The 226,989-nt window shown below is 69.9% G+C and carries 213 protein-coding genes, 2 pseudogenes and 1 riboswitch; of the genes and pseudogenes, 67 read left to right on the top strand and 148 right to left on the bottom strand.

Annotation, left to right across the window (positions count from 1 at the left end; genetic code table 11):
* Nucleotides 1-653: 653 nt before the first annotated feature.
* From OG714_RS20385 to leuE, 4 genes are all read right to left on the bottom strand, one after another.
* Nucleotides 654-1,082, bottom strand: coding sequence for a hypothetical protein (locus OG714_RS20385; protein WP_406122897.1), 429 nt, complete (start codon nucleotides 1,080-1,082; stop codon nucleotides 654-656).
* Nucleotides 1,079-1,339 (bottom strand): hypothetical protein, encoded by a 261-nt coding sequence (locus OG714_RS20390; protein WP_365310705.1) that lies wholly within the window; start codon nucleotides 1,337-1,339, stop codon nucleotides 1,079-1,081. The genes OG714_RS20385 and OG714_RS20390 overlap by 4 nt, the downstream gene beginning before the upstream one ends.
* 537 nt (nucleotides 1,340-1,876) lie before the next feature.
* Nucleotides 1,877-3,091 carry a helix-turn-helix domain-containing protein gene (locus tag OG714_RS20395; RefSeq protein WP_406122899.1) on the bottom strand — a complete coding sequence of 405 codons (1,215 nt, stop codon included), beginning with the start codon at nucleotides 3,089-3,091 and terminating at the stop codon, nucleotides 1,877-1,879.
* Nucleotides 3,092-3,411: 320 nt separating this feature from the next.
* Entirely contained in the window at nucleotides 3,412-4,059 is a 648-nt protein-coding gene (leuE, locus tag OG714_RS20400) for a leucine efflux protein LeuE (protein ID WP_406122901.1), read from the bottom strand.
* A gap of 279 nt (nucleotides 4,060-4,338) precedes the next feature.
* Here leuE and OG714_RS20405 point away from each other — a divergent pair, with 279 nt between their 5' ends.
* A complete protein-coding gene (locus OG714_RS20405) occupies nucleotides 4,339-5,199 on the top strand; it encodes a L,D-transpeptidase family protein (protein ID WP_406122903.1) in 861 nt (286 codons plus the stop codon).
* Between the two features lie 217 nt (nucleotides 5,200-5,416).
* On the opposite strand, the gene OG714_RS20410 is transcribed toward OG714_RS20405, so the two are convergent.
* From OG714_RS20410 to OG714_RS20420, 3 genes are all read right to left on the bottom strand, one after another.
* Entirely contained in the window at nucleotides 5,417-6,550 is a 1,134-nt protein-coding gene (locus tag OG714_RS20410; RefSeq protein ID WP_406122905.1) for a hypothetical protein, read from the bottom strand.
* Nucleotides 6,550-7,212 carry an RNA polymerase sigma factor gene (locus OG714_RS20415; protein ID WP_406122907.1) on the bottom strand — a complete coding sequence of 221 codons (663 nt, stop codon included), beginning with the start codon at nucleotides 7,210-7,212 and terminating at the stop codon, nucleotides 6,550-6,552. Before OG714_RS20415 ends, OG714_RS20410 begins: the two co-directional genes overlap by 1 nt.
* Before the next feature lie 329 nt (nucleotides 7,213-7,541).
* Entirely contained in the window at nucleotides 7,542-8,465 is a 924-nt protein-coding gene (locus tag OG714_RS20420) for an alpha/beta hydrolase (RefSeq protein ID WP_406122909.1), read from the bottom strand.
* 68 nt (nucleotides 8,466-8,533) lie between these two features.
* Here OG714_RS20420 and OG714_RS20425 point away from each other — a divergent pair, with 68 nt between their 5' ends.
* Nucleotides 8,534-9,010, top strand: coding sequence for a MarR family winged helix-turn-helix transcriptional regulator (locus OG714_RS20425; RefSeq protein ID WP_406122911.1), 477 nt, complete (start codon nucleotides 8,534-8,536; stop codon nucleotides 9,008-9,010).
* 65 nt (nucleotides 9,011-9,075) lie between these two features.
* Here the strand turns inward: OG714_RS20425 and OG714_RS20430 are convergent.
* Nucleotides 9,076-9,293 (bottom strand): annotated as a pseudogene (locus OG714_RS20430) (Tn3 family transposase); the annotation flags it as partial.
* Between the two features lie 305 nt (nucleotides 9,294-9,598).
* On the bottom strand, nucleotides 9,599-10,222 hold the full coding sequence (locus OG714_RS20435) for an RNA polymerase sigma factor (protein ID WP_406122914.1): 624 nt from the start codon (nucleotides 10,220-10,222) through the stop codon (nucleotides 9,599-9,601).
* Nucleotides 10,223-10,478: 256 nt separating this feature from the next.
* Here OG714_RS20435 and OG714_RS20440 point away from each other — a divergent pair, with 256 nt between their 5' ends.
* On the top strand, nucleotides 10,479-11,669 hold the full coding sequence (locus tag OG714_RS20440; protein WP_406122916.1) for a Gfo/Idh/MocA family protein: 1,191 nt from the start codon (nucleotides 10,479-10,481) through the stop codon (nucleotides 11,667-11,669).
* 23 nt (nucleotides 11,670-11,692) lie between these two features.
* Here OG714_RS20440 and OG714_RS20445 read toward each other — a convergent pair whose 3' ends face one another.
* The 5 genes from OG714_RS20445 to OG714_RS20465 form a co-directional block, all read right to left on the bottom strand.
* Nucleotides 11,693-13,168, bottom strand: coding sequence for an MFS transporter (locus tag OG714_RS20445; protein ID WP_406122918.1), 1,476 nt, complete (start codon nucleotides 13,166-13,168; stop codon nucleotides 11,693-11,695).
* Nucleotides 13,169-13,295: 127 nt separating this feature from the next.
* Complete coding sequence (locus OG714_RS20450) at nucleotides 13,296-13,685, bottom strand: hypothetical protein (RefSeq protein WP_406122920.1); 390 nt, start codon at nucleotides 13,683-13,685, stop codon at nucleotides 13,296-13,298.
* A 135-nt stretch (nucleotides 13,686-13,820) separates the two neighbouring features.
* On the bottom strand, nucleotides 13,821-14,402 hold the full coding sequence (locus OG714_RS20455; protein ID WP_406122922.1) for a hypothetical protein: 582 nt from the start codon (nucleotides 14,400-14,402) through the stop codon (nucleotides 13,821-13,823).
* 156 nt (nucleotides 14,403-14,558) lie between these two features.
* Nucleotides 14,559-15,230 carry a DUF4328 domain-containing protein gene (locus tag OG714_RS20460; protein WP_406122924.1) on the bottom strand — a complete coding sequence of 224 codons (672 nt, stop codon included), beginning with the start codon at nucleotides 15,228-15,230 and terminating at the stop codon, nucleotides 14,559-14,561.
* 108 nt (nucleotides 15,231-15,338) lie between these two features.
* The gene (locus OG714_RS20465; protein ID WP_406131888.1) at nucleotides 15,339-16,976 is read right to left on the bottom strand and encodes a beta-N-acetylhexosaminidase; all 1,638 of its coding nucleotides are present in this window, start codon (nucleotides 16,974-16,976) and stop codon (nucleotides 15,339-15,341) included.
* A 202-nt stretch (nucleotides 16,977-17,178) separates the two neighbouring features.
* Between OG714_RS20465 and OG714_RS20470 the strand changes: the two genes are divergently transcribed.
* From OG714_RS20470 to OG714_RS20495, 6 genes are all read left to right on the top strand, one after another.
* On the top strand, nucleotides 17,179-17,802 hold the full coding sequence (locus OG714_RS20470; RefSeq protein WP_406122926.1) for a 2-oxo-4-hydroxy-4-carboxy-5-ureidoimidazoline decarboxylase: 624 nt from the start codon (nucleotides 17,179-17,181) through the stop codon (nucleotides 17,800-17,802).
* 182 nt (nucleotides 17,803-17,984) lie between these two features.
* Complete coding sequence (gene sdhC, locus OG714_RS20475; RefSeq protein ID WP_078652359.1) at nucleotides 17,985-18,365, top strand: succinate dehydrogenase, cytochrome b556 subunit; 381 nt, start codon at nucleotides 17,985-17,987, stop codon at nucleotides 18,363-18,365.
* Between the two features lie 5 nt (nucleotides 18,366-18,370).
* Nucleotides 18,371-18,853, top strand: a complete 483-nt coding sequence (locus tag OG714_RS20480) for a succinate dehydrogenase hydrophobic membrane anchor subunit (protein ID WP_026150201.1) — start codon at nucleotides 18,371-18,373, stop codon at nucleotides 18,851-18,853.
* Nucleotides 18,854-18,883: 30 nt separating this feature from the next.
* Nucleotides 18,884-20,638 (top strand): succinate dehydrogenase flavoprotein subunit, encoded by a 1,755-nt coding sequence (gene sdhA, locus OG714_RS20485; protein ID WP_406122928.1) that lies wholly within the window; start codon nucleotides 18,884-18,886, stop codon nucleotides 20,636-20,638.
* On the top strand, nucleotides 20,638-21,417 hold the full coding sequence (locus tag OG714_RS20490) for a succinate dehydrogenase iron-sulfur subunit (RefSeq protein ID WP_406122930.1): 780 nt from the start codon (nucleotides 20,638-20,640) through the stop codon (nucleotides 21,415-21,417). Before sdhA ends, OG714_RS20490 begins: the two co-directional genes overlap by 1 nt.
* Nucleotides 21,418-21,978: 561 nt before the next feature.
* On the top strand, nucleotides 21,979-22,980 hold the full coding sequence (locus tag OG714_RS20495) for a hypothetical protein (protein ID WP_406122932.1): 1,002 nt from the start codon (nucleotides 21,979-21,981) through the stop codon (nucleotides 22,978-22,980).
* Nucleotides 22,981-22,985: 5 nt separating this feature from the next.
* Here the strand turns inward: OG714_RS20495 and OG714_RS20500 are convergent, their stop codons facing one another.
* Nucleotides 22,986-23,720, bottom strand: coding sequence for a hypothetical protein (locus OG714_RS20500; RefSeq protein WP_406122934.1), 735 nt, complete (start codon nucleotides 23,718-23,720; stop codon nucleotides 22,986-22,988).
* 147 nt (nucleotides 23,721-23,867) lie between these two features.
* Between OG714_RS20500 and OG714_RS20505 the strand changes: the two genes are divergently transcribed.
* From OG714_RS20505 to OG714_RS20520, 4 genes are all read left to right on the top strand, one after another.
* Nucleotides 23,868-24,278 (top strand): VOC family protein, encoded by a 411-nt coding sequence (locus OG714_RS20505; protein WP_406122936.1) that lies wholly within the window; start codon nucleotides 23,868-23,870, stop codon nucleotides 24,276-24,278.
* A 96-nt stretch (nucleotides 24,279-24,374) separates the two neighbouring features.
* Nucleotides 24,375-24,770, top strand: coding sequence for a hypothetical protein (locus OG714_RS20510; RefSeq protein ID WP_406122938.1), 396 nt, complete (start codon nucleotides 24,375-24,377; stop codon nucleotides 24,768-24,770).
* The gene (locus tag OG714_RS20515; RefSeq protein ID WP_406122940.1) at nucleotides 24,767-25,285 is read left to right on the top strand and encodes a thiol-disulfide oxidoreductase DCC family protein; all 519 of its coding nucleotides are present in this window, start codon (nucleotides 24,767-24,769) and stop codon (nucleotides 25,283-25,285) included. Before OG714_RS20510 ends, OG714_RS20515 begins: the two co-directional genes overlap by 4 nt.
* Nucleotides 25,286-25,296: 11 nt before the next feature.
* Complete coding sequence (locus OG714_RS20520) at nucleotides 25,297-26,097, top strand: TetR family transcriptional regulator (protein ID WP_406122942.1); 801 nt, start codon at nucleotides 25,297-25,299, stop codon at nucleotides 26,095-26,097.
* A gap of 9 nt (nucleotides 26,098-26,106) precedes the next feature.
* Here the strand turns inward: OG714_RS20520 and OG714_RS20525 are convergent, their stop codons facing one another.
* Complete coding sequence (locus OG714_RS20525) at nucleotides 26,107-28,509, bottom strand: MMPL family transporter (protein WP_406131889.1); 2,403 nt, start codon at nucleotides 28,507-28,509, stop codon at nucleotides 26,107-26,109.
* A gap of 188 nt (nucleotides 28,510-28,697) precedes the next feature.
* On the opposite strand from OG714_RS20525, the gene OG714_RS20530 reads away from it, so the two are divergent.
* Nucleotides 28,698-29,384: a response regulator transcription factor gene (locus tag OG714_RS20530; protein WP_406122944.1), complete on the top strand. Its 687-nt coding sequence runs from the start codon at nucleotides 28,698-28,700 to the stop codon at nucleotides 29,382-29,384.
* Nucleotides 29,381-30,838, top strand: coding sequence for a sensor histidine kinase (locus OG714_RS20535; protein ID WP_406122946.1), 1,458 nt, complete (start codon nucleotides 29,381-29,383; stop codon nucleotides 30,836-30,838). Before OG714_RS20530 ends, OG714_RS20535 begins: the two co-directional genes overlap by 4 nt.
* Nucleotides 30,839-30,865: 27 nt before the next feature.
* Here the strand turns inward: OG714_RS20535 and OG714_RS20540 are convergent, their stop codons facing one another.
* The 4 genes from OG714_RS20540 to OG714_RS20555 all read right to left on the bottom strand — a co-directional run bounded on the left by OG714_RS20540 (nucleotide 30,866) and on the right by OG714_RS20555 (nucleotide 34,635).
* Nucleotides 30,866-31,270, bottom strand: coding sequence for an ATP-binding protein (locus OG714_RS20540; protein WP_406122948.1), 405 nt, complete (start codon nucleotides 31,268-31,270; stop codon nucleotides 30,866-30,868).
* A gap of 105 nt (nucleotides 31,271-31,375) precedes the next feature.
* On the bottom strand, nucleotides 31,376-32,932 hold the full coding sequence (locus OG714_RS20545; protein WP_406122950.1) for an ABC transporter substrate-binding protein: 1,557 nt from the start codon (nucleotides 32,930-32,932) through the stop codon (nucleotides 31,376-31,378).
* 196 nt (nucleotides 32,933-33,128) lie between these two features.
* Nucleotides 33,129-34,391, bottom strand: a complete 1,263-nt coding sequence (locus OG714_RS20550) for a metallophosphoesterase (RefSeq protein WP_406122952.1) — start codon at nucleotides 34,389-34,391, stop codon at nucleotides 33,129-33,131.
* 4 nt (nucleotides 34,392-34,395) lie between these two features.
* Entirely contained in the window at nucleotides 34,396-34,635 is a 240-nt protein-coding gene (locus OG714_RS20555; protein WP_327401786.1) for an SCO4848 family membrane protein, read from the bottom strand.
* Between the two features lie 91 nt (nucleotides 34,636-34,726).
* Here OG714_RS20555 and OG714_RS20560 point away from each other — a divergent pair, with 91 nt between their 5' ends.
* On the top strand, nucleotides 34,727-36,055 hold the full coding sequence (locus tag OG714_RS20560; RefSeq protein WP_406122955.1) for a D-alanyl-D-alanine carboxypeptidase family protein: 1,329 nt from the start codon (nucleotides 34,727-34,729) through the stop codon (nucleotides 36,053-36,055).
* Here the strand turns inward: OG714_RS20560 and OG714_RS20565 are convergent.
* Nucleotides 36,006-36,956 (bottom strand): YihY/virulence factor BrkB family protein, encoded by a 951-nt coding sequence (locus OG714_RS20565; RefSeq protein ID WP_406122957.1) that lies wholly within the window; start codon nucleotides 36,954-36,956, stop codon nucleotides 36,006-36,008. The two genes, OG714_RS20560 and OG714_RS20565, sit on opposite strands and share 50 nt — an antisense overlap.
* Before the next feature lie 158 nt (nucleotides 36,957-37,114).
* Between OG714_RS20565 and OG714_RS20570 the strand changes: the two genes are divergently transcribed.
* The gene (locus tag OG714_RS20570; protein ID WP_406122959.1) at nucleotides 37,115-37,858 is read left to right on the top strand and encodes a decaprenylphospho-beta-D-erythro-pentofuranosid-2-ulose 2-reductase; all 744 of its coding nucleotides are present in this window, start codon (nucleotides 37,115-37,117) and stop codon (nucleotides 37,856-37,858) included.
* A 30-nt stretch (nucleotides 37,859-37,888) separates the two neighbouring features.
* On the opposite strand, the gene OG714_RS20575 is transcribed toward OG714_RS20570, so the two are convergent.
* Nucleotides 37,889-38,467, bottom strand: coding sequence for a 2'-5' RNA ligase family protein (locus OG714_RS20575; protein ID WP_406131890.1), 579 nt, complete (start codon nucleotides 38,465-38,467; stop codon nucleotides 37,889-37,891).
* Between the two features lie 172 nt (nucleotides 38,468-38,639).
* Complete coding sequence (trpS, locus tag OG714_RS20580) at nucleotides 38,640-39,653, bottom strand: tryptophan--tRNA ligase (protein WP_406122961.1); 1,014 nt, start codon at nucleotides 39,651-39,653, stop codon at nucleotides 38,640-38,642.
* A 131-nt stretch (nucleotides 39,654-39,784) separates the two neighbouring features.
* On the opposite strand from trpS, the gene OG714_RS20585 reads away from it, so the two are divergent.
* The 4 genes from OG714_RS20585 to OG714_RS20600 all read left to right on the top strand — a co-directional run bounded on the left by OG714_RS20585 (nucleotide 39,785) and on the right by OG714_RS20600 (nucleotide 43,060).
* The gene (locus tag OG714_RS20585) at nucleotides 39,785-40,345 is read left to right on the top strand and encodes an RNA polymerase sigma factor (RefSeq protein WP_406122963.1); all 561 of its coding nucleotides are present in this window, start codon (nucleotides 39,785-39,787) and stop codon (nucleotides 40,343-40,345) included.
* Nucleotides 40,332-41,225 (top strand): hypothetical protein, encoded by an 894-nt coding sequence (locus OG714_RS20590; protein ID WP_406122965.1) that lies wholly within the window; start codon nucleotides 40,332-40,334, stop codon nucleotides 41,223-41,225. The genes OG714_RS20585 and OG714_RS20590 overlap by 14 nt, the downstream gene beginning before the upstream one ends.
* A 255-nt stretch (nucleotides 41,226-41,480) precedes the next feature.
* A complete protein-coding gene (locus OG714_RS20595) occupies nucleotides 41,481-42,185 on the top strand; it encodes a hypothetical protein (RefSeq protein ID WP_406122967.1) in 705 nt (234 codons plus the stop codon).
* Between the two features lie 119 nt (nucleotides 42,186-42,304).
* Entirely contained in the window at nucleotides 42,305-43,060 is a 756-nt protein-coding gene (locus OG714_RS20600; RefSeq protein WP_406122969.1) for a hypothetical protein, read from the top strand.
* Between the two features lie 38 nt (nucleotides 43,061-43,098).
* Here OG714_RS20600 and OG714_RS20605 read toward each other — a convergent pair whose 3' ends face one another.
* A complete protein-coding gene (locus OG714_RS20605) occupies nucleotides 43,099-44,553 on the bottom strand; it encodes a glycine hydroxymethyltransferase (RefSeq protein WP_406122971.1) in 1,455 nt (484 codons plus the stop codon).
* A 31-nt stretch (nucleotides 44,554-44,584) separates the two neighbouring features.
* Nucleotides 44,585-44,674: riboswitch (ZMP/ZTP riboswitch) on the bottom strand.
* Nucleotides 44,675-44,909: 235 nt separating this feature from the next.
* On the opposite strand from OG714_RS20605, the gene OG714_RS20610 reads away from it, so the two are divergent.
* A complete protein-coding gene (locus OG714_RS20610) occupies nucleotides 44,910-45,761 on the top strand; it encodes a hypothetical protein (protein ID WP_406131891.1) in 852 nt (283 codons plus the stop codon).
* 127 nt (nucleotides 45,762-45,888) lie between these two features.
* Here the strand turns inward: OG714_RS20610 and OG714_RS20615 are convergent, their stop codons facing one another.
* On the bottom strand, nucleotides 45,889-47,280 hold the full coding sequence (locus OG714_RS20615; protein ID WP_406122973.1) for a PLP-dependent aminotransferase family protein: 1,392 nt from the start codon (nucleotides 47,278-47,280) through the stop codon (nucleotides 45,889-45,891).
* Nucleotides 47,281-47,326: 46 nt separating this feature from the next.
* On the opposite strand from OG714_RS20615, the gene OG714_RS20620 reads away from it, so the two are divergent.
* On the top strand, nucleotides 47,327-47,824 hold the full coding sequence (locus OG714_RS20620; RefSeq protein WP_406122975.1) for a carboxymuconolactone decarboxylase family protein: 498 nt from the start codon (nucleotides 47,327-47,329) through the stop codon (nucleotides 47,822-47,824).
* 46 nt (nucleotides 47,825-47,870) lie between these two features.
* Complete coding sequence (locus OG714_RS20625) at nucleotides 47,871-48,593, top strand: isocitrate lyase/phosphoenolpyruvate mutase family protein (RefSeq protein ID WP_406122977.1); 723 nt, start codon at nucleotides 47,871-47,873, stop codon at nucleotides 48,591-48,593.
* A gap of 13 nt (nucleotides 48,594-48,606) precedes the next feature.
* On the opposite strand, the gene OG714_RS20630 is transcribed toward OG714_RS20625, so the two are convergent.
* The 5 genes from OG714_RS20630 to OG714_RS20650 all read right to left on the bottom strand — a co-directional run bounded on the left by OG714_RS20630 (nucleotide 48,607) and on the right by OG714_RS20650 (nucleotide 55,875).
* Nucleotides 48,607-49,563: an ABC transporter substrate-binding protein gene (locus tag OG714_RS20630; protein WP_406122979.1), complete on the bottom strand. Its 957-nt coding sequence runs from the start codon at nucleotides 49,561-49,563 to the stop codon at nucleotides 48,607-48,609.
* A gap of 1 nt (nucleotide 49,564) precedes the next feature.
* On the bottom strand, nucleotides 49,565-51,520 hold the full coding sequence (locus OG714_RS20635; protein WP_406122981.1) for an ABC transporter permease: 1,956 nt from the start codon (nucleotides 51,518-51,520) through the stop codon (nucleotides 49,565-49,567).
* Nucleotides 51,520-52,653, bottom strand: a complete 1,134-nt coding sequence (locus OG714_RS20640) for a glycine betaine/L-proline ABC transporter ATP-binding protein (protein ID WP_406122983.1) — start codon at nucleotides 52,651-52,653, stop codon at nucleotides 51,520-51,522. Before OG714_RS20640 ends, OG714_RS20635 begins: the two co-directional genes overlap by 1 nt.
* Nucleotides 52,650-54,182 carry a GMC family oxidoreductase gene (locus OG714_RS20645; RefSeq protein ID WP_406122985.1) on the bottom strand — a complete coding sequence of 511 codons (1,533 nt, stop codon included), beginning with the start codon at nucleotides 54,180-54,182 and terminating at the stop codon, nucleotides 52,650-52,652. Before OG714_RS20645 ends, OG714_RS20640 begins: the two co-directional genes overlap by 4 nt.
* Before the next feature lie 166 nt (nucleotides 54,183-54,348).
* A complete protein-coding gene (locus OG714_RS20650) occupies nucleotides 54,349-55,875 on the bottom strand; it encodes an aldehyde dehydrogenase family protein (RefSeq protein ID WP_406122987.1) in 1,527 nt (508 codons plus the stop codon).
* 292 nt (nucleotides 55,876-56,167) lie between these two features.
* Here OG714_RS20650 and OG714_RS20655 point away from each other — a divergent pair, with 292 nt between their 5' ends.
* Nucleotides 56,168-57,055, top strand: a complete 888-nt coding sequence (locus OG714_RS20655; RefSeq protein ID WP_406131892.1) for a GNAT family N-acetyltransferase — start codon at nucleotides 56,168-56,170, stop codon at nucleotides 57,053-57,055.
* Between the two features lie 113 nt (nucleotides 57,056-57,168).
* A pseudogene (locus OG714_RS20660) lies at nucleotides 57,169-57,474 on the top strand (alpha/beta hydrolase fold domain-containing protein); the annotation flags it as partial.
* Nucleotides 57,475-57,546: 72 nt separating this feature from the next.
* Here OG714_RS20660 and OG714_RS20665 read toward each other — a convergent pair.
* Nucleotides 57,547-58,482: a LysR family transcriptional regulator gene (locus OG714_RS20665; RefSeq protein WP_406122989.1), complete on the bottom strand. Its 936-nt coding sequence runs from the start codon at nucleotides 58,480-58,482 to the stop codon at nucleotides 57,547-57,549.
* Nucleotides 58,483-58,576: 94 nt separating this feature from the next.
* Between OG714_RS20665 and OG714_RS20670 the strand changes: the two genes are divergently transcribed.
* Both OG714_RS20670 and OG714_RS20675 read left to right on the top strand, forming a co-directional pair.
* A complete protein-coding gene (locus tag OG714_RS20670) occupies nucleotides 58,577-59,986 on the top strand; it encodes an MFS transporter (RefSeq protein WP_406122991.1) in 1,410 nt (469 codons plus the stop codon).
* A gap of 42 nt (nucleotides 59,987-60,028) precedes the next feature.
* Nucleotides 60,029-60,718: a siderophore-interacting protein gene (locus OG714_RS20675; RefSeq protein WP_406122993.1), complete on the top strand. Its 690-nt coding sequence runs from the start codon at nucleotides 60,029-60,031 to the stop codon at nucleotides 60,716-60,718.
* A 14-nt stretch (nucleotides 60,719-60,732) separates the two neighbouring features.
* On the opposite strand, the gene OG714_RS20680 is transcribed toward OG714_RS20675, so the two are convergent.
* The 6 genes from OG714_RS20680 to OG714_RS20705 all read right to left on the bottom strand — a co-directional run bounded on the left by OG714_RS20680 (nucleotide 60,733) and on the right by OG714_RS20705 (nucleotide 66,367).
* Nucleotides 60,733-61,512, bottom strand: a complete 780-nt coding sequence (locus OG714_RS20680; RefSeq protein WP_406122995.1) for a hypothetical protein — start codon at nucleotides 61,510-61,512, stop codon at nucleotides 60,733-60,735.
* A 140-nt stretch (nucleotides 61,513-61,652) separates the two neighbouring features.
* The gene (locus OG714_RS20685; protein WP_019055650.1) at nucleotides 61,653-62,642 is read right to left on the bottom strand and encodes a malate dehydrogenase; all 990 of its coding nucleotides are present in this window, start codon (nucleotides 62,640-62,642) and stop codon (nucleotides 61,653-61,655) included.
* A 332-nt stretch (nucleotides 62,643-62,974) separates the two neighbouring features.
* On the bottom strand, nucleotides 62,975-64,159 hold the full coding sequence (locus OG714_RS20690; RefSeq protein WP_406122997.1) for a DUF2690 domain-containing protein: 1,185 nt from the start codon (nucleotides 64,157-64,159) through the stop codon (nucleotides 62,975-62,977).
* A gap of 94 nt (nucleotides 64,160-64,253) precedes the next feature.
* Complete coding sequence (locus OG714_RS20695) at nucleotides 64,254-64,724, bottom strand: helix-turn-helix domain-containing protein (RefSeq protein WP_406123000.1); 471 nt, start codon at nucleotides 64,722-64,724, stop codon at nucleotides 64,254-64,256.
* Between the two features lie 253 nt (nucleotides 64,725-64,977).
* Nucleotides 64,978-65,475: a DUF3017 domain-containing protein gene (locus tag OG714_RS20700; protein ID WP_406131894.1), complete on the bottom strand. Its 498-nt coding sequence runs from the start codon at nucleotides 65,473-65,475 to the stop codon at nucleotides 64,978-64,980.
* 37 nt (nucleotides 65,476-65,512) lie between these two features.
* The gene (locus OG714_RS20705; RefSeq protein ID WP_365985259.1) at nucleotides 65,513-66,367 is read right to left on the bottom strand and encodes a bifunctional methylenetetrahydrofolate dehydrogenase/methenyltetrahydrofolate cyclohydrolase; all 855 of its coding nucleotides are present in this window, start codon (nucleotides 66,365-66,367) and stop codon (nucleotides 65,513-65,515) included.
* A 244-nt stretch (nucleotides 66,368-66,611) separates the two neighbouring features.
* On the opposite strand from OG714_RS20705, the gene OG714_RS20710 reads away from it, so the two are divergent.
* The gene (locus OG714_RS20710; RefSeq protein ID WP_406123002.1) at nucleotides 66,612-67,199 is read left to right on the top strand and encodes an RDD family protein; all 588 of its coding nucleotides are present in this window, start codon (nucleotides 66,612-66,614) and stop codon (nucleotides 67,197-67,199) included.
* A 233-nt stretch (nucleotides 67,200-67,432) separates the two neighbouring features.
* Here the strand turns inward: OG714_RS20710 and purH are convergent, their stop codons facing one another.
* Together purH and purN are read right to left on the bottom strand one after the other, a co-directional pair.
* A complete protein-coding gene (purH, locus tag OG714_RS20715) occupies nucleotides 67,433-69,007 on the bottom strand; it encodes a bifunctional phosphoribosylaminoimidazolecarboxamide formyltransferase/IMP cyclohydrolase (protein ID WP_406123004.1) in 1,575 nt (524 codons plus the stop codon).
* Nucleotides 69,004-69,633, bottom strand: coding sequence for a phosphoribosylglycinamide formyltransferase (gene purN / locus OG714_RS20720; RefSeq protein ID WP_406131896.1), 630 nt, complete (start codon nucleotides 69,631-69,633; stop codon nucleotides 69,004-69,006). The genes purH and purN overlap by 4 nt, the downstream gene beginning before the upstream one ends.
* A gap of 306 nt (nucleotides 69,634-69,939) precedes the next feature.
* On the opposite strand from purN, the gene OG714_RS20725 reads away from it, so the two are divergent.
* The gene (locus OG714_RS20725) at nucleotides 69,940-70,728 is read left to right on the top strand and encodes a hypothetical protein (RefSeq protein ID WP_406123006.1); all 789 of its coding nucleotides are present in this window, start codon (nucleotides 69,940-69,942) and stop codon (nucleotides 70,726-70,728) included.
* 13 nt (nucleotides 70,729-70,741) lie between these two features.
* On the opposite strand, the gene OG714_RS20730 is transcribed toward OG714_RS20725, so the two are convergent.
* On the bottom strand, nucleotides 70,742-72,571 hold the full coding sequence (locus OG714_RS20730) for a DUF6350 family protein (protein ID WP_406123008.1): 1,830 nt from the start codon (nucleotides 72,569-72,571) through the stop codon (nucleotides 70,742-70,744).
* Nucleotides 72,572-72,667: 96 nt separating this feature from the next.
* On the opposite strand from OG714_RS20730, the gene OG714_RS20735 reads away from it, so the two are divergent.
* Nucleotides 72,668-73,828: a sigma factor-like helix-turn-helix DNA-binding protein gene (locus OG714_RS20735; protein WP_406123010.1), complete on the top strand. Its 1,161-nt coding sequence runs from the start codon at nucleotides 72,668-72,670 to the stop codon at nucleotides 73,826-73,828.
* Between the two features lie 316 nt (nucleotides 73,829-74,144).
* On the opposite strand, the gene sucD is transcribed toward OG714_RS20735, so the two are convergent.
* From sucD to OG714_RS20775, 8 genes are all read right to left on the bottom strand, one after another.
* Nucleotides 74,145-75,029 (bottom strand): succinate--CoA ligase subunit alpha, encoded by an 885-nt coding sequence (gene sucD, locus OG714_RS20740; RefSeq protein ID WP_019066811.1) that lies wholly within the window; start codon nucleotides 75,027-75,029, stop codon nucleotides 74,145-74,147.
* A 22-nt stretch (nucleotides 75,030-75,051) separates the two neighbouring features.
* The gene (gene sucC, locus OG714_RS20745; RefSeq protein ID WP_406123012.1) at nucleotides 75,052-76,230 is read right to left on the bottom strand and encodes an ADP-forming succinate--CoA ligase subunit beta; all 1,179 of its coding nucleotides are present in this window, start codon (nucleotides 76,228-76,230) and stop codon (nucleotides 75,052-75,054) included.
* 385 nt (nucleotides 76,231-76,615) lie between these two features.
* On the bottom strand, nucleotides 76,616-76,804 hold the full coding sequence (locus OG714_RS20750; protein ID WP_366095451.1) for a hypothetical protein: 189 nt from the start codon (nucleotides 76,802-76,804) through the stop codon (nucleotides 76,616-76,618).
* Between the two features lie 80 nt (nucleotides 76,805-76,884).
* The gene (locus OG714_RS20755; protein ID WP_406123015.1) at nucleotides 76,885-77,721 is read right to left on the bottom strand and encodes a hypothetical protein; all 837 of its coding nucleotides are present in this window, start codon (nucleotides 77,719-77,721) and stop codon (nucleotides 76,885-76,887) included.
* Between the two features lie 88 nt (nucleotides 77,722-77,809).
* Nucleotides 77,810-78,991 (bottom strand): vWA domain-containing protein, encoded by a 1,182-nt coding sequence (locus OG714_RS20760; RefSeq protein WP_406123017.1) that lies wholly within the window; start codon nucleotides 78,989-78,991, stop codon nucleotides 77,810-77,812.
* Nucleotides 78,988-79,137 (bottom strand): hypothetical protein, encoded by a 150-nt coding sequence (locus tag OG714_RS20765; RefSeq protein ID WP_406123019.1) that lies wholly within the window; start codon nucleotides 79,135-79,137, stop codon nucleotides 78,988-78,990. Before OG714_RS20765 ends, OG714_RS20760 begins: the two co-directional genes overlap by 4 nt.
* Complete coding sequence (locus OG714_RS20770; protein WP_406123021.1) at nucleotides 79,134-81,602, bottom strand: DUF5682 family protein; 2,469 nt, start codon at nucleotides 81,600-81,602, stop codon at nucleotides 79,134-79,136. Before OG714_RS20770 ends, OG714_RS20765 begins: the two co-directional genes overlap by 4 nt.
* 78 nt (nucleotides 81,603-81,680) lie before the next feature.
* Entirely contained in the window at nucleotides 81,681-82,811 is a 1,131-nt protein-coding gene (locus OG714_RS20775; RefSeq protein ID WP_405862938.1) for an AAA family ATPase, read from the bottom strand.
* A 280-nt stretch (nucleotides 82,812-83,091) separates the two neighbouring features.
* Here OG714_RS20775 and OG714_RS20780 point away from each other — a divergent pair, with 280 nt between their 5' ends.
* Both OG714_RS20780 and OG714_RS20785 read left to right on the top strand, forming a co-directional pair.
* Nucleotides 83,092-84,444 (top strand): SWIM zinc finger family protein, encoded by a 1,353-nt coding sequence (locus OG714_RS20780; RefSeq protein WP_406123023.1) that lies wholly within the window; start codon nucleotides 83,092-83,094, stop codon nucleotides 84,442-84,444.
* Nucleotides 84,445-84,476: 32 nt separating this feature from the next.
* Nucleotides 84,477-86,093, top strand: a complete 1,617-nt coding sequence (locus tag OG714_RS20785; protein WP_406123025.1) for a DUF5691 domain-containing protein — start codon at nucleotides 84,477-84,479, stop codon at nucleotides 86,091-86,093.
* Between the two features lie 197 nt (nucleotides 86,094-86,290).
* Here OG714_RS20785 and OG714_RS20790 read toward each other — a convergent pair whose 3' ends face one another.
* On the bottom strand, nucleotides 86,291-86,707 hold the full coding sequence (locus OG714_RS20790) for a cobalamin B12-binding domain-containing protein (protein WP_019066802.1): 417 nt from the start codon (nucleotides 86,705-86,707) through the stop codon (nucleotides 86,291-86,293).
* Nucleotides 86,708-86,777: 70 nt separating this feature from the next.
* Between OG714_RS20790 and OG714_RS20795 the strand changes: the two genes are divergently transcribed.
* From OG714_RS20795 to OG714_RS20805, 3 genes are all read left to right on the top strand, one after another.
* Nucleotides 86,778-87,110: a hypothetical protein gene (locus OG714_RS20795; protein ID WP_406123028.1), complete on the top strand. Its 333-nt coding sequence runs from the start codon at nucleotides 86,778-86,780 to the stop codon at nucleotides 87,108-87,110.
* A gap of 73 nt (nucleotides 87,111-87,183) precedes the next feature.
* Complete coding sequence (locus OG714_RS20800) at nucleotides 87,184-88,074, top strand: esterase/lipase family protein (RefSeq protein WP_406123030.1); 891 nt, start codon at nucleotides 87,184-87,186, stop codon at nucleotides 88,072-88,074.
* Nucleotides 88,075-88,313: 239 nt separating this feature from the next.
* The gene (locus OG714_RS20805) at nucleotides 88,314-89,873 is read left to right on the top strand and encodes a M23 family metallopeptidase (RefSeq protein ID WP_406131897.1); all 1,560 of its coding nucleotides are present in this window, start codon (nucleotides 88,314-88,316) and stop codon (nucleotides 89,871-89,873) included.
* A gap of 72 nt (nucleotides 89,874-89,945) precedes the next feature.
* On the opposite strand, the gene pcrA is transcribed toward OG714_RS20805, so the two are convergent.
* A complete protein-coding gene (gene pcrA, locus OG714_RS20810; RefSeq protein WP_406123032.1) occupies nucleotides 89,946-92,447 on the bottom strand; it encodes a DNA helicase PcrA in 2,502 nt (833 codons plus the stop codon).
* Nucleotides 92,448-92,731: 284 nt separating this feature from the next.
* On the opposite strand from pcrA, the gene OG714_RS20815 reads away from it, so the two are divergent.
* A complete protein-coding gene (locus OG714_RS20815; protein WP_406123034.1) occupies nucleotides 92,732-93,691 on the top strand; it encodes a C40 family peptidase in 960 nt (319 codons plus the stop codon).
* A gap of 97 nt (nucleotides 93,692-93,788) precedes the next feature.
* Nucleotides 93,789-94,778 (top strand): tellurite resistance/C4-dicarboxylate transporter family protein, encoded by a 990-nt coding sequence (locus OG714_RS20820; protein WP_406123036.1) that lies wholly within the window; start codon nucleotides 93,789-93,791, stop codon nucleotides 94,776-94,778.
* Here the strand turns inward: OG714_RS20820 and OG714_RS20825 are convergent.
* Nucleotides 94,756-95,109, bottom strand: coding sequence for a hypothetical protein (locus tag OG714_RS20825; protein WP_406123038.1), 354 nt, complete (start codon nucleotides 95,107-95,109; stop codon nucleotides 94,756-94,758). The genes OG714_RS20820 and OG714_RS20825 overlap by 23 nt on opposite strands.
* Nucleotides 95,110-95,546: 437 nt before the next feature.
* On the opposite strand from OG714_RS20825, the gene OG714_RS20830 reads away from it, so the two are divergent.
* The gene (locus OG714_RS20830; protein ID WP_406123040.1) at nucleotides 95,547-96,614 is read left to right on the top strand and encodes an NlpC/P60 family protein; all 1,068 of its coding nucleotides are present in this window, start codon (nucleotides 95,547-95,549) and stop codon (nucleotides 96,612-96,614) included.
* Nucleotides 96,615-96,661: 47 nt separating this feature from the next.
* Here the strand turns inward: OG714_RS20830 and OG714_RS20835 are convergent, their stop codons facing one another.
* Together OG714_RS20835 and OG714_RS20840 are read right to left on the bottom strand one after the other, a co-directional pair.
* A complete protein-coding gene (locus tag OG714_RS20835) occupies nucleotides 96,662-97,381 on the bottom strand; it encodes a response regulator transcription factor (RefSeq protein WP_327401845.1) in 720 nt (239 codons plus the stop codon).
* A complete protein-coding gene (locus OG714_RS20840; RefSeq protein WP_406123043.1) occupies nucleotides 97,378-98,670 on the bottom strand; it encodes a PspC domain-containing protein in 1,293 nt (430 codons plus the stop codon). The genes OG714_RS20835 and OG714_RS20840 overlap by 4 nt, the downstream gene beginning before the upstream one ends.
* 440 nt (nucleotides 98,671-99,110) lie before the next feature.
* Here OG714_RS20840 and OG714_RS20845 point away from each other — a divergent pair, with 440 nt between their 5' ends.
* On the top strand, nucleotides 99,111-100,532 hold the full coding sequence (locus tag OG714_RS20845; protein ID WP_406123045.1) for a PspC domain-containing protein: 1,422 nt from the start codon (nucleotides 99,111-99,113) through the stop codon (nucleotides 100,530-100,532).
* The gene (locus OG714_RS20850) at nucleotides 100,519-100,761 is read left to right on the top strand and encodes a hypothetical protein (RefSeq protein ID WP_406123047.1); all 243 of its coding nucleotides are present in this window, start codon (nucleotides 100,519-100,521) and stop codon (nucleotides 100,759-100,761) included. The genes OG714_RS20845 and OG714_RS20850 overlap by 14 nt, the downstream gene beginning before the upstream one ends.
* Before the next feature lie 181 nt (nucleotides 100,762-100,942).
* On the opposite strand, the gene OG714_RS20855 is transcribed toward OG714_RS20850, so the two are convergent.
* Entirely contained in the window at nucleotides 100,943-101,473 is a 531-nt protein-coding gene (locus tag OG714_RS20855) for a DoxX family protein (protein ID WP_406123049.1), read from the bottom strand.
* A gap of 140 nt (nucleotides 101,474-101,613) precedes the next feature.
* Nucleotides 101,614-102,894: a hypothetical protein gene (locus tag OG714_RS20860; protein WP_406123051.1), complete on the bottom strand. Its 1,281-nt coding sequence runs from the start codon at nucleotides 102,892-102,894 to the stop codon at nucleotides 101,614-101,616.
* Between the two features lie 209 nt (nucleotides 102,895-103,103).
* On the opposite strand from OG714_RS20860, the gene OG714_RS20865 reads away from it, so the two are divergent.
* Nucleotides 103,104-104,003, top strand: coding sequence for a DUF4429 domain-containing protein (locus OG714_RS20865; RefSeq protein WP_406123053.1), 900 nt, complete (start codon nucleotides 103,104-103,106; stop codon nucleotides 104,001-104,003).
* Nucleotides 104,004-104,008: 5 nt separating this feature from the next.
* On the opposite strand, the gene OG714_RS20870 is transcribed toward OG714_RS20865, so the two are convergent.
* Nucleotides 104,009-104,803: a class II aldolase/adducin family protein gene (locus OG714_RS20870; protein ID WP_406123055.1), complete on the bottom strand. Its 795-nt coding sequence runs from the start codon at nucleotides 104,801-104,803 to the stop codon at nucleotides 104,009-104,011.
* Between the two features lie 220 nt (nucleotides 104,804-105,023).
* On the opposite strand from OG714_RS20870, the gene OG714_RS20875 reads away from it, so the two are divergent.
* Complete coding sequence (locus tag OG714_RS20875) at nucleotides 105,024-105,527, top strand: pyridoxamine 5'-phosphate oxidase family protein (RefSeq protein ID WP_406123057.1); 504 nt, start codon at nucleotides 105,024-105,026, stop codon at nucleotides 105,525-105,527.
* Nucleotides 105,528-105,541: 14 nt separating this feature from the next.
* Here OG714_RS20875 and guaA read toward each other — a convergent pair whose 3' ends face one another.
* Nucleotides 105,542-107,113 carry a glutamine-hydrolyzing GMP synthase gene (gene guaA, locus OG714_RS20880; protein WP_406123060.1) on the bottom strand — a complete coding sequence of 524 codons (1,572 nt, stop codon included), beginning with the start codon at nucleotides 107,111-107,113 and terminating at the stop codon, nucleotides 105,542-105,544.
* Nucleotides 107,114-107,539: 426 nt separating this feature from the next.
* Between guaA and OG714_RS20885 the strand changes: the two genes are divergently transcribed.
* Nucleotides 107,540-107,797 (top strand): chorismate mutase, encoded by a 258-nt coding sequence (locus OG714_RS20885; RefSeq protein WP_406123062.1) that lies wholly within the window; start codon nucleotides 107,540-107,542, stop codon nucleotides 107,795-107,797.
* Nucleotides 107,798-108,481: 684 nt separating this feature from the next.
* On the opposite strand, the gene OG714_RS20890 is transcribed toward OG714_RS20885, so the two are convergent.
* The gene (locus tag OG714_RS20890; RefSeq protein WP_406123064.1) at nucleotides 108,482-109,621 is read right to left on the bottom strand and encodes a hypothetical protein; all 1,140 of its coding nucleotides are present in this window, start codon (nucleotides 109,619-109,621) and stop codon (nucleotides 108,482-108,484) included.
* 212 nt (nucleotides 109,622-109,833) lie between these two features.
* Between OG714_RS20890 and OG714_RS20895 the strand changes: the two genes are divergently transcribed.
* Nucleotides 109,834-110,832, top strand: a complete 999-nt coding sequence (locus tag OG714_RS20895; RefSeq protein ID WP_406123066.1) for an LAETG motif-containing sortase-dependent surface protein — start codon at nucleotides 109,834-109,836, stop codon at nucleotides 110,830-110,832.
* A gap of 173 nt (nucleotides 110,833-111,005) precedes the next feature.
* Here OG714_RS20895 and OG714_RS20900 read toward each other — a convergent pair whose 3' ends face one another.
* From OG714_RS20900 to OG714_RS20915, 4 genes are all read right to left on the bottom strand, one after another.
* Nucleotides 111,006-112,784 carry a GMC oxidoreductase gene (locus tag OG714_RS20900; RefSeq protein ID WP_406123068.1) on the bottom strand — a complete coding sequence of 593 codons (1,779 nt, stop codon included), beginning with the start codon at nucleotides 112,782-112,784 and terminating at the stop codon, nucleotides 111,006-111,008.
* Between the two features lie 98 nt (nucleotides 112,785-112,882).
* On the bottom strand, nucleotides 112,883-114,514 hold the full coding sequence (locus tag OG714_RS20905; RefSeq protein ID WP_406123070.1) for a succinic semialdehyde dehydrogenase: 1,632 nt from the start codon (nucleotides 114,512-114,514) through the stop codon (nucleotides 112,883-112,885).
* Nucleotides 114,515-114,662: 148 nt separating this feature from the next.
* On the bottom strand, nucleotides 114,663-116,168 hold the full coding sequence (locus OG714_RS20910) for a serine/threonine-protein kinase (protein WP_406123072.1): 1,506 nt from the start codon (nucleotides 116,166-116,168) through the stop codon (nucleotides 114,663-114,665).
* 44 nt (nucleotides 116,169-116,212) lie between these two features.
* Complete coding sequence (locus OG714_RS20915) at nucleotides 116,213-117,127, bottom strand: MBL fold metallo-hydrolase (protein WP_406123074.1); 915 nt, start codon at nucleotides 117,125-117,127, stop codon at nucleotides 116,213-116,215.
* A 102-nt stretch (nucleotides 117,128-117,229) separates the two neighbouring features.
* On the opposite strand from OG714_RS20915, the gene OG714_RS20920 reads away from it, so the two are divergent.
* Nucleotides 117,230-118,123, top strand: a complete 894-nt coding sequence (locus OG714_RS20920; protein ID WP_406123076.1) for an AraC family transcriptional regulator — start codon at nucleotides 117,230-117,232, stop codon at nucleotides 118,121-118,123.
* Here OG714_RS20920 and OG714_RS20925 read toward each other — a convergent pair whose 3' ends face one another.
* The 6 genes from OG714_RS20925 to OG714_RS20950 form a co-directional block, all read right to left on the bottom strand.
* Nucleotides 118,124-118,492 carry a hypothetical protein gene (locus OG714_RS20925; RefSeq protein WP_406123078.1) on the bottom strand — a complete coding sequence of 123 codons (369 nt, stop codon included), beginning with the start codon at nucleotides 118,490-118,492 and terminating at the stop codon, nucleotides 118,124-118,126. It lies immediately after the preceding gene.
* Nucleotides 118,489-120,123 carry a serine/threonine-protein kinase gene (locus OG714_RS20930; protein WP_406123080.1) on the bottom strand — a complete coding sequence of 545 codons (1,635 nt, stop codon included), beginning with the start codon at nucleotides 120,121-120,123 and terminating at the stop codon, nucleotides 118,489-118,491. The genes OG714_RS20925 and OG714_RS20930 overlap by 4 nt, the downstream gene beginning before the upstream one ends.
* Before the next feature lie 92 nt (nucleotides 120,124-120,215).
* The gene (locus OG714_RS20935) at nucleotides 120,216-121,910 is read right to left on the bottom strand and encodes a serine/threonine-protein kinase (protein WP_406123082.1); all 1,695 of its coding nucleotides are present in this window, start codon (nucleotides 121,908-121,910) and stop codon (nucleotides 120,216-120,218) included.
* A 29-nt stretch (nucleotides 121,911-121,939) separates the two neighbouring features.
* A complete protein-coding gene (locus OG714_RS20940; protein ID WP_406131898.1) occupies nucleotides 121,940-123,655 on the bottom strand; it encodes a serine/threonine-protein kinase in 1,716 nt (571 codons plus the stop codon).
* A 157-nt stretch (nucleotides 123,656-123,812) separates the two neighbouring features.
* On the bottom strand, nucleotides 123,813-127,343 hold the full coding sequence (locus tag OG714_RS20945) for a protein kinase (RefSeq protein ID WP_406123084.1): 3,531 nt from the start codon (nucleotides 127,341-127,343) through the stop codon (nucleotides 123,813-123,815).
* 164 nt (nucleotides 127,344-127,507) lie between these two features.
* Nucleotides 127,508-129,985, bottom strand: a complete 2,478-nt coding sequence (locus tag OG714_RS20950) for a protein kinase domain-containing protein (RefSeq protein WP_406131900.1) — start codon at nucleotides 129,983-129,985, stop codon at nucleotides 127,508-127,510.
* Between the two features lie 170 nt (nucleotides 129,986-130,155).
* On the opposite strand from OG714_RS20950, the gene OG714_RS20955 reads away from it, so the two are divergent.
* Nucleotides 130,156-131,262, top strand: coding sequence for a serine hydrolase domain-containing protein (locus tag OG714_RS20955; protein WP_406123086.1), 1,107 nt, complete (start codon nucleotides 130,156-130,158; stop codon nucleotides 131,260-131,262).
* Between the two features lie 107 nt (nucleotides 131,263-131,369).
* On the opposite strand, the gene OG714_RS20960 is transcribed toward OG714_RS20955, so the two are convergent.
* Nucleotides 131,370-133,076, bottom strand: coding sequence for a glycerol-3-phosphate dehydrogenase/oxidase (locus OG714_RS20960; protein ID WP_406123088.1), 1,707 nt, complete (start codon nucleotides 133,074-133,076; stop codon nucleotides 131,370-131,372).
* A 289-nt stretch (nucleotides 133,077-133,365) separates the two neighbouring features.
* On the opposite strand from OG714_RS20960, the gene OG714_RS20965 reads away from it, so the two are divergent.
* A complete protein-coding gene (locus tag OG714_RS20965; protein WP_406123090.1) occupies nucleotides 133,366-134,574 on the top strand; it encodes a nucleotide sugar dehydrogenase in 1,209 nt (402 codons plus the stop codon).
* Nucleotides 134,575-134,655: 81 nt separating this feature from the next.
* Here OG714_RS20965 and OG714_RS20970 read toward each other — a convergent pair whose 3' ends face one another.
* The 5 genes from OG714_RS20970 to OG714_RS20990 all read right to left on the bottom strand — a co-directional run bounded on the left by OG714_RS20970 (nucleotide 134,656) and on the right by OG714_RS20990 (nucleotide 139,745).
* Nucleotides 134,656-135,198: a hypothetical protein gene (locus tag OG714_RS20970; protein WP_406123092.1), complete on the bottom strand. Its 543-nt coding sequence runs from the start codon at nucleotides 135,196-135,198 to the stop codon at nucleotides 134,656-134,658.
* 142 nt (nucleotides 135,199-135,340) lie between these two features.
* On the bottom strand, nucleotides 135,341-136,465 hold the full coding sequence (locus OG714_RS20975; protein ID WP_384155048.1) for a GuaB3 family IMP dehydrogenase-related protein: 1,125 nt from the start codon (nucleotides 136,463-136,465) through the stop codon (nucleotides 135,341-135,343).
* 116 nt (nucleotides 136,466-136,581) lie between these two features.
* On the bottom strand, nucleotides 136,582-138,087 hold the full coding sequence (gene guaB / locus OG714_RS20980; protein ID WP_406123094.1) for an IMP dehydrogenase: 1,506 nt from the start codon (nucleotides 138,085-138,087) through the stop codon (nucleotides 136,582-136,584).
* 192 nt (nucleotides 138,088-138,279) lie between these two features.
* On the bottom strand, nucleotides 138,280-138,867 hold the full coding sequence (locus OG714_RS20985) for a sigma-70 family RNA polymerase sigma factor (RefSeq protein WP_406123096.1): 588 nt from the start codon (nucleotides 138,865-138,867) through the stop codon (nucleotides 138,280-138,282).
* A 266-nt stretch (nucleotides 138,868-139,133) separates the two neighbouring features.
* Complete coding sequence (locus tag OG714_RS20990) at nucleotides 139,134-139,745, bottom strand: response regulator transcription factor (RefSeq protein ID WP_003948568.1); 612 nt, start codon at nucleotides 139,743-139,745, stop codon at nucleotides 139,134-139,136.
* 380 nt (nucleotides 139,746-140,125) lie between these two features.
* Here OG714_RS20990 and OG714_RS20995 point away from each other — a divergent pair, with 380 nt between their 5' ends.
* On the top strand, nucleotides 140,126-140,455 hold the full coding sequence (locus OG714_RS20995) for a WhiB family transcriptional regulator (protein ID WP_381248918.1): 330 nt from the start codon (nucleotides 140,126-140,128) through the stop codon (nucleotides 140,453-140,455).
* Between the two features lie 64 nt (nucleotides 140,456-140,519).
* Here OG714_RS20995 and OG714_RS21000 read toward each other — a convergent pair whose 3' ends face one another.
* A complete protein-coding gene (locus OG714_RS21000; protein WP_406123099.1) occupies nucleotides 140,520-141,419 on the bottom strand; it encodes a LysR family transcriptional regulator in 900 nt (299 codons plus the stop codon).
* Nucleotides 141,420-141,499: 80 nt separating this feature from the next.
* Here OG714_RS21000 and OG714_RS21005 point away from each other — a divergent pair, with 80 nt between their 5' ends.
* Together OG714_RS21005 and OG714_RS21010 are read left to right on the top strand one after the other, a co-directional pair.
* Nucleotides 141,500-142,168, top strand: a complete 669-nt coding sequence (locus tag OG714_RS21005; protein ID WP_406123101.1) for an MOSC domain-containing protein — start codon at nucleotides 141,500-141,502, stop codon at nucleotides 142,166-142,168.
* A 108-nt stretch (nucleotides 142,169-142,276) separates the two neighbouring features.
* Nucleotides 142,277-143,050, top strand: a complete 774-nt coding sequence (locus OG714_RS21010) for an SDR family NAD(P)-dependent oxidoreductase (RefSeq protein WP_406123104.1) — start codon at nucleotides 142,277-142,279, stop codon at nucleotides 143,048-143,050.
* 122 nt (nucleotides 143,051-143,172) lie between these two features.
* On the opposite strand, the gene groL is transcribed toward OG714_RS21010, so the two are convergent.
* The 4 genes from groL to OG714_RS21030 form a co-directional block, all read right to left on the bottom strand.
* Nucleotides 143,173-144,798, bottom strand: coding sequence for a chaperonin GroEL (gene groL, locus OG714_RS21015; protein ID WP_200687744.1), 1,626 nt, complete (start codon nucleotides 144,796-144,798; stop codon nucleotides 143,173-143,175).
* 119 nt (nucleotides 144,799-144,917) lie between these two features.
* A complete protein-coding gene (gene groES / locus OG714_RS21020; protein WP_019066754.1) occupies nucleotides 144,918-145,226 on the bottom strand; it encodes a co-chaperone GroES in 309 nt (102 codons plus the stop codon).
* 903 nt (nucleotides 145,227-146,129) lie between these two features.
* Entirely contained in the window at nucleotides 146,130-146,879 is a 750-nt protein-coding gene (locus tag OG714_RS21025) for a hypothetical protein (RefSeq protein WP_406123107.1), read from the bottom strand.
* A gap of 14 nt (nucleotides 146,880-146,893) precedes the next feature.
* The gene (locus OG714_RS21030) at nucleotides 146,894-147,949 is read right to left on the bottom strand and encodes a polysaccharide deacetylase family protein (RefSeq protein WP_406123109.1); all 1,056 of its coding nucleotides are present in this window, start codon (nucleotides 147,947-147,949) and stop codon (nucleotides 146,894-146,896) included.
* A 101-nt stretch (nucleotides 147,950-148,050) separates the two neighbouring features.
* Here OG714_RS21030 and OG714_RS21035 point away from each other — a divergent pair, with 101 nt between their 5' ends.
* A complete protein-coding gene (locus OG714_RS21035) occupies nucleotides 148,051-149,253 on the top strand; it encodes a THUMP-like domain-containing protein (protein WP_406123111.1) in 1,203 nt (400 codons plus the stop codon).
* Nucleotides 149,254-149,264: 11 nt separating this feature from the next.
* On the opposite strand, the gene OG714_RS21040 is transcribed toward OG714_RS21035, so the two are convergent.
* The 3 genes from OG714_RS21040 to OG714_RS21050 form a co-directional block, all read right to left on the bottom strand.
* Nucleotides 149,265-152,558, bottom strand: a complete 3,294-nt coding sequence (locus tag OG714_RS21040; protein WP_406123113.1) for an NACHT domain-containing protein — start codon at nucleotides 152,556-152,558, stop codon at nucleotides 149,265-149,267.
* A 131-nt stretch (nucleotides 152,559-152,689) separates the two neighbouring features.
* Nucleotides 152,690-153,946 carry an RNA polymerase sigma factor gene (locus tag OG714_RS21045; protein ID WP_406123115.1) on the bottom strand — a complete coding sequence of 419 codons (1,257 nt, stop codon included), beginning with the start codon at nucleotides 153,944-153,946 and terminating at the stop codon, nucleotides 152,690-152,692.
* A gap of 105 nt (nucleotides 153,947-154,051) precedes the next feature.
* On the bottom strand, nucleotides 154,052-154,408 hold the full coding sequence (locus tag OG714_RS21050; RefSeq protein WP_019055574.1) for a YciI family protein: 357 nt from the start codon (nucleotides 154,406-154,408) through the stop codon (nucleotides 154,052-154,054).
* Nucleotides 154,409-154,468: 60 nt separating this feature from the next.
* On the opposite strand from OG714_RS21050, the gene OG714_RS21055 reads away from it, so the two are divergent.
* Nucleotides 154,469-154,660, top strand: coding sequence for a hypothetical protein (locus OG714_RS21055; RefSeq protein ID WP_406123117.1), 192 nt, complete (start codon nucleotides 154,469-154,471; stop codon nucleotides 154,658-154,660).
* A 243-nt stretch (nucleotides 154,661-154,903) separates the two neighbouring features.
* On the opposite strand, the gene OG714_RS21060 is transcribed toward OG714_RS21055, so the two are convergent.
* The 3 genes from OG714_RS21060 to OG714_RS21070 all read right to left on the bottom strand — a co-directional run bounded on the left by OG714_RS21060 (nucleotide 154,904) and on the right by OG714_RS21070 (nucleotide 158,588).
* A complete protein-coding gene (locus OG714_RS21060) occupies nucleotides 154,904-155,956 on the bottom strand; it encodes an LCP family protein (protein ID WP_406123119.1) in 1,053 nt (350 codons plus the stop codon).
* Between the two features lie 130 nt (nucleotides 155,957-156,086).
* Nucleotides 156,087-157,436 carry an endo-1,4-beta-xylanase gene (locus OG714_RS21065; RefSeq protein ID WP_406123120.1) on the bottom strand — a complete coding sequence of 450 codons (1,350 nt, stop codon included), beginning with the start codon at nucleotides 157,434-157,436 and terminating at the stop codon, nucleotides 156,087-156,089.
* 102 nt (nucleotides 157,437-157,538) lie between these two features.
* Complete coding sequence (locus OG714_RS21070; protein WP_406123122.1) at nucleotides 157,539-158,588, bottom strand: LacI family DNA-binding transcriptional regulator; 1,050 nt, start codon at nucleotides 158,586-158,588, stop codon at nucleotides 157,539-157,541.
* Nucleotides 158,589-158,696: 108 nt separating this feature from the next.
* On the opposite strand from OG714_RS21070, the gene OG714_RS21075 reads away from it, so the two are divergent.
* From OG714_RS21075 to OG714_RS21090, 4 genes are all read left to right on the top strand, one after another.
* Nucleotides 158,697-160,025, top strand: a complete 1,329-nt coding sequence (locus OG714_RS21075; protein ID WP_406123124.1) for an ABC transporter substrate-binding protein — start codon at nucleotides 158,697-158,699, stop codon at nucleotides 160,023-160,025.
* A gap of 155 nt (nucleotides 160,026-160,180) precedes the next feature.
* A complete protein-coding gene (locus tag OG714_RS21080) occupies nucleotides 160,181-161,005 on the top strand; it encodes a carbohydrate ABC transporter permease (protein ID WP_406123126.1) in 825 nt (274 codons plus the stop codon).
* A 4-nt stretch (nucleotides 161,006-161,009) separates the two neighbouring features.
* Nucleotides 161,010-161,909 (top strand): carbohydrate ABC transporter permease, encoded by a 900-nt coding sequence (locus OG714_RS21085; protein WP_406123128.1) that lies wholly within the window; start codon nucleotides 161,010-161,012, stop codon nucleotides 161,907-161,909.
* 34 nt (nucleotides 161,910-161,943) lie between these two features.
* The gene (locus OG714_RS21090; protein ID WP_406123129.1) at nucleotides 161,944-164,253 is read left to right on the top strand and encodes a glycoside hydrolase family 3 N-terminal domain-containing protein; all 2,310 of its coding nucleotides are present in this window, start codon (nucleotides 161,944-161,946) and stop codon (nucleotides 164,251-164,253) included.
* A 9-nt stretch (nucleotides 164,254-164,262) separates the two neighbouring features.
* Here OG714_RS21090 and OG714_RS21095 read toward each other — a convergent pair whose 3' ends face one another.
* From OG714_RS21095 to tsaB, 4 genes are read right to left on the bottom strand one after another with little or no spacing between them, the layout of a single operon-like run.
* The gene (locus OG714_RS21095) at nucleotides 164,263-164,502 is read right to left on the bottom strand and encodes a hypothetical protein (protein WP_406131901.1); all 240 of its coding nucleotides are present in this window, start codon (nucleotides 164,500-164,502) and stop codon (nucleotides 164,263-164,265) included.
* A 14-nt stretch (nucleotides 164,503-164,516) separates the two neighbouring features.
* Nucleotides 164,517-165,620 carry a tRNA (adenosine(37)-N6)-threonylcarbamoyltransferase complex transferase subunit TsaD gene (gene tsaD / locus OG714_RS21100; protein ID WP_406123131.1) on the bottom strand — a complete coding sequence of 368 codons (1,104 nt, stop codon included), beginning with the start codon at nucleotides 165,618-165,620 and terminating at the stop codon, nucleotides 164,517-164,519.
* Nucleotides 165,613-166,131: a ribosomal protein S18-alanine N-acetyltransferase gene (gene rimI, locus OG714_RS21105; RefSeq protein ID WP_406131902.1), complete on the bottom strand. Its 519-nt coding sequence runs from the start codon at nucleotides 166,129-166,131 to the stop codon at nucleotides 165,613-165,615. The genes tsaD and rimI overlap by 8 nt, the downstream gene beginning before the upstream one ends.
* A gap of 29 nt (nucleotides 166,132-166,160) precedes the next feature.
* Nucleotides 166,161-166,814: a tRNA (adenosine(37)-N6)-threonylcarbamoyltransferase complex dimerization subunit type 1 TsaB gene (tsaB, locus tag OG714_RS21110; RefSeq protein ID WP_406123133.1), complete on the bottom strand. Its 654-nt coding sequence runs from the start codon at nucleotides 166,812-166,814 to the stop codon at nucleotides 166,161-166,163.
* 159 nt (nucleotides 166,815-166,973) lie between these two features.
* On the opposite strand from tsaB, the gene OG714_RS21115 reads away from it, so the two are divergent.
* On the top strand, nucleotides 166,974-167,534 hold the full coding sequence (locus OG714_RS21115) for a hypothetical protein (protein WP_406123134.1): 561 nt from the start codon (nucleotides 166,974-166,976) through the stop codon (nucleotides 167,532-167,534).
* Between the two features lie 382 nt (nucleotides 167,535-167,916).
* Here OG714_RS21115 and tsaE read toward each other — a convergent pair whose 3' ends face one another.
* The 6 genes from tsaE to OG714_RS21145 all read right to left on the bottom strand — a co-directional run bounded on the left by tsaE (nucleotide 167,917) and on the right by OG714_RS21145 (nucleotide 174,224).
* Nucleotides 167,917-168,438, bottom strand: coding sequence for a tRNA (adenosine(37)-N6)-threonylcarbamoyltransferase complex ATPase subunit type 1 TsaE (gene tsaE, locus OG714_RS21120; protein WP_406123136.1), 522 nt, complete (start codon nucleotides 168,436-168,438; stop codon nucleotides 167,917-167,919).
* Entirely contained in the window at nucleotides 168,404-169,642 is a 1,239-nt protein-coding gene (locus OG714_RS21125) for an alpha/beta fold hydrolase (RefSeq protein WP_406123138.1), read from the bottom strand. Before OG714_RS21125 ends, tsaE begins: the two co-directional genes overlap by 35 nt.
* The gene (gene alr, locus OG714_RS21130) at nucleotides 169,639-170,940 is read right to left on the bottom strand and encodes an alanine racemase (protein WP_406123140.1); all 1,302 of its coding nucleotides are present in this window, start codon (nucleotides 170,938-170,940) and stop codon (nucleotides 169,639-169,641) included. The genes OG714_RS21125 and alr overlap by 4 nt, the downstream gene beginning before the upstream one ends.
* A 47-nt stretch (nucleotides 170,941-170,987) precedes the next feature.
* Nucleotides 170,988-171,887, bottom strand: coding sequence for a L,D-transpeptidase family protein (locus OG714_RS21135; protein WP_406123142.1), 900 nt, complete (start codon nucleotides 171,885-171,887; stop codon nucleotides 170,988-170,990).
* Nucleotides 171,888-172,202: 315 nt separating this feature from the next.
* Nucleotides 172,203-173,639: an NAD(P)H-hydrate dehydratase gene (locus tag OG714_RS21140; RefSeq protein ID WP_406123143.1), complete on the bottom strand. Its 1,437-nt coding sequence runs from the start codon at nucleotides 173,637-173,639 to the stop codon at nucleotides 172,203-172,205.
* Between the two features lie 213 nt (nucleotides 173,640-173,852).
* The gene (locus OG714_RS21145; RefSeq protein WP_406123144.1) at nucleotides 173,853-174,224 is read right to left on the bottom strand and encodes a holo-ACP synthase; all 372 of its coding nucleotides are present in this window, start codon (nucleotides 174,222-174,224) and stop codon (nucleotides 173,853-173,855) included.
* 173 nt (nucleotides 174,225-174,397) lie between these two features.
* Here OG714_RS21145 and OG714_RS21150 point away from each other — a divergent pair, with 173 nt between their 5' ends.
* Both OG714_RS21150 and OG714_RS21155 read left to right on the top strand, forming a co-directional pair.
* Nucleotides 174,398-175,423 (top strand): hypothetical protein, encoded by a 1,026-nt coding sequence (locus OG714_RS21150; protein WP_406123146.1) that lies wholly within the window; start codon nucleotides 174,398-174,400, stop codon nucleotides 175,421-175,423.
* Between the two features lie 12 nt (nucleotides 175,424-175,435).
* Nucleotides 175,436-177,178, top strand: coding sequence for a M16 family metallopeptidase (locus OG714_RS21155; protein ID WP_406123147.1), 1,743 nt, complete (start codon nucleotides 175,436-175,438; stop codon nucleotides 177,176-177,178).
* An 84-nt stretch (nucleotides 177,179-177,262) separates the two neighbouring features.
* On the opposite strand, the gene OG714_RS21160 is transcribed toward OG714_RS21155, so the two are convergent.
* Complete coding sequence (locus OG714_RS21160; protein ID WP_406123149.1) at nucleotides 177,263-177,706, bottom strand: hypothetical protein; 444 nt, start codon at nucleotides 177,704-177,706, stop codon at nucleotides 177,263-177,265.
* Nucleotides 177,707-177,794: 88 nt separating this feature from the next.
* On the opposite strand from OG714_RS21160, the gene OG714_RS21165 reads away from it, so the two are divergent.
* Nucleotides 177,795-178,307, top strand: a complete 513-nt coding sequence (locus OG714_RS21165) for a hypothetical protein (RefSeq protein WP_406123151.1) — start codon at nucleotides 177,795-177,797, stop codon at nucleotides 178,305-178,307.
* A 12-nt stretch (nucleotides 178,308-178,319) separates the two neighbouring features.
* On the opposite strand, the gene glmS is transcribed toward OG714_RS21165, so the two are convergent.
* Nucleotides 178,320-180,167, bottom strand: coding sequence for a glutamine--fructose-6-phosphate transaminase (isomerizing) (gene glmS, locus OG714_RS21170; RefSeq protein WP_406123153.1), 1,848 nt, complete (start codon nucleotides 180,165-180,167; stop codon nucleotides 178,320-178,322).
* A gap of 184 nt (nucleotides 180,168-180,351) precedes the next feature.
* On the opposite strand from glmS, the gene OG714_RS21175 reads away from it, so the two are divergent.
* The 5 genes from OG714_RS21175 to OG714_RS21195 all read left to right on the top strand — a co-directional run bounded on the left by OG714_RS21175 (nucleotide 180,352) and on the right by OG714_RS21195 (nucleotide 185,117).
* A complete protein-coding gene (locus OG714_RS21175) occupies nucleotides 180,352-181,653 on the top strand; it encodes a hypothetical protein (RefSeq protein WP_406123155.1) in 1,302 nt (433 codons plus the stop codon).
* Between the two features lie 12 nt (nucleotides 181,654-181,665).
* A complete protein-coding gene (locus OG714_RS21180) occupies nucleotides 181,666-182,127 on the top strand; it encodes a hypothetical protein (protein ID WP_406123157.1) in 462 nt (153 codons plus the stop codon).
* A gap of 9 nt (nucleotides 182,128-182,136) precedes the next feature.
* Nucleotides 182,137-183,084, top strand: a complete 948-nt coding sequence (locus OG714_RS21185; RefSeq protein WP_406123158.1) for a CbrC family protein — start codon at nucleotides 182,137-182,139, stop codon at nucleotides 183,082-183,084.
* Nucleotides 183,085-183,175: 91 nt separating this feature from the next.
* Nucleotides 183,176-184,144 carry a type I pantothenate kinase gene (gene coaA, locus OG714_RS21190; RefSeq protein ID WP_406123160.1) on the top strand — a complete coding sequence of 323 codons (969 nt, stop codon included), beginning with the start codon at nucleotides 183,176-183,178 and terminating at the stop codon, nucleotides 184,142-184,144.
* Between the two features lie 31 nt (nucleotides 184,145-184,175).
* A complete protein-coding gene (locus tag OG714_RS21195) occupies nucleotides 184,176-185,117 on the top strand; it encodes a DUF389 domain-containing protein (RefSeq protein WP_406123161.1) in 942 nt (313 codons plus the stop codon).
* A 38-nt stretch (nucleotides 185,118-185,155) separates the two neighbouring features.
* Here the strand turns inward: OG714_RS21195 and glmM are convergent, their stop codons facing one another.
* The 3 genes from glmM to rplM form a co-directional block, all read right to left on the bottom strand.
* Entirely contained in the window at nucleotides 185,156-186,514 is a 1,359-nt protein-coding gene (gene glmM / locus OG714_RS21200; protein WP_406123163.1) for a phosphoglucosamine mutase, read from the bottom strand.
* A gap of 210 nt (nucleotides 186,515-186,724) precedes the next feature.
* On the bottom strand, nucleotides 186,725-187,252 hold the full coding sequence (rpsI, locus tag OG714_RS21205) for a 30S ribosomal protein S9 (protein WP_043676862.1): 528 nt from the start codon (nucleotides 187,250-187,252) through the stop codon (nucleotides 186,725-186,727).
* Between the two features lie 44 nt (nucleotides 187,253-187,296).
* A complete protein-coding gene (rplM, locus tag OG714_RS21210; RefSeq protein ID WP_013001400.1) occupies nucleotides 187,297-187,740 on the bottom strand; it encodes a 50S ribosomal protein L13 in 444 nt (147 codons plus the stop codon).
* 348 nt (nucleotides 187,741-188,088) lie between these two features.
* Here rplM and OG714_RS21215 point away from each other — a divergent pair, with 348 nt between their 5' ends.
* On the top strand, nucleotides 188,089-188,964 hold the full coding sequence (locus OG714_RS21215; protein ID WP_406123166.1) for a hypothetical protein: 876 nt from the start codon (nucleotides 188,089-188,091) through the stop codon (nucleotides 188,962-188,964).
* A 52-nt stretch (nucleotides 188,965-189,016) separates the two neighbouring features.
* Here the strand turns inward: OG714_RS21215 and truA are convergent, their stop codons facing one another.
* From truA to OG714_RS21455, 48 genes are all read right to left on the bottom strand, one after another.
* Entirely contained in the window at nucleotides 189,017-189,862 is an 846-nt protein-coding gene (gene truA / locus OG714_RS21220; protein ID WP_406123167.1) for a tRNA pseudouridine(38-40) synthase TruA, read from the bottom strand.
* 136 nt (nucleotides 189,863-189,998) lie between these two features.
* Entirely contained in the window at nucleotides 189,999-190,493 is a 495-nt protein-coding gene (rplQ, locus tag OG714_RS21225; protein WP_406123168.1) for a 50S ribosomal protein L17, read from the bottom strand.
* 83 nt (nucleotides 190,494-190,576) lie between these two features.
* Complete coding sequence (locus tag OG714_RS21230; protein ID WP_019055532.1) at nucleotides 190,577-191,599, bottom strand: DNA-directed RNA polymerase subunit alpha; 1,023 nt, start codon at nucleotides 191,597-191,599, stop codon at nucleotides 190,577-190,579.
* A gap of 114 nt (nucleotides 191,600-191,713) precedes the next feature.
* Nucleotides 191,714-192,118 carry a 30S ribosomal protein S11 gene (gene rpsK / locus OG714_RS21235; protein WP_003956432.1) on the bottom strand — a complete coding sequence of 135 codons (405 nt, stop codon included), beginning with the start codon at nucleotides 192,116-192,118 and terminating at the stop codon, nucleotides 191,714-191,716.
* Between the two features lie 69 nt (nucleotides 192,119-192,187).
* On the bottom strand, nucleotides 192,188-192,568 hold the full coding sequence (gene rpsM, locus OG714_RS21240) for a 30S ribosomal protein S13 (protein ID WP_019055531.1): 381 nt from the start codon (nucleotides 192,566-192,568) through the stop codon (nucleotides 192,188-192,190).
* A gap of 205 nt (nucleotides 192,569-192,773) precedes the next feature.
* Nucleotides 192,774-192,887, bottom strand: a complete 114-nt coding sequence (rpmJ, locus tag OG714_RS21245; protein WP_003998809.1) for a 50S ribosomal protein L36 — start codon at nucleotides 192,885-192,887, stop codon at nucleotides 192,774-192,776.
* A 59-nt stretch (nucleotides 192,888-192,946) separates the two neighbouring features.
* Nucleotides 192,947-193,168, bottom strand: a complete 222-nt coding sequence (gene infA / locus OG714_RS21250; RefSeq protein ID WP_003948620.1) for a translation initiation factor IF-1 — start codon at nucleotides 193,166-193,168, stop codon at nucleotides 192,947-192,949.
* A gap of 261 nt (nucleotides 193,169-193,429) precedes the next feature.
* Entirely contained in the window at nucleotides 193,430-194,266 is an 837-nt protein-coding gene (gene map / locus OG714_RS21255) for a type I methionyl aminopeptidase (protein ID WP_406123170.1), read from the bottom strand.
* A 131-nt stretch (nucleotides 194,267-194,397) separates the two neighbouring features.
* Complete coding sequence (locus OG714_RS21260; RefSeq protein WP_406123172.1) at nucleotides 194,398-195,069, bottom strand: adenylate kinase; 672 nt, start codon at nucleotides 195,067-195,069, stop codon at nucleotides 194,398-194,400.
* The gene (gene secY / locus OG714_RS21265; protein WP_406123174.1) at nucleotides 195,069-196,382 is read right to left on the bottom strand and encodes a preprotein translocase subunit SecY; all 1,314 of its coding nucleotides are present in this window, start codon (nucleotides 196,380-196,382) and stop codon (nucleotides 195,069-195,071) included. Before secY ends, OG714_RS21260 begins: the two co-directional genes overlap by 1 nt.
* A gap of 256 nt (nucleotides 196,383-196,638) precedes the next feature.
* Nucleotides 196,639-197,094 (bottom strand): 50S ribosomal protein L15, encoded by a 456-nt coding sequence (gene rplO, locus OG714_RS21270; protein WP_043676833.1) that lies wholly within the window; start codon nucleotides 197,092-197,094, stop codon nucleotides 196,639-196,641.
* Nucleotides 197,095-197,096: 2 nt separating this feature from the next.
* A complete protein-coding gene (gene rpmD, locus OG714_RS21275) occupies nucleotides 197,097-197,279 on the bottom strand; it encodes a 50S ribosomal protein L30 (RefSeq protein WP_006376032.1) in 183 nt (60 codons plus the stop codon).
* On the bottom strand, nucleotides 197,279-197,884 hold the full coding sequence (gene rpsE / locus OG714_RS21280) for a 30S ribosomal protein S5 (protein WP_006376045.1): 606 nt from the start codon (nucleotides 197,882-197,884) through the stop codon (nucleotides 197,279-197,281). The genes rpmD and rpsE overlap by 1 nt, the downstream gene beginning before the upstream one ends.
* A 37-nt stretch (nucleotides 197,885-197,921) precedes the next feature.
* Entirely contained in the window at nucleotides 197,922-198,305 is a 384-nt protein-coding gene (rplR, locus tag OG714_RS21285; protein WP_019055526.1) for a 50S ribosomal protein L18, read from the bottom strand.
* 3 nt (nucleotides 198,306-198,308) lie between these two features.
* Nucleotides 198,309-198,848, bottom strand: coding sequence for a 50S ribosomal protein L6 (gene rplF, locus OG714_RS21290; RefSeq protein ID WP_327401911.1), 540 nt, complete (start codon nucleotides 198,846-198,848; stop codon nucleotides 198,309-198,311).
* A 22-nt stretch (nucleotides 198,849-198,870) separates the two neighbouring features.
* A complete protein-coding gene (gene rpsH / locus OG714_RS21295) occupies nucleotides 198,871-199,269 on the bottom strand; it encodes a 30S ribosomal protein S8 (RefSeq protein WP_013001411.1) in 399 nt (132 codons plus the stop codon).
* 209 nt (nucleotides 199,270-199,478) lie between these two features.
* Nucleotides 199,479-199,664, bottom strand: a complete 186-nt coding sequence (locus tag OG714_RS21300) for a type Z 30S ribosomal protein S14 (RefSeq protein ID WP_003948630.1) — start codon at nucleotides 199,662-199,664, stop codon at nucleotides 199,479-199,481.
* 5 nt (nucleotides 199,665-199,669) lie between these two features.
* Nucleotides 199,670-200,227 (bottom strand): 50S ribosomal protein L5, encoded by a 558-nt coding sequence (gene rplE / locus OG714_RS21305; protein ID WP_406123178.1) that lies wholly within the window; start codon nucleotides 200,225-200,227, stop codon nucleotides 199,670-199,672.
* Nucleotides 200,227-200,550, bottom strand: a complete 324-nt coding sequence (rplX, locus tag OG714_RS21310; RefSeq protein ID WP_019072281.1) for a 50S ribosomal protein L24 — start codon at nucleotides 200,548-200,550, stop codon at nucleotides 200,227-200,229. The genes rplE and rplX overlap by 1 nt, the downstream gene beginning before the upstream one ends.
* Nucleotides 200,551-200,552: 2 nt before the next feature.
* On the bottom strand, nucleotides 200,553-200,921 hold the full coding sequence (gene rplN / locus OG714_RS21315; protein ID WP_003998823.1) for a 50S ribosomal protein L14: 369 nt from the start codon (nucleotides 200,919-200,921) through the stop codon (nucleotides 200,553-200,555).
* A 112-nt stretch (nucleotides 200,922-201,033) separates the two neighbouring features.
* Nucleotides 201,034-201,321, bottom strand: coding sequence for a 30S ribosomal protein S17 (gene rpsQ / locus OG714_RS21320; RefSeq protein WP_019072282.1), 288 nt, complete (start codon nucleotides 201,319-201,321; stop codon nucleotides 201,034-201,036).
* Nucleotides 201,321-201,545, bottom strand: a complete 225-nt coding sequence (gene rpmC / locus OG714_RS21325; protein ID WP_005481220.1) for a 50S ribosomal protein L29 — start codon at nucleotides 201,543-201,545, stop codon at nucleotides 201,321-201,323. The genes rpsQ and rpmC overlap by 1 nt, the downstream gene beginning before the upstream one ends.
* Nucleotides 201,545-201,964, bottom strand: coding sequence for a 50S ribosomal protein L16 (rplP, locus tag OG714_RS21330; protein WP_010986348.1), 420 nt, complete (start codon nucleotides 201,962-201,964; stop codon nucleotides 201,545-201,547). Before rplP ends, rpmC begins: the two co-directional genes overlap by 1 nt.
* A 5-nt stretch (nucleotides 201,965-201,969) precedes the next feature.
* Nucleotides 201,970-202,827 carry a 30S ribosomal protein S3 gene (gene rpsC / locus OG714_RS21335; RefSeq protein ID WP_406123181.1) on the bottom strand — a complete coding sequence of 286 codons (858 nt, stop codon included), beginning with the start codon at nucleotides 202,825-202,827 and terminating at the stop codon, nucleotides 201,970-201,972.
* Nucleotides 202,827-203,174, bottom strand: a complete 348-nt coding sequence (gene rplV / locus OG714_RS21340) for a 50S ribosomal protein L22 (RefSeq protein WP_006604878.1) — start codon at nucleotides 203,172-203,174, stop codon at nucleotides 202,827-202,829. Before rplV ends, rpsC begins: the two co-directional genes overlap by 1 nt.
* A 40-nt stretch (nucleotides 203,175-203,214) precedes the next feature.
* The gene (gene rpsS, locus OG714_RS21345) at nucleotides 203,215-203,496 is read right to left on the bottom strand and encodes a 30S ribosomal protein S19 (protein WP_019055518.1); all 282 of its coding nucleotides are present in this window, start codon (nucleotides 203,494-203,496) and stop codon (nucleotides 203,215-203,217) included.
* A 12-nt stretch (nucleotides 203,497-203,508) separates the two neighbouring features.
* Nucleotides 203,509-204,345 carry a 50S ribosomal protein L2 gene (rplB, locus tag OG714_RS21350; protein ID WP_019055517.1) on the bottom strand — a complete coding sequence of 279 codons (837 nt, stop codon included), beginning with the start codon at nucleotides 204,343-204,345 and terminating at the stop codon, nucleotides 203,509-203,511.
* A gap of 38 nt (nucleotides 204,346-204,383) precedes the next feature.
* The gene (rplW, locus tag OG714_RS21355; protein WP_200681734.1) at nucleotides 204,384-204,803 is read right to left on the bottom strand and encodes a 50S ribosomal protein L23; all 420 of its coding nucleotides are present in this window, start codon (nucleotides 204,801-204,803) and stop codon (nucleotides 204,384-204,386) included.
* A complete protein-coding gene (rplD, locus tag OG714_RS21360; protein ID WP_037747970.1) occupies nucleotides 204,803-205,459 on the bottom strand; it encodes a 50S ribosomal protein L4 in 657 nt (218 codons plus the stop codon). Before rplD ends, rplW begins: the two co-directional genes overlap by 1 nt.
* A 5-nt stretch (nucleotides 205,460-205,464) precedes the next feature.
* Nucleotides 205,465-206,109, bottom strand: coding sequence for a 50S ribosomal protein L3 (rplC, locus tag OG714_RS21365; protein ID WP_266861021.1), 645 nt, complete (start codon nucleotides 206,107-206,109; stop codon nucleotides 205,465-205,467).
* A gap of 17 nt (nucleotides 206,110-206,126) precedes the next feature.
* On the bottom strand, nucleotides 206,127-206,435 hold the full coding sequence (gene rpsJ / locus OG714_RS21370) for a 30S ribosomal protein S10 (RefSeq protein ID WP_003948644.1): 309 nt from the start codon (nucleotides 206,433-206,435) through the stop codon (nucleotides 206,127-206,129).
* Between the two features lie 529 nt (nucleotides 206,436-206,964).
* Nucleotides 206,965-207,324, bottom strand: coding sequence for a hypothetical protein (locus tag OG714_RS21375; RefSeq protein WP_406123184.1), 360 nt, complete (start codon nucleotides 207,322-207,324; stop codon nucleotides 206,965-206,967).
* A gap of 974 nt (nucleotides 207,325-208,298) precedes the next feature.
* Nucleotides 208,299-208,832, bottom strand: coding sequence for a hypothetical protein (locus OG714_RS21380; RefSeq protein WP_406123186.1), 534 nt, complete (start codon nucleotides 208,830-208,832; stop codon nucleotides 208,299-208,301).
* 41 nt (nucleotides 208,833-208,873) lie between these two features.
* Entirely contained in the window at nucleotides 208,874-210,682 is a 1,809-nt protein-coding gene (locus OG714_RS21385) for an alpha/beta hydrolase (protein ID WP_406123187.1), read from the bottom strand.
* Between the two features lie 9 nt (nucleotides 210,683-210,691).
* Complete coding sequence (locus tag OG714_RS21390) at nucleotides 210,692-211,135, bottom strand: hypothetical protein (RefSeq protein ID WP_406123189.1); 444 nt, start codon at nucleotides 211,133-211,135, stop codon at nucleotides 210,692-210,694.
* A gap of 194 nt (nucleotides 211,136-211,329) precedes the next feature.
* Nucleotides 211,330-212,580 (bottom strand): type VII secretion-associated serine protease mycosin, encoded by a 1,251-nt coding sequence (mycP, locus tag OG714_RS21395; RefSeq protein WP_406123190.1) that lies wholly within the window; start codon nucleotides 212,578-212,580, stop codon nucleotides 211,330-211,332.
* Between the two features lie 24 nt (nucleotides 212,581-212,604).
* Entirely contained in the window at nucleotides 212,605-214,131 is a 1,527-nt protein-coding gene (locus OG714_RS21400) for a translation initiation factor IF-2 (protein WP_406123192.1), read from the bottom strand.
* Nucleotides 214,132-214,175: 44 nt separating this feature from the next.
* Nucleotides 214,176-214,673 carry a hypothetical protein gene (locus tag OG714_RS21405; RefSeq protein WP_406123194.1) on the bottom strand — a complete coding sequence of 166 codons (498 nt, stop codon included), beginning with the start codon at nucleotides 214,671-214,673 and terminating at the stop codon, nucleotides 214,176-214,178.
* Between the two features lie 113 nt (nucleotides 214,674-214,786).
* The gene (locus OG714_RS21410; RefSeq protein ID WP_406123195.1) at nucleotides 214,787-215,137 is read right to left on the bottom strand and encodes a hypothetical protein; all 351 of its coding nucleotides are present in this window, start codon (nucleotides 215,135-215,137) and stop codon (nucleotides 214,787-214,789) included.
* A 70-nt stretch (nucleotides 215,138-215,207) separates the two neighbouring features.
* A complete protein-coding gene (locus OG714_RS21415; RefSeq protein ID WP_406123197.1) occupies nucleotides 215,208-215,732 on the bottom strand; it encodes a hypothetical protein in 525 nt (174 codons plus the stop codon).
* Nucleotides 215,729-217,765, bottom strand: coding sequence for a hypothetical protein (locus OG714_RS21420; RefSeq protein ID WP_406123199.1), 2,037 nt, complete (start codon nucleotides 217,763-217,765; stop codon nucleotides 215,729-215,731). Before OG714_RS21420 ends, OG714_RS21415 begins: the two co-directional genes overlap by 4 nt.
* Nucleotides 217,766-217,910: 145 nt before the next feature.
* Nucleotides 217,911-218,321: a hypothetical protein gene (locus OG714_RS21425; RefSeq protein WP_406123201.1), complete on the bottom strand. Its 411-nt coding sequence runs from the start codon at nucleotides 218,319-218,321 to the stop codon at nucleotides 217,911-217,913.
* Nucleotides 218,322-218,354: 33 nt separating this feature from the next.
* The gene (locus tag OG714_RS21430) at nucleotides 218,355-221,477 is read right to left on the bottom strand and encodes a glycosyl hydrolase 115 family protein (RefSeq protein ID WP_406123203.1); all 3,123 of its coding nucleotides are present in this window, start codon (nucleotides 221,475-221,477) and stop codon (nucleotides 218,355-218,357) included.
* Between the two features lie 207 nt (nucleotides 221,478-221,684).
* Nucleotides 221,685-222,878 carry an elongation factor Tu gene (gene tuf / locus OG714_RS21435; protein ID WP_019055493.1) on the bottom strand — a complete coding sequence of 398 codons (1,194 nt, stop codon included), beginning with the start codon at nucleotides 222,876-222,878 and terminating at the stop codon, nucleotides 221,685-221,687.
* A gap of 143 nt (nucleotides 222,879-223,021) precedes the next feature.
* The gene (gene fusA / locus OG714_RS21440) at nucleotides 223,022-225,151 is read right to left on the bottom strand and encodes an elongation factor G (RefSeq protein ID WP_366489151.1); all 2,130 of its coding nucleotides are present in this window, start codon (nucleotides 225,149-225,151) and stop codon (nucleotides 223,022-223,024) included.
* 39 nt (nucleotides 225,152-225,190) lie between these two features.
* Nucleotides 225,191-225,661 (bottom strand): 30S ribosomal protein S7, encoded by a 471-nt coding sequence (gene rpsG, locus OG714_RS21445; protein WP_005481264.1) that lies wholly within the window; start codon nucleotides 225,659-225,661, stop codon nucleotides 225,191-225,193.
* Nucleotides 225,662-225,664: 3 nt separating this feature from the next.
* Nucleotides 225,665-226,036 carry a 30S ribosomal protein S12 gene (rpsL, locus tag OG714_RS21450; protein WP_003948652.1) on the bottom strand — a complete coding sequence of 124 codons (372 nt, stop codon included), beginning with the start codon at nucleotides 226,034-226,036 and terminating at the stop codon, nucleotides 225,665-225,667.
* A gap of 394 nt (nucleotides 226,037-226,430) precedes the next feature.
* Nucleotides 226,431-226,988: a DUF1707 and DUF4190 domain-containing protein gene (locus tag OG714_RS21455; RefSeq protein ID WP_406123206.1), complete on the bottom strand. Its 558-nt coding sequence runs from the start codon at nucleotides 226,986-226,988 to the stop codon at nucleotides 226,431-226,433.
* Nucleotide 226,989: the final 1 nt, after the last annotated feature.

A 226,989-nucleotide genomic window follows, 5' to 3' on the forward strand; every position in this document is an offset into this window, starting at 1 on the left:
TTGAGGTCGGGCCGCAGCGGTGGCCGGACAGCCGGACGCGATGATCCCGGCGGTGTCCGGCGACCGCCTCGCGTCTTGGTGCGGCAGTCCACCAGGACCCGTCAGCCGGAGCAGCGGGGCAGGTGTGGCAGAAACTGTCTTCACTTCTTCCAGGGCACGCCTGCGGCGTGCCGCCGGGGCGGCTACCGCACCCCGGCCCGGCATGCGGCCTTCGGCCGGTCCGGTCCGGGGCGCCACCGCCCCGGCACACCACGAGGCGAGCTGGGAGGGCTGAGCCAGAACCAGCACTCTCCGCCCATCCACACCGGCCCCCTGGACTGACGGCCCAGGCACACCGGTGCCAGGACTCCGGACACCGGCCCGGCACCAGGACCCCACTGCCCAGCCCCATCGCTCCGGCCGCCCAGACCGAACCCAACCCTCTTGGGCCGGGGGTCGACGGCCTACGAGGCTTTAGGCAGCCACCATGGGGCGAGCCTCTAAGAACAGGGGGCCGATCGGGCTAAACACGGGCAGCCCCAACAGACTGCCCGATCCGCTGGCGAGCGTAAGGCCCCCTGTTCACTCGCCCCATGGCAGCTCCCGCCCAAAGCCTCTACGGCCGGCGACGTGCCCAAGTGCACCACGAAGGAACTACCCGCAAAACAATCGGATCAGGGATCGGAAGGCTTGTCCTGCCTAAACAGATGCGACAGGCCCAATTCCTCGCACAGCTGATCCGCCATCGCCTGAACAGCCACTACCTGAGGATCGATATACGCCCAGTCGCACCGGCCCGGATGATCCTTGAAAATCGTGCACCCCGACGCCATCGGGTTCGGCTTTCCTAAACAGCAGTCGAGATCTTCGAGCCACTGAACTGACGATGCGTCACACCAGCACAGAAACACATCCGAGTCGGGAAAGACGCGGGAACCCGTCCGCAGGAACGCCACATGATGCTCATGAGGCACGTCCTCAAGCTTGCACTGGAACAGATCACCCGCCGCCCACTCGACCGAGGGCCCCGGGGAAGGGATCTTCGCGGCCAGAGCCCGGACCTCGTCACGCAGACCGGCCACCGCCGTGCACCGGTAGGTCACAGCCACACTCCCGGCACGAAGGTGTACGACCGAGTGATGTACTCCTCGAAGTGCAGATGCCCGGGGCTCTCCTTGAGGTGCCCCGCAGCCCACCGCGTCCCCTCCGAGACATCCTCGCTGCCCGTGCTCGCCAGCCCGCATACCTGACACCTCATCAGGTACACGACCGGGGTGTCCGTGTCCGGAGTCAGCGTGTGCTCACGGAACCGGAACCGGCCGCGCATCCGCGCACTCACGCCAGCCGCCGCGTACGCCACGAACGGACGATCACCTCACGGAACGTACGGTGCGACGGAAACTCCAACGCATGCGCCAGCACCCACGCCTGAGGATCAGCAAAATCCTCACTGCACACCGACGTGTGATTGCACACCGCACACTTCAACGCGTGCGTGGTCGGCTCCGCATCCGGCTCACTGTCCGGGATCAGCATCACCTGATCAGACCGGACCACCGCATCCCCGCTCACAGCCCCTGCTCCGCCCGCGCATTGGCCAACCGCACACCCGCACTCAACCGCTCAGCAGGGGTCGCCAGACGAACCGCCCCAGGGTCCGCCTCCCACTCACGGCCACCCCCCACCGGCCGCAACATCACGTACGGGCCCGCCACACCCCGATACTCCCCGACCTCAGATAAGGCCGAGTCGTACAACAGTGCGCCACGTTCCAGCGTTGCCGTGTCTACCTCCGCCTGCCTTGCCATCCTCAGTCCCTCGGGTCGAAGTCTGGAAAGGCAATCGTCACGGATGGTTACAGGGCGCTACAGGGACGCAACGTCCTAGTTTTGCGGCCTTAGTTGGCTGCGACCCCGAGGAACTGCGCCAGCTTCCGGAGGCCCGGCGGGCGGTTCGGCATAGCCCACAGGTCGGTCACTATCGCCACGGCCAGCGTGTGATGCCGCATCCACGCCGGGGCGATCTCATGCAGCCGCGTAAGCGCCTTCACTGCGCCCTCAGCGTTCCCCAAGTCCGTGTGAGCGCGCGCCACGTCGAGGAGCAGCCACGTACGCCACGAGGGCGGAGTATCGGCGCTGAGACGCATCCCCTTTGCCAATCGAATAGCCTCTTCAGGCCGCGCGTGCTGAACTGCGAGACGCACTCGCTCAATACGCACCGACGAGCGGCTGAAGACAGACACCATGCGCCCGTTCGCCGGGGGCGGCAACGTGGCCAATCGGTTCGTAGCCTTCTCTGCCGTCGTCATCATGTCGTTCGCCGTGTCGTAGTCACCCAGTCGCGCCGCACTCGTCGCCGCCGACATGAGCAGGCCACCCCAGACACGCACCCCTTCAGCCGTATCGATGTGATCACGTTCAACGTGATCAGCCGCATACACGGCGAGGTTCTCCGCATCGTCCAGCCGATTCTGTCGCTGGTAGTTCCATGCAACGGAGTTACTGACCATCGGTGCGAGCAAGGGATCAGAGGATTGCTCGGCAGCGTTCATGGCACGCTCAAGCGCGCTTAGTGCAAGGTCTGTCTTTCCCAGACGGATCGTCAGGTGCCCAGCCAACTGGAGAGCCTTCCCCAACGCTGCCTGTCCGGCGGCTCTCTCGTCGGCATTCCCCACAGCAGCGACGAAGCGCGCGTCGTTAATGACGCCGGGCAGCACTTCCATGAGACGGCCGAACTCCGCACTGTGGTAGAGAGTCCATGCGTCGGCAATCTCCTGCCTGAGAAGCGGCACAGTCAGCCGCTCAGCCCCGTTCGGCTCGGGAGGCGGAGCGAAGAGCGGCGGCATGATGGCACGGCGGACAGCCACGAGCTGGGGCGGGTCTGCATCCCCCGTGGAGGGGACTCCCGGCGGATCTCCCAGGAGCGATGTCAGCTCGACCCCAAGCCCCTGTGCCAAGGCATGCAGAGTTGGCAGTCTCGCGCTGTGCTTCCGCTTCTGCTCAAGGCGCTTGATCACGTCGGAGGAGACGCCTGATTTCTCGGCCAACCCCTCTTGGGTGAGGTCGGCCAACCGCCGCAGCCGGACCAACCGGTCACCAAGGTGCTCAGCCATACGTCGAGAGTACGGCTACTCCTCAGCGGAACACAGATGATCTTTCGATGACGGGAGTTGAACGCCAGCACAGACAGCGGAAGTTCGGCTGTCCCCGCCATCCCTCTCCAGCACTGAACTAACCGTCACAGTGATCCGCTGCCGCTTCCGCCTGCCGGGCGTGCTGGCAAGGGTAGAGAACGGGGTGACCTTGGGGGACTCCTCGGACTCCTTCGGGAGCCTCTTGGGCAAGCCGAGAGCCCCTAGCGCCTCTTGCTGCTCATGGACGCTCATACCGGCGAACAGGGCCGCAGCATCGTCAAGTTGAGACATGCCAGCCCCTACACGCTTGCCAGAGACAGCTTGACTGCGAACCCCAGGAAGAGCACCCCGGCGGCCGAGGTGGCCCCCGCGCTGAGCGCCCTCCGGCGACGGAACGCGGCAGCCAGACGAGACCCGCCGAAGATGAGCGCGGACAGGTACAACACGCTGGCCAACTGGGCGAGTACGCCCAAGGTCAGGAAGCCCATGACCGGGTTGGATTCCGACACGAACTGCACGAAGAAGGCGACGAAGAACAGGATCGCCTTCGGGTTGAAGAGGCTCACGACGAAGGCACGGCGGTAGGGCCGCTCCTCGGCCGCCTCCTCGGCGGGCGCCGGCGCCATGGCCGCCCGCTCCTTGCGGCTCCGCCACATCGTCCACGCGGCCCGCAGCATCCCGAACGCCAGCCAGGTCAGATACCCGGCCCCCGCGTACTTCACGATCCCGAACAGCACGGCGTTGGCCTGCAACAGCGAGGCGACCCCGGCCGCGGAGAGCGTCATCAGCACGGTGTCCCCGCACCAGACACCGGCGGCGGCCGTGTACCCGGCACGGGTGCCGCGCCGGGCGGCGACCGAGAGGACGTACAGCGAGTTGGGACCGGGCAGCAGGACGATCAGGACCAGGCCGGCCAGGTAGGTGGGGAGGTCTATGACACCGAACATGAGAACGAGTGTCGCACGGGGTACGACAGTCAGCCGTCGCCGTCGAGGAGGACGTCCACGGAGAGGTCGAGGGAGCGTGCGCGCCGTCCGGCGGCGGGGTCTGGGTGGGGAAGCGCGGCTCAGGGACTCGGGGTCGTAGACGGGTTCGACCGGTGTTCAGGACTCGGACTCGCGCACCTTGGCGGGCACCTCCGCTCCCCACGGGCCCCGCCGTTCGCGACCCGTCATCCGGGGGTACGTCTCCGGGGTACGAGGCCGGTGAGACGACGGGGGTCCGCGATGCGTACTACGGGTATGGGGAGGCGTACTGCGGGCAGGGTGAGAGCGGTCGCCGCCGCGGCGGCCCTGTCGGCCGTGGTGGCGGTGTGCGGCTGCACGGTGCAGGGCGCGGACGCGGACGGCAAGCACCATCTGCCCGTACGCATCCAGCTTCCGGACAGCGGCAGTAGCGGTAGCAGTGACGCCGGTGACAACAAGGCTTCCGCCTCCCCGAGCACCGCCCGCGCCGCGAACGTCCTGTGGTCGCGCGGCGACAGCGGCGGCCAGGTGCGCGAACTGCAGGCGCGGCTACGGCAGGTCGACTGGCTCTTCGACGGGCCGACCGGGACGTACGACGACCTCACCGAGGAGGCCGTCGCGGGTTTCCAGGGCAAGCGCGGGCTGCCGAAGACGGGCGAGACCGACACCGTCACCTGGCAACGGCTGCTGAAGATGACGCACGAGCCGGGCAAGTGGGACCTGTACCTGATGGGCGGCCAGCCGGCGGGCGCACCCGACCCGCGCTGCCTCACCGGCCGGGTCCTGTGCATCGACAAGACGAGCCGGACCCTGCGCTGGATGATCGACGGGCGCACGGTGTCGACGATGTCGGTGCGCTTCGGCGCGCAGTACACCCCGACCCGCGACGGTGTGTTCCAGGTCTACTGGAAGGCCCGGAACTGGGTGTCCACGCTCTACCACTCCCCCATGCCGTACGCGATGTTCTTCAGCGGCGGCCAGGCGGTGCACTACTCGTACGACTTCTCGATGCGGGGTTACGCGGGCGGCTCGCACGGCTGCGTCAACGTGAGGGACGAGGCGGCGATCGCGAGTCTCTTCGCCCAGGTGCGGACCGGCGACAAGGTCGTCGTCTACCAGTAGGTGTATGAGGCGCGGGCGGGACCGGGGGAACGTGTCCCACCCGCGCCGAGTGCACGAGCCGTAGGTACGGGGGGAACCCCGGCTCTGTGCGAGGGCCGATGACCAGTCGGCTCACTCAGTACTGCGCCACGACGGCCGAAAACGTCACACCTGCCGTGGAAAAACTTCCATGAGTTACGTACGCGCAGGTCAGCGGCGTGCGATCAACTCACAGCGCTCAGAGCGCGCTGTACGTCGGACTCGGCGACGGGGTCTGCCGGGCGGTGGTGGTGTGCGACGGGACCGGGGTGGAGGCCGACTGCGGCCGGATGAGCGGGGTGAGGACCGAGGCGCCGGAGGCGTCGTTGTCGTTGCGACCGCCACCGCTGCCGCCGCTGCCACTGCCGCCGCTGCCGCCGCTGCCGCCCGGTGCGATCGGGGCTATGTGCCCGTCGCCGCCACCGCCCTGACCGCCGACCTGCTCGTCCGAATCGTTCTGGTCGCCGCCCTGCGCGCCACCGTTCTTGCCGATGCCGCTGCCGTTGCCGGTGCCCTTGCCGCCGGCGCCCTTTTCGTCCGTGTCGGTACCGGAGCCGGCGCGCTCAAGGAGACCCTTGCAGTACGTCCACACGTGGGACGTACCGCCCGCCGCACCCTCCAGGGTGCGCTTGCGGCCGGGGGCCAGCGGCTTGCCGTCGCGCACGGCACGGCAGGACGAGGTGACACCGCTCCACCAGCCGCCGGAGCCGAAGGACTTGCCGTCACCGGAACCCGCGGAGGGCGTGGGGTTCGTGCCGCTCCCGGCGGCCTCGCCGGAGGAGCCGTCGGAACCGCCGCCGCCCGTCGTGGGCGTACCCGGGCCGCCGGTGCCGCTCGGCGAGGGCGAGACGAGGGTGCGGTCGGGGGGCGTCACGGCCGCGGAGATCGAGGCGGCGGGCGCCGGGTCGTCGTGGAACGGCGTCGGGAGGACTCCCGTGGCGGCCGCGACCGCGACCCCGCCGAGCATGCCGACGCCGAGCGCGGCGGTCAGCCCGAACCGCACGGGCCGAGCCCAGCGGGGGCCGGGGCCGGTCGAGACGGGCCGCCCGAGCCGGACGAGCCCGGCGTCGGAGGAGTGCGGACGGCCGCGCCTGCCGAGGGTCGCCCGCTCGACATCGTTGCCGGTGCGGACCGCCCTGAAGGCGGCCAACGCGGCGTCCTCGCCCGGGAGTTCGACCTTGCCCAGCGAGTGGTCCACGGACAGCGCGCCGAGGGTCTTGGCGAGCCGTTCGGCCTGTTCGCGGGCGGCCGGATCGACGGCTTCCACGGACTCGCCGTGCAGCAGACGCTCGGCGGTCTCGCGGTCCAGCCATCTGTAGTCCTCGTCGGCCATCACATGTCCTTCTGCGTCCGCGCGCGCGTATGCGTCACAGTGGCGGACGTCACCGCGCGGTCGCGCGGGTCTCGCTGGGGCGGGAGGGCGTCGAGCGCCGCGGCCGATTCCGGGTCGCCGCCGAGCAGCTCCGCGAGCCGCTTCAGACCGCGGTGCGCGGCCGTACGGACGGCGCCGGGCCGCTTGCCGAGGGTCTCCGCGGCGGTCTTGGCGTCGAGGCCCATGACCACCCGCAGGACGACGGCTTCGGCCTGGTCCTGCGGCAGTTGGGCGATGAGGGAGAGGGTGTTGTCGGTGGCCAGCGCCTCGATGGCCTCGCCGGCGGTGTCGGAGTCGGCGGCGCGGCCGGTGAGTTCGGACTCGTCGCCGCCTATCGCGGGGCGGCGGCCGCGCATCCGTATGTGGTCCAGGGCGCGGTTGCGGGCGATCCGGGCCGCCCATCCCCGGAAGCGGTCCGCGTCCCCGCTGAACCGGGCCAGGTCACGGGCGATCTGCAGCCAGGCCTCGGACGCGACGTCCTCCGCGTCCGGATCGCCGACCAGCGTCCGTACGTATCCGAGCAACCGTGGGTGCACCGTGCGGTACACAGTCCGGAACGCGGTCTCGTCCCCGTCCTGTGCCGCAAGCACCGCGGCGGTCAGCTCCGCGTCGTCCCCCAGCACGTGGTCCCTCGAATTTGTTGGTCGCGTCCGCACTCCGGCGCGAAAGGCACGTTACGACCTGAAACTGTTCCTCGTCCATGTCCGTACAAGGTGCAACTACTTGGTTCGGCCCCACGGTGTGACAGAAAACGCTCGCACGGCGCTGTAAAAAGTACGGGCCGCCGCGCGGCCCGTACAGCGCGACGGCCGGGGCCTCTCCTGTGGGGGGTGGCGGCCCCGGCCGTCTCCGCGGTTTTCGGCTATGCCCTGCGGCGATGCCTGGCCATCGCCGGGAATGGCGCGCGAGGCCCGGGGCGGAGGTCATAGCCCGAGTGAGGCCGGAGACGTCCCTACGCTGCTGACGTGGGTGCCGTGCCCCCGGCGCGGATGCGCTGACCGAGGAAGAAGGCCGCGCGGTCCAGTGCCTCGTCGGCCTCGTCCAGGATGCCGGCGAACGACTGGAACACGTGCGGCACGTCGCCGGTGATGTCCAGGACGACGTCCACTCCGGCCGCCCTCGCACGCGCGGCCAGGCGCGTGGAGTCGTCCAGCATGATCTCGTTCGTGCCCACCTGGATGAGCATCGGGGGGAAGCCGGTCAGGTCGGCGAGGACTGCCGGGCTGAGCATCGGCTGGTGCGGGTCCTGTCCGGCGAGGTACATGGCTCCGGTGTGTTCCACGGACTCGCGGGTGAGGATCGGGTCGATGCCTTCCTTCGTGTCCATGCTCCTGCCCGTGCGGGTGGCGTCGAGGCCCGGGGAGAACGTCACGATGGCGGCGGGCAGCGGGAGGCCCGCGTCGCGGGCGGCCAGACAGGTCGTGACGGCGAGGCCGCCGCCGGCGGAGTCCCCGGCGAACGCGATGGCCGAAGGGTCCCGACCGCTGTCCAGGAGAGCGCGGTAGGCGCTCAGTGTGTCTTCGATCGCGGCCGGGAACGGGTGCTCGGGGGCAAGCCGGTAGTCCAGCGAGTACGCCCCGAAGCCGGTCCTGGCCACGAGGTGTCCCGTCAGCGACAGCGCGCTTTCGGGGGAGCCGTACACCCATCCGCCACCGTGGAAGTACAGGATCGTCCCGGCGTGCGGTCCGTTGTCGGGCTCGACATGCAGTGCGGGCCGGTTGCCGAGAGTCGTCCGCGCGGTGCGGATGCCGGCGGGCACGATCATCTGGGCCATCAGCACCTCGAATCCGGCTCGGATCGCCTCGACCGACCGGGGACCCTCAGGCCGCGGCTGCCGCAGCATCGCGTCGATCCGCGCGCGCTGTTCCTTACTCATGCGCTCACTCCCTCACAAATACATTCCGCGGAACTATATTCCACGGCATCTAACGTAGACTATATGCCGTGGCATCCAAAGCGAGCGGTGAGACGGTCGGCCTCCCGGGCTTCTTCGACGACCTGGTCCGATGCGAGACGCGCCTGTACAACGCCCTCAACGACCGTCTCCGTGAGCGGCACGGCATCGTCACCTCGCAGTTCGAGGCCCTGCGTTACCTGCGCGACCACCCGGAGTCCCGCGTGGCGGACCTTGCCGCCGTGTTCGCCATCGGCATCGGCGCGAGCAGCAAGACCGTCGACCGCCTGGAGAAGCAGGGATGGGCGGTCCGGCAGCCGAATCCGTCCGATCGCCGGTCCTCGCTCCTGTCCCTGACCAACGACGGCTCGCAGCTAGTAGACGCGGCGGAGAAGACCTTCACCGGTGCACTGGCCGAGCTGATCGGAGGCACTCTCGACAGTTCCTCGGCGTCGGCCGCCGCACAGGCCCTCTCGCAGCTGCGCTCCGCACTCGAACGCGACCAGGTCGGCACACCCACAGGCTGACGGCCACCGCCTCGACCCCCGGGCAGCGACGCCCGGCCTGCACAGAGTGCACGGGGTGCACGGGGGTTGATGCGCCGGTCCTTGAGCGGGGAGGGCCGGGCTACGTCTTCATCCTTGATGTCGTGGCCCTCGGTGCGGAGCTGGGCGACGGCGGCGTCCGGTAGCGCGTGTTCCACAGCACCACGGCGTCGAGGACCGGGCCGAGCGCGCCGAGCCGGCCCTCCACGCCGTCGCGGTACGCCGGGTGGATGGAGCCGCGCTCGCCGTGGCACAGAATGTCCGCCGTCATGGCAGCGAGGGCGAACGGGCCTCATCCAGCGGGCCAAGGTGATCCACACCATCGGCCCCGGCTCGGACCAGGACGGCCCTTACTGCGCGCCGCTCCCCCGCGGCCGCCAGTCATCCTGACTACGCGTCGGCCCCGCCCGAACCCCCGCGTCCCGCGCCGCCCTGAACGCCGCCACCGCCCGCCGCTCGGCCTCGCCGTCCACGTCACCCTCGCGGAGAGCCGCGCCCAGCAGACTCGGCAGGCCAGGGAGACCCGAGGGACCGGGAAGACTCGGGGGACCCGGAAGGCCCATGTCACGTTCAGCCATGTCCGTCTCCATCCCTTTCCCGCACGCCTTCCGCCGCGCTTTCCGCCGCGCCCAGTTCGCGCGCCAGCCGCTTCAACCCCCGATACGCGGCCGTCCGTACCGCACCCGGCCGTTTCCCCAACACCCGGGCCGCGCCAGGCCCGTCGAGCCCAACGACCACCCGCAGCAGCACCGCCTCGGCCTGATCCTGCGGCAACCCCCGCACCAACCCGAGCGCGTACTCCGTGGAGAGGGACTCCAGCGCCTGGTCGTGGGTGCTGTGCGGGCCGGGCAGTTCGAGTACGTCCTGTTCGAGCGTCGCCGGTCTGGGACGTACCCGCTGCCGCCGCAGGTGGTCGAGTGCCCGGTGCCGGGCGATGGTCGCCGTCCAGCCGCGGAAGCCCGCCCCGTCGCCGCGGAACCGGCCGAGGTCGCGGGCGATCTCCAGCCACGCGTCGGACGCCACGTCTTCGGCCTCGTCGCCGACGAGCCCGCGCAGATACCCGAGCAGCCCGGGCTGCACGATCCGGTACGCGACCGCGAAAGCGCCGTCGTCGCCCTCCTGGGCCCGCGCGACGGCCGCGCCCAGTTCCCCGTCGTGCGCGTGCCCGCGCCGGGGCTCGCCTGTCTTGCCCAAGGACTGTCCTCGTCCGTACCGAGTGCGCGAAGTATCCATGTCCGGGCGGCAGTTCCCCGCCGTCCGTGCAAGCGCGACGCACCCCCGCACCCCCGTGCAGCGATCCCCCGCACCCCCCATCGCCATCAGCGCCGCCCCTCACAGAAACGTCACAGCCCGTGGCCCGCCCGGCACATCTCCGGCCCGTCGACGGGGCACGGTCCCTCTGGCCCCGGTGTACGTCCGCCCGTGGCGTCCCCGCGAACGAAGGAGACCCATGTCCGACCTCCGTATCGGTGTCCTCGGCTACGGCCTGCGCGGCAGCCTCGCCCGCGTCGCCCACCGCCCCGGCGCGGGCTCCCGCGTCAGCGCCCTCGCGGACCCCGACCCGGCGGCCCGGGAGGCGGCGGCCCGCGACTTCCCGGGCGCCTCGACGTCCAGCGACCACCGGGGAGTTGTCACGTCCCCCGACATCGACGCGATCCTCGTCCTCACCCCCGACCACACCCACGCCGACCTCGCCTGCGAGGCGCTGCGCGCGGGCAGGCCCGTCCTCGTCGAGAAGCCGCTCGACATCACCGTCGAACGCTGCGACCGCGTCCTGCGCACCGCCCACGAGACCGGCACCCGCCTCTACGTCGGCCACAACATGCGCCACATGCCGGTGATCCGCCTGATGCGCGACCTCGTCGAGGGCGGCGCGATCGGCACCGTGAGAACGGTGTGGGTACGGCACTTCGTCGGCTACGGCGGTGACTGGTACTTCAAGGACTGGCACGCCGAACGCCGTTACAGCACAGGCTTGTTGCTCCAGAAGGCGGCCCACGACCTCGACGTGGTGCACTGGCTGGCCGGCGGCTACACCCGCCAAGTCCAGGCGTTCGGCGACCTCTTGGTCTACGGCGACCTGCCGCACCGGCGCGCGCCCGGCGAGCCGAAGACCGCCGACTGGTACACCGAGGACGGACACTGGCCGCCGCACACCCAGCGGGCGCTCAACCCGGTCATCGACGTCGAGGACGTGTCGTTGGTCAACATGCGCCTGGACAACGGGGTGTTGGCCGCCTACCAGCAGTGCCACTTCACCCCCGACTACTGGCGCAACTACACCGTCATCGGCGACGCGGGGAGACTGGAGAACCTCGGCGACGGGCCGGGCGCGGTGGTGAAGGTGTGGAACAGCCGCCGCTCGGAATACCGGGAGCACGCCGACGCCGAGTACCGGGTCCCGGACACCGACCAGGACGGCGAACACGGCGGCGCCGACCCGCTGTTGATCGACGAGTTCCTACGCTTCGTACGGCACGGCGGGCGCACCGACACCTCGCCCGTCGCCGCGCGGATGGCGGTGGCCGCGGGGTCCGGGGCCACCGAGTCGCTGCGGGACGGCGGCACCCCGCGTGAGGTGCCGCCGCTCGATCCGGACCTCGTCGCCTACTTCGAGCGCGGTCAAGTGCGGGTGTCGTAGGGCAGGTTGGCGGCGTCGTAGGCCTAGATGGAGGTCTCCACCGGCTGTTGAGGGGCCTCCTTCTCCGCCGTGCCCGGTGTGGGCACCCGGTCCGCGTTCACCAGGACGCCCGCGATGAGGGCGGCCAGCAGGATCGAGGCCATCGCCCACCAGGTGGCGACGTTGAAGCCGTGTACGGCGGCCTTCGCCTCCAGGAGTTTCCGGTTCGCGCCGGGGCCCGAGTGGGCGGTGGCGTAGCGGGTGGTGACCGTGGCGGCGATCGTGTTGAGGAGGGCCGTACCGATCGAACCGCCCACCTGCTGGGCGGTGTTGAAGGTGGCGGAGGCCGCGCCGGAGTCGCGCGGGGCGACGCCTCCGGTGGCCAGGGACACCGAGGTCATCATCGCCGTACCCATGCCGAGGCCGAGCATCAGCATGCCGGGCAGGATGTACGTGGCGTACGCGGGTTCCACCCCGACCTGGGCGATCAGCGCGAGCGCGCCCGCCGCGATGAGCAGGCCCGGGACCATCAGGGTGCGCGGCGGTACCCGGTGCAGCAGCCGGGCCGCGATCTGGGTCGAGCCGGTGATCATGCCGACGGTGATGGGGAGATAGGCGACGCCCGTCTTCACCGGCGAATAGCCGAGGACGCGCTGCATGTAGTAAGTGAGGAAGAGGAACACACCGAACATGCCGATGGTGACGAACAGGATGGTCAGGAACGCGCCGACCCGCTGACGGTCCTTCACCACCGTCATCGGCAGCAGCGGAACGCGCGCCCGCGTCTGCCAGAACCCGAAGGCGCCGAGCAGTACGACCCCGGCGGCGAGCAGCGTCAGCACCAGACCGTCGCCCCAACTCCGGGACTCCGCCTCGGAGAAGCCGTACACCAGCGTGAGCATGCCGAGGGAGCCGAGGAGCGCGCCGGGTATGTCGAGATGCGCTTCGGGATGCCGGGCACTGTCGCTGAGCAGGACCCACGCACCGGCGAACGCCACCAGCGCGATGGGCACGTTGACGTAGAGGCACCAGCGCCAGTCCAGGTACTGCGTGAGGAACCCGCCCGCCAGCAACCCAACTGCTGCGCCCGCGCCGACGATTGCGCCGAACACGCCGAAGGCCTTGCTGCGGTCCTTGGGATCGGTGAACGTCGTCGTGAGCAGCGAGAGCGCGGAGGGGGCCAGCAGGGCGGCGAAGACTCCTTGCAGCGCGCGGGCGCCGAACAGCATGCCCTGGTTGGCGGCGGCACCGCCGAGCGCGGACGCGGCGGCGAAGCCGATCAGCCCGATCATGAAGGTGTTCTTGCGCCCGGCGAGGTCGGCGATCCGGCCACCGAGCAGCAGCAGCCCGCCGAACGCGAGGGTGTACGCGGTGATGACCCACTGCCGGTTCCCGTCCGACATACCGAGGTCGGTCTGGGCGGACGGCAGTGCGATGTTGACGATGGTCATGTCGAGGACGACCATCAACTGCGCGAGCGCGATGACGACCAGCGCCCACCAACGACGGTTCTCGGCCATGGATCCTCCCCGGGTCCGGCGATCGCCCTCATCGTCCTCCCGCACCCGGCCCCTTGGGAACGCCAGCGTCTCTTATTACGCCGATTTTGCCGATCGGGCCCCGCCGCGTGCCGGATGCCGAACTCCCTTACCCACCCACGCCGTTCACCGCGTCCCGGCACAGCAGCCGCAACGACCCGTGCCCGCCGAAACACCGCCGCGCCTCGTCGATGGGGTCCCACAACCGTCCCTCCGGCGTACGCAGCCAGTGCTCACCCCCGCTCGCCCACCACTCTCCGCCGGTCTGCCGCGCGATCACCTCACCGGCATACGCCCCGAACCCGCGCAACTCGCTCTCCATGGCGGCGTACGGCACCCCGTCCCGCCGTATCTCCTCGATCATCCGGTCGACCCGCCACAGGCTCTGCGCCGAGTAGTCGAGCCGCACCCGGGCCCCCTCGCGCATCGTCGCCACCGCGTCCGCCGCCCACCGGACGGGCCGCGCGGCGGCGGAGGGCCGGTGCTCCCGCGTTGTCATCACATGTGTCATCGCACCGAGAAAACCGTAGTCACGGGGCGTCCCGGCACCCCGATCCGGGCATTTCCCCGGACCGGCGCAGGACCGCCCCACCCCCACCGCACGACGGTCACAGACCTCGCGCTCGGCTCCCGCTCAACTCCGCCCGCGCGCCCGGCGCGAGACCACCGCGCGGAGCACCCGGCGCCCCTCCGTCGACACCGCGAGCACCTGACGCAGTCCGCCGACGCCGGGCCCGGTTCCGGCGAGCAGTTCGAGGACGCCGACCTGGCGCCGCAGTTCGGCGGCGACGAGGGGCGACATGCCGTCCGTACGACCCTCACGGCGGGAGTCGATGTCGTCGCCGTCGGCACCACCGGCCGGGACCATGACCTCCAGGAGTCGATGGATCCGCAGCGAGGCGACCGAGCAGACGTCGGCCCACTCCCGCACCTCGGTGCCGGCCGGAACCGCCGGCGCGGTCGCGAGCATCGTGCGGGCGAGCCGCACGGCTTGGTCCTCACCGGGTTCCTCGAAAAGGCCGGGCAACTTGGCCCGCGCCTGCTCCAGGCACTCGCCCCACGTCTCCCCCACGGCCGGGTCGGCGAGGCTGGTCCACAAGGGCCGCAACACCTCGTCGTCGCCGCCCAACAACGGCACGCACCGATCCAAACAAGCCAGTCCACCGGCGGCCAGTGCGCGATCGTCGGCCTGCGCGATCAGTTCCACCAGACTCATCCAGACCTCCCTCGGCGGGGCCCCTCCCCTATGGAACCCGCGTTTCCCCTGACTGCGCGCCCCACCCCGGGAGTGTCACACGGGACACCCCCGGGCAGGCAGAAAAAACGGAAGAAGAGGTTTTCGGCCAACAGCCGGACATCTGGCCGAACGCGCTCAGAGCCCGACCGGAATCCCCGGCCCCGCCAGCGCCTTCTCGTGCTGCATGCGGGTCAGCCGCAGGACGACGAGGATCGCGAACGCCGCGGCCGCGACATGGAGGGCGTCGAAGATCATCGACTGGCCGGCGGCCGCCTGGATGGAGCCGGCGTCCTGTCCGTACTCCAGGTAGCTCACCCGGTCGACAAGGAGCGACAGGATCCACAGCGTCCACCAGACGTTGACCAGCAGATGCGATCTGCGGGCACCCGCCGGGCTGCTGGCGTCCCAGATCTCCAGGGCGATCCGGCGCGGGTACCAGAAGTTCAGCAGCGGCACGAACCACCCGACGACCGCCCACCAGGGCTTCATGCTCTGCTCGGCAGGATCGAACACCCCGGCGTTGCCGCGCACCAGCACGAACCAGGACAGATACACGATGACGCACACGAGCATCGAGCCCGACTGGGCCTTCCCGGCCAGCGAGTCGAGCGACTCCGCCGCGTTCGCACGCCCGAACACCGCACTACCGGACGCGCCGTCCACGAGGTCGCCCGTCACGTCGTACAGCTTGAATCCGGCGTAGACGGCGAACAGATCGGCCGCGATGACGGTCCCGAGCAGCGCGGCGGCGGCCCGGCCCAGGCCGACCGGCGAGCGGAGACGGGACACCGGTCTGGGCATGGGCATGGGAACGGACACGATGAAGCAACCCCCCGAGTGCGAACAAGCAGGGGGAACATACGATCCACCGGTCCCTCAAGTCCAACGGCGTTCCGGCCGCGTCGACCGCCCCGCTCAACCCACCTTGTCCGCAAGGGACTTGAACTGCGCCCAGGTCAGCGCGGGCGTCCCCGGATCCCACAGCTTCTGGACCGTGGCCCGCAGCGGCATACGAATACCCGCCGCGACCTGGTTCTGCGTCTGGGAGTTGGCGAGGTCGCACCAGACCGCGAACGACCCGCCGAGGATCTGGCCGTCGTACTTCGCGGGAACCGCCGTCGTGCCGCGCAGCACCCGCGGCGTCCACTGCTCGTAGATCCGCCGTCCCGTCGGATAGACGAAGGTCTGCGGCTCGCCGAGGACGTAATAGAGGTACTCGTCGTTGTAGTTGAGGACCTTGCGCCCCGCGCTCAGGTACGCGACGGGCTGCCGGGCGCCGATCTCCTTGCCCGTCCAGTACGCGACCTGGAGATCCTTGGCGGCCTGCACTGACGTACCCGCGAAGAAGCCGTCGTTCCACACCCGCATCGTGCGGTCGTGGTTGCGGACCGTGTCGGCGCGGTCGTTGAGCCAGCCGGTGGTGAGGTCGGCGACGGTGCCGCCGGAGCCGTAGGCCTTCGTGGCCTCGGCCGCCAACTGCGGGAAGGACGCCTGGGGGTTGGCGACGGTCAGCGCCTGGTACTCGTCGCCGCCGAGGTGCCACTGGTCACCGGGGAACAACCCGGCGTACTCGTCGAGGAGTTCGTCGACGATCGCGGCGGACGCGTCCTTGGAGATGTCGATCGCGCCGCGCGTGGCGACGCCCGACACGTTCCGCAGCTGGAGATCCGGGTGGGCGGCGAGCACCGCGCCCAGGTGCCCCGGCGAGTCGATCTCGGGCACGACGGTGATGTGCCGACTGGCCGCGAGGTCGACGATCCGCTTGACCTGCGCCTTGGTGAGGTGATCCTTCGACACGACCTCGGGATGACTGGTGGACTCGATCCGGAAGCCCTGGTCGTCGGAGAAGTGCAGCCCGAGCTCATTGAACTTGAGGTCGCCCAACTCCCGTACCCGGTCCTCGATCCAGGCCGCGGTGAACGGCTTGCGCGCGATGTCCAGCATGAACCCGCGCCGCGGCTTGGCCGGTTGGTCGTGCACGACGCCCTCCGGCGCCGTACCGCCCCCGTGCACCTCCTGCTTGAGCGTGCGGGTGCCGTAGAACACCCCCGCGTCCGAGGGCCCGCTGATGGTGACCCGCCCGCCGCGCACGGTCATCGCGTACGACTCCGGGTTCGCGCCCTCGTCGTCGTTCAGCGCCAGCCGTACGTCCCCGGCCCGCACGTCACTCGACTCGCCGCCGTACGTCAGCCCCAGCTCCCCGGCGATCAGCCGCCCCTCGTCGACGAGATCGGCGTCCTCCACGACGACCCGGTCCCCCTTGGCGGGCCGCCAGCCGGGACCGCGCGCGGGGGTGTGGGAGCGCACGGCGGGAATGGTGCGGGGGGTCTGCGACAGCGGATACGACCGGGTCGGACTCGGTGTCGGGGACGCGGAACGGGAGGCCGCGCCGCGCGAGGCGGCGGAGGTCTCGTCGGCGGACCCGACGGCCGTGCCCCCGGAACCGCCCTCGTTCCCGGACGCGGCCCACAGCCCGAGGCCCACCCCGCCCCCGACCACCACCGTGGCCGCGGCGACCGCGATCAGCCCCCGCCGCTGCTTCAACGGCTTCACCTGCTTCGCCGACGAGCGGCGCCTGTGCTGGCTCACGGCGCCAACCTACGGCCCCGGGTGGATCGCGGGTGTCCACCACGCGTTCCGAAACTCTCCCGTCCGGGTGAAATTCGGGCACCCGTCGGACACCTCATGACCACTCCCGATAACGTGGTGACGCACTTCTCACTCTTCATCTCCGCATCCCCTGCCGCACCGTTCCGTGACGCGAGGATCCACACTGCCTGCGCACCGCCTCCCCCACCTCCCCGGCCGAGTGGCCATACCGGCGCTGCCCGAGCAGTCCCGCACCTCACAGTCCCCGAATTCGCTGGCGGGGTTCAACGCGGCGTCCCCCGAGGACGCCCGGCACACCCTCCTCACCTGCCTCCACAGCCTCCGCTGGTCCCGCCGCCTCACCGACCACCGCCCCTACCCCGACCTGGACGCCCTACTCGCCGCATCCGACGAGGCGGCGTACGACCTGACACCGGGGGACCTGGCGGAGGCCTTGGCGGGCGAGTCACTGCCGGTCCTCCCGGCCGACACCTACGAGGCCGCCCACATGGCCCTCGACGCGGCCCACGCGGCGTACGAGGCCCGCTTCGGCCACGTGTTCGTCATCTGCCCGGACGGCATCGCCCCGGACGAGGTCCTGGACCACGTCCTGGCAGGCATCCGGTCACGCTTGACGAACGACCCGGAGGAGGAGCGGGTGGTGGTGGCGGAGGAGTTGCGGCGCCTGGCAAGAGGACGGTTGAGGGTTGCCCTTAGGGGCGCGGGGAACGGCGCGACCAGCCATATTCGGCCCGCACCCGGCAAACAACACGAACCCCCCACCCATTAGCCGCCCGAAACTAGCCCATACGCGCACCTTTGCGTGCCATTTTGATCACACCAGCAGGCCCGCCGTAAGACCCGCGTCAGCGCCTGGATACGATGCTGAGGGCCGGTGGACCGTACCCGGCCGGGCCCGACCGACAGAGAAGCCGGCGCGGCCCTAAATCCCCGCTCCCGGAGGGTTCTTCCGTGCCGGCTGGAACGCTGTACCGCGGCCGGGAAGGAATGTGGTCCTGGGTGGCTCATCGAGTCACCGGCGTCCTCATCTTCTTCTTCCTGTTCGTACACGTGCTGGACACCGCTCTTGTGCGTGTCTCCCCCGAGGACTACGACAAGGTCGTAGCCACCTACAAGACGCCGATCGTGGCACTGCTGGAGTACGGCCTCGTCGCCGCGATCCTCTTCCACGCCCTCAACGGCCTGCGCGTCATCGCCGTCGACTTCTGGTCGAAGGGCCCGCGCTACCAGAAGCAGATGCTCTGGTCCGTCGTCGGCCTGTGGCTCGTGCTCATGCTCGGGGCGATCTACCCCGTGCTCGGCCACGCCGCTCGTGTTCTGTTCGGGAGCTGACGCAGATGTCTACGACTGAAACCGCAGCGTCGGGCATCGGCCCGGTGGAGAGCGCGTCCGTCTACACCGTGGACAACCCCGCGCCCCTCATCGAGGCCCCCCGCAAGCGCACCAAGAAGACCCCGAAGTCGACCCGGGGCAACTTCGAGATGTACGGCTGGCTCTTCATGCGCCTGTCCGGTGTCGTGCTGGTCGTCCTGGTCCTCGGCCACCTGCTGATCCAGCTCGTGCTGGACGGCGGTGTCTCCAAGATCGGCTTCGCCTTCGTGGCCGGCCGCTGGGCCTCGCCGTTCTGGCAGGTCTGGGACCTGCTGATGCTCTGGCTGGCGATGCTGCACGGCGCCAACGGCCTGCGCACGGTCATCAACGACTACGCGGAGCGCGCGAACACCCGGCTGTGGCTCAAGGGCCTGCTCTACACCGCCACGGTGTTCACCATCCTGCTGGGCACGCTGGTGATCTTCACCTTCGACCCGAACATCCGCTAGGCCATCGGGCTGAGGGACTGAGGAATTCTGATGAAGATCCACAAATACGACACCGTCATCGTCGGCGCCGGCGGCGCCGGTATGCGCGCCGCGATCGAGTCGACGAAGCGCAGCCGCACCGCCGTCCTGACGAAGCTCTACCCCACCCGCTCCCACACGGGCGCCGCGCAGGGCGGTATGGCCGCCGCGCTCGCCAACGTGGAGGAGGACAACTGGGAGTGGCACACCTTCGACACGATCAAGGGCGGCGACTACCTGGTCGACCAGGACGCCGCCGAGATCCTGGCGAAGGAGGCCATCGACTCGGTCCTCGACCTGGAGAAGATGGGCCTGCCGTTCAACCGCACGCCGAACGGCACGATCGACCAGCGCCGCTTCGGCGGCCACTCGCGTAACCACGGCGAGGCTCCGGTCCGCCGGTCCTGCTACGCAGCGGACCGCACCGGCCACATGATCCTCCAGACGCTGTACCAGAACTGCGTGAAGGAGGGCGTGGAGTTCTTCAACGAGTTCTACGTCCTCGACCAGCTGATCGCCGACGTCGACGGCGTGAAGACGTCGGTGGGCGTCGTCGCGTACGAGCTGGCGACCGGCGAGATCCACGTCTTCCAGGCGAAGGCCGTGATCTACGCGTCCGGCGGCTGCGGCAAGTTCTTCAAGGTGACGTCGAACGCGCACACCCTGACCGGTGACGGCCAGGCCGCCGTGTACCGGCGCGGGCTGCCGCTGGAGGACATGGAGTTCTTCCAGTTCCACCCGACCGGCATCTGGCGCATGGGCATCCTGCTGACGGAGGGCGCCCGCGGTGAGGGCGGCATCCTCCGCAACAAGGACGGCGAGCGCTTCATGGAGAAGTACGCGCCGGTCATGAAGGACCTCGCGTCCCGTGACGTCGTGTCGCGCTCCATCTACACGGAGATCCGTGAGGGCCGCGGCTGCGGTCCCGAGGGAGACCACGTCTACCTCGACCTCACGCACCTCCCGCCGGAGCAGCTCGACGCGAAGCTCCCGGACATCACGGAGTTCGCGCGCACGTACCTGGGGATCGAGCCGTACACGGACCCGATCCCGATCCAGCCCACCGCGCACTACGCGATGGGCGGCATCCCGACGAACGTCCAGGGTGAGGTCCTCACCGACAACACCACGGTCGTCCCGGGCCTGTACGCGGCCGGCGAGGTCGCCTGCGTGTCGGTGCACGGCGCCAACCGCCTCGGCACCAACTCCCTCCTGGACATCAACGTGTTCGGGCGCCGGGCGGGCATCGCCGCGGCGGAGTACAGCCAGAAGGCGTCCTACGTCGAGCTGCCCGAGGACCCGGCGCAGCAGGTCATCGACCAGGTCGAGCACCTGCGCGACTCCACGGGCACCGAGCGCGTGGCCGTCCTCCGTCGCGAGCTGCAGGAGTGCATGGACGCGAACGTCATGGTGTTCCGCACCGAGCAGACGATCAAGACGGCGGTCGAGAAGATCGCGGAGCTGCGCGAGCGGTACCGCAACGTCTCGATCCAGGACAAGGGCCGCCGGTTCAACACGGACCTCCTGGAGGCCATCGAGCTGGGCAACCTGCTCGACCTCGCCGAGGTCATGGCGGTCTCGGCGCTCGCGCGCAAGGAGTCCCGCGGCGGTCACTACCGCGAGGACTACCCCAACCGCGACGACGTCAACTTCATGCGCCACACCATGGCGTACCGCGAGGTCGGCGACGACGGCACCGAGTCCATCCGTCTCGACTACAAGCCGGTCGTCCAGACCCGCTACCAGCCGATGGAGCGTAAGTACTGATGGCTACCCCTGTTCTGGACAAGGCGGAAGCGGCCGGCCAGCCCGAGCCCGGCTTCGCCGACTCCCCGTACATCACGGTCACCTTCCGCATCCGCCGCTTCAACTCCGAGGTCTCGGCGGAAGCGGTCTGGGAAGACTTCCAGCTGGAGATCGACCCCAAGGAGCGCGTCCTCGACGGTCTCCACAAGATCAAGTGGGACCTCGACGGCACGCTGACGTTCCGCCGCTCGTGCGCCCACGGCATCTGCGGCTCGGACGCGATGCGGATCAACGGCAAGAACCGTCTCGCCTGCAAGACCCTGATCAAGGACCTCAACCCCGAGAAGCCGATCACGGTCGAGCCGATCAAGGGTCTGACGGTCCTGAAGGACCTGGTCGTCGACATGGACCCGTTCTTCCAGGCGTACCGCGACGTGATGCCGTTCCTGATCACGAAGGACACGAACGAGCCGACGCGCGAGCGTCTCCAGACGGCCGAGGACCGCGAGCGCTTCGACGACACCACGAAGTGCATCCTCTGCGCCGCCTGCACGTCCTCGTGCCCGGTCTTCTGGAACGACGGCCAGTACTTCGGTCCGGCCGCCATCGTCAACGCCCACCGCTTCATCTTCGACTCGCGTGACGAGGCGGGCGAGCAGCGCCTGGAGATCCTCAACGACCGTGACGGCGTGTGGCGTTGCCGCACGACCTTCAACTGCACGGACGCGTGCCCGCGAGGCATCGAGGTCACGAAGGCGATCCAGGAAGTGAAGCGGGCGCTGATCACGCGGCGCTTCTGAGGTTGTTTTCTGTACGGCTGTGAGGGCCCCGTTCCCGGGTGGGAGCGGGGCCCTCGTCGTGTACATGGTGTGCAGGACGAGGAGTTGGCGGCATACTCGATGGACACCGGGCTTGGGGGGAGCGATGGGTGGTCTGAGGGGGCGGCTTGTCGCTTTGAGCCGTGTCCTCGCGGTGCATCCGACCGGCGAGCGCAGGACCGTGATCTCCCCGAAGAAACCTCCCGGCACCAGGAGGAGGCAAGGGGAATGGGTCTTCTTGTGCCTGGTCGAGGGCTGTGAAATCAACCTTGTCCGTAGGCCGAACAAAGAGCCCGCACCAACAGGGTGCCCTGCGCACGGGCCACTTCACCCCGTGTACCTGCCTCAGTCTCCCGCCGTTCCTGACGTGGAACGCGCATCCGACCGGCTCTACATATACGTCTGCAGAGACAGCGACTGCCTCCATATGCCTCAACGGGAACGATCGCCCCATGAGCCCGCTCCTGAATGCGACGGTATTCGGCACACGGGCCGCTCTGGAGAGACCGTGTTGGCCGTAGAACCGAAGAATTAGGGGGTGTTGTGCTCGGTGACCTCGCGCAGGCGGGAACGAAGGCACTTGGCGGCGACCGGTTCAGCCTCCTCAGCGTGCTCCCGGGTGCCATCGTCATCACGGCTGTCACCGTCCTTGTGGGGGCGCATGCCTACGAGCCCGGCAGGGGCATGAACCTGGGCGACGCACTGCCCAATGACCACAAGCTCGTCGTACTGGGGCTCGGCTCAGTGGGAGTTTTCCTTGGCGGAGTGCTGCTGCGCCCGTTCGAAATCGCACTGGTGCAGCTTCTTGAAGGCTACTGGCCGGCCGGATCCCTCCGGGGACGGGCACTTCCCATCGCCGTGGAACGCCACCGGCGGCTCCGCGAACAAGCAATCGCCCTCGACGAGACTCGGGCGGTCTCCCCTCCGAACAACGCGTCACTCACGCAACTTGCCCAATTTCACCGCGCAATGGCCCAAGAACGCCGGATCAAAGAACGCGCCGAACGCACAGCAGCCAAGTACTCCCCGTACGACGAACAGCTCATGCCCACCGCTCTTGGCAACATCCTCAAGAACGTGGAGGAAAGGACCGGGCGCCGCTATGGGCTCGACGTACTGAGCGCCTACCGACGTATCTACCCCTCTGTAGCACCGGAGTTCCGCCAGGCAATCGAGGAGCAGATGGACCTCATCTCCATCGCCTCCTCGCTGTGCGTAGCGTTCGGGATTGTGTCACTCGCGGCATCACCGCTGGTCTTCCGCATGAACTGGTGGACGCTTCTGCTGCCCGCCGCCATGGCAGCCTCCGCAATCGCATACCGGGGCGCCCAGCGAGCGGCGCAGGACCACGAAGAACTCATGAAGGCCGTTTTCGACGTGCACCGCTTCAATCTGGCGTCAGCCCTGCACTACGACCTGCCGGCGGATGCAGCCGGGGAGCTGGACCTCAACAAGCGAATCACTACTTTTCTGAATGCCTCTGAGCCGCTGGCCGAAGACAACGGCCTCAAGGACGAGCCTTTGAAGCACCCACCCACTGCTTGACAGCGTCACGCCGCATCCAGCTGGACCGCTCCGCCAATACCGACCAGGCTGATCTCAAGACGCCGTCCCAACGCCGAAGGCCTCCGCCTGCCGTACGCTCTCAGATTGGCGAAAACGGGGACACGTTCCGCCAGGGACGTGCCAAATGTATGGATCTCCCGCGCCACGACCACCGCACAGTCCTCCCCGAGCACGAACTCGACCCGCCCGAACAGCACCGTGACATCCGCGTACAGCACACCGCGCTCCTCGTCGTCCTGCGGAAACACCGCCTCCGACAGATCCACGCGCAGTGACCCGAAGACCGCCCGGACGACGATACGTCGAACGCCGTTCTCAGACGGAAGCAACTTCGCGTGCGCCGGGACGAACAGGCTCCCGTACCGCCTTATCGGAATCACCACATCGTCGGCGATCCCTCCCGAGCGGCTCAGCGCGATCAGGGCCCCCAAGGCGATCACCGCGAGCGGCACCACCCTGCTCTGCCACACGTCGCTCAGTCCGCCCTGTCCGGCCAGAGCCCACAGCCCACCCCCCACGAGCAGAACGAGGGGACCCAGCGCGGCGCCCTTGGGGAGCGCGGTACGGACGATGAGTATCGCCGCGAACGCCATCAGCAGGTACGGCGCGGCCACCAGCGCCCCTCGTGCCCCGGACCGCAGCGTCTGAGGCCCGCCCAGCAGCCACGTCGTGCCGACCACCACCGCCAGCAGCCCTAAAGCTGTTCGCACACGGCCCACTGACTCCCCCTCCCCCATTCAGTCTGAAGAGTACTGAAGGCCTCACAACCGATCCGTCGGCGGGCGCCCCGCGCCACCCGGGTGACCTCGTGGCCGGTTCCGCGAAGGTGGACGGATGACGTAAAGATGACGTTCTAACCTGACGGCATGTCAGATGAAGAGTCGTACGAACTGCTCGGCTTCGACAACCTCCTTCTCCCCGTCGGCGACCTCGCCGAAGCCGTCCCCTTCTACGAACGCGCCGGATTCACCGTCGGGTTCCGCCTCGACGAGGCCGGTATCGCGATCCTGAAGGTCGGCGGCGAGACACCCGGGGTTCTCCTGCGACAGGAGGACGGGCTGGGGCACAGGCCACCCCCCTGGCCCTCGCCGCGCGTGTGGCTGGAGGTGCCGGACGCGCGCAGGGCCGCCCAGCACCTCACCGCCGCCGGCATCGAACTGCTCGACGCACCCTTCTCCGTGGCCACCGGGTGGACCGTCGAGATCGCCGACCCCTGGGGCAACGTCATCGGGTTCACCGACTACTCGAAGCGGCCGGAGCTGGCGCGGCGCGTGTGACGCAGGTCCCAGCGCAAGCAAGTTGAACACGTTCAAAAATGCTCTTACAGTTCTTCCTGTCAGCATTTTTGAACGTGTTCAAGAAGGGGGAGGCGCATGGACCGCACGGTCATCGCCTACGTCATCTATCTGATCGTCAGCATCGGACTCACCATCTGGGTGGCACGGACGCTCAGCCGCAACGGGCGGATCTTCCTCGCCGACGTCCTACAGGGGAACGAAAAACTCGCGGAGGCCGTGAACCACCTCCTGGTGGTCGGTTTCTACCTCGTCAACCTCGGGTTCGTCGCCCTGTACCTCAGTGGCGACGGCACCATCGACGACACCCGGGGCATCTTCGAGGCCCTGTCGACCAAGGTCGGTGTGGTGCTGCTGGTGCTCGGAGTGATGCACCTGGCCAACGTGTACGTGCTCAACAAGATCCGGCGGCGCGGAATCATGGAGCGGGAGCAGGTGCCGCCCGTCGCGCCCCAGGACTGGGTCGGGGCGTGAGGACGGTGACAACCACCGCGGCGGACCGGACGACCCCGGTCCGCCGGCTCACCGTCCTGTACGACGCAGACTGCTCCCTGTGCGCCTTCCTGCGCGACTGGCTCGTACGGCAACCGCAGTTGGTGCCCCTGGAGCTGGTACCGGCGTCCTCCGAAGAGGCCCGGCAGCGCTTTCCCGGGCTCGACCATCGCGCCACCCTCGACGAGGTCACCGTCGTCGGCGACTCCGGGCAGGTCTACCGGGGAGCCGCCGCCTGGATCGTCACCCTGTGGGCCCTGCGCGAACAGCGGCCCCTGGCCCACCGGTTGAACACCCCGGCCGGGGCCCGCCTCGCCAGGGGCGCCGTGCTCGCCGCCGCGAAGTGGCGCGGGGCGCAGTGGGGCGCCGGAGGGTCGAGGGCCGGCCGGTGGGGCGGGGGTGTGTACCGGCAGGGAGACGGATGGTCGTACGACCCGCACGCGGGCTGGACGTACACCGCGCCGGGCTGCGCCGACGGTTCCTGCCCCACTGGATAGGCTCTGTCTCCGTGCCCGAGAAGAACGACAGCCCCCAAGAGGACGGCGGTACGCCCGCCAAGTCCGCGAAGTCCGAGCAGACCCGTGCGCTCATCCTGGAGACGGCCATGCGGCTGTTCCAGGAGCACGGCTACGACAAGACGACGATGCGGGCGATCGCCAAGGAGGCGGGCGTCTCGGTCGGCAACGCGTACTACTACTTCGCCGGCAAGGAGCACCTGATCCAGGGCTTCTACGACCGGATCGCCGAGGAGCACCGGCTCGCGGTCCGCGAGGTGCTGGACCGGGAGACCGATCTGGAGGCGCGGCTCGCGGGCGTGCTGCGGGTGTGGCTGGACATCGCGAAGCCGTACCACGAGTTCGCGGTGCAGTTCTTCAAGAACGCCGCCGACCCGGACAGCCCGCTCAGCCCGTTCTCCGCGGAGAGCGAGCACGCGCGTGTGCAGGCCATAGACGTCCACAAGGAGGTGCTGTTCGGGGCGAAGACCAAGGTGGCACCGGAACTGCGGGACGTGCTCCCGGAGTTGATGTGGCTCTCCCAGATGGGGCTCGTGCTGTATTGGGTGTTCGACCGGACGGAGGACCGGGAGCGGAGCTACCGGCTCGCCGAGCGCGGCGCCCGCCTCACCGCGCGCGGTGTGTCCCTCGCGCGCTTCCGGGTGCTGCGGCCCCTCGTCCTGGAGGTGCACGAGCTGTTCACGGACTTCCTGCCGGGCATGACCCACGCGCTGCCCGACCCGGGGAAGGCGAAGAAGAAGCAGGAGAAGCGCGGGGCGCCCGCCGCCGGACCTGCCGACGACGAACGCCCCTGAGCGCTCAGGTCAGTTGACGGCGTCCACCTCGCCCTCCGCGAGCTCGACGTCGTAGACCAGCGGGCCGTCCGCCACCGCCACGTGGCGGGCGATCGAGCCGTACGAAGTGGCCGTCGTCGCCAGGAGGTAGGTCCCCGGGCCCGGCACCGACACGATGTACGAGCCGTCCGCCAGGGACTCGACGCGGTCCAGCTGGCGTCCGCCCGCCGAGAGGAGCGTCACCGCGGCGCCCTCCACGGGCTCGCCCTCCGCCGTACGGACAAAACCGTGGACGGCGGACGCGGGGCCCTCTGGGGCGACCTGTACGGGCTCCTCGGCGGGCTCCACGGCGAGATGCGGCAGCGCCTTGTCCAGCCAGCCGGGCAGCCACCAGTTGGAGTTGCCGAGCAGGTGCATCGCGGCCGGCACCAGGGCCGTACGCAGGATGAAGGCGTCGAGGGCGACCGCGGCGGCCAGGCCGACGCCCGCCGTCGCCGCGCCGGAGTTGCCGCTGAGGACGAAGGCCAGGAAGACGCAGACCATGATCAGGGCCGCGCTGTTGATGACGCGGCTGGTCTCCGCGAGGCCGACGCGGACCGCGCGGGCGTTGTCCTTGGTGTGGACCCACTCCTCGTGCATACGGCTCACCAGGAACACCTGGTAGTCCATGGAGAGGCCGAACAGCAGGGACAGCATGATGACCGGCAGGAAGGCGTTGATCGGGCCCTCCTTGCCGAGGCCGAGCAGGTCCAGGCCCCAGCCCCACTGGAAGATCGCCACCAGGACACCGAAGGAGGCCGCCGCCGCGATGAGGTTCATCAGGGCGGCCGTCAGCGGGACCACGAGCGAGCGGAAGGCCAGCAGGAGGAGCAGGAAGCTCAGGCCGATGATCGTCGCGACGAAGAGCGGGAGGCGGTCGCCCGTGACGGTCGCGAAGTCCTTGGAGATCGCCGTCACGCCGCCGACGTGGCCGGTCACGCCGGCCTCGGGTATGACCTTGTCGCGCAGGGTGTCGATCAGGTCGTCCGTCTGCACGGACTGCGGTGAGGTCTTCGGGACGACCTGGATCACCGTCACGCCGTGCGCGGCCGGCAGCGCGGCGACCTGGGCCACGTCCTTCGTCCCCTGGATGTCCTTGACCAGCGCGGCGGTGTCGCCGCCGGAAGTGACCACCTGGAGGGGGCCGTTGAAGCCCGGCCCGAAGCCGTCGGCGAGCAGGTCGTACGCCTGCCTGGTGGTCGTCGACGCGTCGTCGTTGCCCTGGTCGGTTGCGCCGAGGCGCAACGACAGGATGGGGAAGGCGAGGACGGCCATCACCACGAGGGCGAACACGGCGATCCGGCGCGGGCGCTTCTGCACGGCGGCCGACCAGCGGGCCGCGAGGTTGTCGGTGCGCTCCGGCTCGGACCCGGTCGCGGCCAGCTTGCGCCGCTGCTTGCGGCTGAGCACCCGCACGCCCAGGAAGCCGAGCAGGGCGGGCAGCAGCGTCGTGGCCGCGAGGACACTCAGGACCACCGTGAGCGAGGTGCCGATGACCACGCCGTCCAGGAAGCGCAGGTTCGTCACCAGCATCCCGGCGAGCGCGATGCACACCGTGCCGCCCGCGAACAGCACCGCGCGCCCCGAGGTGTTGAGGGCGATGACCGCCGACTCCTCGGGATCCAGGCCGCGTTGGACGCCTCGTCGGTGCCGGGTGACGATGAACAGGGCGTAGTCGATGCCGACGCCGAGGCCGATCAACGTGGCGAGCAGGGGCGCCAGGTCGGGGATGTCGGTGGTGTGGCTGAGGAGCTGGGTGGAGAACAGGCCGGTGCCGACGCCGAAGATCGCGATGCCGATAGGGAGCAGCATCGCGTAGAACGAGCCGAAGGCCAGGAACAGGACGACGGCCGCCGCGATGATGCCGACCCCCTCGGCTATGCCGCCCGGCGGTTCCTCCACCCGCTGGACGGCCTGGCCGCCCAACTCGACCTGGAGGCCCTTGCGTCCGGCGTCCTGCGCGGTGTCCACGACGTTCTGGACGAGGTCCTTGGGGACGGCGTTCGCCTGCTCGGCGAAGGTGACCTGCGCGTACGCGATCGTCCCGTCGGAGCTGATCTGCGTCGCGCCCCGGGCGCCGGAGTACGGGCCGGTGACCCCGCCGACGCCCTTCATACCGGCGATCTCGTCGAGCACGGGCTGGATCCGGGTCCGTACGGACTGGTCCCGCACCGATCCCGAGTCGACCTTCCACACCACCGTGTCGGTGTCGCCCGAGCTGTTCGGGAACGCCTTCTCCATCAGGTCGTACGCGCGCTTGGAGTCCGTGTCCGGGAGGGAGAACACGTTCGCGTAGTTCGTACCGGCCGTAGAGGCCGAGAAGCCCAGGCCGAACAGTGCCCCCACCCACACCAACAGGACCACCAGCCGGTGCCGATAGCACCACCGTGCCAATGCCGCCACGCTCAACGCTCCTTAGTCGAAACCGAGTTGAATACATCGGTCGGTCGGTTGGTCCCCCAGGTCCTGGGCTACAGAATTGGCGGCGGCACGCACGCGTGGACACGCATCGGCCATGACTCTCAAGGAACTCCAAAGACCCGGCCGGCCCGGCTGTCGGTGCCCCGGCGGATACTGGGGGCATGACGGCTCCAGGAACCGTGCTGGTGGTGGAGGACGAACCGAGCATCGCCGACGTCCTCGCCATCGCGCTGCGCTACCACCGCTTCGAGGTGATGGTCGCGGGCACCGTGCGCGAGGCGCTCGCGCTGGCCGAGCGCACCCGCCCGGACTGCGCGCTGCTCGACGTGATGCTCCCGGACGGCGACGGCCGCGCCCTGGGGCACGAACTGCGCGCCCGCAGACCCGAGCTGGCGATCGTCTTCCTCACCGCGCGGGACGCGCCCGCCGAGATCGTCGGCGCCCTCGGCTTCGGCGACGACTACATCACTAAGCCGTTCGACATCGACGTGGTCGTCGCCCGCATCACCGCCGTCCTGCGCCGCACCCGCCCCGCCGACGTCCTCCCGCAGCGCCCGCCGCTGCGCTACGGCGACCTGGAGCTGGACGAGACGACGTACTCGGTGCACCGCGCGGGCCGCTCGGTCGAGCTGACCCCCACCGAGTACGCCCTGCTGCGCTTCCTGGTGCGCAACGGCGGCCGGGTCGTGCCCAAGGAGCAACTCCTGCGCCACGTCTGGCAGTACGAGCACACCCCGCAGGAGTCGACCGTCGTCGAGACCTACATCAGCTATCTGCGGCGCAAGCTGGAGACCCTGGGACCGCCTGTGATCACCACGCGGCGGGGCGTCGGATACGGGCTCGCATGAGGAAGTTCCATCTCCCGAACTGCGAGCGCGGGGTCGACTCCCTGCGCGCCAAACTGACGCTCGCGAACGTGGCACTGCTGGCGCTCGGCATCGTCATGGCCACCGCCGTCAGCCTGATGGGCATGCGGCACTATCTGCTCGCCCAGGTCGACACCGAGCTGACCAAGTCCCGTGACTCGCTGAGCGGTTCCCAGCTCACCATGCAGCAGCTCAACATGCTGAGCACGCTGGCCGGCATCGGCGACCACCTGATGCCCCAGGAGAGTGCCGACTCACCGAAGCCGGACAAGGTGTTCGCGGCGGTCGGCCCCCAGGGCAAGGTGCTCACCATCGCCGGCTTCGCCCCGACCACCGACCAGCGGGCACTCGCCGCGGTCTTCAGCGACCCGGCCACACTGGCCGCGGACGGCACACCGCGCGACATCTCGCTGCGCGGCGACCCCTACCGCGCCACCGGCACCCGGCTCGCCGACGGCACGTACATCCTGATCGCCGCCTCCACCGGCGGCCTCCACCACGGCATGGCCAAGGCCCTCAAGCTGGACCTCGCCTTCGGCAGCCTGCTGCTCGTGCTGCTCGCCGCGCTGACCATGATGAGCGTGCGCCGGCGGCTGCTGCCCCTGGAGGACATGGTGGAGACCTCGACGGCCATCGCCGAGGGCGATCTGACCCGGCGCGTGCCCTCCAGCCACCATCCGACGCAGGAGGTCGAGCAGCTGCGGGTCGCCCTCAACTCCATGCTCCACCAGGTGGAGTCGGCGTACCGCACGCGCGAGCGTACGGCCGCCCACCTGCGCCGCTTCGTGGCCGACGCCTCGCACGAGCTGCGCACCCCGCTGTCGGCGATCCGCGGCTACCTCCAGCTGTACGACAAGGGCATGCTGACCGAGCCCGACGAGCGCAAGCGTGCCTGGGACCGGATGAACGCGGAGGCGGACCGCATGGGCCGTCTCGTCGACGAACTACTCACGCTGGCCCGCCTGGACCAACAGCCCGAACTGCGCTTCCGGAACGTCGATCTGAGCCGCCTGGTGCGCGACGCCGCCGAGGACCTCCGGGTGCAGCAGCCCGAGCGGCCCGTCACGGTCGGCGCCGACGGCTCCCTCCTGGTGCGCGCCGACGAGTCGGGCCTGCGCCAGATACTCGGCAACCTGGTGACCAACGTCCGCACCCACACACCCGCCGACGTGCCCGTGCGGCTCGGTGTGGAGCGCGAGGACGGGGTCGTACGGCTGTGTGTCGCCGACCAGGGTCCGGGGCTGTGCCAAGACGACGCGGCGCGCATCTTCGACCGGTTCTTCCGGGCGGGCGGCGGTGCGGGCAGCGGTCTGGGGCTGGCGATCGTCCAGGGCGTCGTCAAGGCGCACGGCGGTGACGTGGCGGTGCGAACGGCGCCGGGCGAGGGGCTCGCGGTGACGGTGACCCTGCCGACGCGGGCGCCCGTGCCGTCGTAGAGCAGCACGGGTCGTGGAGCACGCGTCTCAGGGGGTGTCGGACTGGACCAGGGCCCAGACCGTCTTGCCGTGTGTGCCGCGGCTCCAGACGCCCCAGGCGGCCGCGATGCCCTCCACGAGGTGGAGACCGCGGCCGGCCTCCTCCAGGGCCGTCACGACCCGCAGACGGGGTTCCAGGTGGCCCTCGTCCGACACCTCTATGAGGCAGGAGCCGTCCGCCAGGGCCGTCACCGCCACCTCGAACTCCCGCTCCAGGAGCGGCCCGTGGCGTACGACGTTGGTCGCCAGCTCGGACACGAGCAGCACCGCGTCCTGGAGCGCCGGATCGTCACTCCGGTGCCCCCAGTCGGCCAGATGGTCCCGGACCCGGCGCCGGGCGAGACCCACGGACGCCGGGTGCCGGGGCAGCCGGAAGGAGTTGCGTCTGACCACGTCGGCTCCTCACCCCACCCACACCTCCGTCACATGGTGCTGCGTGCGATGGCCGACCGGTGTCACTCGGACAAAAGATCGAACAAAGGTCAGCGCCCGGAGGCGTCAGATCCAGTCCAGCGCCCACAGCCGGAACACGCCGGTGCCGTCCGTGAGGTAGGAGATGCCGCCGACGTCCTCGCTGCTCACCACGTACTCCTTGCGCTGCCACAGCGGGATCAGCGGCACGTCGGCGGCCACGTCCGACTGGAGGTCGCGGAAGTCGTCGTCGACGCGGCTGCGGTCGGCGAACTTCTGGCTGCTGAGGATCAGCTGGTCGACGATCTTGTTGCTGTAGCCGGTGTTCATGGTGGAGCCGGTGCCGACGAGCGGGGAGCCGAAGGTGTCCGGGTCGGGGTAGTCGGCGACCCAGCCGACGGCGTACGCGTCCAGCTTGCCGGTCGCCCAGCGCTTCTGGAAGTCGGTCCACTCGTAGCCCTTGACGTCCACCTTGAAGAGCCCGCCCGCCTCCAGCTGCTTCTTCAGCTCGGCGGCCTCCTCCTTGCCGGAGCCGTGCCCGATGCCGTAGCCGTAGGTGAAGTGCACCGGGAGGGAGACGCCGGCCTCTTCGAGGAGTGCCTTCGCTTTCTTGGTGCTCTGGGAGGGGTAGTCGTCGAAGAAGGACGTCGTGTGGCCGACGATCCCGGTGGGGATCAGCGAGTACAGCGGGTCGACCGTGTCGTCGTACACCGTGGCGGCCAGCTGTTCGCGGTTGATCAGCCAGGCCATGGCCCGCCGCACGAGGACGTCGTGCAGGGGCGTGCCCTTGCGGGTGTTGAGGTACAGGTTGCGGGTCTCGGAGCTGTCCGCCTCCGACACGCGCTGGTTGGGGTCGCTCGCGGAGAGCCCGGAGAGCATCTTTGGCGGCAACTGGCGGGTGGCCACCTGGACCTGCTTCGCCTTGTACGCCTTCTGCAGCGCGTCCGAGTCGGCGTAGTACCGCAGCTCGATCGGGCTCCCGGTGTTCTTGACGGCACCCTTGTAGTGGCTGTTCGGCGAAAGGACCGCCTTCTTGTCCTTCGTATACGTGGACAGGGTGTACGGCCCGGTGCCGTCGACCTGGTAGCCGTTGCGCGGGGCGTCCTTCGGGTACTTGGTGCTGTCGACGATCGCACCGGCGCCGGTGGCCACCTTGAACGGGAACGTGGCGTCCGGGGACGACAGATGGAAGGTGACGGTCATCCCGGAGGCGTCGACCGAGCCGAGCGTGGAGAGCAGGGACGACGGACCGACATCGGAGTTGATCTTCTTGACCCGGTCGAAGGAGAACTTCACGTCCTCGGCGGTCATCGTGCGCCCGCTCGGGAAGGTGAGCCCGTCGCGCACCACACAGCGGTACGTCGTCAGCCCGCCGCCCACGAACGCGCAGCTCTTGGCCGCGTCCGGCACGGGTGTCGTACCGCCCGAGTCGAACGTCATCAGTGACTGGAAGACGTTGCTGTACAGCGCCCAGGAACCGGCGTCGTACGCGGCGGCCGGGTCGAGGGACGTGACAGCGTCCGTCGTCCCGACCGTGATCGTCTTGTCCTTGCTCCCGTCCGACGGCAGCAACTGCCAGCCACCGACTCCCACAGCCGCCAGAACCAGCAGCGTCGCGAGAATCCGCATGCGAACCGACCGCATCGGTGTGCCCTCCCAAGGACCCTCCCGGGCCCCTCACATACGCCACTCCCCTAGTGGCGCGGATCACCTAACCACAGGAGTTTCATCGGGGGGAAGAGAGTTCTGCCGAGATGAGAAAGAACTTACCGACGGGTGTTAATTGCCCGTTTCACAGCCGACTCTCAGCCAGTTCGCAGACATGCTCCGGCATCGGCAACTAAGCCTGTTTCGAGGCCAGTTCGACGACCGTGATGTCCGACGGCGCCCCCACGCGCGTGGGTGGTCCCCAGGCGCCGGCGCCCCTGCTGACGTACAACTCGGTGTCGCCGTACCGCTCCAGGCCCGCGACCGTCGGATTGGCCGCCTCCGCGACGAAGTTGCCGGGCCACAACTGGCCGCCGTGGGTGTGCCCGGAGAGCTGGAGGTCGACGTTGTGCTTGACGGCCTCGTGGATCTGCACGGGCTGATGCGCGAGCAGCACGCACGCGCGCGTGGTGTCACGATCGCCGAGCGCCTTCCCGAAGTCGGGCCCCTGCCCCTCGCTCTCGCCCTGGAGGTCGTTGACCCCGGCGAGGTCGAACCCGGCCAGTTCTGTACGGGCGTTCTCCAGGGGGTGGATCCCGAGCCGCCGCACTTCTTCGACCCAGGCGGCGGCACCGGAGAAGTACTCGTGATTACCGGTGACGAAGAAGCTCCCGTGCCGCGCCTTCAGCCCGGCCAGGGGCGCTGCCGCGGGCCCCAGGTTCTTGACGCTCCCGTCGACCAGGTCACCGACGACGGCGATCAGATCGGGCTGGGTCGCGTTGATCGTGTCGACGACCTTCTGCGCGAACCCCCGCCCCAGGAGCGGCCCCAGGTGAATGTCACTGACGACCGCGATCCTGAACCCGTGCGCCGACCGCGGCAGCTTGGCCAGCGGCACGGTCACCCGCTTGACGCTCGGCCCGCGCAGCACACCGTAGGTGCCGTACCCGACGGTCCCCACGGCCGCGGCGGCGGCCGCACCCCCGACGACACGGGAGACGAAGAGCCGGCGGGAGGGAACGGCGAGCGGAGCACTCCTCCGCGGCACTTCTGGAGCCGCCTCAGCGGCCGCTTCGGGAACCGTCGCGAAGGCCAGGGCCTCGTGCTCCTCCACGGCCGTCTCGGGCCGCCCACGCCGTTCGAGGAGCCTGCGCAGCAGCGGCCGCAGGACCTCACCCGCGAGGACGGCCAGCAGGAGGTAGATCGCCAGGGCCATCCACAGGAAACCGGGCCAGCCCAGGGCTTGTTGGAGCCAGAAGGGTGCGCCGCCTCGTTCGGCGGCCAGGGCCGCGATCATCAGCACCGGGCCGGCGACGAGCACGGCCGTGCCGGTGATGCGGGCGGGGCCCCACGCGCGCGTGGTGTCGCGGACGAGGCGGCGCCAGACGTACCAGTGGAGCCCGCCGAGGACGGCGACGGCGATCAGGGCCACGAGGGCGATGACGACGATGGCCACTTCTTTATGACGTCTCGCGCAGTGCGCGCAGTCCACGCAACCCGAGGCCCCCGATGACCGTCCCCAATACGAAGGAGACGATGGCGAGAGTCAGGTGCACCCAGAAGTACGCCGTCGGGTGGCCGTCGTCGAAGGCCAGACCACTGCTGTCCGCGACCAGGTTTTTGACGAAAGTGACCCAGATGACCCAGCTCCACACCCCGAAGGCGAGCAGGAACCAGGAGACGGGGCGGCTGAGCTTCATGAGTCCAGTATCGCCGTCGTCCCCTGGGGCCCGTGTCCGGGGTGGGGCCGGTGACGGGACTTCGGGTCCCCCGGCATGTACGTTCTCGTCCGTGCCCGCTCCACTGAAGACCATCAGGCGATCCCTGCTGGTGCTTTCCGCCGCCCTGTCGTCCCTCGCGCTCACCGCGCCCGTCGCCCTCGCGGCTCCGAGTCCGACTCCCACCCCGACCGCGACCGCGACCCCGAGTTCGTCGGCGAGTTCGTCGGCGACTCCTACGGCCACTCCCCCGGCCGACATGTCGTCGGTGGGCGGTACCCGCCTCGGCATGGCGGGGACGCAGGTCAACCTGACGTCCGGCGTCCCGGTGCTGCCGAAGGACGTGACCGCGCGGTCGTGGATCGTGAGCGACGCCGAGTCGGGCGCGGTGCTCGCCGCGCACAACGCGCACTGGCGGCTGCCTCCGGCGAGCACCCTGAAGATGCTGTTCGCGGATACCGTGCTGCCGAAGTTCCCGAAGACGACCGAGCACAAGGTCGTCGCGTCCGACCTGGCCGGCATGGGCGCCGGTTCGAGCCTGGTCGGGATAAAGGAGGGCGAGAGCTACACGGTCCACGACCTGTGGCTCGGTGTCTTCCTGCGCTCCGGAAACGACGCGGTGCACGTCCTGTCCCACATGAACGGGGGCGTCGCCAAGACCGTCTCCGACATGAACGCGCACGCCCAGGACCTCCAGGCACTCGACACGCGCGTGGTGACCCCGGACGGCTACGACGAGCCGGGGCAGGTCTCGTCGGCGTACGACCTGACGCTGTTCGCGCGCTCCGGGCTGCAGAAGAAGGACTTCCGGGAGTACTGCTCGACGGTGAGCGCGAAGTTCCCGGGCGAGACGACGAAGAAGAAGGGCAAGCCGGTCCGCGGGACCTTCGACATCCAGAACACCAACCGGCTGCTGAGCGGCGACTCGGACGTCTCGGTGTACCCGGGCATCGCGGGCGTCAAGAACGGCAACACCACCAACGCGGGCGCCACCTTCACCGGCGTCGCCGAGCGCAACGGCAAGGTGCTGCTGGTCACCGTCATGAACCCGGAGAAGGACGAGCACAACGAGGTCTACAAGGAGGCCGCGAAGATCCTCGACTGGGGCTTCCAGGCGGACGGGAAGGTGCAGCCGGTGGGTGAGCTCGTCGCGCCCAAGAACGTCCCGCAGGCGAGCGCACAGCCGGGTGCGACGGCCACCGGGGAGGCGGGCGGCGACACGTCCACGAAGCCGAGCGCGAGCGGTTCGGCCGCCGCCTCGGCCGCGGAGGACGACGGTTCGAGCGGGGTCGGGATCGCGCTCGCGGTCACCGGCGGCCTGCTGGTGCTGCTCGCGGCCGGTGTCTTCCTGGTCAACCGGCGCTGGCCGCTGCCGGATCTGGTCCGGCGTCGTCGTCCCTGACCTTCGGGTTCTCGGTCTCGTCGGTCGGGTCGTACTCGTCCTCCTCGGGGTCCCCCTTGCTCGGCGTCGCCGTCCAGGCGGCGCAGAACAGGACCAGCTTCGAGGTGAAGTTCATCCACAGCAGCAGCGCCACGGGGACGCCGAACGCGCCGTACATGCTCTTCGCGGCCACACCCTGGATGTAGCCGCTGAGCAGCAGCTTCAGCAGTTCGAAGCCGACCGCGCCGATCAGCGCGGCCAGGGAGAGGCGGCGACGCGGGGGTTCGACGCCGGGCAGCAGCGTCAGGACGTACAGCAGGAGCAGGAAGTCGACGAACACCGCGACGCCGAACGCGGCGATTCGCAGCAGGACCCCGCCCCAACCGCCCTCCACCAGCCCCAGTTCGCGGCTGATCCAGTCGACCAGGGCGGAGGCGACCGTGGAGATGGCGATCGTCGCGAGGACGGCGCCGCCCAGGCCGATCAGCACCCCGGTGTCGATGAGCTTGCGCAGGAGGGGGTTCTCGTCGCGGTCGGGCAGCTCCCACACCGCGCGCAGACACTCCCGCATCGAGCCGACCCAGCCGATGCCGGTGAACAGCAGGACGGCACCGGCGATGAGACCGATGGTGCCCGCGTTGTCCACCAGGGAACCGATGTTGAGCTGGTCGGAGATGCCGGGGACCTGCTCGGCGATCTTGTCCTGGAGTTCGTGCTGCTGGTCGGTGCTCAGGGTGGCGGCGGCGATCGCGGCGGCCACGGTCAGCAGCGGGAACAGCGCGATGAAGCTGATGAACGTCATCGCGGCGGCCAGCTGCGACCACTTCACCCGGTCCAGCCGCTCGTACGACCGCCACGCGTGCGTGAGCATCAGGCGCGCCACCAGCGGCCCGATGAGGGGGAGCTTCTTCAGCCAGTCCATGATCCGATTCTGCCCTCGTCCGGGGACACCGATGTGCGGGTACCCCGGGAACGCGCGCGTGGCGCCCTGTCGAGCGGCATCCGATTAATCGCCCATTTCAGGGAGGGCGCCGACGCCGTACGACTAACCGCCCATAAGCGGGCGATACGGTCACAGGCATGCGTCCTCCACAGTCCCTCCTCGTCCTCGGCGGCACGTCCCGGATCGCGCTGGCCACCGCCCGCCGGATGATCGCGCGCCGCACCCGCACGGTGTGGCTGGCGGGCCGCCCGTCGCCCGCCCTGGAGAGTGCCGCTTCGGAACTGCGTGCCCTGGGGGCCGTGGTCCACACCGTCGCCTTCGACGCGCTCGACCCCGACTCCCACGAGACCGTGCTCGGCAAGGTCTTCGCCGAGGGCGCCATCGACATGGTCCTGCTCGCCTTCGGCGTCCTCGGCGACCAGGCCCAGGACGAGCGCGAACCGGCCGCCGCGGTACGGGTCGCGCGGACCAACTACATCGGAGCCGTCTCGTCCGGCCTGATCAGCGCCCGCGCCCTGCAGAGCCAAGGCCACGGCTCCCTGGTGGTGCTCTCCTCGGTCGCCGGCGAACGGGCCCGCCGCGCGAACTTCATCTACGGCTCCAGCAAGGCCGGCCTGGACACCTTCGCCCAGGGGCTGGGCGACGCGCTGCACGGCACGGGCGTGCACGTCATGGTCGTACGGCCGGGGCTCGTACGGTCGAGGACCATGGCCGACCCGAAGGCGGCCTCGCTCACGACCACCCCCGAATCCGTCGCCGCAGCCATCGAACTGGGCCTGCGCCGGGGCTCGGAGACGGTGTGGGTGCCGGGGACGCTGCGCGTGCTGACGTCGGCGCTGCGGCACCTGCCACGGACGCTGTTCCGGCGACTGGCGGTCTGACCGCGCCTGAGGCCTGAGGCCTGTCAGGCCCTAGTGGCTGGGGATCGTGCCGCGCTCGGTGTGGGCCGCCTGGGGCGGTACGACGGCCGCGCCGAAGGCGAACTCGCGGAGCTTGCGCCAGACGCCGTCGGGGCCCTGTTCGTAGAGCGCGAAGCCGGTGCACGACCACTCCGCGCAGTAGTCGGCGAGCGCTTCGAAGGCACGGTCCATCAGCTCGTCGTCGATGCCGTGCGCCACGGTGACGTGCGGGTGGTACGGGAAGTGCAGCTCGCGCGCCACCGGCCCTGAGGCGTGGCGGATCTGCTTCTGCAGCCAGGTGCAGGCGGAGCCGCCCTCGACCACCTGGACGTAGACGACCGGGGACAGCGGCCGGAAGGTCCCGGTGCCGGACAGCCGCATCGGGAAGGGGCGCCCGGCGGTGGCGACGTCGACGAGGTGGGCCTCGATCGCGGGCAGTTGCGAACCGTCGACCTCGGTCGGCGGCAACAGCGTGACGTGCGTGGGGATGCCGTGAGCCGCGGCGTCGCCGAAGCCCGCGCGCCGCTCCTGGAGCAGGCTGCCGTGAGGCTCCGGGACCGCGATCGACACGCCGATCGTTACGGTCCCCACGTCGTCTCCTGTCGTCCTGTCGGTGGTCGTGATGGTGGTCCTGATGGTGAGCGGGGTGGCCGCGCGCGGCCACTCGGCTATCGACTGTACGGCCACAGCCGAGTTGTGGGCAGGCGCAACCGTAGTGATGTGCAGCGCTCTGTCCAGTGGTACTTCAGTGCGGTCGTACGCCTCAGTGCTTGGCGGGCAGGAAGCCGACCCGGTCGTACGCCTGGGCGAGGGTCTCGGCCGCGACGGCTCGCGCCTTCTCCGCGCCCTTGGCCAGGATCGAGTCGAGCGTCTCCGGGTCGTCCAGATACTGCTGGGTGCGCTCCCGGAACGGCGTCACGAACTCGACCATGACCTCGGCGAGGTCCGTCTTGAGCGCGCCGTACATCTTGCCCTCGTACTCCTTCTCCAGCTCGGCGATCGACGTGCCGGTGAGGGTCGAGTAGATGGTGAGGAGGTTGCTGACGCCCGGCTTGTGCTCCGCGTCGTAGCGGATCACGGTGTCCGTGTCGGTGACCGCGCTCTTGACCTTCTTGGCGGTCGCCTTCGGGTCGTCGAGGAGGTTGATGAGGCCCTTCGGGGTGGACGCCGACTTGCTCATCTTGATCGACGGGTCCTGAAGGTCGTAGATCTTCGCCGTCTCCTTGAGGATGTACGGCTTCGGGATCGTGAAGGTCTCGCCGAAGCGGCCGTTGAAGCGCTCGGCGAGGTCGCGGGTCAGCTCGACGTGCTGGCGCTGGTCCTCGCCGACCGGCACCTCGTGCGCCTGGTACAGCAGGATGTCGGCGACCTGGAGGATCGGGTACGTGAAGAGACCGACGCTCGCGCGGTCGGCGCCCTGCTTGGTGGACTTGTCCTTGAACTGGGTCATGCGGGACGCCTCACCGAAGCCGGTCAGGCAGTTCATGACCCAGGCGAGCTGGGCGTGCTCGGGGACATGGCTCTGGACGAAGAGCGTGCAGCGCTCCGGCTCGAGCCCCGCGGCCAGCAGCTGAGCGGTGGCGAGCCGGGTGTTGGCGCGCAGGTCCGCCGGGTCCTGCGGGACCGTGATCGCGTGCAGGTCGACGACCATGTAGAACGCGTCGTGGGACTCCTGCAGGGCCACCCACTGGCGGACGGCGCCGAGGTAGTTGCCTAGGTGGAACGAGCCTGCTGTGGGCTGGATTCCGGAGAGCACGCGGGGACGGTCTGAGGCCATGCTCACCATTCTCTCAGGTCCCGGGACCCGGTCCGGAACTGGTCGGAAACAGGTGGGAACCGATGGGGCTCCGGCGGTGTAACAAGAGTGTGAGAACGCGGGAGGGGGGCCGCATCGTCGATGAGGCCGCGGTGATCGCACGCGTACGCGCCGGAGAGCCGGAGGCGTACGCGGAGCTGGTGCGGGCCCACACGGGCATCGCGCTCAGGGCGGCCGCGGCACTCGGGGCGGGAGCGGACGCGGAGGACGTGGTGCAGCAGGCCTTCGTCAAGGCGTACTGCGCGCTGGGCAGGTTCCGGGACGGCGCGGCGTTCAAGCCGTGGCTGCTGTCGATCGTCGCCAATGAGACGAGGAACACAGTGCGTACGGCGGCGCGTCAGCGCACGCTCGCCGGCCGGGAGGCGGCGTTCGCGGAGGCCGAGCCGCTGATACCGGAATCGGCGGACCCTGCGGTCGCCACGCTGGAGACGGAGCGCCGCGCGGCCCTGCTGTCCGCCCTGGAGCAGCTCGGTGAGGAGCACCGCCTGGTCGTGACCTACCGCTATCTCCTGGAGATGGACGAACCGGAGACGGCCCAGGCCCTGGGCTGGCCACGCGGGACGGTGAAGTCCCGGCTGAACCGCGCGCTGAAGAAACTCGGGCGGCTGCTGCCGGATTTCCGGCCTCGGGAAGGGGGTGATGAGTGTGAGTGACGGACGGGAGTCGCCCGAGGGTGCCCCTCGGCTGCCGGACGAGTTGCGGGCGCTGGGGCGTTCGCTGGACGCGCGGGGCGGTGGCGGAAGCGGGGCCGCCGCCGGGTCCGAGTCGATGGTCGAGCGGGTGCTGGCGCAGATATTGGCCGAGCAGATCCCGGTCCCCGTCCAGGAGTCCGGGCCCACCGGGGTCCGGGCACGGCTGCACGCCGTCCGGCGCTGGATGCGGATGCGGCGGCGGGCGCTGGTGGCGGCCCTGTGCGGTCTGCTGACGGTGCTCGTGCTCACACCTCCGGTGCGGGCGGCGGTCTACGACTGGTTCGGCTTCGGCGGGGTCGAGGTGCGGTACGACCCGTCGGCGGTGCCCTCGGCCGGTGCCTCGGTGCCCGGGTGCGGGCGGTCGGTGACGCTGGCGCAGGCCCGTGAGCGGGCCGGATTCGAGCCGTTGGTGCCGGACGCGTTGGGCATTCCGGACGCGGTGACGGTGACGGGCGAACCGCGGGGGCGCTTCCTGGTGAGCCTGTGCTGGCGGGAGGGCGGGCACACGGTCCGGGTCGACGAGTATCCGGCGCGGCTGGACATCGGCTTCGCCAAGACGGTGCGCGAGCCGCCGGAGTGGCTGTCGCTGGGCGGGACCGTCTCGCCGGACGGCATAGAGGACCCGGCGCTGTGGTTCGCGCGACCGCATCTGCTGAGCTTCTGGCTGGTGGGCGCGGACGGGGACCGTTATACGCGGGAGGAGCGGACGGCTGGGCCGACGCTGCTGTGGACCCATGCGGTCGGTGGGGTTCCGGGCGGTGATCTGACGTTCCGTCTGGAGGGCGTGGGGTCGAAGCGGCGGGCCGTGGAGATCGCGCAGTCGCTCGAACAGCGCCAGTAGTTCGAGTACTGCGGGCGGAGTGGGAACCCCGGCGGGCCGAGCGGTGTACCAGAAGTGACAGGCGGCTCGCGGGCGGGCCGTACGGGGATCGGCTGGTTGGGGGTTCGGATGTCCGGAGGCGGGAGTACGGGCGGGGCGGGCGAGGGTGCGGATGGGACGGGCGGGAGTGCCGGCAGGGCTGGGAGGAGCGCGGCCAGGACAGGTAGGAGTGCGGGCGGGTTTCGTGAACTGACCGCTCTGAGCGGGGCGTTGGCGATGACGCTGACCCTGATGGTGTGGGGTGCGTCGGACGCGGCGGCGGGCGGGCCGACGAGCGTGCTCGTGACCGCGCCGGAGAGCGGGCAGGCCACGGCGCTGTACTACTCGGACGAACGGTACGGAAAACTCCAGCAGTTGCTCGGCGCCGAGGGCAAGGGCACTCGTGACAAACCGCCCGAGGCCGATCTGGTCCACGCCCGGCAGATCAACGTCACCTGGCTCGCGCACGACATATCGCCCTGGCGGATCGACCGGGTCTTTCCCGTCGAGTCCCGACCGCAGGCGGTCTGGATCCACACGGCGGCCGACGTGCCGGAGAACACGAACCTGAACGGCTATTGGCACCGGGCCGCGCAGCCCGCCCAACTGCGCGCCCTCTTGAAGAAGTTGGGCGTGATGGGCAAGGCCACCGGCGACGGATACTCCGGCATCCTCCCGGCGCCGTGGCAGTCGACCGAGCCCGGTCCGGCGACTGTCGCACCTGACGCCGACACGGGGGCGGAGACGGGGACGGGGACCACCACAGTGCGGGCCTCCCTTCCAGACAAGGGTCATGGCACCGACTGGTGGTGGGCGATACCGGGCGCGGCGGCCGGAGCGGTACTGGCCCTGGTTCTGCGGCCGTTCGCCGCGCGGCTGCCGCTGGACCGGTGGCGGAAGGGGCGGGAGCCGGGGCCCAGGCAGGAATTGCGGGACGTGTGAGGGGCGGGGGGACGAGCGAGATGGCGAGGGGAGAGAGGGAAAGGGAGAGAGGGCGGATGGAACGCGGGAGGGGACGGGCGCGGATGCGGGGCCGGTGTCTCGTATCCAGACCGGTGTTGATGGCTCTGGCGGGGACGGTGTTGATAGCTCTGGCCGTGGCTGCCCAGGCACAGGCCCAGGCACAGGTCCACGTCCAGGCCCAAGCCCACGTCCAGGCTGTAGGGATGCATCCGTCGCCGGACCCGGCTACTGATCAGGTGCAGGTGCGGGCCCGGGCTCAGGACCCGCGCCGGGACATCCCGGATCTGGCGCTCGTCGTGTCGGGTGGCACGGGCCGGACGGAGGCGTGGCGCTCCGGGGAACCGTCGTTCGCCCGCCTGTGGACGTTGTTGCAGCCGACGTACGCGGGGACGGAGCGGGTGTCGCCGGAGTGGGAGGCAGGCCGGTATCCGGCGGTGCGGATCACCGTGGTGTGGGGGCTGACCGGGGTCGGGGGCTGGCCTCGGACGAGTCGGGCTCCGGGTGGTGATGTGGCGGTGGAGCGGGAGGACCAGTTGTTCGTGGCCGCGGACGGCACACCGTGGGTGCGGACGGATCCGGCTCCGGAGGTGGCGGACGACGACATCCGCTGGCATCGGGCGCCTCGCGCGGTCTTCGCGCAGATGGAGCGGGCGGGGACGCTCGGCGGAACCGGCGCCGCCGGCAAGGCGGTTGGGGGTGGGTCTGGATCCGCGGAGCTTGCCGGACCTGTCTGGTGGGCGGTGGCGGGGGTGGCCGTCGGGGTCGGCGGCACGCTGCTGATACGCCGCGCGGCGGCCCGGCGTGAGGCCGGACCGCCGCGCGAGGAACCACGACAGGAACTCATCGATCTGTGAGAGTCGCCGGTCTTTGACAACTCAAGAGAGAGCGGGGGTCAGCCGAGGTCGATCTCCGGGTACAGCGGGAAGCCTGCGACGAGGTCGGTGGCACGGTGGGAGATCTCGTCCGCGATCTTCGGGTCGAGGATGTGCTGGGCCTTGGACGGCGCGCCCTTGCTGGTGGTGCCGGGCTCCGTGGTGGTGAGGACACGGTCGATGAGACCGGCGACCTCGTCCATCTCGGCGGTGCCCAGGCCACGGGTGGTCAGGGCGGGGGTGCCGATGCGGATGCCGGAGGTGTACCAGGCGCCGTTGGGGTCGGCGGGGATGGCGTTGCGGTTGGTGACGATGCCCGAGTCGAGCAGGGCGGCCTCGGCCTGGCGGCCGGTGAGGCCGTAGGAGGAGGCGACGTCGATCAGGTTGAGGTGGTTGTCGGTGCCGCCGGTGACCAGGGTGGCGCCGCGGCGCATCAAACCGTCCGCCAGCGCACGGGAGTTGTCGACGATGCGCTGGGCGTAGTCCTGGAAGGAGGGCTGCCGGGCCTCGGCGAGGGCGACGGCCTTGGCGGCCATGACGTGCGGGAGGGGGCCGCCGAGGACCATCGGGCAGCCGCGGTCGACCTGGTCCTTGAGGGAGTCGTCGCACAGGACCATGCCGCCGCGCGGGCCGCGCAACGACTTGTGGGTGGTGGTGGTGACGATCTGGGCGTGCGGGACCGGGTCGAAGTCACCGGTCAGCACCTTGCCCGCGACTAGGCCGGCGAAGTGCGCCATGTCCACCATCAGGGTCGCCCCGACCTCGTCGGCGATCTCGCGCATGATGCGGAAGTTCACCAGACGCGGGTAGGCGGAGTAGCCGGCGACGATGATCAGCGGCTTGAACTCACGGGCGGAGATCCGCAGCGCCTCGTAGTCGATGAGGCCCGTCGCCGAGTCGGTGCCGTAGGAGCGCTGGTCGAACATCTTGCCGGAGATGTTGGGGCGGAAGCCGTGGGTGAGGTGGCCGCCGGCGTCCAGGGACATGCCGAGCATGCGCTGGTTGCCGAAGGCCTGGCGGAGTTCGGCCCAGTCGGCGTCGGAGAGGTCGTTGACCTGGCGGACGCCCGCCTTCGCGAGGGCCGGGACCTCGACGCGGTCGGCGAGGATCGACCAGAAGGCGACGAGGTTGGCGTCGATGCCGGAGTGCGGCTGGACGTAGGCGTGGCGGGCGCCGAAGAGTTCGCGCGCGTGCTCGGCGGCGAGGGCCTCGACGGTGTCGACGTTGCGACAGCCGGCGTAGAAGCGGCGGCCGATGGTGCCCTCGGCGTACTTGTCGCTGAACCAGTTGCCCATGGCCAGCAGGGTGGCCGGGGAGGCGTAGTTCTCGGAGGCGATCAGCTTGAGCATCTCGCGCTGGTCGGCGACTTCCTGGCCGATGGCGTCGGCGACGCGCGGCTCGACGGCCCGGATCACATCGAGGGCGGCACGGAAGGCGGTGGACTCAGGGGAAAGGGGCGCGGAATTGTCGGGCATGGGGACCTCCGGACGTGGCGTTCGGCGTTCTCGGTACGGCCCAGGCGCACGGCACACATTCCAGCTCGGGCCGCTCCCCGATGGTCGGTCCCATCCCAGCGCGCCAGTCACGGCCCGCCGGTCAGCCTACCGGGCGTGCCGGACGGTGCGGCTCCCGCGTCCACCATGCGGAAGCGCTCATCGGCGGCGGATGTGGAGTGGGGGCCGGCCCGACTCCGCGCGGTGTCGGGGGGACTCCAGCCACCGCCCCGGGAGTTTCTGGAGGCAGCTGCGGAGTTCCTTGAGTTGGGTGAGAGGGCTCACGCGGGGGACCGCTGCGATCTCCCCTCCCCTAGAGTCACTTTGTGCTCTTTGGAATGGTGTGCGCGCTCGGCGCGGCGGTCTGCTTCGGTACGGCGACGGTGCTTCAGGCGGTCGCCGCGCGGGCGGCCACGACCGGTGGGGGCGGGGACGCGGCGCTGTTGCTGCGGGCGCTGCGGCAGTGGCGCTATCTGGCGGGGCTGGGGCTGGACGGTCTGGGCTTCGTGTTCCAGATCGCGGCGCTGCGGTCGCTTCCCATCTACGCGGTCGGGGCGGCGCTGGCGTCGAGCCTCGCGGTGACGGCGGTGGTGGCCGCCCGGCTGCTGGGAGTTCGGCTCAGCGGGGTGGAGTGGGCGGCCGTCGGCGTGGTCTGCGCGGGGCTGGCGATGCTGGGGCTGGCGTCCGGGGCGGAGGGGCACCGGGACGGGTCCATGGCGTTGAAGTGGGCGATGCTGGCGACGGCGGTGGCGGTGCTGTTGCTCGGGCTGGTCGGTGGGCGACTGCCGGAGCGGGGGCGGGCGTTGGCGCTGGGGCTGGGGGCCGGGTTCGGGTTCGGGGTGGTGGAGGTGGCGGTCCGGTTGATCGACTCGCTGAATCCCTCGACACTGGTCGCCAATCCGGCCACGTACGCGCTGCTCGTCGGTGGAGGTGCGGCGTTTCTGTTGCTGACGACGGCGCTGCAGCGGGGGTCGGTGACGACGGCGACGGCGGGGATTGTGATCGGGGAGACGCTCGGGCCGGCGGCGGTGGGGGTGGTGTGGCTCGGGGACCGTACTCGGGACGGGCTGGAGTGGCTGGCGGTGCTGGGGTTCCTGGTGGCTGTGGCGGGGGCGTTGGCGTTGGCTCGGTTCGGCGAGGCGCCGGCCTCCGGCGGTGAAGCGGTGGATGGTGCGGGCGAGTTGGGGTGACCGGCCCTGGGGGCTGCGCCCCCGGACCCCGCTTCGGCCCTGAAGGGGCCTCGTCCTCAAACGCCGGACGGGCTGATTTCGCGGACCTGCGTTGGAATGCCGGCCTGCGTTGAAGAGGTGCGCACCCTCACGGCAGCACCCTGCACAACGCCTCCACCGCCCCCGCCCACGCATGGTCCGGTGGTGTTCCGTAGCCCACCACCAGGGCGTCCATCGGGTCGGCGAGGGCGTGTTCGTGGCGGTAGAAGGACAGGGAATGGAGGGCCAGGCCCTGCCAGGCGGCGGCTTGGACCACGGTCTGTTCGGTGCCGGGCGGGAGGCTGAGGACGGCGTGGAAGCCCGCCGCGATGCCGGTGGCGTGGACGTCGGGGGCGTGCTGGGCGAGGGCGTCGACCAGGGTGTCCCGACGGCGGCGGTAGCGCAGGCGGGCGGCGCGGACGTGGCGGTCGTAGGCGCCGGAGGTGATGAATTCGGCGAGGGTCAGTTGGTCCAGGACGCCGCAGGTGTCGATGCCGCCCTTCGCCTTCGCGACCTCGTCCATCAGTGAGGGGGGCAGGACCATCCAGGCCAGGCGGAGGCCGGGGGCGAGGGACTTGCTGGCGGTGCCTAGGTAGACGACGTGGTTCGGGTCGAGGCCTTGGAGGGCGCCGATGGGCTGGCGGTCGTATCGGAACTCGCCGTCGTAGTCGTCCTCCAGGACCAGGCCGCCGGTGCGCCGGGCCCAGTCGACGACGGCGGAGCGGCGGTCGTGGCGGAGGGGGACGCCCATGGGGAACTGGTGGGCGGGGGTGAGCAGGACCGCCGGTTCGTCCGTCAACTGGCCCGGGTTCGTGCCCAGTTCATCGAGGGGGAGCGGGCGGGTGCGCAGGCCCGCCTCGTCCAGGATCTGCCAGTGGACGGCGAGGCCGTAGGACTCCACCCCGATGGTGTGGGCGCCGCGGGCCCGCAGGACGGCGCCGAGCAGCCGTAGGCCGTGGGAGATGCCCCCGCTGATCACGATGTGCTCGGGGTCGGTTCGTACGCCGCGGGCGCGGGAGAGGTAGGCGGCGAGGGCGGTGCGGAGTTCGACGCGGCCGCGTGGGTCGCCGTAGCCGAGGGCCTGGTAGGGGGCGGAGGTGAGGGCGCGGCGGGCGGCCTTGAGCCACTCCGTGCGGGGGAAGGCGGCGAGGTCGGGGGTGCCGGGGACGAGGTCGTAGGTGGGGCGGCTGCGGAGGCGGCGGGGCGGGGTGGTGTCGGTGGGCGGGACGACGGCGCGTTCGGCGACGCGGGTGCCGGAGCCCTGGCGGGCGGTGAGCCAGCCCTCGGCGACGAGGTCGGCGTAGGCGTCGGCGACCGTGTTGCGGGCGATGCCCAGGTCGGCGGCGAGGGAGCGGGAGGAGGGCAGCCGGGTGCCGGGGGCGAGGCGGCCGGTGCGGACGGCGTCGCGCAGCGCGTCCGTGAGGCCGCGGCGGACACCAGTGCTGGTGCCGGTCGGTTCGACATGCAGGTCGACGCCAAAAGTGGCCCAAGATTTCACCATGGAAATGGACCATACTCCTGGGCTGCCTGACTTCTAGAGTCGAGACATGACCACAGCACAGGAAGCTCCTTACGCCCACGAACACAGCCCCCGCCTGGACTGGGCCCAGCACGCGCCCGAGGTCTACAAGGCGATGGTCCGTCTCGACGCCGCCGCCCGGCGGGGCCTCGACCCGAAGCTGCTGGAGCTGGTGAAGATCCGCGCCTCGCAGCTCAACCACTGCGCGTTCTGCCTCGACATGCACACCAAGGACGCGCTCGCGGCGGGCGAGAGCGTGGAGCGGATCATTCAGCTCGGCGCGTGGGAGGAGTCGCGGCACTTCTACACCGAGAAGGAGCTGGCGGCGATCGAGCTGACCGAGGCGGTCACCGTGATCACGGACGGCTTCGTGCCGGACGGGGTGTACGAGCGGGCGGCCGAGCAGTTCGAGGAGGCCGAGCTGGCGCAGCTGATCGCCGCGATCACGGTGATCAACGCGTGGAACCGGTTCGGGGTGAGCACGCGGATGGTGCCGGGGCACTACAAGGCGGGTCAGTACAAGTGACGGCGCCTGGAAGGGTGTTGGACCGAGAGGTGCGGGGGCGTCGGCCGTGAGCAAGGTGGAGTTGTTCCGGAGTCTGCATCAGCGGCGGCTGCCCGGGGATCCGCTGGTGCTGCCGGGGCCCTGGGACGCGGTCAGTGCGCGGGTGTTCGTGGAGGCCGGGTTCGCGGCACTCGCCACGCCCAGTGCCGGGGTCGCCGCCTCGCTCGGGTACGAGGACGGGGCTGTGCCGGCGGACGAGATGTTCGCGGCGGTCGCGCGGATCGTGCGGGCCGTGGATGTGCCGGTGTCGGCGGATGTCGAGGGCGGGTACGGGCTCGCGCCGAAGGAGCTGGTGGAGCGGCTGCTGGAGGCGGGGGCGGTGGGCTGCAACCTTGAGGACTCCGACAGGGGTGTGCTCAAGGACCCTCGGCAGCATGCCGAGTGGCTGGCCGAGGTGCGGGCGGTGGCGGCGGAGCGGTTGTTCGTCAACGCGCGGGTCGACACCTTCCTGCACGGTGACGGGAACCCCGAACGGGCCATCGAGCGGGCCGCGTTGTACGTCGCCGCGGGTGCCGACTGCGTCTATCCGATCATGGCTCCGGCCGATGTGCTGCCGTTGCTGCGGTCCGGTATCCAGGGGCCGGTCAACGTGTTCGCGCGGCTGGACGGCGAGGGCCCCTCGCCCACCGAACTCGGTGAACTCGGGGCCACTCGCATCACGTTCGGGCCGGGGCTCCAGCGCTGGGCGGCACGCGCACTCCAGGGGAGGGCCGCCGAGCTGAAGCGGTGAGCGGTGAACGGGTTCAGGACAGCCATGCCTTCCAGGTGGAGGGGTGGCTGTCCACCCATTTCTTGGCCGCGTCGGCCGGGGACAGCTTCTGGTCGGCGATCATCAGGGAGACCTCGTTCTGGTCCTCGGTCGTCCAGTTGAACTTCTTCAGGAAGGCCGCCGCCTTGCCGCCGCGCTTGGCGAAGTCCGTGTTGAGGTACTTCTCCAGCGGGGTGTGGGGGTAGGCGCAGGCGACCTTGGCGGCGTCGGCGTCACAACCCTCCTTGTAGGCGGGGAGTTTCACCTCCGTCATGGGGACCTTCTCGAAGAGCCACTGGGGGGCGTACCAGTAGGTGAGGAAGGGCTTCTTCTCCTTGGCGAACTGCTTCATCTGGGTGATCTGCGCGGCCTCCGAACCGGCGAACACCACCTGGTAGTTGAGCTTCAGGTTCGTCACCAGGGCCTTGTCGTTGGTGACGTAGGAGGGCGAGCCGTCCATCAGCTGACCCTTGCTGCCGCTCTCGGCGGTGCGGAACAGCGAGGAGTACTTGTCGAGGTTCTTCCAGTCGGTGATGTCCGGGTGCTGCTTGACCAGGTAGGTCGGGACGTACCAGCCGATGTGGCCGGTGACCCCGAGGCCGCCCGCGCGCGTGATCGTCTTCTTGTCGACGACGTAGCGCTTCTCCTGGTCGGGGTGGCCCCAGTCCTCCAGGATCGCGTCGACCCGGCCCTGGCTGAGCGCGTCCCACGCGGGGACCTCGTCGACCTGCACGGTGTCGACGCGGTAGCCGAGCTTGTGCTCCAACAGGTACTGCGCGACAGCCACGTTGGCCTGTGCGCCCACCCAGGACTGGACGGAGAGGGTCACGGTCTTGGCGCCCTGCGCGTTGGCGAACGGCGAGGCCTGCTTGGTCATGTCGGCGGCGCCACAGCCCGAGAGCAGGGCGAGGGACGTCACCGCGGCCACCGAATAAGCCGTACGAACTCGCATGTCACGCTCCCTTCTTGGTGCGACGTTCCGTCGGTTGCGTGACCCGGTCGAGCATCAGGCCGAGGCAGACGATCGCGGCGCCGGCGACGAGTCCGGTCGCCAAGTCGCCCTGCGCCAGGCCGAATACGGCGTCGTAGCCGAGGGCGCCGCCGCCGACCAGGCCTCCGATGATGACGACGGCGAGGACGAGGACCACGCCCTGGTTGACGGCGAGGAGCAACGCCGGGCGGGCGAGCGGGAGTTGGATCTGCCGCAGCTGCTGGGTGCTGGTCGCGCCGAGTGAGCGGGCCGACTCCAGGGCGGCCGGGTCGACCTGGCGCAGGCCCTGGGTGGTGATGCGGACGACGGCGGGGAGGGCGTAGACGACGGCCGCCGCGACGGCGGGGGCGCGGCCGACGCCGAACAGGGCGACGACCGGGATCAGGTACACGAACTGCGGCATCGTCTGGCAGACGTCGAGGACGGGGCGCAGGGCGCGTTCGAAGCGGTCGCTGCGGGCGGCGGCGATGCCGGTCGCGAAGCCGAGGACGAGGGTGACGGCCACGGCGGCCAGTACCTGCGACAGGGTGTCCAGCGACGGCTTCCACACGCCGAGCACGCCGATCGCGGCCATGGCGAGGACGGCGGTGAGCGCGGTGCGCCAGGTGCCGATCACCCAGGCGAGGGCGGCGACGATCAGCAGCACCGACCACCAGGGCAGCCACTGCAGACCGTCGCGTACGGGGTCCAGGACCCAGGTGGTGAAGTGGCCGGCCCAGTCGGCGGTGCCGCCGAGGTAGGGGACGCCGGAGTAGAGGTGGGCGGTCATCCAGTCGACGACGCGGTTCACCGGTTCGGCGATGCCCAGGGTCCAGCCGGAGGGCCAGTCCAGGGCGCCGGCGAGACGGGCGACCACCGCCACGGCGACGGTGGCGCCGAGCGCGTACAGCCACAGGCGGCGACCCGACCCCGGCTCCCCCGCGGACTCGTCGGACTGTTCGCCCGCCGCCGCGGTGACGCGGTCCAGTACGACGGCCAGGAGCACGATCGGGATACCGGCGGCCAGGGCCGCGCCGACGTCCACGGAGGCGAGGGCCTGGTAGACGCGGTCACCGAGGCCTCCGGCGCCGATGACGGAGGCGATGACGGCCATGGACAGGGCCATCATGATCGTCTGGTTGAGGCCGAGGAGGAGTTGCTTGCGGGCCAGCGGGAGCCGTGCGGTCAACAGGCGTTGACGTCCGGTGGCGCCCAGGGACTCGACGGCTTCCAGGACCTCCGGGTCGGCGTTGCGCAGGCCGAGCGCGGTGAGGCGGGCCATGGGCGGGGCGGCGTAGACGACGGTGGCGAGGACGGCTGCCGGGACGCCGATGCCGAAGACCAGGACGACGGGGAGGAGGTAGGCGAAGGCCGGGAGCACCTGCATGGTGTCCAGGACCGGGCGCAGTGCGCGGTCCGTGCGCTCGGAGAGGCCGCCGGCCAGGCCGAGCAGCGCGCCCACGACGACCGAGGTGAGCACCGCGACCACCATCAGCGCGAGGGTCTGCATGGTCGGTACCCACATGCCGAGCAGCCCGCAGGCGAGGAAGGCGACGCCGGTCCCGATCGCGAGCCGTACGCCCGCCACCCGCCAGGCGACGAGCGCGCCGAACGCGGTGACGCCCGCCCAGCCCGCGGCGAGCAGCACCAGGTAGACGGCGCGTACGGAGAGGACGACGGCGTTGCTGACGTAGCCGAAGAAGTAGAGGAACAGCGGGGAGCTGTCGCGGTTGTCGATGATCCAGTCGTTGGCCCGGCCCAGCGGACCGGACAGGTCGACGGTGAGGGCGTGCGGCCAACTTCCGCTGGACCAGTGCGCGTTGGCGAGCGGTACGAGGACCGCCGCGGCGAGCGCGAGCAGCAGGAGCTTGTGCGCGGCCCGGTGCCGGAAGACGCCGGGGAGGGCGAGGCGCGGGGCGGGTGCGGTGACCGTTGCCATCAGACCGCCTCCTTGTGGAGCTCCGCTCCCGCGACGACGTCCAGCAAGCGTGCGTGGTCGACCACGCCCAGACAGCGGCCGTCCTCCACGACGCAGGCGGGCCGTCCGGTGCGGGACACGACCTTGATCGCCTCGGCCACGACCGCGTCGGCCGCGAGCGCACCGGGGTGCTCCTTACCTCCGCAGTCCCCGGGCCGCATCGCCGTACGGACCGTCATGACGTCCGCGCGCGGTACGTCCCGTACGAACTCGCGGACGTAGTCGTCGGCCGGGGAGCCGACGATCTCCTCGGGGGTGCCGAGCTGGACGATGCGGCCGTCGCGCATCAGGGCGATGCGGTCGCCGAGCTTCAGCGCCTCGTTCAGGTCGTGGGTGATGAAGACCATCGTGCGGCCCTCTTCCTCGTGGAGCCGGACGACCTCCTCCTGCATGTCGCGCCGGATCAGCGGGTCGAGCGCGCTGAACGGCTCGTCGAACAGGAGGACTTGGGGGTCGACCGCCAACGCCCGGGCGAGGCCCACGCGTTGGCGCTGGCCGCCGGAGAGCTGGCCGGGGCGGCGCTGCTCCATGCCTTCCAGACCGACCTTGGTGACGACCTCGGCGGCCCGGCGGCGGCGCTCGGCCTTGCCGACGCCCTGGATCTCCAGGCCGTAGGCGACGTTGTCGAGGACCGTGCGGTGCGGGAGGAGGCCGAAGTGCTGGAAGACCATCGCGGCGCGGTGGCGGCGCAGTTCGCGCAGCCGGGACTTGTCCATGGCGCGGACGTCCTCGCCGTCGATGGCGATGGTGCCGGCGGTGGGTTCGATGAGGCGGGTGAGGCAGCGGACCAGGGTGGACTTGCCGGAGCCGGACAGGCCCATCACCACGAAGACCTCGCCCTTGCGGACGTCGAAGGAGACGTCGCGGACGGCGGCGGTGCAGCCGGTGCGGGTGCGCAGGTCGGCGGCGTCGAGGGCGGTGAGTTCGGGGTCGGCGGGGACCTGGTCGGCCTTCGGGCCGAAGACCTTCCAGAGGCCGTCCACCGAGAACACGGGGTCACCGGACGTACTCGCGCTCGCTGAACCACCGGCCGCACTCGTGCTCGCGGAACTGCCGGGCGTATCAAGGCCATTGGGCGTACTGAGGGTGCTCATCGCGCACCGCCTCCGATCAGGTCTACGGCCCTCTCGCCGACCATGAGCACCCCGATCATCGGGTTCACGGCGGGCATGGTCGGGAAGACGGAGGCATCGGCGATGCGGATGCCGTCCAGGCCGCGGACCCTCAACTCGGGGTCGACCACGGCCAGTTCGTCGGTGTCGGCGCCCATGCGGCAGGTGCCGGCCGGGTGGTAGACGGTGTGGGCGACCTTGCGGGCGTACTCGCCGAGTTCCGCGTCGCCGAGGATCTCCGGGCCGGGGCACACCTCCCGCTTCAGCCAGCCGGCGAGTGGTTCGGTCTTCGCGATCTCGCGGGCGATGCGGATGCCGTCGACGAGGGTGCGGCCGTCGTAGTCGTCCTCGTCGGTGAAGTAGCGGAAGTCCAGGGCGGGTTTGACGGCCGGGTCGGCGCTCTCCAGGTACAGGCGGCCGCGGCTCTTCGGCTTGGGGATGTTCGGGGTCATGGAGACGCCGAACTCGGGGCGTTCGTAGCCGAGGCGCTCGGGGTTGTCGGTGAAGGGGACCTGGTAGAAGTGGAACATCAGGTCGGGGCCCGGGAGTTGGGGGTCGCGGCGTACGAACAGGCCCGCGTCGGAGTCCATCGCGGAGTTCTCCGGGATCGGTCCGTTCGTCTCCCAGACGATCACCGACTCGGGGTGGTCGAGGAGGTTCTCGCCGACGCCCGGGAGGTCGACGGCGACGGGGATGCCGAGCGCTTCGAGGTCCTTGCGGGGGCCGATGCCCGAGTGCAGGAGCAGCCGCGGGGAGTCGACGGCGCCGGCGCACAGGACGACCTCGCGGCGGGCGCGGACGAGGAGTTCCTCGCCGTCCTTGGTGCGGACGTGCACCCCCTCGGCGCGGGTGCCGTTCAGCTCCAGCCGGTGCGCCCACGTCTCAAGGAAGATGGTCAGGTTGGGGCGCTCGTCCATCACCGGGTGCAGATACGCGACGGACGCGCTGGACCGCTTGTTGTTCTCGGGGTGGTAGGCGAGGTCGAAGAAGCCGACGCCGTCCGTGAAGGGCGCCTTGTTGAAGCCCTCGACGCGCGGGACGTCGAGGGCCGCCTGGGCCGCGTCGACGAAGTCGCGGGCGATGGCGTTCCGGTCCTTCTCGTCGACGGGGACGATGTTGTTGAGGAGGCGGGCGTAGTACGCCTCCATCGAGATCGCGCCCCAGCCCTTCGCGCCGGCCGCCTCCCACTCGTCCCAGTCGGACGGCAGCGGCTTGAAGGCGATGAGGGTGTTGTGCGAGGAGCAGCCGCCGAGCACGCGGGCGCGGCTGTGCCGGATATGGGAGTTGCCGCGCGGCTGCTCGGTGGTCGGGTAGTCGTAGTCCAGCTCGCCGCCGAGGAGGCCCATCCAGCGGCGCAGGGTCAGTACGTCCTCGCGGCCGACGTCGCTGGGGCCGCCCTCGATGACGGCGACGGTGACGTCGGGGTTCTCGGTGAGGCGGGAGGCGATGACGGAGCCTGCGGTGCCGCCGCCGATGACGACGTAGTCGTAGTCGTACTCGTTGTCGGGCATGGGGGTACTCACTCCAGTGGGGGCTGGGGGTCGAAGGGGACGAGCGGGGTCGATCCGCGAAGCGGGCCGGGGGCCGGACCACGGACCGAGGGCGAGGGGCGGCCTGCGAACCGGCGCGGCCGACCGGGGAGGCCGGCCTGCGAACCGGCGCGGCCGCCCGCGGGGCTCAGCCCGCGAACCAGCGCACCGGCTTCGGCGCCAGGTTCTGGTAGACGTGCTTGGCCTCGCGGTACTCGGCGAGTCCGGCGGGGCCGAGCTCCCGGCCCACACCGCTCTTTCCGAAGCCGCCCCACTCCGCCTGCGGGAGGTAGGGGTGGAAGTCGTTGATCCAGACGGTGCCGTGCCGCAGCCGTCCGGCGACGCGGCGCGCGCGGCCCGCGTCGGTGGTCCAGACGGCGCCCGCGAGGCCGTACTCGGTGTCGTTGGCGAGCGCGACCGCCTCGTCCTCGGTACGGAAGGTCTCGACGGTGAGGACCGGTCCGAAGACCTCTTCGCGTACGACGCTCATCTCGCGGTGGCACTGGTCGAGGACGGTCGGCTCGTAGAAGTAGCCGGTCGCGGGCCGGGACGCGGTCGGCTCGGGGCGCTTGCCGCCGGAGCGCAGGACCGCGCCGTCGGCCAATGCGGCGGCGACGTACGACTCGGTCTTCGCGCGCTGCTGTTCGGAGACGAGCGGGCCGCACTCGACGCCGTCCTCGGTGCCGCGGCCGAGGCGGATCCTCTCGGCGCGGCGGGCGAGTTCGGCGACGAAGCGTTCGCGGACGGTCTCCTCGACGATGAGGCGGGCGCCCGCGGAGCAGACCTGGCCGCTGTGGATGAAGGCCGCGTTGAGGGCCTGGTCGACGGCGGTGTCGAAGCCCTCCTCGGTGGCGCAGGCGTCGGCGAAGACGACGTTGGGGTTCTTGCCGCCGAGTTCGAGGGCGACCTTCTTGACGGTCACGGCGGCGGCCTGTGCGACCTTCGTGCCGCTGATGAGGCCGCCGGTGAAGGAGACGAGGTCGACGTCGGGGTGGTCGGCGAGCCGGGCGCCGACCGAGTGGCCGGGCCCGGTGACGATGTTGGCGACACCGGCGGGCAGCCCGGCCTCGACGAGCAGGTCGATCAGGGCGACCGTCGTGAGCGGGGTGATCTCGCTGGGCTTGACGACGAAGGTGTTGCCGGCCGCGAGGGCGGGCGCGATCTTCCAACTCGCCTGGAGCAGCGGGTAGTTCCAGGGGGTGATCAGCGCGCAGACGCCGACCGGCTCGTGCACGACGACGCTGTGCACCTCGGGCGTGCCCGCGTCGACGACCCGGCCGGGGGCCTCGCCCGCGACGAGGTCGGCGAAGTAGCGGAAGGCGTCGGCGACACAGTCGATGTCGACGCGGCCCTCCTCCACGGTCTTGCCCGCGTCCCGGCTCTCCAGCAGGCCGAGCTCCTCGCGGTCGCGCACGAGGAGGTCGGCGACCCGGCGCAGCAGGGCGGCGCGCTCGGTCACGGGGGTGCGCGGCCAGGCCCCCTCACCGCCGTCGAAGGCGGCGCGGGCGGCGGCGACGGCTATGTCCGTGTCCTTCTCGTCGCCCTCCGCGACCACGGCGAACGGCAGCGCGTCCGCGGGGTCGATGATCTCGCGGGTGGCCCCGGAGACCGCTTCGAGCCACTCCCCGCCCGCGTGAATGGTCTTCCCCGCCTGCTGTTCCGTGTTGTCGGCCATGATCGGTATTGCCTTCCGTTCCTGTTCAGCGCCCCAGCGTCACCTAACTGTCACTCTCGGGGACTGCGAGCGCCTGCCCGGGACGTCCGTATGCATGCGCAATCCGTGGCTGAAAGTGGGCCGGATCACTGAACAGGGGGACAAAAGCCGCATCATCATGGACTCCCCCGACTCCTTTGACTAAAGTCAAAGAACTATGGAGCCCGTCACGGAATCGACACCAGCACCGGCACCCGCCCCGACACCGGCACCCGTATCCGCACCCGCACCCGCACCGGTGACCGCGGAGGACATCGACGCCTTCCGTCGCTTCAACCGCTACTTCACCCGCCGCATCGGCGCGCTCGACGACCACTACCTCGGCCAGGACCGCCCCCTCGGCGAGGCCCGGCTGCTGTTCGAGATCGGGGACGGGGTCTCGTTGCGGGAGCTGCGTGCCCGACTCGCCCTGGACGCTGGCTACTTGAGCCGGATGGCGAAGTCGCTGGAGGCGCAGGGACTGGTCCGGCTGACCGTGCCCCCGCACGACACCCGTCTGCGCCTGATCGAGCTCACCGACACCGGCCGCGTCGAGGTCGAGGAGCAGCAGCGCCGCGCCAACGCGCTCGCCGCCGGCCTCCTCACCACCCTCACCGCACTCCAACGCACCGAACTCACCCACGCGTTGGCGACCACCCAGCGCCTCCTCCGCCTCGCCGGCATCACGATCACCCTCGTCGACGGCGCCACCGAGGACGCCCGCGCCTGTCTCGACGCCTACGCGGCCGACATCGACGCGCGCTTCCCCGAGGGCTTCGACAAGACGGACCTCGTACGGCCGGACGAGGTCACCGGGGACGCGGGCGCGTTCTTCGTCGCGTACGAGGAGGGGCGGCCGATGGCCTGCGGGGCGCTGCGGACCCTGGAGCCGGGCGTCGGCGAGATCCGGCACGTCTGGGTGCACCCCGACGCCCGGCGTCTCGGCCTCGCCCGCCGCATCCTCGCGGCGCTCGAACTGGCCGCCGTAGAGCACGACTTGACCGTCGTACGCCTGGACACGCACGCGGTGCTCACGGAGGCGCGGGCGATGTACCGGGCGTGCGGGTACGCGGAGATTCCGGCGTACGTGGACCATGTGTACGCGGACCACTGGTTCGAGAAGCGGCTGGGGCGAGGCCGGTCCGCCCGGGTCGGCCGCTGAGAAGCCGGCGACGACGAACCGCGCCGACGGCTTCGGTTCCGGCGGCCGGACTCACCGGCCCGGCCGGCGGCCTCGTCCACTTCCACGGGGGCGGCTGAACCCTCGGTGACCTCGCGGCGGCCGACGCCGTCTCCCGGTGGCTGGCGCACCACACCGGCATCGTCGTGATCTCGGTCGGCTACCGGCCGGCCCCGGAGAACCCGTTCCCGGCCGCCCTCGACGCCGCGCTCGGCGCCTGCACCCAGGTGGCCACCCACGCCGAGGAGTACGGGCTGGACCCGGCCCGCGTCGGCGTCGGCGGCGAGAGCGCGGGCGGCAACCTGGCCGCCGTCATCGCCCAGGAGACGGCTCGCGCCGCTCGCCGCGGGCCGATTCCGACTCCGGCGTTGCAGGTGCTCTTCCAGCCGGTCACGGATCTGCCGACCGACGCGGGACGCCCCGCTCACCGCGGCGGAATCCATCCGCTCGGCGCTGGCCCCGGGTACCGGCGTCTAGGAGACGGCCTGCGACCAGTCCCCCATCAACGCCCGTACGACGCCCCGCAGCCACGCGTGCGCCGGGTCGGCCTCGTGGCGCGGGTGCCAGGCCAACCCCAGGGGGACCGGGGGAAGTTCGAGGGGCACGTCGAAGGTGACCAGGCCGAACTCAGCGGCCATCGGCAGACCCCAGGAGCTGGTCAGCCCGATCAGGTCGGTGTCGCGCAGCACGAACATCGAGGCGGGCAGGGTGCCGACGGAGCCCACCACCCGCCGCTCCAGGCCGAGTTCGGCGAGCGCGGCGTCGACGGGACCGTGCAGCTTGCCGCGCCGCGACACCAGCAGATGGGACCCCGACTCGGCGAACCGCTTCGGGGTCAACTCCCCTTCCAGCAACGGATGTCCGGCCCGGACGATCCCGACCATCCGGTCCTCGTGCAGGGTCTCCACCCGCACCTCGGGCGCCGTGGAGTCGATGACCCCCACCTCCAGGTCGGCGGTCCCCTGCCGCAGGAACGGCGTGTCGACATGGCTCTCGGAGAGAAACCGGATGCGGATGCCGGGCGCCTCCTCGGCGGCGCGTGCGAACAGCGCCGCGCCGTACAGGGCGGCGATCGCGTCGTGGCCGATGATCGTGAGCGTACGGGTGACGGTCCTGAGGTCGGTGTCCCGGCCCGGCGCGAACAGGGCCCGCGCCCGCTCCACCACCGCGCTCACCTCGGCGCGCACGGCGAGCGCACGCGGAGTGGGCACCATCTTCCGCCCGGCGCGCACCAGTACGGGATCGCCGAGCGCCTTGCGGATGCGGCCGAGCGTGCGGCTCATCGCGGGCTCGGAGAGATGCAGCCGGTGCGCGGCGCCCTGCACGCTCTGCTCCTCCAGCAGCACGTCGAGGGCGACCAGCAGATTGAGGTCCAGTCCTCCGGCGGCACTGGATTGCGTCACACGCATTCTCCCCTTGCAAAGGTTGCACTGGAAAGCAGGTCACCGCCGAGCCTACGGTGACAGGGCACCCCACACCACACCGAAGCTCCCTGGAGGAGCCGTGCCCACTCACGCCCTGAAACGGTCGACACTCCTGACCCTCTGCGCCTGCGTCCTCGTCGCGCAGAGCATGGTCGCCGCCATCAACCTCCTGATCCCGCAGCTGAGTTCATCGTCCCTGCACCCCTCGCACACCGAACTGCTGTGGATGGTCGACGCGTACGTCATCGTCTTCGCCGGACTGCTCATCCCGGCCGGCGCCCTCGGCGACCGGCACGGCCGCAAGGGCGCGCTGCTCGCCGGCCTCGCCCTGTTCGCGGCGGGCGCCGCCACCAGCGCGCTCGCCCAGAACCCGGCGACGCTGATCGCGGGCCGCGGCCTGTCCGGCGCGGGCGCGGCACTGATCACGCCCGCGACGATGTCGATCCTGGTGCACCTGTCCGCCCCGGAGAACCGGGCCCGCGCCATGGGCAGTTGGACCCTCGCACTCGGCCTCGGCGGACTCGCCGGCAACCTCGGCGGCGGCCTGGTCGGCCAATTCCTGTCCTGGCGCGCCCTGTTCGGGGTGATGGTCCCGCTCGCCGCCCTGCTGGCCCTCGCGGTCGTCCTCACCACACCCCGCACGGACCGCGCCGCGCACAGCAACCTCGACCCCACCGGCACCGCCCTGCTGACCACCGGCCTGGTCGCCGTCCTCTTCGGCATCATCGAGGGCCCGACGTACGGCTGGACCTCCGCCCGCATCATCACGGCCTTCACGGCGGGCGCCGTACTGATCGCCACCTTCACCATCCACGCCCTGCGCTCCCGCACCCCGCTCCTCGACCCGCGCGTCCTCGCCTCCCCCACCCTCCGCGCGGCCACCCTCGGCACGGCCACCGGCTTCTTCGGCCTGTTCTCCCTCTTCTACGTCAACTCCCAGTACCTGCAAGGCATCAAGGGCTACGGCGCCGCCGTCACCGGCGTCGCGATCGTGCCGCTGACGATCGGCATGGCCCTCGTCCCGAAACTCGCCGTCCGCTGGTCGCACCGCCCGCGCCCGGTCATCGGCACCGGTCTCGCCCTCATCGGCCTGGGCCTGCTGGGCGCGTCCACCGCCGACGCGGGCACCCCGTACTGGACGTACGCCTGCTGGCTGCTCGTGATCTCGGCGGGCACCGGGCTCTCCATGCCCGCGCTCACGGTCGGTGTCGTCACCTCGCTGCCGCCGCACCAGACGGGCCTCGGCTCCGGCCTGGGCACCTCGGCCCGCGAACTCGGCGCGGCCCTGGGCGTGGCGGTCACCGGCACGATCCTGGCCGCCCACCCCGACCTCGCCCACGGCATGGCCCCGGCGCTGCGCACGGTCGCCCTGATCGTCCTCGCGGCCACCGCGGTCGTGATCGTCGGGCACCGCGACCGCAAGACCACCACACGCACTATCGCGTCCGACGGGGAACGCGTACTATCGCGTCCAGCCCGCCACTCCTGATCATCAACTCCCCACACGCGCCACCCAGTTGAGGAGCCCCCTGTGCCGTCCACCCTCCTGAACCCCGTCCTCGACCTGGTGACACTCCGAGCCACCGTCACGGCCGCCGAACCGATCACCGCCCGCATGCGCCGCATCCGCGTCGAGAGCGACGCCCTCACCGGACTCGACGTCCGCCCCGGCCAGCAGGTCCGCGTCCTGGTCACCGGCCTGACCCTGCGCACGTACTCCATCTGGCGCTACGACCCGTCCGGCGCCGTCGAGTTGTGCGTGCTGGACCACTCCGAGGGGGGACCCGGGGGCCGTTGGGGAAAGAGCGTCGGCATCGGAGAGCAAGTGCGCCTGCGCAAGCCCGAGGGCACCTTCACGCTCCGCCCCGACGCCTCCCACCACGTCTTCGTCGGCGAGGAGACGGCCGCCGTCGCCTTCGGGGCGATGCTGGCCGCACTGCCCGAGGGGGCGCGGGTCTCCGGTTGCGTCGAGACGGAGGCCAAGGAGGACCGGCTGCCGCTGGCCCACTCCGAGCACCTCGACTGGCTCACCAGGGGCGGGACTTCACTCCCCGACGCGGTACAACACCTCGCTCCCGAACCCGGCGGCATCGCGTACGTCGCCGGGGAGGCCCGTACCGTGCAGCAGGTACGGCAGGTGCTCGTACGGGAGTTGGGCTGGGACCGGCGCTCCGTCCTCACGAAGCCGTTCTGGGCGCCGGGCAAGCGGGGAATGGAGTAGGAACCCGCCCCCGCTTACCGACAGTTCGCTCCCGCCGGGCAGAAGGAATCCACCGCCGCGGTGAGCGGGCCCCTGACCAGGGCCGGATCGAGAGACTCGGGACCACTGGACCGGACCGCGTACAGCGAGCCGTCCGCCGCCTCGAAGCGGTGGTCGACCACCCGGCGCGCACCCTTGTCCTGGCCGTCGTAGCGATAGGTGAGTTCGGCCCAAGTGGGGCCGGATGAACGGTCGACGACCTGGTAACCGGGCTGGCGGACGAAGCCGTAGCCGGGGTCGTTCTCCGCGAGGTCGAGGGACTCGGCCGGGGAGTTCTCCGAGACGCGGAAGATCTGGAGGCGGCGGGTGCCGTCCGGGGAGTCGTAGGTGACCACCGGGGCCTTCGCGCCCTGCCGTTGGGTGCGGGTCCAGCCCTTGGGGACGGCGACCGTGTAGCCGGTGGGGTCCTGGGCGGTGCGGTACGGCGATCCGGGCCCGGTCGTGCTCGTACGCGCGCTCGTGTCCGCGTGGTCGTGCGTGCCGCGCCCGTGCGTGACGTACCAGAGACCACCCCCGGCGCCCGCGCCCAGCACCACCGCGAGAGCCACCGCGAGGACCAGCCGCCAGGCGCGACGGCCGGAAGCAGGCGCGGGAAGGGGAGTTGGGGCGGGAGTCGGAGCGGGAGCCGGTGGGGACACCCACGCCGGCGGGGTCAGCGAGGTCTGCGTCTCCGCCGTGGACCACAGCGACCAGGCCGCCTGCCCGCGCTCCTCGCTCGGCCCGCGTTCCGCCCCGTAACGATCCCAGTCACTCATCACGAACCCCCCGAATCACCCACCACGTACCTCTTCCGAAGTTAGCGGCGGAAACAGGGAACGGGCCCCGCTCCGGCCGTAACCGGAACAGGGCCCGCGCAAGCCCGTGACAGAGCCGTCGAGAACGGCCCCTCGGACGACTAGATCAGGCCGAGGGAGCGGACCGCCTCGCGCTCCTCCTCCAGCTCCTTCACCGACGCGTCGATGCGGGCGCGGGAGAACTCGTTGATGTCCAGGCCCTGGACGATCTCGTAGACGCCGTCCTTCGTGGTGACCGGGAAGGAGGAGATGAGGCCCTCCGGGACGCCGTAGGAACCGTCCGACGGGATACCCATCGAGGTCCAGTCGCCGTCCGCCGTGCCGTTGACCCAGGTGTGGACGTGGTCGATGGCGGCGTTGGCGGCGGAGGCCGCGGAGGACGCGCCGCGCGCCTCGATGATCGCGGCGCCGCGCTTGGCGACGGTCGGGATGAACTCCTCGGCCAGCCACTTCTCGTCGTTCACGGTCTCGGCGGCGTTCTTGCCGGCGACCGTGGCGTGGAAGATGTCGGGGTACTGGGTGGCGGAGTGGTTGCCCCAGATGGTCAGACGCTTGATGTCGGCGACCGTGGTGCCCGTCTTCTTCGCGAGCTGGGTCAGCGCGCGGTTGTGGTCGAGGCGGGTCATCGCGGTGAAGCGGTCGGCCGGTACGTCCGGGGCGGCGGCCTGCGCGATGAGCGCGTTGGTGTTGGCCGGGTTGCCGACGACGAGGACCTTGATGTCGTCCGCGGCGTTGTCGTTGATGGCCTTGCCCTGCGGCTTGAAGATGCCGCCGTTCGCGGAGAGCAGGTCGCCGCGCTCCATGCCCTTGGTGCGGGGGCGGGCGCCGACGAGGAGGGCGACGTTCGTGCCGGCGAAGGCGACGTTCGGGTCGTCCGTGATGTCGATGCCCTGAAGGAGCGGGAAGGCGCAGTCGTCGAGCTCCATCGCCGTGCCCTCGGCGGCCTTGAGCGCCGGGGTGATCTCCAGGAGACGCAGCTTGACCGGCACGTCCGCGCCGAGCAGCTGGCCGGAGGCGATGCGGAAGAGCAGGGCGTAACCGATCTGGCCGGCCGCGCCGGTGACGGTGACGTTCACGGGAGTGCGGGTCATGGCGTTCTCCGTTATGACAGCTGGCGGTGGGGCGGCACTGCCCCGGGGTGCGGGACGTACAAATGATCGATCTCTTGGCGTCAAGAGATCCACCGGTCAGGCTATCGCGCATCCGCGATCCCGGACTCCCGGGTCCGTGTGGCCCACCCCACAGCGCCGGGATCAGGACACACAAAAGGCGGCCGTCCGGCTCGGGAGAGGAACACCGGACGACCGCCGTGGGGGGGGTACCGGGTGTCCGGACTCCCGTGGGGGTACTGTCCGCCTGCCCCGAACCGGAGCGGGCATTCCCCATGTACACCGAATCCCCACACCCGCGGCCCACCGGCGACCTAGGTGGTGCACCCCTTCTGCCCCGAAGCCAGCGTCACGCATGCCTTCGCCTCGCCGGCGTCCTTCACGGCCACCATCGGGGTGTACGCGATGGCGTTGTCGGCCGCCGAGATCGTGTCGGTCTCCTTGGCCGTCCCCGCGCTGACCTGCACGGAGTCCCCCGCCACACCCGTGGTGATACGGCCCCAGGCGGCACCGCAGGTCTTGCTGTAGCGGACCTCGACGACGGTCGTGCCGACGGTCGCGGTCTTGGCGGTGGTCACCGCGCCCGCGTCCGTGGTGCAGCCCATCGCCTCGGCGTCCTTGCCGGTGCAGCCGGCGCCCACGCACTTCACCCCGGCCGGCAGGTCGGGGGTCGTACTGGCGGGCGCGGAGGCCGAGGTGTGCGCGGCCCCGGCCTTCTTGTCCCCGCCACCCTTGTTGGTGAACAGGAACACGGCCCCGATCACGACGAGCACCCCGAGAACCCCGGCCCCGAACATCAGAGCCCGCCGCTTGGCACCGCCCACCCCGTCGGGCGGCCCGGGTCGCGGCGACTGCGGCGATTCGCCGTGCGGGACCGGCGCCTCGGGCTCGGCCTTCCCGCCCGCCGCTCCGACCCCGGAGCCGCCACCACTCCCGCCACCGGACTGCCCCGGCCCTGGATACCCGGTGATCCCCCACGAGTTGGCGGCCTTCGGCGCACCTTCCCGTACGTCCTTCGAAGCGCCTTCCCGTACGTCGCTGTCGGGCGCCGCCGGCTGTGGCGGCACCGTCGGGGACACTCCCGCCGGGCCCGCGATCCCCGGGGTCGCGGTGACACTGCCGCCCTTACGGCCCGCCTTGCCGCCCTTCGCGGGTGTCGCGGGTGCCGGGGGCGCTCCGAACTCCCCCAGCGCCGCCCGCGCCTGGGAGACCCGGATCGCCTCCATGGTCATGTCGTGCCGCATCTCGGAGCGGCTCCAGGCGCGCTCGGCCAGCTCCCACATCGTGGTCAGATGAACGGGACTGGTGCCGGTGACCTCGGCCAGGGCGATGATCGCGCCCTTCGGTGCGAGGAGCCGGCCGTTGAGATAGCGGTCCCAGGACGTCTTGCTGTAGCCCGTGCGGTCGGCCACCGCCGCGATGCTCAGACCGCTGCGGTCCACGAGCCTGCGCAACTGGCTCGCGAACTCCCTCACCTGCGGATCGAGTTCATCCGGCAAGGCCCTCCAACGAGGCATTGCTTACCCCCCTCTGCCCTGAATTGCCCACGCTAACGCGGTTGTTGGTCGGGTTCGTTGCACATCGGCAAAATTGTCAATACATCGACACAAGAGCCGCCACTCCCACAACAGCGGTGAGGAGCATGAAAAGCAACAGCAACAACGCGAACCGGAGCAGCCGTCCACCGGGCTGCCCCCGCCCGCTCTTCGGCTTCTCCGGCGGGGTGTCCCACCACGGCAGGGTCGGGTCGTCCCGGTACTCGTCCCCGCTCTCGGCCGGCTCCGGCGCCGTCTCCGGCCGGGGCCAGGCCTGCACCGCCAACTCCCAGCGCACACCGATGCGTTCATGGTCGACGCCGGCGACCCGGCACAGGGCGAGAACGGCCTGTCGGGGCGGGGGCTGGGTGGCGTTGAGATAGCGGTGCCAGGAGGACTTGCTGTACGCGGTGCGCGCGCCGAGCGCCACCAGGCTCAGCCCGGTGCGGTCCTTGAGGAGGCGCAGCTGTTCCACGAAGTGCCGCACCTCCGCCGGCAGTTCGTCCGGCAGCGGCTGCCAGCCGCCCATCACACCTCCATCGCCCGCGCCCGCCCCACTTGCCCGTTCCGAGCGAAATGACGACACCGGAAGGGGAACGGTTCCCTCGTCGCCGGGCGGTGCGGAGCCCGTAGCGAAACGGTCACCTCCCTGCCACAGCGCGCCGACAGCCATTGAACAGCGCCCTCACACGTCGGCAAGGTGAATGCAGACGGCGGCGCGTCCTTGCTCGGGGGAGGGGACGCGCCGCCGTCGTGTGTCGCGAACTGCCGGGCGCGGCAGGCTAGTTGCTGTTGACCGTGTAGTGCAGGGTGTCCTTCAGGTACGGGATCGTCAGCCACGGCTTCGGCTGCGCCATCATCGCCAGCAGGACGATCGCGAGGCCGAGCACGGCGTAGGTGACGATGTCGGTGAAGCGGGAGCGCACGGCGAGCATGCCGACGTCCGGCATCACCCAGCGCAGGACGGCGCCGGCCAGCAGGGCGGCGCCGATGAGCAGGGTGCCGTAGCGGAAGACGTCGAAGGCGGTCAGCAGGAGGCCGAGGCCGACCGTGCCGAGGATGGCGAGGATCGGCCACTGGCGGGCCGGTGCCGGGGCGTCGCGCGGGGCGGCCCGGCCGCCGCCCTCGGGGCGGGCCGTGTCCCGGGTGAAGAGGGGGAAGCGGCGGGTGGTACGGCGCGGCTTGCCCTCGGCGTCGGGCGCGCTGACCGGGTCCGTGACCTCGATCTCGTCATCGGCGTCCGTCGTCGCGCCGGAGTCCGTCACCTCGATGTCCTCCACGGCGTCCGTGCTCTTGCCGGGACCGGCGTCCTTGCTCTCAGGCGACACTGCGCTCCGCCGCCTCGACCACGTTGACGAGCAGCTGGGCGCGGGTCATCGGGCCGACCCCGCCGGGGTTCGGGGAGATGAAGCCGGCGACCTCGGCGACGCCGGGGTGGACGTCGCCCACGATCTTGCCGTCGGCGTTGCGGGAGACGCCGACGTCGAGGACGGCGGCGCCCGGCTTCACGTCCTCGGGGCGGATCAGGTGGGCGGAACCGGCGGCGGCGACGATGATGTCGGCGCGCTTGAGGTGCGAGGAGAGGTCACGCGTACCGGTGTGGCACTGGGTCACGGTGGCGTTCTCGCTGCGGCGGGTGAGGAGGAGGGGCATCGGGCGGCCGATGGTCACACCACGTCCGACGACCACGACCTCCGCGCCCTTGATCTCCACGCCGTAGCGGCGCAGCAGGGTGAGGACGCCGTTCGGGGTGCAGGGCAGCGGGGCGGGCTCGTTGAGGACGAGCCGGCCGAGGTTCATCGGGTGGAGGCCGTCGGCGTCCTTGTCCGGGTCCATGAGTTCGAGGATGCGGTTCTCGTCGATGCCCTTGGGGAGCGGGAGTTGGACGATGTACCCGGTGCAGGACGGGTCCTCGTTCAGCTCCCGCACGACCGCCTCGATCTCCTCCTGCGAGGCGGTGGCGGGCAGTTCGCGCTGGATGGACGCGATGCCCACCTGGGCGCAGTCCCGGTGCTTGCCGGCGACGTACTTCTGGCTGCCGGGGTCGTCCCCGACCAGGATCGTGCCGAGGCCGGGCGTGACGCCCTTCTCCTTCAGCGCCGCCACGCGGGCGGTCAGATCGGACTTGATCGCGGCTGCGGTGGCCTTGCCATCGAGAATCTGGGCGGTCATGGACCCATCCTCGCGGATGACGCCCTCCGGGTTCCAATCCGGGTACACCCCGGGTGTATCGCCATGATCACTGATGTTGCACTTACACAACACCTATGGAATGCCGCTGGACAAAATCTCGCCCCGAATAGAACGATGAACGCCGCAGTACTGCGGTAGGTGTTGGGGGGCAATCCGCTCATCTTGTGACATTCCTCCGCGCGATCCGCATCGTCCCCGCATTGCCAACGGAGGAAAACCCACCATGAGTTACGACCCGAACAACCCCTACGGGCAGCCGCAGCAGAACCCCCAGCCGGGTTACGGCCAGCCGCAGCAGCCCCAGGGCCAGCCGGGCTACGGCTACCCGCAGGGCGCGCCCCAGGGTGTCCCGCCGCAGCAGGGTTACGGCTACCCGCAGCAGCCGGCCTACCCCGGTTACCAGCAGCCCGGTTACGGCGCGACCCCGCCGTACGCGAACTGGGGTCAGCGATTCCTGGGCACGCTGGTCGACGGCCTCGTCTTCGTCGTGCCGTACATCCTGGTCATCGTGGGCCGCGACAACAGCGCGCTGGCGATCATCGGCGGCCTCGCTCTCATCGGCCTCGCCATCTGGCAGCTGATACGCGAGGGCCGCACCGGCCAGACCGTCGGCAAGCAGGCGCTGGGCATCCGCCTGGTCCGCGAGAGCGACGGCCAGCCCCTCGGCGTCGGCATGGCGTTCGTCCGCCGCCTCGCCCACTTCCTCGACAGCCTCGCGTGCTACCTGGGCTGGCTGTGGCCGGCGTGGGACGCGAAGCGCCAGACGTTCGCGGACAAGATCTGCGGTTCGATCGTGATCCGCACCCAGTAATTCGCCGGGCAGCCTGCCGCTTCGCGGCTTTTCCGGGGCCGTGTCACCACGTGGTGACACGGCCCCGGGGCGTTTGCGCTCCGCTGCTTGAGCGCGTCGACGAAGGGGGCCGGAGGACAAGACGGTGTGGTGCGAACTCCCACCGTCCGAGCCGCCTCCGGCCCCTGCTTCAACTCCCGCTTCAACTCACGCCACGGATCCCGTGGCGACCCGCGTCACAACTCCCGCCGGCCTCAGTGGAAGAAGTGCCGCGTCCCCGTGAAGTACATCGTGACGCCCGCCTTCTTCGCGGCCTCGATCACCAGCTCGTCGCGGACCGAACCGCCCGGCTGGACAACGGCCTTGACGCCGGCCGCGGTCAGGATCTCCAGCCCGTCCGGGAACGGGAAGAACGCGTCCGAGGCCGCGAACGAACCCCTCGCCCGCTCCTCGCCCGCCCGCTCGACGGCGAGCTTCGCGGAGTCGACACGGTTGACCTGGCCCATGCCGACACCGACCGAGGCGCCGTCCTTGGCCAGCAGGATCGCGTTGGACTTCACCGCGCGGCAGGCCTTCCACGCGAAGGCGAGGTCGGCGAGGTCGGACTCGGAGAGCGCGTCGCCCGTCGCCAGCGTCCAGTTGGCCGGGTCGTCGCCGTCTGCCTGGAGGCGGTCGGTGACCTGGAGCAGTACGCCACCGTCGATCGGCTTGACCTCGACCGCGTTGGACGGGCCTGCCGGGGTCTTCAGCACGCGGAGGTTCTTCCGCTGGGCGAGGATCTCCAGCGCGCCCTCCTCGTAGTCGGGCGCCACGATGACCTCGGTGAAGATCGGGGCGACCTGCTCGGCCAGCTCCTTCGTCACCGGACGGTTGACCGCGATCACACCGCCGAACGCGGAGAGCGGGTCACACGCGTGTGCCTTGCGGTGCGCCTCGGCGACGTCCGAACCGATCGCGATACCGCACGGGTTGGCGTGCTTGATGATCGCGACACAGGGCTCGGCGTAGTCGTACGCGGCACGGCGGGCGGCGTCCGTGTCCGTGTAGTTGTTGTACGACATCTCCTTGCCGTGCAGCTGCTCGGCCTGCGCGAGACCGCCACCGCTGCCGTCGACGTAGAGCGCGGCCGGCTGGTGCGGGTTCTCGCCGTAGCGCAGGGTGTTCTCCCGCTCCCAGGTCGCGCCGAGGAAGTCGGGGAACTGCGACTCGTCGACCGGCGCGTACTCGCTCGCGAACCAGCTCGCGACCGCCACGTCGTACGACGCCGTGTGCTGGAAGGCCTCCGCCGCGAGCCGCTTGCGGGTGGAGAGGTCGAAACCGCCGTTCTGTACGGCGTTCAGGACGTCGGCGTAGCGCGCGGGGCTGGTGACGATCGCGACCGACGGGTGGTTCTTGGCGGCGGCGCGGACCATCGACGGGCCGCCGATGTCGATCTGCTCGACGCACTCGTCCTGGGACGCGCCCGAGGCGACGGTCTCCCGGAACGGGTACAGGTTGCTGACCACCAGGTCGAAGGGGGCCACGCCCAGCTCGTCGAGCTGCTGGCGGTGGCTCTCCAGACGCAGGTCGGCGAGGATGCCGGCGTGCACCTTGGGGTGCAGGGTCTTGACCCGGCCGTCCAGGCACTCGGGGAAGCCGGTCAGCTCCTCGACCTTGGTGACGGGGACACCGGCGGCGGCGATACGGGCGGCGGTGGAACCCGTGGAGACGAGCTCGACGCCCGCCTCGTGCAGGCCGCGGGCCAGCTCCTCCAGGCCGGTCTTGTCGTAGACGCTGACGAGCGCGCGACGGATGGCCCGCTTGCCGCTCTCGATGTTCTCGGCGGTCACTGGATAACTACCTTTCGTCCCTCAATGCGATAGCCGTTGCGGGCGAGCCGCCCCACGACATCGACGAGCAGCGTGCGCTCGACTTCCTTGATGCGCTCGTGCAGAGCGCTCTCGTCGTCCTCGTCCCGGATCTCGACCACGCCCTGAGCGATGATCGGCCCGGTGTCGACGCCGTCGTCGACGAAGTGGACGGTGCAGCCGGTGACCCGGGCGCCGTACGCGAGCGCGTCCCGTACGCCGTGGGCTCCCGGAAAACTGGGCAGCAGGGCGGGGTGCGTGTTCACGACCCGGCCGCCGAAGCGGGCCAGGAACGCCTTGCCCACGATCTTCATGAACCCGGCCGACACGATCAGGTCGGGCTCGTACGCGGCGGTCGCCTCGGCGAGGGCCGCGTCCCATTCCTCGCGGGTCCCGAAGTCCTTCACCTTGCACACGTAGGTGGGCAGCCCGGCGCGCTCGGCACGGGCGAGGCCCTCGATGCCCTGCCGGTCCGCGCCGACGGCCACGATCTCGGCTCCGTACGCCTCGCTGCCGGCGGTCTCGATGGCGTCGAGGAGCGCCTGCAGATTCGTACCGGATCCGGAGACCAGCACGACGAGGCGCTTGGCCACGGGCTTGGCGGCCACGGCGGAGCCCTTTCTCGGGGGAGCGTCGTCTTGTACGGCCGGCTCGCGCATCCGTACGTCTCGTGCGTTCATACGAATGCTTCGCGCCCCGGGATACGGGGAAGTCTACGAAGCGGCCGACCGTCAGCAACGATACCGGCACACCGGACAGCCCCCACGGGACGGGGGCGTGGCCGGAAGGTAGCGTCTGCGGAGAGCGGGTTCGGGAACGCCGTTGTCGTGCGACGCGTTCACGGAGTGACAGCTCACGTCGGAGAGACGTATTCAACGAAGAGACGTATTCAACAAGGGGAAGACGCTCACTTGATGCCGGACCGCAGTCTGCGACTCCTCACGTTCCCCCCGCAGTCGTTGCAGGGAGGGGAGCGCGGCACCGTGCTGCTCCGGGAGCGGCCTTCGTCGCCGCCCGACGCGCCCTCGGACAAGAAGAGCGGTGCGGGGCAGGACGACAATCCCTTCGCGCCGCCGCCCGAGGGCACCCCGGACCGGCCGTGGGAGCCGCGGCGCCCGGAGGCCGGCGAGGACGGCGACGCCCCGCAGGGTGACGGCGGTCACTCACCGTGGGGCAGTCAGTGGAGCGACCGGCAGCCGGGGCGCTCCCCGGGCAACTTCGGCGACCGGCCCGGCGGGCCCACCGGACAGGGCGGACCCGAGGGCCCTGGCAGCGGCGGCCCCGGCCAGGGCGGCATGCGCTGGGACCCGACGGACCCGGCCCAGCGCCGCGCCCGTTACGCCCTGCTGAGCGGCATGTGGGCCTTCTTCTTCGCCCTCTTCAGCTGGCCGTACGTGGCCCTGCTGCTCGGCGCGCTGGCCATCTACTGGGGTGGCAGTGCTCTGCGCGCCAAGTCCGCCACCGCCGACCCGGACACCCCGCCGGTGCCCGAGACGCAGGCCCGCCCCCAGACGACGGCGGCGATCAGCGGCCTGGTGACCGCGTCCCTGGCGATCGCCCTGGTCGCCGCGATGTTCGTCGCGCAGCTGGCCTACAAGGACTACTACACCTGCGCCAACGACGCCCTCACGAACGAGGCAAAGCAGTCCTGCAACCAGCTGCTCCCGAAGGAGCTGCGGGGGTTCCTGGGAACCGCCGACTGACGGACGGTACCGGTCAGTTCGTGACTGGCGGTTCCGGCTCGTCCGAGTGTTCCGACGGCTCGGGCCCAGGTGACGTGGACGCCTCCCTCAAGGCCGCCCAGCGGGCCTCGCGGGAGGCGTCGTCGTACCAGGGGGTGGGCGCCGGCTCCGACGGCACGTCGACGGGCAGGTAGTCGTACGGGTCGAACGTGGAGTCGTGGTCGTAGGCGATGTACGGCTGGTCGACGGGAGCCTGGGCCGGTACGGGTACCGACACCGGCTCCCCCATCTTCGGCTTACGCGCGAACCAACCCCGGCCGACCGCGAGCGGCCTCCGGAACCAGCGCCCGGAGTCCCCCGCGACAGGCACCGTGACAGGCGGGACCCCACCCTCCCGCGGCTTCCCGATCGTCGACCTCCCGATCGTCGGCGCAGGCACCCGGCGTTCCCGCAGCCGCCACGCCCGCAGCCCGACCGCCGTAGGCACCGCCACCGCCGCGATCCACCCCAGCGCAGCCCCCCCGGTCTGCCACCACACCGGTCCGAACCGCGCGAGCGCGGCACCCCCGAGCGGCCCGCCGGACAACTCCGCGAGCAGACCCAGCGCTACGGCGCACAGGGCGGCGGCGAGCAGCGCGGTGGCGGCGGTGCGGCCCTGCGCCCAGGGGGCGTGCGCCGAGGGGGCCGACGTCGGCTGCTGCCGGAGCCCGGCACCGGCCGCCTTCCGCTTCCTCTCCTCCGTCAACTCGCCCGCGCCGTCGCCCCGTTGACCCGCGGTGCCGTCCACCGCGACCCGTGCCACGAACCACCCCGCCATCACCCCGGCCGCCACCGGCACCAGCCCGGCGAGCCAGTTCAGCGGGGTTCCGGTGCCCGCGTCCGGGACCGCCGCGAGGAGCGGGAACGGCGGGAGGAGAGGGGCCGGGGCCGAGGAGAGCGGGGCGACCGTGTGGTGGACGCCGAGCGCGAAACCGGGGCCGAGGCCGTAGGACGCTGACCACACCGCCGCGTTCGGGATCAGCGCGAGGCAGAGCAGCAGGACGGCGAACCGGCCCGACACACCCTCCGTCAGCTGGAGGAAGGACGTCCGGGCGGCACCGCCGTGCCAGACCAGGGACGCGCCGAGCAGCAGCGCACCGCCCCCGACGAGGACCGCCGTGGCGAGGCCTGCGGCGCGTGCGGCGGTGCCGATACGGGCCCGGGACTCGCGGGCCTCCGGGCCGAGGACGAGCCGTCGCAGCCCGGCCGGCAGCAGGATCAGCACGTTCAACACGGGTTCGCGCGGGCGCCCGTACGCCGTCCACACTCCCGAACCGGCCGCGCCCGCCGCGAGCAGCGGCAGGCAGACCGCGGTCCAGCTCCAGGAGGGGGAGAGTTCGCCGCCGGACGCGTAGAGGGCGGCGGCGGTGCCTACGGCGAGGTAGCCGAGGGCGACGCCGGTCCAGGCGGTACGGGCGGCGATCAGGGGCGGGCCCTCGGGGTCGTCCTCGCCGACCTCACCTCCCAGCACCGCGTGCCGGGCCGCCCGGTGCAGCAGCCACACCGGCAGGGCGAGGAGGAGGAGTGGGGTGACGCCCACGGGGGCGGGGACTCCGGTGAGCGTGTCGGCGCGGACGAGTTCGACGCCGTGCGCGAGGAGCCACAGGGCGGCGGCGATGTGCAGGGCGCCGCCGGGTCCGCTGTCGGGGTACGGCGAACTGATCCACAGCACCATCACGAGCACCGCGAACGAACCGAGCCCGAGCCCCGCCGCGACCGCGCCACCCAAGAGGCTGGCGGCCAGTCCGGGGGATCGGTCGCGCATCCGGGTGAGCAGGGGCGACAACGGCGCTCGGCGGTGGGTCATCGGCATCACGCCCGCCATGCTCCCAACGACACGCGCTTTCTCGTCGTAACAGGCGAACCTCGGAAGTGTCGCTCAATATACGTTTATGTACTTTTTCGTACGAAGGGGCGTCCGGTGACGCAGAGCCCTGCACCCCCGCTCCCCCCGCCCAAGGAACGCCGACGCCTGCGCGAGGCGGGATCGCTGACGCAGGCTCAGGTCGCGACAGAGGTGGGTGTCAGCCGCGAGACGGTGCGCTCGTGGGAGACCGGTCGCACCAACCCACGCGGCCGGAAACGGGAGGCGTACGCGAAATTGCTCACCAGCCTGGGTGAGGACACCCCCACCGAAGAACAACTCCCTGCCGAGGAAGCCGAAGCAGCCGTGGAGGATACGGCGGAGATCGCGAGGTTGGCGGGGTTGGCGGGGTTGGCGGCGACGGTGACGGAGCCTCAGCCGACACCACCACCGCCACCGCCCGCTCCCCTGACGCCCGCTCCTCTGACACCCACTCAGGCCTTCGACGCGCTCTACGCGTTCTGCGCCCCCGCCCTCGTACGGCAGGCGTATCTGCTGACCGGGCGGCGCGAACTGGCGCGGGAGTCCGTCGAGCGGGCCTTCCAGGTCGCCTGGCAGCGCTGGCCCGAGGTGGCGGTCGACCGCGACCCGGCCGGCTGGGTGCGCTCGGTGGCGTACGAGTACGCCCTCTCCCCCTGGCACCGCTTCCGCCCCAGATACCGCCACCCGGAACCCCCGCCCCCGGACTCCGCCGACCGCGCCCTGCTGACGGCCCTCCTCAAACTCCCGCCGTCGTACCGCCGCACGCTTCTCCTCTACGACGGGGTCGGGCTCGGTCTCGCGGAGACCGCGGCGGAGACGGAGGCGAGTACGCCGGCGGCGGCCAACCGGCTGTTGCACGCGCGCGAGGCGCTTGCCGCGCAGCTCCCGGACCTGTCCGACCCCACCGAGTTGCACCGGCGGATGACCGAACTGGCCTCCACCGGGCGGCTGCACGCGGCCAAGCCGCCGACGGTACGGTTCGTCGGCGAACGCCGGACCGTGTTCTGGACCCGGGCGGCGATCGCGTTCACGGTCGCGATCATCGGCGCGACGACGTTGACCGTGAGGACAGCTCCGACCCACTACGAACCGCCGGTGCCGTTGGGGGAACGGGTGGAGGGGGTGCCCGCGCGGGTCGTGCAGGGTTCCTTGTCCGAGGAGGAGGTCGCCCTCCGGGACCGCTTGCGGAGCGGCATGACAAGCGGCCCGGAAAGGCTGGCACCGCTGGGTCGGTAGATCGTCAACTGCGGCCCGGTGGAGGCTGGTCGCGCAGTTCCCCGCGCCCCTAAAAGACATGGGCCGGCCTGTGTTTTTAAGGGGCGCGGTCCCCCGTGCCCCCAAAGAAACACGGGCCGCCCTGCGTTTTTAGATGGCGCTGTTCCCGCGTCCCTAAACGACATGGACCAGCCTGCGCTTTTAAGGGGCGCGGGGAACTGCGCGACCGGCCACAACGCGCCCGCACCCGCCGAACAACCCGACCAGGCACCCCATGACGCGCCAATGGGCCCGCTCCAACCCACGGAGCGAGCCCACCAACGTGAAGCCAGGTAACTCAGCCGGCCAGGATCTCGCGGGCCAGCTTCGCCGTCTCGGTCGGCGTCTTGCCGACCTTGACGCCGGCGGCCTCGAGGGCCTCCTTCTTCGCGGCAGCCGTACCGGAGGAACCGGAGACGATGGCGCCGGCGTGGCCCATCGTCTTGCCCTCGGGCGCGGTGAAGCCCGCGACGTAACCGACGACCGGCTTCGTCACGTTCTTCGCGATGAAGTCCGCGGCCCGCTCCTCCGCGTCGCCACCGATCTCACCGATCATCACGATCAGATCCGTGTCGGGGTCGGCCTCGAACGCGGCGAGCGCGTCGATGTGCGTGGTGCCGATGACCGGGTCGCCACCGATACCGACGGCGGACGAGAAGCCGATGTCACGCAGCTCGTACATCATCTGGTACGTCAGCGTGCCGGACTTCGAAACCAGACCGATACGGCCCGGCTTCGTGATGTCGCCCGGGATGATGCCGGCGTTCGACTGACCGGGGGTGATCAGACCCGGGCAGTTCGGACCGATGATGCGCGTCTTGTTGCCCTTCGCGACCGCGTACGCGTAGAACGCGGCCGAGTCGTGGACGGCGATGCCCTCGGTGATGACGACCGCGAGCGGGATCTCGGCGTCGATCGCCTCGACGACGGCGGCCTTGGAGAAGGCCGGCGGCACGAAGAGGACGGATACGTTCGCGCCCGTCTTCTCGATCGCCTCGGCGACCGTGCCGAAGACCGGGATCTCGGTGCCGTCGACGTCGACGGACGTGCCGGCCTTACGGGGGTTGACGCCACCGACGATGTTGGTGCCGTCGGCCAGCATGAGCTTGGTGTGCTTCATGCCCGTGGAGCCGGTCATGCCCTGGACGATGACCTTGCTGTCCTTGGTGAGGAAGATAGCCATGGCTGTGTCTGTCCCTCTTCCCTTACTTCGCAGCCGCGAGCTCGGCGGCCTTGTCGGCCGCGCCGTCCATGGTGTCCACGCGCTGGACCAGCGGGTGGTTGGCGTCGGAGAGGATCTTGCGACCCAGCTCGGCGTTGTTGCCGTCGAGACGGACGACGAGGGGCTTGGTGACTTCCTCGCCCTTGTCCGCGAGCAGCTGCAGCGCCTGGACGATGCCGTTGGCGACCTCGTCGCACGCGGTGATGCCGCCGAAGACGTTGACGAAGACCGACTTGACGTCGGGGTCGCCGAGGATGATCTCCAGGCCGTTCGCCATCACGGCCGCGGACGCGCCGCCGCCGATGTCGAGGAAGTTGGCCGGCTTCACGCCACCGTGGTTCTCACCGGCGTACGCGACGACGTCCAGGGTGCTCATGACGAGACCCGCGCCGTTGCCGATGATGCCGACCTCGCCGTCGAGCTTGACGTAGTTGAGGTTCTTGGCCTTGGCGGCCGCCTCGAGCGGGTTCGCCGCGTCCTTGTCCTCGAGCGCCGCGTGGTCCGGCTGGCGGAACTCGGCGTTCTCGTCGAGGGAGACCTTGCCGTCGAGGGCGATGACCTTGCCGGAGGCGACCTTGGCGAGGGGGTTGACCTCGACGAGGAGAGCGTCCTCCTTGATGAAGGTGTCCCACAGGGTCACCAGGATCTCGGCGACCTGCTCGGCGACGTCGGCCGGGAACTTCGCCTGCGCGACGATCTCACGGGCCTTCTCGATCGAGACACCTTCGTTGGCGTCGACCGGGACCTTCGCGAGGGCCTCGGGGTTCTCCTCCGCGACGACCTCGATCTCCACGCCGCCCTGGACGGACGCCATGGCGAGGAAGGTGCGGTTGGTGCGGTCGAGGAGGTACGAGACGTAGTACTCCTCGACGATCTCGGGCGCGGTCTCGGCGATCATCACCTTGTGGACCGTGTGGCCCTTGATGTCCATGCCGAGGATGTCCGTCGCACGCGCGACGGCCTCGTCCGGGGTGGCGGCGAGCTTCACGCCACCGGCCTTGCCACGGCCGCCGACCTTCACCTGGGCCTTGACGACGGACTTGCCACCGAGCCTCTCGGTGGCTGCGCGGGCCGCCTCAGGCGTGTCGATGACTTCACCGGCCAGCACCGGTACATCGTGCTTGGCGAAGAGGTCCCTCGCCTGATACTCGAACAGGTCCACGCGCTTCCGTCCTCAGTGATATCGCGGTTCGTTGGATGCGTGGGCGTGCCGCGAAGGGCAACGTGACGTCCGCTGTCACAAGGGAGGCGCACACGGTGACCGAGCGCGCGGCATGTCCGTCTCGCAGGTTATCGCTGGTTGCAGAGGGCCCCTAAATCGAGGGTCACACCTGAGCGGTGATACCTGTCACATGATGCCGGTTTTCGTGACACGGAGTGCCGCGCGAGGGTCGTTCGAGCAGGCCTTTCGAACGGATCTTCGAGTCGATTCTTCGGGCGGGGTCCCGCCGGGCTGGGGCTGGCCCGGCGGGACCCCATACCGTGAGACGCGCTCCAGACAGACCGACGGCATTCGGCCGTCCGGGGTCACAGCCTCACGGAGTCGGTCACTCCCAGTGCCGGGTCCGGCGCGGCTGCGCCGCGAGCCCGCTCCGGGCGCAGACAGTGCGTGCGGCCTGGGCACCCTGGATGGCGGCGGCAGCCCTGACCCTGGACTCCCTCGGGACGGAGACCTTGGCGTCGACGAGGCGTCGTCGGAGTTCGGCGGGGGTGGTGTCGATGCTGTTCGTGCTCATGCGTACGTCGGTTCCTCAGGCATCACAGAGACAGGGGCATGGCGGCATTCCGGGCAGCTCAACTGCCGGAAGGGCCCTGCCTAGCCTGGGAAAACGGGAACGTCCCGGTACCTGTCCCGCGTCTCGCCCGCGTCCGCACGCGCGGCGGCACCGGGCACGATCCGCACCGGCACCCGGTTGTCCAGCGTCACCGCATGCGCGTCACAGTGCCGCGACGACCCGTTGTCCGCACCATCGGTGTCACCGGTGGGCGCCGGCCGCTGGGTCGGGGTGTGTCCGGCACAGGCCGACGGGGCATGACGTACGACCGCATGTCCTACGGCGCCGAGCTCATCGGCGGTGTCCGCGACGGAGCGCGGCCCGTACGTGGCGCCTACGCCCACCGTCACCTCGGCAGGTCCCTCATCGGAACGATGCCCACCGCCCGAAGACTGCGGGGCAGCCCGGACGGGCACGGGCGCCGGCACGGTGTGCGCCGGAGGTGCCGGAACCGGAACCACCGGCTGACTCGGCACCACGGGAACCGAGGGCAGCGTCGGCAACGTGGGCTGAGTAGGCAAAGTGGGCAACGAAGGCACCTCGGTCAGCACCTCGGTCACCGTCTTCGTCACCAGGTCGCTCACGGGCCGCACGACCCGCTCCACGGTGTCCGTGACCGGAGTCAGCACCGGAGCGAGAACAGGGACCGGAACCGGCTTGACCACCTCGGTGGAAACCGGAGCCACCACCGGAATCCCCGGCTTGCCGAGACTCACCGGCTTGCCCGGAACCCCGTCCGCCGCCTGCGCCTGTCCCCCGAACACGGCGCCGAGCACGAACAACCCGCCCACCAGCAGGGCGACTTGAAGCACACGCCGCCCAACCGCCGTACGCGTCACGCGCAGGGCGGCACCGGGCAGTGCGGCGGGCCGGTTCATGAGGCGTCGATCCTTGCACGGGCCTCCCGAGGACGCGCAAGCCCCCTACTGCGCAAGGCAGTTCGTCATGATTGCCGATGCCTGTTCGTCACGCGGTGTCCGGTATCGGCAGCGGCCGCTTCTCGATCGCCGCCGCCATCACCTCCGGGAACAGGTCGGGCGTACAGGCGAAGGCCGGCGCGCCCAACGCGGCCAGCGCGGAGGCGTGTTCGCGGTCGTAGGCGGGTGTGCCCTCGTCGGACAGCGCGAGCAGCGTCACGAACTGCACCCCCGACGCCTTCATCGCCGCCACCCGCTTCAGCATCTCGTTCCGGATGCCCCCTTCGTAGAGGTCGCTGATCAGCACGACGACCGTCTCGGCGGGCCGGGTGATCTGCGACTGGCAGTACGCGAGCGCCCTGTTGATGTCCGTACCGCCGCCGAGCTGGGTCCCGAAGAGCACGTCCACCGGGTCGTCGAGCTGGTCGGTGAGGTCGACGACCGCCGTGTCGAAGACGACGAGCCGGGTGTTGATCGACCGCATGGACGCCAGTACCGCGCCGAACACGGAGGCGTAGACGACGGACGCCGCCATCGACCCGGACTGGTCGATGCAGAGGATGACCTCCTTCTTCACGGACTGGGACGCGCGCCCGTATCCGATTAGCCGCTCCGGCACGATCGTGCGGTACTCGGGCAGGTAGTGCTTGAGGTTGGCCGCGATCGTGCGGTTCCAGTCGATGTCGTGGTGGCGCGGCCGGTTGATACGGGCGCTGCGGTCGAGCGCGCCGGTCAGCGTGGCCCGGGTGCGGGAGGCGAGCCGCTTCTCCAGGTCCTGGACGACCTTGCGCACCACCGCCCGCGCCGTCTCCTTCGTGGTCTCCGGCATCGCCTTGTTGAGGGAGAGCAGCGTGCCGACGAGGTGCACGTCGGCCTCGACCGCCTCCAGCATCTCCGGTTCGAGGAGCAGCGCGGACAGCCCGAGCCGGTCGATGGCGTCGCGCTGCATGACCTGGACGACGGAGGACGGGAAGTACGTCCGGATGTCCCCGAGCCAGCGCGCGACGGACGGCGCCGACGCCCCGAGCCCCGCCGAACGGTCCTTCGCCGCCCGCCCCTTGTCCCCCCTGCCGTACAACGCGGCCAGCGCCCCGTCCATCGCCGCGTCCTGCCCGGACAGCTCGCACCCGGTGCCGTCGGCGGCATCACCCCCGAGCACCAGCCGCCACCGCCGCAACCGCTCCTGCCCGGGGTCCGCGACCCCGTCGACCGCGACCGCCTCGGCCGTCATCCGCGCGCCCCCGCCATACGCAGCCCTTCCCACAGCGGTACGACCCGTACGGCCTTCGCCGGGCGGTCCACGCCCCCACCGGCACGGGCCAGTTGGACCCTCTCCCCCGGCCTTCCCTTGCCCTGCCTGCCGTTTCCGCTCGTCATCCCGCCACCCCCACAAGCTCGTTGTCGCCGTTGTCCACCACGCCGTCCAGTCCCAACAGCAGCCGCAGCACCGGCACGACCGCGTCCGCGCGCCCGGCGTCCAGCTCCGCGCCGAACCCGGGTATCCCGGCCGCCGTCGCCGCCGTACCCACCTGCTTCCCCGGTCCGCGCCGCACCAACTCCCCGAGTGTCCGGCGCACTCCGGGTTCGTACGACGAGAACGTTCGCCTCAGCAACGGCAGTACGTCGGTGAACGCCTCCGCCGGCACCCCGGTCAGCCACGCGTCCACCAGCCCGAGCAACCGCTCGTCGTGCACGAGCAGCAGCCCGCCCCCGCCGCCGACGAACCCCTCGATCCACGCGGCCGCGTCCGCCGGAGGTGTCCCGGGCGAGAGCACGAGCCCCATCAGCCGGGCCGCCTCGTCCGGCCCCAACTCCCCTTCGTCCAGCAGGAGTCGTACGGCACGCCCCCGGATGACACCCGGCACGGTGTCCCGCGCGGAGAGCGTCCGCAGCACCGCGCGCCAACGGTCCCGCAGGTCACCGTGCCCGGGTCCGGGGCCAGATGCGGGGCCAGGTGCGTCGCCCCGCCCAGGTGCAGAGGTGTCACCATGCCCGTGTCCCGAGGCGTCGCCCAGCAACGCCACCGCCCCGTGCACCGCGTCCACATGCCGCCGCATCTCCTCCGCGGCATCCGTGTCGAGGGCCGCGCAGGCCGGGGGCAGGCCGACGAAGACCCGCTCGGCGAGGCCCGCCGCGACCTCCGTCAGCGCGCCGGTGTCGGTGCCGCGTACGTCGCCGTAGCGCAGTGAACGGACCAGGGCGGGCAGTGCCTGGGCGAGATGGCCGACGTCCGTGTCGAGGGCCGCGCGGTCGGCGAGGACCTTCATCACCACCGGGAGCGCGTCCGGCAGTTCGGCCAGGAGGCAGTGCTCGGCGAGTGCGGTGACCTCGGCGAGGCTCTGCGCCCCGATCGCGTCCGCCTCCGCCTTCGCGTTCGCCGCCGCGAGCACGGTGGTCCCCCACACCCCCGCCTCGGCGACCCGCACCGCCAACTCCGGCTCCCAGCGCAGCCGCCAGGTCTCCCGGAACGTACCCGTGCTCCCCCGCGACGCGGCCCGCTCGCCCCACTCGATCCGCAGCAGCCGCAACCGGTGCAGCAGCCTACTGCGCCCGGCGTCGGTCTCCTTGCGCAGGTCGAGCTCCAACTCCCGCTCCAGCGCCTCCGGTTTGATCCGCAGCCTGCGCTGCGAGCGGTCGAGGTCGCGCTGCAACGGCACGGCGGGCGCGCCCGGCGGCACCTCGCCCAGCACATCCCCGACCACGAGCCGGTCGTGCACCAGCGACAGCGGAACGTCCGAGCCCTCGCACATCACCGCGCGCACCGCGTCGGTGGTCTCGCCGAGCCCCGGCAACGGACGGCCGCGCATCACCGCGAGGGTCTCCGCCAGCCGTACGGCCTCGATGACATGGGCCGGGGAGACGATCCGGTCCTCGTCCCGGAACAGTCCCGCCACCTTGGTCATCCACCGCTCGACCGGCCGGTCCGGGGCGCCGAACAGATGGCCGTACCAGCCCGGCGAGTCGATGCCCGCGCCGTAGCCGCTGGCCCGGGACAGCCGGCGATGCGTCCACGGCACCCAGGTCAGATCGGCCTTGACCTTGGGCAGCCCCTTCAACAGCGCGCGGTCCGCGGCCACGCCCGCCTTCTGCCGCAGTGCGGGCACATGCCAGGCCCCGCACACCACGGCCACGTCGTCCTCGAACTCCCGCTGCGCGGCCCGGACTTGGAGCCGCATGTACGCCTCCCGCACGAGATCCCGCTCGTGCCCGCCGACCCCGTACGTCTCGCGCAGCGCCCCCATCGCCTCCTCCAGGGCGGTGAACGGCGCGAACGCGTCCCGCTCCCCCACACCCCGGTGTTCGACGACGTCCTCCCACCAGCGCTCGGGATCGTCGTAGCCGGCGGCCTCGGCGAGGACGGCGAGGGGATCGACGCGGATGTCGGTGTCCGTGCCGGAGGGGTCCGGGGCAGAAGGGGACTCGCCGGACGGGGTCTCGGCAGTCGGGTCCGGCGGCTGCTCCTCCTCCGTCATCTCGCCCTCGGCGTCGTCCTTCCCCCACGCCAGCGTGTGCGTGGCCGGGAGGTCGATGAAGCGGGCCGGGACCTCGTGCTCCAGGGCCCAGCGGATCGCGACCCATTCCGGGGAGAACTCGGCCAGCGGCCAGAACGCCGAGCGGCCCGGCTCGTCCACGGCGTGGGCGAGGAGCGCGACCGGCGGACGCATGTCCTCGTCGGCGGCCAGCGGGATCAACACGTCGGCCTCGGGCGGCCCTTCGATCAGGACGACCCGCGGCCGGGCCGCGTCCAACGCCGCCCGTACGGCCCGCGCCGAACCGGGCCCGTGATGCCGCACCCCGAGCAACAGCGGTCCGGCGCCCCGGCCCCCGTCAGTCCCTGCCACGTCGTCCCCCTCCCCTCCGGATCCCGTTCCAACTCCAGCTCCACGTGGAGTCTTCGTCGCCCCACCCCCTGGAATCGCTCACGCGCTCACCTCCCGGCAGGCCCGGTAGAAGTCCTTCCAGCCGTCGCGTTCGCGAACGACCGCCTCCAGGTACTCCTGCCAGATGACCCGGTCGGCCGCCGGATCGCGGACGACGGCACCGAGGATGCCCGCGGCGACATCGCTGGGCCGCAGCAGTCCGTCGCCGAAGTGGGCCGCCAGGGCAAGCCCGTTGGTGACGACGGAGATGGCCTCGGCCGTCGACAGGGTGCCGCTGGGTGACTTGAGCTTCGTACGGCCGTCCGCCGTGATCCCGTCGCGCAGTTCACGGAAGACGGTCACCACCCGGCGGATCTCGTCGACGCCCTCGGGCACGGCCGGCAGGTCGAGGGAGCGGCCGATCTGGTCGACGCGGCGCGCGACGATCTCGACCTCGGCGTCCGCGCTCTCCGGCAGCGGCAGCACCACCGTGTTGAAACGGCGGCGCAGGGCGCTGGAGAGGTCGTTGACCCCGCGGTCGCGGTCGTTGGCCGTGGCGATCAGGTTGAAGCCGCGGACCGCCTGCACCTCCTGCCCCAACTCCGGTATCGGCAGCGTCTTTTCCGACAGGATCGTGATGAGCGAGTCCTGTACGTCGGCCGGGATACGGGTCAGCTCCTCGACGCGCGCCGTCATCCCCTCGGCCATGGCCCGCATGACGGGGCTGGGCACGAGGGCGTCGCGGCTCGGGCCGTTGGCGAGCAGCTGCGCGTAGTTCCAGCCGTAGCGGATCGCCTCCTCCGGGGTGCCGGCGGTGCCCTGCACGATCAGGGTGGAGTCGCCGCTGACCGCCGCCGCGAGGTGTTCGGAGACCCAGGTCTTGGCGGTGCCGGGCACGCCGAGCAGGAGCAGGGCGCGGTCGGTGGCGAGGGTGGTGACGGCGACCTCGACGATGCGGCGCGGGCCGACGTACTTCGGCGTGATCACCGTGCCGTCCGGCAGCGTGCCGCCGAGCAGATAGGTGGCGACCGCCCACGGCGACATCTTCCAGCGGACCGGGCGCGGCCGGTCGTCCTGCGCGGCCAGCGCGGCGAGTTCGTCGGCGAAGGCGTCCTCGGCGTGCGGCCGCAACACCTCGTCCGACGGCTTCTCGTGCGCTTGCCCAGGCGTGGTTTCTACGGACACAGTCATGGCTGAGGCCCCCTCCAGCTCGGCCGGTTCGGATCTGGTGTCCACCTTGCACGACCCCACTGACAACGCGATCTGACATGCGAAAACGCGTTTGCGGGGACCGGTGACGTCTCAGCCCGTCCGGCGTTTGAGGACGAGGCCGTTCAGGCCGAAGGGGGATTTGGGGGCGCAGCCCTCATGCTCCTACGGCGCCCCCGACTCCCACACCAGCGCCGCCCTCCACCCCACCCACCACCCGCTCGCGGACCGATTGTCAGTGCTGGGATCTACCTTCGATGACATGACTCAGCAGGGGGTGCGCTGGACGGCTGACCAGGTGCTGGCACTGGCGCCTGACGCAGCGTCACGCAAAGCGGGAAGCAAGCTCGGGGCGGCGGGGCCGTGGTCCGAGGCGGGCAGTTCTGACGAGGGGACGGTGTGGGGGCAGTGCAAGGGCAGTGGCAGCAAGCCGTATCAGACGGTCGTCGACATCGCGGACACCGCGGGGCCGGCGTACAAGTGCAGTTGTCCCAGCCGTAAGTTCCCGTGCAAGCACGCGCTGGGACTGCTGCTGTTGTGGGCGGGCGAGGACGGTGCGGTGCCGTCGGGGCAGGCGCCGGACTGGGCCGAGGAGTGGCTGGCGGGTCGGCGGAAGCGGACGGAGGAGAAGCGGGCGGCGGGAGCGTCCGGTTCCCCGGCCGCCGCTGATCCGGAGGCGGCGCGGCGCAGGGCGGAGCGCCGGGCCGAGCGGATCACCGCGGGCGCGGGCGAGTTGGAGCAGCGGCTGACGGACCTGCTGCGTACCGGCCTGGCCTCGGCGGAGCAGGCGGGGTACGGGCTGTGGGAGGAGACCGCGGCCCGCATGGTCGACGCCCAGGCCCCCGGACTGGCCGCGCGGGCAAGGGAGTTGGGGGCGATCCCGTCATCCGGGCCCGGCTGGCCGATCCGCCTGCTGGAGGAGAGCGCACTGCTCCACCTCCTCGACCAGGCCTGGCTGCGCCGCGAGCGACTGCCCGACGACCTGGCGGCGACGGTCCGCTCCCGCATCGGCCTGCCCGCCTCACCGGACGGCCCACCCCTGCGCGACCACTGGCTGGTCCTCGCCCAGTACGACACGACGGACCCGAAACTGACGACCCGAAGAATCTGGCTGTACGGCACGGAGTCGGGCCGCACATCCCTCCTTCTCTCCTACGGCGCCGCGGGCCGCGCCCCCGAGTTGGCGCTGCCCATGGGGCTGGCCCTGGACGCGGAGGTGTCCGCGTTCCCGGGCGCCGGGCAGCTCCGGGCGGCCCTGGGCGAGCAGTTCGCAGCACCTTCGCCTACGACGGCCCGGCCGCAGGGGATGACGACGGCTCAGGCCGCCGTCCACTACGGGGAAGCGCTACGGCACGACCCGTGGCTGGATTCCGTCCCGGTGACGCTGGACCGGGTCGTGCCCACCCCGGACGGCGACTCCTGGCAACTGGCGGACGCCGACGCGGACTCGGCGCTCCCCCTCACGCCCACCGCCCGTTCCCGCCCCGGCCTGTGGCGACTCGTCGCCCTCTCCGGCGGCGCCCCGGTGAAGGTCTTCGGCGAGCTGGGCCACCGCGGCTTCACCCCGCTGACGGCCTGGCCGGAGGGGGCGGGAGAGCCGGTGTCCCTGTGCTGAGCCCACTCACCAACTCGACGGAAAGGCACCGCATGAACACGACCCCCGCACCGGCGCCCCCGCCGGCCGACTGGGAAGAGCTCGTCACCGCGGCGCTGCTCGGCACGGACCGCCGTACGCCTCCGGGATGCGCCCCGGGCCAGGACGCACCCGTGGCCCTGCTGGACGCGGCGGCCGTGGAGACCGTACGGCGGCGGGCGGGGCTGTGTCCGGCGCGGGCGGCACAGCGTCCGGAGCCGGCCGCGCCCGACGCGCGTCCGGCGTTGCCCGCCGCGGCGGCCCGCAGGCTGGCGATGCTGCTGACCGACCGTCCCGGTACGGGCGGTGGGGGCCGCAGGGGCACCTCGCCGGATCTCATGGAGTTGCTGCCCCAGTGGCTGACGGCGGCCAACGCGCGCGGTTTCGCCGCGCCCGTACAGGCGTTGCCCGCGCTGCTGGACGCGGCCCGGGGGCGTACGGATCTGCGGCCGGCGGCGCTGGAGTTCGCGGGTCCGCGCGCGCTGTGGCTGGCCCGGCTGAACCCGGACTGGCGGTTCGCCCTGCGCGCGACACCGGGCGGCGGCACCGCCCTGCCGGACCTCGACGCCCCGGACCAGGTCCAACTGCTCTGGCAGGAGGGACTGTTCGCCGAGCGGGTCGCCCTGCTCGCGGCGATACGGGCACACCGGCCTGCGGCCGCACGGGAGTTGCTCGCCACGACCTGGGGGACGGAGCGCGCGGAGGACCGGCTGATGTTCCTCGACTCGCTGCGGATGGGGCTCTCCGCCGAGGACGAGCCGTTCCTGGAGCAGGCGTTGGCCGACCGGAGCCGCAACGTACGGGCCACTGCTGCCGAGTTGCTGTCGGCGCTCCCCGACTCGGCGCTCGCCGCGCGGATGGCGGTCCGGGCATCCGCCTGCGTGGCCGTCGACCGTACGCGTGCGGAGCCTGGCCTGGTCGTCGAGGCGCCGCACGAGTGCGACTCGAGCATGGAGCGAGACGGTGTGGTGCTCAAGGCTCCGGCGGGACGAGGTGAACGCTCGTGGTGGTTCGGCCAGTTGGTGGAGGCGACTCCGCTCGGGACCTGGGAGCGGCGGTTCGGCGGACGTACGCCCATGGAGATCGTGGCGCTCCCGGTCGCGGACGACTGGCGGAGCGAACTGCACGCCGCGTGGTGCCGGGCGGCGGTGCGGCAGCGGAACTCCGCGTGGTCCCGGGCGCTGCTGGGGACCCCGTCGGCACCCGAGGCGGGCGGGCCGGGAGCCGTGTCCCTGGCCGAGCGCGCCAAGCTGCTGAGCACGCTGGGCGGGGGCGAACGGGCGGACTGGGTCGCCGGGTTCATCGCGGTACAGGGGCTGTCCGAGGCGTTTCAGCTGCTCGGGGTGTGTGCGGTGCCGTGGGCTGCGCCGCTTGGGCGGGCTGTCGTGGACGCGCTCAACATCGCGCGGGACGCGGGGAGTTACCCATGGAGCTTCAGTGGAGTGATGGGGCTGGCCGAGCGGTGCCTCGACCCGGCCGAGGCGAGCCGGCTCGACGGGTTGCTGGCGGTACCGGACGAGTCGGAGGACGCGGCGCCGGGAGCGGGGGGTTATTGGGCGGAGGCGTTTCAGCGGTTGGTCACGACGTTGCGGTTGCGCGCGGCGATGGCGGAGGAACTGGGGGCGCCGTAGAAGTCACGGGAGTTGAGGGCGCCGTAGAAGCTTGGGGGCTGCGCCCCCAAACCCCCCTTCGGCCTGAACGGCCTCGTCCTCAAACGCCGGACGGGCTGGATGATGTCGGCCTGCGCCGGAAAGCGAATCCCCGCTCGCCGAAGACCAGACTGAAGAGTCACCGGCGTGGAGAGGTGAAGCCCCGTTCGCCGCAGGCCCTACGCCCCCGCCGGCTGTCGTACGTTCTCCCGCACCCAGTCCACGATCGACTGGGTCGTCGCCCCGGGGGTGAAGATCTCCGCGACGCCCTTTTCCTTCAGGGGAGCGATGTCCGCCTCGGGGATGATTCCGCCGCCGAAGACCAGGATGTCCTCCGCCTCGCGCTGCTTGAGGAGGTCGATGACGGCGGCGAAGAGGGTGTTGTGGGCGCCGGAGAGGATGGAGAGGCCGATCGCGTCGGCGTCCTCCTGGATCGCGGTGTCGACGATCTGCTCGGGAGTCTGGTGGAGGCCGGTGTAGATGACCTCCATACCGGCGTCGCGCAGCGCCCGCGCGATCACCTTGGCCCCGCGATCGTGGCCGTCGAGCCCCGGCTTGGCCACCACCACGCGGATCGGACCGGCTGCCACACCCATCACTGCCTCCATGAAGCGACTGCGTTCATCCCTACCCACGGGTACCGCGGTACCCGCTTCAGTGCGGGAAGTGAACGAACGTTATCTCCAGCATCCCGCAACCGGCAGTTTCGCGGCGGATACCGAGGGGGAAATCACACGATGGGACACGTTCGCCGCGCAGCGTTCCAGCGGGAACAAGCGCACCGGGAGCCGCAACGAGGTCGCCGTACCACCGCGCCGCAGGCCGCGCGCCGTGGCGGTACGGCGCATCGGCGCAGGCACGAAGGGCACGCAGGGCAGGTACGGCACGACAGCGGGAAGCCTCGTCGCCAGACCGACAGGGCTCCTCGGCACGTCATCGGCGTCGGTCACGCCGCACGCCGCGCTCACCCCGCGCGTACCCCTCGCGCACCGTCGGTGACCCTCGCCGTGGCCTCCCACGAGGGCACACGGGGGACGGAGCTGTCGTTCCGTGTGCCGACAGGAGGTCGGCCATGAAGGTCACCGGGGCTGCACCGCCCTTTCTCCCCCTCTGTCAGCGCCTCCTGCCCAGCAGGCTGGCGGGCCTCTCGATGACCCTCCTGAAAGCGACCGCCCTGGAGATCGTGATCCTCGCGGGCCACCTTCTCCTCTATCCCTCCGGCATCACCCAGGAACGCCGGGATCCGCTGCCCGAGCCGCCCTCGCCCGAGGACGCGACGCAGCTGCCGACCGAGGCGAAACCGCCGGTGGTGCTGCTGCACGGGTTCATCGACAACCGCTCGGTCTTCGTGCTGCTGCGCCGTTCCCTGGCCCAGCACGGCCGCCGGCAGGTCGAGTCCCTGAACTACTCGCCGCTGACCTGCGACATCCGCACCGCCGCCGAGCTGCTGGGCCGGCACATCGAGGAGATCTGCGAGCGCACGGGCAGCAAGGAGGTCGACATCGTCGGGCACAGCCTCGGCGGGCTGATCGCGCGGTACTACGTGCAGCGGCTCGGCGGGGACCTGCGGGTCCGCACGCTCGTGACGCTCGGCACCCCGCACTCCGGCACGGCCGTGGTCCCGCTGGCCAACGCCCACCCGATCGTCCGCCAGATGCGGCCCGGCTCACCGGTGATCGAGGAACTGGCCCGCCCCGCCCCCGGCTGCCGTACGCACTTCGTCAGTTTCTGGAGCGATCTCGACCACCTGATGGAGCCGCTGGAGACGGCCTGCATCGACCATCCCGACCTGATCGCCCAGAACGTACAGGTCAGCGGCATCGGCCACCTCGCCCTGCCGGTCCACCCGGCCGTCGCGACCGGCATCCGCCAGGCCCTCGACACTCCGCTGCCGGAGACCGCGGCCGCGACCCACACCGGTACCAGCGCCCGCGGCCACACCGGCGGCCTGACAGTGGCCTGACAGGACACCGACAGCGGGCACGCGGCGCCCCGAAGATCGAACGCTATTCGAACCCAAGGCCAAACCCGTGCCCGTCGTCCCCCGAAACACGGCCGAATGCCCGTTTCCGGCTGACGCGAAACCTGACGAAGATTGTCGCGCCCGCATACTGCCGGGTACAGTCCACCGCACTGCTCTGGCAGCCCCTGTTGTCGAGGCGAATAGAGAAGTTGGTGAACGATCGTCACCCGTCGGGGACCATGACCACCCCGGCTCCGGCTTCCTCCGATGCCACCTCGGCGCACTACGCGTCGTACGGCGGACAGGACGCTCAGTACGGTGACTTCACCACGTACGGCGACCACACCGCCACGGGTTTCCACCCGGACGCGGGCGGCCAGGCCACCGCGAGCTTCGCCTCCGACCCCCTCTTCGGCGACATGCCGGGCAACGGTGACAGCCACGGCCACGACACCGGGTCGCACACAACCGCCTCGCACACCACCGGCGCCTACGACTCCTCGGCCTGGTCCACGGGTGCCCAACACACCCTGAACTACGACCCGTACGCGGCCCAGCACCACGCCACGTACGACACGGGCGCCTACGAGACCTCCGCCTGGTCGGCCGACTACCAGCAGCTGTCCGCCATCCCGCCGCAGACCGGTGCCGACGTCAGCGGCTGGGGGTCCCCCCTCTGGGGGAGGGACGCGAACGCCTGGCTCCAGCCGGACCAGTCGGCCCATTCCGCAGCGGCCCCCGCCGACCAGACCCAGCAGTGGGAATGGGGCACGCAGGCCTTCGACACCGGCGCGTACGACGCCACGCAGTGGAACGCCGACGGCACCGCCGCCGACGCGACCACCACCTTTGAACAGGCGTCGTACGACGGGACGCATGAGGGCACGTACGACGAACCCGCCCCGGAAGACGGCGAGTTGACCGCCACCGGCGAGATGCCCGCCCTCGACGAGGCCGAGCCGGAACAGGACGGGCCCCCGCAGGACCCCGAACTCCTCGAGGATCAGGAGGAGTTCACCCCGGCCACGGCCCCGGTCGGCTCGCGCGCCGCGTCCCGCAACGGGAGCCGTTCCCGCCGTCGTACGCCCCCGAAGCGGTCCGCGCTGATGACCATCGCCGTGCCGTCCGCGTGTGTGATGGGTGTCGCCGGGATCGCCGCCGCGTCCGTCGGGACGCTGACCGGGGGCAGTGACACCACGGCCTCCGCCTCGGACGCGACCTCGGTCAAGCCGTCCGTCGCGAACAACAAGCTGGACGCCCAGATCAAGAGCCTGTCGGCCGGTGCCGACGACTTCGCCGACCGGGCCAGCCGTACGCAGGAACGTATCGACCTCAAGGCCCAGCAGGAGGCCGAGAAGAAGAAGGCGGCGGCGGAGGCGGCCCGCAAGGAGCGGCTGCGCCCCAAGTACGTGCTGCCGGTGACGCAGAGGGGCCTCAGCGCCTACTTCGGCCAGGCCGGCGTCAACTGGATGTCCGTGCACACGGGCATCGACTTCCCCGTCTCGTACGGCACGACGGTGATGGCCGCGACGGACGGCGTCGTCAGCACGAAGTGGAACAGCGCCTACGGCAACATGCTGATCCTCACGGAGAAGGACGGCACGCAGACCTGGTACTGCCACCTCTCCAGCTACCGGGTCGCCTCCGGTACGACGGTGAAGGCCGGCGACCCGATCGCGTACTCCGGGAACTCGGGCAACTCCACCGGCCCGCACCTGCACTTCGAGGTGCGCCCGGCGGGCGGGGCGGCGATCGACCCGCTCCCGTGGCTTCGCAGCCACGGACTCGACCCGACGTAAGCCGCCCCAGCCACCCCAACTTCCTTACCAGGCAGCCCCTTTAAGGGCAGCTAAGGGCAACTCCCTTACGGGCTACAGCTTTTCCACCGGCGCGTACCGCAGCAGCAGCCGCTTCGGCTTCGGCTCCCCGAAGTCGACCGTCGCCTCCGCGTTCGCCCCCGTGCCGTTCACGCCGACCACCGTGCCGAGTCCGAACTGGTCGTGCGTGACCCGGTCGCCGACGGCCAGTGCCACGACCGGCTTCTCCGAGGTCCGGCGCGTGGCGAAGCCCGAGGCACCCGACGCCGACGAGCGCGATCGGGACGAGGACAGCGAGGCCGCGATGCCCGAGGCCGGACCCGTCGACGGCGGGGCCGCCATGGCACCGGTCCGCTTCCACTCCAGGTGCGCCGCCGGGATCTCCTCCAGGAAACGGGAGGGCGGGTTGTACGACGGCTGTCCCCAGGCGCTGCGCAGCGAAGACCGTGTCAGGTAAAGGCGTTCACGCGCGCGCGTGATGCCCACGTACGCGAGGCGCCGCTCCTCCTCCAGCTCCTTGGCCTGGCCGAGGGCGCGCATGTGCGGGAAGACGCCGTCCTCCATGCCGGTGAGGAAGACGACCGGGAACTCCAGGCCCTTGGCGGTGTGCAGGGTCATCAGCGTGATGACTCCGGAGCCGTCCTCGTCCTCGTCGGGGATCTGGTCGGAGTCGGCGACGAGGGCCACCCGCTCCAGGAAGGCGGCGAGCCCGACCGGCGTCTCGCTCTCGCTCTCCCCGCCACTGTTCTCCTGCTCGAACTCCAGGGCCACGGCGGCGAGTTCCTGGAGGTTCTCGATGCGGGTCTCGTCCTGCGGGTCGGTCGAGGCCTGCAACTCGGCGAGGTAGCCGGTGCGTTCGAAGATCGCCTCCAGGACCGTCGCCGGTCCCGCGCCGGAGTCGACGATCGTACGGAGGTCCTCCATCAGCGTGTTGAACTTCTTGACCGCGTTCGTCGACCGCGCGGCCATGCCGTAGGCCTCGTCGACGCGCTTCAACGCCTGCGGGAAGCTGATCTTCTCGCGCTGCGAGAGGGCGTCGATCATCGCCTCGGCGCGCTCGCCGATGCCGCGCTTGGGGACGTTGAGGATGCGGCGCAGCGGGACCGCGTCCTCCGGGTTGGCCAGGACGCGGAGGTAGGCCAGGACGTCCCGGACCTCCTTGCGCTCGTAGAAGCGGACGCCGCCGACGACCTTGTAGGGCAGGCCGACGCGGATGAAGATCTCCTCGAAGACACGGGACTGGGCGTTCGTCCGGTAGAAGACGGCGACGTCTCCGGCCTTCGCGTCACCCGCGTCGGTGAGACGGTCTATCTCCTCGGCGACGAACTGCGCCTCGTCGTGCTCGGTGTCCGCGACATAGCCGGTGATCTGCGCGCCCGCGCCCGCGTTGGTCCACAGGTTCTTGGGGCGGCGGGACTCGTTGCGCTCGATGACCGCGTTGGCGGCGCTCAGGATCGTCTGCGTGGAGCGGTAGTTCTGCTCCAGGAGGATCGTCGTCGCGTTCGGGTAGTCCTCCTCGAACTGGAGGATGTTGCGGATCGTCGCGCCGCGGAAAGCGTAGATCGACTGGTCGGCGTCACCCACGACGCACAACTCGGCGGGCGGCAGGTCGTGTTCGCTCGGCGGGACGTCGACCGGGTGCTCGGAGGTGCCGACCAGCTCGCGCACGAGCGCGTACTGCGCGTGGTTGGTGTCCTGGTACTCGTCGACCATGACGTGGCGGAAACGGCGGCGGTAGTGCTCGGCGACGTCCGGGAAGGCGCGCAGGAGGTTGACCGTCGTCATGATCAGGTCGTCGAAGTCGAGGGCGTTGGCCTCGCGCAGCCGCGACTGGTACATCGCGTAGGCCTGGGCGACGGTCTTCTCGAAGCCGTCGGCGGCCTGAGCGGCGAAGTCCTCCTCGTCGATCAGCTCGTTCTTCAGGTTCGAGATCTTGGCGCTGAAGGACTTCGGGGGGAAGCGCTTCGGGTCGAGGTCCAGGTCGCGGCAGACCAGGGCCATCAGCCGCTTGGAGTCGGCGGCGTCGTAGATCGAGAACGAGGACGTGAAGCCGAGCTTCTTCGACTCACGGCGCAGGATGCGGACGCACGCGCTGTGGAAGGTCATCACCCACATCGCGTTGGCGCGCGGGCCGACGAGCTGCTCGACGCGCTCCTTCATCTCGCCCGCGGCCTTGTTCGTGAAGGTGATCGCGAGGATCTGCCCGGGGTGCACGTTGCGCTCGCCGAGGAGGTAGGCGATGCGGTGGGTGAGCACGCGGGTCTTGCCGGAGCCGGCGCCGGCCACGATGAGCAGCGGGGTGTCGGAGTGGACGACGGCCGCGCGCTGGTTCTCGTTCAGCCCGTCCAGGAGTGCGGCCGGGTCGACCACGGGGCGCGGGGCGCCGTCCCGGTAGTGGGCGTCTCTGCTCGCGGGCACGTCGAACTTCCCGCCGAACAGGTCGTCCGGAATCGGCTCCGGTCCGTGCTCGTCCTCGGGCGGGGGCGGGGGCTCTCCCTCGTGGGCCCGAGGGCCCTGGAGATCCGCCAGGAAGCTGTCGTCAAAGAGGCTGCTCATCGCTCTCCGAGTTTAGGGCGCCGCACTGACAACCGGCCGCCACCCCAGGAACTCGGTAAAATTCACGGACCAGAACCAGTCGGTCACGATCAGCGATGGCCGGTCTCGCGTGTGACCGAGGTCGCGGAGACATGTCAGACATATCGAACACCAACCTTCACACAAGCCACACGAATTGGTTAGCGTGCGTTCAAGCCGCACGCCCCCGCCGACCTGGGGTGAACCGGTCCAACTCCCTTGCGTGGCACGGACCGTAGGGCACCATCTGGAAGGAGTCGCCTCCTTTGGCGTCGTCGCACCGCAAGCCGCGTTCCGCGGGCAAGCGCATCGCAGGCATACGGACCCCCGCCACCGACGACGGCGACCCGGGCCCCGGCGAGGTCGAGCGGAAGGTCGACGACCTCTACCGGCACGCGGAGTCGGCGACCGAGACGTACGACGCGGCCAAGCGGCGCAAGCGCGCGGACAGCCTCCTGGACGACGTGGCGAGGCACGCGCAGAAGCTCAACTCCGTGCGGGAGCGGCTGAGTTCGTTCACCGCCGCGCAGTACCGCGCCGAGGCCTCCGCCCCGGACGCCTCGACCTTCCTGCTCCCGGACACCCCGCACGGCTACTTCGAACAGGCCCAGCTGATGAGCCGGCTGACCGGTCGCCGGAAGGACGCGGTCCGTCAAGAGACGACCGACAGCCTCCAGGCCCCACGCGGCGCTCAGAGCGACCTGAGGACGGCCAAGGCGACCGTCCAGAAGAAGCTCTCCACCGCGCGCGAACTGCTGTCGCAACTGACCGAGCAGAAGCGGCAGCAGGAGGCCGCGGCCAAGGCGGCGGCACTCGCGAAGCGGCGGGCGGAAACGGCGAAGGGCATCCCTTCCGACTCCTCGTACGCCGCCAAGGCCGCCAAGGCCGTCGCCTTCGCCCGCGCCCAGGTCGGCAAGCCGTACGTCTGGGGCGCCGCCGGCCCCGGCTCCTACGACTGCTCGGGCCTCACCCAGGCCGCCTGGAAAGCCGCCTGCGTCACCCTCCCGCGCGCCACCACCGACCAGGTCGACGCCGGCACGACGGTCTCCCTGGACGACACCCAACCCGGTGACCTGGTCTTCTTCCACGACGACATCAGCCACGTCGGTCTCTACGTAGGCGACGGCATGATGATCCACGCCCCGAAGCCCGGCGCCTACGTGCGCGAGGAGTCGATCTTCTACGGCGGCACGTCGATCATCCACAGCGTGGTGCGACCGGCCTGAGCGGGTTCTCGACGTGCACACACGCGTGCAGGTGTTTTTGAGCTCCACGCGCGCGTGGCCCGCCGTCCGCACCGGGGCGGCTCCCTAGCATCGGTCCATGCCCGATACCGGTATCTCCCGCTTCCGCGCCTGGTGGGCCCAGCGTCCGCCGGCGGCAGGGGCCGTCGTGATGGCGACCGCGATCATGTCGGTCGGCCTCAGTGTCACGGGGTACGAGGTGCTGTCCCGCATCGCCTTCGCGATGGCCTGCGCCTTCTGGCTGGGGCTGGCCGCGGACTTCGCCGTACGGCTGCTGTGGGACCGGCGGCGGTGGCTCGCGGAGGCGGGGACACCCGGCGCGCTGACCGCCACGGCCGCGACCGCCGTACTGGGGACGCGTTTTTCGATCGCGGGCTGGCAGACCGTCGCGGAGGCGCTGCTGGCGCTGGCCGCGGTGCTGTGGCCTTGGCTGCTCGTGCGGGTCCTACGGAACTGGAAGGGACGCATGCCCGGGACCGTGTTCCTGGGCTGTGTCGCCACGCAGTCGCTGGCCGTGCTGGGAGCGACGATCGCCGGGGCCGAGTCGGTGGCCTGGCTCGCGCACACGGCGCTGGTGCTGTTCTGGTTCGGGCTGGTGCTCTACGGCTTCGCACTCGCCCGTTTCGAATGGCGGCAGCTGATCGTCGGGGCCGGGGACCACTGGATCGTCGGCGGCGCGCTGGCCGTCTCGGCGCTGGCCGGGTCGAAGCTGATCGCCGCCGACGGCGCGCGCCTGTACCTGTGGAACTCCGACGACCGGGGCGTCCTGCGGGCCGTGACCGTGGCGCTGCTGGTGCTCGACGTGGCCTGGTGCGTGGTCCTGGTCGCCGCCGAGGTCGCCTGGCCGCGGCCGCGCTACGACGTGCGGCGCTGGTCGACGGTGTTCCCCTTGGGGATGACGGCGGCGACCATGTTGTCCGTGGGGACCGCCGTGGACGTCTCGTGGCTGCGGACGCCCGGGGAGGTGGTGCTGTGGATCGCGGTGGCGGCCTGGCTGGTGGTCGCCGCGGGGACGGTCCGGTTCTACCTCGCCGCCACGTCCGGGGTCACGTCCACAGGACCGCGATGAAGATGTTCACCATCGTGAGCCCGCCCACGAGCGCGAACTGGCTCTTGCCGACCGTCTCCTCGTCCCGCTTCACATAGACGAGGCCGAGGATCACGATCAGCAGCGCGAGCTTGATGCCGATCTTGATGTTGTCGACGTGCTGATCGTCGGCCTGGTTGAGGCCGACCAGGATCGCGCCGGTGACCAGCATGGTCAGCGCGCCGTGCAGCATGCCGGGGACGAAGCGGGCCGTGCCCTGGCCCATCGCCTTCATCTGGGTGAGGAAACCGCCGAGCAGCGCGGCGATGCCGATGATGTGCAGGCCGACGAAGAGATGGATGAGTACGTCCATGGGTCCGGAGCCTAATCAGGGGCTCCGGGGGCGACCGACACCGCCCCTCCATAGCGCTTCCCGAGCACGCTTCCCAGCCGTTTCCCGGCACTTGCATATATGCGGCCCATAGCACCGCGCCGTCCCGCCCCGCGTCGGAACCGCCGCTTCGGTCAGCGCTCCGTGTGAAGGCGGCGGCCCCGGACCGGGATCACAGTCACTTATGGGCAATTACCGATCACCTCATGTCAGTTGTGTACATGCGTTACCGGGCCGTCACCATCAGGTTTAGCGTCCTCCACCAGGTGACCGGCTCCCCACCGCCGCCCGGACCAGGGGCGGCAGCCGGACACCACCGCCGAGAAGTCCGGCGGCGGCCCGCTCCCCCTGTGTGGACCGCCGCCGGACGCGCAACCGCCCGCTCCCCCGGCGGTCGTACGAAAGGACGTGCAGTCCACGTGGCAGCGCACCGCAAGCCCCGACAGCGCTCGCTCAGCGGCCATACAGCCCGTACGGCGGCGACGATCGCCCTCGCGGGCGCGGCGACGGGCTTCGACGGGACCTCGCACGCCGAGCCACAGCTGACACCGACGCAGGTCAAGGCCAAGGTGGACAAGCTGTACCAGGAGGCGGAGGTCGCCACCGAGAAGTACGACGGAGCGAAGGAGAAGGCCGACGCGGCCGAGAAGCAGCTGAACACCCTGCGGGACGAGGCGGCACGCAAGACGGAGAAGCTCAACTCGGCCCGGGACTCGCTGGGTTATGTCGCCGCCGCCCAGTACCGCAGCGGCGGGATCGACCCCGCGGTGCAGCTCATGCTCTCCGACAGCCCCGAACGGTATCTGGACGGCGCCGAGTTCGCCGACCGGGTGGGCCACCGGCAGACGGCGGCCGTCGCCCTCGTACGACAACAGTTGCGGGAGATCGAGCAGTTGCGCGGCGCCGCCCACATCGAGCTGACCTCGCTGAAGTCGCGGCAGGCCGAGCTCGGCAGGCAGAAGAAGACGATCAACGGCAAGCTGGACCAGGCCCGCCGGCTGCTGTCCGGACTGACCCCGCAGCAACGGGCGCAGGTCGGCGAGGCGGGTGGTACCGGCCGCGCGTCACGGTCGTCGGCCACGGCACGGGGCGCGCTGGCCGCGCCCGGTTCCTCCGCCGCCGCGGCCGACGCCCCCAACTCCCGTGCGGCGGCGGCCGTCTCCTACGCCTACCAGAAGCTCGGCAGCCCCTACGTCTGGGGCGCGACGGGACCCAACGCCTTCGACTGCTCGGGGCTGGTGCAGGCCGCGTACAGCTCTGCCGGTGTCTCCCTGCCCCGCACGACCTACGCCCAGATCAACGCGGGCCAGCGGGTCTCCCGGTCTGAACTGCGCCCCGGCGACCTGGTGTTCTTCTACTCGGGCATCAGTCACGTCGGCATCTACGTCGGCGACGGCCAGATGATCCACGCACCGAACCCGACGGCTCCGGTGCGACTGGCGCCGATCGACGAGATGCCGTTCGCGGGGGCTACTCGGGTGGTGTGAACACCCGGGTGAACTCCCTTACGGGGTACGGCTCTTGCGAGGCCGGTTCACACCAGTCGCCGTGCCGTCGCCCACCGCGTCAGCTCGTGCCGGTTCGACAGCTGGAGCTTCCTCAGCACCGCCGAGACATGGGACTCGACCGTCTTCACCGAGATGAACAGCTGCTTGGCGATCTCCTTGTAGGCGTAGCCGCGCGCGATGAGGCGGAGCACCTCGCGCTCGCGCTGGGTGAGGCGGTCGAGGTCCTCGTCGACCGGCGGGGCGTCGGTCGACGCGAAGGCGTCGAGGACGAAGCCGGCCAGGCGGGGCGAGAAGACCGCGTCGCCCTCCTGGACCCGGAAGATGGAGTTGACGAGGTCCGTGCCGGTGATCGTCTTGGTGACGTAGCCGCGCGCACCGCCGCGGATCACCCCGATCACGTCCTCCGCCGCGTCCGACACGGACAGGGCGAGGAAGCGGACGGGCTGCTCGGCGTCGCTCATCAACGGGGCGCAGCGGCGCAGGACTTCGACCCCGCCGCCGCCCGGGAGGTGGACGTCGAGGAGGACCACCTCGGGTCGGGTCGCGGTGATGACCGTGACCGCCTGGTCGACGTCCGCGGCCTCGCCGACCACCTCGACCCCGGTCTCCTCGGTCCGGCCGATCTCGGCCTGGACCCCCGTACGGAACATGCGGTGGTCGTCGACGAGGACCACGCGCACGTGACGCCCGCCCGCGCTCCCGCCGGTCGGCTCCGCCGGTTCGTTCGTCTCGGTCGCGTCGCTCATGACGTCTTCTCCGCCCTCTCCATCTCCAGCTCGACCTCGGTACCGCCGTCCGGCACCGCGCGAAGCCGTGCCCTACCGCCGTGGCGCTCCATACGGCCGATGATCGATTCTCTGACGCCCATGCGGTCGGCGGGTATCGAGTCGAGGTCGAAGCCCGGTCCGCGGTCACGGACGGACACGAAGACCGTCTTCCCCTCCACCTCGGCGTAGACCTGTACGGCGCCGCCCTCGCCACCGTACTTGGCCGCGTTCACCATCGCTTCGCGCGCGGCCTGCATCTGGGCGCCGATTCTCTCGTCGAGCGGGCAGTCGCCGACGACGACGACCTCGATGGGGACGCCGTGCTTGTCCTCGACCTCGGCCGCGCTGCGGCGCACCGCCTCGGCGAGGGTGTCGGGTTCGTCGGCCTCGTCCTTGCCGGTGCCCTCCGGTTTGTAGAGCCAGGCGCGCAGGTCGCGCTCCTGGGCGCGGGCCAGGCGACGCACTTCGTTCGGGCTCTCCGCGTTGCGCTGGATCAGGGTCAGGGTGTGCAGCACGGAGTCGTGGACATGGGCGGCGACCTCAGCGCGCTCCTGGGCGCGGATGCGCATCAGGCGCTCCTCGGAGAGGTCCTGGGTCATCCGCACGAGGTACGGACCGGCGAGCAGGGTGATGCCGACGAGAACCGCGAGGGCCGCCTGGAGGACCGAGCCGAGGTGGTCGGCGGAGCCCTGGAGCACGAAGATCGCGGTGGCACCCGCGGTGACCAGCAGGACACCGCCGCCCGCGCGCAGCAGGCTGAGCGTACGGCGGCGGCTGCCGACCTCGGCCCAGCGGGCGCGGCGGGCGTTGTCCGCCTGTCGCCAGACGAGGGCGACGCCCGCGCCGACGAGGACGGTCGGGAAGAGATAGGCCTTGGCGCCGCTGCCCAGATTCACGTTGCCGACGAAGACCAGCGCCACGACGACCATCAGGAGCAGGGCGACGATCTGGCCCTTGTCCGGCTTGCGGGCGACGAGTCTGCGGCGGCCGTCCGGCGAGGTCTCGGTGGAGACGAGCGACGGGGGCCGCTGGCCGGCGACCCCGCCGACGCCGAGTGGCACGAAGAACCAGAACGACGCGTACAGCAACGCGCCGAGTCCGTCCGCGAGGAACAGCCCCACGAACACCAGCCGCACCCAGATCACCGGCAGCCCGAGATGCCCGGCGAGCCCCCGCGCCACACCACCGAGCCAGCGTCCGTCGCTGCTGCGGTAGAGCTTGCGCGGCGGCCGCGGGTCCTCGACGGGCAATGCTGCGGCTTCCGGCATGCCACCGATGTTCACACGCCCCGCCGTTCAGGGCATCAGGGTCGACCCCCGAGACTCCCCTGATCTTCGAAAACGACACGCTCGATCCGCGAAAACGGCGCGCGGCGGGGGTTCTGACGGATTGGAGGAGGGGAAGCGGGCGACAGCGGGCCGTGGGTCAGTGGCGGCTACGGCTGTGGGGGATCTAGGCGTCACCGGCACACGAGCCGATCGCGATGTCGGTCGCGGTGTCAGTGTCAGTCACCGTGACACGGAAGCCCCGCGGGCAACCCCCCGCCCGCAGCGACCGCGCCCGCCCGGCGAACAGCTCGCGAACACAGCCCACCGGCGCGCATCAGAGCCCGTCGAACACTCCCCCGGTCCGGGTCAGGGCCGATTTCAGGGTTCGGCCAGGGTCGTCCCGACTGCCATCGGCGGCTCGCGGCGGGCAGCATGGACGCATGACAGATCACGAGCGCGCCGCGACGGGTCCCGGACCCGGCTCCGGCCCACGTCCGCGAGCGGGCGGCGGGCCGCAGGACGCCGTGCCCGGCGTGGGTGCCGCCTCTTCGCCGGGTGCCGTGCCCGGCGGCGGCACCGCGACCGCGGCACCGCACCGGTTCCGGCGGGACCGGCGGTCCAAGGTGCTCGCGGGGGTGTGCGCGGGACTCGGGCGGCAGTGCGACATGGACCCGGTGATCTTCCGGATCACGCTCGCCGTGCTCTCGGCGACGGGCGGCATCGGCCTCATCTTCTACGGCTTCGCCTGGCTCTTCGTCCCGTCCGACGACGAGGAGGAGAACGAGGTCCGCAAGCTCTTCACCGGCCGCGTGGACGGCCAGGCGCTGGCGGCCGTGCTGTTCGCGCTGGTCGGCTGCGGTGTGTTCCTGTCGATGCTGAACAACGCCAGCGTGCTCACCTTCGCCGTCGTCCTCTCCCTCCTGCTGGCGGGCGCGGGGTACTGGTCGCAGCAGCGCGGCGCCCCCGACCCCGACCCGCTCGCGGCGCAGGCCGTCGCCGATGCCCCGCCGGAGGCCCAGGCTCCGCCGGTGGCCGCCGCCTACCCCTCCTGGTGGCGTGATCCGATCGTCAAGGACGGCACACACGTCGGTGGCACCGGTTATCTGTGGGGCCCGGGCGACTCCCGCGACCGTGACATCGCGGACGCGATCCACATCAGCCTCGACCCCTCGTACCCGCACTGGCGCGAGGATCAGCGGGTCCCGCGCCCCGCGCCCACGAAGACGCGCGGCCCGCGCTGGATCGGCGGCTGGGTGTTCCTGCTCGCGCTGTTCGCCGGGGCGCTCGGCACGGCCGCGAAGTGGGACGACCAGGCGCTCGGCACCAGCCTCCAAGCGGGCCTGGCCTGCGCGCTCGTCGTCTTCGGCCTGGGCATCGCGGTCAGCGCGTTCCTCGGGCGTACGGGGGCGGGGTCGGTGTTCCTCGCGATCGTCACGGCCGGTCTGCTCGCCGCCTCTGCGGCCCTGCCCAAGGACCTCACCACCCACTGGGAACACCTCACCTGGCAGCCCGCGGCGGTGGCGGACGTACAGAAGAAGTACGACCTGGGGAACGGGGTGGGCACACTCGACCTGACCCGGCTACGGCTGACCAAGGGCCAGACGGTCGCGACGGACGCCGAGGTGGGCGTCGGGCAGCTGAAGGTGATCGTGCCGGCGGACGTGACGGTGCGGCTGAGTGCGGACGTGGGCGTCGGGGACATCCAGTTGCCCGGTGACGACAAGAAGGACGTGGACGTGGAGCCGGGCAAGCACCAGCAGGTCACCCTGACCCCGGCGACGGGCGTCAAGAGCGTCGGCACGCTGGACCTGGACCTCCAGGTCGGCGTCGGACAGGCGGAGGTCAGCCGTGCTGCGTCATGAGTTCCAGCCCGGGAAGCTGGTCGCCGGTCTCTTCCTCGCCGCCGCCGGCGTGGTCTACGCCGGGGACGCGGGCGGGCTGTGGGTGACCGAGTGGTTCGCGGTGATCCCGCTGGTCACGTTCGGTCTGGTCCTGGCCGGCGTGGTGGCGGGCATCAACGGCGCGATCCGCAGACGCCGAAGGGCCGGCCGCAGGAACACGGCCGACCCCGGTCCGGACATATCCGGCTGAAGATCGTCTACGGGCGGGCCCGACCGAGGGCCCGCCCGGACGGACCGAACCGACGGCCGACCCGGAAAGGACCCGGCGACTCCATCACCTGTGGCTCCACCACCCGTGGCTCCACCACCGGTTTCGCCACCCGTGGCTTCACGATCTGCGGCTTCACCACTGGTGGCTCCCGCCTCGGGAACTACCGGTAGCCTCCCGCCCGTTGCCTTCGCCTCCCGCGAATCGCCGCGTCCAGGGAGAACACGGAGGCGCCCGCGAGGACGAGGGGCAGCCAGGCCATCAGGTAGGCGAGGTCGTTGCCGTAGTAGTACGGGTCGTTGGCCCAGCTGATGGTCAGCCACAGGCTGAGCGAGATCAGTGCGCCGCCGAGTGCGGCGAGGCGGGCCAGCAGGCCGATCAGGGTGCCGATGCCGACGGCGAGTTCACCGAAGGCGATGGCGTAGCCGAAGCCGACGGGGCTCTTCAGGGACAGGTCGACCAGGGCCGGGATCGCCGACGAGTCGCGGACCGCGCGCATCGTCTCGCCGATCGAGCCGGCGCCGGAGGACTTCATGAAGGCACTGTCGGTGAGTTTGTCCAGGCCCGCGTAGATGAAGGTGACGCCGAGGAAGACGCGCAGTGGGAGCAGGGCGTATCGGGTGGCGGTGTCCCGCCAGTTCCGGTCGCCGTCGAGGTACGGGGTTTGCGTATCCATCCGAGTGCTGTGAGTCATCGCCCTTAGCCGCCTCTCGCCCGCTGTGCCGTGACCCCTCAACAGACCATACGTACGAATAGGGGGACCCGCTCAATCATGCTTCAGCCAGTTTTTGCGACCTTGGCACGACTCGTGCGGTGGCCGGCCCGTCGAGGGCGTCAGTCCGTGACGTCGACGAAGCAGGCGTTCGTCTCCACGCCCGCCGCGGTCACCACCTGTACCTCCACGCGTCCGGGCTCGACGTCGACCGGGACGGGGACGGTCAGGAGGGTGTCCGTGGGGTTGGAGAAGCCGCCGGTGACCGGGACCAGGGGGACGTGGACGTTGACCGGGCCGATGCGGACGACCATGCGGGAGAGGCGGTCGGCGGTCTGGGCGCCCGGGGGGACGAAGCCCGCACCGCGGATCTCGATGTCGTCGCCGGTGCGGATGGGGGCGTCGAGGTCACCCGCCTCACGGGAACGCACCACCGAGAGGATGACCGGGCGGCCGCCCTCGGCGTACTTGCCGGCCAGGTACGTCGCGGCCGAGATCAGCACGACCACCGCCAACCCCCAGGGCAGGTCGGGCAGTTGGTCGGGGCGGCGGGCGAGGCGCACGGCGACGAAGACGAGGGCCACGGCGCTGATCGCGACGTACTGGATGTCGGCGAAGGTGCCGCGGCCCGCGTCGTCGGTCAGGAGGTCGGCCGCGCGGGGGCGGTCGGCGGGGAGCTTCTGGAGGCGCTGGCCCAGCACACGCAGGCCGACGACCCGGCGGACGAGTACGGCGATCGCGCAGACCACGGCGAGGACGGTCACCACACCGGCGCCACGGGCGAGTTCGAGGCCGGAGATGAGCGCGTCGCGTTCGGCGTGGTCGGAGGCGGCGGCGAGGCGCCCGGCCAGGACCAGCACGGCGTACGCCACGAGCAGCACCCAGGACACGGCCACGGCGCGGGAGGTCGACAGCCGGTTGTCCTCACCGATGACCGGGGCCAGCGCCCCGCCGCGCGCCCGGTGGAACCAGGAGGCCGCCGTCACCGCACCGGCGACGACGAGCGCGGCCAGCAGTCCGGCCGTGCGGGCCGCCGTCCAGCCCGCGCCGATCGCGGTGAGCGCCTGCACCAGGAGCAGCACGACGAAGGCGCTCCACACCGCGAAGGCCGTGCGGTGCCACAGGCGGGCCAGCCAGGCGCCGCCCTCGGCGCGGCCGCGTTCGGCGACGTCGTCGGCGGACTGGGTCAGTTCGTCCGAGACCCACTGCCGGGAGGCGGACACCGAGTGCGCCACCGCCGCCGGCAGCCCCTCGCCGGCCGCGAAACCGTCCCGCTTGACGAGGAACGCGGCGACCGCGCGCCGATGCCCCTCGCGTGCTCCGTGCGGGCAGTCCCCGCAGGCGCAGCCGCCTCCGTGCGCACCGACGTGCTCGCCGCCCTGTCTCGCCTCCTGCACCGCCACGCTCGACGCCTGCCTTCCCCATGCCCCTCGGCCCGCGACCCCGGGCCCTCACGTTCGGCGGCCGGCTCCGAAGCCTTTGGCCACCGCCTTGCAACTCCCGCACGACAACAGCGGATTGTGCCCTACGGGACACGGCCCGCGTCCGGCAGGTCTGGTCAGGGCGGGTGAAGCGATCGCCGCCGTGTTGACCCGGCTGCGAGAATTTCCCTATGGCCGAGATCATCCAGCGCGACGGGACCTGGGCCTTCGACGGCACAACGGTCCGTATCACGCCGGGACTTCACCGCTCCGTGCCGCTGTTCCGGCAGACGTACGGGGAGATCGCCGTGCCCCTCGAAGCCGTCGCGGGCGTCGTCTACGAACCCGAACGCAAGCGTGGCCGGCTGCGCCTGAGGCTGCGCGAGGGCGCCGACCCGCTGCTCCAGGCGACCGGCGGACGGCTGCCGGACGCGGCGGATCCGTACCGGCTGATCGTGGACATCGACCGGTCCGGGGTCGCCGAGTACGTGGCGGAGGAGATCCGGCACGGACTGCTCCTCGACCAGATCCCCAAGGACCCCACCAAGGCCTACCTGTTGCCGGGCCCGCCGGTCCCGGTCTCGGTGCGGTCGTCCGACGGCACGGTGTCGTTCGACGGCGCCCAGGTGCGCATCGACTGGGCCGACACCTCGGAGCGCGTCAAGCGTGCCACCGGGCCGCGCATCGTCGCCGTGGGCGACCTGGTCCAGGTGGAGTGGCTGCCCAACTCCGGTTACGAGGACGGGTTCATGCGGTTCGTGACCCGCGAGACGGTGTTCTCCAAACTGCCGCCGGAGAAGGACCCGTACGCCCTCGACCTGTGGGGCAGCACCCGCCGCGATCTGCTCACCGCGCTGGTCGCGACGGCGGTGACGGCTCGGCTGCCGCACCCGTCGGCCCGGGAACACGAGCGCGACAACGGCGAGTTCGCGGATCAGCCCCGACGGGCGGCCACCGTCCCGCCCCCGGCCGACCATCACGACGTACTCCTGCGCAGGCTGCGGGAGTTGGGCGAGCTGCACCGGGAAGGGGTGCTCACGGACGAGGAGTTCACGATGACCAAGGCGGCGGTACTGCGGGGTTTCAGATAGGGGCCTCAGCTGAGGAGGTCCGGTTCGCTGCGGCTGATGTCCTGCCACAGGGGCTGGTAGTTGATCCACGCGACGAGGTCGCCGCCGGTCTGTTCGCGGGTGGCGACGGCGAGTTTGTGGTCGATGAGGAGGGGACGGCCGGCCGCCTTGGCGAGGAGCTGGACCTGGCAGGAGCGTTCCATGGACAGGAACCACCAGGCCGCCGCGTCCACCGAGTCGCCGACAGTGAGCAGTCCGTGGTTGCGCAGCACGAGCGCCTTGCGCGAGCCCAGTCCGGCGGCGATCCGCTTACCCTCCTCGGCGTCGACGGAGACACCGCTGTAGGCGTCGTAGAGCGCGTGGTCCTCGTAGAAGGCGCAGCTCTCCTGGCTGATCGGGTCGAGGAAGTCGCCGAGGGCGGAGAGCGCGCGGCCGTGCACGGAGTGGCAGTGGGCGACCGCGACGACGTCCGGGCGGGCGGCGTGGACCTGGGAGTGCACGGTGAACGCGGCCTGGTTGACGTGGTGGCGGCCCTGGAGGACCTGGCCTTCCGAGTTGGCCAGCACCAGATCGCTCACGGTGACGTGCCGGAAGGGCATCCCGAAGGGGTTGACCCAGAAGCAGTCGCTGAACTCGGGGTCGCGGGCGGTGATGTGCCCGGAGACCCCGTCCTCGAAGCCGTACCGGCCGAACAGGCGCAGGGCGCCCGCGAGCCGTTCCTTGCGGTGCCGGCGTTCGTCCTCGACCGACTCGTGCATCGGCGGCATGGCGAACCGCAGCCTGTCGGTGGGCAGGGGGGAGGGCGGCGTCGGCCCGTGCATCGGTCCTCCAGCACTGGGTTTCTGTTACCGGCGGAAGTTACCGTCGGTGAGGCGAAAAGGGCAGTGGTGTTCTGTAAAGATGCGGCACCAAGCGTGGCCGGGTGCCTTCCGAGGGCTTTCTGGGTCCGTCCCGAGTCCCGACCGAGTCCCTCCCGAGTCCGTCCTGAGTCCTTCCCGAATCCGGACAGTGGGTGTCGGGTATCGGCGGGACAGTGGTCGTATGACTGCGAACTGGGCGGTATTCGTCGCCGCGGAACCCGAACTCGCCGCGACCGTGGAGGAGCGCTTCGGTGGCGGGGGTGCGGGGGTGCCCCCCGCAGAGCACAGCAGGCATCACATCCTCGCGACGCTGCGCAAGGACGGGTCGCCGCGGACGAGCGGGATCGAAGTGCGGTTCCTGGACGGGGAGTTGTGGCTCGGGATGATGCCCGACTCGCTCAAGGCGCTGGATCTGCGGCGCGATCCGCGGTTCGCGCTACAGGCGAACCCGGGGGCGGGCACGGAGATGGGCGGCGGGGATGTGCGGGTCGGCGGGCGGGCGGTGGAGGTGACGGATGCCGGGGTGAAGGGGGCGTACAGCAAAGAGGTGGAACCGCCGGAGCCGTTCCACCTCTTCCGCACCGAGGTGACGGAGGTCGTGCGGACCTACGTCGAGGACGAGAAGTATCTGGTCGTCCAGATCTGGACGCCTGGGGCGCCGGTGCGCACCCTCAAGCGGACCTGAGCCTCAGGAAAGGCTTACTCCCACTCGATCGTGCCCGGCGGCTTCGACGTGATGTCGAGGACCACTCGGTTGACGTCGGCGACCTCGTTCGTGATGCGGGTGGAGATCTTCGCGAGGACGTCGTACGGCAGGCGCGACCAGTCGGCCGTCATGGCGTCCTCGGAGGAGACCGGGCGCAGGACGATCGGGTGGCCGTAGGTGCGGCCGTCGCCCTGGACGCCGACGCTGCGGACGTCCGCGAGGAGGACCACCGGGCACTGCCAGATGTCGCGGTCGAGGCCGGCCGCGGTCAGTTCCTCGCGGGCGATCGCGTCAGCCTCGCGGAGCAGGTCGAGGCGGTCCTTGGTGACCTCGCCGACGATCCGGATGCCGAGGCCGGGGCCGGGGAAGGGCTGGCGCTGGACGATCTCGTCCGGCAGGCCGAGTTCCTGGCCGACCATCCGGACCTCGTCCTTGAACAGCTTGCGCAGCGGCTCGATCAGCTGGAACTCGAGGTCCTCGGGCAGCCCGCCCACGTTGTGGTGGGACTTGATGTTGGCCGTGCCGGTGCCGCCGCCGGACTCGACGACGTCCGGGTAGAGCGTGCCCTGCACCAGGAACGCGACCTCGGGGCCCGCGTCCGCGATGATCTCGGCCTGCGCCTGCTCGAAGACGCGGATGAACTCGCGCCCGATGATCTTCCGCTTCTGCTCCGGGTCGGAGACCCCGGCGAGCGCGGTGAGGAAGCGCTCCTCCGCGTCTACAACGACGAGCTTGACGCCGGTCGCGGCCACGAAGTCCTTCTCGACCTGCTCGGTCTCGCCCTTGCGCATCAGACCGTGGTCGACGTAGACGCAGGTCAACTGGTCGCCGATGGCACGAGCGACGAGCGCGGCCGCCACTGCGGAGTCGACACCGCCGGACAGGCCGCAGATGGCGCGCTTGTCGCCGACCTGCTCGCGGATGAGGGCGACCTGCTCGTCGATGACGTTGCCGGTCGTCCAGTTCGGGGTGAGGCCCGCGCCGCGGTACAGGAAGTGCTCCAGGACCTGCTGGCCGTGCGTGGAGTGCATGACCTCGGGGTGGTACTGGACGCCGTAGAGCTTCTTCTCGTCGTTCTCGAAGGCGGCGACCGGGACGACGTCCGTGGACGCGGTGACCGTGAAGCCCTCGGGGGCGGCGGAGCAGGCGTCGCCGTGCGACATCCACACCGACTGCTCGCCCGGGGTGCCCTCGAAGAGGGTGGAGGACGACCTGGAGACGTGCAGTTCCGTACGGCCGTACTCGCGGGCGCCCGTGTTGTCGACGGTGCCGCCGAGGGTCGTGGCCATCAGCTGGAAGCCGTAGCACATGCCGAAGACGGGGACGCCGGCGTCGAAGAGGGCGCGGTCCAGGCGGGGGGCGCCCTCCGCGTACACGGACGAGGGGCCGCCGGAGAGGATGATCGCCGCGGGGTTCTTGGCGAGCATCTCCGCGACCGGCATGGTGCTCGGCACGATCTCGCTGTAGACCCGGGCCTCGCGGACGCGGCGGGCGATGAGCTGGGCGTACTGCGCGCCGAAGTCGACGACCAGGACGGTGTCGGGGGCGGGGGTCGCTGCTGACACGGGGGCGTGGCCTTCCGGCGGTGGGGCGGGGGTCTGGGGACCGATTCTAACGGGGCTCGGGTGGGACACCTGGTCGTCCCTGGGGGCTCCGCCCCCAGGCCCCCGGGCCTGTGCCCACCCACCACCCGTCTCGGGCGACTTCACTAGGTGCCGTAAACACCCACCCCGCCCCGCCCGTCCCGGTCAGCTCGATCGGTGCCGGCAAGTGCCCTCGAAGAACCCTGTGCCATACTCGGCCCCATGCTCACGCACCCGACCTTCCTCTTTACCTATGGCAACCGGCCCGCCGGCTGCCATGGTCGAGCTGCTTGAGTTACTGACGAGCGACTTTCCAGGCGCCCCGGGCCGACAAGGCCCGGGGCGCCTGTCGTTCTCCCGGGTCTGTCGCCTCGGGGTACCGCGTCCGCATCCGACAAGGAGCCCCGCATGACCAGCACCACGACCGAGCAGACGATCACCGACGCCCGGGAGCGCATCGACGCGCTCGACGACCGGATCATCGGTCTGATCCAGGAACGGGTCGCCGTGTCCGCCGTCGTCCAGGAGGCGCGGATCGCCTCCGGTGGGCGGCGGGTGAGCCTGACCCGGGAGAACGAGATCCTCAGTCACTACAGCGCCGCGCTCGGCAAGCCCGGTACCTCCCTCGCCATGACGTTGCTCGAAATGTCCCGGGGGCGCATCTGAGGCCGGTCGTGTCCGAGGCCGGTCGTATCCGAAGTCGGTCGTATCTGAGTTCGGGCCCGCTCTCACCCGTACGGCGCGTGACCGCCTCGCGAACCGCTTCGTTGGGGTGGTGTCCGCGCCAGCCAGGGGCGGGCCCGAAAGAACCACGCGTGGCTCGGCTGGGGCGATGAGACGTACGGATCGTGCCGTGCGTCGTGGGACCTCGCTCCAGGGTCGTGACCGGACGGCAGGGGACAGCAGCCCGGTCACCCAAGAGAACGGTCGGCTCCGGGGACGCCCGGGGCCGCCCGGCGGAAACTGCAAAAATGCACAAAGCCGGATCGAACGGTTGCGGAGGCCGCGTCCATCCAGCACGATGCGTAGAAGGCCCGAGGCTCCCCCCGAGCCCCAAGTCCCAGAGCAGACAACCGCATTGCAGTGCACAGTCCCCCTGCCAAAGGTCGAGACCAAGCGTGCGCCCCGTGTGCGCCGGGGCGCCGACCCAGGGCACTTGAGACAAGCGGCGCAACCCCCCGGCGCCGCTCCCCAGGCACCGGCGCTGCCCTGACGTCGGTGCTGACGGAGAAGGGCCCCGCGGCTCCGTCCCGCGGGGCCCTTCGCTTGTCCGTCGACTGCCGATTGCCAGCCACCAACTGCCAACTACCAACTACGGAGCGTCAGTTCAGTTGGTGGGCATCGTGGGCATCAGGTGCGTGACACCGTCCCGCACGCCTCGTCCCCGCCCTCGCCGATGTCCTTGCTCCGGTCGTACGGGTCCGTCGTCGGGCCGGACGGTGCGGCTCCCGTGGGCTCGGCCGAGGGGAAGTCGGGGTGGAAGAAGCCGTCGTAGACCTCGCAGGCGCTGTTGCCGAAGTCCGCGTCGTAGCGGACGACGCTGAGCCGGCCGGGGGTGACCTGGTAGCGGGCGGGGTCGAGGAGTTGGAGGTCGAGCACGCGGCGGACGATGGTGCGGGTGACCTCGGTGGAGCCGTCGGTGCGGACGACGGGGTAGACGAAGGTGTAGTCGGCGTGGATCAGGACGCCGGAGTGCTCGCCCTTCTTGAAGGCGATCCGGCCGCGGGTCTTCACGACGTCGCCGACGAGCCGTACACCCTTGGGGTCGAAGCGGCTGAACATCATCAGGGGGTCGTGGGCCTTGGTCGGGGTGTTCAGGGACGTGTTCAAGTCGGCGATCATGCCGGGTTGCTTCGGGTCCAGCACCGCGAGCGCGGCGGTCGGGCGGGCCCCGGCGGTCGTCTTCGGGTCGAGGTTGGCGTCGACGAGGAGCTTCTCGGCCTGTTTCAGGGCGAGTTGGACCTGGCTCTTCGAGAACACGCCCACCGCCTTCGCCTGTGGCAGGTCGATACCGGCCGCGCCGTCCGCCCAGTTCAGCGCGGGTGAACCGGCGAACGGCCGGTCCAGGGTGGGGGTTTCGGGGTCCACGGCGGAGGGCGCGGCGGTCGGGGCCGCGGTCTCCGGCGCGAGCGGGGAGGCTTCGGCGGAGTCCGATTCCGCCGTACCGCCGAAGGGGTCGCCGGGGATGAGCGACGGTTTCATCGCGACCACGGCGACGGCTATCGCGAGCGGGAGGCCGAGGACGGCCCACACGCGGCGCCTGCGCCGGGCCCGCCCGTTCATCTCCTGCCAGGCGGGGCCGGTCCGCCAACCCTCGGGCTCCGCGCCCTTGTTCTTCTTCAGGCGCTCGGACACCTCACGGGCGCGGGCGGACGGTTCCTTGGGGGCGGACGCGCGGATGTCGCGTTCCGTGTCGCGGGCGAACTGTTCCCAGACATCGTCGGGGATCTCCGGGTGCGAGGACGGTTCCTCGGCAGGCTTGTCAGACACGTCCCCAAGTTCTAGACGTTCCGAAAGCCTGTTCACAAGAAGAACTTGGGTGTGACACAGCCCACATAAGAATCCGGTGAGAGTGGGCACAACCGTTCACAGGTTTCCCGGGTCTCACGTGCATAACCAAGGGCCACACCCGCGCCCCACACGCGGAGCCCTCCGACCAGCGTGCTGCGCTGCCGCAGCGCACCGGACCTCCCGAGGACTTCATGAAGCTTCGCCGTGCCATGGCCGCGGCGGCCGCGACGGCCGTCATCACTCCGCTCGCCCTGCTGTCCGCGCCGGCCGCGTTCGCGGAGGAGTCGCCGTCGGGGAGCCCGAGCGTGAGCGATTCGCCGTCCACGTCGCCGTCGGACACGGTCTCGGCGACGCCGTCCGACTCCACGTCGCCCACCAGCAGCACCTCGCCGAGCGACTCGTCCACCCCCTCGGCGAGCAACAGCCCGTCCACGTCGGCCACGCCCTCCACCTCGGCCGAGCCGAGCGACGGGCCGACCGACCCGGACGTGCCGTTCTGCGAGGACCTGGACGAGGACTTCTCCGACGCCAAGCTGTCCGCGGACCTCAAGGGCCTGCCGGGCAAGATCGTCGCGGGCGACGGCTTCCACAACTTCAAGCTGACCGTCACCAACAAGTCGAAGACCACGGTCAAGGAAGTCGCCTTCTACGCCGAGGTCGAGAACTACGAGTTCGACGAGTCGAAGTTCCTGAGCCCGTACGTGGACCTGGAGTTCAAGAACCCCGAGTCCGGCACCTGGGACCGCATCGGCGACGACGAGTGGGCCGGCGACTACTTCTTCTACGTCGACTCCCTGAAGTCCGGGAAGAGCGAGAGCGTCGACCTGCGCGTCAGCATCAGCGCGAAGGCCCCGGCCGGTGACGCCTACTCCTTCGGCGCGGGCGCCTACCTCGACAACGTCAAGGGCCAGGACTGCATCGCCGCGGGCTGGGCCGAGTACGACTTCCAGGTCCTGAAGGCCGGTTCCTCGAACACCGACCCGGGCACCGCCACCCCGGGCGACGGCGGCAAGGACACCTCGGTGAAGAAGCCGCAGGGCGAGATCTCCGACCTCCCGACCGGCAACCTCGCCGAGACCGGCTCCAGTTCGGCACTCCCGGTGATCGGCCTCGTGGGCGGCGCGGCCGTCGTCGCGGGTGTCGGCGCGGTGGTCATGGTGCGCCGGCGCAAGAGCGGGGCGAGCGCGTAACACGCAGCTCGCCGCACAAGGAAGGACCTGCGCTCGGAGGGGGGCGCAGGTCCTTCTGCTTTACCGGCTGCTGCCACAAGTGCCGCTTGTCGCCTACGCCTTCGGGCCGTCGCCTACGCCTTCGAGCCGCCGCCTGCAACTCCGGGCCGTCGTCCACGACTTCAGGTCGTCGCCTACGGCTTCGGCGGCACCGTCGGCATCCCCAGGAACGGCAGCTTCAGTGCGCCGAACGCGTCCTCCGGGACCGCCGGCCGGTGCGGTTCCACCGGCTTCAGGCGTTCGTACGACAGCCCCTGCTCGGGGCGCGGGTCCGGCTCGCCCTTGTTGGGCCAGTACGACATCGCGCGCTCGGCCTGTGCCGTGATGGTGAGGGACGGGTTGACGCCGAGGTTCGCCGAGACCGCCGAGCCGTCGACGACCGAGATACCCGCGTGGCCGTAGAGGCGGTGGTACGGGTCGATCACGCCGGTCTCGCGGGAGGCGCCGATGGGGCAGCCGCCGAGGAAGTGGGCGGTGAGCGGGGTGCCCATGAGTTCGCCGACGTTCGAGCCCGCGAAGCCGTTGATCTCGGCGGCGATCGCCGCCGCGCCCTCCGAAGCCGCCCTGATCTGCTTGGGGTTGGGGGCCCCATGTCCCTGACGTGCCGTCAGCAGGCCTTTGCCGACGCCGTCCGGTTTCAGGTACGTCGTCAGGGAGTTGTCCAGCGACTGCATCACCAGGCCGATGATGGTCCGCTCCGACCAGCGGCGGTTGGAGAGCGAGCGGAGGACCAGGAGGGGGTGCCTGGCCGCGTTCGCCAGCCAGCCCAGCGCCCTCGACGAGCCCTCGGCGTACGGGACTTGGAGGATGGAGAGGCCGCCCATCGAGTTGGATCCCTTGCCGTAGCGGACCGGTTCGATGTGGGTGTTCTCGTCGGGGTGGATCGAGGACGTGATGGCGACTCCGCGCGTGAAGTCGACCTGCCGGGTGCCGGTCGCCTTGCGGTAGCGGCGGTTGTTCGTCTGCGCGCCGACCAGCGCCTCCGAGTTGGTGCGGGTCAGCTCGCCCAACTTCTCGGAGAGGTACGGCAGTTGCCCGCCCGTCTTCATGCGGTGCAGGAGGGTCTGCGTGCCGTAGGTGCCGGCCGCGAGGACGACTCGGCGGGCCTTGAAGGTCTTCCCCTCCGACTTGCGGCGCGCGTCGGTCGGCAGGGTGGCGATCGCGTAGCCGCCCTGCGAGTCGTCGGTGACCGACACGACCGTCGTCATCGGGTGGACCACCGCGCCCGCCTTCTCGGCGAGGTAGAGGTAGTTCTCGTTCAGGGTGTTCTTGGCGCCGTGCCGGCAGCCCGTCATGCACTCGCCGCACTCGGTGCAGGCCTTGCGGTCCGGGCCCGCGCCGCCGAAGTACGGGTCGGTGACCTGTTCGCCGGGGCGCGCCTTCGTGGTGCCCTCGGCGTCCTTGCCGTCGCCGAAGAAGACGCCGACGGGGGCCATGTGGAAGGTGTCGCCGACGCCCATCCGCTGGGCCGCGGCCTTCAGGTGGACGTCGGACGGGGTCATCGTCGGGTTGAGGCGTACGCCGAGCATGCGGCGGGCCTGGTCGTAGTACGGGCTCAACTCCTCTTCCCAGTCGGTGATTTCACGCCACTGGAGGTCCTCGAAGAACGGCTTCGGCGGGACGTAGAGGGTGTTGGCGTAGTTGAGGGAGCCGCCGCCCACGCCTGCGCCGGCCAGGACCATGACGTTGCCCAGCAGGTGGATGCGCTGGATGCCGTACATGTTGAGCTTGGGGGCCCAGAGGTAGTTCTTGAGGTCCCAGGAGTTCTTGGGGAGCGTCGACGGGGTGAAGCGGCGGCCCGCTTCCAACACGCCGACGCTGTAGCCCTTTTCGGTCAGGCGGAGGGCGGTTACTGAACCACCGAAGCCGGAACCGACGACGAGGACGTCATAGTCGTAGGCATCTTGCGACAACGTGTTCTCCTCATTGAGATTCGCTGCGGGTCGTGTGTGGCTGGTCGCGCTCACGCGGCGGAGCCGCATGTCGATACGGCCCCGCGCCCCTGGGGTGACTACCTCAGCCGGAATGCCTTCATCACCCGGAGACTCCTGCTCATGAACTGCGCGTACGCCTCGTCGGTCATTCCCAGTGACGGGGCCATCGGCAACAACCGCTGCTGCGCGACCGTCTGGGCCTCCGTGTACTTGAGGATGCCCTCGGAGCCGTGGCGGCGTCCGAGGCCGGAGTCCTTCATGCCGCCCATCGGGGACTGGACGCTGCCGTAGGCGGAGGCGTAGCCCTCGTTGACGTTGACCGTGCCGGTGCGGAGGCGCGCGGCGATCGCGCGGCCCCGGCTGCCGTTCTTCGTCCAGACCGAGGAATTGAGGCCGTACGGCGTGGAGTTGGCCTCCTCCACCACCTCGTCCTCCGTCTTGAAGCGGTAGATGGAGACGACCGGGCCGAAGGTCTCCTCGGCGCAGACGGCCATGGGGGCCTCGACGCCGTCGAGGATGGTGGGCTCGAAGAAGTACGGGCCGATGTCCGGGCGGGCGACGCCACCGGCCACGAGCTTGGCGCCCTTGGCGACCGCCTCCTCCACATGGCGGGTCACCGACTCCAACTGCCGCTCCCCCGCGAGCGATCCCATGTCCGCGCCGTACGCGAGGGACGTGCCGAGGCGCATCGCCTTCGTGCGCGCGGCGAAGCGCTCCAGGAAGGTGTCGGCGATCGACTCGTGGACGTACAACCGCTCGATGGAGACGCAGAGTTGGCCGGCGGAGGAGAAGCAGGCGCGGATCGCGCCCGCCGCCGCCTTGTCGATGTCGGCGTCCTCCAGGACCACCATGGCGTTCTTGCCGCCGAGTTCGAGGGAGACGCCGATCAGGCGGGCGGCGGCGGCCTGCGCGACCTCGCGGCCGGTGCGGGTGGAGCCGGTGAAGGAGACGTAGTCGGCGTGCTTGACGACCTCGGGGCCGACGACCGGGCCCTCGCCGAGGACGACCTGGAAGACCTCGGCCGGCAGACCCGCCTCGATGAGGAGGTCGCGGGCCCAGAGGGCGGTCAGGCAGGTCTCCGTGTCCGGCTTCATCACGACCGCGTTGCCCGCGGCGAAGGCCGGGAGCGCGTCGCCGACGGAGAGTTCGAGCGGGTAGTTCCAGGGGGCGATCTGGCCAACCACCCCGCGCGGGTGCCGAAGTTCGGTGACCTTGGTGAGGGTCGGGACGGCGCCGGTGTGCCGCTTCGGCTTGAGGTAGGCGGGGGCCTTGCGGCCGTAGTGGCGGGCCGCGACGGCGACGGCCTGCACCTCCTCGTGCGCGTGCAGCCGCGCCTTGCCGGTCTCCAGCTGGATCAGGTCGAGGACCTCGGCCTGCCGGGCGAGGACGAGGTCGTGGAAGCGGAGCAGCACCGCCGCGCGCTGCCGTACCGGCGTCTGCGCCCACAGGGCCTGGGCGGCGCGGGCCGCGTCGAAGGCCTTCGCCACGTCCTCGGGTGTGGACTCGGGCAGATCGGCGAGCTTCTCACCGGTGAACGGCGAGTGGTTGGCGGTCCGGCCGGAGCCGACCACACCCTTCGTGAGCTGGGCGATCAGCTCCGGGGTGACCACATCGGCGGCGGTACGGGCGCCTGTGGGGGCCGGCGCGAGGGGGTTCGTGCCGGTCGTCGTTTCCGTACCGGTCTTTTCCGGGGCCTGCGAGTCCGTCATGTGCGGCAGGGTATGCCGCGACGGGAGGTTTGGGTACCCGTCGGTAATCGGGATTCACGCACTACTCACATCACGCCAGTGATCACTGGCAACGAACGCGCTGATCAGGGCGTTGTACGGGGATGATCACCGCCGGATCACCACAGAATCACTTTTCCGTGAGCCTGAGCCGGTCACGGGCGCCTTTGAAGAGGGCGGTGCCCTTCTTCTCGTCCGGGGTGCCCTTGGGCATGTCCACGCGCAGTTCGTACATGCGGTGATCCGCGGTGCGGATGATCAGGGCCATGATGCGGGTCGGAATGCCCGACTGGTCGTAGACCGTGTCCGCGAGGACGGCGTCCTTGTTTCCCCGGAAGCTGGTGCGGGTGTACTGCGGGTGGGACGTGCCCTTGCCCAGGGAGTGCGCTTCGGTGAGCGGCGAGCCGGCGGCCGGGTCCCACTCGGTGAGGCGGACGCGGAGGGTGCCGGTGCCGTAGGTGACGGTACGGCTGCCGGATCCCGTCTGCGCGTCGAGCCGCTTGGACTGGGACGGAAGGGAGAGGACGGCGGACAGTTCCTTCTCCGGGTGGGCGGTCCAAGGGGCGCTCTTGGTGCTGTCCCGGTCCAGGAGGCCGTCGACGACGGTACCGAAGACCAGACCGGCCAGCAGGAGTACGCCGAGGGTGATGAGAAGGGCGCGTCGGGGGCGGGACTTGGGCTTGGGTTCGGATTCCGGCTCCGGCTCCGGCTCCGGTACGGCGTCGGAGACGACGGCGGCGGCGACCTCGGGCTCCTCGCTGGGCTGCGCGTCCTGGACGGTGATCGGCGGCTCCGGTACGTCCTTCCCCGCGGCCACCGCGTCCAGTACCGCGCCGACCTCCTCCGCCCCCGGCCGCGCCTCCGGTTCCCGCTCCAACAGCCGCAGGATCAACGGCCCGAGGGGCCCCGCCCGGGTCGGCTCGGGTGGTTCCCCTGCGAGGATCGCGCCGAGGGTGGACTCAACAGTCGTACGACGAAAGGGAGATGCGCCTTCGACGGCCGCGTACAGGAGGACACCCAGGGACCAGAGGTCGGAGGCCGGGCCCGCACCCGTGCCGGACATGCGCTCGGGGGCGATGAATTCGAGCGAACCCACGAACTCCCCGCTGGCGGTGAGGGATTCCTCGCCCTGGATGTGCGCGATGCCGAAGTCGGTGAGGACGACGCGGTCGTGCGGGCCCAGCAGGACGTTGGCGGGTTTCACGTCCCGGTGCACGATCCCCACGGCGTGCGCGGCGCACAGGGCGCCGAGGACCGCGAGGCCGATGCGGGCGGCGTCGGCGGGGGCGAGGGGGCCACGCCCGAGCAGTTCGTGCAGGGACTCGCCGCGCACCAACTCCATGACGATCCACGGGAGTTCTTCCTCGATGACGACATCGTGGATGGCGACGGCGGAGGGGTGGTCGACCCGGGCGGCGGCGCGGGCCTCGCGGTAGAGCCGGTGGGCGGCGCGCTGGAACTCCTCGTCCTCCGGGTCCCCGGGCAACCGCGGCTGTTTCACGGCGACTTCGCGGTCCACGAGTTCGTCGTAGGCCCGCCATACGGTGCCCATGCCGCCGGAGCCGATCCGTTCGAGCAGCCGGTAGCGCCCGCCGACCAGACGTCCGTCGCGCACCTGTTCGCCGACTTCGCTCATGCCCCATCAGTACCGTGCCGGATACGGCCTTGTCGACGCGCGCCCTACTTCCCGAGCACCAGCGTGTCGCCCACCCGCCGCACCTCCACGACACCGGTGCCGCCGAAGTGCGCCGGAATCACCAACTCCCTTTCGTCAGCGGCCCGTTCGAGCACGCGCCGCCGACTCCTCGCGGCCTGCCGGGGATCGAGGCAGAAGCAGCTGCTGCACTCCGGATGCTGAATCTGGACGGGGCTGTGCAGCAAGTCCCCGACGAACACGGCCCGTTCACCGCCGGAGGCGACCCGGAGGACGGACGAACCGGGGGTATGTCCCGGCGTGGACTCCAACGTGAGCTGTTCGTCGACGCGGTACGTGCCGTCCCACAGGGTCGCCAGCCCGGCGCGGTGCACGGGCGCGACGCTGTCCTCGTAGGTCAGGCGGTCGTCGGGGCGTACCGCACCGCCGTAGTTGTTCTCGGGCCCGAAGTGGAAGTCGTCGGCGGCGGGGAGGAGATACTGCGCGTTCGGGAACATCGGCGCCCAACTCCCGTCCACGTCATGGGTGTTCCAGCCGACGTGGTCGCCGTGGATGTGCGTGTTGACGACGACGTCGACCTCCTCGGGCCGTACGCCGGCCCGCGCGAGCCGTCCCGGGAGGTCGCCCTGGCTCATGTGGAACAGCGGATTGCCGGGCCGTTCCCGCCCGTTGCCGACCCCGGTGTCCACGAGCACGGTCCGCCCGGCGCTGCGCACCACCCAGGTCTGGAGCGCCACGACCGCACGGCCGGTCTCAGGGTCCCAGTGGTCGGGGGCGAGCGTCTCGCGGTTGTCCTGCCAGACGCCGGGTGGCAGGTCCGGAACGAGGGTGCGGGCGGGGGCGTAGGGCCGCGCCCACTCGACGACTCGGGCGACTTCGACGTCACCGATCATGAAGGCCTGTGTGTCGTTCATCTGGGTCCCTGCGTTGTCCTCGGTCATGGAAATGAGCGTAAAGAGGGTCGAGTGAATGCCTCAATGCTCAAATTCCTCACTTCAATACGCAGACGGCTCACCACTGCTGCCCCGGCGTAACCTGGACGCATGGACGTGGTGAGCGACGCGATCTCCGCCGTGCGGACCGGGCGGCCCTCCTCCAACCGCCTCCGCGTGGGCGGAAGTTGGTGCACGCGGCTCGCGCCGTACGAGGGTGCCGGGTTCCATGTCGTGCTGGCGGGTGGCTGCTGGCTGGTGCCCGACACGGGCGGTGAGCCGGTGATGCTGGGCACGGGGGACGTCGTACTGCTGCCGCACGGGGCGGGACACGTGCTGGCGGACTCGCCCGGTGACGTGGCGCGCGCAGTGCCGTTCGAGGAGATGCGGCGGCCGGCCGGGGACGGGCGCGAGGTCGAGTTGCTGTGCGGGAAGTACCGGCTGGACCGGAGCCGAACGCATCCGCTGATGGCGGAGCTGCCAGAGGTGGTCCATCTGGCGAACCGGGTCGGCCGTCACCCCGAACTCCGTTCGGCGGTGGACCTGTTGGCGAACGAGCTCGACGAACGGCGGCCGGGGGCCTGCCTGGCGTTGCCGAGTCTGCTCGACCTGCTGCTGATCTACATGGTGCGGGCGTGGATGTCCGAGGCGGAGACGGGCAGTTGGCCGTCGGTGCTGAGCGATCCGGTGACGACGGCCGCGCTACGGGCCCTGCACTCGGACCCGGCCGCCGCCTGGACCAACGACCGGCTGGCCGCGGCGGCCGGGGTGTCCCGGGCGACGCTGGCCCGCCGGTTCACCGCGCTGGTGGGGCGGGCACCGATGGCGTATCTGACGTGGTGGCGGCTGACGTTGGCGGCGACGCGGCTGCGCGACACGGACGCCTCGCTGGCGGCGGTGGCGCGGGAGACGGGGTACGGCAGTCCGTATGCCCTGTCGCACGCGTTCAGCAGGGAGTTCGGGGTGACGCCGGGCAAGTACCGGGTGTCGGCGGGGAGTTCGTAGTCATCCGCCCGCGGGATCCGGATCGGGGTCGGGGTCGGGGTCCGGATCGTCGTCGTACTCCTCCGCGAGCCGCAGGCCCAGGTCCGACTCCCACTCCAGGGCCCACCGCCGCAGTTCCGCGATCTCCGCCTCGTCGAGTCCGTGTGCCGCGAACTCCTCGTCGCTCACCCACACGACACTCTCCAGCCGGTCCCGCAGCCCGACGAGGTCGAAGTCCGTTGCGTCGCCCCGGAGGCCCAACTGCTCCAGTTCGACGGCGGAGTAGTGGCGGCGGGCTGCGTACACGTCGACCATGTCGGCCGGCAGACCGCGGTCGCCGAGCGCGCGCACGCTCATCACCGCGAGGTCGGCCTCCGTACCGCTGCTCATGGTTTGTCGACGGCCAGGTTCGCGATCGCCGTCTTCGCCACCTCGCGGCCGCGGGCCGTGAAGTCGCCCTTGCCCGGGTAGCTGATCGTGAGCTTGTACATGTCCCCGGCGGAGGTCTTGTAGTAGAGGATCCTCAGCTCGCGGGGAAGGGGGTTCTGGCTGCCGTAGGACGTGCTCGTGATCGTGTTCTCGGCCGCGGGCTTGCCCCCGTACGTGGCGGACGGCTCCGGGACGGTCTTCGTGGCCTCCTTGATGTCGAGGTCGACGCTGCCGTTGTCCACGAAGTCGCCGTTGTCCTGGTACATCTCGGCCGCCGCCGAGTCCTTGATGTAGCCGTTGGCGTCCTCGGACTTCTTGTCGAGGTTCAGGAAGATCCAGACGCTGCCGCTCAGGTCGGTGTACGTGACCCAGTGGCCCTTGTCCGTCTCACGGTCGGGGACGGTGCGCCGGTAATCGGCCGGCACGGCGAGCGTCGCGGCCACATCGGCCTCGTAGTGTTTCCGCCAGTCGTGCGGGAGGGTCTGTCGCCCGGCGAACGGGTTCGCGATCACCAGGTACGCCGCCACCGCCGCCGCGACGACCACCGCACCGAGCCCGAACCACGTCTTGCGGCCCAACCGGCCTTTGTCTGCGGGGCGTTCGACGTACCGCACCTCCTGGGTGGGCGCCGGCGCGGGCGGGTTCGCCACCGATTCGAGTACGGCACGCACCTGGGCCGCGTTCGGGCGGCTCGCCGCATCCTTGGCGAGGAGGCCGGTGATGAGGTCGGCGAGCGGGCCCGGTGCCGAAGTCGGCGGTGCGGGCGCGGAGTTGAGGACCGACTGGAGGGTGGCGGGGGTGTTGCTGCGGCGGAACGGCGAGACGCCCTCCGTCGCCGCGTACAGCACCACGCCGAGGGACCACAGGTCGGAGGCGGGGCCGGGGCGCTGGCCCAACACCCGTTCCGGCGCGATGTATTCGGGCGAACCGACGAAACCGCCGGTGTCGGTCAGGTTCGTCTCGCCCTCGATCTGGGCGATGCCGAAGTCGGTCAGGACGACCCGGTCGTGCCGGCCCAGCAGGACGTTGTCCGGCTTCACGTCACGGTGCAGGACGCCCGCCGCGTGTGCCGCTTCCAGCGCGCCGAGCACCTGGAGGCCGATCCGGGCCGCGTCGCGCGCGTCGAGGGTGCCCTCCTGCAACGCGTCGCCCAGCGAGCGGCCGGTCACCAGCTCCATCACGATCCACGGCTGACCGTCGACGACGGCCACATCGTGCACGTTCACGACAGCCGGGTGGTCGAGCCGTGCCGCCGCGCGCGCCTCGCGGCGCATCCTCTCGAAGGCGTTGGCGCGTTCGCGTTCGGGAAGATGTTCTGGGATGCGCGGTTCCTTCACGGCGACCTCGCGGTCCACCGTCTCGTCCTTCGCACGCCACACCGTGCCCATACCGCCATGCCCGAGCTTGCCCAGCAGCCGGTACCGACCGGCTATGAGGCGTCCGGTGCCGGGGTCCGGCGGCGGGGCGGGAGTCGCGTACGGGTTGTTCGGGTGCGGCACCGGCGCGGGCACGGCCATCTGCGGGTTCGGCGGTTGCAGAGCGAAACTCGTGGGCTCGTCGGCCCCGCGTCTGGCTCCCCCGTTGCTGCTCATACGTCCATCCATATCGCGCCAGACGCCACCGCAGCCACCTCTGGACCTTTCCGGTCACAGAGCCGTGACGCGGGATGCCCCATATGTGGTGTTCATGCCCGTGTGAACGTGCCGAGCGCGACGTCGAAGTACTCCTTCGCCTCCCGCACCTTGCCGACCGGTGCCGACACCCACACGTCGTACATCCGGCCGTTCTCCTCCCAGCAGATGTCGTAGGTGTGCCGGGGTCCCTCCGCCGTGCTGAAGCCGTTCCAGGTGAACTCCCAGAGCGCGGCGGGGTGTCCGTAGTGCGTGGTGTCGGTGACCTCGCCGTCGTGGTAACCGGGGTTCGTGTCCGCCCCCTTGGCCGCCGCGCTCCTCATCACCGCGAGCGGGCCGCCCTGTTCGGGGTCGGACATCTTGATGCCGAGGCGGAAGGTCTCCCCCGGCGACATGTAGAAGATGCGCTCGCCCTGCGGTACGCGCACGAAGTCCTCCGGTACGGCGAGGGAGAAGCCGTCGGGGTCGTGGGCGACGCGGTAACCGGAGGGCGCGGTAGGGGTGTTGGACGTCTCCGCGCTCGCCGAGGGCGTGGGCGACGTTGTCGGCGTACCGGCACTCGTGGAGGTCAACGGCGCCGAGGTGATCGGCCGGGCACCCCCTGCACCCCCGTCCCCGTCGTCCCCTCGCATCAACAGCGCCGCCGCCGACACCCCGGCCCCCGCCATCGCCGCGACCAGCAACGCGGCCACGAGCACTCCGCGCGTGGAACGCCGAGGGGGCTGCCCGGCCGTGGCGGAAGAGGAGGGGGTCGGCGACGGCTCGGGGGCCGACGGGGTCGGCGGTGGCACCAACTCCCGTCGCGGTACGTCCTGTTGGGTCGGCGTGTACCCGGGCGACCGCTGACCCGTATGGCCGGATGTCGCCCTCGGATGCCGCCCCGTCGACGCCTTCGGTGTCCGCCCGGTGTCCAGGAAGGCCCGCAGCATCCGCTCCGCCTCGGCCGCCTCCAGCCGCCGTTCCGGATCGCGTTCGAGCAGTCCCCGTACGACGGGCAGCAGCGGCCGGGCCTGTTCTGGCGGGCGGATCTCGTCGACGACGACCGCGTGCAGGATGCCGCCCAACGAGTCGCGCCGGAACGGGGATTCACCGCTCAGCACCGTGCACAGCAACGCGCCCAACGACCACAGGTCGGACGCGGGGCCGGTCCGCACGCCCGACATCCGCTCCGGCGCGGTGTACTCGGGCGAGCCGACGAACACACCGCTCTCGGTGAGGGTCGTGGCACCCGCGACCTGCGCGATGCCGAAGTCGGTCAGCACGACCCGCTCGGGGTCGGCCTCGTCGGCGGCTGTCTGGAGCAGCACGTTCGCCGGTTTGATGTCCCGGTGCAGGACGCCCGCCGCGTGCGCGGTGCGCAGCGCGCCGAGGAGGGCGATCCCGATCCGCGCGGCCTCGGCGGCGTCGACCGGACCGCGGGCGGAGATCCGCTCGGCGAGCGACCCGCCGTCGATCAACTCCATGACGATGTAAGGCCGTTCGTCCTGCTCGACGACGTCGTGCACGACGATGATGTGCGGGTGGCGCAGTTGCGCGACCGCGCGTGCCTCGCGCAGGGTGCGGTCGCGCTGCTGGCGGGCCTCCTCCTCGGAGAGCGAGTCGTCCTGGGCGATCTCCTTCACCGCGACCTGGCGGCCCAGGAGTTGGTCGGTGGCCCGCCACACGACGCCCATGCCACCGCGCCCGAGCCGCTTCTCCAGTCGGTAACGCCCGGCGATCACCCGGACGTTGTCCCCCTCGGTCCCCATGCGCACCATCATGACGCAACCCGCGGCGGTCAGCCCGAGTCGGGACTCCAGCTCTGCAGGACCGACTTGAACTGCGCGCTCGTCCGGGTCCAGTCGGCGGCCGGGGACGACATGTAGATCGCGTACTCGATGCCGTCACGGGACGTGTACGTCTCTTCGGTGGCGCGCCGCGGCCCCGGGAAGGGGGTGTCCTTCGCCAGCGCGGTCCAGGTGTAGTCCCACAGGGAGCCCGGACGGTCGCGGTAGGTGTTCTCCTTCAGCGTCACCCGGTTGTAGTCGACCAGCTTCTGGAGCTGCACTTCCAGGTCCAGTTGATGGGCGTACGCGGTGGGGAAGTCGGGTGAGGTGTCGAGGGCGATGCGGACGAAGTGCTCGCCGTTGTCGGGCGTGTAGTCGACCTGCTTGATGCTGCCGTCGTCGCTGACGCCGTAGACCTTCCGCTTCCAGCCCTTGGGGAGGGAGACGTCGAAGCCCCAAGGGTCGTGGTGGACCTCCCAGTTGGCGGGGATGGAGCCCTGCGCCGGGGTCTGCGTGGCGTCGGTCCCCGTGGGGCTCTGCGAGGCGGGGGCAGGGGCGGCCGTGCCGCCCTCCTGCTCGCTGTCCTGGTGCCACTTCTGGAGCCCCAGCGCCGTACCGCCGCCGACGAGCGCGGCGACGACGACCACCAGGGCGACCGAACGGAGCCTGCGCCGCTTCGGCGGAGCGGCGGGCATGCCGGCCGTACCGCCGGCGACGAGCGGCGTGTGATGGGTCGGCCCGGTCGCCGACGGATACGGCGTCGCGCCCCCGGTCGCCGACGAGTACGCACTCCCACCCCCGGCCGCCGACGGGTACGGCGTCGCACCCGAACCCGGACCGAAGCCCTCCGCCAACCCGCCCTGCCGCGAGCCCACTTGCTGCGTCGGCAGCCACTCCTGGGCCGCTCGCGGGCGCCGCCCCTCGGCCGCCTCCCCGAGCAGCTGCTCGGCCTGGTCCGCGTCGGGCCGTAGCGCGGGGTCCTTGTTCAGCAGCGCGCCGATGACGGGCGCGAGCGGGCCGGCGTACCGCAGTTCACCGGCGTCCTCCTCGACGACGGCCTGCATGGTGGACAGCGGCGAGGTGCGGCGGAAGGGCGAGCGGCCCTCAACTGCCGTGTACAGCGTGGCGCCCAGCGCCCACAGGTCGGAGGACGGTCCCGGGTCGGCGCCGCGGACGCGCTCGGGGGCCAGGTAGTCGACGGACCCTACGACCTCTCCCGTGCGCGTGATGGTCGAGTCGCCCTCGATCTGCGCGATGCCGAAGTCGGTGAGCAGCACCCGCCCGTCCTGCCCGAGCAGCACGTTGCCGGGCTTGACGTCACGGTGCAGGACGCCGGCGGTGTGCGCGGCGCGCAGCGCTCGCACCACCCACACGCCGATGCGCGCGGCCTCGGCCGGCTCGATCCGGCCCTTCTCCTTGACCTCGTCGGCAAGGGAGTTGCCCTCGACGAGCTCCATGACGATCCACGGGCGGCCGTCGTGTTCGAGGACGTCGTGCACGGTGACGACGGCGGAGTGGTTGATCCGCGCGGCGGCGCGCGCCTCGGCGCGGGTGCGTGCCAGCAGCCTCGGCTGGTCGCTCTCGGACACGTAGAGCGCGGCCGTCAACTCCTTGATGGCGACGGCCCGGTGCAACACCTCGTCGTGCGCCCGCCACACCCGGCCCATACCGCCGCTGCCGATCGATTCGGCCAGCCGATAGCGCCCCGCGAGGAGCAGGCCCTGCATCTGATTCACGTTTCCCCGCAATGCTCTTGACAGGCTCAGCGTAAGGACCGGCCCTCTGACAGGGAACCAGCGGGGTACCAAGGAGACCGCACTGTGACGGTTGTCGCTTCTGCGCCCGAACGGGAACCATCGGGCCTCGGCGCGCCGCCTCCGCAGGTCACCCGGTGTACTGATACGTCGACGACGCCTGCTCGTACAGCCGGGTCACCTCGTCGCGTTGAGCCTCCGGGCCGCGCACCTGCACGATGTGGTAGCGGCCGTCGATGAGGAACGCCATGTTGCGCACGAACAGGTCGCCGCCCTGGCTGTCCGTCCAGGTGAACTGCCCCTCGGCCATGGTCTTTCCACCCACCGTGATGGTCCGCAGCCCGGTCGCCGTGGCCCAGCTGGAGTTGCGGTACGGCTGCAACTCGCGCTCCTTGTCCCGCTGGTAGACCATCGGGTCGCTGCCGTTCGCCGTGGCACTGTCCCGTCCGGCTACGACGATCAGCTCGAAGTCGCCGTGGGAGTAGACGATTTGGCCGCTCCCGTTCTTCGGCGTACGGGTCCACCCCTTGGCCACGGCGACCTGGAACCCGGCGGGGTCCTTGCGCAGCACGAACCCGTCGCCGACGTTCGGATCGCCCTGTGTCTCCGTCGAACTGGCGGACTTCGAGGGCGTGTTGTGGGCACTGGGCGAGGTCTGATCGGGCTGCGGCTGACTACTGGCCCCGGCCGACGACTGGGAGGGCGCGGTACTGGCTTCCCCCGCGGCCCCGGTCCGATCCCCTTGTCCCGCCCCGGTGTTCTCCCCGGACTTGGGCATGAAGAGCATGGCGTACGCGATCGCGCCGGCCAGCAGCAGGAAGACGAGGATGAGCAGGGTCCGCCCCAACCGCCGTGGCGACCCGTTCACTTCTTCCTTGGCCCGCTTGTGCCGGCCGTGCGGACTGGTCGCGGGCAGTCCGGCCCGCCGCCTGCGCACCAACTCGCCGCGCCGGCGCACGATCGGCAGCCGCCGGGGGTCGGTCGGCGGGGTGGCGACGACGTAGGTACCGGCCTCGGGCTCGGGCGCCGAACGCACCAACGACCGCAGCCAGCCCCGCAGTTCCTCGAAGTCGAGCCGCTCGGTCGGGTCCTGCCGCAGCAAGGACTCCACGACCGGCCTGAGCGGTCCGCACTCCTCGGCGAAGGCGGGCGGCTCCGCACACACGAGTTGCACCAGCTCGGCGGTCGCCTCCTCCGGATACGGCGCATGCCCCTGCACGGCCCGGAAGAGCAGCGCCCCGAGCGCCCACAGATCGGTCGCGGGCCCGATCGGCGCGGCCAACTGCCAGTTCTCATGCACCGGCACGGCCTGCTCAGGCGCCCACCGCTCGGTGACGGGCCCGACAACCGTCATCCGCACCTGCCGCGCCCGCTCGGCAGCCAGGGCGGTGGCGGGCCCACGGCGAACGGGAGCTCCGGCGGAGGCCAGTTCGTCCCAACGAGCGGGTGTTTGAGGGGAGTTGCCGGAGGCAGGGGCGGTGGCAGGGGCTGCCGGGATGGGTCCGTCCAGGCCGGGGAGGCGGGGGTTTCCGGCAGGGGGTACGGCGGCCTGACCGGCGGCGGGGGTGAGGGCGCCGTAGGCGGAAGCGTCGGTGCCGTGGAGGCGGGTGTCGGCGCCGTGGGGACGGGGGGCGCCGCCGTGGGGCGGGGGACCCGCGCCGTAGGGGGTGGCCTCTCCGCCGTAGGTTGAGGGGTTCGCGCCGTAAGTCGAGGGGTCCGCGCCGTAAGTCGAGGGGTCCGCGCCGTGGTGACGGGGGTCGCCGCCACGGGCCGGGGCATTCGCGCCGTAGGAACGGGCGTCTCCGCCGTAGGCCGGAGCCTGCGCGCCGTAAGCCGTGGGGTCCGCTACGGGGGCCGAGGCGTCCGCGCCGTGGAGACGGGCGTCGCCGCCGTGGGGCGAGGGGGCCGCGCCGTACGGCTGACCCTCTCCGCCATAGGGCGGGGCGTCCGCGTCGTAGGGACGAGCATCGCCGCCGCTGGCCGTGGCGTCCGGGCCGTACGCCGAAGCGCCCGCACCGTAGGGACGAACCTCCCCGCCGCGCGCCTGGGCGTCCGCGTCGTACGGACGGACGTCACCGCCGGCCGAGGCCTCCGCGCCGTACGCCGAGGGGTCCGTGCCGTAAGCGCGGGCCTCCCCGCCCTGGGTCGGGGTGCCCGGGCCGGGGAACGTGCCTGTTCCGCCGAGGGACGGTGTGCCGGTGGTGCCGCCCTCCTGCGGAGGGAACGGGCGGTCGGTCTGTGCGGACGGGACCGTGCCGCCGCCGGGGCGGGGTGCGGCGCCGTGCCAGGCGGTGTTGCGGACGCCGTAGGGGTCGGCTATCTGGCCGGGGGGTGTGGTGCCGGTCGGGTGCTCCACGCCGTTGCCGCCGGAGTACGGCAGTTGGGCCGAACCGTTGGCCTGTGCGGCGCCGCGCTCGCCCTCGACCGCGGGCCGGGCACCGGGCAGTGCCGGGCGCCCCGGCTGGGTGTCCTGTACCCGGGCGGCGGCTCGCGCGCCCGCGCGGTACGCGGCGATCGCCCCGGCCCGCGCGGCCCGGACGTCACCGACGGCCTCCGCTTCCCTGCGGGCCAGCGCGGCGGAAGCCCCGCTCCCGCCACCGCCCTCCACACCGACTCCGGGCAGCCCTCCGGCGGCCCGCGCCTCGATCGCGGCCCGCCGAGCGGCCTCGGGGTCCACACCACCGGGACCTACGGCAGGGGTGACCGCACCGGTGCCGGTTCCGCCACCCGCGCCGCCGAAGCCGATCGCCCCGCCGCCACCGGCACCGCCGCCACGGGAGTCACCGGGGACCGCGGGGACCGTAGAACCGCCGGGAGACCTGGAACCGGCCGGAGCCGTCGACCCCGCGGGAGCGATGGAGCCGCCCGGGGCCGTGGAACCCGCGCGCGGCGCAGAACCGCCCGGAGCCGTAGAACCCGCGCGTGGCACAGCGCCACCCTGCGCTCTGAAACTCGCGGGTACCGCTGGTCCGGCGCCGCCAGGTCCCGGACCCGGTCCGGCGCCGAGCTGGCCCTGGCCCCCGCGTTCGTCCTCTCCGTCCTGGACCGGCACCGGGTCGTAGCCGCACAGTGCCTCCTCCGCCGCGCCGACCGCGAGGCCGGTCAGCATCACGCGGCCGTCGTCGCAGACGAGCACCGTGCGGGCGGTGATGTTCCGGTGGACCCAGCCGTGCGCGTGCAGGACCCGCAGCGCCATCAGCACGTCGGAGGCGACCTCGGCCGCCCGGTACGGCGACAACGGCTTCTCGACGAGCAGCGCGGACAACGGCTGGGCGGACACCAGTTCGCTCACTATCCACAGCGAACCGCCCTCGGCGAACACGTCGAAGACCTGGTCCAGCCGGGGATGGTCGGGGATCCGCGCCGCGGCCTGCGCGGCCTCGACCGCACGCCGTACCGCCGGATCGGAGGGCCGCCGCGTGGCGGTCCGCGCCGCGGTCGGCCGCCTGGCCCCGCGGTCGCGCGCCGTGAACCCGTCGGGCAGCCCGTCCTCGCCGAGCACCTCCGCCTCGACGACCTCCGGCAACGGCACCTGGCGTACCAGGACTTCCTGCCCGCTGTAGGTGTCGAAGGCCGGGCTCTCGGTGAGTTCGTACTCGTCGGAGGGCGGCAGCGGCAGGCGGTAGCGGTCGGCGAGCACCCGACCCGCATAGTCGTCCACGTTGCCTCCCCCGGCCGCCCGGTTGGTCAATTCCGTTCGCCTTGCGCCCCGTTCCGCCTACATACCTGGATGCGTACGGTCCACAACCACTCACGATACGTGCCGGAGGCAACCCGCAAAGAGGGGTTGACGGATCTGGCGCGCCAAACCCGGACCCACCCGCCTCACGACTTCGGTTCGAACGTCTTCGTCAGGGTTGTCCAGGTGTCCTTACGAAGCTCAGTACCCCAATTGGCCGCCTTCGCGGTGTACATGAGCGCATATCCGAGATGACCGTTGACGACGAACCCGCGGTCGATGGTGCGGTACTTCGTCCCGCCGTCCTCATAGGTGAACTCCCAGTCGGCCGTGTTCCAGCTCCGGTAGTCCACCTTCTCTATTCGGATCCGCGTGTACCCGGAGCGCGTCATGTACTGCTCCTGGTTCTTCCAGTCCGCCACCGCGTCACCTTTCGGCGTACTGGTCCAGGCGATCAGCAGCTTCTGCCCGTCGGGCCCGGTCAGCCGGACCCCCGCGGAGTCGGTCGACTGGTACGACCACCCGGCGGGCAGCCCGATCGAGAACCCCTGACTCCCCTTGTACGTCTTCACGACCGCGGCGCCGCCCGAGGAACCGTCCGTATCGTCACCAGTCCCGCCGGACGCGCTCGTACCCGAACTGGCCTTGCTCCCCGCGGCCGGTGCCGTCGCCGTGGAGTCGGTCTGCGCACCGCCCGTGCTCCCGGTGTCGCCGTCGTCCTTCTTGGTGTCGGTGCTCGCACTCGCGCTCGCACTGACACTGCTGTCCGCCTTGGCGCCGCTGTTGTGCTTCGACCCCTTGGAGTCGTCGTCATCGCCACCGAGCGTGAGCGCCAGCACGACACCGATCACCGCGAGCGCGATGACGATCGCGATGATCACCAACGTCCGCTTCGGCACCACATCGGTGAGCGGCGCCCTCGGCACCGGCCGCGGCGGCAGATCCGGCGGCGTCATCACGGGCCATCCGGAACTCCGCCCACCAGAAGCCGAGTTGGCCGACCGAGTGCTCGACTCGTGCGTCGCGCCCAGGTCCCGGGTACCGGAGTCCCCCAGTCCCGTCTCCCGCAGCCCGGACGCCTGCTCACCCAGGTCACGCGTACCCGGGTCACGTGTACCCGCCGAGTCACGCGTCCCCGAGTCCGACGCACCGGGCTTCGCGGCAGGGCCGCCAGCAGCACTCGAACCGTCAACAGCGCCCGAACCGGCCGCAGTTCCGGCGCCGGCCGCAGTTCCCGCACCGGCCGACGTCCCGGAACGGGTCGCCGAACCAGAAGCGCCCCCCGACCGAGCCGAAGGCACCCCGGGCGTCCGAGGCCCGGCAGCCGCAGACCCTGAACTCCCGCCGGCAGCCGCGCCCTTCGCGCCTCCGGAGCCGGCAGCACCGGAGCCGCTCTTGCCCGAAGCACCGGCGCCACCAGCGGCCCCGGCACCCGCACCCGAGCCACCCGGCTTACCGGCAACGGGAGTTGAAGCCCCACCAGAACCCGAACCTGAACCTGAACCTGAACCCGCAGCCGCAGCCGCAGCCGCAGCCGCAGCCGCAGCCGCCGAAGACGTGGCCGCCCCGGCCCCCGCCGAACCCCCCGCGGCCTTTCGCATGGACCGCAACGCCCCACGCAACCGCTCGGCCCCGGCCGAAGGACCCGAACTCCCGCTACCGCCACCGCTCTTCTTGCCGCCGGACTCCGAAGGCCCCGGCTGCGGAGGCAACGGGACCACCCTCGTCGCGTCCACGGCCTGCACCGGCTCGGGCTCGGCCGCCTTCGGCTCGGGCGCGTGGATCACCGCGTTGAGCATCGCCCGGGCACCCGCGTCGTCGAGACGCTGGGCCGGGTCCTTGTTCAGCAGGCCGTAGATGACGTCCTTCAACGGCCCGGCGTTCTTCGGCTCCTCCAACGGCTCGGTCATCACCGCGGTGAGCGTGGCGATCGCCGAACCCTTGTCGTACGGCGGTGCGCCCTCGACCGCCGCGTACAGCAACCCGCCGAGCGACCACAGGTCGGCCGCCGGTCCCGGCTTGTGCCCGCGGGCCCGCTCCGGGGAGATGTAGGAGGGCGCGCCGACGAGCATGCCGGTGGAGGTGATCGACGGGTCGCCCTCGACCTGCGCGATACCGAAGTCGGTGAGCACGACCCGGCCGTCCTCGGCGATCAGCACGTTCGACGGCTTCACGTCGCGGTGCAGGATGCCCTCGCGGTGCGCGGACCGAAGGACGTCGAGTATCGCGAGCCCGACCTCGGCCGCGCGCCGCGGCTTCAGCAGGCCGTCCTCCCGGATGGCCTCGGCGAGCGACTTGCCCTCGACCAACTCCATGACGATCCACGGCCGGTCGTCCTCGTCGACGACGTCGTAGACCGTCACCGCGCTGGTGTTGCGGATCCGCGCGATGGCCTTGGCCTCGCGCAACGTCCGCGTGATCAGCCGGCGTTTCTCGTCCTCGTCGATGCTGGACGGGAACCGCAACTCCTTGACGGCGACCGTCCGGCCCAGGGTTTCGTCCTCGGCACGCCACACCGTGCCCATGCCTCCGCGGCCGAGCACTGCTCCCAACCGGTACCGCCCGGCGAGGAGACGTTCGCTCTTGTCCTGACGGGATGTCCCCGCCCGCTCCGCCTCCGACATGCGTCCCCTCATGCAACCCGCCCTGACAGAGCCTCCATTGTCCCCCACCGAACAAGTGCCCAACGCCCAGGGGGCCTCTCTCCGCGCACCGAAGTCACATCCGGCCGGACATCCGACGCAGGTCACACAGCCAAGCCGGGCAGGATGACCGGTGAGAACGGAGGATCACGATGCCCACTCCTCGGACACTGCTGGCCATTCCGGTGTCCCTGGCCCTCCTCTGCCTGTCCACGGCCGCGTCCCAGGCCCACCCGGCACCGGACATGAACGCCCTGGTCAGGCTGCTGGTCGCGCGAGGCGGAGCCCCCGCCGCAGCGCTACTGGCCCACGACAGCACGGGCTTCGGCAACGAGCCGACCGGGACGGACCACGCACGGGCCGCGACGGACTACGCACTCGGCACGACGGAGTACGCACAAGCCGGAACGGGCATCAGCCGCGCCGACCACTTCCGCGCCGGCAGCATCACGAAGACCTTCATCGCGACCGTGGTCCTCCAACTCGCCGCCGAACACCGGCTGTCCCTGTCCGACACGGTGGAGCAGCACCTGCCGGGTCTGGTACACGGAGCGGGCAACGACGGGCGCGCGCTGACCCTCCGTTCCCTGCTCACCCACACCAGCGGCCTGTACGACTTCACCGCGCTCACCGGGGGCACGGTCCCCGTCTCCCCAACTGAGGCCGTCCGTACAGCGATCACCCACCCTCCGGCCGATCGAGGCCGCTTCTCCTACTCGAACACCAACTACGTGCTGCTCGGCCTGGTCATCGAGCAGGTCACCGGCGACTCGTACGCCGCCGAGGCCGAGCGCCGCATCATCGCTCCGCTGCGTCTGACGGGCACCTCCTTCCCGGGCTCCCGCACCACACTTCCCTCGCCGCACGGCCGCGCCTACGCGACCGACGGCTCCGACGTCACCGATCTCGACCCGCGGGTGGCCGGCGCCGCGGGCGAGCTGGTGACCACGCTCACCGATCTGGACCGCTTCTACGCGGCCCTGCTCGGCGGCGAACTGCTGCCCCCGCACTGGCTGCGCGAGATGCTCAACACCCGTACCGCACACGGCTCGTACGGCATGGGGCTGTTCCCGGTGACGCTCCCGTGCGGTGTCACGGTGTGGGGGCACAACGGCCGGATCTCGGGCAGCTACGTGCGCGCCGCAGCCACCGTCGACGGCCGTCATGTCCTCACCTTCCGTGTGAACACGAGCGAGATCGCAGACCCCGGCCTCGAACCGGCCCTGCTCGCCGCCGAGTTCTGCCCCCGCACCTCGTAGAACGGCCGGGTTCCGGACAAAGATCCCAGTTCACGACACTCGTTCGAGTGAAGCCGGCCCGGGCTGGGCCGGGCTGAGCTGAGCCGGGCCGACCGCACCCGGTGTCGCTACAGCGGCGCGATGTCCGGCGCCCCCAACCGCGCCGCGTCCGCCGTCAGGTCGTCGGGCTGGCGTTGCGACTCCCGCTCGGCCTCCACCCGCTTCTCGTAGTGCTCGACCTCGCGCTCGATCTGGTCCTTGTCCCAGCCGAGCACCGGCGCCATCAGCTCGGCCGCCTCACGGGCGCTGCGCGTGCCCCGGTCGAAGGTCTCGATCGAGATGCGGGTGCGGCGGGTGAGGACGTCGTCGAGGTGCCGTGCGCCCTCGTGCGAGGCGGCGTAGACGACCTCGGCGCGCAGATAGTCGTCGGCGAACTGGAGGGGTTCGCCGAGCGTGGGGTCCTTGGCGATGAGGTCGAGGATCTCCTCCGCCATCGACCCGAAACGGTTCAGCAGGTGCTCCACGCGCACCACATGGATGCCGGTCTTGGAGGCGATCCGTGCTCGCGCGTTCCACAGCGCCCGGTACCCCTCCGCGCCGAGCAGCGGCACGTCCTCGGTGACGCACTCGGCGACCCGCATGTCGAGCCCGTGCACCGCCTCGTCCACGGCGTCCTTGGCCATCACCCGGTACGTCGTGTACTTGCCGCCCGCCACGACGACGAGCCCCGGCACCGGATGCGCGACGGTGTGCTCGCGCGACAGCTTGCTGGTGGCGTCGGACTCGCCGGCGAGCAGGGGCCGTAGTCCCGCGTACACGCCCTGGACGTCGTCTCTGGTCAGCGGCACGGCGAGCACCGAGTTCACGTGCTCCAGCAGGTAGTCGATGTCGGCGCTGGACGCGGCCGGGTGGGCCTTGTCGAGGTCCCAGCTGGTGTCGGTGGTCCCGACGATCCAGTGCCGGCCCCAGGGGATGACGAACAGCACGGACTTCTCGGTGCGCAGGATCAGCCCGCTGGTGGAGTTGATGCGGTCCTTGGGGACGACGAGGTGGATGCCCTTGGAGGCGCGGACGTGGAACTGTCCGCGCTCGCCGACCATGGCCTGGGTGTCGTCGGTCCACACGCCCGTGGCGTTCACGATCTGCTTGGCGCGGATCTCGTACTCGCCGCCCGCCTCGACGTCCTCCACCTTGGCGCCGACCACGCGCTCGCCCTCGCGGAGGAACCCGGTCACGCGCGCGCGGTTGGCGACTTTCGCGCCGTACGACGAGGCCGTGCGCACCAGGGTGGCCACATAGCGGGCGTCGTCCATCTGGGCGTCGTAGTACTGAAGGGCCCCCACCAGGGCGTCCTTCTTCAACGCGGGTGCCACGCGCAGGGCGTGACGGCGGCTCAGGTGACGGTGCGTGGGCAGGCCGCGGCCGTGCGCGCGGGCCATCGACATCGCGTCGTAGAGCGCGACGCCCGAGCCGGCGTAGAGGCGCTCCCAGCCCTTGTGCTGGAGCGGGTACAGGAACGCCACGGGCTTCACCAGGTGCGGGGCCAGCCGCTCCAGCAGGAGTCCGCGTTCCTTGAGTGCCTCGCGGACGAGGGCGAAGTCGAGCATCTCCAGATAGCGCAGCCCTCCGTGGATGAGCTTGCTGGACCTGCTCGACGTGCCGGACGCCCAGTCGCGCGCCTCGACCAGTCCCGTGGACAGGCCGCGCGTCACGGCGTCCAAGGCGGTGCCCGCGCCGACCACACCTCCGCCCACCACGAGCACGTCCAGTTCGCGCTCGGCCATTCCCGCCAGTGCCTCGGCTCGCTGCGCCGGACCCAGTGTCGCTGTCCTCACCGCTGCCTCCCGCTATCGGTAGCGCCGGCCGCACCCGTTCGGCGAAGCCCGGTTCGTATCCCTCCTGCCCAAATTCTGACCGGGTTGCCCGACTTCAGCCACCACTCGCCCCCAGCCTGTGGACAACAATCACAGGACTGCCGAAAAACACAGCCGTCCAATCCCGCATAACGGTCATATTTACTCCTAGTCTGACATTGCGCTCGCTCGTTCTGTCCACAGGGCTTGCGCACCTGTCCCACTTCGGTTATCTGTCCCGCTTCGGTTATTGGGAAGGACGGCCCACGCCATGCCCGCAGACCTCGCCGTCATCGGACTCGGTCCTCTCGGCCTGCCCCTGGCCCAGGCCGCTGTCGCCGCCGGTATCGCCACGGTCGGCTTCAAGACCGGCCCCGAGGCCGGCTCCCTCAGCCCCGCCGAACTGCGCCGGATGCTCTCGGGGGGCTTCCGGCCGGCCACCAACCCCGCCGAGCTCGGCCGCGTACGCACCGCCGTGATCTGCGCGCCGACCCCCCGGGACGCCGACGGCGGCCTCGACCTCAGCCAGGTGGAGACGGCCGCCCGCGCCCTCGCGGCCCACCTGCGCCCGCACACCACGGTGATCCTGGAATCACCGGTGCACCCCGGCACCACCGAGAACTTCCTGCGCCCCCTCCTAGAAGAGGGATCGGGTCTCCGCGCGGGCCGCGATTTCCACCTCGCCTACTCCCCCAGCCGCATCGACCCCGGCAACCGCGACTTCACCCCGGCCAACACCCCCAAGGTGATCGGCGGCCTCACCCCCGCCTGCACCGAGTCGGCCGCCGCCTTCTACGGCCGTCTCACCGACAAGGTGGTACGCGCGCGTGGCCTGCGCGAAGCGGAAACCGTGCAGCTGCTGGAGACCAACTTCCGGCACGTCAACATCGCCCTCGTCAACGAAATGGCCGTCCTGTGCCACGACTTGGGCGTCGACCTGTGGGACGTCATCCGCTGCGCGGAGACCAAGCCGTTCGGCTACCAGGCCTTCCGCCCCGGCCCCGGCGTCGGCGGCCACGCCGTCCCCCAGGACCTCACCGGCCAGGGCGCCCGCCCCCTCCGGATGGTCGAACTCGCCCAGCAGGTCAACAACCAGATGCCCCGCTACGTCATCCAGCGCGCCGCCACGCTCCTCAACGAGCACGGTAAGTCCGCGCGCGGAGCACGGGTGTTGCTGCTCGGCGTCACCTACAAGGCCGACCTCGCCGACCAACAGGGCACCCCCGCCCAGGAGATCGCGATCCGCCTGATGGAACTCGGCGCCTCCGTCAGCTACCACGACCCCCACATCCCGTCCTGGAGCGTCCTGGACCGCCCGGTCCCCCGCGCGGACTCCCTCTACGAGGCGGCGGCCGACGCCGACCTGACGATCCTGCTCCAGCAGCACCGGACGTACGACCTCCAAGGCCTGTCGGTGAAGGCGCAGTTGCTGCTGGACACGCGGGGGGCGACGCCTACGGGGGCCGCGCACCGGCTCTGAGTCCCGCCCTCACCCGCGATCGAACACACGAGTGCGGCCCGGCAGTGGGGCCGCCGGGCCGCGCTGGTGGTACGCGTCAGATCACTTCGCGGAGTGCACGTAGTGGTAGCCGACGGCCTGACGGGCGACGCCCTTGCCCATGTAGGAGCCGTCGAGCTTGCTGTAGGCCTTGAAGGAATAGGCCTTGTAGAGCGGGTACGCCACGAGGGTGCCGTTCTTCCCCTTGGGTACGTTCCAGCTGCCCGCCATGGCCTTCGTGCGCGCCTTGGTGACGTCGAACCCGACGGCGGCCGACACCGATCCGGCCGTCACGGTCACGGTGGAGCTCCTGGTGTTGCTCACCGTCTCGGTGGACGTCAGCGTGAGGGTCATGGGGCCCTTGCCCTGCACGATGGCTATGTAGGTCTTGCCCTGCTGCAGCCCGAGGTACTTGATCTTCTTGACGTTGCACCAGTTGTGCGTCTTGACGCGGCCGAGGTCGTCCGTGATGTGCGTGACACAGGACTTCTTCTTAGCGGCAGCAACGCTCGTGCCGGCGGTCGTTCCGACGGTGGCGGCGAGCACCGCCAGCACGACAACAGCACCCTGGCCCGTACGCCCCAACCTGGATCGCCGATTCTCCATGAAGTTCCCCCGTTTTTCATCGACAGTTGATCATCGCCTGAGGTGCAGACGCTACTGCACCCCAGGACGATGATCGACTTAACTGTCGCAATTTGAGCAACTTCTGAGGGTCCCTCGATGGGGAACGCCCGACGGCGTACGCCTACCGCTTGTGCTGCGAGTCGGCCACCGTGACCTCGACCCGCTGGAACTCCTTCAGCTCGCTGTATCCGGTGGTCGCCATGGCCCGCCGCAGCGCCCCGAAGATGTTCATCGAGCCGTCGGGGATGTGGGACGGGCCGGTGAGGATCTCCTCGATCGTGCCGACCGTGCCGAGGTCGACCTTCTTGCCGCGCGGAAGTTCCTCGTTGACCGCTTCCATGCCCCAGTGGTGGCCCTTGCCCGGCGCGTCCGTCGCGCGGGCGAGCGGGGAGCCCATCATGACCGCGTCCGCGCCGCAGGCGATCGCCTTGGGGAGGTCGCCGGACCAGCCGACACCGCCGTCGGCGATGACGTGCACGTACCGGCCGCCGGACTCGTCCATGTAGTCGCGGCGGGCGGCGGCCACGTCCGCGACCGCCGTGGCCATCGGGACCTGGATGCCCAGGACGTTGCGCGTGGTGTGCGCCGCGCCGCCGCCGAAGCCGACGAGGACGCCCGCCGCGCCGGTGCGCATCAGGTGCAGGGCCGCGGTGTACGTGGCGCAGCCGCCGACGATCACCGGGACGTCCAGCTCGTAGATGAACTGCTTCAGGTTCAGCGGCTCGTGCGAACCCGACACGTGCTCCGCCGAGACCGTCGTACCGCGGATGACGAAGATGTCCACGCCCGCGTCGACGACGGCCTTGGAGAACTGGGCCGTGCGCTGCGGGGAGAGCGCGGCGGCGGTGACGACGCCCGAGTCGCGCACCTCCTTGATGCGCTGCCCGATCAGCTCCTCCTTGATGGGAGCGGCGTAGATCTCCTGGAGGCGGCGGGTCGCGGCGTCCACGTCCAGCCCGGTGATCTCGTCGAGCAGCGGCTGCGGGTCCTCGTAGCGCGTCCAGAGGCCTTCGAGGTTCAGCACGCCGAGGCCGCCGAGCTCGCCGATGCGGATCGCGGTGGCCGGGGAGACGACCGAGTCCATGGGGGCGGCCAGGAAGGGCAGTTCGAAGCGGTAGGCATCGATCTGCCAGGCGATCGAGACCTCCTTCGGGTCCCGCGTACGGCGGCTGGGGACGACGGCGATGTCGTCGAAGGCGTACGCCCGGCGGCCGCGCTTGCCGCGCCCGATCTCGATCTCAGTCACGTGTGTGGCCTTTCCTTCTTGCGTCTCAGCGTCTTCCAGTATCGCCGACGGGTACGACAAGGGCGGCCCCGGATGCTCCGGAGCCGCCCTCGACTCACTTCACGCGCGCGTGGCGATCACTTGCTGCGGCTGTAGTTCGGTGCCTCGACCGTCATCTGGATGTCGTGCGGGTGGCTCTCCTTGAGGCCCGCCGACGTGATGCGGACGAAGCGGCCCTTGGTGTCCATCTCCTCGATGGTGGCCGCGCCCACATAGCCCATGGTCTGGCGCAGACCGCCGACGAGCTGGTGCAGGACGTTGGCCAGCGGGCCGCGGTAGGGCACCTGGCCCTCGATGCCCTCGGGCACGAGCTTGTCGTCGGAGGCGACCTCGGCCTGGAAGTAGCGGTCCTTCGAGTACGACCGGCCCTGGCCGCGGGACTGCATCGCGCCGAGCGAGCCCATGCCGCGGTACGACTTGAACTGCTTGCCGTTGATGAACTGCAGCTCGCCCGGCGACTCCTCGCAGCCCGCGAGGAGGCTGCCCAGCATCACCGCGTCGGCGCCGGCGGCGAGCGCCTTGCCGATGTCGCCGGAGTACTGCAGGCCGCCGTCGCCGATGAGCGGGACGCCGGCCGCGCGGGCGGCGAGGGAGGCTTCGTAGATCGCGGTGACCTGCGGGACGCCGATGCCGGCGACGACACGGGTCGTACAGATGGAGCCGGGGCCGACGCCGACCTTGATGCCGTCGACACCGGCGTCGACCAGGGCCTGGGCGCCGTCGCGGGTGGCGACGTTGCCGCCGATCACGTCGACGTTCACGCTCGACTTGATCTTCGCCATCCAGTTGAGGGCGTTGCTGTTGTGGCCGTGCGAGGTGTCGACGACCAGGAAGTCCACACCGGCCTCGGCGAGACCCTGGGCGCGCTCGAGCGCCTCGGGGCTGGCGCCCACGGCGGCGCCGACGATGAGGCGGCCCTCGGCGTCCTTGGCGGCGTTCGGGTACTGCTCGGCCTTGACGAAGTCCTTGACCGTGATGAGGCCCTTGAGGATGCCGGCCTCGTCGACGAGGGGCAGCTTCTCGATCTTGTGGCGGCGCAGCAGCTGCATGGCGTCGGCGCCGGTGATGCCGACCTTGCCGGTGACGAGCGGCATCGGGGTCATGACCTCGCGCACCTGACGGGAGCGGTCGGTCTCGAAGGCCATGTCGCGGTTGGTGACGATACCGAGCAGCTTCTTGTTGCCGTCGGTCACCGGGACGCCGCTGATGCGGAACTTGGCGCACAGCGCGTCGGCCTCGGCGAGCGTGGCGTCCGGGTGCACGGTGATCGGGTCGGTGACCATGCCGGACTCGGAGCGCTTCACGAGGTCGACCTGGTTGACCTGGTCCTCGACGGACAGGTTGCGGTGCAGGACACCGACACCGCCCTGGCGGGCCATCGCGATCGCCATCCGGGACTCGGTCACCTTGTCCATCGCCGCGGAGAGCAGCGGGATGTTGACCCGGACGTTGCGCGAGATGCGGGACGAGGTGTCGACCGCGTTCGGGAGCACGTCGGACGCGCCCGGCAGCAGCAGCACGTCGTCGTAGGTCAGCCCTAGTGTCGCGAATTTGGCGGGCACTCCGTCGACGTTGGCAGTCATGACACCTTCCCCAAATGGCCTTGATCGGTGCGGATGTCCATGCTAACGGGAAGCGCGGTCACCAAATTCCACGATTCCACGGCTACGGCCCGCTCCGGGCTTCGTATGTTCGTACGTACGCCGTCGTCCGGCTGTTCACGGGAGGCGCCCCGGCTCAGGGCTCCGCCGCCAAGGGCAGTGCCCGTACGGGAGTTACTGCTCGGCCAGGGCCCGCAGTCGGCTCAGTGCCCGGTGCTGGGCGACCCGGACCGCGCCGGGTGACATTCCCAACATCTGACCGGTCTCCTCGGCCGTGAGGCCCACGGCGATGCGCAGCAGGAGCAGTTCGCGCTGGTTCTCCGGCAGGTTGGCCAGGAGTTTCTTGGCCCATTCGGCGTCGCTGCTGAGCAGGGCGCGCTCTTCGGGCCCGAGGGAGTCGTCCGGGCGCTCCGGCATCTCGTCGGAGGGGACGGCCGTGGAACCGGGGTGTCGCATCGCGGCCCGCTGGAGGTCGGCGACCTTGTGGGCGGCGATGGCGAAGACGAAGGCCTCGAAGGGGCGGCCGGTGTCCTTGTAGCGCGGCAGTGCGAGAAGGACGGCGACGCAGACCTCCTGGGCGAGGTCCTCCACGAAGTGCCGTGCGTCGCCCGGGAGTCGGGACAGCCGGGTGCGGCAGTAACGCAGGGCCAGCGGGTGTACGTGGGCGAGCAGATCGTGGGTCGCCTGCTCGTCTCCGTCGACCGCGCGAAGGACGAGCCCACCAATCGCCCCTTGGGCACCGGCCCCCTCGTCGTCACGCATCGGTCCATGGTGCCTTGCGGCCGAAGGGTCCGTGGCACCGCGTCCGTTGTTGTGCACCGAAGCGTTATGAGCAGGTGCGCCGGAACTCATCTCCTGCGCCCTCCCCTCCCGCTCGACCGACTCGTCCCCGAGGAACTCCACACCTCAAGGATGCGGCATCCGCGGCGAAACGAGCAGCGGGTACCCGGCGGGCCCCTTCACCGTCCCCGCCCACCCGGTGGCGGGCGGGGATTCTCGTATCCCCGCTACGACCCACTGACCTGGTCCTAACGGACCAGACCCCACCGGAAACCGAGCGCCACGGCGTGTGCCCGGTCGGAGGCGCCGAGTTTCTTGAAGAGGCGCCGTGCGTGTGTTTTGACGGTGTCCTCGGAGAGGAACAGCTCACGGCCGATCTCCGCGTTGGAGCGGCCGTGGCTCATCCCTTCGAGGACCTGGATCTCGCGCGCGGTGAGCGTCGGTGCGGCGCCCATCTCGGCGGACCGCAGGCGGCGCGGGGCCAGTCGCCAGGTCGGGTCGGCGAGGGCCTGGGTGACCGTGGCCCGCAGCTCGGCGCGCGAGGCGTCCTTGTGCAGATAGCCGCGGGCGCCGGCCGCGACCGCGAGGGCCACGCCGTCCAGGTCTTCGGCGACGGTGAGCATGATGATGCGTGCGCCCGGGTCGGCGGACAGCAGCCGCCGCACGGTCTCGACACCGCCGAGTCCGGGCATGCGGACGTCCATCAGGATGAGGTCCGAGCGGTCGGCACCCCAGCGGCGGAGGACTTCCTCGCCGTTGGCCGCCGTCGTCACGCGCTCGACACCGGGCACGGTCGCGACCGCGCGGCGGAGCGCCTCTCGGGCAAGCGGGGAGTCGTCACAGACGAGGACGGATGTCATGGCCGCCCTCCGCAACTGATGCACGTCACCTTGAGCCTCCAGGCTGGTACGAAATCGTCACCTGTGCGGTCGACCGTCTCGGACGCCTGCCCGAGCACTTGTGTTTTCAACCGCCTCGCACTCTCAACGACGGTCACTCGAAAGAGTTACGGGGCCGTGTGCCATCTTCGGCACTCTACGTGAGGGTGCGGACACGGTGGAGGCGTGCGCGGCCGACCCACAAGCTTTCATCACAACCGGTGCCCCATTCAGCCCTATTTCTTCCCTTTTGCTGGTGTCTGAGGCTAGATTCGCAATGAGTCATATTTTCATCTCCTTAGATCGTAGTTGTACGGTCGTGGACACCGTATCCGCCCATAACGGCTACAAGGGGTCACGCAATGGCAGATTTCTCCCGCCTTCCCGGACCGAACGCGGACCTGTGGGACTGGCAGCTCCTGGCTGCCTGCCGAGGGGTCGACAGCTCGCTCTTCTTTCATCCCGAGGGCGAGCGCGGTGCGGCACGAAGCGCTCGTGAGAACTCGGCCAAAGAGGTCTGCATGAGGTGCCCGGTCCGCGCACAGTGCGCGGCGCACGCGCTGGCGGTGCGCGAGCCGTACGGCGTCTGGGGCGGCCTGACCGAGGACGAGCGCGAAGAACTGATGGGACGGGCCCGCAACCGGCTCGTGTCGGCCTCGGCGGCCGGCGGGGACACCGTTTCGAACAACTGAAGGAACGTTTCTCCAACAAACTCTCCAGCAGGTTCCCCAACGGGGGCACGCGCACGCGTGCCCCCTACTTCTCGTGGGCCGCCCGCGCCAGCTGGTCCAGCGTCGCCGCCACGGCCGGCACCCGCGCGAGGTCCGGCAGCGTCAGCGCGACGATCTCCCGCCGCACCGCCGGTTCCAGCGTCACCGTCCGCGCGCCCCGGGGTCGTACGGACTCGATGGCGAGCTGAGGCAGGACGGCGACGCCCAGGCCCGCGCTCACCAGGCCGACGACCGCCGGATAGTCGTCGGTCGCGAAGTCGATGCGCGGGGTGAAGCCGGCCCTCTCGCAAACCTCGACCAACTGGCCCCGGCAGCGCGGGCAGCCGGCGATCCAGGGTTCGTCGGCGAGTTCGCCGATGGCGACCGACTCCGCGCGCGCGTGCCGGTGTCTTTCCGGGACCAGGGCGACCAGGCGGTCGCTGAGCAGGGGGCGTACCACCAGGTCGGACCAGTCCTCCGCGCCCGCCGCCGTCTCGTAGCGGAAGGCGAGTGCCACGTCGCAGTCGCCCTCGCGGAGGAGGTCGACGGAGTTCGGCGGCTCGGCCTCCTCCAGGGAGACGCGGGTGCCGGGGTGCGCGGCGCGCAGGGCGGCCAGTGCGGTGGGGACGAGCGTCGAGCTGCCGCTGGGGAAGGAGACCAGGCGGACCCGGCCGGCGCGCAGGCCCGCGATCGCGGCGACCTCCTCCTCGGCCGCCGTCAGCCCGGCGAGGATGCCGGCGCCGTGCCGGACCAGGGCCTCGCCCGCCTGGGTCAGGCGCATCTCGCGGCCGGTACGGATCAGCAGCGGGGTGCCGACCGAGCCCTCCAGGGCCTTCATCTGCTGGCTGACGGCGGGCTGGGTGCAGCCCAGTTCGCGCCCGGCCGCCGAGAAGGAGCCGGTGGCGGCGACGGCGCGCAGCACACGGAGATGTCGGGCCTCGATCATGCGCAGAGCATAAGTGCTTCTTGGGTACGGCGACGGATAATGCGCCATACCTTTGAGATGGTCTCGTCTACGGTGCCGTCATGAAGCTTCTCTCGCTGAATCTGGGCCGAGCCACGGCCGTGCCGTACACGGACCACCCCGAGGGGGTGACCGGCATCGACAAGCGGCCGACCGACGCGCCGGTGCGAGTGTGCGCGCCCGGGCCGAAGGGCATCGCCGGGAGCGGGCTGGCCGGGGACGCGGTGTGCCATCGGCGGCACCACGGGGGCGACGACCAGGCGGTGTACGCGGTCGCGCGCGAGGATCTCGACGGCTGGGAGCGGGAGTTGGGGCGCCAGCTGGCCAGCGGTTCGTTCGGGGAGAACCTGACGACGCTCGGGCTCGACGTGTCCGGCGCGCGGATCGGTGAGCGGTGGCGGATCGGTCCCGAGGTGGTCCTGGAGGTCACCTGCGGGCGTATCCCGTGCCGTACCTTCCAGGACCATCTGGGCGAGCGCGGGTGGGTGAAACGGTTCACCGTGAAGGGTGCGCCGGGGGCCTATCTGCGGGTGATCGAGCCCGGTGAGATCCGGGCGGGCGACGCGATCGAGATCGTGCACCGGCCCGACCACGACGTGACGGTGGCCCTGCAGTTCCGTGCTGTGACGACCGAGCGGGAACTGCTGCCGCTGCTGCTCCCGGCGGGCGAGGCGCTGCATCCGGAGTCCCTCGCGCAGGCCCGGAAATATGTCGCGGAGCACCCGGGCTGAACCGCCGCCACGGCCCGTTCGACACGGTGTTCGACACGTGTTCGTCACGGATCGGGAGGGCCTGTGCAGAGATCGGACCGGCTCGCTCCGGGTCACTAATCTTGCGCCATGACAACGGCATTGATTACGGGATCGACCGCGGGGATCGGTGCCGCGTTCGCGCGGCGGCTCGCGGCGGACGGACACAACCTCGTGCTGGTGGCGCGGAACACCCAGCGGCTCGGGGAGCAGGCGACCGAACTGCACGACCGGCACGGCATCGAGGCGGAGGTGCTCACCGCCGACCTGGCCACGGACAAGGGCATCGACACGGTCGCCGCCCGCGTCGCCGACCGCAAGAACCCCGTCGACCTGCTGGTCAACAACGCGGGCTTCGGCAACAAGGGCCGCTACCTCGACGTGTCGATGGCAGACGAGCTGAAGATGCTCAAGGTGCACTGCGAGGCGGTGCTGCGGCTGACCAGCGCGGCGACCGAGGCGATGCGGGAGCGCGGGCGCGGCGGGGTGGTCAACGTGGCGTCGGTGGCGGCCTTCGTACCGCGCGGGACGTACGGCGCGTCGAAGGCGTGGGTCGTGCAGTTCACGCAGGGCGCGGCCAAGGACCTGGCGGGTACGGGCGTACGACTGATGGCACTGGCGCCCGGCTTCGTGCGGACCGAGTTCCACGAGCGGGCCGGGATGGGTACGGACAACATCCCGAACTGGATGTGGCTCGACGCGGACAAGCTGGTCGCGGCGGCGCTCGCGGATCTGGCGCGCGGCAAGACGCTGTCGATCCCGGACCCGCGTTACAAGGCACTGATGGGCCTGGTGAAGATCACTCCGCAGGCGGTGCTGGGCGGGGTCACCTCGAAGACCGGGCGGAAGTACGGGCCGCAGTGACGGCAGCCGCCCCGGTGGGGGCGGGCTCGGTGACGAAGGTTTCGACGGAACGCGAAGGCCCGGCGCCCCCTGGGGGATGCCGGGCCTTCGACGTACACGTACTACGGGTTCACCGACTCGCGTCAGTGGGAGTGGCCGTGGCTGTGACCAGCGGCGGCCGGCTCCTCCTCTTCCTTCTTCTCGACGACCAGGGTCTCGGTCGTGAGGAGCAGGGAGGCGATGGAGGCGGCGTTCTCCAGGGCGGAACGGGTGACCTTGACCGGGTCGATGACGCCGGCCTTGACCAGGTCGCCGTACTCGCCGGTCGCGGCGTTGAAGCCCTGGCCGGGCTCCAGGTCGGCGACCTTGGCGGTGATGACGTAGCCCTCGAGGCCCGCGTTCTCGGCGATCCAGCGCAGCGGCTCGACGACCGCGCGGCGTACGACGGCGACACCGGTGGCCTCGTCGCCGGTCTTGTCGAGGTTGCCCTCGAGGACCTTGGCGGCGTGCACCAGAGCGGAGCCACCACCGGAGACGATGCCCTCCTCGACCGCGGCGCGGGTCGCGGAGATGGCGTCCTCCAGACGGTGCTTCTTCTCCTTGAGCTCCACCTCGGTGGCGGCGCCGACCTTGATCACGCACACGCCGCCGGCCAGCTTCGCGAGGCGCTCCTGGAGCTTCTCGCGGTCCCAGTCGGAGTCGGTGTTCTCGATCTCGGCCTTGATCTGGTTGACGCGGCCCGCGACCTCGGAGGAGTCGCCGGCACCGTCGACGACGGTCGTGTCGTCCTTGGTGACCGTCACGCGGCGGGCGGAGCCCAGCACGTCCAGGCCGACCTGGTCGAGCTTGAGGCCGACCTCCTCGGCGATGACCTGACCGCCGGTGAGGGTGGCGAGGTCGCCGAGCATCGCCTTGCGGCGGTCGCCGAAGCCGGGGGCCTTGACCGCGACCGCGTTGAACGTGCCGCGGATCTTGTTCACGACCAGGGTCGACAGGGCCTCGCCCTCGACGTCCTCGGCGATGATCAGCAGCGGCTTGGAGGCGTTGGCCTGGATGACCTTCTCCAGCAGCGGCAGCAGGTCCTGGATGGAGCTGATCTTGCCCTGGTGGATGAGGATGTACGGGTCCTCGAGGACCGCTTCCATCCGCTCCTGGTCCGTCACGAAGTACGGCGACAGGTAGCCCTTGTCGAAGGCCATGCCCTCGGTGAAGTCCAGCTCCAGACCGAAGGTGTTGGACTCCTCGACGGTGATGACACCGTCCTTGCCGACCTTGTCCATCGCCTCGGCGATGAGCTCGCCGACCTGGCTGTCCTGCGCGGACAGACCGGCCACGGCGGCGATGTCGGCCTTGTCGTCGATGGGCCGCGCGGTGGCGAGCAGCTCGTCGGAGATGGCCTTGACGGCGGCGTCGATGCCCTTCTTCAGGGCGGCCGGGGAGGCACCCGCGGCGACGTTGCGCAGGCCCTCGCGGACGAGCGCCTGGGCGAGCACGGTGGCGGTGGTGGTGCCGTCACCCGCGATGTCGTTGGTCTTGGTCGCCACCTCCTTCACCAGCTGGGCACCGAGGTTCTCGTACGGGTCGTCGAGCTCGACCTCGCGGGCGATGGTGACGCCGTCGTTGGTGATGGTGGGGGCGCCGAACTTCTTGTCGATGACGACGTTGCGGCCCTTGGGGCCGATCGTCACCTTGACCGTGTCGGCAAGCTTGTTGACGCCGCGCTCGAGGGCGCGACGGGCGTCCTCGTCGAACTTCAGGATCTTCGCCATGGGAGCGGTTCAGCCCTCTCGGAAAACGTGGGTGAAACGAACTACGCCCCTGACGCCCGGCTTCATAAGGTCGCGGGGGCCAGGGGCGCAGCTCACATACTGAATGTGCGTGAAGCGAATTACTTCTCGATGATCGCGAGCACGTCGCGGGCCGAGAGGACGAGGTACTCCTCGCCGCTGTACTTCACTTCGGTGCCGCCGTACTTGCTGTACAGCACGATGTCGCCGGTCTTCACGTCGAGCGGAAGACGCTCGCCGTTCTCGAAGCGGCCCGGGCCCACGGCCAGGACGACGCCCTCCTGGGGCTTCTCCTTGGCCGTGTCCGGGATGACCAGGCCAGAGGCCGTGGTCTGCTCGGCGTCGAGCGGCTGGACCACAATGCGGTCCTCAAGCGGCTTGATGGCAACCTTGGAGCTGGTGGTCGTCACGATCCGACCTCCCCCTTCGGAGATCTCACGGGGTTAACTGTCTGAGGTGGCGACCAGGTGGATCCGTCGTCGCGGGTGCCGGACCTGCCCGTCGCTATTGGCACTCTCCAGGGGGGAGTGCCAGACCTGAGACTATGACTGCGATTAGCACTCGGTCAAGCGGAGTGCCAATGCCCGCGGCGCTTGAGCCGAATTTCGAAGTCACCCCGCGCTCTCTTGGCGGGCGCGTCTCGGCGTCACCGTCCGTGGGGGCTGCGCCCCCAGCCCCCCGCCATCGGCCCCCGGCTTCGTCCTCAAACGCCGGACGGGCTGAGATTGGCGGCCTGTGCTGGAAAGGTGCGGGGCTCGTCTTCGGACACCGGGCAGGTTGAGTTGCCGACCGGTGCTGCGAAGGGCGCCGGCCTAGTTCTCGAACGCCAGGCAGTTCGAATTGCCGAGCTGCACTGGAGCAGCGCGGTCCCGACCCGCGAACGCCCGACGGCTGGATTCGTCGACCGGTGCTGGAAGGACACGACCCCGGTCGTCGAACGCCGACAGCTGGAGTCGCCCGCCCGCGCCGGTGAAGCGCGATCCCGGACCCGAACACCAAGCGGCGGATTTCGCCGCCCCGAACCGAAGAGGTTCCGCCCTCACCCCGAACACCCAATCAACAACCCGAGTTTCCCGACCGGTACTCAAGAAGCCCCCTAGCGTCTCCCCATCCCATCCCACCCCGCCCCGCTCCCCCTCGCCTTCCCACAGCCCTGCGCCTCCCCGAAATCCCGCAGCGCCCGCGGTTCCCCCACCCGCCCCTCCCCGGCGCCGCTGCTCATGGCCCCCTGTGGGCGGCAACGGCCTGGCTGCGTGCGTCAGTTGGCGTGGCCCTCACCGCCGCGGTATTCCTCATTCCTCCTTGGCGCCGGACTAGAGATAGTCCTCCAGTCGCCCCACCGTCAGACCCCGCCCCTGGATGCCCCGCAGCAGGCGGGCCGTGCTGTCGGCCGGGCCGACGCGGACGATGTCGCCGGGGGTGAGGCGGTGGTCGCCGCGGGCGTAGGTCAGGGGGCCGGTCGTCGTGGAGGCTCGCCACAGGACCAGGGCGGAGACTCCGCAGTCGGCGGCGGCGCGGAGGGTCGTCGTGTCGTACGCGCCGTAGAGGGGCCGGAGGAAGCGGGACCTGGGGCGGGGCTGGTGGCCGCAGATCTCGGTGCGTTGGGCGGCGTAGGGGCGGCCGGCGAAGTGGCCGCGCTCCGGTGGGGTGCGGAACACCGTTACCGGGAGCCGTAGTTCGCGGACCATGTCGGCCAACCTCGGGTCACTCAGCTCCCGTTGCTCACCTTGCTCCCCTTGGTTCCGTCGCTCTCCTCCCGCGCCCGTGCTGCCGTAGTCGTCGTAGGTCAGGAAGACGACCCTGTCGCGGGTGCGGACATGGTCCACGACCGGTGGGAGGCCCGGGCCCGCCGAGCGGGGGGCGGGTCGGGGGGAGGGTTTGGGGGCGGGGGCCAGGGGGGCCGTCAAACCCCAGTGGCGGTACGGCTGTTCGCGGGACGGGCCGTGTGGGTGGACGCGTTGGGCGGCCTTCTTGCCGAGCCGTTCGATGGGGTCGACGGACTGGGCGCAGCCGGTGAGGACCAGCAGAGCGGCCGCCGACGCGACGGCCACCAGTACCCGCACACGGCCCGCCCGCCTCACAGGTAGTCCTCCAGGCGGGCCACCGCGTAACCCTCCGCCGTGACCTTGCCCAGGAAGCGGCGCATGTCGTCGACCATCGTGCCCTTCCACTCGTCACGGCCCCGGAAGTGCGTCAGGACGATGTCCCCGGGGTGCAGGTCCCGGTCCCACTCGCGGTACTCCCAGTGGTCGACGAACACCTCCTCGTCCCAGATCGGGGCGTACTTGATGCCACAGGACTTCGCGGCGACGAGGGTGTCGTGGTTGTAGTTGCCGAACGGCGGCCGGAAGACCGTCGGGGCCTTGCCGAACTGCTTCTTCATGATGTCCTGCATGCCGCAGATCTCACGCCTCTGCTCGGCGTACGACAGGCCCGGCAGGTACGGGTGCGTGAGGGTGTGGTTGTTGATCGTGTGGCCCTGGGCCTGCATCTTCCGGAAGTAGCCGTAGTCGTCCTTCACCAGGTAGTTGCTGAGGAAGGCCGTGTACGGGATCTTCAGGTCGCTCATCATCCGCAGGAACGCGGGGTCCTTGTTCTCGCCGTCGTCGATGGTGAGGAAGACGATCTTCTGCTTCGTGGGGATCGTCGTGAAGACCGGGGGGAGGTTCAACTCCTCCTGGTCGTCCACCTCGAAGCCCTTGCGCGCGGTGATCTCCGGCTTGTGCGCCGGGGCCGGCGGCGCCGTGAGCGGCACCTTCGCCAGCCCCCAGCGCTTCGCGGCGGCCACCCGCGCGGCGTACGCGGCGCGCAACTTGGTCGCGTAGGAGTCCAGCGCGCGGGCCGGGGGCGCGTGCAGCGGCTGCGCGCCCTGCGCCGGGTGGACGGCCGCGCCCGAGCCGGGCTGGCCGCACCCGGAGACGAGAGCGGCGAGCGCGAGGGCGGCGAGCGCGCCACGGGCGACTCCCGTCGTCCGACCTCGATCGCCCCGGATCCCTCGGACCCCTTGGATTTCTCGGGTCCCCTGAGCCCCTTGGATCCCCTGAGTCCCTCGGGTCCCTCGGGTCCCCTGGATTCCCTGGGTCTCCCGGCCCCCGCGCGCCCGATTGATGTCATTTTGTACGACTACTCGCATGGGGTCGGATCTTTTCAGGCACCGGCCCCGATCCCACGGCGACACCGCCAACACACCGCCACCGGAGGCACACCGTCCACCGACTGGCCCACAATGTCCCGGTGAACGACCCCACTGACCCGGTGAACGATCCCGTACTCGCCTTCGCCGCCCTGCTCACCCCCGAGGGCCGCGCCCTCCTCGACGAGGTCCGCGGCACCGACCCGGCCAAGGAACTCGCCGTCGCCACCCGGCTCCGCCGCGACCACCCCGCCGACCTCGTCTCGGCGGCCCTCGGCCAGGCCCGGCTGCGGCAACGCGCGGCAGCGGCGAAGTTCACGCCCGAGGACGCCGGCCGGATGTTCTTCACCCCCAACGGCTTCGAACAGTCGACCCGCACGAGCGTCGCCGCCTACCGCGCCGCCCGCCTGCTCGACCTGGGCGTGACCTCCGTCGCGGACCTCTGCTGCGGAATCGGCGGCGACGCGATCGCGCTGGCGCGGGCGGGGGTGCGGGTGCTCGCCGTGGACCGCGATCCGCTGACGGTGGCCGTGGCGCGGGCGAACGCGGAGGCGCTGGGACTCGCCGAACTGATCGAGGTCCGCGAGGCGGACGTCACCGACGTGGACACGTCCGCGTACGACGCCGTGTTCGTCGATCCCGCGCGGCGCGGCGGCCGGGGACGCATCTTCGATCCCGAGGCGTACTCACCGCCGTTGTCCTGGGCCGTCGGCGCCGCTACGACGGCCCCGCTCGCCGCGCTGAAGATCGCACCCGGGGTGCCGCACGAGGCGATCCCGGCGACGGCCGAGGCGGAGTGGATCTCGGACGGGGGTGACGTGAAGGAGGCGGTGCTGTGGTTCGGGGCGGGGGTGCGGCCGGGGGCGGTGCGGGCAACTCTGCTGCCGGGTCCGCGAGTTCTGCACGGGCGCGGGCTTCCCGACCCTGAAGTGCGTTCCGTGGGGCGGTACTTGTACGAACCCGACGGCGCCGTCATCCGCGCCCACCTCGTCGCCGAGGTCGCGGAGGAGGTCGGGGGCGGGCTCATCGACGAGACCATCGCGTATGTGACAGCGGATGAGCTACGGCCGACCGCGTACGCCTCCGCCTACGAGATCACCGATCAACTCCCCTTCGGTGTCAAGAAGTTGAAGGCGTTGCTGCGGGAGCGTGGGGTGGGCGTGCTCACCGTGAAGAAGCGGGGGTCCGCCGTCGAGCCGGAGGAGTTGCGGCGGAAGGTGAAGCCTCAGGGGCCCAACTCGGCGACGGTGTTTCTCACTCGGGTGGCCGGGGCGCCAACCATGTTGATCGGGCGGCCTGTCTGACGGTCGGGCGATCAGGGGAGGGGCTCGACGGTGTGGTCGCGGAGGACTCGGACTCGGGCGCGGCGGCTCACGGTGTGGGCGAGGTCGTAGGCGTGGCGGCTGATCCCGCGGTCCGACTGGCGGACGTGCCACAGCAACAGGCCGACCGACTCGGCGTCGTCGGCGACCGCGGCGGCGGCCGACAGAAGGCTCTTGACCTCGTACTCCGACGACATCCCGGCACCACGCGTGTACTCAAGAACCGCATGCGCCCGCGAGTGCGGAACCTGCGTCGGGGTCTGCGATCCGATGCCCGGATGCCCCTGTCCGCCCAACCGTAGATAGAGATCCACCCCCGCCTCGGGAGCCAGTTCGTTGAGCCAGCCGAGGGCGTAGTCGGCCGCTGCGGGGGATGCCAGGTCCATGTCGAAGAAACCCTGTGCGATACCGAGGTCGCCGTACGGGGACAGGACCTCGGCGAGGCGATGGGAGTTCCTGCCCGGCCAGGAGTGGGACCGACCCGGCCTCACCTCGTACCTCAGATCGTGGGGCACGGCACCGTCCAGGATGGCGTCCCGGACGATGTCGAGTCCGAGTGGTGTCCCCCAGGCGGCCGAGGTGGTGGCGGCGGCCACGGACACGCGCACGTCCCGGGCTTCGATGAGTGGCTGGATCTCTTCGATGTTCCCCGGGCTGCGGTCAAGGCATTCGAGGGCCAGCCAACGGGCCTGCCAGATCACGTCCTCATCTCGGGCGAGAGCGAGGAGAGCGTCACGGTACGCCCAGCCGTGCCCCTTGGCCGTGTACTGCGCCAGAGCCATCATGAGGGAGACCTTCTGATGGTCCCGCGTCGACCTGGACCGCACGGCGTCAAGGAGAACTCCGGCTCCGGGATCGCCCGCCATGCCCAGATACACGGTGGCCAGTTTCCAGCGCTCGTAGAACCAGCCGTTGGGCCGCAGAAGAAGCCCAAGAAGCCATTCCTGGACACCGGAACCCCGCGCGTCCGCCCACCAGTCCTCGATCCCCTCGACGATGTCCTCGAAGGAGTCCGACTCGCCGTAGGTGTCGATGGTGCGCACGAAGATGCCGACCGGCGCTCCTGTCGCGCCCAGCGCCCACAGGACGGCACGGATCAGGCCAAGCCGGGAATAGTAGTCGTGAGAGCCCGTCGTCAAGGACGGCAACTGGCCCAGCAGCTCGGCCAGTTCCGCCGTCAGCATGGGTACGGCACTCTCCACGCGCAGAAGGCCGACGGCATCGACGAGCTGCTCCCGCAGCCGATCGGGATGTTCGGAGCGGAGTACCAGCACTCCGAGCAGCCGCTCCCCCACGTTCCGCCCACCGTGCGCGACCAAGGCGTCCACCAAGGCGACTCGCGCCGCGACGCCCCGCCGTTCGTCGCCGATACGGCCGATGACCTCGGTCAGTTGCTCCTCCGAACCCACCACCCCGACGATCGCCTCCGCCGCCCGCTGCCGCTCCCCCTCGTACTCCGTCGTCTCCAGCAACGCCCACACCGCCCCGACGATCCGTCGCCGCAGACCGACATCGGCGACCCTCGGAGCCCCCGTCAGACACCGCGCGGCGAGCAGCAGATCGGTATGGAACAGGTCGTCGTGCGGTAGTTGGAGCAGGTCCGACTCGCCCTCCTCCGGCGGCAGTTGCAGCACCCCCAACAGCAGTGGCGTCGCATCCGGAAGTGATCCCGCGAGCAGCAGAATCACCTCCTCCCACCACGGGTCGTACCGCGACTCCACCGCCCACCGGATCCCCTCCTCCCCCCGCTCCAGCAGAGCCGTCGCCGCGAAGTGCTCCTGCAAGGTCAGGTGCAGAAAGCCGTACCACCCATGGGCCTGCGCCTTCAGGAGGCCGTACTGGGCCGCGATCTCGTCGAGGATCGCGCGGGCGTCCTCGCGGGGGAGGTCGATCGTCGGGAGGAAGTCCGCGATCAGTTCGAGGAGGTCCTCCTCGGGGAAGTAGCGCTGGCCGCGCTGGTGGTAGTGCCAGGCGAGTTGTTTGAGGAGGTCCTGTTTGCGGTCGGTGGTGAAGCGGCTGTAGCGGGCGATCTTGCGGTGGGCGTCCCATTCGCGCAGCAGGACCTCGACGCAGCGGCGGTAGAGGGCGGCGCGGCGCTCGGGCAGCTCCAGGTCACGCTCGTAGACGATGGCGATCAGGCTGAGGAGCAGGGGGTTCGCGGCGAGGGTCTGGAGGCGGGCGTTGGCGGTCAGGGCGCGGACCAGGCCGCCGCGGCGGCGGTCGCGGTCGCCGAACCAGTTGGCGACGAACGTCTCGATCTGCGGCCACTCGAAGTCCAGTGCCTCCAGCACCTGGAACTGCGGGAGTCCGCCCTGCCAGCCGTGCCGGCGGCAGGTCGTCGCGATCAGGGCGCGCGGGAAGCGGGTCGCCAGGCGCGCGATCTCCTCGGTGACCCGGTTGTAGGCGCTCGCGGCCTCCTCCGGGCTCTCCCCGCCCAGGACTTCGTCCAGTCCGTCGAGGAGCAGCGCCGCCGTGCCGTCGGTCAGGCGTTCCGCCACGTACTCCCGCGCGTCCGTGAAGCCGTACTGGTCGGCCCAGTGCTCGGCGAGATAGTCGAGCAGCGAGTCGTGGCCGCTCTCCACGAAGCGGAACAGCTCTACGTACGCGGGGAGTTCGGGCAGTGACTCGCCCTCCGACTGGCGGGCCATGCGCAGCGCGAGGTGGCGGAGCATGGTGGTCTTTCCGGCGCCGGGGTCCCCGACCACGACCATGCGCTGGTAGCGCTGGAGGGCGTCGACCGGTGCGTACGTGTGCGCGGAGGCACCCGAGTCGGTGGGCGGGGCCTGCCGGTGCGTGGCGTCCCGGCCACCGTCCCTGGCGGCGAGTTCCTCCTCGCGGACGAAGCGGAGCGGCTGCTGTTCCTGGACGCGGACCTGGACGTAGAGGCGGTCGAGGCGGAGGGGGCGGGACATGTCGAGGATGCGCAGGGTCGCCAACTCCTGTGCCAGGCGCGCGCAGTAGGCCGCCGCCTCGGCGACGAGGCTGCTGCGGCGGGCGGCCACCTGCTCGGCCGTCCGGGCGCGTTCCTGGTCGGCCTGTTGTGCGGCGCGTCTGCGGTCGCGCTCCGAGAGGCTCCGCTCGTGGGCCCACTCCTGCTCCCGCAACCGCAGGTCCGCGTCGAACTGGAGCCGGATCTTCTCCTTCTCCAGCACCCGCGTCCGCCCCGTCTGCCAGAGCGCGACCCCGGCCGCGACCACGGCGACCGCCACCCCTCCTACGGCCGTGACGACCGACGCGCCGTCCAGCGCGAGGAGTTGACCGCCGAGAGCGTGCGATACGTCATCCATCCCCCGGGTCCCCCGACTTCCCCGACTTCCCCGACTCCCCGACTCTCGCGACCATGTGACGCTCCGTCGAATTCTGGCACCGGGGCGGGCCCTGCGAACCCCCTTTGCGCCACGACGGATTCACGACCGCGCTACGACGCCTCCGCGGCCCGGCGGAGCAGGAGTTGGCGTTCGCGTTCGTTGCGCGCCAGCGAAGCCGCCCTTTCGAACTCCTCCTTCGCCTCCGTCGTACGGCCGAGGCGGAGGAGCAGATCGCCGCGGACGCTCGGCAGCAAGTGGTAGTCGCGCAGGGCGGGTTCGGCGGCGAGGGTGTCGACGATCTCCAGTGCCGGGGCCGGGCCCTGCGCCATCGAGACGGCGACCGCGCGGTTCAACTCGACCACGGGGGAAGGGGATCGGGCGGCGAGGAGGCCGTACAGGGTCGCGATCGTCGGCCAGTCGGTCTCGTCGTAGGTGTAAGCGTGGGCGTGGCAGGCGGCGATGGCGGCCTGGAGGGCGTAGGGGCCGGGGGCGCCGGTGGACGTGGTGTCCGCACGGCCCAGGGCGGTGATGCCGCGGGCGATGAGCAGGCGGTTCCAGCGGCGGCGGTTCTGGTCCCTGAGGAGGACGGGGTCGCCGTTCGGGGCGGTGCGGGCGGCCGAGCGGGAGGCCTGGAACTCCAACAGGGAGGCCAGCGCGTGCACTTCGGGTTCCTTCGGCATCAGGCCGGCCAGCAGGCGGGCCAGGCGCAGCGCGTCCTCGCAGAGGCTCGGGCGGAGCCAGTCGTCGCCCGCCGTCGCCGCGTAACCCTCGTTGAAGATCAGGTAGATGACGTCCAGGACGGAGCCCAGACGGGCCTCGCGGTCGGGGCCGTAGGGGACCTCGAAGGCGACGTTCTTGGTGGCCAGGGTGCGTTTGGCGCGGACGATGCGCTGGGCGATCGTCGGCTCGGGGGCGAGGAACGCGCGGGCGATCTCGGGGGTGGTCAGGCCGCCGAGGAGACGCAGGGTGAGGGCCGTGCGGGCCTCCGGGGACAGGACCGGGTGGCAGGTGGTGAAGACGAGGCGCAGCAGGTCGTCGTCGATGTCGTCGGGGGCCGGGGGTTCCTCGGGCGGGGCCGTCGTCTCCAGGGTGCGGCCGATCTCCTGGAGCTTGCGGGCGTAGTTCTCCCGGCGCCGGATCAGGTCGACGGCGCGGTGCCTGGCGGTGGCCATGAGCCAGGCGCCCGGGTTGTCGGGCACGCCGTCCCTCGGCCACTGCTCCAAAGCGGCGACCAGCGCGTCCTGCGCGAGTTCCTCGGCGATGCCGACGTCGCGGACTATGCGGGCGACGGCGGCGATGATGCGCGGTGACTCGATACGGAAGACGGTCTCCAGAGCGGTCTCCAGAGAGGTTTCCGGAGCGGTCACGGGCGAGGCGGTGGGTTGTGCTTCCGGTTCCACAACCCACCATCGAACACCTCCGGTGCCCTCAGGCCAAGGAAGGCCCGCGGACCGGGCGGAGCCGGGGAAGGCTCAGCCCTCCGCGATCTCCCGCACCTCGCACGTCACCGTCCAGAACTCCTCGTGCACCTTCAGGAACCGCTTCGTCCACTCGATCGCCTCGGCCATGTCCTTGCACTGCATGAGCGCGTAGCCGCCGACGACCTCCTTGGACTCGGTGAAGGGGCCGTCGGTCACGGAGATCTTGCCGCCCTCCCAGTGCACACGGGCGCCCTGCGCGGTCGGGGTGAGGCCGGCGGTGTCGAGCATCACCCCGGCCTTGGTGATCTCCTCGATCAGCTCGCCCATGCGTTGCATCAGCTCGGCGCTGGGGCCCTCGGCGGGGGCGGTCTTCTCGTCGATCTGTACGAGGGAGAGGTAGCGGGGCATGGTGACTCCTCGGTTCGTTCTCTGACGTTGTCCGACCGGGCTCTTCCCGGCCTTTCAACCATGCGTCGAACGAGCGGCGACCGGATCGACACACTCGCCGGAATTCCCCGAAGATTTTTTCCCCAGCCGGTCTTCGCCCCGAACGCCGCCTTCGCGTACGCCGCCCCGACCCCGCCCTTCTCGCCGGGCGCCCCGGCCGCCCCGGCCGCCAGCTCGGCGTACCCGTCGCGGACGGCGTGCCGGTGCGGGTGACCGGGCCCTTCCAGATCGTTCCCTTCGTGCCGGTGCCGGGCGGCGCAACTCCCAGCAGCACCAGGCCCATTGCGAGCGGGCCCGCCCAACGGGCGTACGCGTACGGGGAGAACACCGGGCGACCTCCTCGTCCACGGCGTCAGGTCACCGGACGAGGCTCCTCAGCGCGCTCAGGGGTTGTGGCGGCCTGTCATTTCCAGGAGGTGCAACAGCCCGTCATTTCCTAGGAGTTGCAGCGGCCCGTCACTTCAGCGACGCCCACAGATCACTCGCCGCCGGCTCCTTCGCGACCACCCGGTTCGGATCCGACGGTGCCGTGACGTTCGGCATCGTCACCGTCGTCACCGCGTCCGCCGACAGGCCCTTCAGGCTCTGGCCGAGGCTGATCAGTTCGCTCAGGGAGTCGAGGCCGGTGTCGGTGGTGAGGCTGTCGGTGACCGCGTCGGTGACCTCGTAGAGCTTGGTGGGGTCGGAGAGGAGGTCGTTGGTGGAGATCTGGGTCAACAGGGCCTTCACCAGCATCTGTTGGAGACCTATTCGGCCGAGGTCGCTGCCGTCGCCTATGCCGTGCCGGGTGCGGGCGAGGGCAAGGGCCTGCTTGCCGTTGAGGTGGTGGGTGCCCTTCTTGAGGTGCAGGTGGCTGTCGTCGTCGTCGATGTCCTGGGTGGTGGTGACCGTGACGCCGCCGAGCGCGTTGACCAGCTTCGCGAAGCCCGCGAAGTCGATCTCTATGTAGTGGTCCATGCGGACGTCCGTGATCGACTCGACCGTCTTGACCGCGCACACCGGACCGCCCACCGAGTACGCGGTGTTGAACATCGCGTTGTACGCCACCGACGTGGAACCGCCCGACGACAGCGGGCAGGACGGGCGGGTGACGAGGGTGTCGCGCGGGATGCTGACGATCGTGGCCTTCTTACGGCCCGCGTCGATGTGCACGACCATCGCCGTGTCGGAGCGTGCGCCGGAGCTGCTGCCGCCGCCGAGCGCCTTGTTCTCCTTGCCGCTGCGCGAGTCGGAGCCGAGGACCAGGATGTTCAGGGAGCCGGTCGGCACGGGGGTGGCGGACGCGGACGCGGCGGCGGAGGGGGTGGTCACCGCCTTCGCGGGACGGTTCGCGCCGAGCGCGCTGTCGATGTCGACGCTTTTGATGTTGTTGTTGAGGTGCCAGTAGGCCCAGCCGGCCGTGGCGACGCCCAGGACGAGGGCGCCGGCCAGAGTGAGGCCGGCGATCTTCAGCACTCTCGACCGCCGGCCCACGCGTCTGTCCTCGTCAACGTTCTCTGTGTCCGTCACGGGGAGGAACGTAAGTCCGAATTATTAGGAGAAAGTTAGGGGAGCCGTCCTGAGACGGTTTTCTACGGAAAATTTCACGGTTCTCAGTCCCGTCTCACTCCCCGGAGCTCTCCCGTCTCCCCTGCCTCCCTCACCCCAGGGTCACCACCGGTACCGGATTGCTACCGCTCCACGACGCGTTGAACCCGAACGTCACCGAGCCGCCGTCCGGGACCGTGCCGTTGTAGGCCGCGTTCGCGCAGGTCACAGCGGTCCCCGACTGGGTACAGGTGGCGTTCCAGGCCTGCGTGATCTGCTGGCCGGCGCCGTACGTCCAGCTCGCCTTCCAGGAGGACAGCGAGGCCCCGGAGCAGGCGATCGTCACCTGCCCCGTGAACCCGGAGTTCCACTGACTGCTCACGCCGTACGTCGCCGAGCACGCCCCGTTCGTCGGCGGCGGGGTCGTGGTCGTGCCGCCGAGCGCCTCCGAGATGCCGTAGTACGCCGGTTTCGGCGCGTAGTTCTCGTCGTACGGCGTCGCCGCCCCGTAGCCCGGGAAGGTGCTCGGCACCCAGGAATCGGAGTCGGTGAAGCCCCACGCGGTGACGTTGACGCAGCGCGCGACGGCGACACAGGCGGCGATGACGCTCTTGAAGTCGGCCTTCTGCTGGGCGAGTTCGGTGGCGTCCGCGGGAAGCGCCATCCGTACGTCGAGCTCGGTGATCGCCACGTCCACGCCCAGGTCGGCGAAGCGCTGGATGTTCTGCTGGAGCGTGGCCGGGACCTGGCCGAGGATGAGGTGGGCCTGGAGGCCGACCCCGTCGATCGGGACGCCCGCCGCTTTGAGGGACTTGACCAGGTTGTAGAGGGCGGTGGACTTCGCGTTGACGCCCTCGACGTTGTAGTCGTTGATGTACAGCTTGGCCGCCGGGTCGGCCGCGTGGGCCCAAGTCAGCGCCTGCGCGATGTAGTTGGCGCCGAGGCCGTTGTACCAGAGCGTCGAGCGGTAGGTGCCGTCCTCGTTGAAGGGTTCGTTCACCACGTCCCAGGCGGTGATCTCGCCCTTGTAGCGGCCGACTTCGGTACTGATGTGGTTCTGGAGCAGGCTGCTCAACTGGGCCGACGTCCATGTCCCGTTCGTCAGCCAGCTCGGGTTCTGGCTGTGCCAGACCAGGGTGTGGCCGCGCACCTGCTGGTTGTGGGCCTGCGCGAAGGCGACGATCTGGTCCGCCTCCGACCAGTTGAAGCTGCCCTGCGCCGGCTCTACGGTCCCCCACTTCATGGCGTTGCCGGGGGTGAGCGAGTTGAACTGGGCGCCGGCGATGTCGCCGTACGTGCCGGTGAGTTTGGAGCCGGTGACCGCGGTGCCGACGACTTTGCCCTTCGCGGCGGCGAGGTCGCGCAGTGGGGTGTCGGCGGCGTGCGCGGCGGGTGCCGCGAAGAGCATGACGGCGCCGGTGAACAGGGCCGCCAGGGATAAGCCGGTTCTCAGAGATCTCATTGCGGGTGCCTCCGAAAGTTTCGGTTGTGCAACCGATTGGCTTCGGAGGAGTGTGGGGCGACTCACCCCACTCGTCAATACGTCACCTTCCGGCCACCGGTGTCACTCGGCGGGGGGTGCCGTACTGCTCCGCACCACCAGGCTCGTCGCCAGCTCCACCCGCCGCGCCGCCGAGGACTCCCGCTCCCGCCCGAGGTCGAGCACCAGCTTCGCCGCCGCCTCGGCCATCTCGGTGAGGGGCTGTCGTACGGTCGTCAGCGGCGGGCCGACCCAGCGCGCGACCGGCAGATCGTCGAAGCCGACCACGCTCAGGTCCTCCGGGATGCGCAGCCCGAGTTCACGCGCGGCCTCGTACAGACCGAGCGCCTGGAGGTCGTTGCCGGCGAACACGGCGGTGGGCCGGTCCGGGCGGCGCAGCAGCTCAAGCCCGAGCCGGTAGCCGGCCTCGTGGTGGAAGTCGCCGGTGGTGATCAGCGAGGGGTCGACCGGCAGCCCGGCCGTCTCAAGGGCGGCCCGGTATCCATCCACCCTGGCGCGGCTGCACATCATCCGGGACGGTCCGCTGATCGCGCCGATCCGGGTGTGGCCCAGCTCGACGAGATGCCGGGTGGCGGCAAGCCCGCCCTGCCAGTTCGTCGCCCCGATCGACGGCACGTCCGCGCCCGGGTCACCGGCCGGGTCCATCACCACGAACGGGATGGAACGGCTGGTGAGCAGCGCCCGCTGGGACTCGTCGAGCCCGGAGAGGACGAGGATCACGCCGTGCGGGCGGCGGGCGGCGACCTGGTCGGCCCAGGTGCGGCCCGGGGTCAGCCGCCCCGCGCTCTCACTCAGCACCACACTCAGCCCGGCGTCCCGCGCCACGTTCTCCACACCCCGGATGACCTCCATCGCCCAGGCGCTCTCCAGCTCGTGGAAGACCAGGTCGATCAGCGGGGAGCGGGTCGCCTCGGCGCGGCGGCGCCGGTAGCCGTAGACGCGGAGCAGGTCCTCGACGCGGGTGCGGGTCGCGGGGGCGACATCGGCACGGCCGTTGAGGACCTTCGAAACAGTCGGAGCCGACACTCCGGCCTCGCGGGCGATCTCGGCGAGCGTGGCGGTCTGGGTCGGCCGACCCGCTGTCTGGGTTTCGGCGGAATCCGGGGCTGTCATGGCGGCGATCGTATCCCTGCGCGACCTCTTGACGAACCCCCCAGCGCGCCTTACGTTCCCGGAACATTCGTAGAACGGCTCGAAACATTCGCACGAGAGGTGCTGTCCATGGAGCCCAACACGTCCAACGGCGGGCGTACGTTCAGCAGGCGCTGGGTGCTCGGCGCCGGTGCCACCACCCTGCTCACCACCGGGCTCACGGCCTGCGGCTCCAGTGACAGCACCGGCGGCAGCGGCACGGTCACCGCCTTCACCTACGGCGACGACGCGGCGAAGGTGCAGGCCGAGGCCGTCACCCGGTTCAACGCGTCGGCGGCGGCGAAGAAGGCCAAGGGCAAGATCAAGCTGGAGAAGGTGCCCGGCACCGACTACCCGGCCAAGCTGCGCACGGCGATGGGCTCGCCGAACGCGCCGGACGTCTTCTTCAACTGGGGCGGCGGCTCGATCAAGGCGTACCAGGAGGCGAACCAGCTGGTCGACCTCACCGACACCATCAAGAGCGACCCGGTCCTCAAGGACGGTTTCCTGCCGTCGGTGCTCGCGGCGGGCGCGCTCAAGGGCAAGAACTACGGCATACCGATGCGCGGTATGCAGCCGGTGATCCTCTTCTACAACAAGTCCGTCTTCGCCGCGCACAAACTCCAACCGCCCACCACCTGGGCCGAGTTGCTCGACATCAACAAGAAACTCAAGGCGGCGAACATCACGCCGTTCGCGCTCGGCGGGGCCGACATCTGGCCCGAGTTGATGTGGCTGGAGTACCTGGTCGACCGGATCGGCGGGCCCGAGGTCTTCGACAAGATCAAGAACGGGGACGCGTCCGGTTGGGGGGACCCCGCAGTTCTCAAGGCCGCCGAGACCGTCAAGGAACTCATTGACGACGGCGCGTTCGGCAAGGGTTTCAGTTCGGTGTCGTACGTCAACGGTGGGGCGCCCGCGGTGTTCGCCAAGGGCAAGGCGGCGATGCATCTGATGGGGTCGTGGGAGTACTCGACGCAGCTCGGGAAGTTCCCCGACTTCGCCAAGACGAACCTTGGCTGGTCCGCGTTTCCGAAGTACGAGGGGGGTGCGGGCGATATCCGTAACGTGGTCGGGAACCCCACCAACTACTGGTCCGTGAACGCGCGTACGGGTAACAAGGATGCGGCGATCGCGTTCCTTCGTGACTGTGCGTCGGAGGCGTATGCGAAGGATCTCGTTGCCAACGGGGACATTCCGACCACGTCGAACGCGGAGAAGCTTCTCGACTCCTCGCCCAACCCCGAGTTCGCGAAGTTCCAGTACCAAATGGTGCAGCAGGCGCCGGCGTTCACATTGAGCTGGGATCAGGCGGTGGATCCGGATGTGTCTACGCCGATGCTGACCGAGATCAACAAGCTGTTTGTGGGGAAGAGTTCGCCTAGCCAGTTCGTGTCCGCGCTCAAGGGGTTGAAGTGAGCGAGCGCTCCGCGGAGGGGCCGGTTCTTCAACTGCGGGGCCGTCGTGGCTGGTCGCGCCCCGCGGCGGAGCCGCAAAATGACACAGCCCCGCGCCCCTTTAGGGGCGCTCCAGCGCAGCGGAGTTCATCAGCGCACCGGAATTCACCTCACGTCGTGTGGGCTGTGCCCGGGGTTCTCTTCTTCGTCTTCTTCGCCGTCGCGCCCATGGTGTTGGCCGTCTATCTCTCCTTCACCACCTGGAACGGGCTCGGGGACCCAAAGCCCGTAGGCCTCGCCAACTGGCAGAAACTCCTGCACGACTCCCGTCTCACCCAATCCCTCACCGTCACCGTGCTGTTGACGGTGATCAGCTGGGCCTTCCAGACGGTGGTCTCCCTGCTTCTCGGGGTCTGGGCGGCCGGGCGCCAGCGCAACCGGGCCGTCCTCTCAGCCATCTTCTTCGTGCCGTTCCTGCTCTCCTCCACCGCCATCGCGTTGCTCTTCTACGCACTCCTCGACCCGAACTTCGGTGTCATCCACCAGGACACGCTCGGGTCGACGAGCGGGGCGTTTCTCGCGATCGTGTTTGTCGGGGGGTGGCAGTTCATCCCCTTCCACACGCTGATCTATCAGGGCGGGGCCCGGCAGATTCCCGAAGTGCTCTATCAGGCGGCGGCGATTGACGGCGCCGGTCGCTACCGGCAGTTCTTCTCGATCACGCTGCCCCAACTCCGCAACACGGCGACGACGTCCAGCGTGCTGATGATCGTCGGGTCGCTCACCTACTTCGAGACCGTCCTGATCCTCACGCAGGGCGGCCCCGGCACGGACACGGCGATCCTGCCGTACCTGATGTACGAAGCCGGCTTCAAGAGCTACGACTTCGGCTACGCGAGCGCGATCGCGACCTTCCTGGTCGTCATCGCCACCGCGCTCTCCCTCGTCCTGGTCAGGCTCACCGGTTTCGGCGCCATGCGCAGTACCCGCGAAGGGATGTGACGGAGTGTCACACGACACGTTGCCGCGTCCGGCGAAGGCGGTGGAGGAGCCGGTGGAACCCCCGCGCACCCGCAGGCGCCGGCACTGGACCAGGCGCCCCAACCCTGTCGCGGGCCTGGGTTCCCTCCTCTGGCTGGCCGTCGTCATCGTCCCGATCTACGCGATGATCTCGGCGTCCCTCACCCGCCAGGACAAGGCCCTCGGCAACAACGCCCTGAAGCCGCCCACCGATCCGACCTTCGCCAACTACAACACCGTCCTGCACAACGGCTTCGGCCACTTCCTCGCGAACACGGCACTGGTGGCGGCGGCGGTCGTAGGCATAGTCCTGGTGCTGTGCGTGCCGCTGGCCTACGTGGCCGTACGCACCCGCACGGTCTGGTCGGGCGGGGCCTTCCGTCTGTTCCTGATGGGAGTCGCGATCCCGGCCCAGGCAGTCGTGGTCCCCCTGTACCTGATGATCGCCAAACTCGACCTGTACGACAGCCTGTTGGCGGTGATCCTCCCTACGGCGGCGTTCGCGATGCCGGTCTCCGTGCTGATCCTGACCGGCACGCTGCGGGACATCTCGGAGGACCTGTACGAGGCGATGGCGCTCGACGGCGCGTCGGCGACCCGGATGCTGTTCCAGCTGGTCATCCCGATGACCAAGGGCGGTATCAGCACGGTCGTCATCTACGCGGCGCTCCAGGCCTGGAACGGCTTCCTCTTCCCGCTGATCTTCACCCAGTCCGACGGACCGAGGGTCCTCACCCTCGGACTCTTCAACTACGTCAGCCAGTTCGGCGTGAACATCCCGGCCCTGCTCGCCTCGGTCGTCCTCTCCGGCATCCCGATCTTCGCCGTCTACCTGGTGGCCCGGCGCGCCCTGGTCGGCGGCCTGATGGGCGTGGGCGGCAAGTGAGCTGCCCCAACTCACCCTTTCCGAACGGAGTTTCATGACCACCGCCCCCTGGCGCGACCCCGCCCTGCCCGCCGCCGTCCGCGTCGACGACCTGCTCGCCCGGATGACCCTGGAGGAGAAGACCGCCCAGCTCTACGGCGTGTGGGTGGGCGCCGCCACGGACGGCGACGGAGTCGCCCCGCTCCAGCGGGAGATGACCTCGGACTACGACTGGGACGAGCTGATCACCCAGGGCCTGGGCCAGCTCACCCGTTCCTTCGGTACGGCGCCGGTGGACCCGGAGCTGGGCGCGCAGGCGCTGGCCCGCGCGCAGCGCCGGATCGCGGCGGCGGGGCGTTTCGGCATCCCGGCGGTCGCCCACGAGGAGTGCCTGGCGGGCTTCACCGCATGGGGTGCGACGGCGTACCCGGTGCCGCTGGCCTGGGGCGCCAGCTTCGACCCGGACCTGGTCGAGGAGATGGCCCGGCACATCGGCGCCGACCTGCGCGCGACCGGCGTCCACCAGGGCCTCGCCCCGGTCCTGGACGTCGTACGGGATCCGCGCTGGGGCCGGGTGGAGGAGACCATCGGGGAGGACCCGTACCTGGTGGGGACCATCGGTACGGCTTATGTGCGGGGGCTGGAGTCGGCCGGGATCGTCGCGACGCTGAAGCACTTCGCCGGGTACGCGTCCTCGGTGGGCGCGCGGAACCTGGCGCCGGTGCGGGCCGGGGTACGGGAGTTCGCGGACGTGACCCTGCCGCCGTTCGAGATGGCGCTGCGGGAGGGCGGCGCGCGCTCGGTGATGGCGGCGTACAACGAGACGGACGGCGTACCGGCGACGGCGGACCCACGCCTGCTGACCGAACTCCTGCGTGATGACTGGGAGTTCACCGGCACGGTGGTCGCCGACTACTTCGGCGTCGGTTTCCTGGAGACGCTCCACCGGGTGGCGGGCAGCCCGGCACAGGCGGCGCGGGCGGCGCTGGAGGCGGGCGTCGACATAGAGCTGCCGACGCTGAAGTGCTATGGGAAGCCGCTGGTGGAGGCGGTACGGGCGGGTGAGATCCCGGAGTCCCTCGTCGACCGGGCGGCGCGTCGAGTGCTGGTGCAGAAGTGCGAGTTGGGCCTGCTGGACGAGACCTGGTCCCCGGAGCCGGCCGGGCGGATCGACCTCGACTCGCCGGCGAACCGCACCGTGGCCCGCCAACTGGCCGAGGAGTCGGTGGTGTTGCTGGACAACCCGGACGGCGTGCTCCCGCTCCCGCCCGAGGCACGCATCGCGGTGGTCGGCCCGAGGGCTGCGGACGCGCTGGCGATGCTCGGCTGCTACTCCTTCCCGTCCCACGTGGGTACGCACCATCCCGAGGTGCCGATGGGCATCGAGATCCCCACGGTGCTGGAGTCGCTGCGGGCCGAACTCCCGGACGCCAAGGTGACGTTCGCCGAGGGGTGCGATGTCTCCGACCCGGACGCCTCGGGCTTCGAGGAGGCGGTGGCGCGGACGGCGGAGGCGGACGTGTGCGTGGCGGTCCTCGGCGACCGCGCGGGCCTGTTCGGACGCGGCACGTCGGGCGAGGGCTGCGATGTGGGTGACCTCCGACTACCCGGCGTACAGGCAGACTTGCTGGACGCACTGGTCTCCACGGGCGTCCCGGTCGTCCTGGTCCTGCTGACCGGCCGCCCCTACGCGCTGGGCCGCTGGCACGGCCAACTGGGCGCGGTGGTCCAGGCGTTCTTCCCTGGGGAGGAAGGCGGCCCGGCAGTGGCGGGAGTGCTGTCGGGCCGCATCAACCCGTCCGGCCGCCTCCCGGTGAGCGTCCCGCACGCGCCGGGCGGCCAGCCCTGGACATACCTGCAACCCCCACTGGGCCTCGCCGACGAGGTCAGCAGCCTCGACCCGACTCCCCTGTACCCCTTCGGCCACGGCCGCTCGTACACGAACTTCGCATGGGAGGCGGCCGAGTCGACCGCGGCTCCGGAGATCGACACGGACGGCTCCTACGACCTGACGGTCACCGTCCGCAACACGGGTGACCGCACCGGCACGGAGGTCGTCCAGCTGTACCTGCACGACCCGGTCGCCTCGGTGACCCGCCCGGACGTCCGCCTGATCGCTTACCAGCGCCTGGAGTTGGCCCCCGGCGAGGCGTCCCGCGTGACCTTCCACTTCCACGCGGACCTGTCGGCGTTCACGAACCGCTCGGGGCGCCGGGTGGTCGAACCGGGCGCGCTGGAGCTGAGGTTGGGGGTTTCCAGCGCGGACGTACGGCACACGACACGAGTGACGCTGACGGGACCGGAGCGGGTGCTGGGGGCGGACCGGCGGCTGCGGTGTGAGACGGAGGTGCGGAGGGAGGGGTGAGAACCGCCCCTAGTCGCCCACCGACTCGAACCGCCACCGATGCACCGCCCGGGTCACCAACTCTCCACCCGGCTCGGGCAGTTCAGGCAGCTCCGCGTCGTACTCCGCGTCCCACCACGTGATGACGAGAACCCGGTCCTGGGGTGCGCGCAGGAACTCCCGGCGCAGGGGCTCGGCCGGGAGGGTCTGGGCGCGCGCCCAGGCGAGCAGTTCAGCGCCCCGCCCCGGGACCGCCCGCGCCTCCCACATCAAGGCGACCGTGGTCACGAGTACAGGTTCTCCTTGCTGACCTCGTGCACGTGGTCGTGATGGTGATGCCCCGGCACGTGCGGGTCCGTCACCGGGAGGGAGGAGTCCGCCGAGAGGTCCCAGTCCGAGGGGGTGCGGTTGCGGGCGACCATCTCCGCGCCGAGCGCGGCGACCATCGCGCCGTTGTCCGTGCACAGCTTGGGGCGCGGGACGCGGAGGCGGATACCGGCGGCCTCGCAGCGCTCCGCCGCCAACGCCCGCAGCCGCGAGTTCGCGGCGACGCCGCCGCCGATCATCAGGTGGTCGACGCCCTCGTCCTTGCAGGCCCGTACGGCCTTGCGGGTCAGGACGTCGACGACGGCCTCCTGGAAGGACGCCGACACATCGCGCACCGGCACGTCCTCCCCCGCCGCCCGCTTCGCCTCGATCCAACGGGCCACCGACGTCTTCAGCCCGGAGAAGGAGAAGTCGTACGCCGGGTCGCGCGGCCCGGTCAGTCCGCGCGGGAACGTGATCGCCATGGGGTCGCCCTCCTTCGCGTACCGGTCGATGACCGGCCCGCCCGGGAAACCGAGGTTCAGCACGCGCGCGATCTTGTCGAAGGCCTCGCCCGCCGCGTCGTCGATCGTCGCGCCCAGCGGCCGTACGTCCGAGGTGATGTCCGAGGACAACAGCAGCGAGGAGTGACCACCGGACACCAGCAGCGCCATCGTCGGTTCGGGCAGCGGGCCGTGTTCCAGCTGGTCCACGCAGATGTGGGAGGCGAGGTGGTTCACGCCGTAGAGGGGCTTGCCGAGCGCGTAGGCGTACGCCTTGGCCGCCGAGACGCCGACCAGCAGGGCACCGGCGAGGCCGGGGCCGGCCGTGACCGCGATGCCGTCGAGGTCACGGGCGCTCACGCCCGCGTCCTTCAGCGCGCGCTGGATCGTCGGGACCATCGCCTCCAAGTGGGCGCGGGACGCCACCTCCGGTACGACCCCGCCGAAGCGGGCGTGCTCGTCGACGCTGGACGCGACCGCGTCCGCCAGCAGGGTGGTGCCGCGGACGATGCCGACGCCGGTCTCGTCGCAGGAGGTCTCGATGCCCAGGACGAGGGGCTCGTCGCGTGAGTCAGTCATGGATCTCGGTTCCTTGTACGGAAGTTGACCCCGCAGCGGAGCTGCTGTCGGGATCTGTGGTCAGGCGCATCACCAGGGCGTCGACGTTGCCCGGCTGGTAGTAGCCGCGCCGGAAACCGATCGGGGCGAAGCCGAAGCGCTCGTACAGCTTCTGCGCGCGGATGTTGTCGACGCGGCACTCGAGCATGACCTCGGCGCACTCGAACTCGCTTGCCGCGGTGAGGAGTTCGGTCAGCAGGGTGGAGCCGAGGCCGGTGCCCCAGTGGTCGCGGGCGACGGCGATGGTCTGGATGTCGGCCTGGTCGCCGGTGGTGGCGAGACCCGCGTATCCGATGACCCGGACACCGCTCCCGGTCTCCTCACCGTCCACCTCGGCGACCAGGTACCGCCGGGTCGCCTCCGCCCCCCGCGCGTGCGCCAGTTCGGACCAGAACATGCCCCGGGACCAGGCGTCCTCGGGGAAGAGGTCCTTCTCCAGTTCCAGCACGGGATCGATGTCCCACCAGCGCATCTCGCGCAGCCGAGGACTCAGGGATTCGGTCACTTGGGGGTGACCACCTTGTAGTTCTTGGGCACCTGGGCGTCGGGACGGCGCAGGTACAGCGGCCGGGGAGCGGGCAGTTCGACGCCCGCCGCGAGTCTCTCGACGGCCAGCGAGGCGAGCGCGGCGGCGGACACGTGCTCCGGCTCGTGCGCGGACGGGAAGGTGTCCGGGTAGAGCAGCGCACCGGCGCCGACGGCGGGCAGTCCTGCGACCTGCTCGGCGATGTCGGCGGGCCGGTCGACGGCGGGGTCGGTGACGCGGGTCCGGGAGTCGGCGTAGCGCGCCCAGTAGACCTCCTTGCGCCGCGCGTCCGTGGCGACGACGAAGGGGCCGTCGAGGTCGGTGGCGTGGGCGAGGCCGTCCAGCGTGCACACACCGTGCACGGGCACGCCGAGCGCGAGCCCGAAGGTGTCGGCGGTCATCAGCCCGACGCGCAGCCCGGTGTAGGGGCCGGGGCCGATGCCCACGACGATTCCCGTGACGGCGTCGATCTTGAGCCCCGCGTCGGCGAGAACGCGGTCGACGGCCGGGAGCAGCAGCTCACCGTGGCGGCGCGCGTCCACCTGACTCGACGAGGCGATGACGGCCTCGCCGTCGTGCAGGGCGACGGTGACGGCGGGGGTGGCGGTATCCAGAGCGAGCAAGAGCACGCAAACAGCCTACGGCTCCGGCGCCGCGAGCACGGCCGCCCCGGTCGCCCCGGCCCCGACTGCTACGGTCACCTAGGGTCACCGGACTTACGGGACGTACGGGACCGTACGGGACACCGTCACAGGACGTAGACGTATGAGACGCGGAGGTGGGCGCTGATGGCCGGCAGCAGCTCGGGAATCGTGGCCGGGCTCACCGTGGCGGCCGTCGCCACGGTCGGTTTCCTCGCCTATCAGGCGTCGGCGAGCGTCCCGGCCGGGCTGGGGGACACGGCCCGCGCGAGCGTCTCGCCCGCGGCGGTCGCCGCCTCGAAGGCACCGCGCGACAGGAAGAACCCCGCCGCGCTGCCCGCCGGGTCCGGCAAGGGCGAGCGGGTCGTGTACTCGGTGGACGACGACCGGGTGTGGCTGGTCGCCGAGAACAACAAGGTCAACCGCACGTTCAAGGTCACCCCCGGCACGGTGGACCCGCCCACGGGCACCTATCCGGTCACCTCCCGCTCGAACGCGATCACCGGCACCGACGGCACCCCCATCCAGCACGTCGTCCGCTTCACCAACGCGGACAACGTCGCCATCGGCTTCAGCGCGGCGGTCAGCGGCGCGACGGAGGAACCCGATCCCACGACGAAGTCGGGCGGCATCCGTGAGTCGATCGCCGACGGCGCGGCAATGTGGGAGTTCGCGACGATCGGCCAGAGCATCGTCGTAATCCGCTAGGGGGATCGCGCCCCAAAGGGGCGCGGGGCTGTATCGATATGTGGCTGCGCCGCGGGGCGCGACCAGCCACGACGCACCCGCAGCCAAACGACTACGCGGCTTTACCCTGCTCAACCGGCAGAGCCTCCGGCGCCCGAGGTGGCGTAGAAACGGCCTTGGCCGCATCCCCCGCCGCCAACAGCTCACGCATGGACACCCCGCCGAACGCATACGCATACGGCCGCGCCTGCTCGCACTGCTTCTCTGAAGCCGACATGGACGCCTCCTGGGAGCCGGGGGCAGACGTAGTTAGGTAGACCTAACTACGAACTGGATACCATGTGACCACGCGCGAGTCCCCGAACGCAACATCTTGCCGACACCTTGTCGGAACCCACACCGGTCAGCCCCCGAGCACACCCAGTTCGACAGCGGCCCACCGCGCACCGAGCCCGGTGACGGTCACCTGCCGTACCTCGTCGGTCGTATCGCCCACGGCCCGGTGGATCACGAGCGAGAGCCGGTCGTCCGTCAACTCCTCGACCTTGCCCTCACCCCACTCCACGACGATCACGGACTCGGGCAGCGAGACGTCGAGATCGAGGTCCTCCATGTCGTCGAGCCCGCCGGCGAGGCGATACGCGTCGACGTGGACAAGCGGCGGCCCCTCACCCAGCGGGGGATGCACGCGCGCGATGACGAAGGTCGGCGAGGTGACCGCCCCGCGGACCCCGAGCCCCTCCCCCAGTCCCCGGGTCAGTGTCGTCTTGCCGGCGCCCAGCTCACCCGTGAGCATCACGAGGTCGCCCGCGCGCAGCAGCTTGGCGAGGCGGCGTCCCAACTCCCGCATCTGCTCGGGGGAGTTGACGGTGATCGCTACGGAGAGGGGCTCAGCCGCGTTGTGCGGTGCTGCTGGTGCTTCCATAGCCACTTACGGTAGCCCCTGCCGGCACGGCGCCCGCGCGGGTGAGCAGGTCGGCGAGGCGGTCGGTGACGACTTCCGGGTGCTCCAGCATGACCAGGTGCCCGGCGTCCGGCACGAGCACCAGCTCGGCGTCCGGCAGCAGGTCGGCGATGGCCTCGCTGTGCTCACTGGGCGTGACGAGATCGCCGATCCCGGCCAGCACGAGCACCGGCATGTCCTTGAAGTGGGTCAGGGCGGCGGTCTTGTCGTGGTCGGTGAACGCCGGATAGAACTCGGCGACGACATCGATGGGCGTGCCCTCGATCATCCGCTCGGCGAACCGCGCGACCGCCGGGTCGACGTCCCGCGAGGCGAACGAGTACCGCTTGATGATCCCGGCGAACAGATCGGCGGTGGCCCGCCGCCCCCGCTCCACCAGCGCGGCCTGCTGCCCGAGCGCCTTCAGCACACCCGGCAGCACCCGCCGCACGGCGTTGACCCCGGCGACGGGCAGCCCGAAGTTGACCTCGCCGAGCCGCCCGGAGGACGTACCGACGAAGGCGGTGGCGACGACCCGGTCGCGGATCAGGTCCGGGTACTGGTCGGCGAGGGCCATCACCGTCATGCCGCCCATGGAGTGGCCGACGAGCACGACCGGCCCCTCGGGCACGGCCGCGTCGATCACGGCCTTCAGGTCGCGCCCCAACTGGTCGATGGTGAGCGGCATGTCGTCTTCGAGCTGCGCCACCCCGCGCGCGGAACGCCCATGGCTGCGCTGGTCCCAGTGCACGGTCCGCACGACCCCGCGCAGGGCGGCCCGCTGGAAGTGCCAGGAGTCCTGGTTCAGGCAGTACCCGTGACTGAAGACGACGGTGACGGGGGCCGGCGCCTTCCGCCCGAAGAGCCGCCGCCGCTTGGGCGTGACGGCGACAGTCGGCTCGATGTCGTCGACCTCGTAGTACAGGTCGGTACCGTCGTCGGCCTGTGCCGTACCGGGCGTGCCGCGCAACGAGCCGTACGGCCCGGTGGAGTCGAGCGCCAGCCGGGCCCGCTCGCGCATCCCACGCCCGACGGTCATCCGCTCTATGGCGACACCGGCCGCGGCACCGGCGGCGATCACACCTATCGCGGCACCGGCGATACCGGTGGCCTTGCGCCAGTTCCCGCCCGCCCCCGCGGCGGCGGAGGCGACCGCGGCGACCGCCTCCGCACTGCTCTCGCTCACGTGCCGCTCCTCTTCACGTCAAGACCCTGCGCTACGTCGTCTCCCTCATACCCGGGAATGATCTCCGGAACGACCTCGGAGACGACCTCGGGGTCGACCCCGGGACCGCCCTCACCGACGCCCTCGCCGACGACCTCATTGACGTAGACGCGGGGAACGCGTGTTCCGATGCGGGTCACGATCTCGTAGGCGATGGTCCCGGCGGCCTGCGCCCAGTCCTCGGCGGTGGGCTCGCCTCGGTCACCGGCCCCGAACAGGATCGCCTCCGCGCCGACCTCCGGCTCGTCCCCACCCAGGTCCACGACGAACTGGTCCATGGCGACCCGCCCGGCGACCGTCCGCCACTTCCCGCCGATGAGCACGGGACCGGTACCGGAGGCGTGCCGCGGAATGCCGTCCGCGTAACCGACGGGGATGAGGCCGAGGGTGGTCGCACCCGGGGTGACGTAGTGATGTCCGTAACTGACCCCGTGCCCACCGGGCACCTGCTTCACGAGCGCGACGGACGCCTTCAGGGACATCACGGCCCGCAGCCCGAAGTCGTCCGGGGACCCCACCTCAGGGCTGGGCGAGATGCCGTAGACGGCGATGCCGGTCCGGACGAGGTCGAAGTGTGAATCCGAACGGGTGAGCGTGGCAGGCGAGTTGGCGATGTGCCGTACTTCGGCGCGCACCCCACGCTCTTCGGCGTACGACACCATCTCGCGGAAGAGGGCGAGTTGGGCGTCGATGGAGGGATGCCCGGGTTCGTCGGCGCAGGCGAGGTGGGACCAGAGCCCGGTGATACGGAGCAGTCCGTCGCCCTCGGCGCGCAGGGCGGCGGCGATCAGCTCGGCCCAGTCGTCGCCTGGCTGACACCCGTTGCGCCCGAGCCCGGTGTCGGCCTTGAGCTGCACGCGCGCGGGAAGCCCGACGGCACGGGCGGCCGCGGTGACCTCCTCCAGGGCCCACATCCCGCTCACCGACACGTCCAGATCGGCCTCGATGGCCTCCCGCCAGGGCCCGCCCGGCGTCCACAGCCAGCACATGATCCGCACGCCGTCGGGCAACCCGGCACGGGCCCGCAGGTCGAGCGCCTCTTCGGGCGTAGCGGTACCAAGCCACGTGGCCCCCGCCTCGACGGCCGCACGTGCGCAGGGCACGGCCCCATGGCCGTACGCGTCGGACTTCACGACGGCCATGAGGGCCGCGCCCGGCGCGAGGGCGCGCAGGGTCCGCACATTGGCCCGCAGGGCGCCCAGGTCGATCTCGGCACGGGCGCGCAGCGGTGCGGTGGGCTGGGTAGTTGTCTCATTCATGGCACCCCCAGTGTCTCAGAGAGGACCGACACCCCCTCTGAGCCCTCCTAGTTCCCGGGCCGGTGCCCCCACACGTACACACGGTCGCCCTTCTTGAGGACACCCCAGAGCTTGCGGGCGTCGGCCAGCCGGAGGTTGACGCAGCCCCAGGAGCCGACGGTGGTGTAGATGCTGCCGTAGACGGCGTGGAAGGCGATGCCCCCGTCGAAGAACTGGGCATACGGCATAGGGCTGTTGTAGAGCGTCGACCAGTGGTTCTTGTGCTTCCAGTAGATCTTGTGCCAGCCACCCCGGGTCACATGCCCGGTGCGCCCGCTGCGCATGGGCACCGGCCCGAAGACGACCTTCTTCCCCTTCTGCACCCAGGTGAGCTGCCGGTCGAGATCGACACAGGCGACGCGGTACTTGCTCACGGGACATTTCCGGGCGGCGTTCGGATTCTTCTTGGCACCGATCAGCTGCATACGAGCCCAGGTGACAGGCCCGGCGAACCCGATGGCGGGCTTGATCCCCTGCTTCTTCTGAAAGGCACGAATGGCCGCGCAGTCGCCGCCCGACTGCTTCCCGTCCACCTTGAGCTTCAGCCACCGTTCGACGCCCCGCTGATACGGCCCGGTCTGCTTGCTACAGGTCACCTTGGCGACGGCATCGGCGATCGGCACGTACTCGACGAGCGCGTAGGTCCCCACGGCAGCGTCCCGAGGCTCGACCCTGTCTTCGTCCGCGGTAGGCGTGTACACCTCCGGCGCGAGCGCCTGATCGGGCGTGTCGATCTGCCACGGCTGATACGGCCCCGGCGGCACCCCCGGCACCAACTCGCTCTCCCCGGGCCCCGCCGCCGGCGGCACCGGCCCGTCGGCCCAGGCACTACCGGCCCCGACGGGGAGGGCGATCACCGCGGTGAGCAGCACCGCGATACTTCTGTGCGCGATTCGTGTACTGATCATGCGATCAGAGAAACGTGGAGGTACGGGGAGGCCGGGGCGGCGCGCGGTGGGGGTCACCCTTATTGACGAGTGCAGTCGACGAACAGGGCCTTTCGGCGCAGGTCGGCATCGTTCAGCCCGTCCGGCGTTTGAGGACGAGGCCGTTCAGGCCGATCGGGGGCTAGGCGCAGGCCGCCACCCTCCAGCCCGTCCGGCGTTTGAGGACGAGGTCGTCCAGGCCGATCGGGGGGCTAGGGGGCGCAGCCCTCAGGCAGGGCGGAAGGGGCGGCAGCCCCTGGGGATGGGACGGGTAGGGGCGGCGGGGGCGAAAGAGACTCAGCCCCGCACATCCCGCCAGGCAACCCGAACCGCCTCGGCCACATCATGCGCCCCCACCGGCGCCCCATCCGCGGCCAGCCTCCCCGCCAGTCCATGCAGATACGCCCCCACACTCCCCGCGTCGAACGCCGACAACCCCGCCGCCAACAACGACCCGGCCAGCCCCGACAACACGTCCCCGCTCCCCGCCGTAGCCAGCCACCCCGTCCCCGTCGAATTGACCCGCACAGCCCCACCCCCCGAATCAGCAACAAGCGTGGTCGACCCCTTGAGCAACACGGTCGCCCCGTACCGCCCGGCCAACTCCCGCACGGACTCCAACCGAGCCCCTTCAACCTCCCCCCGAGGAACGCCGAGCAACGCGGCCGCCTCCCCCGCATGCGGAGTCATCAACGTCGGCGCCCGACGCCCCCGCACAGCTTCGGGATCGACCAGCCGCAACCCGTCCGCGTCGATGAGCACAGGCACATCAGCGGTAACGACATCCGCCACAGCAGAGGCATCGTCACCCGCCCCCGGCCCGACGACCCAGGCCTGCACCCGCCCGGCCTTGAGCGGCCCGCCCTCGGACACCAGCACCTCGGGAAACCGGGCGATCACGGCATCGGAGGCAGGCCCGACGTACCGCACGGCCCCCGCCCCACCCCGCAAGGCCCCGGCGACAGCAAGCACGGCAGCCCCCGGATACCGCCCCGACCCGGCGGCGATCCCCACAACCCCCCGCCGATACTTGTCACTTTCAGCCCCCGGCACCGGCAACAACGCCGCCACATCCGCATGCTGCAAGGCCTCCAACGCGGCCTCGTCAGGCAGCTCACCCCCCAGCCCGATGTCAACGAGCCGCACGGCCCCGGCGTACTCCCGCGCAGGATCGATCAACAACCCGGGCTTGTGCGCCCCGAAGGTGACGGTGACATCGGCCCGCACGGTGGCCCCCCGCACCTCACCACTGTCCGCATCGACCCCGCTGGGCAGATCGACGGCGACGACGACCCCCCGGGAGTCCGAGGCGAGCCCGGCCAGCCGAGCGGCATCGGGCCGCAACCCACCCCGCCCCCCGATCCCGACGATCCCGTCCAGAACAAGATCGGCGCGAAGGAGGACCTCTTCGGCAGCACCGGGTGCGACGGTCCGCCCACCCGCCCGCACCAACGCGGCAAGCCCCCCGGCATGAGCCCGCTCCGGCGCGAGCAGCACGGCCACGACCCCGGCTCCCCGCCGAGCAAGCCGCGCCCCCGCGTACAGGGCATCGCCCCCGTTGTCCCCGCTCCCCACCAGCAGCACGACCCGGCTGCCGTACACCCGCCCCACCAACTGGGCGCAGGTGACGGCGAGTCCGGCCGCGGCCCGCTGCATGAGCGCACCCTCCGGAAGCCGCGCCATCAGCCGCTGCTCGGCACCCCTTACGGTCTCCACGCTGTACGCAGTACGCATACGTTCGAGTCTCCCCCGGAAGCACCCACACCCGCACCCGGGCACTCAACCTCAGCCCTCCCCGACCCCCAACCCGCGGCCGCCAACGGCGATCCCGCCCCACAGGGGCCACCCGCACCCGACAACGAAACCCGCACGGGCGGTGCGGGTGGGAAACAAAGAAGGCCGAAGGCGAAGCCAAGGCCGTGCAGCCCCCACCCCGCCCCACCCCCGTCACCCCTCCGCAATAACCACCGCAGAAGCCACCCCCGCGTCATGGCTCAACGAAACATGCCAGGACTGCACCCCCAACTCGGCCGCCCGAGCCGCGACCGTCCCGGTAACCCGCAACCGAGGCCGCCCACTGTCCTCGACGTACACCTCGGCGTCCGTCCAGTGCAGCCCCGCCGGCGCACCGAGCGCCTTCGCCACCGCCTCCTTCGCCGCGAACCGCGCCGCGAGGGAGGCCGCCCCCCGCCGCTCCCCACTCGGCAACAACAACTCGCTGTCCAGGAACAGCCGCCGAGCCATCCCCGGCGTACGCGTCAGCGACGCCGCGAACCGGTCGATCTCGGCCACATCGATACCAACCCCGATGATGCTCATGCCGAGCACCCTACGACCGCGTCCACCCCCGTCCCGCCTGTCACAGACGGCTGCTAGCCTGCGGCAACTCACGTGATACGCACGACACCACACGTATGACACCACTCACGTTCGCGCGCCCTGGGGGGCCAGTAGGCGCGCCGTGGGTTCAGGATTCGCCAGGGGGGCGGAGCATGACCACCACCGGCACGACGACCGACGACGACGAGAGACCCGTAGCCCTGTCGGAACCGGTCGACGACCCGTTCACCACGCTGCCGGACCTCACCCCGCTGCGGGACGCGGCCCGGGCAGGCGACTGGCCGGCAACACAGGCCTTCTTCACAGCCCTCACCTCGACCAAGAGCCCGGTCGAGAACCCGGTCGAGAAGCCGGTCGAGAACTGCGCGGAGAAGACATCCTTCGCCTCGGCCCAACTCGCAACCCTGGACGGCGTCGAGACCTACCTGGAGCGGGCGGCGGCCGAACACCCCGCGGACCCCCTCCCCCGCACCCTGCTCGCGGAGCGATACATCCGCATCGGCTGGGCCATCCGCAGCCGCCACCGCGCACAGCACGTCTCACGGGACCAGTTCGACCAGTTCCACGACTGGCTGCGGCGGGCCGAGCGGCTGCTGATCGACGTGTGCGCCGAGCAGCCCGACCACCCCGCCGCCTGGACCGCCCGCTTGCTCACCGCCCGCGGCCTGGAACTCGGACAGACCGAGGCCCGCCGCCGCTACGACCGCCTCTCCGCCCACCACCCCCACCACTTCCCCGCGCAGTCCCAGCTGCTCCAGCAGGTGTGCCCCAAGTGGAGCGGTTCCTGGGAGGCTACGCACGCCTTCGCCCAGGAGTGCGTGGCCGCAGCCCCCGCCGGTGCGCACGCCGGGGCGGTCGTCGCCGAGGCGCACATCGAGCACTGGGCGGACCTGGACGGTGTGGAGCAGCGCACCTACATGCGGAGTGTCTCCGTCCGCGACGAACTGCGGGCCGCCGCCCGGGCGTCCGTGCTGCACCCGGATCACGCCCCCGGCTGGAGCTGGATCGCGGCGGACAGCGCGTTCGCCATGGCCTTCTCGATCGGCGGCCATGTCGAGGACGCGGCCGCGCACTTCGTCTCCCTCGAAGACCGGGTGACCTCGTACCAGTGGCAGTACCTGCCCGGCTGGAAGGCCGCGTTCGTGAAGTACCGCAAGTCCGCGCTCGCGACGCTCTAGGGGGAGCCGACGATGAAGACCACCGAGTTCACGCCGGAGGCCCTCTCCGGCCTGATCGGCTGCACGACCACCCAGGGCATTCCCACGCTCTACGCCCCGCGACGGGGCGACCAGGTCACGGCCGGCCTCTTCTTCCGGGTGGGCCGCGCCGACGAGACGCTGGCGACGGCCGGGCTCACCCATCTCGTCGAGCATCTGGCCCTGCACCGGCTTCAGTTGACCGATCTGCACTACAACGGCGCGACGGCGAACACGTACACCCTCTTCCACGCGACCGGCGACGAGGACGAGGTCGTGGCGCACCTCAACAGTGTCTGCGCGGCCCTGCGCGACCTGCCGCTGGCCCGGCTGGACACCGAACGGGAGATCCTGCGCACGGAGGCCGCGGGCGGCAAGAGCGGCTCCAACTCCCAGCTGCCGCTGTGGCGTTACGGCGCTCAGGGCTACGGGCTGTCCAGCTACAGCGAGTTGGGCACCTGGAGCGTGACGCCGGACCAGGTCGGCGACTGGGCGCGGACCCGTTTCACCCGTGAGAACGCCATCCTGTGGATCACGAGCGAGTCCGTCCCGGACGGCCTGGACCTCACCCTGCCGACCGGCACCCACCTCCCGGCCCCGGCGGCCGCGAACGCCCTCCCGACGACCCCCGCGTACATCTGCGGCGAGGACGGCCACGTGGTCCTGACCTCGGTCGTACGACGGTCGACGGCGGCCTCGGTCTTCGCGGACGTACTGGGCCGGGCGCTCTTCCAGGACCTGCGCCAGGAGGGCGGCTTCTCCTACTCGGCGGAGGCCGACTACACCCCGCGCGACGCCGACTTCGCCACCATCACCGCGTACGCCGACGCGCTGCCGCAGAAGCAGGACGCGGTGGTCGGCGGCTTCGTCGACACCCTCGCCCGCCTCCGCAACGGCACCATCGCGCCGTCCGAACTGGACTCCGTCCGCGGCAAGAAGCTCAAGGTGTACGACATCCCGGACTTCGCCGCCGCCTCCCTCCCCGGATACGCCCTGGACCTCCTCCTCGGCCACCGCGTCATCTCCCCCGCCGAGCACCGGGCCGAGTTGGCGGCCGTCACGGTCGCGGACCTGCGCGAGGTGGCCCGCGAGGCGTGGGCGTCCACCCTGCTCCAGGTCCCGGGCAACCGGGGCGTCGAGTGGGCGGGCCTGACCCCGGCCCCGCAGTACTCCGGGACCGCGGGGGTCACCGGAAGCCACCACCGGTCCCTGGAGAGCGAGGACGTCACGCTCGTCATCGGCGACGAGGGCGTGAGCGTCACGACCCCGCGCGGCGCGGTGACCGTCCCCTACGACACCTGCGCGGCGATGACCACCCGTCCCGACGGAGCCCGCGGACTCACGGGCCCCGACGGCTTCATGGTCACCGTGGAACCGACGTTGTACGCCGACGTGACACCGGACCGGATCGCGCGGATCGACGCGGCGGTACCGGAGACGGCGGTGGTACGGCTGCCGGCCCGCGCTCCGGAACACATCCCGCGGCCGCGGGAGAGGGCACCGCAGCCCCGACTGTCCCAGCACTCCGGCCTGGTGAAGCGGCTCCGGACCATCGGCGGCTGGCTGCTCGCCGTGGTCGCGGCCGCGTGGGTCCTGCTCGGCGGATTCACGATCGTCCGCCAGATCATCGGGCCCGACGGGGACTTGGGCGGCGCGTTCGCCGTCGCCCTCATCGAGGTCCCTCCGGTCATGCTCCTCCGGAGGCTGTACCTGGTGCATCGCATGCGCCGACGGTGACGGTGACGACCGAGCCCCGACCCGGTCGGGCCACATCCGTCCTGATCCATCGCGATCCGTACCGATCCGCCTGATCCAGCCGGTTCAGGCCGCGTCGAGGGCTTCGGTGATCTTGCGGGTCATCTCCGCCATGACGGGGCCGGGCTCGCCCTTCTTGGGCCGGACGGCCGCTTCGAGGGCGACGAGGACGGTGCCGCGGAAGTTGTCGGCCTCGGCCGGGTCCTGCTTCTTGAGCAGGCTCACGGCGGTGGTGAGGGCCGGCAGCACATGGTCGGCGATCTCGGCCACGGACTTGCCGTTCAGGTTCGGGATCTTGGAGTTCTCGGCGAGCACGTACCCGACCGGACCGGTCGCCGAGGCCAGCGCGAGGCTGCCCTGGGTGGCGATCCGGTGCGGCGAACCGGTGGTGGCACCGGCGGCGGCCATGAGGGTGATGGCGCCGTACGCGGCGGTACGGAGGGTGAGCTTGTCCTGGTCGGTGAGGTTGATGCCCATGGTGATGTGCTCCTGTGTTCGTCTGTTCCGCATCGGATTCCTTCTGACCCAGAGCCTGCGCCCACCCGGTTTCACGACGCCCTCAGCGCGCTTTCAGCGGACCGCAACCAGCCTGAAGCCCATGCACCAGGCCCGAAGGCGCGACCGGCGTCCCGGGCATCGCACGGGAGCGGGAACGGCTCAACTCCAGGCCCCGGCCTCGGCGGTCGAGGTCGCGGGAGCCGACGTGGTGATCGTCGGCTGTTTCTCCGGCAGGCAGAAGGACTTCACCAAGCTGATGGACGCGGCGGCACGGGAGTCGGGGGCGTGCGGTGCGCGGGTCGTGGGCCGGATCGTGCAGCGGCGCGGGGTCTCGGCCGGCGGCGCCAAGAAGATGGCGTTGCCCTACTCCTCGCGAACTCTGCTGACCTACGGCAAGGTTCGCGAGGCGGCGATGCTCTGCGAGCGGACGAACGCCGGCGCGGCGGTCTTCGTGGGCTGCCTGACGCAACGTCAACGCCGCGTACTGACAGGGATGTTGGGCTGCCCGGCCGTAGGCCTTGCCGATGCCCTGGCATCCGCGACCCGAAGACCCCGGCCAGGGCCACCCTCACGTTCCCGACCGGAGCCTTCGCCCCCTTCACAGGAGCCCTGAGAAGAGCGAGCCCTACTCCACCGTCACCGACTTCGCCAGATTCCGAGGCTGGTCCACCTCGTTCCCCCGAGCCGTGGCCAGCTCACAGGCGAACACCTGCAACGGCACCGTCGCGACCAGCGGTTGCAGCAACGTCGGTGTCGCCGGGATCCGGATCAGGTGATCGGCGTACGGGACGACCGTCTCGTCGCCCTCCTCCGCGATCACGATGGTCATCGCACCGCGCGCCCGGATCTCCTGGATGTTGGACACGATCTTGTCGTGCAGAACCGACCGCCCGCGGGACGACGGAACCACGACGACCACCGGCATGCCCTCCTCGATCAGGGCGATGGGCCCGTGCTTCAACTCCCCCGCCGCGAAGCCCTCGGCGTGCATGTACGCCAACTCCTTGAGCTTCAGGGCGCCTTCGAGAGCAACGGGATAACCGACGTGCCGGCCCAGGAACAGCACGGTGTTCTTCGACGCCACCGACCGCGCCAACTCCCGTACGGGCTCCATGGTTTCCAGCACCCGCTCGACCTCACCGGAGATCTGCGACAGGTCCCGGATGACGGCCTGGATCTCGTCGCCCCACTTGGTGCCGCGGACCTGGCCGAGATACAGCGCCACCAGGTAGCACGCCACCAGCTGCGTCAGGAACGCCTTCGTCGACGCCACGGCGACCTCGGGCCCGGCATGCGTGTACAGCACCGCGTCCGACTCACGGGGGATCGTCGACCCGTTGGTGTTGCAGATGGCCAGGACCTTCGAGCCCTGTTCCCTCGCGTGCCGTAGCGCCATCAGCGTGTCCATCGTCTCGCCGGACTGGGAGATGGCGATGACCAGAGACCGCGCGCCCAGGATCGGATCCCGGTACCGGAACTCGCTGGCCAGTTCCACCTCGCAGGGAATCCGCGTCCAGTGCTCGATGGCGTACTTGGCGATCAGCCCGGCGTGGAAGGCCGTACCGCACGCGACGATGACGACCTTGTCGATCTCCCTCAACTCATGGACGGGGATGCGGACTTCGTCCAGAGACAGCAGGCCGGACGCGTCGATGCGGCCCAGCAGCGTGTCGGCGACCGCCTTCGGCTGCTCGGCGATCTCCTTGAGCATGAAGTAGTCGTAGCCGCCCTTCTCCGCGGCGGAGGCGTCCCAGTCGACGTGGTACGAACGGACCTCGGCCGGCGACCCGTCGAACCCGGTGACGGTCACCGCGTCCCGCCGCAGCTCGACGACCTGGTCCTGCCCCAGCTCGATCGCGGAGCGCGTGTGGGCGATGAACGCGGCGACGTCGGAGGCGAGGAAGGCCTCGCCCTCGCCGACCCCGACGACGAGCGGCGAGTTGCGACGGGCGCCGACGACCGCGTCCGGCTCGTCCGCGTGCACGGCGACCAGCGTGAACGCGCCCTCCAGGCGCCGGCACACCTGCCGCATCGCCTCCGCCAGGTCCGCGCACCCCGAGAACTCCTCGGCGAGCAGATGCGCGACCACCTCGGTGTCCGTGTCGGAGGCGAGATCGTGCCCGCGCTCCGCCAACTCGGCCCGCAGACAGGCGAAGTTCTCGATGATGCCGTTGTGGACGACCGCCACGCGCCCCGCGTTGTCGAGATGCGGGTGGGCGTTCGCGTCCGTCGGCCCGCCGTGCGTGGCCCAGCGCGTGTGTCCGATGCCCGTCGACCCCGCCGGCAGCGGGTGGTCGACCAGTTCCTTCTCCAGATTGACGAGTTTCCCCGCCTTCTTGGCCGCCGCCAGCCCGCCGTCCGCGAGCACGGCGACCCCCGACGAGTCGTAACCCCGGTACTCCAGCCGCTTCAGCCCGGCCATCACCACATCGAGCGCCGACTGCGACCCCACGTATCCCACGATTCCGCACATGCGCGGCAGCCTAGGCGCCGGACCCCGTCCGAACACGGCACTTCGTGCCCGATTTCGGAAATTACGGCCATGCTCGACGACCGTGACCGCGGACGGACGGAACCCATACCCTTCCCTGAGCGAACAGCCACGGCGGCCGACAGAAACTGATGCGGAAACAGACGCAGAGACAGGGCACCCCCGCATGACAAGACGGCGCGAGCGGTACGCCGAGCTGTACGAGGACGACTTCGGGCTCAGCGCGCTCACCGGGATGCTGGCGTCGGCCACCGCACCCGACGTCGTACGGGCACTGGAGTGCGCCGCGGAGGTGGCCGCCGGCTCCGAGGGCGAAGGCGCCGTGGAACTCGGTGTGGACATCCGCTGTCTGCTGGACTCCGGTCTGCCGGACGGGACACTCCGCGCGGCCTGGCTGGCGGCCACGCACGAGCGCTTCGACCCGGCGGACTTCGGGATGGACCTCCGGACCTGGCTGACCCGGCTCGCGGACCTGTACCCGACCCGGCCCCTGAAGAGGCGTCGGGTGTACTGGCCCGAGCGGCCCCCTCCCGAACTCGCGGAAGACGAACTGCGCGAAGCCGTCATCGCGGAGATACGAGTCTCCGCCTCCCTGCCCACGACGGTTGCCGAGGCCCTGGAGGCCTTGGAGGACATCACCAGGGAAACCGACGGGGAGCTCGGGTTCCGCCTCCTTCTCCGCATCCTGAAGACGTGGACCGTACCGGTCGGCAAGGAGCAGTACGACCGCCTCATGGAGCTCGACACGAAACTCCGCTGTTCAGGACCACTGGTCTACGACGGCCTCGACATCCAGTGGCTGCCCCTCGACCCAGCCCGCCGCGACCGCTCGGGAGACTTCGGCGTCTCGGCACTGGCGGAGCGCTTCTCCGGCTACTGGGAGCCCCCGGTACGGGAGGGTCTGGCGCGCGGCGCGGCGGCCGACGACTCCGCGGAGACCCCGGGCACAGCGGCGGCGATGCTGTTCGAGGACGCCTTCCGCCTCCTGGACTCCCCGCTGAGCGCGGACACCCTCACCACCCTCTGGCTGGCCGTGTCGGACCGGGGCCTCGACATCGACCAGCTCGGCATGGACGGGCGGGACTTCCTCAGGCTGGTCGCGGACGTGAGCGAGGACCGGCTGAGGGATGTCGCCCCCTCCTACACACCCGCCGTAGGACCGGTCCGGACCGCGCTCACCCAGCCGGTGCTGGAGGCGATCGGCGAGGTGACCCCGGAGCTGGCGACCCGGACCGTCAGCGCCCACCGGCTGGGCATCCCGGGCGCGGCCGCGGTCGAGGCCCTGAGGGAGGTCGTCACCCACGCCGACCCCAGCCTCGGTTACCGGCTGTTCCTCCGGCTGCTCAACGTGCTGTCCGTACCGCTCACCGTGGCCCAGTACGCCGGTTACCGGACCCTTGGCGAGCAGTTCGGCTACGGCGCGGACCATGTACCGGACGCCATCGAGCACCTTGTCCTTGAGAGCTGACCCGGAGATCCCATGACCGACAACCCCAGGTTCGACCTGCCCCCGAAAGCCCCGCCGGAGATCGTCGACGCACGCCAGGCGCTGGCCGAGCGGGTGTGTCGGGAACTGCGACTCGTCGGTTTTCCCGTGGAGCGGGGTGACCTCACCGGCGGTCCGCACTACCTGCCCGGCGTGGACGTGCACGTCACTCCCTTCGTCGACGGCGGGGTGTACGCGGACTGGCACACGGACGCGGAGCTGAGCGGCCCCGCGCTCGACCTCTTCGCGAAAGGCATCGACTACGCGAACCCTCCCCCGGCCGTCCGCCACTTCAACACGGTGCTCAAGCAGATGCGGGCGGCCCTCACGGTCATCCTCGCCTCGGCCGGATTCGAGGTCGAGGAACCGGACGGACACGGGCACGGAAGCATGGTCCTGGTGACGGGATTCAGGCCCGGATCCGCCCGGCCCGACTCGGGAAACGCGACGGAGTGAGCTGACGACGTGAGCTACAGCCTGTACGTGTGCCGGTTCGCCGGCGGTGAACCCGCCCCGATGGACGAGACCGCGATACGCGACGTACTCGACCCCGTCACCCTGGATGGCACGGCGGCCGCCGGTTCCCCGCGGTTCCGGGAACTCGAAGCCGGGGACGGCGGCACGGCGGACGTCCACGGTGACGCCCTCGGGCTCACGTTCCACCGTTTCTCTCCCGGGCTCGTCCTCGACCTCGTCGCCGAACTCGCCCGCCGGACCGGCGCGGTGGTCATCCCGGCCGACGGTCCCGCGATCGTGCCGGACGAGGCCCACCGCGAGCACCTCCCGGAAGGCTTCCGGGCGGAAGCGATCGTGATCCCGCCGCCGGCCCTGACCGGCCAGGCGATCTCCCTGGCCATCGCTCCGCAGCCGGAACCACGCCGGCGCCCCGTCCTTCCCCGCTTCCCGTACCACCCGAACCCGGTGGCCACCGGTTCCGTGACCGCCTCCGACGAGCCCTGCGTGTGCTGCGGGCAGGAACGCGGCTGGGTGTACACCGGTCCCGTCTACGCGGCCGACGCCCCGGACACCGGTATCTGCCCGTACTGCATCGCCTTCGGAACCGCCGCCGCACGCTACGACGCCTGCTTCACCGACACCGTCGAGGGCGACGTGTCCCAGGACGCCGTCAGGGAAATCCTCGAACGCACACCGGGGTTCGCCGCCTGGCAGTCCCCGAACTGGCTGACGCACTGCGGCGACGGCGCCGCCTTCCTCGGCCCCGCCGGGACCAAGGAGCTCACGGCGTATCCCGACGCCGTCGAGCACCTCCGCCGGCGGTGTGCCGCGTGGACCTGGCCGCCCGGCCAGGCCGAGGACTTCCTCGGCTCGCTCGACAAGGACGGCGGGCCGACCGCCTACCTCTTCCGCTGCCGGGTCTGCGAGGCCCACCTCGCCTACGCGGACTTCAGCTGAAGAGGCCGCTCACGGCACAACGTGACCGACCCCACCCACCACCCCGTTCAAACTCCGTTAACAATGGACTGTGATCTCTCCGGTCTCCCCGATGCCCCGGAGCGCCCACCGGCACAAGCCGGAGGCGACTCCCTACGTCGACCTCACCCGAGCCGAGTGGAGCGCGCTGCGCGACAAGACGCCGCTGCCGCTCACCGCCGAGGAGGTCGAGAAGCTGCGCGGCCTCGGTGATGTCATCGACCTCGACGAGGTGCGTGACATCTACCTCCCGCTGTCCAGACTCCTCAATCTCTACGTCGGCGCCACGGACGCCCTCAGAGGCGCCCTGAACACCTTCCTGGGCGAACAGGGCTCCCAGTCCGGCACCCCGTTCGTCATAGGCGTCGCGGGGTCGGTGGCCGTAGGAAAGTCGACCGTCGCGCGCCTCCTCCAGGCGCTCCTCTCCCGCTGGCCCGAGCATCCACGCGTCGAGCTGGTCACCACCGACGGGTTCCTGCTGCCCACGCGGGAGCTGGAGGCGCGCGGGCTGATGTCGCGGAAAGGTTTCCCCGAGTCGTACGACCGCCGGGCCCTGACCCGCTTCGTCGCCGACATCAAGGCGGGCAAGGGCGAGGTCACCGCGCCCGTCTACTCCCACCTCATCTACGACATCGTCCCCGACCAGCGGCTCACCGTCCGCCGCCCCGACATCCTCATCGTCGAGGGACTCAACGTGCTCCAGCCCGCGCTCCCCGGCAAGGACGGCCGCACCCGCGTCGGTCTCGCCGACTACTTCGACTTCAGTGTGTACGTCGACGCGAGCGCCGAGGACATCGAGCGCTGGTACCTGAACCGGTTCCGCAAGCTGCGCGCCACCGCGTTCCAGAACCCCGACTCGTACTTCCGCAAGTACACCCAGGTCTCCGAGGACGAGGCCGTCGACTACGCCCGCACCCTCTGGCGCACCATCAACAAGCCCAACCTGGTGGAGAACATCGCCCCCACCCGGGGCCGCGCCACCCTCGTCATCCGCAAGGGCACCGACCACAAGGTCCAGCGGCTCAGCCTGCGCAAGCTGTAGCCCCGCGGCGGGCGCCTGTTAGAAAGGCGTCATGCTGCATCTGCGCCTCATCACCCCCGCCGGCAAGACCGACGACGTGGTCCGACTGATCGAGACAACGGTCGGCACCGCGCACCTCGTCGTCATGACCGGCGCCGCCCGCGACCCCGTCGGCGACGTCGTCATGTGCGATGTCGCCCGCGAGGCCGGTGACGAACTCATCGGCGCCCTACGGGAGTTGGAGCTGGACCGGATCGGTTCCATCGCCGTCGAGAACATCGACCTGTCGCTGTCGGACCGGGCGGACAAGGCGGAGGACGACGCGCCCGGCGAAGGCGCGGACGCCGTGCTCTGGGAGCACCTCGCAGACGCCACGCACGAGGAGTCGACGCTCACCGTCACCTACGTCGCGTTCCTGACCGTCGCCACCATGCTCGCGGCCTGCGGTGTGATGCTCGACAACGCGATCCTGATCGTGGGCGCGATGGCCGTGGGACCGGAGTTCGGGCCGCTCGCGGGGATCTCGACGGCGCTGGTACGCAAGGCACCCCACCTGGTCTGGCGGTCGCTGTGGGCGCTGCTCGCCGGGTTCGCGGCGGCCATGGTGCTCACGGCGGGCTTCAGCTGGCTGCTGGACACCCTCGGGCTCTTCGAGAAGTCCATGGTGGAGGCCCCGCGCCCCAACACCGCCTTCATCTGGAAGCCCGACTGGATGTCCTTCGTCGTGGCCTTCCTGGCCGGCATCGCGGGCACCCTGTCGCTGACGTCCGCCAAGTCCGGTGCCCTGATCGGCGTGGCGATCTCGGTGACGACCGTCCCGGCCGCCGCGAACGCCGCCGTCGCCTTCAGTTACCGCGACTACTCCCAGACGTGGGGCTCCACTTGGCAGCTGCTCGCCAACCTGGGCGGCATCGTCCTGGCGGGCACGCTCACACTGCTGGCCCAGAAGTGGTTCTGGGCGATGCAGCGCGAGCGCACCGCTCAACTCACCTGACCGGACGCCGCCTTCACGACGGCATCCGCCCAACCCGCCTACCCGAGCGCCGACTTCACGGCGTCCGCCAACCGCCCCGCCACCGACCGCGCCTGGTCGATGTCGGCGGCCTCCACCATCACCCGTACCAGCGGCTCGGTACCCGACGGACGCAGCAACACCCGCCCGGTGGAACCGAGTTCACGCTCCGCCTCGGTGACCGCGGCCGCCAGGTCGGCGGAGGTGCCGACCCGCGTGCGGTCCACGTCGGGCACGTTGATGAGCACCTGCGGCAGCCGCGTCATCACGGACGCGAGGTCCTTGAGCGTACGACCCGTGTCGGCGACCCGCGCCGCCAGCATCAGGCCGGTCAGCGTGCCGTCGCCCGTGGTCGCGTGGTCCAGGATGATGACGTGCCCGGACTGCTCGCCGCCCAGCGCGTAGCCGTGCTCCTTCATCTCCTCCAGGACATAGCGGTCGCCGACCGCGGTCTGGACGAGCGTCAGGCCCTCGCGCTCCATGGCCAGTTTGAAGCCGAGGTTCGACATGACGGTCGCGACGACGGTGTCGGAGCGCAGTGCGGAACGCTCCCGCATCGCCAGCGCGATCACGGCCATGATCTGATCCCCGTCGACCTCTTCACCGGTGTGGTCCACGGCCAGGCAGCGGTCGGCGTCACCGTCGTGCGCGATGCCGAAGTCGGCGCCGTGCTCGACGACGGCGGCCTTGAGCAGACCCAGGTGGGTCGAGCCGCAACCGTCGTTGATGTTCAGCCCGTTGGGGTCCGCGCCGATCGTGATGACCTCGGCGCCCGCCCGCGAGAAGGCCTCCGGGGAGACCCGGGCGGCGGCGCCGTGCGCCTCGTCAAGGACGATCTTCAGTCCGTCGAGCCGGTTCGGGAGCACGCCGATGAGATGGGCGACGTACTGGTCGAAGCCTTCGTTGTAGTGCCGGACCCGGCCTACGCCCGAGCCGGTCGGACGGTCCCAGGGGGCGCCGGTGCGGTGCTCGTCGTAGATCTTCTCGATCCGGTCCTCGAGCTCGTCGTCGAGCTTGTGCCCGCCGCGGGCGAGGAACTTCACGCCGTTGTCCGGCATGGCGTTGTGGCTCGCGGAGAGCATCACGCCGAGGTCGGCGCCCAGCACGCCGGTGAGATACGCCACCGCGGGGGTGGGCAGCACGCCGACGAGCAACACGTCCACACCGGCGCTGGCCAGGCCCGCGACCACGGCGGCTTCCAGGAACTCCCCGGACGCGCGCGGGTCCCGCCCGACCACGGCCGTTGCCCGGTGGCCTGCGAAGGTGCCCGCCTCGGCCAGTACGTGAGCCGCCGCGACGGAGAGCCCGAGAGCCATCTCGGCCGTCAGATCCGCGTTGGCGACACCGCGCACGCCGTCCGTGCCGAAGAGTCGTCCCACTTGTCCTCCTGAGGAAGGCGAAAGTCCTGCAAGGCCGAAGTCCTGCAAAGCTGAAGTCCTGCGTTCCAGGCACACGATGCCTGATCATCCGATCACACAAGCCTTTGAGCGTCTTGTGCCGTTATACGCCCCTGACTGTGATAAACGAACGCCCCGGCGGCACAAGTGGCGTGCCGCCGGGGCGTTCGGAGTACAGACAGCAGGCGAGATTTAGCGCTTGCTGTACTGCGGGGCCTTGCGGGCCTTCTTGAGACCGGCCTTCTTGCGCTCGACCGCACGGTCGTCGCGACGGAGGTAACCGGCCTTCTTGAGGGCGGCGCGGTTGTTGTCCACGTCGGCCTCGTTCAGCGCGCGGGCCACGCCGAGGCGCAGGGCGCCGGCCTGACCGGAGACGCCGCCACCCGAGATGCGGGCGATGACGTCGTAGCGGCCGTCCAGCTCAAGCACCTTGAAGGGCTCGTTGACTTCCTGCTGGTGGACCTTGTTCGGGAAGTAGTCCTCGAGCGTGCGCCCGTTGACCTTCCACTTGCCGGTGCCGGGCACGATGCGAACGCGCGCGATGGCGTTCTTGCGGCGGCCCAGGCCGGCGGCCGGCTGCGGGTCGCCGAAGCGGCCGGCGAGCGACTCCGAGGTGTACTCGCCCTCGACGGGCACCTCGGACTCGGTGGTGTAGCTCTCGATGTCGACGAGCTCGGTCTCGGTCTCTTCGACCGGCTGCTCAACGGTGGTCTCGGCCACGGTTCTCCTCAGATTCTTTTCTGTCTTAGGGGGTGTGGCCGGAACTACTGCGCGACCTGGGTGATCTCGAACGGCACCGGCTGCTGGGCAGCGTGCGGGTGCTGGTCGCCCGAGTAGACCTTCAGCTTGCTGATCATCTGACGGCCCAGGGTGTTCTTGGGGATCATGCCCTTGATGGCCTTCTCGACGGCCTTCTCGGGGTTCTTCGCCAGCAGCTCGTCGTAACGGACGGAGCGCAGACCACCCGGGTAACCGGAGTGGCGGTACGCCAGCTTCTGGGTCTTCTTGTTGCCGGACAGGTGAACCTTGTCGGCGTTGATGATGATGACGAAGTCACCCATGTCCATGTGCGGGGCATAGGTCGGCTTGTGCTTGCCACGGAGGAGGTTCGCGGCAGTGGTAGCCAGACGGCCCAGGACGATGTCCTGAGCGTCGATGACGTGCCACTGGCGAGTCACATCGCCGGGCTTGGGGCTGTACGTACGCACTTCGCAGCCTTCTTCTTCAGTGGATGGGTGCTGACACATGGCATCACTGAAGCGATCGTGCAGCTGGGGACGACAATGGCCGGGGACGAAGCCCGTATGCCGCCCACTGGAAACTGCTCCAGGGAACCTACGTAAGGGCTTCTCGTGTGAGAACGACCAAGCCGATACGCATAACAAACCGTAAGAGTACCCGCGCGGCCCCGGACGGGTCAAAACGCGGTGAGACCGGCCGGAACCCGCAACGGAAAGCGACGGTGAAAACACTTAACGCGACATCCTCAACGTCAGTCGGCACAGGCCTCATTGAGGCGCACCGGCACCCCCGTCCCCCCGTCTAGGATGCGACCCATGAGCTTCGGACAGGGGGGACCCCAGTCCCAGTGGGATCCCTGGAAACCCAATTCGCAGCAGCCGTGGGGCGGCAACGTCGACGACGAGACCCCGGACTGGGCCGCGCTCGCCGACCAGGCGGAGTCGCGCAACCGGCGCAAGAGACTGCTGCTGATAGTCGGCGGCGCGCTCGCGACGGTGGCCGTCGGGACAGCCGTGGCCATGGCCGTCATGTCGGCGAACGACGACACGAGCGCGTCGGGCAAGCCCACGAACCTGCCCGCGAGCGCCTCCGTGTCCAGCGCCGACGCCACCTCGCCGTCCTTCGCGCCGACCAGCGCGCCCCCGCCGCTGGACCCCAAGGAGTTCATCTCCAGCAAGGCGAAGGACACGGCACCGCTCAGCCCCGCGACCCTCTTCCCGGGCACGCAGCTGACGGTCGCCTCGACGGTGTACAAGAAGGGCCCGACGGCCGACACCACGAACTGCGCCCCGGTCGCCTCGGGCACCCTCCCCAAGGTCCTCACCGCGAACGACTGCACCCGCCTCATGCGGGTCACGTACGTCAAGGGCGACATCGCGGTCACGGTCGGCGTGGCCCTCTTCGACACCGAGGCGCAGGCGACGAAGGCCAAGACCCAGGCGGACAACAAGAGCGCCGTCAAGTCGCTGTCCGGCAAGGGCGTCAAGGCCTTCTGCGACGGCTCGATCTGCCGCACGACGACCAACGCCTACGGCCGCTACGCCTACTTCACGGTCGCCGGCTTCACCAGCGGCAAGGACGTGACGACGAAGGACACCGAGGTCTTCACCATCGGCGACGACCTCGCCAAGTTCACCTTCGACCAGATCCACGCCCGCGGCGAGGCACAGGCTTCGGCGGCGGCGCAGTAACAGGCTGGGCGCCACCGGGAGTTGGCGCCCAGCACATCCACCCGGCCGACCCTCAGTGCAGAGCCCCCCGCACCCGCCGGGCCAGCAACTGCCGCTCCGCCAGCCCCTCGTCGGCCGGGTAGGCGACCTCCTCCAAGGTCAGCCCGTGCGGCCGTACGACATGCACGGCACTGTCCCGCACCCGCGCGTCCAGCACCTTCCGCGGCCACTCCGCGCCCCGGTGCCCGTCGCCGACGAACACCAACGCCCCGACCATGGACCGCACTTGGTTGTGGCAGAAGGCGTCGGCACGAACCTCGATCTCGACGACACCATCCGCGCGCCGCGTCACCCCGAAGTCGAGAATCTCCCGAACGGTCGACGCACCCTCGCGCTTCTTCGCGTAAGCGGCGAAGTCATGCTCCCCCACAAGGGACTTGGCGGCGGCGTCCATCACCTCGACGTCCAACTCCCAGTCGTGCCACAGCACATGATTCCGCAGCAACGGATCGACGCCCCCCGGCCGATCCCCCACCCGGTACACATAACGCCGCCACAGGGCCGCGAACCGCGCGTTGAAGCCCTCAGGGGCCTCCGCGACGCCCCACACCCGCACATCCTTCGGCAGCCGCCCAGCAAGCCGCTTCAGCAGCTTCTCCCGGTGCTCCGCCCACAGCTCCCCCGGCAGATCGACATGCGCCACCTGCCCCCGAGCATGCACCCCGGCATCGGTCCGCCCCGCCACGGTCAGGTCGTACGCCGCCGCCCCCGACCGAGTCACCGTCCGCAGCGCGTCCTCGACCTCCCCCTGCACGGTCCGCCGCCCCCCGGCCTGCTTGGCCCACCCGGAGAACGCGGTCCCGTCGTAGGAGAGGTCGAGTCGTACGCGGACGAACCCAGCCGCTACTTCGTCACTCACACCGAGATCCTTTCACCTACACAAAAGCGGGCCCGCCCCTGGAAAGGAACGGACCCGCCACACGCCCTGCTTTTGCTTCTAGGGGCGCGGGGAACTGCGCGACCAGCCACGACGGCGCGGCAGCCGAAGAACGGTGTTACGCGTCCTTCGACTCCTCGTCGGCCTCAACCGGCTTCGCGTCCTCAACGACCTCGACCGGGGCAGCAACCTCGGCGTCCTTCGCGGCACGCTTGGTGGCGGCCTCGGCCTCACCGGTCGCAGCCTGCGCGACGGTCAGGGCCTCGACCAGCTCGATGACAGCCATGGGCGCGTTGTCGCCACGACGGTTACCGATCTTGGTGATACGGGTGTAGCCACCGGGACGGTTCTCGTAGCGCGGGCCGATCTCGGTGAAGAGCGTGTGGACGATGCTCTTGTCCGTGATCACCTGAAGCACCTGACGGCGGTTGTGAAGGTCGCCCTTCTTGCCCTTGGTGACCAGACGCTCGGCGTACGGCCGCAGCTTGCGGGCCTTCGCCTCGGTGGTGGTGATACGGCCGTGCTCGAAGAGCGCCTTCGCGAGGTTCGCGAGAAGCAGCTTCTCGTGCGCGGCACTGCCGCCCAGACGGGCACCCTTGGTGGGCTTCGGCATGTCTTTCTCCTTGGTATCTGCCCCGGCCGTATCAGGTACCGGGGTCAGGACCCGGCGAGCGGACGCTCACCGGCAACAACCGATCAGTACTGCTCGGTCTCCACGAAACCCGCGTCCACGTCGTCGTCGGCGCCGAAGGCGTCGGCGGCTGCGGTCGGGTCGAATCCGGGCGGGCTGTCCTTCAGGGCCAGGCCCATGCCGGCCAGCTTCGCCTTGACCTCGTCGATGGACTTCGCACCGAAGTTGCGGATGTCCAGGAGGTCGGCCTCGGAACGCGCCACGAGCTCACCCACGGAGTGGATGCCCTCGCGCTTGAGGCAGTTGTACGACCGAACGGTGAGCTCCAGCTCCTCGATCGGCAGGGCGAGATCAGCGGCAAGGGCGGCGTCCGTCGGGGACGGGCCCATGTCGATGCCCTCGGCGTCGATGTTCAGCTCGCGGGCGAGACCGAACAGCTCGACCAGGGTCTTGCCGGCGGACGCCATGGCGTCGCGCGGCCGCATGGCCTGCTTCGTCTCGACGTCGACGATGAGCTTGTCGAAGTCGGTCCGCTGCTCGACACGCGTGGCCTCGACCTTGTACGTGACCTTCAGCACCGGGCTGTAGATGGAGTCGACCGGGATACGGCCGATCTCCTGGCCCACCTGCTTGTTCTGCACGGCGGAGACGTAACCGCGGCCACGCTCGACCGTGAGCTCCATCTCCAGCTTGCCCTTGCCGTTGAGCGTGGCGAGGACGAGGTCGGGGTTGTGCACCTCGACACCGGCCGGGGGCGCGATGTCGGCGGCGGTGACCAGACCCGGACCCTGCTTGCGCAGGTACATCACGACCGGCTCGTCGTGCTCCGAGGAGACGACCAGCTGCTTGATGTTGAGGATCAGGTCGGTGACGTCCTCCTTGACGCCCGGCACGGTGGTGAACTCGTGCAGAACGCCGTCGATCCGGATGCTGGTGACAGCGGCACCGGGGATCGAGGAGAGGAGCGTACGACGCAGGGAGTTGCCGAGGGTGTAGCCGAAGCCCGGCTCCAGCGGCTCGATCACGAACCGGGAGCGGAATTCGTCGACGACCTCTTCGGTCAACGAGGGGCGCTGAGCGATCAGCATGAAGTGAGTCCTTCAGTCATGGACACCCACTATTTGATGTCCTTGAGTGCTACAAGGGTACGGGCGGCACGACCCCGAAAGGCCATACCGCCCGAAACCTGAGACAACCGTGCGTCAGACGCGGCGGCGCTTCGGCGGACGGCAGCCGTTGTGCGGGGTGGGGGTGACGTCCTGGATGGAGCCGACCTCAAGACCGGTCGCCTGAAGCGAACGGATGGCCGTCTCGCGACCCGAGCCCGGGCCCTTCACGAAGACGTCGACCTTGCGCATGCCGTGCTCCTGCGCGCGACGGGCGGCCGACTCGGCGGCCATCTGCGCGGCGAAGGGGGTGGACTTGCGCGAGCCCTTGAAGCCGACGTGGCCGGCGGAGGCCCAGGAGATCACGTTGCCCGAGGGGTCCGTGATCGAGACGATCGTGTTGTTGAACGTGCTCTTGATGTGCGCGTGGCCGTGAGCGACGTTCTTCTTTTCCTTGCGGCGCACCTTCTTGGCAGCGCCCTGACGACCCTTGGGGGGCATCTATTACTCCTACGGGGAGGTGGTCGGTCCTACAGCGAAGACCGCTGGTGAAGCGTTGTCCGCTGCGGACTACTTCTTGCCCGGCTTCTTCTTGCCGGCGATGGCGCGACGCGGACCCTTGCGGGTACGAGCGTTCGTGCTGGTGCGCTGACCGCGTACGGGCAGACCACGACGGTGACGGAGACCCTGGTAGCAGCCGATCTCCACCTTGCGGCGGATGTCGGCCTGGATCTCGCGACGGAGGTCACCCTCGGTCTTGATGTTGGCGTCGACGTACTCACGAATCGCGACGAGCTGCTCTTCCGAGAGGTCGCGAACGCGGGTGTTGGGGTCGATGCCGGTCTCGGCCAGCGTCAGCTGGGAAAGGGTCCGACCAATGCCGAACACGTAGGTGAGGGCGACCTCCACGCGCTTTTCGCGCGGGATGTCGACACCGGAAACGCGTGCCATTCAATGGCTCCAGTTGATCTTCGGAGGTCTTCCGCAGAACCGGATCCCAGCCGCCGGCCTCTTCGTTCGAAGACTTGGTACGGCGTGGGTCCCCAGCCTCCGAGCCGGGGGTGTCGGGCGCCTACTACGCCCGGGTCCTGCGTATGAACATGTATTGCTCGCGTCGCGCGAAACTCTGCGATGAATGCAGAGGGAAGGTCGTGCGTCAGCCCTGGCGCTGCTTGTGGCGCGGGTTCTCGCAGATGACCATGACCCGACCGTGACGGCGGATCACCCTGCACTTGTCGCAGATCTTCTTGACGCTCGGCTTGACCTTCATTGGTGAGGTTCTCCGGGTCAGTTGCCTTTGGCGCCGCTTGCGCGGAACCTGGGCAAGATCTACTTGTAGCGGTAGACGATCCGGCCACGCGTCAGGTCGTACGGAGACAGCTCCACCACGACCCGGTCGTCAGGGAGGATGCGGATGTAGTGCATACGCATCTTGCCGCTGATGTGTGCCAGGACCTGGTGGCCGTTCTGGAGCTCCACCTTGAACATGGCGTTCGGGAGAGACTCGACGACAGTGCCTTCGATCTCGATGGCACCTTGCTTCTTGGCCACGCTTCGCCCTTCGAATCGACTACCTTGATCGACTCAGTGCGTCCCCTTACGGGGTGCATGCGGACATGCGGGTGCACGAGAGCCGACGAGTCAGTCTACGTCAGGCCACTCGGAAAGACGAATCGAGGAAGAATGCCCCGGAGCGGAGATCTTTAAGCATGCTGGTGCCACAGATGCCCGTTTTCAGGGGCGCGGGGCTGTGACATATGCGGCTCCGCCGCGTGGGCGCGACAAGCCCCCACCGGCGTGCCGGACGATCGACTACGCGAGCGGATCCGGCGCAGCCGTGATCCCATACTCGGCCAGCTTCGCCTTGCCACCATCAGGAGCCGTCAGCACAAGCGGCCCCTCCTCGGTCAGAGCGACCGAGTGCTCCCAGTGCGAGGACCAGGTCCCGTCCGTCGTGATGACCGTCCAGTCGTCCGAGAGAACCTCGGTCTTCGGGGTACCCAGGGACACCATCGGCTCGATGGCGAGGCAGAACCCCGGCACCAGCTTCGGCCCCTTGCCGCGCCGCTTCTCGACGTAGTTCAACAGGTGCGGATCCATGTGCATCTCGGTACCGATGCCATGACCGCCGTAGTCCTCGACGATCCCGTACTTGCCACCACCCGGCTTCGGCTGCCGACGGATGTACGTCTCGATCGCCCGGGAGATGTCCACGAGCCGGTTCCCCAGCTTCATCGCGGCGATCCCGGCCCACATCGACCCCTCGGTCACCCGCGACAGCTCAAGCAGCTCCGGGGAGTGCCCCGAGCCCACGAACGCCGTGTACGCCGCGTCGCCGTGCCAGCCGTCGATGATCGCGCCGCAGTCGATGGAGATGATGTCGCCGTCCTTCAGCACCACCTCCTCTGAGGGGATGCCGTGGACGACGACCTCGTTCACCGAGGTGCAGATCGTCGCGGGGAAGCCGCCGTAGCCGAGGAAGTTCGGCTTCGCGTTGTGGTCCGCGAGGACCTTGCGGGCGACCTCGTCCAGATCCTTCGTGCTCGCGCCGGGCACCGCGGCCTCGCGCGTGGCCGCGTGGATCGCGGCGACGACCAGCCCCGCCTCGCGCATCTTGGCGATCTGCTCGGGGGTCTTGATCTGCACCATGGGGGCCTGCGCTCTCCGTCTTCCGCGACACAAAAGAATGGCCGTACACAAAAGCCGTACACAAAAATAGCTGTACACAACAGTACGACCGCGGCACCCCTGCGGGCACCGCGGCCGGATCTGGCTGACGACTACTTGTCGCCCTCGTCCTCGTTCTCGCGCTTCAGCGCGTCCAGCGCCCGCTGCGTGATCTCGTCCACCGGACCGAGCGAGGAGATCGTGACCACCAGGCCCTGGAGCTTGTAGTAGTCGATGATCGGCTCGGTCTGCGTGTGGTAGACCTCCAGGCGGGTGCGGACCGTGTCCTCGGAGTCGTCGTCGCGCTGGTACAGCTCGCCGCCGCAGACGTCGCACACGCCATCCTGCTTCGCCGGGCTGTACGTCACGTGGAAGACGTGGCTGGAGTCCTTCCGGCAGATGCGGCGGCCGGCGATGCGCTTGACCACCTCTTCCTCGGAGACCTCCAGGTCCAGCACCGCGTCCAGCTTGATGCCCTCGGTCTTCAGCAGCTCGTCCAGCGCCTCGGCCTGCGACACGTTGCGCGGAAAGCCGTCCAGCAGAAAGCCGTTGACGGCGTCCGGCTGCTCCATGCGGTCCTTGGCCATCGCGATGGTGACCTCGTCCGGGACCAGGTTGCCCGCGTCCATGTAGGACTTCGCCAGTTTGCCGAGTTCCGTGGCCTGACTGATGTTGGCACGGAAGAGGTCGCCCGTGGAGATGTGCGGGATGTGCAGCGTCTTGGCGAGGCGCACAGCCTGCGTTCCCTTACCGGCACCCGGCGGCCCGACGAGGACGATTCGCATCAGCGGAGGAACCCTTCGTAATTGCGCTGCTGGAGCTGGCTCTCGATCTGCTTCACCGTCTCGAGACCGACACCCACGATGATCAGGATGCTGGTCCCGCCGAACGGGAAGTTGCCGCTTGCGTTGAAACCGACCAACGCCATCGTCGGTACGAGAGCGATCAGACCCAGATACAGCGAACCCGGCCAGGTGATCCGGTTGAGTACGTAACTCAGGTACTCAGCGGTGGGCCGGCCAGCCCGGATGCCCGGGATGAAGCCACCATACTTCTTCATGTTGTCCGCGACTTCCTCGGGGTTGAACGAGATCGCCACGTAGAAGAACGCGAAGAAAACGATCAGCAGGAAGTAGCTGACCAGGTAGATCGGGTGGTCACCCTTGGTCAGGTTGGTCTCGATCCAGGTCTTCCAGCCGGACGTACCGCCGGAGAACTGAGCGACCAGAGCCGGGATGTAGAGCAGCGAGGACGCGAAGATGACCGGAATCACACCGGCCTGATTGACCTTCAGCGGGATGTAGGTCGACGTACCGCCGTAGGAACGGCGGCCGATCATGCGCTTCGCGTACTGGACCGGGATCCTGCGCTGGGCCTGCTCGACGAAGACCACGAGGCCGACCATCACCAGGCCGACGAGGATGACGGTGCCGAACTCGATCCAGCCGCCGGCCAGCGTGCCCTGCTTCTTGATGGCCCACAGAGCGGACGGGAAGGTCGCGGCGATCGAGATGAACATGAGGATCGACATGCCGTTGCCGATGCCGCGGTCGGTGATGAGCTCGCCGAGCCACATCACGACGCAGGTACCGGCGGTCATGCAGACCACCATGGTGATGGTGGTGAAGATCGACTGGTCCGGGACGATCTGATTCGCCGTCGGGCAGCCCGAGAAGAGGGCGCCGCTGCGGGCGGTGGCCACCAGACCGGTGCCCTGGAGGATGGCGAGCGCCACGGTCAGATAACGCGTGTACTGCGTGATCTTCGCCGTGCCGGCCTGCCCCTCCTTCTTGAGGGCTTCGAGGCGCGGGATCACGACGGTCAGCAGCTGCAGAATGATGCTCGCCGTGATGTACGGCATGATGCCGAGCGCGAAGATCGTGATCTGGAGCAGCGCGCCACCGCTGAACATGTTGACCAGACCGAACAGACCCTGGTTGCCGTTCGAGACGTCGATACAGGTCTGGACGTTCTTGTAATCGACGCCTGGGATCGGGACGTGCGTACCGACCCGGTACACCACGATGATCCCGAGCGTGAAGAGCAGCTTCTTGCGCAGGTCGGGTGTCCTGAACGCCCGGGCGAACGCGGTGAGCACGGTGCCTCCTGCGACCCCCGCGCGTGTGCGCGTGAGGTGACGACTAAGTGTGGTTGATGGCCTGTGGAACGAGATTACGGCATGCCAAGACGACGCTGGGTACCAGCCGCACAGCCTACCTACATCAACGCCCCTAGGGGATACCGATCGAACGTCCCATGAGTCACGACTACTGAAAAAACGGCCGGGGTCGACCCTCTGTAGAGGGCCAACCCCGGCCGCCGTTGCTGACGTTGGTCAGGCTCGGTCCGAAAGATCAGACGAGCTCGGTGACCGTACCGCCCGCGGCAGTGATCTTCTCCTTGGCGGAACCGGAGACGGCGTCCACCGTCACCTGCAGCGCCACGGAGATCTCGCCCTGGCCGAGCACCTTGACGAGGCTGTTCTTGCGAACCGCACCGTTGGCGACGAGACCCTCTACGGTGACCTCGCCACCTTCCGGGTACAGGGACGCCAGCTTGTCGAGGTTCACGACCTGGTACTCGGTCTTGAACGGGTTGCGGAAGCCCTTGAGCTTCGGAAGACGCATGTGGAGGGGCATCTGGCCACCCTCGAAGCGCTCCGGAACCTGGTAACGGGCCTTCGTACCCTTGGTTCCACGACCGGCCGTCTTACCCTTCGACGCCTCACCACGACCCACACGGGTCTTGGCGGTCTTGGCGCCCGGGGCGGGACGGAGGTTGTGGATCTTGAGCGGGTTGTTCTCCGCCATGATCAGTCGACCTCCTCAACCGTCACGAGGTGGCGGACGGTGTGCACCATTCCGCGGAACTCGGGGCGGTCCTCCTTGACGACCACGGTGTTGATCCCCTTGAGACCAAGCGACCGCAGCGTGTCACGGTGGTTCTGCTTGCTGCCGATGTACGACTTCGTCTGCGTGACCTTGAGGCGAGCCATTACGCACCCGCCCCGGCACGTGCACGAAGAAGAGCCGCGGGAGCGACGTCCTCGAGGGGCAGACCGCGGCGGGCCGCGATCTCCTCGGGACGCTGCAGGCCCTTGAGGGCCGCCACGGTCGCGTGCACGATGTTGATCGCGTTGGACGAGCCGAGCGACTTCGACAGGATGTCGTGAACGCCGGCGCACTCGAGCACAGCACGCACCGGGCCACCGGCGATAACGCCGGTACCGGGGGAAGCAGGCTTGAGCAGGACGACGCCCGCGGCCTTCTCGCCCGTGATCGGGTGCGGGATGGTGCCCTGGATACGGGGGACCTTGAAGAAGTGCTTCTTGGCCTCTTCAACACCCTTGGCGATCGCGGCCGGCACCTCCTTGGCCTTGCCGTAACCGACACCGACGGTGCCGTCACCGTCGCCCACCACGACGAGCGCGGTGAAGCTGAAGCGACGACCACCCTTGACAACCTTGGCGACGCGGTTGATCGCGACTACGCGCTCAACGTACGCGGTCTTCTCGGCGGCAGCAGCGCCGCCGTCACGGCCCTTCCGGTCCCGCCGCTCGCCGCCACCGGCACCGCTTCCACGGCGCTGGGGTCCAGCCATTGGATTACCTCTCTCTTTCCGCTAGCTACGGAAGCGACTAGAACTTCAGTCCGGCTTCGCGGGCGGCGTCCGCCAGGGCGGCGATGCGCCCCGCGTACTGATTGCCACCGCGGTCGAATACGACAGCCTCGACACCGGCGGCCTTGGCGCGCTCGGCGACCAGGGCACCGACCGACTTGGCCTGCGCGGACTTGTCGCTCTCGCCGCCGCGGATCGAGGTGTCCAGGGTCGACGCCGACGCCAGGGTGTGACCCTTGATGTCGTCGATGACCTGGGCCACGATGTGGCGGTTGGAGCGGGTCACGACCAGGCGCGGACGCTCAGCCGTACCGGAGATGTGCTTCCGGATGCGGATGTGACGACGCTTGATGGCAGCACGCTTGTAAGCGTCGCCCTTAGCGATCTTCGTACCGTATGCCATGGCTTACTTACCCGCCTTTCCGACCTTGCGCCGGATGACTTCGCCCTCGTACTTGACGCCCTTGGCCTTGTACGGGTCGGGCTTGCGCAGCTTGCGGATGTTCGCCGCAACCTCGCCGACCTTCTGCTTGTCGATGCCCTCGACCGAGAAGTGCGTCGGGTTCTCGACCTTGAACGAGATGCCCTCGGGCGCCTCGACCGTGATCGAGTGGCTGTAGCCGAGCGCGAACTCAAGGGTGGAACCCTTGGCCGCGACGCGGTAACCGACACCACTGATTTCGAGCTTCTTCACGTAACCCTCGGTCACGCCGGTGATCATGTTCGCCACCAGCGTGCGGGACAGGCCGTGCAGGGCCTTGTTCTGACGCTCGTCGTTGGGGCGGGTGACGCTGAGCACGCCGTCCTCACCCTTGGCGATGTCGATCGGCGCTGCGACGGTGTGGGTCAGCGAGCCCTTGGGGCCCTTGACCAAAACCGTACGGCCGTCGATGGTGACGTCCACGCCGGCGGGAACCGTGATGGGGAGCTTGCCAATACGCGACATAGCTTCTTCCGTTTCCCTTCCGCTACCAGACGTAGGCGAGAACTTCTCCGCCTACGCCCTTCTTGCCGGCCTGCTTGTCGGTGAGGAGACCGTGCGACGTGGAGATGATCGCCACGCCGAGGCCACCGAGCACCTTGGGCAGGGAGGTGGACTTCGCGTACACCCGGAGACCGGGCTTGGAGATCCGCTTGATGCCCGCGATGGAGCGCTCACGGTTCGGGCCGAACTTCAGCTCGAGAACGAGGTTCTTGCCGACCTCGGCGTCCTCGACCTTCCAGCCCGTGATGAAGCCCTCCTGCTGGAGGATCTCCGCGATGTGCGACTTGATCTTCGATGCCGGCATCGTCACAGAGTCGTGGTATGCCGAGTTCGCGTTCCGCAGACGCGTAAGCATGTCTGCGATCGGATCAGTCATGGTCATGAATTGGCCTTCGGCCTCTCTCGCCGGGGTTTCCTGGTGCGCCATCCCTCTCCCTGAACCGAGACGGGGCGGGTGCGGCGCGGTGGACCTACGGCGTAGTAAGTCGTCTGGGCGTCAGGCGCCCAACCCTCCTAGCCTAAGCCATGGAGAGGTGGGCACCTGACCGAGCCCTTTACTTACCGAGAGCTTCGGGAGTCCGGATTACCGGACTACCAGGAGCTCTTGGTCACGCCCGGCAGCTCGCCACGGTGAGCCATCTCACGAAGGCACACGCGGCACAGGCCGAACTTGCGGTACACGGAGTGCGGGCGGCCGCAGCGCTGGCAGCGGGTGTAGCCACGCACACCGAACTTGGGCTTACGAGCAGCCTTGGCAATCAGAGCCTTCTTCGCCATCTCGCTTACGCCTCCTTGAAGGGGAAGCCGAGGTGACGGAGAAGGGCACGGCCTTCGGCGTCGTTGGTCGCCGTGGTCACCACGGTGATGTCCATACCCCGGACGCGGTCGATCTTGTCCTGGTCGATCTCGTGGAACATGACCTGCTCGGTGAGACCGAAGGTGTAGTTGCCACGACCGTCGAACTGCTTGGGAGACAGACCGCGGAAGTCGCGGATGCGCGGAAGCGCGAGCGACAGAGTGCGGTCCAGGAACTCCCACATGCGGTCGCCACGGAGCGTGACGTGGGCACCGATCGGCTGACCCTCGCGCAGCTTGAACTGCGCGATGGACTTGCGGGCCTTGGTGATGGCCGGCTTCTGACCGGTGATCGTGGTCAGGTCACGGACGGCACCGTCCATGAGCTTGGAGTCACGGGCGGCGTCGCCGACACCCATGTTCACCACGATCTTGACGAGGCCGGGGATCTGCATGACGTTCTCGTAGGAGAACTCCTCACGCAGCTTGCCCGTGATCTCCTCGCGGTACTTCGTCTTGAGACGCGGAGTGGTGGTGGTAGTCATCAGATGTCCTCACCCGTCCGCTTGGCAACGCGAACCTTGTTGCCCTCGTCGTCGAAGCGGTAGCCGACACGCGTGACGACCTTGTTGCCGTCCTTCTCAACGACCAGCTGGACGTTGGAGACGTGGATCGGCGCCTCGGTCGTGACGATGCCACCGGCCTGCGAACCCTTGGCGGTGGGGCCGGCCTTGGTGTGCTTCTTGACCCGGTTCACACCCTCGACCAGGACGCGCTCGTCGCGCGGGTAAGCGGCAATGACCTTGCCCTGCTTGCCCTTGTCCTTGCCGGTGATGACCTGAACCGTGTCACCCTTCTTGATCTTCATGCTTACAGCACCTCCGGAGCCAGCGAGATGATCTTCATGAACTTCTTCTCGCGCAGCTCGCGCCCGACCGGGCCGAAGATGCGGGTGCCGCGAGGGTCGCCGTCGTTCTTCAGAATGACGGCGGCGTTCTCGTCGAAGCGGATGTACGAGCCGTCCGGACGACGGCGCTCCTTCACGGTGCGAACGATGACGGCCTTGACGACGTCACCCTTCTTCACGTTGCCACCGGGGATCGCGTCCTTGACGGTGGCGACGATGACGTCACCGATGCCCGCGTAGCGGCGACCGGAGCCACCGAGCACACGGATGCAAAGGATTTCCTTCGCACCAGTGTTGTCGGCGACGCGCAGTCGCGACTCCTGCTGGATCACGTCTATCTCCTGATCGTCTGCCGGTTCCCCAACGGGGTTGCTGTGCTGAATGAACAGCGCCTCAACCCCGTTGGAGCCTGGCGGAACTGTCCTGCGAGGTTGCTCGCAGGAATTACTTGGCCTTCTCGAGGATCTCGACGATGCGCCAGCGCTTCGTCGCGGACAGCGGACGCGTCTCCATGAGGAGGACGCGGTCGCCGACGCCTGCGGCGTTCTGCTCGTCGTGGGCCTTGAGCTTGTTCGTACGGCGGATGACCTTGCCGTACAGCGCGTGCTTCACGCGGTCCTCGACAGCGACGACGACGGTCTTGTCCATCTTGTCGCTGACGACGAGACCCTCACGGGTCTTGCGGAAGCCGCGGCTCGCGGTCTGCTCTTCAGTCACGTTGCTCTCGCTCATCAGGCGCTCTCCACCGTCTCGATGCCCAGCTCGCGCTCACGCATCAGGGTGTAGATCCGCGCGATGTCCTTCCGGACGGCCTTCAGCCGACCGTGGTTCTCGAGCTGACCGGTCGCCGCCTGGAAGCGGAGGTTGAACAGCTCTTCCTTGGCTTCGCGGAGCTTGTTGAGAAGCTCCTCGTCACCCAGTTCGCGCAGCTCGGACGCCTTGGTACCGGCCGACATCACGCTTCACCTGCCTCGCGCTTGACGATCCGGCACTTCATCGGCAGCTTGTGCGCTGCGCGAGTGAGGGCCTCACGGGCGATCTTCTCGTTGGGGTAGGACAGCTCGAACATGACCCGGCCCGGGTGCACGTTCGCGATCCACCACTCCGGCGAACCCTTACCGGAACCCATGCGGGTCTCGGCAGGCTTCTTCGTGAGCGGGCGGTCCGGGTAGATGTTGATCCAGACCTTGCCGCCACGCTTGATGTGGCGGGTCATCGCGATACGGGCGGCCTCGATCTGGCGGTTCGTCACGTACGCCGGCGTGAGGGCCTGAATGCCGTACTCGCCGAACGAAACCTGCGTACCGCCCTTGGCCTGACCACGGCGCTTGGGGTGGTGCTGCTTGCGGTGCTTGACCCTACGGGGGATCAGCATTTCGGTCAGGCCTCCGTTCCACCGGTAGAAGAGGGCGCGGCCTCAGCAGGAGCGGCGGCGGGAGCCTCGGCCTTGGGGGCCTCGGCAGCCGGCGCGGACTGCTGCGGCTTGCGGCCACGGCCGCCACGCTCGCCACCGCGGCCACCGCCGCGAGCCGGGCGGTCGCCGCCCGGGCCGCCACCGCGAGCCGGGCGGTTACCCGCACGGGCAGCGGCGTTCTCGGCGCGGACCTCGGCGATGTTCTTGACGTCGCCCTTGTAGATCCAGACCTTCACACCGATACGGCCGAAGGTCGTCTTGGCCTCGAAGAAGCCGTAGTCCACGTTCGCGCGGAGCGTGTGCAGGGGCACGCGGCCCTCGCGGTAGAACTCCGAGCGGGACATCTCGGCGCCGCCGAGGCGACCGCCGCACTGGATCTTGATGCCCTTGGCGCCGGCCTTCATCGCCGACTGCATGCTCTTACGCATGGCGCGGCGGAAGGAGACGCGGGAGGAGAGCTGCTCGGCGACGGCCTGCGCGACCAGCTGGGCATCCGTCTCGGGGTTCTTGACCTCGAGGATGTTCAGCTGGACCTGCTTGCCCGTGAGCTTCTCGAGGTCGCCGCGGATGCGGTCGGCCTCGGCGCCACGGCGGCCGATGACGATGCCCGGACGAGCGGTGTGGATGTCCACACGCACGCGGTCACGGGTGCGCTCGATCTCCACCTTCGAGATGCCGGCGCGCTCCATGCCGGACGTCATCATCCGACGGATGGCGACGTCTTCCTTGACGTAGTCCTTGTACAGCTTGTCGGCGTACCACCGGGACTTGAAGTCCGTGGTGATGCCGAGCCGGAACCCGTGCGGGTTAACCTTCTGGCCCATTACCGGGTTCCTTCCTTGCTGCTGACGACCACGGTGATGTGGCTGGTCCGCTTGCGGATCCGGTAGGCGCGGCCCTGGGCACGCGGCCGGAACCGCTTCAGGGTCGGACCCTCGTCGACGTACGCCTCGGAGATGACGAGGCTGCCGGCGTCGGTGTGGTCGTAGTTGTGTGCGGCGTTGGCAATGGCGCTGTCAAGCACCTTGCCGACCGGCACGCTCGCGGCCTGCGGGGCGAAACGCAGGACCGCCTGAGCCTCCGTGGCATCCATGCCACGGATGAGGTCCACCACGCGGCGGGCCTTCATGGGCGTGACGCGGATGTACCGCGCCTGGGCCCTGGCTTCCATGGTTGTCCCTTCAGTGTTTGTCATGGTCAGTCACCCCGCGCTAGCGGCGCTTCGACTTCCGGTCGTCCTTGACGTGACCCCGGAAGGTGCGCGTCGGCGAGAACTCGCCGAGCTTGTGGCCGACCATCGACTCGGTGACAAACACCGGGATGTGGGTCTTGCCGTTGTGCACCGCGATCGTGTGGCCGAGCATGGCCGGGACGATCATCGAGCGGCGGGACCAGGTCTTGATGACGTTCTTGGAGCCGGCCTCGTTCTGTACGTCCACCTTCTTGATGAGGTGGCCGTCGACGAAGGGCCCCTTCTTGAGACTGCGCGGCATCTAAACCCGCTCCTAGCGCTTCTTGTTCGTCTTGCGGCGGCGGACGATGTACTTGCTCGATGCCTTCTTCGGCGAGCGAGTACGACCCTCCTTCTGACCCCACGGGGAGACCGGGTGGCGACCACCGGAGGTCTTGCCCTCACCACCACCGTGCGGGTGGTCGACCGGGTTCATCGCAACACCACGGACGGACGGGCGAACGCCCAGCCAGCGCTTACGGCCGGCCTTGCCCCAGTTGATGTTGCTCTGCTCGGCGTTGCCGACCTCGCCGACCGTGGCGCGGCAGCGCTGGTCGACCAGGCGGATCTCACCGGAGGGCATACGAAGGTGGGCCATCGTGCCCTCCTTCGCCAGCAGCTGCACCGAGGCACCGGCGGAGCGGGCGAACTTGGCGCCGCCACCGGGACGGAGCTCGATCGCGTGGATCGTGGTACCGACCGGGATGTTGCGGAGCGCCAGGTTGTTGCCCGGCTTGATGTCGGCCCCGGGACCGTTCTCGACACGGTCGCCCTGCTGCAGGTTGCGCGGGGCGAGGATGTAGCGCTTCTCGCCGTCCGCGTAGTGCAGCAGCGCGATGCGCGCGGTGCGGTTGGGGTCGTACTCGATGTGCGCGACCTTCGCCGGCACGCCGTCCTTGTCATGGCGACGGAAGTCGATGACGCGGTAGGCGCGCTTGTGTCCGCCACCCTGGTGGCGAACGGTCACACGACCGGAATTGTTACGGCCGCCCTTGCTGTGCAGCGGGCGGACCAGCGACTTCTCCGGCGTGGACCGCGTGACCTCGACGAAGTCGGCGACGCTGGAGCCACGGCGGCCCGGCGTAGTCGGCTTGTACTTGCGGATTCCCATTTCTCAGTCCTCGTCCGATATCGGACGATCCGACCCGCTTACGCGGCCGGACCGCCGAAGATGTCGATACGGTCGCCCTCAGCGAGGGTCACGATCGCGCGCTTGCTGCCCGCGCGCTGACCGAAACCGGTCTTGGTGCGCTTGCGCTTGCCCTGACGGTTGATCGTGTTGACCCCGGTGACCTTGACCGAGAAGACCGCCTGGACGGCCTGCTTGATCTGGGTCTTGTTGGCACCCGGGGCGACGATGAACGTGTACTTGCCCTCGTCGAGGAGCGCGTAGCTCTTCTCCGAGACGACCGGCTTCAGCAGTACGTCACGGGGGTCCGTGAACGACTTGCTGATCGGCGTCTCGACGGTGTTCTTGCCCTCGGTCTCGTGCCGCTTCGCCTTGGCGATGCGGGCGACCTTCTTGGCCTTGGCGGCCTTCGAGGCGATGCTCGGGTGACGCGTAGCCATCAGGCTTCGCTCCCTTCGGTGTCAGCGGCCTGGGGGCCAGACACGAAGGACTCGAAAGCGGCCTGGGTGAAGACCACGTCGTCCGAGACGAGAACGTCGTACGTGTTCAGCTGGCCCGGCTCCAGGATGTGGACCTGGGGCAGGTTGCGCGCGGAAAGCAGCGCGGCCTCGTCGGAGCGCTCGATGACCAGGAGCACGTTCTTGCGCTCGCTGACCTTGCCGAGGAAGCTCTTGGCGGCCTTGGTGGAGGGGGTCTCGCCCTCGATCACGCCGGTGATGACGTGGATGCGAGCGTTGCGGGCCCGGTCGGTGAGGGCGTGGCGCAGGGCCGCGGCCTTCATCTTCTTCGGGGTCCGCTGCGAGTAGTCGCGCGGCGTCGGGCCGTGCACGACGCCACCGCCGGCGAACTGCGGGGCGCGGGTCGAACCCTGACGGGCGCGGCCGGTGCCCTTCTGGCGGTACGGCTTCTTACCGCCACCGCGGACCTCGCCACGACGCTTGACCTTGTGCGTGCCCTGACGGGCGGCGGCCAGCTGTGCGACGACGACCTGGTGAAGCAGCGGGATGCTGATCTTCTCTACGTCGAAGATCTCGGCCGGGAGCTCTACAGTCCCGGCGGTGTCGCCGGAGGGCGACAGAATGTCAATGGTGCTCATAGTCCTCAGGCCCCCTTGGCCGCGGTACGGACCAGGACGAGGCCGCCGTTCGGACCCGGGATGGCTCCCTTGATGAGGAGCAGTCCCTTCTCCGCGTCAACAGCGTGAACGGTCAGGTTCTGGGTGGTGACCCGCTCGTTGCCCATGCGGCCCGCCATGCGGACGCCCTTGAACACACGGCCCGGGGTGGCACAGCCACCGATGGAGCCGGGAGAGCGGTGCTTGCGCTGGACACCGTGGCCGGCGCCGAGGCCCTTGAAGTTGTGACGCTTCATGACACCGGCGAAGCCCTTGCCCTTGCTCTTGCCGGTCACGTCGACCTTGACGCCGGCCTCGAACACCTCAGCGGTGATCTCCTGGCCGAGCGTGTACTCGGAGGCGCCCGCGGTGCGGATCTCGACGAGGTGGCGACGCGGCGTGACATCGGCCTTGGCGAAGTGACCCTTGAGGGGCTTGTTCACCTTGCGCGGGTCGATCTCGCCGAAGGCGATCTGGACCGACTCGTAGCCGTCACTGTCGTTCGTACGGACCTGGGTCACGACGTTGGGGCCGGCCTTGACGACGGTCACGGGAACAACACGGTTGTTCTCGTCCCAAACCTGCGTCATGCCGAGCTTCTCGCCCAGGATGCCCTTGATCTGCTTAGCCATCTTCAGCTCACCGGCCCCTAGAGCTTGATCTCGATGTCGACACCGGCCGGGAGGTCGAGTCGCATCAGAGAGTCAACGGTCTTGGGGGTGGGGTCGAGGATGTCGATCAGGCGCTTGTGCGTGCGCATCTCGAAGTGCTCGCGCGAGTCCTTGTACTTGTGCGGCGACTTGATGACGCAGTACACGTTCTTCTCAGTGGGCAGCGGCACCGGGCCCGCGACCGACGCACCAGTGCGCGTCACCGTCTCGACGATCTTCTTCGCCGAGGAGTCGATGACCTCGTGGTCGTAGGCCTTGAGCCGGATGCGGATCTTCTGTCCCGCCATGGCTACTCAGTAGTCCTGTCTCTAGTAACGCTCTGCACCCCGGTTGAGCCCTTCTGCTCTCATCTCTTCGATTCCTCCGACCCACGCGGTCGGGTGTGTCGCGCTCTCACCGACACAGAAGTCCCATATACGGAACTTCCCTACTGGGAAAGCACGGCCCTTCCGGAACCGCAAGCCGAGGGCGAAGAAGCCCACCGGGTGCCTGGCCGGCGCCGCACTGACACTTCCCGAAAGATTCCCGTACGTCCGCCCCAGCGCTGCCGTAAGGCAGTTGGGACGACGAGTACCGTGGGACTCGCTTCCGGTCCTCCCGACGGGAGGCGCGCAGCATCAACACTCGACCGAGCAACTCCGACAGTCTGCCATATGGGGCAGTGCCTCCGCCAATCGAGCCGGAGAGAATACCCCGGGAGTGACGTAGGTCAAACGCACGGCCGATCAGACCGGGGCGAGTTGGGCACCCACGCCCATGCTCTGCGCCGAGGGCACTGCGCAGTGCCCGCCGAGACCTACTTCCGCCGCCTCACCGCTACCCCGAAGCACCGACCGACCGGAAGCACCGCGAGTACAGGTTCACCTCGATGAGCGGCTCGTTGCCGTCCAGTCCCTTGAGCCAGGTGATCTCGGCCTGGCTGAGCGTCTTCTCGTGGACGACCAGCATCTGCATGTTCTTGTTGCTGCTGCCGTCGTCGCCGACCTTCTCGATCTTCCAGCCCTGCTTGGGTAGCCCCTGACGCAGATTCGCCATGCCCTTCTCCATGACGTCGTTCCCCACCCCGTACGCCGACCAGGGGTGCCGGATCCGGTTCAACTCCCCCGAGCCACCGTCACCGGACTCACAGGGCTGAACGTTCGGGCCCGGTTCGGTGACCTTGCTCTTGATGCTCATGACGTCGAAGACCTGACGCGACAGCCTCGAGATTTCAGCCTTGACCCCCGCGACGGACCGGGACTTCGGCTCGCGATCCGCAGGGTTCTCACTCCCCGGCGAAGAGGAACAGGCTGTCGCCAGAACGAGAGCGGACGCGGCGAGCAGTGATCCTGCGCCTGCTGTGCCTCGCTTGCGGCGCCGGGGACTCTCAGTCCTCCAGGACGACGGCATCTCTGTACCTTCCAAACCGTCACGGGCCCGACAGGCCCGGTGACCATCGAATACGGAGGTTTCCCTCACCCCGTTGTGTGGGTGTGCCGGATGGTGAGGGTGATGGGACACGGAGGTGCAGACCGTCCGCCGCACCACGGGGAGAACAGAACGCGTATCGCCACCGCCGCCCTCATCGCCCTGGCCCTCGCCGGAGGAACCGCCGCGCCGACCGCCCTGGCTGCCGTCCCTCGAGCCAGCGCCGTAGACGGCCTGAGGCGGATGGACGGCTACGACACGGTCGACGATGACGTGCTGACCGTAGGGCTGGGCGGGACGGAACCCTGTGTCGGTCTCGGCGGCCGGTTCCGTGAGACACAGGCAGGTGCCCCGCATCCGATACCTGGCCGCGGTCCAGGACAGCGACCGCGTCTTCGGCGTGGACCGCCCCGGCACGGTGCTGCCGGACGACCAACTGGACGCGAGGGCGACGAATTTCATCGTGTGGACCGACCCGGCCGACGCCACCCACCGCCAGGTCTTCGCCAACGGCAGGATCACCTACACAGTCCCAACTGACCGAGCTGGGCAGGGCGTTGAGCGCCATCTTCACGCGGACCCGCACCACACACCTGCACGGCCTGATTCATCGGCGTCCGCATCAACGGCGGCGGCTCCGACGCGATGGCCGGCAGAGTGGCCTGGCTCTCGGACGGGCGGTTTCTTACCCGCTCGGGGGCTGGTCCAGGTAGAGTCGGTGAGGACCAGACATCGCTGGGTCTTCAGAAGCGTTCGACCTCTTCGCCGTCCGGGACCTTGTAGCAACCGGACACAAGGTTCAGACTCAGCTTCGGCGGGTCGTTCTTCGACATTTGGACGATGTTTACGCCGACCTTCTTCTCGTCATTGTCGGCCGTCAGGTTGATGTTCTTGTTCTTGCTGGTGTCCGGGCCGTATTCAACGATCTTCCACCCGTGCTTCGGCAGTTCTTTCTTCAGCTGCTCCATCGCTTCGTCGAGGTCACTCGCCGAAGTGGGGTAGAAACTCCACGGGTGGAAGATCCTGAAGTACGTCTTCGTGTCCTTCCCCGAGCAGTCCTTGACTCCCGGTCGGCTGTTGGACGCCTTCCCCTTGACGCCCATCAGATCGTAGATACCGCTGGACACCCTTTCCATCGCATCGGAGGCGTCACGTGACGTGCTCGTACCGGCGGACGGAGTTTTGTCGGCGGATTCTTTGTCAGTCATGCTGCATCCCGTGAGGGTAGTGAGTGCAAGGGGTACGGCGAGCACAAGAGCGCCCGGTTTGGTCTTCACGTCAGTGAGCCTTACTTCGTCGGACTGGGTTGGGGGCTTTCCTACTTCACGTGGGCCCACGGATCGGGCGGCGGCTTCAGCGCCACGTCATCCCCCTTCCCCACGACGACAAGGGCCTGGTTCTTCAGGCTCTCCGAGTTCGCATCCCAGTAACCGCTGTGCCCGTCGGTGTCGGTCGTCATCTGGTTGGCGCCGAAGTGCGGATCACTGGGGATGATGAAGCGGTCCCCACCATGACCCCAACGGCCGAGATCCGGCACCGGGTCGCCCTCGGCCTCCTCGTTCCACACATGCCCCTTGGGTACGTCCATCTCATCGGCGCCGGACACCTTGACGCCGGGGCTGCCGGCGAAGACGACGTCATCGGCGTTGAGATGCCCCGTCTCGGCCGCCGCGCCGACCAGGGTCGTTCCGTACGAGTGCGCGATCACGGTGGTGTGCGCCGGCGAATCCCCGGAATGTGACGTGTCGAGACCGTCCATGAAATTACGGAACGCCGGAGCACCGTCGTACGCATAGTGCTCGAACGGCGCGTCCTTGACCACGCTGTCCGGTGCGTCGTAGCCGAGCCAGGTGATCGTGGAGACAGCTTTCCCATCGGCCGCGTCATTGGCGGTGTGCCAGACATTGGCCATGCGATTCATGTTGCCGTCGATATTTCCCAGCTCCGCCGTCGTACCCGGAACATATACCGCTGTGTGATCCGCGGTGTCCGGGTTTCCGTTGGCGACAATCGCGCGGCCGTCTCCTTCGGTGCTGAACCCCAGGAGGTATGCATCGGGAAGTCCATTGGTACCGGTCGCGTCGAAACGCTGCTGAATCGCATCCATGCCGTCGAGTGATTTATGAGCGGACTTTCTGGACTCTTCCCAGTCCTTCCACTCCTGTGTCTCCACGCTGATGCTCTTCATGATGGTCCCGGTGAAGGGATCGATGTAGGGCTGATAGCGCGGCGAGGGCTCAGGATGCTGCTTCAGCCAGGTGTCGTACTCACCCTGCGCAACACCGTGTGCCTCGGCGAGTACGGTCCGGTTCGCCTCGTCCCGGACCGTGGCGGGCAGCCCGTCGATCGCACCCACGCTGTCGGGCCGCATGGAGATCCACGCGGTCTGCTCCTCCGCGGTGAGCCCCTTCCACCACTCCGCGTTGTCCTTCGTGTTGCCGTTCTTGGGCGGCTGAGGCAGCGAGTCGAGGTACTTCTTGCCGGCCTCGGTCACACCCTTCGTGTCCGAGGACGCGTCGGCCCAGTCCTTGTCGGACACGGTCAGATCGTCATCGGCCTTCAACACCCTCAGCTTCGGAGCCCACTTCGCGTCCGCCTCGGTGGCTTCCTTGAGGGCATCGGCGATCCGGTCCGCGTAGTCCTGTGCAAGACGGTGCTGGGGATTGGGGTCGAAGTTGGCCGCCTGGCGACCGACCGCGGAGGCCGTGGCGTCCGTGAGGCCGCTCACCGTACCGCCCTCGGGGATCTTGCCGTCCTCGCCCTTCTGTCCGCCAGGCGGATAGGTGACGGAGCCGTCGGAGTTCACCGTGAGCTTCACCGCCGCCGCACCGTCCAGCGCGGCGTCGAGCTTCGACTTGGCCGCTCCCATCTCGTACGAGAACGCCTCAAGCGCCGTACTGACAAGCCCACACTCGACCTGGACGTAGTGGAAGTTCTTGCCCAGCTCCATCAGCTGCTTGACCGCCGCGGTCGCGGCCTCGCCCTTCAGAGAGTTCCTCATGGCCACGGCGATCTGGTTCTCGATGCGGTCCTTGGCCGCGCTCGCCATGTCGGAGGTGCTGCGGTATCCGTCGGCCGCCTCCGAGTACTCGGTCGGCTTCAGGGCTTTGAGTGTCGCGAGATCCATGACGACTCGTTACCGCCCCTTGTCCTGGCCGCCGACAGCCGGGGTGTCCGCGTACTCGACCTCCAGGTTGCCGACCTCGACCTCGACCGCCTCATCGGTCTTCAGCTGCTCGTTGCCCGCCTTCTGCAGCAGCCCCGAGAGCTTCCCGCAACGCGCGCTGACGTTCTTGACGTAGGTCTCCCACGAGTCGTAGACCTCCTTCTGAGCCGCCGCGGTCACACAGCCGGAGGCTTGGCCGAGACCTTTCTGCCCGTCCGTCAGCTTTCCGAACGCCTTGCTGATGTCCTCACGGAGCGAGCCGACGTCCTCCCCCGCCTTGGCCCAGTCGCGTCGGTTCGACACCAACTGGCCGCCGGAACCACCCGGGTCCATCGGTACGTGGTTCAGCTGCATCCGGGCGGAACTCCGTTCAGCCGCCGCGGTTTTGAGCTGCTCCCACTCCTCCCACGCCATGCGTGGCCCCTCCCCGTGTCACTTGGCATGCCACCGAGCGCATACGAACACGCGCTCGCATCACTCGGCGTTCGGAAACGTACCGTAGCTACCCCGCACCCCTTGCCTCATCCGCATCGGCCACCACGGCGTATGAGTATCCGTACTCAGCCGGAAGCAGGTTGCCGGGTGAACTGATCCACCGGGTACGGGAGTTACTCCCGGGCGTTCGCGGCCGCCGGAGGCGGTGCAGGGGATGTCCGACGCCTGCGGACGGCGGCCACCGCGATCACGGCACCGAGAACCACGGCAACGCCTGCGCCCAGCCCGATCCAGAGGGCGTTGCGCCCGTCCTCGTCGGAGGAGACTTCCGTCGCCCCGTTCGCTCCCTTGTCCTGAACGGCTGAGCCCTTGGGGGCCGCGGCGCTGGGAGACCGCGACGCCGAGGCCTGGAGGTCCGGGAGCGGGTAGGTGCCAGCTGCCCCCGGATCACCGGGATCCTGAAGCGCGACACGCGGCCGGACGATGCCGTACCCGATCGAGTCGTTGCGCTTCGCGCCGTCCGTGGGGGCACCGATCGTGTTGAGCAGGACCCGGAGGACCTGGTAGTTGGTCCACGTCGGGTGCTGGGACCAGATCAGGGCGGCGCCGGCGGAGGCCAGGGCGGTGGCGTCGCTGGTGCCGTGGCTCCTGCAGAGGCCCGTCTCACCTCCGCAGGCGTGGACCATGTCCTCGCCCGGGGCCGCCATGTCGACCTGCGAGCCGGATTCGGATTCGGCGGTCCCACGGAGGTCCCTGCCCACCGCCGCCACTCCGACCACGCCGGGCGTGGCCGCCGGATACTCGACGGGGTTGCCCTTCTCCCCGTTATTTCCTACGGCCGCGAAAACGAGCGAGCCGTGGTCCAGGGCGTATTTCACCGCGGCCGTGAGCTGCGGGCTGTTGAGACGCCCGCCCATGGAAATGTTGATGACCTCGGCTCCGGCGTCCACCGCGTAACGGATCGCCTCGCTGAAGTAGGAGGGCCCGACGAAGCCATTGGTATCGCTGTCCGCGGGCATGCGGACAGGCAGGATCTTGGCACCCGGAGCGAGACCGAACGCGCCGTTCCCCCCGTCGTAGGCACCGGTTCCCGCGATGAGTCCGGCCATCCCCGTGCCATGGCCGTCGTAGTCCGTGTGCTCGTCACCGGAACGGCTCGAAGGCGCGAGGTCCTTGCCGTCGAGCACCCGCCCCTTCAAGTCCGGGTTGTCCGGGTCGACTCCGGTGTCGATCACGGCGACAGTGATGTCCTTGCCTGTACTCGTTCGCCACATCTCCTCCGCGTGCATGGCGTCCAGGTGCCACTGCTGGGAACGGGTGGAGGCGGCATGGACCGGAGTGGCCGTCGCGCCGAGCAGCAGAAGGCCCGTCACGGCTGAGGCCACGGCGCCGGACGCCCTGCGCCAGGTGTTCCTCGTGGACATGTACTTCCTCTCGTGGCCCTGGCCTCAGTCGGAGAGCGGTGGTTCGCTACGGCGGCGAGCCCGCTGTTCCTGTTTCCCCTGTCCAGTACGACCGGGCGACCGGGCGGCACCGCCGGGCACTCCGACCCGGGGACCGGCCTCAATGGGTGTACCGCCGGAGATGCCTCGGGTCGGGGCGGAGGGCACCGGTGCGCCAGGACGGGCCGGAGTACGGCCTGTCCGCTGCGGAGTGCCGCCGACGACACCGTTCGACGGAGTGGGAAAGGAACGCCCGGCCACCGGACCGGCCGTCGCCTGCCTCCCAGGTTCCGCAACCGGCACCCGGCCGGTCGGACCCCGGCTTCCCGCCCGCTCTCCGCCGACGACCGTGCTCCCTGACGGCCGCCCCGTCGATCTGCCGGTGGTGGGCGTCCCGGTCGGACGCCCACCGCTGATTCCCGAGCCGGCCGGAACGCCACGGCCGGCGGGCAGGCCTGGGCCGGGAGCGCTACGACCGGATGCCGCGCCGGAACCGCGCAGGTCGCCGTTGGGAACCGGACTCGCCTCGCCTGCGCCCCGGCCGATGACGGAACCTCTGGTGCCCTGCCCGAGCGGACCGGACGTACGGCCGCCGACAGCGGATCCACCCGGCCCACTGAAGCCGACGGGCCCGCGCGAACCAACACCCGCGATCGGTGCGGCGATTGCGCCCACTGACGGGAGCGCACCCGTCTCCGGACGGACCGGCGCCGGCACCCCGCCCGTCGTACTCGTTGCGGGGTGAGATGAATCGGGAAGGGAACCCACCGAGTCGATACCCACCTGCGTGGAGCTCTCTCTGTCGTCCAGAACCGGGCGATCGGCCGAGGTCTGCCCGACGGCGATCGTCTTCGCCTCTGGCTGGTCGGGCTGAGCGGCACGCGTATGTGTGACGCCGTCGGCGTCAACCAGATCGGACACCGTGGCGCGCCCACCCGACCTGTGGGAACTCGGATCCTCGGAACGAGCCAGATCTTCCGACGACCCGTACTTCTCCGGCGGTCGGATCGCATCCGGCGGCGGCGGAAACGCCGGCCGCTCCAACCCGTCCAGCTGCGTGGCCGACAGTCGATACGACTGTCCCAGCTTGAGCATCTGGAGTGCGGCCTCCTGGCGGACCTTCTCCTTCGCTGCGGCGAGGGCGGCGAGTTCGTTCGCGGACTTGGTGCTGACCGCCGTGGCGTCGGAGCCGTTGTGGGCCAGGGTCGCCGCGTTCGGGTTCGCCTGTGCGCTCTTCGTGTCGCGCGGGATCGAGGCCTGGGCGTGGGCGATCGCGTCGGACGCCTGGCCCAGCCACTTCGCCGCGTCGTCGCTGAAGTCGCCCAGGCGCAGGGTGGAGTTGGCCAGGTCGCCGGCCCAGATACGGAACGCGTCGGCTCCCGCGCCCTTCCATTCCACGTACTGCGGGCGGACCTTGAGTTCCTCGCCGATCTTGCGGATCTCCTCGGCGGCCGCGGTCAGGCGGTCGGCGGCGAACCGCACCGTGCCCGGGTGCGCCTGGTCGAGCCACGCGAGCATCTGCTCGTGACTCATGTCCTCAAAGGGCGTGCTTCCGGCTCCGGGCGCTGCCGCGGACATCAGATCGTGCCTCCCGCATCGCCTCCGGTGACGGTGTGAGGCTTCTTCGGGAGCTGAGGGTCGTGGGTGCCGCCGTAGTGCTTCGTCGTCTCCGTGCTGATCGCGGTCATACGGTCGCGGAGGTCGAGGTCGATGTTCTGGTAGCCCTTGTGCGAGGCCAGCACCGCGATGTTCATGCCCTCCATCGAGTCGGAGAGCAGCTTCGAGAGCGTCTCCATCTCACCGACGACCGTCTCGTACGCGGTGAACAGTCCGGCCGCCTCCGACCACTGGCCGCCACCGCCACCGAACTGGTGCCGCGCGAGCCGTTCCTGGCCGACCTTGCCCGGGCCGGCGTCCGAGCCCTTCAGGTCGCGGATCAGCTGGTCGACGCGTTTCTGGAACGCCGTGAAGGACGACAGTTCGGTGGCGACATCGGCAGCGCCCTTCGCCGCGTCGAACACACCGGACGCCCAGAACGACGTCCCCAAGCCCGATCCCCCGTCATTCGGCAGCACGTTGTCCTCCCCTGTGCGTTCCTCAACACCCCAGTACCATCACCCACTTTAGCTACACCCAGTGACATTCCCGTTCCGCTCCGTCGCGCAAGCGGTCGGAACGGGCCGGTCAGCTAGCCGGGCCAGGGGACCATCGCCGCAAAGAGGATCACCGAGAGCACGACCGTGCCGGGTGCGAGGGCGGCGAACACGCGGCGCCGGGCGATGTTCTGCTCGGTCTGCGGCAGGCCCCAACTGACCAGCAGCAGCGCGACGGAGGCGAGAATCCCCACCTGGAGGAGCGTGAAGGCGGTGTCAAACCTCCGGGTGAAGCGCTCGGCCTCCGCTCCGTCGCAGGCGTCGCAGGCCATGGGTGAGAGGCCGCCGATGATGTACGCGACGAGGGCGGCGGGAAGGGTGACGACCGTCGCGACCAGCGGTCCGACCCATGTACCGCGTACCGAAGTGCCCTGTGAGATCGACATACGCCCAGCCAACTGCAGGGCGCGGGGCGGCACATGAGCATGAGTACTCAGGCCGGTGTGCCTATTGCCATCACTTGCATCCCAGGGTCTTGAGAGTCGCCGGGAAGTACGCACGCATGAACTTCTCGATGTCCTTGCGGTGGGTCTGGTCCATGAGGCCGATTTGGGGGAGTTGAAGGGTGAGGGTGAAGTATTTGCCGCCGTTCGTTTTACAGGGGGCGATCGAGATGGCTCCGTCGGTTCCGACGATCGACTTGTAGGTGAAGTCGATCTCCCGCGGCTCCCTGATTCCCGAGACCGAACCGGTATCCGCCGCCAGGTACATGAGGTCCCTCGCCATGTCATCCCAGGAGAAGCGGAAGTCAAGAACAGGGTCGCGCCCAGCGAGAAGCACGCAGGGTGCGGTGATTGCCTCGGACCGATCAACTCGGGTGAACTCATGCAAATCATCCGTGGATGTCAGGAGCGGACGGGTGACAGCAGGATTGATGGGCGTACCGCAAATGGCTCCCGGCAGTTCGCGGCTACCGGAGGAGCTACAGGCCACCGCGAGGACAGGGGTCGTCAACACGATAAGGAACTGGCGGACATTCACTTCGGCTGCACTCCGGACATACCAGTAGCCTGCGCAATTCCTTCTCGAGCTGACTTGTTGACCTCGACCTTGGGGTCGAAGTACGAATTCCCATCCGTATGGTGAGTCTTCTTCCACTCTTCCGCGAGCGCCATCAGTTGGCCGTTCCTCGTGGTGTACGCCTGAATATTGGCGTCCGCCTGCTTGCCGTCCAGCTTCCGCTGCTCATCAGCCAGCCATTGCTCCGTCACATAGTCAAAGCCCGCCTGGACATCAGAACTCACCACGGGAATATAGCTGATCGCCTTGTCGAAGAACGGCTTCGTCTCGAACTCCGCTACCTTCGGATCCCCTGCAGCCTGCACCCGTGCCTCCTCCAGGAAACCGACGGTTCGGCCGGCCCGGGTCAGGGAAGCAGGGGAGTCCGAGTGGTCACCGTGAATATCCGACACCAATGACTGATTCATCCCCCCGTTCAACGTCCCGTACGCCCCCTCATCCTTGGACACCTGCTTCGCAACCTCGAAAAGCCGACGCTGGTCCAAGGGAGAATTGGCAACATCGACCTCGCTCATGGCCGAATGCACCGTATCCCCATGATTGACAAGCACGTTGGCCATCGGCTCCCGCAACGACGGCGGGAAGTCATCCCCCTTGTCGGCCAAATACGTGAGCGCCGACTTGAACACCGCATCATTCACCGCCCGATCCCCCACACGGTGCCCATGCCGATCCGCAGGATCGATCCCCGTAGCCCCCGCCTGCAACGCCGCCCCGAAACCCACCCGGTCGTCCCCGTCCAACCGGGACACATAGTGGCCGCCCTTCGAAACCCCCTCATCGCTGAGGGTGACATTCCAGTCCCGTTCCTTCATGAGGTATTTCATGTGGGCGTCGGAATGGAGATAGCGCGCAGCCTCCGCAGGGTCGCGGCTCATGATGCCGAGCATGCCGTCGACGGGGTCGTTGGCGAACCAACCGCCGCGCGCCCCGGCGTAGGTGCCCTTCACCTGCCAGATCCCGGGGTGTTTCTTCTCCGCCGCGATCATGTCGTCGGTGAGGTCCTCGACCATTCCCGGTGCGTAGCCGTGGCCCTTCCGCATCAGCGTGACGAGGGACTGGTAGCCGACGGCCTTGTCCAGGTGGAGGCCCTGGGCATCCGTGGCGTAGTGCGCCACACCCGCGCGCCGCATCGCGGTGCGCCACTTCCCGTACCAGGCCGACTTCGTGTGCTTCGTGGCCGTAGCGAGGGTGTTCGCCAGGCCCGTCTCGATCGCCGAGTACGTACCCGCGCCCGCGCCGCCCTGGACGTGGATGCGGTCGTTCAGTTCGTTCGTGAGCTTGAGTGTGCCGGTGGGACCGAGGTCGTCCAGGACCATCTGTGAGAAACCCTCGTCCTCGCTGTTGTCACGGAACGACCGTTGCAGTTCGGCGAGTTGAGTGTCCGTCAACTCACCTCCCCTGCTCAGTTTTTGCAGGTACCGCTCCGTCTCCTCGGCCTCGTACGCTTCGATGTCACCCAGCGCCCTGCCGTTGAACCCCCGGCCGCCCGCCAGGAGTTCGGAGTCGATCACGACCCCGGCCAGGGCGACCCGGACGCCCGTGTCCGCGTCCGTCACATCGCGTACGGCCTTGTTGATCCCGTCCTGCCACGGCTGTACGGCCTGGGGAGCGGCGGGGGTGTCCGGCTGGTCCGAACCCGGGCTCACCACACCCGACTCCGAGACCCGCATGCCCGCCCGGACCGCGTCCCACCGCGCCGCCACCACCCGGCCCCGCAGCTCCACGAACCGGTCGTGCGCGTCCCGCAGCAGCGCAGCGATCCCCTTGGCCTCCGTCTGCGCGTACTGGAACTCCTTGAGCGTGACGTCGAAGCGGGCGTTCGCCGCGTCGGCGCTGAGCCCGGTCCACGACGTACTCATGGAGATGCCGTGCACATCCCGCCGGTACGCCGTCTCCTGCTTCTCGAACTCGCCCGCCATGCCGTCCCAGCGCTCGGCCGCCGTGGTCAGCGCGGCGAGGTCGGTGGTCATGATCTCGTGATACGTCGGCATGCGCCCAGTTGCCCCAATAGCTCCGCTGACTCAATAACTCCGGTGCCCCGATAACTCCGTTGCCCCGAAGGCCCGTTGGCCCGGTGCCCCGAAGGCCCAAAGGCCCAAAGGCCCGTTGGCCCGATGGCCCGATGGCCCGCTCGCTTCAGAACGTGTCCAGCGACGACTTCTCCCGCAGCGTCGACCCCACCGCCAGATCCGTACTCGTCAGCACCGCGTTCCCACTCCGCAACGCGCCCTTCTCCGCGCCCAACCGGTCCATCAGGTTCTTCACCTGGTCCGCCCACGTGCCGTGCGCCTTCTTCAGGGCCGCCGAAGTGACCCACCCGTCCCCGTCCTTCGCGGCGAACTCCCGTACGGCGGCGCCGTTTTCGTCGTCAGCCCACCGCCCCGCCGCCCGCGTACCGGGCTCGATGTGATCCTCGATCGCCCGCGCCGCCGCCCGTTTCTCCCCCGGCGACGAAGCCAGAGCCGGCCGCCGCGCCGAAACCCCCGGCACACTCGGCACCCCCGAAACGTCCAGCACACCCGGCACGCCGCCCGAAACGCCCGTCACGCCCACCCGTCGTCCTCCACGCTCCGCCGTGCGCTACACCCGCCGGCTCTCCAACGGCCCCAGGTACAGCGCCGGCAGACCCCCCGTGTCGATCACGAGCCGCTGCAGCACCACCGTCGGGTCCACCATCCAGAACCTCAACCGGTGAACCCCCGCCTTCGTCACGGAGTGTTTCGTCGCCGTCGCGTTGACGTTGTCGGAGGTGTTACGCGCCCACACCGCGTTCAACAGCCCGTCATCAGCACCGGAGTTGATATCGACGGTCTTGATCGGCCCGTCGTCGAGCGAGACGCCGTAGCGCAGACCGCCCGTCGGCAACGCAGGGTTACGAGGGGACAGGTACGCCCACACCGTCACCTCCCCCGGCGCGAGCAGACTCACCTCGTACTCCAACCGCGGCGACCCCGCCCCACCCGGCGTCTGCCGAGGCAGCGTCACCGGCCACGGCGTCATCCCCGCCCCCGTCCGCCCGATGCCGTCGATACGACGCCACCCGCCGACCGCCCGGGCGTAGTGCTCCCCGTCGATCGCCACGTAACCGCCCGCCTCCACGAACCCGCGCAGTCCCCGCAGCCCCCGCCCCGACGGCGTCTCCGCCACGCACGAGACAGTGACCGACTCCCCCGCACCGTGCACCGTCAACGACCCCCGCACACTCGAACCAGTCGAACCCGAACCACCCGAACCCCCCGGCACCCGCGCCCAGTTCACCCCCACCTCCACCCGAACCTGCCGCTCAACCCGCCCCCGCGGCCGATCCACCACCAACCACGGCACCGACGCCTCGATCCGGTAGTCGAAGGCCGTACGCCCCCGGTTGAACACCTCCACGAACTGCTGCGGCCTCGTCTGATACGGACTGAAGGGAGGGAGTACGGCCGCCACCCCCGCCGCACCCCCCGGCCACCACGCCCCCGACTCCGACTCCGAAGCCCCGTCCACCGACACCCCGAGCCCCGCCGCCCCCGGCACCTCGATCCGCCGCACCGCCGGGAACAGCACATCCGGCAACGCCACGTTGTCCTTCTCCGGCTGCTGCCACCCGGCGTTGGGCCCGTACCGCTCCACATCCCCGTAGTCGATGTGCGGCTGCGTCTGGAAACCGGCCCATTTCCCGCCCGCCACGGCCGAGTTGAAACGGTCGGCCAGCGCGAAGTCCCGCTCCAGGCCCGCCTCCGCCGCGGCCGCGAGGTCGTTCGTCGCGGCCCGGCCCTGCGCCGCGTAGAGCAGGTTCGTGAACTCGGCCGACCGCAGCCCGTACAGGTTGGCGGTGGCCTGCACCTCGTACCCGACGAGTTCGAACCACGCGTCCCGCACCCCGGCCGGCAACCGTCGCCCGATCCGCTCGGCCCGTCGCCCCAGCTCCCGCCACTCCTCCGTGACCCGCTCCAACTCCCGGTGTCCGAAGGCGAAGGGAGTCTGCTGATCGTCGTAGACCACCTGGCCGTCGACGAGGGTGATCCGCCGGTTCAGCAACTCCGGCTTGCGGCGCGCCTGCAACTGGCCGTACGCCGCCAGCACGGAAGCGATCTCCCGCGCCTGACCCGTCCCGAAGTTCTGCCGTGCGTAACGGAGTTCCCAGCGCGGTAGCTCATCGGCATCCCAACCCTCTGGATTCCAGGCGTAGTTGAGGAAGAACTCGGTCGGCAGCTCGTTCCCCTTCAGGTCGCCCACGTTCGCGACCCACAACCCCCGGTTCCCGTACGCGTGCGCCGCGTGCAGTTGCTCCCACACGTTCCGCAGGTTCGCCGTGTCCACCCACTTGTAGTTCCGCCCGGCGCCCACGTAGTCGAAGTGGTAGTACAGGCCGTAGCCCCCAGCCCGTTCGCCGTCCCCTGCATCCGGATGCTTACGGATGTTCCCCCAGTTGTCGTCCGTGAGGACCACGGTCACGTCGTCCGGCGCCCTCAACCCCCGGTCCCAGTACCGCTGCACCTCCTTGTACAGCGTCCACACCTGCGGAGTCTCCGCCGCCGGCCGGCCCGTCACCTCCTCGATGATCTGCCGCTGGGCCGCGATGATCTCCTGCATCAACTCGATGCCGTCGCCGTCCGGGAGGCTCGTGTCGCCGTTCCCGCGCATGCCGAGCGTGACGACTCCCTCGAAGCCCTGGTCGACCATGCGCTGCACGCCGGCCCGCCAATAGGCCCGTATCGCCGGGGAGTTGAGCCGGTACGACCACTCGCCCGTCCCGCCGTACGGATCGTGGCCCGGCGTCACGATCGCGCCGGAGGAGTTCCGGACGGCGGCGACCGCATGTCGGTTCCACTCCTCGATGCCCCGCATCATGGGCGCCTCGTGCGACGTGCCCATGACAACGCCGTACTCCGCGGCCCGCCGGTGGTTCTCCGGGTCGTCCTCGGCGAAGGCCCGGCCCCACACCGCCGGCCAGAGGTAGTTCCCCTTCAGCCGCAGCAGCACCTCGAAGACCTTGCCGTAGAAGTCCGCGTTGAAGCCGCCCGGATACCCCGCCGCCTTGCCGGGCCCGAAGTACGCCGGCGCCCACGTCCCCAGCGCCGGGTTCTCGTCGTTGATGAAGAAGCCGCGGTATTTCACGGCCGGCGTCCCCTGCGAGTACCGCCCGGGCAGCACCCACACCTCGTCGCGATGCGTCGGCGGCACGTCGTCCCACCAGTGCCAGGGCGAGACCCCGATGCCGTACGACACGTCGTACGCACCGAAGATCGTGCCGCGCGGGTCGCTCCCCGCGACGACGAACGCCCGCTCCACACCCGGCATCGGCCGCTCGACCACCGTCTGCAACGAGGTCTCCCACCGGCCCCGCACCCCGGACACGTCCAGCTTCCCGGCGGCCACCAGCCCGTCGATCAGCGCGCTGCGGCCGATCGTGCCGACCAGCACCACCTCACGCGCACGCGTGAGCGCGCTCCCGGGGCGTACGCCGGTGACGCGTTCGATGTCGCTCCTCAGGTCCCCTGCCACCCGTACGACTCCGGGGTGATCGTCAGGGTCCACCACGACCGGTGCGCCGACGAGGGGGAACGCACCCGTCGTACGCGAGAAGGAAATGTACGCCCCCGCGTCCGTAGGCCCCGATGCCTTCGACGACCCCACCCCCGACAGCACCGGCACCGCGGCAACCCCCGCACCCAGAACGGCCCTTCGACTGACGGAAGCAGACACGGACGCAGACATGGCACACCCCTCCACACCTAATTTGGTCAGCGGCATGACAAATGGTGGGGCGAGTGGAGGGAGGGAACAACGGGTCGTACGCGCCGAATAGTTTCGTAACACCAGCCGGGGAGCAGCGACCAGGGAACAGCAAAGGGGCCCGTACGACCGAAGTCGTACGGGCCCCTTCGAGACCTACCGGTCAGAGACCGGTCGGATCAGCCAAGACTACTTGTTGATCTTGGTGACCTGGCCGGCGCCCACCGTGCGACCACCCTCGCGGATGGCGAACTTCAGGCCCTCTTCCATGGCGACGGGCTGGATGAGCGAAACCGTCATCTCAGTGTTGTCGCCCGGCATGACCATCTCGGTGCCCTCGGGGAGGGTCACGACGCCGGTCACGTCCGTGGTGCGGAAGTAGAACTGGGGACGGTAGTTGTTGAAGAACGGCGTGTGACGGCCACCCTCGTCCTTGGACAGGATGTACGCCTGGGCCTCGAACTCCGTGTGCGGGGTGACCGAGCCGGGCTTGATGATGACCTGGCCGCGCTCGACGTCCTCGCGCTTGATGCCACGGAGGAGCAGGCCGACGTTCTCGCCCGCCTGGCCCTCGTCGAGCAGCTTGCGGAACATCTCGATGCCGGTGACCGTGGTGGTGGTCTTCTCCTGCTTGATGCCGATGATGTCAACGGTCTCGTTGACCTTCAGGACACCACGCTCGATACGGCCGGTGACGACCGTACCGCGACCGGTGATCGTGAAGACGTCCTCGACGGGCATGAGGAACGGCTTCTCGGTGTCACGCGGCGGGGTCGGGATCGCCTCGTCGACGGCGGCCATCAGGTCGAGGACCGTCTGGCCCCACTCCTTGTCGCCCTCGAGCGCCTTGAGCGCCGAGACCTTGACGACCGGCAGGTCGTCGCCCGGGAACTCGTACTCGGAGAGGAGCTCACGGACCTCGAGCTCGACGAGCTCCAGGATCTCCTCGTCGTCCACCATGTCGGCCTTGTTCAGGGCGACGACGATGTACGGAACGCCGACCTGGCGGGCCAGGAGCACGTGCTCCTTGGTCTGCGGCATCGGGCCGTCGGTGGCGGCGACCACGAGGATCGCGCCGTCCATCTGCGCGGCACCCGTGATCATGTTCTTGATGTAGTCCGCGTGACCGGGGCAGTCGACGTGGGCGTAGTGACGCGTCTCGGTCTGGTACTCGACGTGCGCGATCGAGATCGTGATACCGCGCTGGCGCTCCTCAGGAGCCTTGTCGATCTGGTCGAAGGCCGAGGCCTCGTTCAGGTCCGGGTACGCGTCGTGCAGCACCTTGGTAATGGCGGCCGTGAGGGTCGTCTTACCGTGGTCGATGTGACCGATGGTGCCGATGTTGACGTGCGGCTTAGTCCGCTCGAACTTTGCCTTCGCCACTGGGGTCCTCCTGCGGAGTGGTTCTGGTACGCCTTACTCATCGGCGCCAGGTGATCTTTGCTGGGATGCCGTCCGCCGGGGTCTGCCCTCCCGGGTGAGCCCCGGCGGTCGGTGTCAAGCCTAAAGCGTGCAAACGGTGTGTGTTACTCGCCCTTGGCCTTCGCGATGATCTCCTCGGCGACGTTCCGGGGAACCTCGGCGTAGGAGTCGAACTGCATCGAGTAGCTTGCGCGACCCGAGGTCTTGCTGCGGAGGTCGCCGACGTAGCCGAACATCTCCGAGAGGGGCACGAGGCCCTTCACGACGCGTGCACCGGCACGCTCCTCCATGGCCTGGATCTGGCCACGGCGGGAGTTGATGTCGCCGATGACCTCGCCCATGTAGTCCTCGGGCGTGGTGACCTCGACGGCCATCATCGGCTCAAGGAGCACGGGGCTGGCCTTGCGGGCGGCCTCCTTGAAGGCCTGCGATCCGGCGATCTTGAAGGCGAGCTCGGAGGAGTCGACCTCGTGGTAGGCACCGTCGAGAAGCGTGATGCGGACACCCGTCATCTCGTACCCGGCGAGGATGCCGAACTGCATGGCCTCCTGCGCACCGGCGTCCACCGACGGGATGTACTCCCGCGGGATACGGCCACCGGTGACCTTGTTCACGAACTCGTACGCCGGGCCGTCCGACTCGGTGATCGGCTCGATCGCGATCTGCACCTTGGCGAACTGACCGGTACCACCGGTCTGCTTCTTGTGGGTGTAGTCCACGCGCTCGACGGCCTTACGGATCGTCTCACGGTACGCGACCTGCGGCTTGCCGACGTTGGCCTCGACCTTGAACTCGCGCTTCATACGGTCGACCAGCACCTCGAGGTGCAGCTCGCCCATACCGCCGAGGATGGTCTGGCCCGTCTCCTCGTCCGAGTGAACGTGGAAGGAGGGGTCCTCCTCCGCGAGACGCTGGATGGCAATACCCAGCTTCTCCTGGTCACCCTTGGACTTGGGCTCGATGGCGACCTGGATGACCGGCGCCGGGAAGTCCATGGACTCCAGGATGACCGGGTTCTTGTCGTCGCACAGCGTCTCACCGGTGGTGGTCTGCTTCAGGCCCATGACGGCGACGATGTCGCCGGCGCCCACCGCCTCGATCTCCTCACGCTTGTTCGCGTGCATGCGGTAGATCTTGCCGATGCGCTCCTTCTTGCCCTTGACGGAGTTCAGCACCGCGGTGCCAGTCTCCAGGCGGCCCGAGTAGACCCGGACGAAGGTGAGCTTGCCCAGGTGCGGGTCGCTCATGATCTTGAACGCGAGCGCGGACAGCGGCTCGTCCACGGACGGCTTGCGCTTGACGACGACCTCGGGGTCCTTGACGTCGTGGCCTTCGATGGCCTCGACGTCCAGGGGGGTCGGCAGGTAGCGCACGACCGCGTCGAGCAGGGGCTGGACGCCCTTGTTCTTGAACGCGGTGCCACAGAACACCGGGGTGACCGTGATGCCGTTGGACTTGCCGGACGCGATGGTGACGCGACGGATCGCGGCGTACAGCTGCTCCTCGGTGGGCTCGATGCCCTCCAGGAACAGCTCCATGATGTCGTCGTCGTTCTCGGCGACGGCCTCGACCAGCTTGCCGCGGTACTCCTCGGCGGCCTCGGCGTGCGTGGCCGGGATGTCGACGACGTCGTACATCTCGCCCTTCGCCGCCTCGGCGGACCACACGAGCGCCTTCATGCGGACCAGGTCCACAACGCCCTTGAAGTCCATCTCGGCACCGATCGGAAGCTGCATGATCAGCGGCACCGCACCGAGGCGGTCCTTGATCATGTCGACGCAGCGGTGGAACTCCGCGCCGGTCCGGTCGAGCTTGTTCACGAAGCAGATGCGGGGCACGCCGTAACGGTCGGCCTGACGCCACACCGTCTCGGACTGCGGCTCGACACCGGCGACACCGTCGAACACCGTGACGGCACCGTCGAGGACGCGCAGCGAACGCTCCACCTCGACGGTGAAGTCGACGTGCCCCGGGGTGTCGATGATGTTGATGGTGTAGTCGTCGTCCTCAAGCGGCCAGTGACAGGTGGTGGCAGCAGAGGTGATCGTGATGCCACGCTCCTGCTCCTGCTCCATCCAGTCCATGGTGGCAGCGCCGTCGTGGACTTCACCGATCTTGTAGCTGACGCCGGTGTAGAAGAGGATCCGCTCAGTGGTGGTCGTCTTGCCCGCGTCGATGTGAGCCATGATCCCGATGTTGCGGACCCTGGCCAGGTCAAGTGAAGTGGTAGCCATAAGGCTTCGGTCTTCTCTCGGTCTCGTCGTGGGTAGCGACTACCAGCGGTAGTGCGCGAAGGCCTTGTTGGACTCGGCCATCTTGTGGGTGTCCTCGCGCTTCTTGACGGCCGCACCGAGGCCGTTCGAAGCGTCGAGAAGCTCGTTGAGCAGACGCTCGGTCATGGTCTTCTCGCGACGGGCGCGGGAGTAACCGACCAGCCAGCGCAGCGCGAGCGTGTTGGCGCGACCGGGCTTGACCTCGATCGGAACCTGGTACGTCGCACCGCCGACTCGGCGGGACTTGACCTCGAGCGTGGGCTTGATGTTCTCCAGCGCGCGCTTCAGCGTGATGACCGGGTCGTTGCTGGTCTTCTCGCGCAGGCCCTCCATGGCGCCGTACACGATGCGCTCGGCGGTGGAGCGCTTGCCGTTCAGCAGCACCTTGTTGATCAGGGAGGTGACAAGAGGAGAACCGTAGACCGGGTCGATGATGACCGGGCGCTTCGGGGCGGGGCCCTTACGAGGCATTTTCTACTTCTCCTTCTTGGCGCCGTAGCGGCTGCGGGCCTGCTTGCGGTTCTTGACACCCTGGGTGTCGAGCGAACCGCGGATGATCTTGTAGCGAACACCGGGCAGGTCCTTCACACGACCGCCACGCACGAGCACGATGGAGTGCTCCTGCAGGTTGTGTCCCTCACCCGGAATGTAAGCGGTGACTTCGATCCCGCTGGTCAGACGCACACGCGCGACCTTGCGCAGGGCCGAGTTCGGCTTCTTCGGGGTGGTCGTGAACACACGCGTGCAGACGCCACGACGCTGAGGGGAACCCTCGAGTGCGGGCGTCTTGTTCTTCTCGACCTTGTCCTGCCGGCCCTTCCGGACCAGCTGCTGGATCGTAGGCACTACTTCTCCGGTTTCTGTGTGCCGATGGTGAAGCTAACCTGGAACGTCGCCGACCCACGCGGTCGGGTGTGTCGAATCCCGCAGACTTTCGCCGGTAAGCAAAAGGGGCGCAGATTGCGGTGGCCAGTGTCGGCTCCCTTAGTGCGGTTCAAGGCACGCACGAGAGCCAGGGCACACCCCAGGCACAAGGTCTGAGCGTACCTACCTCATTCGCTGCGGTCAAAACAAATGGGTCCCACCCACAGCCCGACACGACCCAGGCCGAAGCCGCGCCGCGTCAGCGATCTTGGAATCCACGGCGACTCCGCCGCTCCGAGCCCTCGGCTCCACGGTACGGAACCCCAGGCCGGAGCCCCCGGCCGGAGGTGTCACATCGGACCCCCGGCGGGAGGCGTCACGTGGAGCTCGCCGCCGCCACGATCATGAGGAGGAGTATCAGGGCCCAGCCCGCGACGGCGAGCCAGCCGAAGACCAGGCCGGTGAGGGCGAGGCCGTCGCCGCCCTCGTCGGTGCGCTGGATCTCCGCGCGGGCGGTGTGGCCGAGGATCACCGCGGGGATGCCGGTGAGGCCCAGCGTCGGCACGATGAGCAGCCCGCAGACCAGCGAACCGACCGCCTTGCCGTTGGTCGGCGGCACCGGGCGCGGCAGGAACGTCGGCGGCACCGGCCGGAATCCCGGATGCGGTGCCTGCACGACCGCGGTCGCCTGCGGCCCCTGGGGCAGATCGGCGACCAGCAACATCAACTCACCTACCGTACGGGCGCCGTAGGCCCGGGCGACCCGCTTCTCCAGCTCGTCCTCCCGCAGCCGCCCCTCGGCGAAGCCGGCCCGGAGCACGTCCACCGCCCGCTCCCGGTCCGCGGTCGCGGCCAGCATCGACGCCCCGCTCTGCCCCTGCCACGGCTGCGGCGATCCCTGTCCCTGTCCCTGCCACGGTGTCGGGTACGACACA

This window comes from Streptomyces sp. NBC_00989 (assembly GCF_045162655.1).
Taxonomy (GTDB): domain Bacteria; phylum Actinomycetota; class Actinomycetes; order Streptomycetales; family Streptomycetaceae; genus Streptomyces.

Coding starts and splice junctions, on each gene's coding strand:
- OG714_RS20395 (WP_406122899.1), bottom strand. CDS start 3,091: ATGGCTGAGCACCTTGGTGACCGGTTGGTCCGGCTGCGGCGGTTGGCC.
- leuE (WP_406122901.1), bottom strand. CDS start 4,059: ATGTTCGGTGTCATAGACCTCCCCACCTACCTGGCCGGCCTGGTCCTG.
- OG714_RS20405 (WP_406122903.1), top strand. CDS start 4,339: ATGCGTACTACGGGTATGGGGAGGCGTACTGCGGGCAGGGTGAGAGCG.
- OG714_RS20410 (WP_406122905.1), bottom strand. CDS start 6,550: ATGGCCGACGAGGACTACAGATGGCTGGACCGCGAGACCGCCGAGCGT.
- OG714_RS20420 (WP_406122909.1), bottom strand. CDS start 8,465: ATGAGTAAGGAACAGCGCGCGCGGATCGACGCGATGCTGCGGCAGCCG.
- OG714_RS20440 (WP_406122916.1), top strand. CDS start 10,479: ATGTCCGACCTCCGTATCGGTGTCCTCGGCTACGGCCTGCGCGGCAGC.
- OG714_RS20445 (WP_406122918.1), bottom strand. CDS start 13,168: ATGGCCGAGAACCGTCGTTGGTGGGCGCTGGTCGTCATCGCGCTCGCG.
- OG714_RS20450 (WP_406122920.1), bottom strand. CDS start 13,685: ATGACAACGCGGGAGCACCGGCCCTCCGCCGCCGCGCGGCCCGTCCGG.
- OG714_RS20455 (WP_406122922.1), bottom strand. CDS start 14,402: ATGAGTCTGGTGGAACTGATCGCGCAGGCCGACGATCGCGCACTGGCC.
- OG714_RS20460 (WP_406122924.1), bottom strand. CDS start 15,230: ATGCCCATGCCCAGACCGGTGTCCCGTCTCCGCTCGCCGGTCGGCCTG.
- OG714_RS20480 (WP_026150201.1), top strand. CDS start 18,371: ATGTCTACGACTGAAACCGCAGCGTCGGGCATCGGCCCGGTGGAGAGC.
- sdhA (WP_406122928.1), top strand. CDS start 18,884: ATGAAGATCCACAAATACGACACCGTCATCGTCGGCGCCGGCGGCGCC.
- OG714_RS20490 (WP_406122930.1), top strand. CDS start 20,638: ATGGCTACCCCTGTTCTGGACAAGGCGGAAGCGGCCGGCCAGCCCGAG.
- OG714_RS20505 (WP_406122936.1), top strand. CDS start 23,868: ATGTCAGATGAAGAGTCGTACGAACTGCTCGGCTTCGACAACCTCCTT.
- OG714_RS20510 (WP_406122938.1), top strand. CDS start 24,375: ATGGACCGCACGGTCATCGCCTACGTCATCTATCTGATCGTCAGCATC.
- OG714_RS20530 (WP_406122944.1), top strand. CDS start 28,698: ATGACGGCTCCAGGAACCGTGCTGGTGGTGGAGGACGAACCGAGCATC.
- OG714_RS20535 (WP_406122946.1), top strand. CDS start 29,381: ATGAGGAAGTTCCATCTCCCGAACTGCGAGCGCGGGGTCGACTCCCTG.
- OG714_RS20545 (WP_406122950.1), bottom strand. CDS start 32,932: ATGCGGTCGGTTCGCATGCGGATTCTCGCGACGCTGCTGGTTCTGGCG.
- OG714_RS20555 (WP_327401786.1), bottom strand. CDS start 34,635: ATGAAGCTCAGCCGCCCCGTCTCCTGGTTCCTGCTCGCCTTCGGGGTG.
- OG714_RS20565 (WP_406122957.1), bottom strand. CDS start 36,956: ATGGACTGGCTGAAGAAGCTCCCCCTCATCGGGCCGCTGGTGGCGCGC.
- OG714_RS20570 (WP_406122959.1), top strand. CDS start 37,115: ATGCGTCCTCCACAGTCCCTCCTCGTCCTCGGCGGCACGTCCCGGATC.
- trpS (WP_406122961.1), bottom strand. CDS start 39,653: ATGGCCTCAGACCGTCCCCGCGTGCTCTCCGGAATCCAGCCCACAGCA.
- OG714_RS20590 (WP_406122965.1), top strand. CDS start 40,332: ATGAGTGTGAGTGACGGACGGGAGTCGCCCGAGGGTGCCCCTCGGCTG.
- OG714_RS20595 (WP_406122967.1), top strand. CDS start 41,481: ATGACGCTGACCCTGATGGTGTGGGGTGCGTCGGACGCGGCGGCGGGC.
- OG714_RS20600 (WP_406122969.1), top strand. CDS start 42,305: ATGGCTCTGGCGGGGACGGTGTTGATAGCTCTGGCCGTGGCTGCCCAG.
- OG714_RS20605 (WP_406122971.1), bottom strand. CDS start 44,553: ATGCCCGACAATTCCGCGCCCCTTTCCCCTGAGTCCACCGCCTTCCGT.
- OG714_RS20610 (WP_406131891.1), top strand. CDS start 44,910: ATGGTGTGCGCGCTCGGCGCGGCGGTCTGCTTCGGTACGGCGACGGTG.
- OG714_RS20615 (WP_406122973.1), bottom strand. CDS start 47,280: ATGGTGAAATCTTGGGCCACTTTTGGCGTCGACCTGCATGTCGAACCG.
- OG714_RS20620 (WP_406122975.1), top strand. CDS start 47,327: ATGACCACAGCACAGGAAGCTCCTTACGCCCACGAACACAGCCCCCGC.
- OG714_RS20630 (WP_406122979.1), bottom strand. CDS start 49,563: ATGCGAGTTCGTACGGCTTATTCGGTGGCCGCGGTGACGTCCCTCGCC.
- OG714_RS20635 (WP_406122981.1), bottom strand. CDS start 51,520: ATGGCAACGGTCACCGCACCCGCCCCGCGCCTCGCCCTCCCCGGCGTC.
- OG714_RS20640 (WP_406122983.1), bottom strand. CDS start 52,653: ATGAGCACCCTCAGTACGCCCAATGGCCTTGATACGCCCGGCAGTTCC.
- OG714_RS20645 (WP_406122985.1), bottom strand. CDS start 54,182: ATGCCCGACAACGAGTACGACTACGACTACGTCGTCATCGGCGGCGGC.
- OG714_RS20650 (WP_406122987.1), bottom strand. CDS start 55,875: ATGGCCGACAACACGGAACAGCAGGCGGGGAAGACCATTCACGCGGGC.
- OG714_RS20665 (WP_406122989.1), bottom strand. CDS start 58,482: ATGCGTGTGACGCAATCCAGTGCCGCCGGAGGACTGGACCTCAATCTG.
- OG714_RS20680 (WP_406122995.1), bottom strand. CDS start 61,512: ATGAGTGACTGGGATCGTTACGGGGCGGAACGCGGGCCGAGCGAGGAG.
- OG714_RS20685 (WP_019055650.1), bottom strand. CDS start 62,642: ATGACCCGCACTCCCGTGAACGTCACCGTCACCGGCGCGGCCGGCCAG.
- OG714_RS20695 (WP_406123000.1), bottom strand. CDS start 64,724: ATGGGCGGCTGGCAGCCGCTGCCGGACGAACTGCCGGCGGAGGTGCGG.
- OG714_RS20705 (WP_365985259.1), bottom strand. CDS start 66,367: ATGACCGCCCAGATTCTCGATGGCAAGGCCACCGCAGCCGCGATCAAG.
- OG714_RS20710 (WP_406123002.1), top strand. CDS start 66,612: ATGAGTTACGACCCGAACAACCCCTACGGGCAGCCGCAGCAGAACCCC.
- OG714_RS20725 (WP_406123006.1), top strand. CDS start 69,940: ATGCCGGACCGCAGTCTGCGACTCCTCACGTTCCCCCCGCAGTCGTTG.
- OG714_RS20730 (WP_406123008.1), bottom strand. CDS start 72,571: ATGGCGGGCGTGATGCCGATGACCCACCGCCGAGCGCCGTTGTCGCCC.
- sucD (WP_019066811.1), bottom strand. CDS start 75,029: ATGGCTATCTTCCTCACCAAGGACAGCAAGGTCATCGTCCAGGGCATG.
- OG714_RS20750 (WP_366095451.1), bottom strand. CDS start 76,804: ATGAGCACGAACAGCATCGACACCACCCCCGCCGAACTCCGACGACGC.
- OG714_RS20755 (WP_406123015.1), bottom strand. CDS start 77,721: ATGAACCGGCCCGCCGCACTGCCCGGTGCCGCCCTGCGCGTGACGCGT.
- OG714_RS20760 (WP_406123017.1), bottom strand. CDS start 78,991: ATGACGGCCGAGGCGGTCGCGGTCGACGGGGTCGCGGACCCCGGGCAG.
- OG714_RS20765 (WP_406123019.1), bottom strand. CDS start 79,137: ATGACGAGCGGAAACGGCAGGCAGGGCAAGGGAAGGCCGGGGGAGAGG.
- OG714_RS20775 (WP_405862938.1), bottom strand. CDS start 82,811: ATGACTGTGTCCGTAGAAACCACGCCTGGGCAAGCGCACGAGAAGCCG.
- OG714_RS20780 (WP_406123023.1), top strand. CDS start 83,092: ATGACTCAGCAGGGGGTGCGCTGGACGGCTGACCAGGTGCTGGCACTG.
- OG714_RS20785 (WP_406123025.1), top strand. CDS start 84,477: ATGAACACGACCCCCGCACCGGCGCCCCCGCCGGCCGACTGGGAAGAG.
- OG714_RS20790 (WP_019066802.1), bottom strand. CDS start 86,707: ATGGGTGTGGCAGCCGGTCCGATCCGCGTGGTGGTGGCCAAGCCGGGG.
- OG714_RS20800 (WP_406123030.1), top strand. CDS start 87,184: ATGAAGGTCACCGGGGCTGCACCGCCCTTTCTCCCCCTCTGTCAGCGC.
- OG714_RS20805 (WP_406131897.1), top strand. CDS start 88,314: ATGACCACCCCGGCTCCGGCTTCCTCCGATGCCACCTCGGCGCACTAC.
- pcrA (WP_406123032.1), bottom strand. CDS start 92,447: ATGAGCAGCCTCTTTGACGACAGCTTCCTGGCGGATCTCCAGGGCCCT.
- OG714_RS20820 (WP_406123036.1), top strand. CDS start 93,789: ATGCCCGATACCGGTATCTCCCGCTTCCGCGCCTGGTGGGCCCAGCGT.
- OG714_RS20825 (WP_406123038.1), bottom strand. CDS start 95,109: ATGGACGTACTCATCCATCTCTTCGTCGGCCTGCACATCATCGGCATC.
- OG714_RS20835 (WP_327401845.1), bottom strand. CDS start 97,381: ATGAGCGACGCGACCGAGACGAACGAACCGGCGGAGCCGACCGGCGGG.
- OG714_RS20840 (WP_406123043.1), bottom strand. CDS start 98,670: ATGCCGGAAGCCGCAGCATTGCCCGTCGAGGACCCGCGGCCGCCGCGC.
- OG714_RS20845 (WP_406123045.1), top strand. CDS start 99,111: ATGACAGATCACGAGCGCGCCGCGACGGGTCCCGGACCCGGCTCCGGC.
- OG714_RS20855 (WP_406123049.1), bottom strand. CDS start 101,473: ATGACTCACAGCACTCGGATGGATACGCAAACCCCGTACCTCGACGGC.
- OG714_RS20865 (WP_406123053.1), top strand. CDS start 103,104: ATGGCCGAGATCATCCAGCGCGACGGGACCTGGGCCTTCGACGGCACA.
- OG714_RS20870 (WP_406123055.1), bottom strand. CDS start 104,803: ATGCACGGGCCGACGCCGCCCTCCCCCCTGCCCACCGACAGGCTGCGG.
- OG714_RS20875 (WP_406123057.1), top strand. CDS start 105,024: ATGACTGCGAACTGGGCGGTATTCGTCGCCGCGGAACCCGAACTCGCC.
- OG714_RS20885 (WP_406123062.1), top strand. CDS start 107,540: ATGACCAGCACCACGACCGAGCAGACGATCACCGACGCCCGGGAGCGC.
- OG714_RS20895 (WP_406123066.1), top strand. CDS start 109,834: ATGAAGCTTCGCCGTGCCATGGCCGCGGCGGCCGCGACGGCCGTCATC.
- OG714_RS20905 (WP_406123070.1), bottom strand. CDS start 114,514: ATGACGGACTCGCAGGCCCCGGAAAAGACCGGTACGGAAACGACGACC.
- OG714_RS20910 (WP_406123072.1), bottom strand. CDS start 116,168: ATGAGCGAAGTCGGCGAACAGGTGCGCGACGGACGTCTGGTCGGCGGG.
- OG714_RS20915 (WP_406123074.1), bottom strand. CDS start 117,127: ATGACCGAGGACAACGCAGGGACCCAGATGAACGACACACAGGCCTTC.
- OG714_RS20920 (WP_406123076.1), top strand. CDS start 117,230: ATGGACGTGGTGAGCGACGCGATCTCCGCCGTGCGGACCGGGCGGCCC.
- OG714_RS20925 (WP_406123078.1), bottom strand. CDS start 118,492: ATGAGCAGCGGTACGGAGGCCGACCTCGCGGTGATGAGCGTGCGCGCG.
- OG714_RS20930 (WP_406123080.1), bottom strand. CDS start 120,123: ATGAGCAGCAACGGGGGAGCCAGACGCGGGGCCGACGAGCCCACGAGT.
- OG714_RS20935 (WP_406123082.1), bottom strand. CDS start 121,910: ATGGGGACCGAGGGGGACAACGTCCGGGTGATCGCCGGGCGTTACCGA.
- OG714_RS20940 (WP_406131898.1), bottom strand. CDS start 123,655: ATGCAGGGCCTGCTCCTCGCGGGGCGCTATCGGCTGGCCGAATCGATC.
- OG714_RS20950 (WP_406131900.1), bottom strand. CDS start 129,985: ATGTCGGAGGCGGAGCGGGCGGGGACATCCCGTCAGGACAAGAGCGAA.
- OG714_RS20955 (WP_406123086.1), top strand. CDS start 130,156: ATGCCCACTCCTCGGACACTGCTGGCCATTCCGGTGTCCCTGGCCCTC.
- OG714_RS20965 (WP_406123090.1), top strand. CDS start 133,366: ATGCCCGCAGACCTCGCCGTCATCGGACTCGGTCCTCTCGGCCTGCCC.
- OG714_RS20970 (WP_406123092.1), bottom strand. CDS start 135,198: ATGGAGAATCGGCGATCCAGGTTGGGGCGTACGGGCCAGGGTGCTGTT.
- guaB (WP_406123094.1), bottom strand. CDS start 138,087: ATGACTGCCAACGTCGACGGAGTGCCCGCCAAATTCGCGACACTAGGG.
- OG714_RS20985 (WP_406123096.1), bottom strand. CDS start 138,867: ATGCGTGACGACGAGGGGGCCGGTGCCCAAGGGGCGATTGGTGGGCTC.
- OG714_RS20990 (WP_003948568.1), bottom strand. CDS start 139,745: ATGACATCCGTCCTCGTCTGTGACGACTCCCCGCTTGCCCGAGAGGCG.
- OG714_RS20995 (WP_381248918.1), top strand. CDS start 140,126: ATGGCAGATTTCTCCCGCCTTCCCGGACCGAACGCGGACCTGTGGGAC.
- OG714_RS21000 (WP_406123099.1), bottom strand. CDS start 141,419: ATGATCGAGGCCCGACATCTCCGTGTGCTGCGCGCCGTCGCCGCCACC.
- OG714_RS21005 (WP_406123101.1), top strand. CDS start 141,500: ATGAAGCTTCTCTCGCTGAATCTGGGCCGAGCCACGGCCGTGCCGTAC.
- OG714_RS21010 (WP_406123104.1), top strand. CDS start 142,277: ATGACAACGGCATTGATTACGGGATCGACCGCGGGGATCGGTGCCGCG.
- groL (WP_200687744.1), bottom strand. CDS start 144,798: ATGGCGAAGATCCTGAAGTTCGACGAGGACGCCCGTCGCGCCCTCGAG.
- OG714_RS21030 (WP_406123109.1), bottom strand. CDS start 147,949: ATGCGAGTAGTCGTACAAAATGACATCAATCGGGCGCGCGGGGGCCGG.
- OG714_RS21040 (WP_406123113.1), bottom strand. CDS start 152,558: ATGGATGACGTATCGCACGCTCTCGGCGGTCAACTCCTCGCGCTGGAC.
- OG714_RS21050 (WP_019055574.1), bottom strand. CDS start 154,408: ATGCCCCGCTACCTCTCCCTCGTACAGATCGACGAGAAGACCGCCCCC.
- OG714_RS21055 (WP_406123117.1), top strand. CDS start 154,469: ATGCGTCGAACGAGCGGCGACCGGATCGACACACTCGCCGGAATTCCC.
- OG714_RS21065 (WP_406123120.1), bottom strand. CDS start 157,436: ATGAGATCTCTGAGAACCGGCTTATCCCTGGCGGCCCTGTTCACCGGC.
- OG714_RS21070 (WP_406123122.1), bottom strand. CDS start 158,588: ATGACAGCCCCGGATTCCGCCGAAACCCAGACAGCGGGTCGGCCGACC.
- OG714_RS21075 (WP_406123124.1), top strand. CDS start 158,697: ATGGAGCCCAACACGTCCAACGGCGGGCGTACGTTCAGCAGGCGCTGG.
- OG714_RS21090 (WP_406123129.1), top strand. CDS start 161,944: ATGACCACCGCCCCCTGGCGCGACCCCGCCCTGCCCGCCGCCGTCCGC.
- OG714_RS21095 (WP_406131901.1), bottom strand. CDS start 164,502: ATGTGGGAGGCGCGGGCGGTCCCGGGGCGGGGCGCTGAACTGCTCGCC.
- tsaD (WP_406123131.1), bottom strand. CDS start 165,620: ATGACTGACTCACGCGACGAGCCCCTCGTCCTGGGCATCGAGACCTCC.
- rimI (WP_406131902.1), bottom strand. CDS start 166,131: ATGCGCTGGTGGGACATCGATCCCGTGCTGGAACTGGAGAAGGACCTC.
- OG714_RS21115 (WP_406123134.1), top strand. CDS start 166,974: ATGGCCGGCAGCAGCTCGGGAATCGTGGCCGGGCTCACCGTGGCGGCC.
- tsaE (WP_406123136.1), bottom strand. CDS start 168,438: ATGGAAGCACCAGCAGCACCGCACAACGCGGCTGAGCCCCTCTCCGTA.
- alr (WP_406123140.1), bottom strand. CDS start 170,940: ATGAATGAGACAACTACCCAGCCCACCGCACCGCTGCGCGCCCGTGCC.
- OG714_RS21135 (WP_406123142.1), bottom strand. CDS start 171,887: ATGATCAGTACACGAATCGCGCACAGAAGTATCGCGGTGCTGCTCACC.
- OG714_RS21140 (WP_406123143.1), bottom strand. CDS start 173,639: ATGCGTACTGCGTACAGCGTGGAGACCGTAAGGGGTGCCGAGCAGCGG.
- OG714_RS21145 (WP_406123144.1), bottom strand. CDS start 174,224: ATGAGCATCATCGGGGTTGGTATCGATGTGGCCGAGATCGACCGGTTC.
- OG714_RS21150 (WP_406123146.1), top strand. CDS start 174,398: ATGACCACCACCGGCACGACGACCGACGACGACGAGAGACCCGTAGCC.
- OG714_RS21155 (WP_406123147.1), top strand. CDS start 175,436: ATGAAGACCACCGAGTTCACGCCGGAGGCCCTCTCCGGCCTGATCGGC.
- OG714_RS21160 (WP_406123149.1), bottom strand. CDS start 177,706: ATGCGGAACAGACGAACACAGGAGCACATCACCATGGGCATCAACCTC.
- OG714_RS21165 (WP_406123151.1), top strand. CDS start 177,795: ATGCACCAGGCCCGAAGGCGCGACCGGCGTCCCGGGCATCGCACGGGA.
- glmS (WP_406123153.1), bottom strand. CDS start 180,167: ATGTGCGGAATCGTGGGATACGTGGGGTCGCAGTCGGCGCTCGATGTG.
- OG714_RS21175 (WP_406123155.1), top strand. CDS start 180,352: ATGACAAGACGGCGCGAGCGGTACGCCGAGCTGTACGAGGACGACTTC.
- OG714_RS21180 (WP_406123157.1), top strand. CDS start 181,666: ATGACCGACAACCCCAGGTTCGACCTGCCCCCGAAAGCCCCGCCGGAG.
- coaA (WP_406123160.1), top strand. CDS start 183,176: ATGCCCCGGAGCGCCCACCGGCACAAGCCGGAGGCGACTCCCTACGTC.
- OG714_RS21195 (WP_406123161.1), top strand. CDS start 184,176: ATGCTGCATCTGCGCCTCATCACCCCCGCCGGCAAGACCGACGACGTG.
- OG714_RS21215 (WP_406123166.1), top strand. CDS start 188,089: ATGAGCTTCGGACAGGGGGGACCCCAGTCCCAGTGGGATCCCTGGAAA.
- rplQ (WP_406123168.1), bottom strand. CDS start 190,493: ATGCCGAAGCCCACCAAGGGTGCCCGTCTGGGCGGCAGTGCCGCGCAC.
- OG714_RS21230 (WP_019055532.1), bottom strand. CDS start 191,599: ATGCTGATCGCTCAGCGCCCCTCGTTGACCGAAGAGGTCGTCGACGAA.
- rpsK (WP_003956432.1), bottom strand. CDS start 192,118: ATGCCCCCCAAGGGTCGTCAGGGCGCTGCCAAGAAGGTGCGCCGCAAG.
- rpsM (WP_019055531.1), bottom strand. CDS start 192,568: ATGGCACGCGTTTCCGGTGTCGACATCCCGCGCGAAAAGCGCGTGGAG.
- rpmJ (WP_003998809.1), bottom strand. CDS start 192,887: ATGAAGGTCAAGCCGAGCGTCAAGAAGATCTGCGACAAGTGCAGGGTG.
- map (WP_406123170.1), bottom strand. CDS start 194,266: ATGGTGCAGATCAAGACCCCCGAGCAGATCGCCAAGATGCGCGAGGCG.
- OG714_RS21260 (WP_406123172.1), bottom strand. CDS start 195,069: ATGCGAATCGTCCTCGTCGGGCCGCCGGGTGCCGGTAAGGGAACGCAG.
- rplO (WP_043676833.1), bottom strand. CDS start 197,094: ATGGCGGAGAACAACCCGCTCAAGATCCACAACCTCCGTCCCGCCCCG.
- rpmD (WP_006376032.1), bottom strand. CDS start 197,279: ATGGCTCGCCTCAAGGTCACGCAGACGAAGTCGTACATCGGCAGCAAG.
- rpsE (WP_006376045.1), bottom strand. CDS start 197,884: ATGGCTGGACCCCAGCGCCGTGGAAGCGGTGCCGGTGGCGGCGAGCGG.
- rplR (WP_019055526.1), bottom strand. CDS start 198,305: ATGGCATACGGTACGAAGATCGCTAAGGGCGACGCTTACAAGCGTGCT.
- rplF (WP_327401911.1), bottom strand. CDS start 198,848: ATGTCGCGTATTGGCAAGCTCCCCATCACGGTTCCCGCCGGCGTGGAC.
- rpsH (WP_013001411.1), bottom strand. CDS start 199,269: ATGACCATGACTGATCCGATCGCAGACATGCTTACGCGTCTGCGGAAC.
- OG714_RS21300 (WP_003948630.1), bottom strand. CDS start 199,664: ATGGCGAAGAAGGCTCTGATTGCCAAGGCTGCTCGTAAGCCCAAGTTC.
- rplE (WP_406123178.1), bottom strand. CDS start 200,227: ATGACTACCACCACCACTCCGCGTCTCAAGACGAAGTACCGCGAGGAG.
- rplX (WP_019072281.1), bottom strand. CDS start 200,550: ATGAAGATCAAGAAGGGTGACACGGTTCAGGTCATCACCGGCAAGGAC.
- rpsQ (WP_019072282.1), bottom strand. CDS start 201,321: ATGAGCGAGAGCAACGTGACTGAAGAGCAGACCGCGAGCCGCGGCTTC.
- rpmC (WP_005481220.1), bottom strand. CDS start 201,545: ATGTCGGCCGGTACCAAGGCGTCCGAGCTGCGCGAACTGGGTGACGAG.
- rplP (WP_010986348.1), bottom strand. CDS start 201,964: ATGCTGATCCCCCGTAGGGTCAAGCACCGCAAGCAGCACCACCCCAAG.
- rpsC (WP_406123181.1), bottom strand. CDS start 202,827: ATGGGCCAGAAGGTTAACCCGCACGGGTTCCGGCTCGGCATCACCACG.
- rplV (WP_006604878.1), bottom strand. CDS start 203,174: ATGGAAGCCAGGGCCCAGGCGCGGTACATCCGCGTCACGCCCATGAAG.
- rpsS (WP_019055518.1), bottom strand. CDS start 203,496: ATGCCGCGCAGTCTCAAGAAGGGGCCCTTCGTCGACGGCCACCTCATC.
- rplB (WP_019055517.1), bottom strand. CDS start 204,345: ATGGGAATCCGCAAGTACAAGCCGACTACGCCGGGCCGCCGTGGCTCC.
- rplW (WP_200681734.1), bottom strand. CDS start 204,803: ATGGCTACGCGTCACCCGAGCATCGCCTCGAAGGCCGCCAAGGCCAAG.
- rplD (WP_037747970.1), bottom strand. CDS start 205,459: ATGAGCACCATTGACATTCTGTCGCCCTCCGGCGACACCGCCGGGACT.
- rplC (WP_266861021.1), bottom strand. CDS start 206,109: ATGGCTAAGCAGATCAAGGGCATCCTGGGCGAGAAGCTCGGCATGACG.
- rpsJ (WP_003948644.1), bottom strand. CDS start 206,435: ATGGCGGGACAGAAGATCCGCATCCGGCTCAAGGCCTACGACCACGAG.
- OG714_RS21375 (WP_406123184.1), bottom strand. CDS start 207,324: ATGAGCATCAAGAGCAAGGTCACCGAACCGGGCCCGAACGTTCAGCCC.
- OG714_RS21385 (WP_406123187.1), bottom strand. CDS start 210,682: ATGGATCTCGCGACACTCAAAGCCCTGAAGCCGACCGAGTACTCGGAG.
- OG714_RS21390 (WP_406123189.1), bottom strand. CDS start 211,135: ATGGCGTGGGAGGAGTGGGAGCAGCTCAAAACCGCGGCGGCTGAACGG.
- mycP (WP_406123190.1), bottom strand. CDS start 212,580: ATGTCCACGAGGAACACCTGGCGCAGGGCGTCCGGCGCCGTGGCCTCA.
- OG714_RS21400 (WP_406123192.1), bottom strand. CDS start 214,131: ATGAGTCACGAGCAGATGCTCGCGTGGCTCGACCAGGCGCACCCGGGC.
- OG714_RS21410 (WP_406123195.1), bottom strand. CDS start 215,137: ATGTCGATCTCACAGGGCACTTCGGTACGCGGTACATGGGTCGGACCG.
- OG714_RS21420 (WP_406123199.1), bottom strand. CDS start 217,765: ATGCCGACGTATCACGAGATCATGACCACCGACCTCGCCGCGCTGACC.
- OG714_RS21430 (WP_406123203.1), bottom strand. CDS start 221,477: ATGTCTGCGTCCGTGTCTGCTTCCGTCAGTCGAAGGGCCGTTCTGGGT.
- fusA (WP_366489151.1), bottom strand. CDS start 225,151: ATGGCTACCACTTCACTTGACCTGGCCAGGGTCCGCAACATCGGGATC.
- rpsG (WP_005481264.1), bottom strand. CDS start 225,661: ATGCCTCGTAAGGGCCCCGCCCCGAAGCGCCCGGTCATCATCGACCCG.